Annotated in this window: 157 protein-coding genes and 1 pseudogene (1 of these 158 only partly in view); 67 read left to right on the top strand and 91 right to left on the bottom strand. The window is 71.8% G+C overall.

The features are described 5' to 3' along the window. Positions 1 to 144 precede the first annotated feature (144 nt). Together ACWENQ_RS04715 and ACWENQ_RS04710 are read right to left on the bottom strand one after the other, a co-directional pair. Positions 145 to 4,374: a GH92 family glycosyl hydrolase gene (locus ACWENQ_RS04715; protein WP_452412889.1), complete on the bottom strand. Its 4,230-nt coding sequence runs from the start codon at positions 4,372 to 4,374 to the stop codon at positions 145 to 147. A gap of 278 nt (positions 4,375 to 4,652) precedes the next feature. After that, complete coding sequence (locus tag ACWENQ_RS04710; RefSeq protein WP_449916195.1) at positions 4,653 to 5,120, bottom strand: RDD family protein; 468 nt, start codon at positions 5,118 to 5,120, stop codon at positions 4,653 to 4,655. Between the two features lie 140 nt (positions 5,121 to 5,260). On the opposite strand from ACWENQ_RS04710, the gene ACWENQ_RS04705 reads away from it, so the two are divergent. The 9 genes from ACWENQ_RS04705 to tgmC all read left to right on the top strand — a co-directional run bounded on the left by ACWENQ_RS04705 (position 5,261) and on the right by tgmC (position 11,703). Beyond that, positions 5,261 to 5,548: a hypothetical protein gene (locus tag ACWENQ_RS04705; protein ID WP_452412888.1), complete on the top strand. Its 288-nt coding sequence runs from the start codon at positions 5,261 to 5,263 to the stop codon at positions 5,546 to 5,548. A 126-nt stretch (positions 5,549 to 5,674) separates the two neighbouring features. Beyond that, positions 5,675 to 7,099: a type I glutamate--ammonia ligase gene (gene glnA, locus ACWENQ_RS04700; RefSeq protein ID WP_354912885.1), complete on the top strand. Its 1,425-nt coding sequence runs from the start codon at positions 5,675 to 5,677 to the stop codon at positions 7,097 to 7,099. 314 nt (positions 7,100 to 7,413) lie between these two features. Continuing rightward, positions 7,414 to 7,611, top strand: coding sequence for a hypothetical protein (locus tag ACWENQ_RS04695; protein ID WP_449916200.1), 198 nt, complete (start codon positions 7,414 to 7,416; stop codon positions 7,609 to 7,611). Positions 7,612 to 7,613: 2 nt separating this feature from the next. Next, entirely contained in the window at positions 7,614 to 8,138 is a 525-nt protein-coding gene (locus ACWENQ_RS04690; protein ID WP_449916203.1) for a DUF6879 family protein, read from the top strand. Further along, positions 8,135 to 8,983, top strand: a complete 849-nt coding sequence (locus tag ACWENQ_RS04685; protein WP_452412887.1) for a helix-turn-helix domain-containing protein — start codon at positions 8,135 to 8,137, stop codon at positions 8,981 to 8,983. Before ACWENQ_RS04690 ends, ACWENQ_RS04685 begins: the two co-directional genes overlap by 4 nt. Positions 8,984 to 9,103: 120 nt before the next feature. Further along, complete coding sequence (locus tag ACWENQ_RS04680; RefSeq protein ID WP_449916206.1) at positions 9,104 to 9,268, top strand: hypothetical protein; 165 nt, start codon at positions 9,104 to 9,106, stop codon at positions 9,266 to 9,268. Between the two features lie 88 nt (positions 9,269 to 9,356). After that, positions 9,357 to 9,602, top strand: a complete 246-nt coding sequence (gene tgmA, locus ACWENQ_RS04675) for a putative ATP-grasp-modified RiPP (RefSeq protein ID WP_449916207.1) — start codon at positions 9,357 to 9,359, stop codon at positions 9,600 to 9,602. Positions 9,603 to 9,628: 26 nt separating this feature from the next. Then, entirely contained in the window at positions 9,629 to 10,576 is a 948-nt protein-coding gene (gene tgmB, locus ACWENQ_RS04670; protein WP_452412886.1) for an ATP-grasp ribosomal peptide maturase, read from the top strand. Beyond that, positions 10,573 to 11,703 carry an ATP-grasp peptide maturase system methyltransferase gene (gene tgmC, locus ACWENQ_RS04665; protein ID WP_452412885.1) on the top strand — a complete coding sequence of 377 codons (1,131 nt, stop codon included), beginning with the start codon at positions 10,573 to 10,575 and terminating at the stop codon, positions 11,701 to 11,703. The genes tgmB and tgmC overlap by 4 nt, the downstream gene beginning before the upstream one ends. Before the next feature lie 235 nt (positions 11,704 to 11,938). On the opposite strand, the gene ACWENQ_RS04660 is transcribed toward tgmC, so the two are convergent. From ACWENQ_RS04660 to ACWENQ_RS04650, 3 genes are all read right to left on the bottom strand, one after another. Next, on the bottom strand, positions 11,939 to 12,445 hold the full coding sequence (locus tag ACWENQ_RS04660; protein ID WP_354912889.1) for a PASTA domain-containing protein: 507 nt from the start codon (positions 12,443 to 12,445) through the stop codon (positions 11,939 to 11,941). Positions 12,446 to 12,488: 43 nt separating this feature from the next. After that, positions 12,489 to 13,535 carry a hypothetical protein gene (locus ACWENQ_RS04655; RefSeq protein ID WP_449916213.1) on the bottom strand — a complete coding sequence of 349 codons (1,047 nt, stop codon included), beginning with the start codon at positions 13,533 to 13,535 and terminating at the stop codon, positions 12,489 to 12,491. A gap of 71 nt (positions 13,536 to 13,606) precedes the next feature. Beyond that, positions 13,607 to 16,510, bottom strand: a complete 2,904-nt coding sequence (locus tag ACWENQ_RS04650) for a bifunctional [glutamine synthetase] adenylyltransferase/[glutamine synthetase]-adenylyl-L-tyrosine phosphorylase (protein WP_449916216.1) — start codon at positions 16,508 to 16,510, stop codon at positions 13,607 to 13,609. 77 nt (positions 16,511 to 16,587) lie between these two features. Here ACWENQ_RS04650 and ACWENQ_RS04645 point away from each other — a divergent pair, with 77 nt between their 5' ends. Next, a complete protein-coding gene (locus ACWENQ_RS04645; protein ID WP_452412884.1) occupies positions 16,588 to 17,091 on the top strand; it encodes an HXXEE domain-containing protein in 504 nt (167 codons plus the stop codon). Here ACWENQ_RS04645 and ACWENQ_RS04640 read toward each other — a convergent pair. Beyond that, positions 17,063 to 17,734, bottom strand: coding sequence for a type 1 glutamine amidotransferase (locus ACWENQ_RS04640; RefSeq protein ID WP_449916221.1), 672 nt, complete (start codon positions 17,732 to 17,734; stop codon positions 17,063 to 17,065). The genes ACWENQ_RS04645 and ACWENQ_RS04640 overlap by 29 nt on opposite strands. Positions 17,735 to 18,116: 382 nt before the next feature. Between ACWENQ_RS04640 and ACWENQ_RS04635 the strand changes: the two genes are divergently transcribed. Both ACWENQ_RS04635 and ACWENQ_RS04630 read left to right on the top strand, forming a co-directional pair. Next, on the top strand, positions 18,117 to 21,491 hold the full coding sequence (locus tag ACWENQ_RS04635) for a serine/threonine-protein kinase (protein ID WP_452412883.1): 3,375 nt from the start codon (positions 18,117 to 18,119) through the stop codon (positions 21,489 to 21,491). Between the two features lie 10 nt (positions 21,492 to 21,501). Further along, positions 21,502 to 22,368, top strand: coding sequence for an alpha/beta hydrolase (locus ACWENQ_RS04630; RefSeq protein ID WP_452412882.1), 867 nt, complete (start codon positions 21,502 to 21,504; stop codon positions 22,366 to 22,368). 52 nt (positions 22,369 to 22,420) lie between these two features. Here ACWENQ_RS04630 and ACWENQ_RS04625 read toward each other — a convergent pair whose 3' ends face one another. Beyond that, positions 22,421 to 23,152, bottom strand: coding sequence for a hypothetical protein (locus ACWENQ_RS04625; protein WP_452412881.1), 732 nt, complete (start codon positions 23,150 to 23,152; stop codon positions 22,421 to 22,423). Between the two features lie 215 nt (positions 23,153 to 23,367). Here ACWENQ_RS04625 and ACWENQ_RS04620 point away from each other — a divergent pair, with 215 nt between their 5' ends. Together ACWENQ_RS04620 and ACWENQ_RS04615 are read left to right on the top strand one after the other, a co-directional pair. Then, positions 23,368 to 24,615, top strand: coding sequence for a serine hydrolase domain-containing protein (locus ACWENQ_RS04620; protein ID WP_354912904.1), 1,248 nt, complete (start codon positions 23,368 to 23,370; stop codon positions 24,613 to 24,615). A 95-nt stretch (positions 24,616 to 24,710) separates the two neighbouring features. Continuing rightward, a complete protein-coding gene (locus ACWENQ_RS04615) occupies positions 24,711 to 25,634 on the top strand; it encodes a CPBP family glutamic-type intramembrane protease (protein WP_452412880.1) in 924 nt (307 codons plus the stop codon). An 82-nt stretch (positions 25,635 to 25,716) separates the two neighbouring features. Here the strand turns inward: ACWENQ_RS04615 and ACWENQ_RS04610 are convergent, their stop codons facing one another. Then, positions 25,717 to 26,403 carry a hypothetical protein gene (locus ACWENQ_RS04610; protein ID WP_452412879.1) on the bottom strand — a complete coding sequence of 229 codons (687 nt, stop codon included), beginning with the start codon at positions 26,401 to 26,403 and terminating at the stop codon, positions 25,717 to 25,719. A 211-nt stretch (positions 26,404 to 26,614) separates the two neighbouring features. Beyond that, positions 26,615 to 27,979, bottom strand: a complete 1,365-nt coding sequence (gene glnA / locus ACWENQ_RS04605) for a type I glutamate--ammonia ligase (protein WP_449916231.1) — start codon at positions 27,977 to 27,979, stop codon at positions 26,615 to 26,617. Between the two features lie 173 nt (positions 27,980 to 28,152). Here glnA (ACWENQ_RS04605) and ACWENQ_RS04600 point away from each other — a divergent pair, with 173 nt between their 5' ends. From ACWENQ_RS04600 to ACWENQ_RS04590, 3 genes are all read left to right on the top strand, one after another. After that, a complete protein-coding gene (locus ACWENQ_RS04600; protein ID WP_449916232.1) occupies positions 28,153 to 28,698 on the top strand; it encodes an EF-hand domain-containing protein in 546 nt (181 codons plus the stop codon). Between the two features lie 8 nt (positions 28,699 to 28,706). Further along, positions 28,707 to 29,591: a terpene synthase family protein gene (locus tag ACWENQ_RS04595; RefSeq protein WP_452412878.1), complete on the top strand. Its 885-nt coding sequence runs from the start codon at positions 28,707 to 28,709 to the stop codon at positions 29,589 to 29,591. A gap of 85 nt (positions 29,592 to 29,676) precedes the next feature. Then, a complete protein-coding gene (locus ACWENQ_RS04590; RefSeq protein WP_449916237.1) occupies positions 29,677 to 30,408 on the top strand; it encodes an expansin EXLX1 family cellulose-binding protein in 732 nt (243 codons plus the stop codon). On the opposite strand, the gene ACWENQ_RS04585 is transcribed toward ACWENQ_RS04590, so the two are convergent. Then, on the bottom strand, positions 30,392 to 31,357 hold the full coding sequence (locus ACWENQ_RS04585) for a DUF5937 family protein (RefSeq protein WP_452412877.1): 966 nt from the start codon (positions 31,355 to 31,357) through the stop codon (positions 30,392 to 30,394). The genes ACWENQ_RS04590 and ACWENQ_RS04585 overlap by 17 nt on opposite strands. A 58-nt stretch (positions 31,358 to 31,415) precedes the next feature. Between ACWENQ_RS04585 and ACWENQ_RS04580 the strand changes: the two genes are divergently transcribed. From ACWENQ_RS04580 to ACWENQ_RS04570, 3 genes are all read left to right on the top strand, one after another. Further along, the gene (locus ACWENQ_RS04580) at positions 31,416 to 32,627 is read left to right on the top strand and encodes an MDR family MFS transporter (RefSeq protein WP_452412876.1); all 1,212 of its coding nucleotides are present in this window, start codon (positions 31,416 to 31,418) and stop codon (positions 32,625 to 32,627) included. Between the two features lie 176 nt (positions 32,628 to 32,803). Next, a complete protein-coding gene (locus tag ACWENQ_RS04575) occupies positions 32,804 to 34,447 on the top strand; it encodes a BTAD domain-containing putative transcriptional regulator (protein WP_452412875.1) in 1,644 nt (547 codons plus the stop codon). 55 nt (positions 34,448 to 34,502) lie between these two features. Further along, positions 34,503 to 36,275, top strand: coding sequence for an NAD+ synthase (locus ACWENQ_RS04570; protein WP_452412874.1), 1,773 nt, complete (start codon positions 34,503 to 34,505; stop codon positions 36,273 to 36,275). On the opposite strand, the gene ACWENQ_RS04565 is transcribed toward ACWENQ_RS04570, so the two are convergent. The 7 genes from ACWENQ_RS04565 to ACWENQ_RS04535 form a co-directional block, all read right to left on the bottom strand. Beyond that, entirely contained in the window at positions 36,237 to 36,767 is a 531-nt protein-coding gene (locus ACWENQ_RS04565) for a TetR/AcrR family transcriptional regulator (protein ID WP_354912924.1), read from the bottom strand. The two genes, ACWENQ_RS04570 and ACWENQ_RS04565, sit on opposite strands and share 39 nt — an antisense overlap. Further along, a complete protein-coding gene (locus tag ACWENQ_RS04560; RefSeq protein ID WP_452412873.1) occupies positions 36,764 to 37,984 on the bottom strand; it encodes a hypothetical protein in 1,221 nt (406 codons plus the stop codon). The genes ACWENQ_RS04565 and ACWENQ_RS04560 overlap by 4 nt, the downstream gene beginning before the upstream one ends. Beyond that, positions 37,981 to 38,361 carry a hypothetical protein gene (locus tag ACWENQ_RS04555; RefSeq protein WP_449916252.1) on the bottom strand — a complete coding sequence of 127 codons (381 nt, stop codon included), beginning with the start codon at positions 38,359 to 38,361 and terminating at the stop codon, positions 37,981 to 37,983. Before ACWENQ_RS04555 ends, ACWENQ_RS04560 begins: the two co-directional genes overlap by 4 nt. Continuing rightward, positions 38,358 to 40,340, bottom strand: coding sequence for a right-handed parallel beta-helix repeat-containing protein (locus ACWENQ_RS04550; protein ID WP_452412872.1), 1,983 nt, complete (start codon positions 40,338 to 40,340; stop codon positions 38,358 to 38,360). The genes ACWENQ_RS04555 and ACWENQ_RS04550 overlap by 4 nt, the downstream gene beginning before the upstream one ends. A gap of 164 nt (positions 40,341 to 40,504) precedes the next feature. Then, positions 40,505 to 41,110 (bottom strand): TetR/AcrR family transcriptional regulator, encoded by a 606-nt coding sequence (locus ACWENQ_RS04545; RefSeq protein ID WP_449916254.1) that lies wholly within the window; start codon positions 41,108 to 41,110, stop codon positions 40,505 to 40,507. A 7-nt stretch (positions 41,111 to 41,117) separates the two neighbouring features. Next, positions 41,118 to 42,656: an MFS transporter gene (locus ACWENQ_RS04540; RefSeq protein ID WP_452412871.1), complete on the bottom strand. Its 1,539-nt coding sequence runs from the start codon at positions 42,654 to 42,656 to the stop codon at positions 41,118 to 41,120. Positions 42,657 to 42,757: 101 nt separating this feature from the next. Beyond that, entirely contained in the window at positions 42,758 to 43,972 is a 1,215-nt protein-coding gene (locus tag ACWENQ_RS04535) for an MFS transporter (protein ID WP_449916259.1), read from the bottom strand. A 124-nt stretch (positions 43,973 to 44,096) separates the two neighbouring features. Between ACWENQ_RS04535 and panB the strand changes: the two genes are divergently transcribed. After that, entirely contained in the window at positions 44,097 to 44,921 is an 825-nt protein-coding gene (gene panB, locus ACWENQ_RS04530; RefSeq protein WP_354912940.1) for a 3-methyl-2-oxobutanoate hydroxymethyltransferase, read from the top strand. A 208-nt stretch (positions 44,922 to 45,129) separates the two neighbouring features. On the opposite strand, the gene ACWENQ_RS04525 is transcribed toward panB, so the two are convergent. Both ACWENQ_RS04525 and ACWENQ_RS04520 read right to left on the bottom strand, forming a co-directional pair. Then, on the bottom strand, positions 45,130 to 46,047 hold the full coding sequence (locus ACWENQ_RS04525) for a threonine/serine dehydratase (protein WP_449916262.1): 918 nt from the start codon (positions 46,045 to 46,047) through the stop codon (positions 45,130 to 45,132). Then, positions 46,047 to 46,343: an ArsR/SmtB family transcription factor gene (locus ACWENQ_RS04520; RefSeq protein ID WP_449916265.1), complete on the bottom strand. Its 297-nt coding sequence runs from the start codon at positions 46,341 to 46,343 to the stop codon at positions 46,047 to 46,049. The genes ACWENQ_RS04525 and ACWENQ_RS04520 overlap by 1 nt, the downstream gene beginning before the upstream one ends. 67 nt (positions 46,344 to 46,410) lie before the next feature. On the opposite strand from ACWENQ_RS04520, the gene ACWENQ_RS04515 reads away from it, so the two are divergent. Beyond that, the gene (locus ACWENQ_RS04515) at positions 46,411 to 46,716 is read left to right on the top strand and encodes a hypothetical protein (protein WP_449916267.1); all 306 of its coding nucleotides are present in this window, start codon (positions 46,411 to 46,413) and stop codon (positions 46,714 to 46,716) included. A gap of 333 nt (positions 46,717 to 47,049) precedes the next feature. On the opposite strand, the gene ACWENQ_RS04510 is transcribed toward ACWENQ_RS04515, so the two are convergent. After that, complete coding sequence (locus ACWENQ_RS04510) at positions 47,050 to 48,231, bottom strand: trans-sulfuration enzyme family protein (RefSeq protein WP_452412870.1); 1,182 nt, start codon at positions 48,229 to 48,231, stop codon at positions 47,050 to 47,052. Between the two features lie 60 nt (positions 48,232 to 48,291). Here ACWENQ_RS04510 and ACWENQ_RS04505 point away from each other — a divergent pair, with 60 nt between their 5' ends. From ACWENQ_RS04505 to ACWENQ_RS04480, 6 genes are all read left to right on the top strand, one after another. Next, positions 48,292 to 49,707: an aminotransferase-like domain-containing protein gene (locus ACWENQ_RS04505; RefSeq protein ID WP_452412869.1), complete on the top strand. Its 1,416-nt coding sequence runs from the start codon at positions 48,292 to 48,294 to the stop codon at positions 49,705 to 49,707. Positions 49,708 to 50,216: 509 nt separating this feature from the next. Further along, complete coding sequence (locus ACWENQ_RS04500) at positions 50,217 to 51,095, top strand: ATP-binding cassette domain-containing protein (protein ID WP_452412868.1); 879 nt, start codon at positions 50,217 to 50,219, stop codon at positions 51,093 to 51,095. Then, on the top strand, positions 51,088 to 51,831 hold the full coding sequence (locus ACWENQ_RS04495) for an ABC transporter permease (RefSeq protein ID WP_452412867.1): 744 nt from the start codon (positions 51,088 to 51,090) through the stop codon (positions 51,829 to 51,831). The genes ACWENQ_RS04500 and ACWENQ_RS04495 overlap by 8 nt, the downstream gene beginning before the upstream one ends. Positions 51,832 to 51,842: 11 nt before the next feature. Next, complete coding sequence (locus ACWENQ_RS04490; protein WP_452412866.1) at positions 51,843 to 52,952, top strand: sensor histidine kinase; 1,110 nt, start codon at positions 51,843 to 51,845, stop codon at positions 52,950 to 52,952. Further along, entirely contained in the window at positions 52,949 to 53,554 is a 606-nt protein-coding gene (locus ACWENQ_RS04485; protein WP_354912958.1) for a response regulator transcription factor, read from the top strand. Before ACWENQ_RS04490 ends, ACWENQ_RS04485 begins: the two co-directional genes overlap by 4 nt. A 325-nt stretch (positions 53,555 to 53,879) precedes the next feature. Then, positions 53,880 to 55,103, top strand: coding sequence for an MFS transporter (locus ACWENQ_RS04480; protein WP_452412865.1), 1,224 nt, complete (start codon positions 53,880 to 53,882; stop codon positions 55,101 to 55,103). A gap of 304 nt (positions 55,104 to 55,407) precedes the next feature. Here ACWENQ_RS04480 and npdG read toward each other — a convergent pair whose 3' ends face one another. Next, the gene (gene npdG, locus ACWENQ_RS04475; RefSeq protein ID WP_449916285.1) at positions 55,408 to 56,070 is read right to left on the bottom strand and encodes an NADPH-dependent F420 reductase; all 663 of its coding nucleotides are present in this window, start codon (positions 56,068 to 56,070) and stop codon (positions 55,408 to 55,410) included. Positions 56,071 to 56,167: 97 nt separating this feature from the next. On the opposite strand from npdG, the gene ACWENQ_RS04470 reads away from it, so the two are divergent. Further along, positions 56,168 to 56,746, top strand: coding sequence for a hypothetical protein (locus ACWENQ_RS04470; RefSeq protein ID WP_452412864.1), 579 nt, complete (start codon positions 56,168 to 56,170; stop codon positions 56,744 to 56,746). Here ACWENQ_RS04470 and ACWENQ_RS04465 read toward each other — a convergent pair. Next, positions 56,687 to 57,640 carry a LysR family transcriptional regulator gene (locus ACWENQ_RS04465; protein WP_449916290.1) on the bottom strand — a complete coding sequence of 318 codons (954 nt, stop codon included), beginning with the start codon at positions 57,638 to 57,640 and terminating at the stop codon, positions 56,687 to 56,689. The genes ACWENQ_RS04470 and ACWENQ_RS04465 overlap by 60 nt on opposite strands. Positions 57,641 to 57,723: 83 nt before the next feature. On the opposite strand from ACWENQ_RS04465, the gene ACWENQ_RS04460 reads away from it, so the two are divergent. Further along, the gene (locus ACWENQ_RS04460; RefSeq protein ID WP_449916293.1) at positions 57,724 to 58,371 is read left to right on the top strand and encodes a cyclase family protein; all 648 of its coding nucleotides are present in this window, start codon (positions 57,724 to 57,726) and stop codon (positions 58,369 to 58,371) included. On the opposite strand, the gene ACWENQ_RS04455 is transcribed toward ACWENQ_RS04460, so the two are convergent. Further along, the gene (locus ACWENQ_RS04455; protein ID WP_449916296.1) at positions 58,368 to 58,580 is read right to left on the bottom strand and encodes a hypothetical protein; all 213 of its coding nucleotides are present in this window, start codon (positions 58,578 to 58,580) and stop codon (positions 58,368 to 58,370) included. The genes ACWENQ_RS04460 and ACWENQ_RS04455 overlap by 4 nt on opposite strands. Between ACWENQ_RS04455 and map the strand changes: the two genes are divergently transcribed. Continuing rightward, complete coding sequence (gene map, locus ACWENQ_RS04450) at positions 58,579 to 59,427, top strand: type I methionyl aminopeptidase (protein WP_354912968.1); 849 nt, start codon at positions 58,579 to 58,581, stop codon at positions 59,425 to 59,427. The genes ACWENQ_RS04455 and map overlap by 2 nt on opposite strands. A gap of 137 nt (positions 59,428 to 59,564) precedes the next feature. Here the strand turns inward: map and ACWENQ_RS04445 are convergent, their stop codons facing one another. The 4 genes from ACWENQ_RS04445 to ACWENQ_RS04430 form a co-directional block, all read right to left on the bottom strand. After that, positions 59,565 to 59,954 carry a sensor histidine kinase gene (locus ACWENQ_RS04445; RefSeq protein ID WP_449916299.1) on the bottom strand — a complete coding sequence of 130 codons (390 nt, stop codon included), beginning with the start codon at positions 59,952 to 59,954 and terminating at the stop codon, positions 59,565 to 59,567. A 191-nt stretch (positions 59,955 to 60,145) separates the two neighbouring features. Then, positions 60,146 to 62,137: a cytochrome c oxidase assembly protein gene (locus tag ACWENQ_RS04440; protein WP_449916300.1), complete on the bottom strand. Its 1,992-nt coding sequence runs from the start codon at positions 62,135 to 62,137 to the stop codon at positions 60,146 to 60,148. Continuing rightward, positions 62,134 to 62,760: a copper resistance CopC family protein gene (locus ACWENQ_RS04435; protein WP_452412863.1), complete on the bottom strand. Its 627-nt coding sequence runs from the start codon at positions 62,758 to 62,760 to the stop codon at positions 62,134 to 62,136. The genes ACWENQ_RS04440 and ACWENQ_RS04435 overlap by 4 nt, the downstream gene beginning before the upstream one ends. Before the next feature lie 44 nt (positions 62,761 to 62,804). After that, positions 62,805 to 64,091: a helix-turn-helix domain-containing protein gene (locus tag ACWENQ_RS04430; protein WP_354912976.1), complete on the bottom strand. Its 1,287-nt coding sequence runs from the start codon at positions 64,089 to 64,091 to the stop codon at positions 62,805 to 62,807. A gap of 392 nt (positions 64,092 to 64,483) precedes the next feature. Here ACWENQ_RS04430 and ACWENQ_RS04425 point away from each other — a divergent pair, with 392 nt between their 5' ends. Then, positions 64,484 to 67,297: a BTAD domain-containing putative transcriptional regulator gene (locus ACWENQ_RS04425; protein WP_452412862.1), complete on the top strand. Its 2,814-nt coding sequence runs from the start codon at positions 64,484 to 64,486 to the stop codon at positions 67,295 to 67,297. On the opposite strand, the gene ACWENQ_RS04420 is transcribed toward ACWENQ_RS04425, so the two are convergent. After that, entirely contained in the window at positions 67,298 to 68,815 is a 1,518-nt protein-coding gene (locus tag ACWENQ_RS04420) for a helix-turn-helix domain-containing protein (RefSeq protein WP_452412861.1), read from the bottom strand. 93 nt (positions 68,816 to 68,908) lie between these two features. On the opposite strand from ACWENQ_RS04420, the gene ACWENQ_RS04415 reads away from it, so the two are divergent. The 3 genes from ACWENQ_RS04415 (at position 68,909) to ACWENQ_RS04405 (ending at position 72,797) form a co-directional block, all read left to right on the top strand. Further along, on the top strand, positions 68,909 to 71,071 hold the full coding sequence (locus ACWENQ_RS04415) for a xanthine dehydrogenase family protein molybdopterin-binding subunit (protein WP_354912981.1): 2,163 nt from the start codon (positions 68,909 to 68,911) through the stop codon (positions 71,069 to 71,071). Positions 71,072 to 71,136: 65 nt separating this feature from the next. Next, on the top strand, positions 71,137 to 71,370 hold the full coding sequence (locus ACWENQ_RS04410; protein WP_449916308.1) for an EF-hand domain-containing protein: 234 nt from the start codon (positions 71,137 to 71,139) through the stop codon (positions 71,368 to 71,370). Positions 71,371 to 71,423: 53 nt separating this feature from the next. Continuing rightward, positions 71,424 to 72,797, top strand: a complete 1,374-nt coding sequence (locus ACWENQ_RS04405; RefSeq protein WP_449916310.1) for an NCS2 family permease — start codon at positions 71,424 to 71,426, stop codon at positions 72,795 to 72,797. A 22-nt stretch (positions 72,798 to 72,819) separates the two neighbouring features. Here ACWENQ_RS04405 and ACWENQ_RS04400 read toward each other — a convergent pair whose 3' ends face one another. Beyond that, positions 72,820 to 73,914 (bottom strand): excalibur calcium-binding domain-containing protein, encoded by a 1,095-nt coding sequence (locus ACWENQ_RS04400; protein ID WP_452412860.1) that lies wholly within the window; start codon positions 73,912 to 73,914, stop codon positions 72,820 to 72,822. 137 nt (positions 73,915 to 74,051) lie between these two features. Between ACWENQ_RS04400 and ald the strand changes: the two genes are divergently transcribed. Then, entirely contained in the window at positions 74,052 to 75,167 is a 1,116-nt protein-coding gene (ald, locus tag ACWENQ_RS04395) for an alanine dehydrogenase (RefSeq protein ID WP_354912987.1), read from the top strand. Positions 75,168 to 75,215: 48 nt separating this feature from the next. On the opposite strand, the gene ACWENQ_RS04390 is transcribed toward ald, so the two are convergent. Next, positions 75,216 to 75,935 carry a DUF3105 domain-containing protein gene (locus tag ACWENQ_RS04390; protein ID WP_354912989.1) on the bottom strand — a complete coding sequence of 240 codons (720 nt, stop codon included), beginning with the start codon at positions 75,933 to 75,935 and terminating at the stop codon, positions 75,216 to 75,218. 95 nt (positions 75,936 to 76,030) lie between these two features. Between ACWENQ_RS04390 and ACWENQ_RS04385 the strand changes: the two genes are divergently transcribed. Continuing rightward, positions 76,031 to 76,654: a DUF305 domain-containing protein gene (locus ACWENQ_RS04385; RefSeq protein ID WP_449916315.1), complete on the top strand. Its 624-nt coding sequence runs from the start codon at positions 76,031 to 76,033 to the stop codon at positions 76,652 to 76,654. A gap of 151 nt (positions 76,655 to 76,805) precedes the next feature. Then, on the top strand, positions 76,806 to 77,099 hold the full coding sequence (locus ACWENQ_RS04380; RefSeq protein ID WP_449916318.1) for a DUF3467 domain-containing protein: 294 nt from the start codon (positions 76,806 to 76,808) through the stop codon (positions 77,097 to 77,099). On the opposite strand, the gene ACWENQ_RS04375 is transcribed toward ACWENQ_RS04380, so the two are convergent. The 3 genes from ACWENQ_RS04375 to ACWENQ_RS04365 are packed head-to-tail and all read right to left on the bottom strand — an operon-like array spanning position 77,069 to position 80,801. Then, positions 77,069 to 78,139, bottom strand: coding sequence for a threonine aldolase family protein (locus ACWENQ_RS04375; protein WP_452412859.1), 1,071 nt, complete (start codon positions 78,137 to 78,139; stop codon positions 77,069 to 77,071). The two genes, ACWENQ_RS04380 and ACWENQ_RS04375, sit on opposite strands and share 31 nt — an antisense overlap. Further along, entirely contained in the window at positions 78,136 to 78,765 is a 630-nt protein-coding gene (locus tag ACWENQ_RS04370) for an SDR family NAD(P)-dependent oxidoreductase (protein ID WP_449916324.1), read from the bottom strand. Before ACWENQ_RS04370 ends, ACWENQ_RS04375 begins: the two co-directional genes overlap by 4 nt. After that, the gene (locus tag ACWENQ_RS04365) at positions 78,762 to 80,801 is read right to left on the bottom strand and encodes a DUF6421 family protein (RefSeq protein ID WP_452412858.1); all 2,040 of its coding nucleotides are present in this window, start codon (positions 80,799 to 80,801) and stop codon (positions 78,762 to 78,764) included. Before ACWENQ_RS04365 ends, ACWENQ_RS04370 begins: the two co-directional genes overlap by 4 nt. 176 nt (positions 80,802 to 80,977) lie before the next feature. On the opposite strand from ACWENQ_RS04365, the gene ACWENQ_RS04360 reads away from it, so the two are divergent. Then, on the top strand, positions 80,978 to 81,679 hold the full coding sequence (locus ACWENQ_RS04360) for a hypothetical protein (protein ID WP_452412857.1): 702 nt from the start codon (positions 80,978 to 80,980) through the stop codon (positions 81,677 to 81,679). Here ACWENQ_RS04360 and ACWENQ_RS04355 read toward each other — a convergent pair. From ACWENQ_RS04355 to ACWENQ_RS04345, 3 genes are all read right to left on the bottom strand, one after another. Beyond that, positions 81,619 to 82,281, bottom strand: coding sequence for a response regulator transcription factor (locus ACWENQ_RS04355; protein WP_354913003.1), 663 nt, complete (start codon positions 82,279 to 82,281; stop codon positions 81,619 to 81,621). The genes ACWENQ_RS04360 and ACWENQ_RS04355 overlap by 61 nt on opposite strands. 63 nt (positions 82,282 to 82,344) lie before the next feature. Continuing rightward, positions 82,345 to 83,889 carry a serine/threonine protein kinase gene (locus tag ACWENQ_RS04350; RefSeq protein WP_449917550.1) on the bottom strand — a complete coding sequence of 515 codons (1,545 nt, stop codon included), beginning with the start codon at positions 83,887 to 83,889 and terminating at the stop codon, positions 82,345 to 82,347. Beyond that, a complete protein-coding gene (locus ACWENQ_RS04345) occupies positions 83,889 to 85,373 on the bottom strand; it encodes a hypothetical protein (protein WP_449916333.1) in 1,485 nt (494 codons plus the stop codon). The genes ACWENQ_RS04350 and ACWENQ_RS04345 overlap by 1 nt, the downstream gene beginning before the upstream one ends. A 92-nt stretch (positions 85,374 to 85,465) precedes the next feature. On the opposite strand from ACWENQ_RS04345, the gene ACWENQ_RS04340 reads away from it, so the two are divergent. Both ACWENQ_RS04340 and ACWENQ_RS04335 read left to right on the top strand, forming a co-directional pair. Continuing rightward, positions 85,466 to 87,586 carry a hydantoinase/oxoprolinase family protein gene (locus ACWENQ_RS04340; protein WP_452412856.1) on the top strand — a complete coding sequence of 707 codons (2,121 nt, stop codon included), beginning with the start codon at positions 85,466 to 85,468 and terminating at the stop codon, positions 87,584 to 87,586. Next, entirely contained in the window at positions 87,583 to 89,391 is a 1,809-nt protein-coding gene (locus ACWENQ_RS04335; RefSeq protein WP_452412855.1) for a hydantoinase B/oxoprolinase family protein, read from the top strand. The genes ACWENQ_RS04340 and ACWENQ_RS04335 overlap by 4 nt, the downstream gene beginning before the upstream one ends. 113 nt (positions 89,392 to 89,504) lie before the next feature. Here the strand turns inward: ACWENQ_RS04335 and ACWENQ_RS04330 are convergent, their stop codons facing one another. From ACWENQ_RS04330 to ACWENQ_RS04290, 9 genes and pseudogenes are all read right to left on the bottom strand, one after another. Continuing rightward, on the bottom strand, positions 89,505 to 90,137 hold the full coding sequence (locus ACWENQ_RS04330; protein WP_452412854.1) for an adenosylcobinamide amidohydrolase: 633 nt from the start codon (positions 90,135 to 90,137) through the stop codon (positions 89,505 to 89,507). After that, positions 90,134 to 90,850 (bottom strand): annotated as a pseudogene (locus tag ACWENQ_RS04325) (ABC transporter ATP-binding protein); the annotation flags it as partial. The gene ACWENQ_RS04330 and the pseudogene ACWENQ_RS04325, both read right to left, overlap by 4 nt. A gap of 44 nt (positions 90,851 to 90,894) precedes the next feature. Beyond that, positions 90,895 to 91,854 carry a FecCD family ABC transporter permease gene (locus ACWENQ_RS04320; RefSeq protein ID WP_452412987.1) on the bottom strand — a complete coding sequence of 320 codons (960 nt, stop codon included), beginning with the start codon at positions 91,852 to 91,854 and terminating at the stop codon, positions 90,895 to 90,897. 68 nt (positions 91,855 to 91,922) lie between these two features. Then, a complete protein-coding gene (locus ACWENQ_RS04315; RefSeq protein WP_452412853.1) occupies positions 91,923 to 92,888 on the bottom strand; it encodes an ABC transporter substrate-binding protein in 966 nt (321 codons plus the stop codon). Positions 92,889 to 93,088: 200 nt separating this feature from the next. After that, positions 93,089 to 93,949, bottom strand: a complete 861-nt coding sequence (locus ACWENQ_RS04310) for a Gfo/Idh/MocA family protein (protein WP_452412852.1) — start codon at positions 93,947 to 93,949, stop codon at positions 93,089 to 93,091. 5 nt (positions 93,950 to 93,954) lie between these two features. Continuing rightward, entirely contained in the window at positions 93,955 to 94,755 is an 801-nt protein-coding gene (locus tag ACWENQ_RS04305; RefSeq protein WP_452412851.1) for an SDR family NAD(P)-dependent oxidoreductase, read from the bottom strand. Then, positions 94,752 to 95,939, bottom strand: coding sequence for a cytochrome P450 (locus ACWENQ_RS04300; protein WP_452412850.1), 1,188 nt, complete (start codon positions 95,937 to 95,939; stop codon positions 94,752 to 94,754). The genes ACWENQ_RS04305 and ACWENQ_RS04300 overlap by 4 nt, the downstream gene beginning before the upstream one ends. After that, the gene (locus ACWENQ_RS04295) at positions 95,885 to 96,886 is read right to left on the bottom strand and encodes a phosphotriesterase family protein (protein WP_449916352.1); all 1,002 of its coding nucleotides are present in this window, start codon (positions 96,884 to 96,886) and stop codon (positions 95,885 to 95,887) included. Before ACWENQ_RS04295 ends, ACWENQ_RS04300 begins: the two co-directional genes overlap by 55 nt. Continuing rightward, a complete protein-coding gene (locus tag ACWENQ_RS04290; protein ID WP_449916353.1) occupies positions 96,871 to 97,635 on the bottom strand; it encodes a phytanoyl-CoA dioxygenase family protein in 765 nt (254 codons plus the stop codon). Before ACWENQ_RS04290 ends, ACWENQ_RS04295 begins: the two co-directional genes overlap by 16 nt. 89 nt (positions 97,636 to 97,724) lie before the next feature. Between ACWENQ_RS04290 and ACWENQ_RS04285 the strand changes: the two genes are divergently transcribed. Further along, on the top strand, positions 97,725 to 98,387 hold the full coding sequence (locus ACWENQ_RS04285) for a hypothetical protein (RefSeq protein ID WP_449916355.1): 663 nt from the start codon (positions 97,725 to 97,727) through the stop codon (positions 98,385 to 98,387). 62 nt (positions 98,388 to 98,449) lie between these two features. Continuing rightward, entirely contained in the window at positions 98,450 to 99,361 is a 912-nt protein-coding gene (locus tag ACWENQ_RS04280) for a TIGR03621 family F420-dependent LLM class oxidoreductase (RefSeq protein WP_354913030.1), read from the top strand. A 52-nt stretch (positions 99,362 to 99,413) separates the two neighbouring features. Here ACWENQ_RS04280 and ACWENQ_RS04275 read toward each other — a convergent pair whose 3' ends face one another. After that, complete coding sequence (locus ACWENQ_RS04275) at positions 99,414 to 100,358, bottom strand: zinc-binding dehydrogenase (protein WP_452412849.1); 945 nt, start codon at positions 100,356 to 100,358, stop codon at positions 99,414 to 99,416. A gap of 132 nt (positions 100,359 to 100,490) precedes the next feature. On the opposite strand from ACWENQ_RS04275, the gene ACWENQ_RS04270 reads away from it, so the two are divergent. Then, positions 100,491 to 101,072 (top strand): histidine phosphatase family protein, encoded by a 582-nt coding sequence (locus ACWENQ_RS04270; protein ID WP_354913034.1) that lies wholly within the window; start codon positions 100,491 to 100,493, stop codon positions 101,070 to 101,072. Here the strand turns inward: ACWENQ_RS04270 and ACWENQ_RS04265 are convergent. From ACWENQ_RS04265 to ACWENQ_RS04250, 4 genes are all read right to left on the bottom strand, one after another. Further along, a complete protein-coding gene (locus ACWENQ_RS04265; RefSeq protein ID WP_449916363.1) occupies positions 101,069 to 101,833 on the bottom strand; it encodes a hypothetical protein in 765 nt (254 codons plus the stop codon). The two genes, ACWENQ_RS04270 and ACWENQ_RS04265, sit on opposite strands and share 4 nt — an antisense overlap. A gap of 43 nt (positions 101,834 to 101,876) precedes the next feature. Beyond that, positions 101,877 to 102,134, bottom strand: a complete 258-nt coding sequence (locus ACWENQ_RS04260; protein WP_449916365.1) for a hypothetical protein — start codon at positions 102,132 to 102,134, stop codon at positions 101,877 to 101,879. An 87-nt stretch (positions 102,135 to 102,221) separates the two neighbouring features. Further along, positions 102,222 to 102,458, bottom strand: a complete 237-nt coding sequence (locus ACWENQ_RS04255; protein WP_183658472.1) for a DUF397 domain-containing protein — start codon at positions 102,456 to 102,458, stop codon at positions 102,222 to 102,224. Further along, positions 102,459 to 103,280 carry a helix-turn-helix domain-containing protein gene (locus ACWENQ_RS04250; RefSeq protein WP_354913195.1) on the bottom strand — a complete coding sequence of 274 codons (822 nt, stop codon included), beginning with the start codon at positions 103,278 to 103,280 and terminating at the stop codon, positions 102,459 to 102,461. It abuts the gene before it with no gap. 224 nt (positions 103,281 to 103,504) lie between these two features. On the opposite strand from ACWENQ_RS04250, the gene ACWENQ_RS04245 reads away from it, so the two are divergent. Continuing rightward, positions 103,505 to 104,014 (top strand): ATP-binding protein, encoded by a 510-nt coding sequence (locus ACWENQ_RS04245; RefSeq protein WP_449916370.1) that lies wholly within the window; start codon positions 103,505 to 103,507, stop codon positions 104,012 to 104,014. A 235-nt stretch (positions 104,015 to 104,249) separates the two neighbouring features. Next, positions 104,250 to 106,652 (top strand): helicase-associated domain-containing protein, encoded by a 2,403-nt coding sequence (locus ACWENQ_RS04240; RefSeq protein WP_452412848.1) that lies wholly within the window; start codon positions 104,250 to 104,252, stop codon positions 106,650 to 106,652. Here ACWENQ_RS04240 and ACWENQ_RS04235 read toward each other — a convergent pair. Continuing rightward, a complete protein-coding gene (locus ACWENQ_RS04235; RefSeq protein WP_452412847.1) occupies positions 106,636 to 107,643 on the bottom strand; it encodes an ABC transporter substrate-binding protein in 1,008 nt (335 codons plus the stop codon). The genes ACWENQ_RS04240 and ACWENQ_RS04235 overlap by 17 nt on opposite strands. A gap of 145 nt (positions 107,644 to 107,788) precedes the next feature. On the opposite strand from ACWENQ_RS04235, the gene ACWENQ_RS04230 reads away from it, so the two are divergent. From ACWENQ_RS04230 to ACWENQ_RS04220, 3 genes are read left to right on the top strand one after another with little or no spacing between them, the layout of a single operon-like run. Then, positions 107,789 to 108,844 carry a FecCD family ABC transporter permease gene (locus ACWENQ_RS04230; protein WP_449916374.1) on the top strand — a complete coding sequence of 352 codons (1,056 nt, stop codon included), beginning with the start codon at positions 107,789 to 107,791 and terminating at the stop codon, positions 108,842 to 108,844. Continuing rightward, the gene (locus ACWENQ_RS04225) at positions 108,841 to 109,854 is read left to right on the top strand and encodes a FecCD family ABC transporter permease (protein WP_452412846.1); all 1,014 of its coding nucleotides are present in this window, start codon (positions 108,841 to 108,843) and stop codon (positions 109,852 to 109,854) included. The genes ACWENQ_RS04230 and ACWENQ_RS04225 overlap by 4 nt, the downstream gene beginning before the upstream one ends. Further along, positions 109,854 to 110,654 carry an ABC transporter ATP-binding protein gene (locus ACWENQ_RS04220; RefSeq protein WP_449916378.1) on the top strand — a complete coding sequence of 267 codons (801 nt, stop codon included), beginning with the start codon at positions 109,854 to 109,856 and terminating at the stop codon, positions 110,652 to 110,654. Before ACWENQ_RS04225 ends, ACWENQ_RS04220 begins: the two co-directional genes overlap by 1 nt. A 66-nt stretch (positions 110,655 to 110,720) precedes the next feature. Here ACWENQ_RS04220 and ACWENQ_RS04215 read toward each other — a convergent pair whose 3' ends face one another. Then, positions 110,721 to 111,410: a TetR/AcrR family transcriptional regulator gene (locus ACWENQ_RS04215; protein ID WP_452412845.1), complete on the bottom strand. Its 690-nt coding sequence runs from the start codon at positions 111,408 to 111,410 to the stop codon at positions 110,721 to 110,723. Between the two features lie 36 nt (positions 111,411 to 111,446). Between ACWENQ_RS04215 and ACWENQ_RS04210 the strand changes: the two genes are divergently transcribed. Continuing rightward, positions 111,447 to 111,782, top strand: coding sequence for a rhodanese-like domain-containing protein (locus tag ACWENQ_RS04210; protein WP_354913053.1), 336 nt, complete (start codon positions 111,447 to 111,449; stop codon positions 111,780 to 111,782). Positions 111,783 to 111,858: 76 nt separating this feature from the next. Beyond that, positions 111,859 to 112,788, top strand: a complete 930-nt coding sequence (locus ACWENQ_RS04205) for an endonuclease/exonuclease/phosphatase family protein (RefSeq protein ID WP_452412844.1) — start codon at positions 111,859 to 111,861, stop codon at positions 112,786 to 112,788. Positions 112,789 to 112,836: 48 nt separating this feature from the next. Here the strand turns inward: ACWENQ_RS04205 and ACWENQ_RS04200 are convergent, their stop codons facing one another. Both ACWENQ_RS04200 and ACWENQ_RS04195 read right to left on the bottom strand, forming a co-directional pair. Then, a complete protein-coding gene (locus ACWENQ_RS04200; protein WP_452412843.1) occupies positions 112,837 to 113,409 on the bottom strand; it encodes a DUF1349 domain-containing protein in 573 nt (190 codons plus the stop codon). 10 nt (positions 113,410 to 113,419) lie between these two features. Continuing rightward, positions 113,420 to 114,091: a spherulation-specific family 4 protein gene (locus ACWENQ_RS04195; RefSeq protein ID WP_354913058.1), complete on the bottom strand. Its 672-nt coding sequence runs from the start codon at positions 114,089 to 114,091 to the stop codon at positions 113,420 to 113,422. A gap of 112 nt (positions 114,092 to 114,203) precedes the next feature. On the opposite strand from ACWENQ_RS04195, the gene ACWENQ_RS04190 reads away from it, so the two are divergent. Beyond that, entirely contained in the window at positions 114,204 to 114,524 is a 321-nt protein-coding gene (locus tag ACWENQ_RS04190; RefSeq protein ID WP_354913060.1) for a GroES family chaperonin, read from the top strand. Positions 114,525 to 114,552: 28 nt separating this feature from the next. On the opposite strand, the gene ACWENQ_RS04185 is transcribed toward ACWENQ_RS04190, so the two are convergent. From ACWENQ_RS04185 to ACWENQ_RS04175, 3 genes are all read right to left on the bottom strand, one after another. After that, positions 114,553 to 115,458 (bottom strand): TolB family protein, encoded by a 906-nt coding sequence (locus ACWENQ_RS04185; RefSeq protein ID WP_452412842.1) that lies wholly within the window; start codon positions 115,456 to 115,458, stop codon positions 114,553 to 114,555. Positions 115,459 to 115,471: 13 nt separating this feature from the next. After that, entirely contained in the window at positions 115,472 to 116,338 is an 867-nt protein-coding gene (locus ACWENQ_RS04180; RefSeq protein ID WP_452412841.1) for a TolB family protein, read from the bottom strand. 61 nt (positions 116,339 to 116,399) lie between these two features. Continuing rightward, positions 116,400 to 116,834, bottom strand: a complete 435-nt coding sequence (locus ACWENQ_RS04175; RefSeq protein WP_354913197.1) for a TIGR02611 family protein — start codon at positions 116,832 to 116,834, stop codon at positions 116,400 to 116,402. Positions 116,835 to 116,992: 158 nt separating this feature from the next. On the opposite strand from ACWENQ_RS04175, the gene ACWENQ_RS04170 reads away from it, so the two are divergent. Both ACWENQ_RS04170 and ACWENQ_RS04165 read left to right on the top strand, forming a co-directional pair. Beyond that, positions 116,993 to 117,895: a phosphotriesterase family protein gene (locus tag ACWENQ_RS04170; protein ID WP_452412840.1), complete on the top strand. Its 903-nt coding sequence runs from the start codon at positions 116,993 to 116,995 to the stop codon at positions 117,893 to 117,895. Between the two features lie 265 nt (positions 117,896 to 118,160). Then, a complete protein-coding gene (locus tag ACWENQ_RS04165) occupies positions 118,161 to 119,339 on the top strand; it encodes an ROK family protein (RefSeq protein ID WP_354913067.1) in 1,179 nt (392 codons plus the stop codon). A 12-nt stretch (positions 119,340 to 119,351) separates the two neighbouring features. On the opposite strand, the gene ACWENQ_RS04160 is transcribed toward ACWENQ_RS04165, so the two are convergent. Next, positions 119,352 to 120,341 (bottom strand): helix-turn-helix domain-containing protein, encoded by a 990-nt coding sequence (locus tag ACWENQ_RS04160; RefSeq protein WP_452412839.1) that lies wholly within the window; start codon positions 120,339 to 120,341, stop codon positions 119,352 to 119,354. 59 nt (positions 120,342 to 120,400) lie between these two features. Here ACWENQ_RS04160 and ACWENQ_RS04155 point away from each other — a divergent pair, with 59 nt between their 5' ends. Continuing rightward, positions 120,401 to 121,648, top strand: coding sequence for an MFS transporter (locus tag ACWENQ_RS04155; RefSeq protein WP_449916404.1), 1,248 nt, complete (start codon positions 120,401 to 120,403; stop codon positions 121,646 to 121,648). A 433-nt stretch (positions 121,649 to 122,081) separates the two neighbouring features. On the opposite strand, the gene ACWENQ_RS04150 is transcribed toward ACWENQ_RS04155, so the two are convergent. Then, a complete protein-coding gene (locus tag ACWENQ_RS04150; protein WP_452412838.1) occupies positions 122,082 to 122,711 on the bottom strand; it encodes a winged helix-turn-helix transcriptional regulator in 630 nt (209 codons plus the stop codon). Positions 122,712 to 122,792: 81 nt separating this feature from the next. Between ACWENQ_RS04150 and ACWENQ_RS04145 the strand changes: the two genes are divergently transcribed. From ACWENQ_RS04145 to ACWENQ_RS04135, 3 genes are all read left to right on the top strand, one after another. Then, positions 122,793 to 123,440 carry a DUF899 domain-containing protein gene (locus ACWENQ_RS04145; protein WP_449916407.1) on the top strand — a complete coding sequence of 216 codons (648 nt, stop codon included), beginning with the start codon at positions 122,793 to 122,795 and terminating at the stop codon, positions 123,438 to 123,440. 170 nt (positions 123,441 to 123,610) lie between these two features. After that, entirely contained in the window at positions 123,611 to 125,071 is a 1,461-nt protein-coding gene (locus ACWENQ_RS04140) for a histidine kinase (RefSeq protein WP_452412837.1), read from the top strand. A 325-nt stretch (positions 125,072 to 125,396) separates the two neighbouring features. Then, positions 125,397 to 126,050: a response regulator gene (locus ACWENQ_RS04135; RefSeq protein WP_452412836.1), complete on the top strand. Its 654-nt coding sequence runs from the start codon at positions 125,397 to 125,399 to the stop codon at positions 126,048 to 126,050. 158 nt (positions 126,051 to 126,208) lie between these two features. On the opposite strand, the gene secY is transcribed toward ACWENQ_RS04135, so the two are convergent. Then, positions 126,209 to 127,480, bottom strand: a complete 1,272-nt coding sequence (gene secY / locus ACWENQ_RS04130) for a preprotein translocase subunit SecY (protein WP_452412835.1) — start codon at positions 127,478 to 127,480, stop codon at positions 126,209 to 126,211. Between the two features lie 85 nt (positions 127,481 to 127,565). On the opposite strand from secY, the gene ACWENQ_RS04125 reads away from it, so the two are divergent. Next, positions 127,566 to 128,162, top strand: a complete 597-nt coding sequence (locus ACWENQ_RS04125) for an AAA family ATPase (protein ID WP_452412834.1) — start codon at positions 127,566 to 127,568, stop codon at positions 128,160 to 128,162. Positions 128,163 to 128,347: 185 nt separating this feature from the next. Here the strand turns inward: ACWENQ_RS04125 and ACWENQ_RS04120 are convergent, their stop codons facing one another. The 7 genes from ACWENQ_RS04120 to ACWENQ_RS04090 all read right to left on the bottom strand — a co-directional run bounded on the left by ACWENQ_RS04120 (position 128,348) and on the right by ACWENQ_RS04090 (position 133,262). Beyond that, positions 128,348 to 129,124 (bottom strand): putative hydro-lyase, encoded by a 777-nt coding sequence (locus ACWENQ_RS04120; protein WP_452412833.1) that lies wholly within the window; start codon positions 129,122 to 129,124, stop codon positions 128,348 to 128,350. Positions 129,125 to 129,133: 9 nt separating this feature from the next. Continuing rightward, the gene (locus ACWENQ_RS04115) at positions 129,134 to 130,360 is read right to left on the bottom strand and encodes a sugar ABC transporter permease (protein ID WP_449916419.1); all 1,227 of its coding nucleotides are present in this window, start codon (positions 130,358 to 130,360) and stop codon (positions 129,134 to 129,136) included. Next, positions 130,353 to 131,117, bottom strand: a complete 765-nt coding sequence (locus ACWENQ_RS04110; protein ID WP_354913084.1) for an ATP-binding cassette domain-containing protein — start codon at positions 131,115 to 131,117, stop codon at positions 130,353 to 130,355. Before ACWENQ_RS04110 ends, ACWENQ_RS04115 begins: the two co-directional genes overlap by 8 nt. A gap of 1 nt (position 131,118) precedes the next feature. Beyond that, positions 131,119 to 132,237, bottom strand: coding sequence for a sugar ABC transporter substrate-binding protein (locus ACWENQ_RS04105; protein WP_449916422.1), 1,119 nt, complete (start codon positions 132,235 to 132,237; stop codon positions 131,119 to 131,121). A gap of 110 nt (positions 132,238 to 132,347) precedes the next feature. Next, positions 132,348 to 132,722: a DUF4190 domain-containing protein gene (locus ACWENQ_RS04100; protein ID WP_449916424.1), complete on the bottom strand. Its 375-nt coding sequence runs from the start codon at positions 132,720 to 132,722 to the stop codon at positions 132,348 to 132,350. 91 nt (positions 132,723 to 132,813) lie between these two features. After that, on the bottom strand, positions 132,814 to 133,050 hold the full coding sequence (locus tag ACWENQ_RS04095) for a hypothetical protein (RefSeq protein WP_449916425.1): 237 nt from the start codon (positions 133,048 to 133,050) through the stop codon (positions 132,814 to 132,816). Then, positions 133,047 to 133,262, bottom strand: a complete 216-nt coding sequence (locus ACWENQ_RS04090; protein ID WP_354913091.1) for a DUF6158 family protein — start codon at positions 133,260 to 133,262, stop codon at positions 133,047 to 133,049. Before ACWENQ_RS04090 ends, ACWENQ_RS04095 begins: the two co-directional genes overlap by 4 nt. A gap of 98 nt (positions 133,263 to 133,360) precedes the next feature. Between ACWENQ_RS04090 and ACWENQ_RS04085 the strand changes: the two genes are divergently transcribed. The 3 genes from ACWENQ_RS04085 to ACWENQ_RS04075 all read left to right on the top strand — a co-directional run bounded on the left by ACWENQ_RS04085 (position 133,361) and on the right by ACWENQ_RS04075 (position 137,059). Continuing rightward, positions 133,361 to 134,290, top strand: a complete 930-nt coding sequence (locus ACWENQ_RS04085) for a LysR family transcriptional regulator (RefSeq protein WP_449916427.1) — start codon at positions 133,361 to 133,363, stop codon at positions 134,288 to 134,290. 86 nt (positions 134,291 to 134,376) lie between these two features. After that, complete coding sequence (locus ACWENQ_RS04080; protein WP_449916430.1) at positions 134,377 to 135,828, top strand: alpha-lytic protease prodomain-containing protein; 1,452 nt, start codon at positions 134,377 to 134,379, stop codon at positions 135,826 to 135,828. Between the two features lie 208 nt (positions 135,829 to 136,036). Next, positions 136,037 to 137,059, top strand: coding sequence for an LLM class flavin-dependent oxidoreductase (locus ACWENQ_RS04075; RefSeq protein ID WP_452412832.1), 1,023 nt, complete (start codon positions 136,037 to 136,039; stop codon positions 137,057 to 137,059). A gap of 10 nt (positions 137,060 to 137,069) precedes the next feature. Here the strand turns inward: ACWENQ_RS04075 and ACWENQ_RS04070 are convergent, their stop codons facing one another. From ACWENQ_RS04070 to ACWENQ_RS04045, 6 genes are read right to left on the bottom strand one after another with little or no spacing between them, the layout of a single operon-like run. After that, complete coding sequence (locus tag ACWENQ_RS04070) at positions 137,070 to 137,453, bottom strand: MauE/DoxX family redox-associated membrane protein (RefSeq protein WP_354913098.1); 384 nt, start codon at positions 137,451 to 137,453, stop codon at positions 137,070 to 137,072. Further along, positions 137,450 to 137,992, bottom strand: a complete 543-nt coding sequence (locus tag ACWENQ_RS04065) for a hypothetical protein (protein ID WP_354913100.1) — start codon at positions 137,990 to 137,992, stop codon at positions 137,450 to 137,452. The genes ACWENQ_RS04070 and ACWENQ_RS04065 overlap by 4 nt, the downstream gene beginning before the upstream one ends. Positions 137,993 to 138,010: 18 nt before the next feature. Further along, positions 138,011 to 138,178, bottom strand: a complete 168-nt coding sequence (locus tag ACWENQ_RS04060) for a hypothetical protein (protein ID WP_354913102.1) — start codon at positions 138,176 to 138,178, stop codon at positions 138,011 to 138,013. Between the two features lie 3 nt (positions 138,179 to 138,181). Further along, positions 138,182 to 138,685 (bottom strand): hypothetical protein, encoded by a 504-nt coding sequence (locus ACWENQ_RS04055; RefSeq protein ID WP_449916435.1) that lies wholly within the window; start codon positions 138,683 to 138,685, stop codon positions 138,182 to 138,184. After that, positions 138,682 to 139,185 carry a hypothetical protein gene (locus ACWENQ_RS04050; protein WP_449916438.1) on the bottom strand — a complete coding sequence of 168 codons (504 nt, stop codon included), beginning with the start codon at positions 139,183 to 139,185 and terminating at the stop codon, positions 138,682 to 138,684. The genes ACWENQ_RS04055 and ACWENQ_RS04050 overlap by 4 nt, the downstream gene beginning before the upstream one ends. Positions 139,186 to 139,188: 3 nt before the next feature. Next, positions 139,189 to 139,881: a hypothetical protein gene (locus ACWENQ_RS04045; RefSeq protein ID WP_354913105.1), complete on the bottom strand. Its 693-nt coding sequence runs from the start codon at positions 139,879 to 139,881 to the stop codon at positions 139,189 to 139,191. Positions 139,882 to 140,340: 459 nt separating this feature from the next. On the opposite strand from ACWENQ_RS04045, the gene ACWENQ_RS04040 reads away from it, so the two are divergent. Then, on the top strand, positions 140,341 to 141,594 hold the full coding sequence (locus ACWENQ_RS04040) for an esterase/lipase family protein (RefSeq protein ID WP_452412831.1): 1,254 nt from the start codon (positions 140,341 to 140,343) through the stop codon (positions 141,592 to 141,594). Between the two features lie 9 nt (positions 141,595 to 141,603). Here the strand turns inward: ACWENQ_RS04040 and ACWENQ_RS04035 are convergent, their stop codons facing one another. From ACWENQ_RS04035 to ACWENQ_RS04025, 3 genes are all read right to left on the bottom strand, one after another. Beyond that, the gene (locus ACWENQ_RS04035) at positions 141,604 to 142,068 is read right to left on the bottom strand and encodes a hemerythrin domain-containing protein (protein ID WP_449916445.1); all 465 of its coding nucleotides are present in this window, start codon (positions 142,066 to 142,068) and stop codon (positions 141,604 to 141,606) included. Positions 142,069 to 142,282: 214 nt separating this feature from the next. Then, positions 142,283 to 144,352: an ATP-binding protein gene (locus ACWENQ_RS04030; RefSeq protein ID WP_452412830.1), complete on the bottom strand. Its 2,070-nt coding sequence runs from the start codon at positions 144,350 to 144,352 to the stop codon at positions 142,283 to 142,285. After that, positions 144,349 to 146,694, bottom strand: a complete 2,346-nt coding sequence (locus ACWENQ_RS04025; protein ID WP_452412829.1) for an ATP-binding protein — start codon at positions 146,692 to 146,694, stop codon at positions 144,349 to 144,351. The genes ACWENQ_RS04030 and ACWENQ_RS04025 overlap by 4 nt, the downstream gene beginning before the upstream one ends. 271 nt (positions 146,695 to 146,965) lie before the next feature. Between ACWENQ_RS04025 and ACWENQ_RS04020 the strand changes: the two genes are divergently transcribed. After that, positions 146,966 to 149,269 carry an ATP-binding protein gene (locus ACWENQ_RS04020; protein ID WP_452412828.1) on the top strand — a complete coding sequence of 768 codons (2,304 nt, stop codon included), beginning with the start codon at positions 146,966 to 146,968 and terminating at the stop codon, positions 149,267 to 149,269. A 163-nt stretch (positions 149,270 to 149,432) separates the two neighbouring features. Here ACWENQ_RS04020 and ACWENQ_RS04015 read toward each other — a convergent pair whose 3' ends face one another. The 6 genes from ACWENQ_RS04015 to ACWENQ_RS03990 all read right to left on the bottom strand — a co-directional run bounded on the left by ACWENQ_RS04015 (position 149,433) and on the right by ACWENQ_RS03990 (position 153,347). Next, positions 149,433 to 149,855: a hypothetical protein gene (locus ACWENQ_RS04015; RefSeq protein WP_452412827.1), complete on the bottom strand. Its 423-nt coding sequence runs from the start codon at positions 149,853 to 149,855 to the stop codon at positions 149,433 to 149,435. Then, positions 149,852 to 150,046, bottom strand: a complete 195-nt coding sequence (locus ACWENQ_RS04010) for a DUF5999 family protein (protein ID WP_449916454.1) — start codon at positions 150,044 to 150,046, stop codon at positions 149,852 to 149,854. Before ACWENQ_RS04010 ends, ACWENQ_RS04015 begins: the two co-directional genes overlap by 4 nt. Positions 150,047 to 150,212: 166 nt before the next feature. Beyond that, positions 150,213 to 150,437 carry a hypothetical protein gene (locus tag ACWENQ_RS04005; RefSeq protein ID WP_354913121.1) on the bottom strand — a complete coding sequence of 75 codons (225 nt, stop codon included), beginning with the start codon at positions 150,435 to 150,437 and terminating at the stop codon, positions 150,213 to 150,215. Beyond that, entirely contained in the window at positions 150,424 to 150,672 is a 249-nt protein-coding gene (locus tag ACWENQ_RS04000; RefSeq protein ID WP_449916458.1) for a DUF6400 family protein, read from the bottom strand. The genes ACWENQ_RS04005 and ACWENQ_RS04000 overlap by 14 nt, the downstream gene beginning before the upstream one ends. Positions 150,673 to 150,885: 213 nt before the next feature. Further along, positions 150,886 to 151,341 (bottom strand): ATP-binding protein, encoded by a 456-nt coding sequence (locus tag ACWENQ_RS03995; RefSeq protein ID WP_449916461.1) that lies wholly within the window; start codon positions 151,339 to 151,341, stop codon positions 150,886 to 150,888. 239 nt (positions 151,342 to 151,580) lie between these two features. Continuing rightward, entirely contained in the window at positions 151,581 to 153,347 is a 1,767-nt protein-coding gene (locus ACWENQ_RS03990; RefSeq protein WP_452412826.1) for a thiamine pyrophosphate-binding protein, read from the bottom strand. 396 nt (positions 153,348 to 153,743) lie between these two features. Here ACWENQ_RS03990 and ACWENQ_RS03985 point away from each other — a divergent pair, with 396 nt between their 5' ends. Further along, positions 153,744 to 158,222, top strand: a complete 4,479-nt coding sequence (locus ACWENQ_RS03985; protein ID WP_452412825.1) for an HAD-IC family P-type ATPase — start codon at positions 153,744 to 153,746, stop codon at positions 158,220 to 158,222. 240 nt (positions 158,223 to 158,462) lie between these two features. Here ACWENQ_RS03985 and ACWENQ_RS03980 read toward each other — a convergent pair whose 3' ends face one another. Together ACWENQ_RS03980 and ACWENQ_RS03975 are read right to left on the bottom strand one after the other, a co-directional pair. After that, positions 158,463 to 158,789 (bottom strand): hypothetical protein, encoded by a 327-nt coding sequence (locus ACWENQ_RS03980; RefSeq protein ID WP_452412824.1) that lies wholly within the window; start codon positions 158,787 to 158,789, stop codon positions 158,463 to 158,465. Positions 158,790 to 158,848: 59 nt separating this feature from the next. Then, on the bottom strand, positions 158,849 to 159,706 hold the full coding sequence (locus tag ACWENQ_RS03975) for a TetR/AcrR family transcriptional regulator (protein WP_452412823.1): 858 nt from the start codon (positions 159,704 to 159,706) through the stop codon (positions 158,849 to 158,851). A gap of 385 nt (positions 159,707 to 160,091) precedes the next feature. Here ACWENQ_RS03975 and ACWENQ_RS03970 point away from each other — a divergent pair, with 385 nt between their 5' ends. Beyond that, the gene (locus tag ACWENQ_RS03970; RefSeq protein WP_452412822.1) at positions 160,092 to 160,730 is read left to right on the top strand and encodes a hypothetical protein; all 639 of its coding nucleotides are present in this window, start codon (positions 160,092 to 160,094) and stop codon (positions 160,728 to 160,730) included. 399 nt (positions 160,731 to 161,129) lie between these two features. Here ACWENQ_RS03970 and ACWENQ_RS03965 read toward each other — a convergent pair whose 3' ends face one another. Beyond that, positions 161,130 to 161,426: a hypothetical protein gene (locus ACWENQ_RS03965; RefSeq protein ID WP_452412821.1), complete on the bottom strand. Its 297-nt coding sequence runs from the start codon at positions 161,424 to 161,426 to the stop codon at positions 161,130 to 161,132. Positions 161,427 to 161,694: 268 nt separating this feature from the next. Between ACWENQ_RS03965 and ACWENQ_RS03960 the strand changes: the two genes are divergently transcribed. Then, positions 161,695 to 163,833, top strand: coding sequence for an alpha-L-fucosidase (locus ACWENQ_RS03960; protein ID WP_449916475.1), 2,139 nt, complete (start codon positions 161,695 to 161,697; stop codon positions 163,831 to 163,833). A 64-nt stretch (positions 163,834 to 163,897) separates the two neighbouring features. Here ACWENQ_RS03960 and ACWENQ_RS03955 read toward each other — a convergent pair whose 3' ends face one another. From ACWENQ_RS03955 to ACWENQ_RS03930, 6 genes are all read right to left on the bottom strand, one after another. Then, positions 163,898 to 164,635, bottom strand: coding sequence for a dienelactone hydrolase family protein (locus tag ACWENQ_RS03955; RefSeq protein ID WP_449916477.1), 738 nt, complete (start codon positions 164,633 to 164,635; stop codon positions 163,898 to 163,900). Between the two features lie 219 nt (positions 164,636 to 164,854). Then, entirely contained in the window at positions 164,855 to 165,715 is an 861-nt protein-coding gene (locus ACWENQ_RS03950; RefSeq protein WP_452412820.1) for a DUF899 domain-containing protein, read from the bottom strand. A 225-nt stretch (positions 165,716 to 165,940) separates the two neighbouring features. Further along, positions 165,941 to 166,321, bottom strand: a complete 381-nt coding sequence (locus ACWENQ_RS03945) for an ArsR/SmtB family transcription factor (RefSeq protein ID WP_452412819.1) — start codon at positions 166,319 to 166,321, stop codon at positions 165,941 to 165,943. Further along, a complete protein-coding gene (locus ACWENQ_RS03940; RefSeq protein WP_354913142.1) occupies positions 166,311 to 166,742 on the bottom strand; it encodes an SRPBCC domain-containing protein in 432 nt (143 codons plus the stop codon). The genes ACWENQ_RS03945 and ACWENQ_RS03940 overlap by 11 nt, the downstream gene beginning before the upstream one ends. Positions 166,743 to 166,841: 99 nt before the next feature. After that, complete coding sequence (locus ACWENQ_RS03935; RefSeq protein ID WP_452412818.1) at positions 166,842 to 167,987, bottom strand: epoxide hydrolase family protein; 1,146 nt, start codon at positions 167,985 to 167,987, stop codon at positions 166,842 to 166,844. A gap of 229 nt (positions 167,988 to 168,216) precedes the next feature. Next, a protein-coding gene (locus tag ACWENQ_RS03930; RefSeq protein ID WP_449916487.1) for a YqeB family protein crosses the window boundary here: on the bottom strand, positions 168,217 to 168,459 show its 3' end. It continues 432 nt past the right edge of the window; the window shows 243 of its 675 coding nt (coding positions 433-675); its start codon lies beyond the right edge, outside the window; the stop codon is at positions 168,217 to 168,219.

The raw sequence follows: 168,459 nt of genomic DNA, 5'->3' as shown, positions 1-168,459 counted from the left end.
CCCCTCGGGGCCCGCCACCCCCGGGGCCCGGCGAACTACCCCGGTCGCGCGCCCCCCCCCCGCCGCCCGCGGCGCCGGGGGGGGCGGGCCCCCGCGGCTGTGCTGGTGCCCTCCCGGTGCCCGGCCGGGCCGGGAGCGCGGCGGTCAGCAGGTCACCGGGCCTCGGACCGCGTTCGGCAGCCCGTTGTCGCGCATCGCCGGATCGTTGCCCGCGCAGGTGAGCGGGCCGCCGACGGTGCTGGCGCTGACCAGCGGGGCGGCGTTGCGGGTCAGCGTGACGGGGCCGCGGACCTCGGCCGCCTCCAGGCTCACCTCGCCGCGCACGCCCGAGACGCTCACCGGACCGCCCACCGAGGAAGCGGTGAGGACGAGCGCGGCGGCCTGGTGCGCGGTGACCGGCCCCTCGATCGTGGCGTCCTTCGCCAGCAGGCCGGCGCCCTGCCGTACCGTGACGGGGCCGGTGACGGTGGCGTCCTCGGTCAGGCAGGTGACGCCCTCGGCCACGACCAGCGGGCCCCGGTGGGTGCCGCTGACGGTCCTCGAACAGGCCTGGTCGGGTACGGCCAGCAGTTCCAGCTCGGCGACGGTCCCGGACGTCGTGAAGCGGTAGTGGCCGAACCGGCCCGGGTTTGCGATCTTGAAGGGCCTGGTCTGCTTCTGCCAGGCGAAGCTCTCCTCCTTGCGCTCGTCGATGACGCTCCAGGTGGTGCCGTCGTAGGAGCCCTCCAGCTTCCACGCCCTCGGGGCCGCGGAGGCGCCCGAGGTGAGCGTGTAGAAGGTGACCGGCTGGCGGCCCGCCGCGGTCAGCGTGACGGGGCCGCTGAACACCGCCGCGGTGGCCGAGGTGTCGTCCGAAAGCGCGGCGGGGCCGCCGGTGACCGGGATGTCGCGCATCGGCCGCGGCGATTGCCCCTCAGGGGTGATCGACTGCAGCGGCGTGCCCCACGTGGAGGGCTCGGGCCCCATGGCGAAGTCGAGCACCGCGCCCTCGGCCAGGACGTCGTGCGGCAGCGAGGTGGAGGTCCACGCCTTGCCGTTCACCTTGAGCCCCTGGACGTAGACGTTGCGGGCGCTGTTCTCCGGCGCGTTGACGACCAGCTTCCTGCCGCCGGGCAGGTGCACGGTGGCCTTGGTGAACAGCGGCGAGCCGACCGCGTAGTGCGGGCTGCCCACCTGGAGCGGGTAGAAGCCGAGCGCGCTGAAGAGGTACCAGGCCGACATCTCGCCGTTGTCCTCGTCGCCCGGATAGCCCTGGCCGATCTCGCTGCCGAGGTAGAGCCGCGACAGCGCCTCCCGCGCCTTGGCCTGCGCCTTCCACGGCTGGCCCGCGTAGTCGTACATGTAGATGACGTGGTGGGAGGGCTGGTTGCTGTGGCCGTACTGGCCCATCCTGACGTCCCTGGCCTCGCGCATCTCGTGGATGATGCCGCCGTAGGAGCCGGGGAACGTCGCGGTCTCCTGGCTCGCGAAGAAGTCGTCGAGCTTCTTGGCCAGGCCGGCGCGCCCGCCGTACAGGGCGGCGAGACCGACCCCGTCCTGCGGGGCGTGGAAGGCCATGTTCCAGCCGTTGGTCTCGGTGTAGTCGTGGCCCCACACGCGCGGGTCGTACTGCGAGGGCGTCCAGCGCCACGCGCCGCTGGAGTCGCGACCCTGGAAGAAGCCGACCGCGGGGTCGAACATGGTGACGTAGTTGAGCGCCCTGGACCGGAAGTACTCCGCCTCCTCCGTACGGCCGAGCGCCTGCGCCATGCCGGCGATGCCGAAGTCGTTGATGTAGCCGTCGACGGCCCACGACATGGCCTCGCCCACCTCGTCCCTCGCGGTGTAGCCGCGGAAGACCGAGGTCTGCATGCCCTTGCGGCCGACGGCGGCGTTGGGCGGCACGACGGTGGCGTTCTTCAGCGCCGCCTCGTAGGCGCCCTTGACGTCGAAGCCGCGCACGCCCTTGACGTAGGCGTCGGCGAAGGCCACGTCGGAGCTGGTGCCGACCATCAGGTCGGCGTAGCCGGGCGACGACCACCTGGCGATCCAGCCGCCGTCGCGGTACTGCTGGACGAATCCGTCGATCAGCTCGCCCGCCGTACCGGGGCTGAGCAGGGTGTAGGCGGGCCAGGTGGTCCGGTAGGTGTCCCAGAAGCCGTTGTTGACGTAGATCTTGCCGGCGACCACCTTGGCCCCGGTCTGGGTGGGCGTGTCGGCGCCGGTGCGCGGCGCCACCGGGCTGGCGTGGCGAGGGCCCTCGGGGGTGTTCTCGAAGCCCGAGTTCGGATACAGGAACAGGCGGTAGAGGTTGGAGTAGAGCGTGGTCAGCTGGTCGTCCGTGGCGCCCTCCACCTCGATGACGCCGAGCTTGTCCTCCCACGCCTTCTTCGCCCGCGCCTTGACCTCCTCGAAGCCGCCGGCCTCCAGTTCCAGGTTGCGCTTGGCCTGGGCGACGCTGATGAAGGAGGTGGCGATGCGCATGGTCACCTGCTTGGCGCCGAAGGCCAGGTAGCCGGTGACGTTGTCGCGCCCCGCCCCGGTGAGCTTGCCGCCGCCGGTCGGGGTCTGGTCGAAGACGGCGTAGACGAACATCCTGGTCGCGCCGGCCGACAGCCCGCTGCGGGTGTCGGTGAAACCGGTGACCACTCCCCCGTCGATCGTCAGGCCGCCGTCGTTGTTGTAGTTGTCGAAGATCAGGCTGCCCCGCTCCTCGGGGAAGGTGAAGCGGAAGACCGCCGCGTGGTCGGCGGGGGCGATCTCGGTGCGGATGCCGTTGAGCAGGTCGACCGCGTAGTAGTACGGCCTGGCCGTCTCCCTGTCGTGGGTGAACGGGGTGGCTCGGGCCACCCTGTCAGGGTTGGGGACGGCCAGCAGCGACGGCATGACCTGGAAGGACTGCCGGTCGCCCATCCACGGGCTCGGCTCGTGACTGGCGGCGAACGCCTGGATGGTGGGGATGTTGTCGGGGTTGCCGTTGCGGTGGTACTCGTACAGCCAGGAGTTGGTGCCGGACCCGGTCATCGGGGTCCAGAAGTTGAAACCGTGGGGGACGGCGGTGGCGGGGAAGGTGTTGCCGCGCGAGAAGCCGCCGGTGGAGTGGGTGCCCCTGGTCGTGATCGCGTGGTCGGCGACGCTCGACGGGGCCTGCGCCCTGGTGTCGGCCAGCGTGATGTCGTCGACGAAGCCCTTGAACGGCAGCGGCCCCACCGGGGCGTCGAAGGCGACCAGGATGCGCGTGACGCGCTTGCCCTTGGCGATCTCGCCGAGCCGTACGCGCTTGTTGTTCCACTGGTCGGCGTAGAGCGTCTTCGACTCGCCCTGGGCGCGGGCGACGGCCCTGGTGCCGTGGTGGTCGCGGGCCTGCAGGTCGCTGAGGTAGGTGCCGTCGGAGAAGGCGAGGTCGAGTCCGGCGTAGGTGCTGGGATAGCGCAGGTCGGCGCCGGTGAACTCGGGGAAGATCTTGTAGGACAGCTCGGTGTCGGGGCCGACGGGGACGTCGACCTCGAAGAGTTTGTTGGTGGAGCGGCCGCCCCGCTCGGTCGTGGTGCTGCCGGAGTAGCGCAGCGCCTTCAGGCCCGTGTAGCCGGCGCGCGGCTTGGCGGTGAACCCGCCGCTCGGGCCGCCGCTGACCAGGCTGCGCATGTCGGAGGGCGGCTTGGGCGCGGTGTCGCCGTCCGACAGCTGCAGCTCGGCGAGCTGGACGATGCCGCCCGAGCCGTTGCGCGTGACGTTCAGCCGGTAGTACAGGTAGGCGCCGGGGTTGGCGACCACGAACTCGCGGGTCTTCAGCCTGGCGTCGAACACCTCTCCCGCGCGGGTGTCGACGGCGGTCCACGTCCGGCCGTCGACGGAGCCTTCGAGCGCCCAGTCGCGCGGGTCCCGCTCGGGCGCGTCGTTGGCGGAGGCCAGCGCGTAGCGGGCGACCCTGATGGGCTTGGACAGCTTCGCCGACACCCAGCCGGTGCCGGCGAAGACCAGCCACTTGGTGTTGACGTCGCCGTCGAAGAGGTTCTCCTTCACCTCACCGGCGGCGCTGAACTCGCCGCTGGCGTTCACCTCGACGACCTCGTCGGTGATGTTGCCGGGGATGCCGCCGGTCGTGCCGCCGGTGACGCCTTCGGCGCCCTTGACCTCGTCGACCGTGTTGACCCAGGTCGGCTGCGGCTGGCCGGGTTCGAAGGAGCTGTGGAAGAGCGCGTCGGCGGGGGCGAGGTTCACCTGCGCCCTGCGGGCGGACGGAGGCGGGGTGACCTCGGGCGGGGGTGGGGGCGGGGTGGGGGTGGCGGACGGCGCGTCCGAGGGGAGTGGCGAGGGTGGCGGGTCGGCCAGCGCCACCCCGGGTAACGCCAGGACCAGGGCGCTCGCCAACGCGGCCAGGTGTGCTCTCCGCATGCCGGGACCTCCGAGGAAGCTGACAACGTTGTCACCGAAGATCCTTCGGATAGACAACGTTGTCAACGCCCGCGCAGATCACCTTTTGGTCAACGACCACCGGCTGTCACGTTTATCCAGCCCTCAGACGAAAGGGCACGGCGAAGCCGATGAGGACACAGGGACGGGCCGGGCAGGGCGCGCACATGACGGCGCGACCCAGTGACCGGCGCGGGAGACGGGGTGTCGCGGGGCGACGCGGGCCGACGCGGGCCGACGCGGGCCGACGCGGGCCGACGCTACATGCGGACGACCACGGTGTTGGAGACGCGGTCGTGGACGCCACGCTGGTCGCGGTCGAAGATCACCGCGGGGACGGCCAGGCACAGCAGGATCGTGCGGACCAGCACGGGGAACCACCGCGGCCGCCCGCCGTCCATCGCGGCGACCCTGATGCCCAGCAGGCGGTGGCCGAAGGTCTGCCCCAGGAACCCGACGAGCAGCAGGTACTGCACCGCGAAGATCGCCACCGGCACCCAGGGCGACTCGGCGGGGTTGACCCGCAGCAACGCCTGGGCGATCGCCCAGGTGCAGATGAGCCAGTCGATGACCAGCGCGCCGATCCGGCGGCCGAACCTGGCCACCGAGCCACTGCCCTCCTCGGGCAGCCCGAGACGCTCACCCGGGTAGCCGAGGTCGACGCCGGCGGACCTCACCCCGCCCAGCCAGGTCTGGGTCCACCGGGGCTGCTGCTCCTTGCTGCTCATGCATCAACGGTATCCGGCGGGGTGGCCGGTCACGCCAGCCGTACATCGTGATCTGATCGCGCTTCTGCCCAGGGGGGTCGCACCAGCATCATGGGCCGGTTGGGCGGCGCCGTCCGGCTTCCGCGGAACGGGGGTAAGGGATGACAGGGGACGATCTACACGCCCGCTTCGACGCGGTCGTCGCGCAGATCGGCGAGGACGAGCGGCGCAGGATGCGCGCGGCGGCCACCAAAGGGATGCGCTCGCCCCGGCGGACCCGGCCACGGCGGCGCGTGTGGCTCGCGGTGTGGATCGTCGTCGCCGTCGTCGCGGGCGCGGCGGTGCTCGTGGCGGCCTGGCCCGAACTGCTGACGGACATCGTGCCCGCCGTACGGCAGGAGCCGCCCGCCGTCCTCGTTCCTGGGCCGGGACACGCCGAAGGGTCCTGAAACGGGAGGACCGGACGGCGCGGCGGGCCGGGCCCCCCTTAACACATGCGAAACAATCGGGACACGGGCCGGAAACGGCCGACGCCTAGGGTCTGCCTGATAGCCCATGCCCCGGGAGGTTCGAGAGTGTTTAACTCCGCCGACGACGTCCTGAAGTTCATTGGGGACGAAGGGGTGCAGTTCGTCGATGTCAGGTTCACCGACCTGCCGGGAACGACGCACCACTTCACCTTTCCTGTGGAGAACTTCAGTTCCAACGTTTTCTCCGACGGCCTCATGTTCGACGGCTCGTCGATCCGCGGTTTCCAGGCCATCCACGAGTCGGACATGCTCCTGCTGCCCGACCCCACCAGCGCCGTGCTCGACCCGTTCCGTCAGCACAAGACGCTCAACATCAACTTCTTCGTGCACGACCCGCTGACCGGTGAGGCCTACAGCCGCGACCCGCGCAACGTCGCCCGCAAGGCCGAGGAGTACCTCAGGGGCACGGGCATCGCCGACACCGCCTACTTCGGCCCCGAGGCCGAGTTCTACATCTTCGACGACGTCCGCTTCGAGACGAACCAGCACTCGAGCTACTACTACGTCGACTCCATCGAGGGCGCCTGGAACACCGGCAAGGCGGCCGAGGGCGGCAACCTCGGCTACAAGCCCCGCTACAAGGGCGGCTACTTCCCCGTCCCGCCGATGGACCACTTCACCGACCTGCGCTCCGAGATGGTCCGCAACCTCATCGAGTGCGGCATCGACGTCGAGATGCAGCACCACGAGGTGGGCACCGCCGGCCAGGCCGAGATCGACTTCAAGTTCGGCACGCTGCTGAAGACCGCCGACAACCTGATGCTCTACAAGTACGTCATCAAGAGCACGGCGCTGGAGTACGGCCACACGGTCACCTTCATGCCCAAGCCGATCTTCGGTGACAACGGCTCCGGCATGCACTGCCACCAGTCGCTGTGGAAGGACGGCTCGCCGCTGTTCTACGACGAGGTGGGCTACGCGGGCCTGTCCGACACCGCCCGCTACTACATCGGCGGCCTGCTCAGGCACGCCCCGTCGCTGCTGGCCTTCACCAACCCGACGGTCAACTCCTACCACCGGCTCGTGCCCGGCTACGAGGCGCCCGTCAACCTGGTCTACTCGCAGCGCAACCGCTCGGCCTGCGTGCGCATCCCGATCACCGGGTCCAACCCGAAGGCCAAGCGCATCGAGTTCCGGGTGCCCGACCCGTCGTGCAACCCGTACTTCGCGTTCGCGGCGATGCTCATGGCCGGCATCGACGGCATCCGCAACAAGATCGAGCCGCCGGAGCCGGTCGACAAGGACCTCTACGAGCTTCCGCCCGAGGAGGCCCGCCAGGTGCCGCAGGTGCCCGCCTCGCTGCCCGAGGTGCTCGACGCCCTCGAGGCCGACCACGACTACCTGCTCGAGGGCGGCGTGTTCACGCCCGACCTCATCGAGACGTGGATCGCCTACAAGCGGGAGAACGAGGTCGACCCGATCAGGCTGCGCCCGCACCCGCACGAGTTCGAGATGTACTACGACGTCTGACCGCGCGTTTCCGGCCTGGACGACCTTCTCGAAGATGGGCGCTGAGCTAGGAAACCTTGTCGTTGGTTGTCGTTGTTTGTAGTTGCTGAGCGACGTCAGCCGGAACAGATCCGGACCAGAACGGCCCGGCACCGTCATCGGTGTCGGGCCGTTCGTCGCTGGTGGGGCTGATGGCAGCGCTCCCGCAATCGTGTTCCGCGTAGTGCTCATCCTCCTCCCAGGCGCGTTCGTTCTACGCCCTTGACGCGTCTGGCGTGCCGACAGACGATCGGCACAGGTCGAGAAACTTCGAGCAATTCGATCAAGGAGCAGTCATGCGCCTGCGGTTCCTCGGAAGCAACAGCGAGCAAGGCACCTGTCCCGCCGTCTACGAGACCGACCGCGGCACGATCGCCGTCCAGGGGAAGGTCGTCATCGATCCCGAAGCGCTCGGGGATGCGATCAATCTGGCCTCCGACGAGGTCATCGTCGAGATCCCCAAGGACCTCCTGCCGTACTTCCCCCAGGGGTGATCGTGCTTCTGTCCGAGGCCGAGCTGGGCGACCTGCTCTCCAGCTTCACCGCAAGCGCGTTCCGCTTCGAGCTGCGCGAGCGCTACAACAGCACCGTGGGCGCCGAGCCGTTCCGCAAGTGGCGGGCCGGCGAGCCGGATGACTACGTCTGGCACCGGTCTTGGATGGAGAAGATCAGCCGTGATGTCGCGGCTGGGAAGACCTGGCAGCGGATCCGCATCGTATCCGTGCCGCCATCCGACTACACCCGGTACGGCATCGAGGTAGCCAGGCTCAGCGTGGAGGCCGGCGAGGACATCCGATACCTGCGCCGGGACAAAGCCGAGCAGCTGGGACTACGCCCCTACGACGCGTGGCTGCTCGACGGCTCCCGCTTGGTCTGGCTGCACTTCAACGACGCCGACGACACTTTCACCGGCGCCGAGCTCGTCACCGATCCAGACGTCGTCTCCCGCCATGCCCGATGGCGGGACCTGGGCCTGGAGCACGCTCAACCGCTGGACGAGTTCGCCGCGCATCTGCCGTGAATCAGCCCCTCCTTGGCCAGCAAGCCGTTCAAGCGCTCGGCGTCCGCCTGCGAGACCTACGGCGTGATGCCGGGCTGACCGGCCGCCAGCTCGCCGCCGCCTGCAGGTGGGTGCCGTCCAAGGTCTCCAAGATCGAGCTCGGCAAGCAGGTCCCGACCGAGGACGACATACGCGAGTGGTGCCTGTCCTGCCGCTTTCCAAGCGAGATCGCAGACCTGATTGCCGCCGTCCGGTCGATCGACGCCCAGTACATGGACTGGCGGCGCTCCCTCAAGACCGGCACCCGCCGCCGCCAGCGCGCCAACATCGACGCCTATGAGAAGAGCACACTCATCCGGGCCTGGGAGCCTACAGTCATCCCTGGCCTCCTCCAGACGGCCGCCTACGCACGCGGGATCTTGGCGACTGTCGTCGACTTCCACGGCATCCCAGACGACATTGAGGAGGGCGTACAGGCCCGCATGGAAGCCCAGCGCGCGTTCGATCGCCCGCAACGCCGCTTCCTGTTCCTCCTCGGCGAGGCAGCACTCCATACCTCCGTCGGCGAGCGCGCCACGATGGCCGAACAACTCAACCGCCTCATCGAGGCCTCTCGCGTCCCACGGATCAGCCTGGGAATCGTGCCACTCGCGGCCCCGTACACCGTGCCGCGGAACAACGCGTTCACCATCTACGACAGTCGAATGGTCACGGTAGCCACGTATACCGCCGAACTGACCTTGCAGCAACGCCATGAGGTCTCCATCTACGAGAAGGCGTTCGACCGCCTTCTGGCCCTGGCCGTGCACGGCGAGGCAGCACGCATGCTGATCGAGCGGGCCCTTCCCGATCAACAAGAAATCTGAAGCAACTTCATTGAGCTCGGCGCAACCCGATTCATAGCGTCCTGGCCATGGACAGTCACGGGTCCACGCCCTCCACACCCGCTGACCGACCGTGTTTCCTTCTACACGGCGACCACGACCATGAGCGCAAGTCTCCTGGCGGACCCGTGCCACCACGGCATGGTCGACCAGCCCATCCTCGCCGAACACATCGTCTTCGTCGCCTGGGATGCCGTCCGCTACCACGCGTACGCGCTGGCCCCAGCCCAGGTGGTCGAGCTGCACGGCATGAAGTCCCCCCTGTAGGAGCCCAAGTGCTCTCTTCTGAAGTCCTCCTCAGGCGAGGGCGTCCTGCACCACCACTCAACCGCAGCACAACAGAAGGAAGGACAGCATGATCGCAGCAACAGCAGTCGCCCCATGGGGGCTCAGCCGGATGACCGATCCGGTTCCGGACTCCCCGCGGCTGTATGAGACGGTCCACCTCGACCCGGAGACGCAGATCACGACCTTCCGCGACACGGACGGCGGCATCGTGGACATGGGCAACAAGGTCACCGTCACCACATCGAAGGGCGGCGGCAGCGACGGCTCAGGCGGCAGCCCGAACGTCGCCGACGACTCCACCACCGACTCGTAACCCCCGTGCAGCCCACAACTCAGGCCGTGCTGGTCATCACCGCGGAAGAGGACGTCACCGCCAACTTGGTGATCGAGGCGCTGCGCGAGCGCCAGGTGCAGGTCGTCCGTACCGATCCGGCCGACATCGGCACCGAGCTGACGTTCAGCGCCTTCATCGGCGATGACCGCAAGGAGTGGGCGGGCCGGCTACGTACGGCGAGTCGCGACATCGCACTCGCAGAGGTTGGGGCGGTGTACTACCGCCGCCCCACCCCGTACTCGACCCGATTCGCCCACCTGCCCGCCCAGCAAAGCGCCTTCGCCACCGCTGAAGCACAGCACGGACTCGGTGGCATCCTGCGCACCCTGCACGGCGCGACCTACGTCAACCACCCCGCGGCGATCAACGCCGCCGACTACAAACCGGCCCAACTCCATATGGCCACCCGTCTCGGACTGACCATCCCGCTGACCCTGATCACCAACGACCTCGAACAGGCGCAGAAGTTCGCCACCGAGCACGGCCCGATCATCTACAAGTCATTCCGAGGCGCCCCATCGACCCCAGATGGCCACGTCGCCATATGGACGCAGCGGGTCGCCCCGCAGGACCTGGACGACTCGGTGTCAGTGACCGCCCACCTGTTCCAGCAGGAGGTGCGCAAAGTCGCCGACGCGCGGGTGACGGTGATCGGGCAGCGCGTGTTCGCCAGGAGGATCACCACTCCTGACGGTGCGCTCGACTGGCGCAGCGGCGACTGGGAGCAGCTGGCCCACGACCCCATCGACGTGCCCGAGTCGATCAGGCATGCGCTACACGCCTACCTCGACCACTTCGGGCTGGTGTTCGGGGCGTTCGACTTCGCGCTCGACGCCGACGGGCAATGGACCTTCATCGAGTGCAACCCCAACGGGCAGTGGGCCTGGTTGCCTGACTCCGACGCGATGGCGCACGCCTTCGCTGATGTGATCTTGAAAGGATGGCGGTCGTGAGCGACACAGCCGCAAAGCTTCGCCACGCCCTGGCGGACACGGTGGGATCCAAAGGCTGGCGCGCGGCGCTGGAGGCAGTGCCCCGCGAGCTGTTCGTCGGCGACGCCGTCCTGCTGCGCGACGCGGCCCGCGGCGACCTGTGGACAGCCGCCCGCCGAGCCGAGACGGACGAAATGGACTGGCTGCGCCAGGTCTACACGGACGCGACATGGGTGACCCAGGTCGATGGCGTCCTGGCCGAAGAGTCGACGGGCGCGGTGCCGGGCGCACCCAGTTCATCGTCCACGACCCCGAGTCTGGTCGTGCGGATGCTGGAGGCCGCCCAGATAGCCGAAGGCGACAAGGTGCTGGAGATCGGCACCGGCACCGGCTACTCCACGGCACTGATGTGCCACCGCCTCGGCGAAGGTGCGGTCACCTCGATCGAGTACGACCCGGCCGTGGCCGAGCGCGCAAGGAAGGCGATCATCGGGGCCGGATACACGCCGGCTCTTGTGGTGGGTGACGGCCTTCACGGCTACGCCGACAACGCCGACTACGACCGGCTGATCGGCACCTGCTCGGTACGGACCATCCCCCCAGCGTGGATGGGGCAGGTACGCGCCGGAGGAACCATCACCACCCCCATGTGGGGCTGGATGGGTGGGGTCGCGTTCGCGCACCTCACCCTGACCGACAACGAGGAGGCGAGCGGACGCTTCCTGCCGGACGACCTGTACTTCATGCGCGCCCGAACCCACATGCCGCCGCCCAGGCCGCCGGTCAAGACGGGGATCGGAGACGCCCGCGAATCCAGGATCGACCCTGCAGTCCTGGACGGTGAAGCCGCACTGTTCGTCGCCCAGCTCGCCGCGCCGGCAGCTCAGCGGGCATCGGTCGGCGACACGACGATCCTGTTGGACGTCGGCACCGGCTCGCGGGCCGACGCCAAGCCGGCCCCCGGCGGCGGGTGGATCGTTCATCAGCACGGCCCGCTGCGCTTGTGGGACGCGGTCGAGAACGCCATCCTGCTCTGGCAGGACGCCGGATCACCGCACCAGTCGGCGTTCGGGCTCACGGTCACCCCAGAGCGCCAACACGTCTGGTTGGACGAACCGGGCGGCCCATCCTGGGACCTGCCTGCCTGACAACCGTGCCGTGAACACGAAAAGGCGCCCCGCATCTCCAGCGGCGCACTCGAGGGTCGTACGAGGATCTGGTCGCCGCGGGCATGGCGGACGCGGACCTGCTGGAGGCGCTCGCCGGGGTCCGGGCGCGCTTGACGGAACTCCAGGGCTGACGAGCCCGTGAACGCGCGCCCGGGGTGCCCGCCTCGCCGTACCCGACGGCGGGACGGCGAGGCGGGCCTCCGGCGGCGTGCGGTCAGGGGCAGGACTCGCCGTACTTGACCACGCCGAGCGTGACGGGACCGGTCAGCGGCGCGGCAGGGGCCGGCCGCTGGGTGCACACCTGCCAGGCGGTGTCCCAGAAGACGAGGCGGTTGCGCCCCGTGGCGTCATTGATCCTGATCGTCGTACGGCCGGGCAGCGACCGGCGGGCGACGCGGACGCTCTTGCCCGCGAGGTCGGGCATGAGCCCCGGCGCCACCTGCGGGCTCTCGCGGACGGGACAGGTCTCGTTCGCCTTCACCACAGCCAGCTCCACCCGCTGCCTGTCCGGCGTCTGTCCGGCCGTCGGCCGCTGAGCGCAGACCTTCCAGTCGCGGCGCACGACCACGACCCGCCCGCGGCCGCTGACGTCGACGGTCCTGACGCGCTCGTATCCTGCGTCCCTGAGCTCGCCCAGCGCCTGCACCAGGCCCTGGCCGGCGACGTCGGGCACCGGCGCCGCGACGCTCGACAGGATGACGATCCCGGCGATCAACCACATGTGAGGACTCCTCCCTGAAGACCATGGGGGGAGTGGGCTGATCTTACTTCGGGGAGCGCAGGCCGGTGATGCGGCGGAAGAGATCCCACCAGAAGGGCGCGCCGAACAGCAGCGCCACGTAGGTGAGCAGGAAGCCGGGCCAGTGACTGAGCGTGGTCAGGCGCGACCACCAGACCGGGCCGTTCCACGAGAGGGACGGGTCGCCCTCCTCGGGGATGACGACGCTGACGATGGCGTGGTCGAAGACCTTGACCAGGGCGGGCGAGCTGAGGGTCTCCGTGACGCACAGGTAGGGGTTGCCCGGCGTGTCGCACTCCTGGCGCAGCGGTTCGATCTGCTCGGCGCCGCTTCCCGCGATCGCCGAGACCGCCGAGCGGTAGGCGTTGTCGCGCAGCAGCGTCTTGGCGTACTCCAGGCCGTCCATGCTGAACAGCAGCACGACGACCAGCCCGAGGACGCCGACGACCCACTTGACGTAGCGCTTGTACAGCATGGACAGGCGCTGCATCTCGGCGTCGAACCAGGTCTCGACGCCCTGCCGGAAGCGGTCGAGGTCGCGCTGGGCGCCCTCCCACAGGCCCTGCAGGTGGCCGTGGAGCGGGCTGCCGATGCCCTTGAGCTTGGCCAGCAGCCCTTCGACGCCGTCCTTCTCCGCCGAGGCCATCTCCATCATGGCGACGGCGAACCGTTCAGGGGGGATGTTGGCGATGCTGGTCCTGCCGGTCTTGGGATGGTCGATCTCGCGGACCCGCTGGTAGAACAGCGTGGTCATGGCCTCCTTCGCCGCGCTCTCCTCGGCCGGCACCGGCGCGACCTCGGCCGGCGCGGGCAGCTGGCTGTGCTCGGGCCTGGGGTCGTGGGTGAACGGCAGCTTCGCGAAGACGTCGGCGACCTTGCTGGGCAGCCACGCCCTGCCGGAGGAGTCGGCGCCGTCCATGGTGTCCCTCAGGTAGGCCCACAGGAACTTGCTGCGGATGGACAGCAGCCGGACGAAACCCTCGTTGAGGCCGCTGACCAGGAGCGACAGCAGCAGGAAGCACAGCACGAGACCGAGCGCGAGATCGACGTAAAGAGACAGCAAAGCGATCACCCCACGCCGTGATACACGCCTGGCTCGCCGCACGCAACGCCTTTCACCCACGCAGGCCGGGGAAAGGCGCGTCAGTAGAAGACGCGCTCCACCACCTGGCGGGCGCGGCGGGTCACCCTGCGGTAGTCGTTGACGAAGTCCTCCGAGCCGTCGGGCGGGTAGCCGAGCGTCCTGGCGAGCAGGCGGCGCTCGTGCGCGCCGGACGGCACCATGTCGCCCGCCCTTCCCTTCACGAGCATGATCGCGTCGCGGATGCGGGAGGCGAAGCGCCAGCTGTCGGCCAGCACCTCGGCGTCGGCCGGGTCGAGCAGCCCGCGGGAGGCGGCCGCGCGCAGGGCTTCGAGCGTCCTGGTCGTGCGCAGCGCGGGCTCCGTGGCGGCGTGCCGGAGCTGCAGGAGCTGGGCCACCCACTCCACGTCCGACAGCCCGCCCCTGCCGAGCTTGGTGTGCAGCGTGGGGTCGGCTCCGCGGGGCAGCCGCTCGGCCTCCATGCGCGCCTTCAGCCTGCGGATCTCGCGCACGGACTCCTGGGGCAGGCCGCCGGGCGGGTGGCGCAGGTCGTCGATCATCTCGACGAACGCCGCGCCGAGCTCGGCGTCGCCCGCGCAGAAGCGGGCACGCAGCAGGGCCTGCGACTCCCACGGCGAGGACCAGCGGGCGTAGTAGGCGCGGTAGGAGGCCAGGGTGCGCACCAGCGGGCCCTGCCTGCCCTCGGGCCGCAGGTCGGGGTCGATCGGGAGCGGCGGGTCGGGCGCGGGCAGCGACAGCAGCCGCCGCAGTTCGTTGGCCACGGCGAAGCCCGCCTCCGGGCGTTCGGCGACGAACATGACGTCGGCGTCGCTGGCGTAGGAGCACTCCATGCCGCCCAGCCGGCCCATGGCGATGACGGCGAACGCGCCGAGCGGCTCGCCCCTGCGCTCCGCCCGGACCTTGGCCAGCGCGGCGTCGAGCGCGGCCTGGATCGTCACGTCGTTCAGCTCCGACAGAGCGACGCCGACCGTTTCGATGTCGGTCAGGCCCGACAGGTCGGCGACCGCCGTACGGAACAGCTCCCTGCGGCGCAGCGCCCGCACGGCGGCGACGGTGGCCTCGGCGTCGGTGTGCCGGGAGACGGCCGCCGCCGCCTCGGCGCGCAGCGCCGCGACCGGACGGGGCCGCAGGTCGGCGTCGGAGCCGAGCATGGCGACGCCCTCGGGGGCGCGGGTGAGCAGGTCGGTGGCGTAGCGGCTGGTGCCGAGGACGCGCGCCATGCGGGCGGCCACCGCGGTCTCGTCGCGCAGCAGCCTCAGGTACCACGGTGTGGTGCCGAGCCGGTCGCTGACCTGGCGGAAGCCGAGCAGGCCCGCGTCGGGGTCGGGGGCGTCGGCGAACCAGCCCAGCATGACCGGCAGCAGGGTGCGCTGGATGGCCGCGCGCCTGGAGACGCCGGTGGTGAGCGCGGCGATGTGGCGCAGCGCCCCGGCGGGGTCGTGGTAGCCGAGCGCCTGCAGGCGGGCGGTCGCCGCGGCGGTGGACAGCCGTGCCTCGGTGTCGGGCAGCCTGGCGACGGCCTGCAGGAGCGGCCGGTAGAACAGCTTCTCGTGCAGCCGCCGCGCCTCCATCGCGTGCTTCTTCCACTGCCGGGTGAACGCGGCGGCGGGGTCGGGGCCCAGCTTGAGCGCCCTGCCGAGCCTGCGCAGGTCGTCGCTGCCCGAGGGCACGACATGGGTACGGCGCAGCCGGTGCAGCTGCAGCAGGTGCTCGACCTGGCGCAGGAAGGTGTAGGCCTCGGCCAGGCCCCTGGCGTCGTCCCTGCCGACGTAGCCGCCGCGGGAGAGGGCGGCCAGGGCGGGCAGTGTGGCCCTGCGGCGCAGCAGCGGGTCGAGCCGCCCGTGCACGAGCTGCAGCAGCTGGACGGCGAACTCGATGTCGCGCAGACCGCCGGGGCCGAGCTTGAGCTGCCGGTCGCCCTCCTCGCTGACGTGCGCCTCGACGCGGCGGCGCATCGCCTGGACGTCCTCGACGAAGTTCTCCCTGGCGGCGGCGTTCCAGACCAGCTCGTCGACCGCGGAGACGTAGGCGGCGCCGAGGGCGGTGTCGCCGGCGACGGGCCTGGCCTTGAGCAGCGCCTGGAACTCCCAGGTCTTGGCCCACCGCTGGTAGTAGGCCAGGTGGCTGCCGAGCGTGCGCACCAGGGGGCCCGCGCGGCCCTCGGGGCGCAGGCCCGCGTCGACCTCCCACAGGGCGGAGCAGGCGCGCATCATCGCCTGCGCCAGGCGTGTGGCGGTGCGCAGCGCCTTGGTCTCGTCGGCGCCGTCGGCGGGCTCGGCCACGAAGACGACGTCGACGTCGCTGATGTAGTTGAGCTCGCGGGCGCCGCACTTGCCCATGCCGATGACGGCCAGCCGTACGCCGGTGGAGTCGACCTCGGCCCGCGCCACGGCCAGGCCCGCCTCGAGGGCGGCCCCGGCCAGGTCGGACAGCTCGGCGGTGACCTCGGCGAAGGAGGCGGCGCCGGTGACGTCGCGGGCGGCCAGGAGCAGCAGGCGCTGCCGGTAGGCGGACTGCAGCGCCTGTTTCGCGCCCTGGTGGGAGGCGGTCGGGCCGGGCTCGGGCGCCCCAGGGTCGGCGCCGACGGCGCGCAGCAGCGCGGCGCGCAGCTCCTCCTCTCCCGGCCTGGCCGGCGCCGGCTCCCCCGCCAGCGAACGCCACTGGCCGGGGTGGGTGATCAGGTGCTCGCCCAGCGCCGCGCTGAGCCCGAGCACGCCGAGCAGCCGCGCGCGCAGTCCTTCGTCCGATCGCAGCGCGTCGAGCACGGCGGGGTCGCGCTCGGCGAGCCGGGTCAGCGACAGCAGGGCGAGGTCGGGATCGGCGACGGCGGCGAAGGCGTCGAGCAGCCATGGCCCGTCGATCTCAGCGACCAGGCGTTCGGCGCGGGCCGCGTCGGCGAAGCCGAGCTTGGCCAGGCGGGCGGCGGTGGACTCGATCCTCGGCACCTTCTCATCTTGTCAGCTACGCGTATAGTGAGAACTGCAACGCAACGTTGCGTTGTATTAAGGGGAGAGGAGAGGTCATGCCCGCATGGGGACTGCTCGCCGCCTGGGCGCTGCACGACGCCGAGGAACTGGCCACGATGGCGGGCTGGGCCCGCAGGGCGCGTCCGCGACTCGTGGAACGCTTCCCCTGGGTGCCCGACCGGGTGTGGGAGGCCATGGACGTCGACCAGCGGCACGTCAACGTCGCCATCGGCCTCATGGGCGGGGTCGTGGCCGCCGCCGCGGCCAGCGGGCCTCGCAGCGGCTTCTACAAGGCGGCGCTGGCGGCGTTCGGCGCGCACGGGGTCGTGCACCTGGCCCAGGCGGCGACCGTGCGCGGCTACACGCCCGGCGTGGTCACCGCGCCGCTGGTGGTGATCCCGTACTCGGTGTGGGCATGGCGGCGGCTGGAGGACAAGCGGCTGCCCGCCTCGAGCTGGCTGCTGCTGCCGCTGGCGCTCGGCGGCGTCCACACGGCCGCGCACGTGCTCACCAGGCCGCGCGCCCGGGCGCTCACGCGGTGGCGCGACCGCTGGTTCTGACCACCTCGCCGAACGCCTCGGCCAGCGGCCGCCACGCGGCGACCAGGTCCTCCTCGGCCCGCTTGACCTCGACCACCAGGTCCTCGGGAGAGTTCCAGCCCGCGAAGATCTCGGGCGTGGCCTCGGGGTGGAACTGCACCGCCCACGCCCGCTCGCCGAGGCGGTAGGCCTGGTGGGGGTACTGCTCGCCGGTGGCGAGGAGCACCGCCCCCTCGGGCAGCACGGTCATGACGTCCTGGTGGTACTGCACGGCCACGGCCCTGTCCAGGCCGCCCAGCAGCGCGTCGCCGGCCGCCGCCGGCAGCGCCACCACCTCGCGGGCGCCCACCTCGAGCCCGTCGCCGCCGCGCTCCACCGTGCCGCCGCAGGCGATCGTCATGAGCTGGGCGCCCAGGCAGATGCCCAGCGTGGGCGTGCCGTCGGCCACGCCGGCCCGCAGCAGTTCGCGGGTGGCGGGCAGCCACGGGTAACCCGCGTCGTCCCAGGCGGACGCCTCGCCGCCGAGCACGATCAGTCCGTCCTCGGCGCGCGCCGGCACCTCCTCACCCAGATACGGCCGGACGACCCGCACGTCGACGCCGAGCCATTCCGCTAAGTACCCCAGACCGGCGCCGGCCTCGTGCTCGATGACAGTGATGCGCATACGCGCATTATCCGACCTTTATCCGCACAGGCGGGTCGGGCTCGGCCATGTACTCCGGCATCCCGGGGAGCGTCGGCCTGGGCCGCCTGGGCTCCCTGACGCCACCCTCGCCTCCCGGCGGTTCGCCGGGGGAATCACCGGAATCACCGGAATCACCGGGAAAGTCGTCGGTCCAGTGCGGCTCGCCAGGGCCGAACCCCGGCATCCAGGCGGGCGCGCCGCTGGTCAGCGCGCGACGCCGGCGTGAGCGCTTGCTCATCGCGGGCACCCTTCGTGGGGGAAGACTCCAGTGTCACCCGGCCATCCCGATAACGCCAGATCGAACCTTGTACCCAGGTTTCGCATCAAACGCCACAGAGATCACGATCACGGGGACGGCGGTATGGCGACGGCACTGATCGACGGGGACCCGCAGCGGCTCGGCGGCTACTGGCTGGCCGCCAGGCTCGGCGCGGGCGGCCAGGGCGTGGTGTACGAGGCGTACGCGCAGGACGGCCGGCGGGTCGCGGTCAAGGTGCTGCACGGCGACCAGGCGGCCCAGCTGGGCAGGGAGGCGGAGGCGGCCCAGCGGGTGGCCTCCTTCTGCACGGCCAAGGTGATCGCCGCCGAGCTGGACGGGCCGCGGCCGTACATCGTCAGCGAGTACGTGGAGGGGCCGAGCCTGCGCAGGGCGGTCGCGGACGGCCGCAGGTTCGCGGAGGGCGACCTGGTCAGGCTGGCCACCGCGGTGGCGACCGCGCTGACCGCCATCCACGAGGCGGGCGTCGTGCACCGGGATCTCAAGCCCGACAACGTGCTGCTGGGCCCCGACGGACCTCGCGTCATCGACTTCGGCATCGCCAGGACCGAGGAGATGCCGCTCACCGACACCGGCCTGGTCAAGGGCACGCCCAGCTACATGGCGCCCGAGGTGTTCACCGGACAGCGGGCCGGCGCCCCCGCCGACGTGTTCGCCTGGGGCGCCATCATGCTGTTCGCCGCGACGGGGGCCGACCCGTTCCAGGCCGACAGCCTGGGCGGGGTCATGCACAGGGTGCTGTCGTCCGTTCCCGACCTCGGCGCGCTGCCCGAGCCGCTGCGCCCGCTGGTCGCCGCCGCGCTCGGCAAGGAGCCCGCGCAGCGGCCGGTCGCCCGCCGGCTGTTACTCGCGCTGGTCAGCGGCGAGGCGGGGATCGGCACCGCGCGGCTGCTGGCCAGGGGCGGGAAGCAGGCCGCGCTGGTCAGCGGCACCGCCGACGATCCCGCGCTGGGCACGCTGGCCGAGGAGGCCTACGCGCTGCTCGACCCGGCCGAGCGCGAGCTGGCGCCCGAGGTGTTCCTGCGCCTGGTGACCGTGGACGAGCACGGCGAGCTGTCCGTACGGCACGCCGCGACGGCCGAGCTGGTCGAGGGCAGGCCGCTGCCCGAGGTGGCCGCCATCACCAAGATCCTCAAGGTGTACGGCTACCTCCTCGGCCGGGACGGGGAGGAGATCTGGCTGGCCCGTCCGGCGCTGCCGCACGCCTGGCCGAGGTACCGCCGATGGATCGACACCAACAGGGACGGTCTCGCCGTCCACCGGCAGATCCTGCTGGCGTCGCGCCGGTGGGACCAGGGCGGCCGCAGGGACGGCGACCTGTTCCACGGCTCCAGCCTGGAGAACGCGCTGCAGTGGGCGGCCACGGCGCGCAGGAACATCACCCTCTCCCCCGCCGAGCGCGACTTCCTCGACGCCGCGGCGGGGGTGCGCAGGCGCCGGGCCAGGAGGAGCAGGCTCGCCTCGCTGAGCCTCGCGGGACTGCTGGTGATCTCCCTGGTGGCCGGGGGCCTGGCCGTCCAGCAGAGCATGGTCGCCGACGAGCGGGCCGCGCGGATCGCCAGGCAGCTCGAGCGCTCGGAGGCGACCAGGCTGACCGCGCTGGCCGCCGCGACGCGCGACACCGACCCGAGGCTGGCCATGCGGTTGAGCACCGCGGCGTGGACGCTGGACCACACCCCGCAGACCAGGGCGGGCCTGGTGGCCTCGCTGGCGCAGCGGGAGACGGAGGTGTTCCAGGATCCCGCCGCCGACGGCGGCACGGTCAGGCGGCTGAGCGCCGACGGCAGGACGCTGCTCAGCGTCGGCGAGAACGCGGCGCGGCTGTGGGACCTGCGCACGGGCCGGAGCGCGGGCGGTGTCCCCGCTCTCGGGCTCGGCACCGAGACGGTCGCGGACGCCGCGCTGTCGCCCTCGGGCCGCACCCTGGCGGCCGTCACCGACAAGGGCATGAGGGCATGGGACCTGCGCGGCGGCAGGCTCGTCGGGAGGTGGGACTTCCCGCGCACCCTCGACCTGGTCAACGCCGGAGCCTCCGTCGCCTACGCCGACGAGCGCGGCCCCGTCCTGTCGGTGACCGAGCGGCCCAGCGTGCGGTGGGACCCGCGTACCGGGAGCAGGACCCGCGCCGCCTTCCGGCATCGGCTCGACGCCGGGGGCGAGTGGGACACGGCCGACCATCCGCGCGAGCTGCGCCTGGTCAACCTCCGGACCAGGCGCGAGGTTCGGCTGGGCGTGCGCGACGGCGCGAACGAGCGCGGCGGCTGGAACCAGGGATCGGTGGCGGTCAGCGCGGACGGCCGGTTCGCCGCCTCGGCCTCCCACCGGGTGATCCAGATCTGGCGGATGGCCGATCGGGGACTGCTCGCCACCATGCCGGTGCGGGGCGACTCGGCCGACACCGACCTCCCGCAGGGCGCCTTCGACGGTCGCACCTACCGCTACCTCGTCGACGACCGCGTCTTCTCCATGGACCTGTCCGACCTGGCCTGGCGCGACGGCGAGCACCCGTCCTCGGTGGCGCTCGCCCCCGGCGGCCGTCACCTGCTGAGCGACGGCGAGCTGCGCCAGACCCGCGGGGGAGGCGTCCTCGGCTCGCTGCCGTCCACCGACCAGCCCGTCTTCTCCCCCGACGGCAGGCGGCTGGCCCTCCTGCTGCTCGACAAGATCAGGATCGTGGACGTGCCGTCACGGGCCACGCTCGCCGAGTTCCGGCCGGCCGTCCGCGGCATGGAACCGCTGACGGCCGTCTTCAGCCGGGACGGCGCGCGGCTGGCGGTCGTGCTGCGCACCCCCGACGACGGCACGTCGGTACGCCACCACGCCGCCCAGGTCTGGGACTGGCGGAGCGGGCGGCGGCTGTGGAGCGCGGACCAGGACGAGATCATCGACGTCGCGCTCTCTCCCGACGGCCGCACGCTCGCGCTGACCGGTCCCCGCCAGTCACTCCTCGACGCGGCGACCGGCAGGCGCGTGGGTGCGCCGTTCGGCGGCGAGGGGGTGCGGGTGTTCTTCACCCGGACCGGCGGGCAGCTGGTCGTGCTCGACTCCCGGGGACGGGTGACGCTCTGGGACTCCGCCACCAGGCGCCGGCTGAGCCCCGTCGCGAGAGGCGCCGACGGCATGTCCGCCGCCTACTCCCCCACCGAGGACGTGGTCGCGGTGGGCGGAAAGGCCAGGCTGCTGCTGTTCGACCCAATCAGCGGGGTGAGCCTGGGCGGCTACCCGGACGCCGGCGGGGCCGAGGCCGACGGCGGCGGCTGGATCAGGTCGGTGGTCTTCACCGACGACGGCACGTCGGTCCTCACGGTGGACGAGAAGGGGGTGGTCCGCGAGCAGCCGGTGGCCCCGGCCAAGGTGCTGGCGGCCGTCTGCGCCAGGGCGGGCGGGGCGCTCACCCCGGCCCAGTGGGGGGCGTACGTGCCGGGCCTGCCGTACCGGGAGGTCTGCCCCTCCTCATAAGATCGCCCGCATGAGGGAAGAGGATGTCGAAGGCCTGCGGATCGCCACCTTCGGAACGGGTCCCCGGCTCGTCATCGCGGTCCACGGCATCACCGCGTCGCTGATGGCGTGGGCGGCGGTGGCCCGCCGGCTGCCGCAGGAGTGGTCGCTGGTGGCGATGGACCTGCGCGGCCGCGGTCACAGCCGCGACCTGCCGGGCCCGTACGGCCTGCCCCGGCACGCCGACGACGTGCTGCGGGTGGCCGAGCACGTCGGCGCGGGCCCCGACGCGGTGCTCGCCGGGCATTCCATGGGCGCCTACGTGGCCGTCCTGGCCGGGGCGCGGCGGCCCTTCGGCAAGGTCGTGCTGGTGGACGGCGGGCTGCCGTTCCCGCCGCTGCCGCCGGGCACCGACGTGGACGCCGTCATGGAGGCCACGCTCGGGCCGGCGGTCGCCAGGCTGAGCCAGACCTTCGCCACGGCCGACGACTACGTCGCCTTCTTCAAGGCGCACCCCGCCTTCGCCGGGCAGTGGACGCCGGAGGCGGAGGAGTACGTCAGGTACGACCTGGTGGGGGAACCGGGGGAGCTGCGCTCGCGGGCGGTGGGCGCCGCCGTACGCGAGGACGGCAGGTGGCTGCGGCTCAACGGCGAGGCCATCGGCGCCGCGCTGGCCGCCGTCCAGGCGCCGACGACTCTGCTGCGGGCACCGCGCGGGCTGCTCAACCAGGACGTGGGGATGCTGCCGGACGCGCTGGCCGCCGAGTGGACGGCGCGGGTGCCGGGGCTGCGCGACGAGCTGGTGCCCGACTGCAACCACTACACGATCCTGTTCGACGACCGGTGCGCGTCCCTGGTCGCCGCTCGCCTGACGGAGCGGGCGGATCGGCCCGCCTGACGGAGTGGCCGAGCGCGTGGGTGGCCCGAGCGGGCCACCCACGGGGCGTGTTCTAGCGTGGAGCGATCCAGGTCGCCTTGGCCGCGGCCACCGGCGTGCCGTCCACCTCGTAGATGGCGCTCTCGCCGAAGAGCTTGCGGCCCTCGCGGCCCGTGGCCCTGGCGACGACGGAGTAGGTGCCGCCGGGGTAGACGCGCCGGTTGACCTGCAGGGTCAGGCGGCCGAGCAGGGCCGACTCGCCGGGCTCGAAGTGGGCCCAGCCGGTCACGCAGTCGAGCACGGCGCCCACGACGGACACCGGGACCGCGCCGTCGGCGTCGGTCACCGTGAACGGCACGCGCCACCCGGCCGCGACGAGGCGGCCCTCGCCGGCGTCGGCACCGTCGACCGGGCCGGGGAAGACGCGCAGGCCGTCACCGGGCTCGCGCAGACCGCAGGCGAAGCACTCGGGGAAGGCGTGGCCCTGCCAGCCGGCGAAGCCGGCCTCGGCGCGGGCGGCCTCGTTGAACGGCACGAAACCGGGACCGGTCAGGTGCTCGGCGACCGGGATGGCCTCGACGAGCAGCTTGCCGTCATGGTGAAGGGACGCGGAGTTGGCCACGTGCTCCAGACGGACCTCGGTCTCGAGCGGAGTGGGGGCATGCAGCGTGACCTCCACGGCCGAGGAGAGACCGTTGAGCGCCTCGGCCACGGTGCCGGAGATCCAGCCGCCGTTGGCGATGCCCGTGGGGCCGCGGAAGCGCTCGGGGACGGTCAGCACGGTCTGCAGGGCAGCCGTCGTCATCCACACCCTCCAATATGTCCGGAAATATCATTTAGAACGGACCGATTTTACCCGAGGGTCCACACACCAAGAGAACCAGGGGCTCATGTCAGGGTCGCTAAGCACGTGTAACGCGCCGATGACGGCCTAGCTTCCCATGGAATCGGCAAAAGCACTCACTTGTCCGTAAGATTCTGCTCCTTGACACAGATGTGACATGGGGGTCAGAAGTGACTGTGCTGAGCCGTCGGAACCTCATCAGGGCGGGCGCCGCCGCCACCGTGACGCTGGCGTTGCCCACCAGGGCCGAGGCGGACCTCCTGGTCAGCGGGACCATCCCGGCGCAGCTGGCCGCCTTCGACAAGACCATGCAGAAGTACATGTCCGAGCGGAGCATCGGCTGCGGCCAGCTGGCGGTCGCCAGGAAGGGCAAGCTGCTGGCCGCCCGCGGTTACGGCTTCTACCGCCCCAACACCACCGACTCGGTGGCGCGCATCGCGCGCGTGCAGCCGACCTCGCTGTTCCGTGTCGCGAGTCTGAGCAAGAGCCTCACCGCGGCGGCGATCCTGCGCCTGGCCCAGGACGGCAAGTTCACCCTGACGACCCCGGTGACCACGCTTCTCGGCCTGTCGGCCGCCGCCGACCCGCGCCTTGAGCAGGTCACCCTGTGGCGGCTCATGCAGCACACCGGTGGCTGGGACAGGGCCGTCAGCAAGGACCCGCTGTGGCTCGACGCCACCATCTCCGCCTCCCTCGACGCGCCGCTGCCGATCAGCCACGCCGACATCGTGAAGTACGTCACCGCCAAGCCGCTCGACTTCGACCCCGGCAGCAAGATGTCCTACAGCAACTACGGGTACATGCTGCTGGGCCGGATCATCGAGAAGGTGTCGGGGCAGAGCTACGAGTCGTACGTGCGGTCCAAGCTGCTGGCGCCGCTGGGCATCGACCGGATGACGCTCGGCAGGAGCCTGCGCGCCGAGATGTCGCCCAGCGAGGTGAGCTACAGCTCCAAGTACACCAACAAGAGCGTGGTCGACTCCTCAGGCGCGGTCGTGCCGTACCCCTACGGCGGGTTCAACATGCCCAACCAGGACGCCAACGGCGGCTGGGTGGCCTCGGCCGTCGACATGGTGCGGTGGGCCAGCGCCTTCGACGCCTCCGGCGCCGTCCTGAACGCCACCTCCATCTCCCGCGCCTTCGCCAAGCCCGAGATCGGGGTGAGCGGCGACGGCTGGTGGTACGGCTGCGGCTGGTACGTCAGGACGTGGGGCAACGGCCTCAACACCTGGCACACCGGGTCGATGCCGGGCACGTTCACCCTGCTGGTACGGAACGCGGCGGGCGTGACCTGGTGCGTGCAGTTCAACCGGCGGGAGGAGGAGGGCTCGCCCGACTTCGACGTGATCGACAGGCTGATGTGGCAGGCGCACGACACGGTCACCTCCTGGCCCACCACCGACCTCTACCCGAAGTACCTCTGACACCGGCGGCCGCCGGCGCACCCGCTCGGCGGCCGGGCCGCAGGTCGTGAATTCTTCACTGGCCCGCGCCCCCGGCGCCTTCGACGATCGAGGACATGACGAACCTCGACAGTCAACCGCCCCGCCAGGTCATCCCCGCCCGCCCCGCCGACCTCCTGGTGTTCCTCGCCATCGCGTTCGGCGGCGCGTGGCTGGCCGCGATCCCGCTGTGGACCGCCCCCGCGTCGGGCGCGGGCGGCGCGCTGCAGCTGACGCTGGCGGGCATGCAGCTCTCCCCCACGCTCGGCGTCCTGGCCGTCTGGCTGCTGCGCAGGGACAGGGCGCGAGCCTGGGCCCGCGACACCGGCCTGACCCTCGGCGGCAGGCGGGGGCGCACGCTCGGCGTCACCGCGCTCACCTGGATCGGCACGCCCGTGCTCGTCGCGGCCGTGATCGCGGCCGGCGCGCTGCTGGGCCTGTTCCCCACCGACCTGGCCGGGCTGTCCGGCTACCGCCAGGTCTTCCCCGGGGCCACGCACAGCTTCGCGGTCATCGGGGCGCTCCTCGCGGTGGTGGTCTACCCGCTGCTGTACGCGATCGGCGCGTTCGGCGAGGAGTGGGGCTGGCGCGGCTGGCTGCTGCCCCGGCTCATGCCGCTCGGCCGCGGCAGGGCGCTGCTCGTGTCGGGCGTCATCTGGGGCCTGTGGCACGCGCCGCTGACCGCGGCCGGCCTGCACTACCCCGGCCTCGGCTGGGCGGGAGTGCCGCTCTTCACGGTCAGCTGCGTGGCCCTCGGGTCGTTGCTGGGCCTGCTCCGCCTCCGTACGGCGAGCATCTGGCCCGCCGTGATCGGGCACGCCGCGTTCAACGCCTCCGCGCAGGCGCTGCCGTTCATCGTCTCCGACGCCCGCCACCCGGCCGACGCCGTGCTCGGCGGCGTGTTCGGGCTGACCGGCTGGGTGCTGACCGGCGCCGTCGCCGTCCTGCTGGCCAGGAAGACCCCGGCGCCGCGGCCCGCCCTCGATGTGGCCGGCCGCTAGAGGAAACACCCGGGACGTGAACGAGATGGGTCATCGGCGGCGTTCGTGGAGCTCGGCACGAGTGCGACGACCAGCCGCGCGGTCAAGGCCGGTAGACGTTCGGCAACGGTAGATAGGAGCTGAAGTGGTCGGCCACGATGTCCGCCACGGCCTCCGCATCATCGAGCCCGTCAACCTCGAGGACTCGTATGCCCAGGCGACGAGCGGAACGGGCGGCCTCGTCGGCGACGAGGCGGTCTCGGGCGAGCCGGTTGCGCTGTGCTCGATCAGGGTCGCTGACCGCGCGATGGACGGCGGCGGCGCGGGGCAGCTCGCGGAGCTGACGCTCACGGAATTCCTCGCTCGGCACCATCACGATCATTCGACGGGGTGAGTCGATGATGGGGGCGACCAGTTCGGGACGCAGTCCCCAGCCTTCGGCGACGATGGGTCGCCCCGATACCAGGCCGCGCAGGTCGTCCAAGGCCCACTCGAACCGCGTGGGGAAGCCGGCCAGGGTCTCGTCGGCCATCTCCTGAGGGCTGGTGTTCACCCAGACGCTGTCCGGATCGGGGTCCGCGGTGGGCTCGCCGAGTCGCGCTCGGCGTGCGATCCGACGGTCGTTGTGCGCACGCGCGTCGTGATAGTCGTAGTGGTACGCGGTCAGCCCGTAGCGGGTGGCCAGCAGCCTGGCGACGGTGGATTTGCCGGCCCATTGGCCACCTCCGATCCATAGGGCGCTGCGCAAGGTGCCGAACGGATCCCAGACCTCACCACCTGTGGCGTTCACGGTTACAGCCTGACAGCCGTACAGACCAAAGAAACAGTCTTGTTCCTGCCTGCCTGGCCGGGAGATGATCGAAGAGAAGGGGAAAGTCGATCACCCCCGAGCACGTACGGTGACCGGTCATGCCTCGGCGATCGTCAGGGCCGCGACATGCCCTGCCGCTGAGCGACTCCCGATCACGACGGAGGTCTCAGCAGCAGGGCTGCTTGCCTGTTCAGAGCACGGGCAGGTAGCGGCCCAGCTCGAACTCCGTCACCTGGCGGCGGTAGTCGCGCCACTCGGTGCGCTTGTTGCGCAGGAAGTAGTCGAAGACGTGCTCGCCCAGGGTCTCGGCGACCAGCTCGCTGCGCTCCATCACGGAGATGGCCTCGTCGAGCGACTGCGGCAGCGGCTGGATGCCGAGGGCCCGCCGCTCGGCGCTGGTCAGCGCCCAGACGTTGTCCTCGGCGGGGGCGGGCAGCTCGTAGCCGTCCTCGATGCCCTTCAGCCCGGCCGCCAGCACGAGCGCGAAGGCGAGGTACGGGTTGCAGGCCGAGTCGAGCGAGCGGAACTCGATGCGGGTGGAGCCGCCCTTGTGCGGCTTGTACATCGGCACGCGCACCAGCGCCGAGCGGTTGTTGTGGCCCCAGCAGATGTAGGACGGCGCCTCGCCGCCCTGCCCCGCGATGGCCTCGGCCCCGCCCCACAGGCGCTTGTAGGAGTTGACCCACTGGTTGGTGACCGCGGTGATCTCGGCGGCGTGCTTGAGCAGCCCGGCGATGAACGACCTGCCGATCTTGGACAGCTGGTACTCGGCGCCTGCCTCGTAGAAGGCGTTGCGGTCGCCCTCGAACAGCGACATGTGGGTGTGCATGCCGGAGCCTGGGTGCTCGGTGAACGGCTTGGGCATGAAGGAGGCCCAGATGCCCTGCTCCAGCGCGACCTCCTTCATGACCAGCCGGAAGGTCATGATGTTGTCGGCGGTGGTGAGCGCGTCGGCGTAGCGCAGGTCGATCTCCTGCTGGCCGGGGGCGCCCTCGTGGTGGCTGAACTCCACCGAGATGCCCATCGACTCCAGCATCATGATCGCCTGGCGGCGGAAGTCGTGGCCCGCGCTGTGCGGGGTGTGGTCGAAGTAGCCGCCCGAGTCGATCGGCTCGGGGCGCGGCCCGCCCGTCTCAGGCCGGTTCTTCAGCAGGAAGAACTCGATCTCGGGGTGGGTGTAGAAGGTGAAGCCCATGTCGGCGCACTTGGCGAGGGCGCGCTTGAGCACCCACCGGGGGTCGGCGTGGGACGGCGAGCCGTCCGGCATGAGGATGTCGCAGAAGATGCGCGCCGCGCCCGGCGCCTCGCTGCGCCACGGCAGGATCTGGAACGTGCCGGGATCGGGCTTGGCGAGCATGTCGCTCTCGTAGACGCGCGCGAAACCCTCGATCGCCGAGCCGTCGAACCCGATGCCCTCGGCGAAGGCGCCTTCCAGCTCGGCGGGCGCGATGGCGACGGACTTGAGAAAGCCGAGCACGTCAGTGAACCAGAGCCGGATGAACCGGATGTCGCGCTCCTCGAGTGTGCGGAGAACGAACTCCTGCTGACGGTCCAAGGCGTCCCCTTGACTGAAAAGACATGTCTGGTCCTCTACAGTCTGCCTGTTTCGTGTTTCACGCGCGTTACGAAGGTCGCACGGGGTGTCACGCGGCCAGCGCGTGCCTCGCTGACAAACGGCTCCCGCCCCTCCTAGGGTGATCACGCACTACCGTCTCGGGGGAAACACGGATGAGCACTGAGCTGCGCAAACACAAGCTCGATCGAGCTTTCACGCATATCGACGTCGACGGCAGGGGGCAGATCGAGCGCGACGACCTGCTGGGGCTCGGCGCGCGCCTGCTGGTGGGGTTCGGCGAGTCTCCGACCTCGGTCGTCGGCGACCGTCTCGTGCGGAGCTTCGACGCCATCTGGTCGGCGCTGACGGCCGAGCTCGGCAGGGACAACGACGCGTGGATCTCCAACGCCGAGTTCCACGCCGGGATGACCGGCGCGTTCGTCGAGGGCGACATGTTCGAGCCGGTCTTCAGGCCCGCGGCGACGGCGGTCGCGGAGCTGTGCGACGGCGACCACGACGGCCGGATCGGGGTGGCCGAGTTCCGCGTGCTGCTCAGCGCGTTCGGCACCGCCTACGACGACGTCGACGAGGCCTTCGACCGGCTCGACCGCGACAGGGACGGCGAGCTGGGCGTGGCGGAGCTGGTCGAGGCCGTCAGGCAGTACTACACCGGCGACGACCCCCACGCGGTGGGCAACTGGCTGTTCGGGCCGCTGTAGTGCTGACCATGACGCCCGCGAGCGCGCTCACGCCGCTCACCTCGCGGGTTCCCGCGCTGGCCGCGCCGTGCAGGATGCACCGCTCGGTCCACGCCATCGAGGCGGCCGTCATCGACTGGACCCGGCGGACGGGACTCCAGGTGGACCGCAGGTCGGCGTGTCACCGCCTGGCCGCGCGTGCCTTCGCCGAGTTCGACGCCAGGGCGGCGGCGCTGTTCGCGCAGTGGCTGACATGGCTGTTCCACCTGGACGACCTGGTGGACGAGGAGGGCCAGCCGTACCCGAGGTTGTTCGCGGGGAACGGGGCGCACCCGCTGGAGGCGGCCTTCACGGACCTGTGGCGGGCCACGAGCGCCACCATGAGCGACGACTGGCGGCTGCGCTTCGCGACGAACCTGCAGCGGCAGGCCGACGCGTGCCGGGCCGAGGCGGACAACAGGGCGAGCGGCGCGGTGCCGACCATCGCGGAGTATCCCGCGCTGCGCAGGGGCACGGCGGGCCCCTTCCTGTACGACCTGGTGGAGCCGTGCCTGGGCGTCGAGGTGCCGCCCGAGCTGGCCGCCGCCGAGCAGTGGCAGGCGCTGGTGGACTCCTGCGCCGACGTGGCCGCCTGGTGCAACGACCTGGCCTCGCTGGCCAAGGAGCGGGGCGACGCGCACAACTTCGTGGTCGTGGCCGCGCGGGAGCTGGAGGTGGGCGAGGCCGAAGCCGTCGACTGGGTGCTGGACCGGATCGAGGAGCGGTGCGCCGACATGCGGGCGGCGGCCAAGCGGCTGCCGCTCGGTGAGCTACCCCGCAGGACGGCCAGGGACGTCAGCATGGTGGCCTGCGCCTACCTGACCGCCCCGCGCGCCCACATGGACTGGGCCGCGGAGAGCGAGCGTTACACGTAACGTCATCGCCCGCTTCCCCTATGTATTCATCGTGGGGGGCAGACACGCGAGACGGATGCCGTGGCGGCGGCGAGGAGCGACGAGCGTGACGGCGCTGGCCGCCCTCGCCGTCGCGTTGTGGGCGGTGAACCTGCCGGGCCGCGACGGCTGCGCCGTGGCCGACGTCGAGCCGGTGATGTCCGGCAGGGCGCTGCACTACCAGGGCACGGCGGGCAACTGCGCGATCACCGGCGCCGAGCTGTACGCGTCGGTGTCGGCCGAGGAGTACGCGGGAAGCCGGGCGTGCGGCGGCTATCTCGACGTGAAGGGGCCGCGCGGCACGGTCCGGGTGCAGGTCGTCGACAGCTGCCCGACCTGCCGGCGGGGCGAGCTGGATCTCAGCATGGCGGCCTTCGCCGTGATCGCCGATCCGCGCTCGGGCGTGGCCACGGTGGACTACCACCAGGTCCGCAACCCCGAGCTGGGCCAGGGCCTCGCCGTCAGGGTGCGGAAGGGCTCCACGGCGGGCTGGCTGGCGCTCCAGCTGCTCGATCACGGCAATCCGCTGCGCTCGGTCGAGATCCGCGACCACGGCCGCTGGCGTGCGCTCGAGCGTGGCTCCGACAGCTACTGGGTGGCGGCGGGCGGCGCGGGCGCGGGGCCGTTCAGCCTGCGGGTGACCGACGTGCACGGCCAGCAGGTGACCGTCGAGGGCGTCGACCTCGACCCGGATGAGATCCAGCGCACCACCGCCCGCCTGTACGGCCCCGCACCGGCGGGACGCGCCCCCGCCACCCCCGCCCCGCTGGCCGCGGAGAGCGTCAGGCGGCGCTGCTAGCCAGCGCGTCGCCCGTCGCGGTGCGGCGGTAGACGACCTCCTTGCCCAACCGGGTGCCGACCGCGAGACCGCCCGCCGACAGCACGCCGAGATGCTGGCTGACCGCGCCGGGCGTCAGCGACATCCGCCTGGCCAGCGCCGACGTGGTGGCCGGTTCGGCCAGGGCGGTGAGGATCTGCGCCCTGCTGCGGCCGATGAGGGCGGCCAGCGCGCCGGGCGCGGGCGGCGGCCCCTGCTCCCACAGCGTGCCCACGCCCTGCACCGGGTAGATGAGCATCGACTGGTAGGGGGCGGTCATCACCGCCACGCTCGGCCAGTAGAACGCCGACGGCAGCAGCACGAGCCCGTCGCCGTGCAACCCCCCGCCGGTGCACCACGGCCGGTCGACGAGCAGCTGCTCTCCCGTCCACACGACGGCGGGGTCGAGACCGGCGAACAGCTGGCGCGCCCCGCCGGAGGCCAGCTCGCGGGAGCGGCGCATGACGTCCCGTTCGAGCAGGGCGTACACGCGCGGCCAGTACTCGGCGAAGCAGGTCTCCCAGTAGGCTTCCAGCGCGTCGGCCACGCGGGCGATCCCGGCCGCCGGGTCGGACCTGAACCGCCGGACGACCTCCGGGTCGGAGCCGACGACCATGCCCGCCTCCTCGGCCGCGCGCTCGGGCGGCGTCCGCCGTACCCTCTCCAGCTCGGCGGCGAACTCCGGCAGCGGCGTCTCGGGCGGAGGGGTGATGAAGTCGGCCAGGTAGCCGCTCGGCGGCACCAGCGCGAGCAGCTCGCTCAGGTCGAGCGCGGGCAGGCGGGGCCGCACCGCCTTGATCCACGGCAGGTGGACGGACTGCCGCGCGGGGTCGCGCAGGGTGCGCAGGCTGGCCACGAGCTCCCACAACGGGGAGAAGGCGAACCTGATCCGGGCGACGTCCTCGGGCCTGAGGGTCCAGACGATGGACATGTTTTTAGTCTGCCCTAAATGGTTCGCGAAGAGGACGGATCACCGCCAGCCTTGCGGCGTGACTACCGCAAGCGTGGAAAAGCCGTCGTTCCTGAAGGCGCAGATCGGGGGGCTGCCGAGGCCGTTCTGGGCACTGTGGAGCGGCACCCTCGTCAACCGGCTGGGCACCATGGTGATGCCGTTCACCGGCGTGTACCTGAGCCAGGCGCGCGGCCTGTCGCTGGCCGCCACCGGCATCGTGATGGCGGTGTTCGGCGCGGGCCAGCTCGCCTCGCAGTTGGTCGCGGGCTCGCTGACCGACCGGATCGGGCGCAGGGCGACGCTGTCCGGCGGCATGCTGGCCACGGCGGCGGCGATGCTGGCGCTCGGCTACAGCACGACGCTGCCGGCCATCCTGGCCTCCATGTTCGTGCTCGGCCTGGTGATCGACGCCTACCGGCCCGCCTCCAGCGCCCTGGTGGCCGACCTGATCGCGCCCGCCGAGCGGCCCAGGGCGTACGGCCTGCTGTTCTGGGCGATCAACCTCGGTTACGCGGTCGGCATGACGGCCGGCGGCTGGCTGGCCCAGTCGGGCTTCCTGTGGCTGTTCTGGTTCGACGCCCTCAGCAGCGTCGTCTTCGCGGTGCTGGTGTGGCGGGCGGTCCCTGAGACCAGGCCCGAGCCGGAGGAGGGCGGACCTGGCGGCGGGATGCGGGAGGTGCTGCGCGACCGGCTGATGCTGGCCTTCACCGCTGTCGTGCTGGGCAACGCCCTCGTCTACAGCCAGACCTTCACCACCCTGCCCGTCGCCATGAAGCTGGTCGGGCTGAACACCGGCGAGTTCGGCGCGGCGATGGCGGCCAACGGCGTGCTCATCGTGGTCCTGCAGCCGCTGGTGTCGGGCTGGCTCGGCCGCAGGGACCCCGCCAGGACCTTCGCGCTGGGCGTCGCCGTCATGGGCGCCGGCTTCGCGCTGACCTCCTTCGTCACCTCCACCGCGGGGCTGGTGGCCACCATCGTGGTGTGGACGCTGGGCGAGATCGTCACGGCCGGCATCGCCGGGGCGATCGTGGCCTCGCTCGCCCCGGCCCACCTGCGCGGCAGGTACGCGGGTCTGTTCGGCTTCGCGTGGGCGGCGGCGGGCATGGTCGCGCCGCTGATGACGCCGCTGCTGGAGATCAGCGCGTCCGCGCTGTGGTTCACGGTCGGCGCCATCGGGCTGGTCACCGGTGCGGCCGGGGTCGCGCTCTCCCCCGCCATCCGGCGCAGGGCGGCGTTGAACGAGCGTTGATCGGGCATTGGCAGGAGACCGGTAGCGTCCACACGTGCCCGTCCTGCCGCCCGGCCCCTCGCACGTCTCTCCTCACCCGGGCCCCGCCACGCAGGCCGGGCGACCCGGGTGAACGGAGATTGTTGAACATGTCGTCATTTCGCGCGGTCACCGGTGGCTCTACGCTTACGCCTGCCATGGTGACCTTCAGCGCACTGGGACCGTTCCGGGTCCTCCTCGACGGACTCCCCCTCGACCTCGGCGGCCAGCGGCAGATGGCGGTGCTGGCCAGGCTGCTGGTGGCGAGGGGCAGGGCGGTGCCCGTGACCACGCTCATCGACGAGCTGTGGCCGGGCCGGCCGCCCACGCAGGCCCTGTCCACCGTCCAGGGATACGTCTCCCGCCTGCGCCGCGCCCTGGAGCCGAACCGCGCGCCCCGGTCGGAGGCCGAGGTGCTGGTCACGGCCCCGCCCGGGTACGCGCTGCGCGCCACGGTCGAGCAGGTCGACTGCTGGCACTTCGAACGGCTGGCGCGCGTGGAAGGCCCCGCGCCCGTGGTGTGGACGGCCATGGAGGAGGCGCTGGGACTGTGGCGGGGTCCCGCGCTCGCCGAGTTCGCCGAGCTGGCATGGGCGGCGACCGAGGGCGCGCGGCTGGAGGAACTGCGGCTCGTCGCCCTCGAACGGCGGGCCGACGCGGGACTGCGCCTCGGCCACGCGGCCTCGCTCGTCCCCGACCTGGAGGCGCACGCCGGCGCCTGCCCGCTCAGGGAGGAGGCGTGGCGGCTGCTGGCCACGGCCCTGTACCGCAGCGGGCGGCAGGGTGACGCGCTGGCCACGCTCCGGCGGGCACGGGCGATCTGGCGCGACGAGCTGGGCCTCGACCCGTCGGCCGTGCTGCAGCGGCTGGAGGCCGACATGCTCGCCCAGTCACCGCACCTCGAGGCCGACCTGGCGCCCCCGCCGGCCTCCTTCCCCGCCCTCCACCACGTCCCCGGCCATACCCCCAGCCATGCCCCCGGCCACGTCTCCCCTGCCCCCGGCGTCCCGGGCCCGTCGCCCGCGGTCCCCGGTACCCTCCCTGGCAGCCCCGGCGCCGCCCACGGTGGCGCGGGGCCGGCGCCCGCCGCCGGACACTCCGGCGACCTCGCGGGCCAGGCGCACCTGGACGGCGGGGCGGGCCCGGCGAAGGAGCTGCGCGTCGTCGTCGCCGACGACCAGGCGCTCGTCAGGACGGGGCTGCGCGTCGTGATCGACACCGAGCCCGGCCTGGAACTGGCCGGCGAGGCCGCCGACGGAGAGCAGGCCATCGCCGTCGTCGAGGCGACCCGGCCCGACCTGGTCCTGCTGGACATCCAGATGCCGCGGCTCGACGGGCTGACCGCGGCACGCCGGATCCTGGCCGACCCCAACCCGCCCAAGGTCATCATGATGACCACGTTCGGCACCGACGAGAACCTCTACGCCGCCCTGCGCGCGGGCGTCAGCGGCTTCGTGCTGAAGACCTCGGCCCCCGAGCAACTGGTCGCCGCCATGCGTGCCGCCGCGGCCGGAGACGCGCTGATCGACCCCTCGGTGACCACGAGGATCATCTCCGCCTTCGCCGGCCGGACCGACCCCGACGCGCCCCCCGCGCTGGCAGGGCTGCCGGACACGCAGCTCGACGTGCTGAAGCTGATCGCCCGCGGGCTGACCAACCGGCAGATCGCGCAGACGCTCGCCGTCCCCGACCGCCAGGTGGCCGGCGCGGTCGCGGGCCTGCTCGACCACCTGGGGCTGTTCGACCGGGCCCAGCTCGTGGTCGCCGCGTACGAGTCGGGCCTGGTCACCCCGGGGAGGTGACGACCTCCTTATCGTCGCTTTGACGATAAAAAATCCGGCGTACTAGGCTGGGGCCGTGGCTCACTTGCGCATCGCCCTGGCACAGACGAACCCGGTCGTCGGCGACCTGACCCGCAACGCCGACGCGCTGGTCCGATGGACGCGCGAGGCCGCCGGCCGCGGCGCCCACCTCGTCCTGTTCACCGAGATGTTCCTGACCGGCTACCCGGTCGAGGACCTCGTCCTGCGCACCTCCTTCGTCGAGGCCAGCATCAGGACGCTGGAGGACGTGGCCGCCCGGCTGGCCGGCGAAGGGCTCGGCGACCTGCCCGTCGTGGTCGGCTACGTCGACCGGGCCGGGCTCGCGCCCCGGGTGGGCCAGCCCAAGGGCGCGCCGCTCGACGCCGCCGCGGTGCTGCACCAGGGCAGGGTCGTCACCCGTACGGCCAAGCACCACCTGCCCAACTACGGCGTGTTCGACGAGTACCGCTACTTCGTGCGCGGCGACCGGTTGCCGATCTTCCGCGTGCACGGCGTCGACGTGGCCATCGCGGTGTGCGAGGACCTGTGGCAGGACGGCGGCCCCGTCGCGGTCGTCGGCCAGGCGGGCGCTGGCCTGCTCGTGGTGCCGAACGCCTCGCCGTACGAGCGGGAGAAGGACGACGTCCGCCTGGAGCTGGTCGCGCGCCGGGCCAGGGAGGCCGGGTGCGCGCTGGCCTACGCCAACCAGGTAGGCGGCCAGGACGAGCTGGTCTTCGACGGCGACTCGATCGTCGTCGACAGCACGGGCGAGCTGGTGGCGCGGGCCGGGCAGTTCCGCGAGGAGCTGCTGGTGGTGGACCTCGACCTGCCGGTCTCCGCCGCCGAGCCCGGCGTCTTCCCCATCGACGCGGGCGACGGCACGACGATCACGGTGGAACGCCTGGTGCTGTCGGACGCGCCCGTCGCGCCGTACGCGCCGGTCGAGCCCCGGGTGGCGCCCCGGCTCGACGACACCGGCGAGGTCTACCAGGCGCTGGTCCTCGCGGTGCGCGACTACGTGGCCAAGAACGGCTTCCGCTCGGTGATCCTCGGTCTGTCCGGCGGCATCGACTCGGCGCTGACGGCCACCATCGCCTCCGACGCGATCGGCCCCGATCGCGTGCACGTGGCGCTGATGCCGTCGCGCTACTCCTCCGAGCACTCCGTCGGCGACGCCGAGGAGCTGGTGCGCAGGCAGGGCATCAACGCCCAGGTGGTGCCGATCGCCGACATCGTCACCGCCTTCGAGAAGGAGATCGAGCTGTCGGGGCTGGCCGCGGAGAACCTGCAGGCCAGGGTGCGCGGCATGATCCTCATGGGGCTGTCGAACGAGCACGGCCACCTGGTGCTGACCACCGGCAACAAGAGCGAGCTCGCGACGGGCTACTCCACGCTGTACGGCGACTCGGCGGGCGGCTTCGCGCCGATCAAGGACGTGCCGAAGACGATGGTGTGGGCGCTGTCCAGGTGGCGCAACGAGCACACCGATCCCTCGTTCCTGCTGCGCGCCGAGCGGCCGATCCCGGAGAACTCCATCACCAAGGAGCCCAGCGCCGAGCTGCGGCCCGACCAGCGCGACACCGACTCGCTGCCGCCGTACGAGGTGCTCGACCGGCTGCTCGACGACTACGTCGAGAAGGACATGGGCTCGGCCGAGCTGATCGCGGCCGGCCACGACCCCGAGCTGGTGACCAGGGTCATCAGGCTGGTCGACCTCGCCGAGTACAAGCGCCGGCAGTACCCGCCGGGCCCGAAGATCACGCCGAAGAACTTCGGCAGGGACCGCAGGCTACCGATCACCAACAGGTGGCGGGAGACGACGGCCTAGGTAGGCGCGCAGCAGCTGCTTGGTCTCCTCGATCAGTTCGGGCTCGTCGTGGTGGGCCCGCAGCAGCGTGTCGGCCGCCTCGACCGCCACCAGCATCGGGTTGACCGCGTCGATCCCGAGCAGGTCGGCGAGGGCGTGCGCGACCTCGGAGTTGTCGCCGAAGTCGAGGACGGCGAAGCCGGGGACCGTGGCCTTCATGAGCAGGTACTCGTCGACGACGGCGTCGATGACGGGCTCCCAGCCGCGGGCCCCGGCGAGTTTCGGCTCGATGCGGGCGACGAACTGCTCCAGGTTGCGCCTGGTCAGCGCGGCGGCCAGCGACCGCTTGTCGCTGAAGAAACGGTAGATCGAGCCGATCGGCATCCCCGTGCGGGCGGCCACCGTCCTGGTGCTCAGCGCGTCGTAGCCGCCCTCGTCCAGCAGCGCCGCCGCCGCGTCCAGCATCCGGTCGACCTTCTCGGCGCTGCGCCGCTGAACGGGAATGCGTCTCATGCGGCAAAGAGTAGGGTCAGCCCGCCGATGGTGTAGCAGACCATGAGCACGAACAGCGGGATCTGGCCGGCCACCGCCCTGGCCGGTTCGAGCAGCCGCACCGACCTGTCGTGGGCGGCGACCACGCCGAGCACGTGGCCGATCACGATGGCCAGCACCTGGACGGTCGCGATGGTGCCGGGGCCGACGACGTCGGCGTCGACCTCGCCCGGCAGCCCGAGGGCCAGGATGACCGCGCGCTGCCCCTCGATGACGAACAGCGAGAAGTAGTGCGCGACCAGGTAGCCGATCGCGATCGGCACCAGCGAGTGCGCGAAGCGCGGGGTCAGCCCGCGCGTGCGGCCGATCAGGCCCGCCGCCCACAGGCACGCGGCGTACAGCAGCGCCACTCCCCCGATGGCCACGGCCAGGCCGACCGTGCCGAGGCCGACCCGGCCGAGCGGGCTGGTCTGCAGCGCGGTCACCCAGAACGGCGCGCCCGCGAAGCCGTCGTAGCCGGTGCTGCCGAGCAGGACGCACACGGTCGCGACCAGGCCGGGCGCCGGGACGATCGCGTCGAGGCCGTTGAAGGGGCTGCGCAGCACCAGCGTCCCGTCGGCCCTGCGGCCCAGCGGCGACAGGTGGCCGACGAGCGTGGAGAAGACCTCGAACGGGTCGCCCCTGTCGAGCCACGCGTGGCCGTACACGAGGGTGCCGGCGGCCGTGGCGGTGCCGTACAGGAGGAGGAAGGCCAGCAGTGTCGGCGGCGCGGCCGGCTCGGGCGAGACCAGCTCCATCCAGGTGAAGGCGGTCAGGCCCGCCGCGGCGGGCCAGTAGCCGAGCCGCCGCGGCAGCGGGCGGCGCGGCCGGTCCGGCAGCAGCCGGAACGGGTTGGCCAGCCGCCACACCGGCCCGAACAGCAGCGACGCCGGCACCAGCCCCACCCAGAAGACCACATAGACCAGGTACGGCGCGGCGTTGTCCCTGGCCGGGCCCAGGACCAGCCAGCCCACCGTGTAGAGCGCCACGAGCGCGGCCGCGACGCGCAGCGCCCGGGCGGGAGGGCGCCACGGCAGAACCCTGCCGGCCCTGTCGCCGCGGAAGCGGGAGTCGGCCCAGAGCAGGCCGAGCGCCAGGAACGACACGACCAGCGCCGCGAACGCCCCCGCGTAGGCGTAGAACAGGGGGATCGGCAGGTCGCTGCGGCTGCCGATCCCGTGCGCCAGGATCCCGGTCACGTGACCGCGAGCTGGATGAGCACCAGCTTGCTCTCGTGCGTCTCGACCTCGAACACGCCCGTCATGTCCGCCGTGAAGCTGACGACGGCGGGCTTGCCCGGTTGCAGTTCCTTGCCGATGTCGAAGCCGTGCACGTGCAGCTCGTCGGCGACGTCGCTGGTCACGGTGAGGGTCACGGTCTGGCCGCGCCTGACCTCCAGCCAGCCGGACGGCGGTGTCACCTTGCCCCCGGCGATCGTGATCTCGGCGCGCGGGTCGCCGGGCGCGGGCGCCGCCGTCGCCACCTCGTGCCCGGTGCCCGGCCGGTGATGCGTCTCTGGCAGCGATCCGCACCCCGCCACCAGCGCGAGCACGACCAGCGCCGCTCCCCGCCTCACGCGGTCTCCTCCGCGACCCTGCCGGTACGGCGCGGCGCGACCGCCACCACCGCGCACAGCACCCACACCCCGGTCAGCAGCCCGCGGATCCAGCCCGGCCCGATCGGCAGCACGGGCAGCATCCACACCGCCTTGTCGAAGGCGTCGACCAGGTGCAGCACGCCCAGCACGACGCCGAACCAGCCGAAGGCCCCCCGCATGACCAGCCCCGTTCCGAGCAGCCAGACGCCCGTCAGCGCCAACGCGGCGGCGGGCAGGACCGTGTAGGGCTCCAGCGCCCCGACCACGTCGAGCGCCAGCCCCGCCAGTCCGGCGAGCGTCAGCGGCAGCGCCCACCGCGAGCGCAGGCGGCGCCGCCACAGCAGGACGGCCATCAGCCCGAGCACCAGCGAGCCGCCCAGCGCCAGCTGCACCTCCACCCTGGCCAGGCCGCTGGAGCCGAACCACCAGCACCCGCCGGGCAGGCGGCGGTCGCCGACGCTGTAGTCGTTGCACAGGTACATCTGCACGAGCTTGACCGGCTCGGCCACCACCCTCGACGGCCCGCTCGCGCCGCACGCGGAAAGCGCGCCGGGGCTGGTGACGCGCACCCCCTCCCAGCAGTTGCCGGTGCCCTGGCCGTCCCAGTAGACGTCGGCGCCGTTGGGCCGCTTCTCGCCGGCCGGCGAGACGCCCAGGTGGTTGCCGGCGTAGAGGTTGTGGTGCGAGGTGTCGAACTGCTTGTCCCACGACTCCTCGCCCCTGATGAAGGCGGGCACGGCCAGCAGGTTGAAGGCGGCGTTGTCGTGGCCCCAGATCCAGTTGTTCCTGAAGACGTTCCAGTTGCCGCCGCCGGTGATGATGCCGCTGCCGGGCGGCAGGCCGATCTGGGGGCAGACCACGCCCTTCTCGTAGCCGCGTTCGGCGGGGGGCTTGGCGCAGGTGCCGTCCCTGACGTACTCGTAGTAGGAGGCGTTGTTGTCGTAGATCTTGTTGTTCTCGAACCTGGCGTGGTTCTGCGGCAGGCCCGGATGGCCGGGGAAGGCGCTGTCCATGGTGGCGCCGGCCAGGTTGCCCCAGAACTCGCTGTCGTGGACGTAGACGGAGTCGCCTGCCGTACCGGAGTAGCCGACCATGTTGTGGTGGCTCTTGCAGCGCCTGATCTCGATGGAGTAGCGCGGCACCTCGTGGCCGCGGCCGTCGTTGATGTTGGAGGCGCTGCCCGGGTACAGGCCCGAGTCACCGTTGCCGTAGGACTCGCAGTCGGTGTAGAGGCCGTGGTCGCTGGCGAAGGTCAGGAAGCCGTACTCGTCGTTCCACCTGGTCAGCATCTGGTCGATGACGAAGCCGTCGGTCGCCAGGATGTAGAGGGAGTTGAAGGTGGTGCGCTGGGCGGTGAAGTTCCTGAAGTAGATGCCGTTGGTCATGTCGGCGCGGATGGCGTTGAGCTTGCGGTACTGCGCGTCGACGATCACGTCGAGCGGGCCCGCGCCGGTGCCCTCGATCTGCAGGTCCTTCTTGCCGAGGATGGCGACCAGGTTCTGGTTGTGCGGGCACTGGGCCTGCTGCTCGTAGGAGAGGATCTGGTAGCCCCAGCTCGACCAGCGGGCGTCGAGCTTGGCGCAGGCGCCCCCCGGCTGCGGCAGGCTCGGCTCCTCCAGGTAGCGGCCGGGGAGGATGGCGATGTTCATCCCGGGGCGGTCGACCTTGTCGACGGCCTCCTGGAGATGCCGGACGCCCTCCTTCTGGCAGCGGGCGAACAGGTCGAGGTTGCGCTGCTTGAGCTCGGCAGGGAAACTCGCGATCCGGCGCTCGAAGTCTGATCGATCCGTCTTGCAGACCAGCAGGTCGGGCTCCCTCTGCCGGTAGGTGGGGACGCTCCCCGAGCCGTCCGGCAGCTTCACCTCCCGCTCCTCGTGAGCCAGGGCGGCGCCGGCGGGCAGGAGCAGGGCGAGGACCACGCCTAAGAGCGTCAGCGTCCTTCGGGCGATGAGGGGCATGGCGGCGAGATTAGAACATTGCTCACGTTCTGCCTAGGGCCCCCGGAGCTCGCCCGCCCGGTCAACAGGGCCGGAGGAACGACTCGGTCACCCAAGGTGACCGGATGGCGGCAGGGCTCCGCCCCGAGGGACCGCGGGACGGCATGGCCGCCCCGCGCGGCCTCTCAGGGCGCCAGACCGCGCAGCGCGCTGTCGACGATGCGGGCGGGCAGGTCGTCAGGCAGGTCGCCGTCGTCCTTGGCCCGCTTGATGTGCCACATCATCGTGCCCGACAGCGTGCCCAGCGCCAGCCGCGTGTCGAGATCGGCGCGCAGCTCACCGGTGCGCATGCCGCGCTCGATCACCGCCGTCATGGCCGCCGTGCGCGGCTCGACCGCCTGGCGCATGAACCTGGCGAACAGCTCCGGATAGCGGTCGGACTCGCTCATCGCGATGTTCATGACGCAGCGCGTGCGGGCCTGACCCGCCTCGCGCATCGTGGTGTCGAGCAGGGCGACCAGGTCGTCGCGCACCGAGACGCCCGCGAGCGGCGGCACCGGGGCCTTCAGCGAGGCGAGCGCGTCGGCGACCAGGTCCTCCTTGTTGGACCAGCGCCGGTAGATGGTCGTCTTGCCGACCCCGGCCCGTGACGCGATCGCCTCGATGGACAGCTCGGAGACACCCATCCCCTCGCCCATCAGGTCGAGGGTGGCCTCGATGATCGCCTTCTCGGCCTTCTCGCTGCGCGGACGGCCCGCGGGGCGGGCCGTCCCGGTCTCTGTCGTCGTCATCGCAGCCTCAGACTACCGCTGGTTCCTTCTCTTCCACCTTGGCGACCAGGCGCGCCTTGCCCGGCATCCAGACCGCCACGACCACCACGCCGACCAGGGCGATGGCCGCGGAGACCAGGGCCGTGGTGTGCATGCCGTCGATGAAGGCGTCGAAGGCGGTGTTCAGGACGGCGGGGTTGCCGCCGGCCAGGCCCACCGTGGCCATGATGGACTCGCCGGCCGCGTGCCGTACACCCTCGGGAAGGGCGGTGAGCGCGGGGGCGATCTCGCCGCGGTAGGTCGACGACAGCAGCGAGCCGAGCACGGCCACGCCCAGCGCGCCGGCCACCTGGCGGACGGTGTTGCTCATGGCCGAGCCGACGCCCGCCTTCTCCCTCGGCAGCGACTCCATGATCGCGGTGGTCGCGGGCGGCATGATGTTGGCCATCGCGGCGCCCTGGACGAAGAAGACGACCTCCATCAGCCAGATCGGGGTGGTCCTGTCGAAGAGCGAGTAGCTGACCAGGGCGAGGGTGACCACGATCATGCTGGCCACCGCGGAGGACTTGGCGCCGAAGCGCTCGTTCACCCGCTGGCTCAGCGGCGCGAAGATCAGCTGCGCGGCGGCGAACGGGATCATCAGCGCGCCCGCCTGCATCGGGCTGAACCCCCTGACGATCTGGATGTAGAACGTCAGGAAGAACATCCCGCCCATCATCGCGAAGAAGACGATGCCCATCATGCCGATGGCCGAGCTGAAGCGGACGTTGCCGAAGTTGCGCACGTCGAAGGCGGGGTGGTCGATGCGCCGCTCCCACCAGACGAAGCCGGCCAGGACGAGCACGCCGAAGACGGTCGGGACGAGCACCTCCGCGCTGGCGACCGTGGCGAGCTCGCCCATGCGGATGATGCCGTAGACGACGGCGACCAGGCCGACGATCGACAGGATCACACCGACGGGGTCGAGCTTCGACGGCCTGGGGTCACGCGACTCGGGGACGATGGTGCCGATGAGGATCATGCTGATCAGCACGATGGGGACGTTGATCAGGAACACCGAGCCCCACCAGAAGTGCTGGATGAGGAAGCCACCGGTGATCGGGCCGACCGCGACGGCCAGGCCGACGCCGCCGGCCCAGTAGCCGATGGCCTTGCCGCGCTCGTGCGGCGGGAAGACGTTGGAGATGATGGCCAATGTCGCCGGCATGATCGCCGCGCCGCCGATGCCCATCGCGGCGCGCGCGAGGATCAGCTGCATCGGATCCTGGGAGTACGCGCTGGCCAGCGAGGCCAGGCCGAACAACAACATGCCGATGAACAACATCCGCTTGCGGCCGGTACGGTCACCGATCACGCCGAAGGTGAACAGCAGGCCCGCGAAGACGAGAGTGTAGGAGTTGATCGCCCACTCCAGCTCGGCCTGCGTCGCCCCCAGCCCTTCGACGGGGTCGGCGATGGTCTTCATCGCGACGTTCAGGATGGTGTTGTCCAGCACGACAGCCAGGAGGCTGAAGACGAGGACGCCGAGGATCGCCCACCGGCGGGGGTGGCCGGTCTCTGGTTTCATGGGGACTCCACATTTCGATACGGCTTAGTTTCGCAACGCAACCGTAGCGCAACGAATTCCGATACGCAACGGTTGCGTTTCATAACCAGGCCGAACGGGAGTCACGCGTGCACGCGCTCGGGCTCCGGCTCCCGCTCGGCGGCCGTCTCCGGCTGCGGCGTCCGCTTCCAGAACGGCAGCGCCACCAGCACCATCACCACGGCCACCAGCCCCGCCAGGGCGAACGCCCAGCTGGGTCCGTGGGCGTCGATGACGGCTCCGGCGATCGGCGCCGACGCGGCACCGCCGATCAGCAGGGCGGTGCCGTGCAGGCCCATGGCCTCGCCGCGAGCCGCCGCGGGGGTCCACCTGCTGAGGGTGTCGACCGACGACGACAGGGCGGGCGCGCACAGCACGCCGGCGGGCAGCAGCGCCACCACCAGCCACCGCCAGTCACCGCCGACCAGACCGACGGGGATGGTGAGCGCGCCCATCAGGCCGGTCAGCAGGAGGGTGGGGAAGCCGCGGGGCAGCCCGCCGTACACGAAACCGCCGATGAGCGAGTAGACGCACCAGACGGCCACGGCCAGACCGATCCACCGGGTCTGGCCGGCGTGCTCGATCGTGGCCACCAGCGACAGCTCGGTGGCGGTGAGGACGAACGTGGCCGCGGTGACCGTGCCGAGCAGCGCGACGAGCGAGGGGGTCAGCCACTGGCGACGCGAGACCTTCTCCTGCGCCGCCTCCAGCTCCGCCTCGGACCTGATGGGCGGGTTCAGCACCAGGAGCCCCGTGCCCGCGCACGCCAGCCCGGCGGCGATCAGCGACATCGTCCACGTGCTGCCCAGCGTGGTGATGCCGGCGACGGCGAGCGCGGGACCGGTCATGTACGACAGCTCGACCATGATGGAGTCGAGCGAGAAGCCCATCCTGCGCTGCTCGACGGGAACCATCGCGGCCAGGCACTGCCGGATCACGCTGAAGATCGGCAGGGCCAGCAACCCGGCCACGCCCGCCGCCGGCACCAGCACCGCGAACGGCAGCAGCCACGCCGTCGACCAGAACGCCACCTGGGCGACCGTCGTGACGGCCAGCACCGGACGCAGCCCGTGCCTGTCGACGAACCTTCCCGACAGCGGCGAGCCGACGGCCATGCCCACGGTGCTGGCCATGGCGACCACGCCCGCCTCGGCGAACCCGAATTTCAAGCCGTTCACGACATGCAGCGTCAACGCCATGGCGGTCGCCGTGGCGGGGATCCTGGCCAGCATGCCGACCAGCAACAACGTACGGACACCGGGGATCGCGAGCAGACGCCGGTAAGGTTCGATTGCCATTTTTATTGCTTACCTCCGGCCCCATTCTCTCGTCAGGCACCGACACTTCGGGCCGCATGTCATCATCGGAGAGGTCCGGGTACGCCACTGGGGCGACTCGAGACGGCTCAGGAGGGTTACACCCATGTCCTCTTCCCTGTACGGCGGCGCTCTCGGGCGCAGGGTCACCGTCCGCGACCTCGCGGCGGCCAAGGAGCGCGGCGAGAAGTGGCCGATGCTGACCGCCTACGACGCGATGACGGCCCGCGTGTTCGACGAGGCGGGCATCCCCGTCCTGCTCGTCGGCGACTCGGCGGCGATGGTCGTCTACGGCTACGACTCCACGCTCCCCGTCTCCGTCGACGACCTGCTGCCGCTGACCGCGGCCGTGGTGCGCGGCTCCTCGCGGGCGCTGGTCGTGGCCGACCTGCCGTTCGGCTCCTACCAGTCCTCCCCCGCGCAGGCGCTGGAGTCGGCGGCGCGCTTCATGAAGGAAGCCGGAGCGCACGCCGTCAAGCTGGAGGGCGGACGCAGGGTCCTGCCGCAGGTCGAACACCTGGTCTCGGCGGGCGTGCCGGTCATGGCGCACCTCGGGCTGACACCCCAGTCGGTCAACGCCTTCGGCGGCTACCGGGTGCAGGGCCGCGGCCAGGCGGGCGACGAGCTCATGGCCGACGCCAAGGCCCTGGAGCAGGCGGGGGCCTTCGCGGTGGTGCTGGAGTGCGTGCCGGCCGAACTGGCCGAGCGGGTCACCACGTCGCTGGCCATCCCGACGATCGGCATCGGGGCGGGGGTCGGCACGGACGCGCAGGTGCTGGTCTGGCAGGACCTGATGGGTCTGACGGCGAAGCCGGCCAAGTTCGTCAAGACGTACTCGGATCTGGGCGCGGAGATGGACAGGGCGGTCCGCTCCTTCGCCACCGAGGTGGCCGCGGGAGTGTTCCCTGCGGCCGAACACGCCTACAGCTGACGCGGTGAAGGCGGGCCGGCCCCGAACATGCGACCGGCCCGCCTCCCCGAGGAACAGCCCAGCCCTCCGGCTCCCCTGCCGGCCGCGCTGGCCCACCCGCCTGGGCTGCCGGGCCTACCCGCCGCACAGGACGCACCCCAGCCCGCCAGGCCGCGACCGGCAGCACGAACCCACCCACCGCCGCCGGGTCGGACCGGGGCCCGACAAGCTACCCGAGGGTGGCGGGGTCGGTGTTGGACCCGCACAGCACGACCGCGACCCGCTCACCGGGCGCCCGCTCGTAGGCGCCGGACAGCAACGCCGCGTACGCGGTCGCACCGGCGTGCTCGGCGGCGATCCTGTACTCCGCCCACAACGTACGCCGCGCGGCCTCGATCGCGTCGTCGGACACCAGCAGGCTCCTGACGCCCGCCCGCTCGACGATGCCGTAGGCCACGTCGCCGAGGCGGCTGGCGCCCAGCGCGTCGGCCGCTACCCCGCTCACGGCGACGGGGACGGGCCGTCCCTCCTTCAGCGCCTCGTGAAGCGTGGGGCAGCGCTCGGGCTCGACCGCGACGACCACCGGCGCGCCCTGGGACGCGCCCGAGCCTACGGTGACGCCTGCCACGAAACCGCCGCCGCCGACCGCGATCAGGATCGTGTCCACGCCGCCCGTCTGCTCCATCAGTTCGAGCCCGAGCGTGCCCTGCCCCGCGACCACGTCGGGGTGATCGTAGGCGTGCACCTCGAGCGCCCCGGTCTCGGCCGCCCGTTTGGCCGCCGCCTCCGCGGCCTCGGAGTAGATCGCCCCCGTCTGTGTGACGTCGGCGCCGAGCGCCCGCAGCCCCGCCACCTTCACGGGACTGGAGACCTCGGGTACGAAGATCTCGGCCCGCAGCCCGAGGGCCCTGGCCGCGTAGGCCACCGCGAGCCCGTGGTTGCCGCCGCTGGCGGCGATCACGCCCGCGTCCGGCACGGTGGCCGACAGCATCCTGTTGAACGCCCCCCGCACCTTGAAGGAGCCGGAGTGCTGCAGCGTCTCCAGTTTGAGGAACAGCCCTTCGCCGACCTCGACGACCGGGGTCCGCAGCACGCGACCCCTGATCCTGTCCGCCGCCGCCAGCACGTCGTCATACGAAACCGCCATCACAGCTCCCGCTCGATCGTTCGCTTCAGCTCGGCTATCCGTGCCTCGTCGCGCCGGTAGAAGACCCACTGCTTGATCTTCGTGCCCCGGATCAGCCCTGCCCTTTCCAGGATCTTCAGGTGCGCCGAGGCGCTCGGCTGTGTCATGCCGAGCTTGGTCGCGATGAAGATCGAACAGACGCCGTCCTCCATCAGATCGCCGTCGACCTGCGGCGGGAAATGGGCGACGGGGTCCTTGAGCCAGTCGAGGATCAGCAACCTCGGCTCGCTGGCGAGCGCCCGGAGAGTCGGCAGCACTGAGGAAGTTTCCTCAACGCCTAAGCGTCACGTCAAATCGTCGGCGCCGTCGAGTAGCTTTCCGAACATGGAATCGAACCTGCGCGAACGCTTCGTCGAACTGGTGGAATCCTGTGGTCCCGTGACCTGCGTCAGGTCCGCCACCTCGATGACCTTCCGCGGGCGCCGTGACTTCGCCGGAGCCCGCACCACTGCCCACGGCCTGACCGGCTATCTCGGCCTGCGCCGGATCGTCCACGACCGCCGCTTCGGCGGGGCCACGCGCTACACCGACCGTCTCTACGTGCACCGGTTCCACCTGCGCCACTGCGAGGACCTCGACGAGGAGTTCGCGGCCTGGGTCCGCGAGGCGTACCTGGTGGGCTCCGCCTGAACCAGGGTGCGGAGACCTCGCCTTCGGCCGGGACAGCCCCGCCACCGTGAAACCCGTCGGTCCGCCCGAAGCCGCCCCTCTCCGCGAGTTCACTTCCGCCCGCCCGAAGCCGCCCCTCTCCGCAGGTCCTGCCCGAACACCGGAAGCCACCCCTCAACAGGTCCCATCGATCCGCCCGAAGCCGCCCCTCTCTGCGGGGCCTGTCGGAACGCCGGAAGCCACCCCTCAGCAGGTCCCATCGATCGGCCCGAAGCGCCCCTCCGCGGGTCCCCTCGGAACGCCTGAGGCCGTGCTTCTCCGCGAGTCGCTTCCGATCCGCCCGAAGCCGCCGTCTCAGCGGGCCGCGTCCAGGGCCTGGGCGAAGTCGGCCCAGAGGTCCTCGGCGTGCTCGATCCCGACCGCCACCCGCACCGTGCCCTCGGAGATGCCGTGCCGTCCCAGTTCCTCCGCGCTCAGCGACCTGTGCGAGGTCGTGGCCGGGTGCAACACCAGCGTCTCCACGCCACCGAGCGAGGGCGCGAGCAGCGCCAGCCGCAACGCCGCCATGAACCTCTCGCCGGCCGCCCGACCACCCGCGAGGTCGAACGAGAACACTCCCCCGAACTCGGGCAGCAGCTTGACGGCCACGTCGTGCGACGGGTGCGAGGGCAGGCCGGGCCAGTGCACGGCGCTGACGGCGGGGTGCTCGGCGAGCCTGGTGGCCAGCACGCGGGTGTTGGCGCAGTGGCGCTCCATCCGCAGCGGCAGCGTCTGCATGCCACGCAGGGTCAGCCACGCGGCGAACGGGTCGGGGGTCGAGCCCAGTTCGATCGCGAAGTGCCACACCGTGCGGTGAAGTTCCTCGTCGGCGACGACGGCGATGCCGCCGATCACGTCGGTGTGCCCCGACAGGTACTTCGTGGTCGAGTGGATCACGATGTCCGCGCCGTGCTCGAGGGGACGGCAGAGCACGGGCGAGGCGAAGGTGTTGTCGACGACGGACAGCAGGCCGAGGTCCTTGGCCGCCGCGCACATCGCGGGCAGGTCGGCGACCTGGCAGACCGGGTTGGCGATGGTCTCCAGGTAGACGAGCTTGGTCTCGGGCCGTACGGCCGCACGCAGGGCCGCGGGGTCGTCCTCGGCGACGTAGGTGACGGAGATGCCGAAGCGGGCCACCATGTCGTTGATCATCGCGGCGGTCCCGCCGTACAGCGCCTTCTGGGCGATCAGGTGGTCGCCGGGCTTGAGCAGGCCGAGCAGGACCGAGTTGATCGCGCCCATGCCCGAGGCGGTGGCGACGGCCGCGACGCCACCCTCCAGACCGGCGACGGCCTCCTCCAGCGAGCGCACCGTGGGGTTGGAGAGCCTGCCGTACACGAAGGCTCCGTCGGGCCTGCCCATGCCGTCGGCGAAGACCTCGGGGTCGTCGAACACGAACCCGGACGTCTGGTAGATCGGCACGGTGATCGGCACGCTTCCGCTGATCACGGGCTTGGGCAGGTGGACGGCACGGGTCTCGGGACGCAGTTGGCTCATACCGACAAGGATCGCCGTTCTGACGGCGGGATGTCAGAGCCAATCATCCATAATTGGTCCATGGATGAGGCCAATCTCGCGGATCTCCTCGGCCGGTGGGCGTCCGGACGCGGCCCGCTCTACCTGCTGCTCGCCGCCCGGCTGCGCGATCTCATCGATGACGGGCTGCTGCCGCCCGGGGCTCCGCTACCGCCCGACCGGGTGCTCGCCGGGGGGCTGGCGGTGGCGAGGGGCACCGTGGTCGCCGCCTACGACCTGCTCCAGCAGGAGGGGCGCGTCGTCAGGCGCAGAGGCAGCGGCACCCGTGTGGCCAGCGCCGACCTGCCCGCCACACGCGCCACCAACGAGGTGGGCTCCAACCCGCTGCTGTCGCACATCCTCCACCCGCCGGACGGGGTCACGCTGCTGACCTGCGCCGCGCCCGACGAGCCGCCGCCGTTGCTGGCCGAGGCCTTCGGCGAGGCCGTGTCGATGCTGCCCCGGCGTGACCTCGGCTACCACCCCGCCGGGCATCCCGCCCTCCGCACCGCGGTAGCCGCCTACTACACCGGGCGCGGCCTGCCCACCGACGCCGGCCAGGTCATCGTCACCACCGGCGCGCAGCAGGCGCTGACCCTGCTCACCGGCCTGCTGGTCAACCCCGGTGACACCGTCCAGACCGAGACGCCCACCTATCCGGGCGCGCTGGAGGTGTTCCGGCACGCCGCCGCGGTCGTCCGGGCGGGCGTCGACGCGGGCGGCCGGCCCGCCCTGATCTACGTCACGCCCACGGCCAGCAACCCCACCGGCGCGATCATGGATACGGCGGAGCGCGGAAGGCTGGCCGTCTCGGCCGCGGCGCACGACGTCCCGCTCATCGACGACGAGGTCTGCGCCGAGCTGTGCTTCGCGGGCGACACCCCGCCCCCGCTCGCCGCCTTCACCCCGGGCGAGCAGGTCGTGACCATCGCGTCACTGAGCAAGCTCGTGTGGGGCGGACTGCGCGTCGGCTGGATCCGCGCCGCCGCCCCGCTGGCCGCCCGGCTGGCCAGGCTCCGCGCCATCCACGACCTCGGGGGCGACGTGCTGTCCCAGCTGGCGGCGGTCGCGGTGCTGCGCAGGCTCGACGAGGTACGGCAGGCGCGCGTCGCGGTGCTGCGCGCGCAGCACGACCACCTCCTGGGCGAGCTGCGGGCCAAGCTGCCGTCGTGGGAGTTCGCCCCGGCACTCGGCGGGCAGACGATCTGGGTCCGCCTGCCCCGTGGCGACGCCGACACCTTCGCCCAGGTGGCGCTGCGGCACGGGGTGGCGATCCCGCCCGGCCGGTCGTTCGACCCGGCGGGCGGGCATGCCGACCACATGCGGCTGCACTTCCTGTTCCCGAAGGAGGAGCTGACGGCGGCGGTCGACGCGCTCGTGAAGGCGTGGGACGCCTACGACGGAGCCCGCCACACCGCGTCCCGCCACACCGCGTCCCGCCACACGCTGATCGTCTGACCCTGCCCGCGCGCTCGCGGCCGTGGGCGAGTCCCAGGGACCCGTCGCAGAAAGACCGGTCACTCAAGGCCCGTTTCCAGAAGGTCCGGTCACCGGAGCGCCGGTTACCCGAGAGCCGCCTGCCGGAGAACCGGTCCCAGGGCCGGTCACAGGGGCCGGTTGCAGGATCCGGTTGCCGAAGGACCGTTTTCCGGACGGGTCAGGCGAGTGCCGGTGTGGACGAGCGCCGCTCACACGAAGGCCGGTGTGGACGAGCGCCGCTCACGCGAGGGCCGGTGTGACGCCGAACCCGGTCATCCGAGGACCGGCGTGATCTCAGGCCCTGTCACGAGGGGCGGGCGCACGAGAGGCAGGCGCACGAGAGGCGGGCGACCAGTGGGCGGGGAGGCCGAGGCGGGATGGCCCGTGGTGTGTCTGCGGCTCCTCCGCCGGCGCATCGGCGCCGGAAAGCGTGACAAGAATGAATTCTTCACTGCCCGCCATCGAGCGCGGCCCGAAGAATCAGACCCATGATCCAGGTGAACGGGCTCACCAAGAGCTACGGAGACTTCCAGGCGGTGAAGGGCATCTCCTTCGAGGCCGTCCCGGGCGAGATCTTCGCGCTCCTCGGCAGGAACGGCGCGGGCAAGACGACCACGATCGAGGTTCTGGCGGGCTTCCAGCGCGCCGACGCGGGCGAGGTGCGGGTGCTCGGCCTCGACCCCGGCAAGGACCGGAGAGGGGTGCGCCGCCGCACCGGCATCATGCTGCAGGAGGCGGGGTTCTTCCCTGACCTCACGGTGGCCCAGACCGTCGACTCGTGGCGCGACTTCACCCCCTCGGCCCGGCCGACGCGGGAGGCCCTGGAGCTGGCGGGCCTGCTGGACCGGTCGGCGACGAAGGTGCGGCAGCTGTCGGGCGGCGAGAAGCGCAGGCTCGATCTGGCGCTGGCCCTGCTGGGCCGTCCCGACGTGCTGTTCCTGGACGAGCCGACCACCGGGATGGATCCCGAGGCGCGGCGCAACACCTGGGAGGTCGTCCGCGACCTCGCCGCCTCGGGCACCACCATCCTGCTGACCACCCACTACCTGGACGAGGCGCAGCGCCTGGCGAGCCGTATGGCGATCATGGATCGGGGCGAGATCGTCGCTGCCGGCGGCATGGCGGAGACGCTGGCCGCGCAGGCCGGACGGGTCTCCTTCGAGCTGCCTCCCGGCATCTCGCCGGGCGACCTGCCGCTGCCGGTGACGATGGAGGGCGGCGTGGCGACGTGCAGGGCGGAGGATCCGGATCTGGCCGCGCAGGAGCTGCTGAGCTGGGCGGCGGCCAAGGGCCTGCGGTTGCGCGGCATCGAGGTGCGGACGGCGTCGCTCGAAGACCTGTTTCTCGAAGGGATCGACCATGCGTGAGTTCGTGGCGGTGGCCCGGTTCGGCGGGCGGCTGTACTGGCGGGACAAGGTGGCGCTGTCGACCTCGGTGGCGTTGTCACTGGGGCTCGGCATCGGTCTGCCGTTCATGATGGCGAAGGTGCGGCCGGGCGTGCCGGGCGTCGTGCTGGACACGCATCTCGGCGTGCTGGCCATGGTGCTGACGGTGGCCGCGTTCATGCAGGCGGCGGTCACGCTGACCGCGCGCAGGGACCAGCTGATCCTCAAGCGGATGCGCGCCACGGGCCTGCACGACCGCGAGATCATCGGCGGCGAGCTGGTCAACATCTCCGCGCAGACCGTGCTGCTCGCCTTCGTGGTGTGCGGGGTGCTCTACGCCGTCGCGGGCCTGCCGCTCCCCCGCAACCCGCTGGCGCTGGTGCTGTTCCTGGTGGCGGGCGTTTCGGTGCTGTCACTGCTCGGCGCGGCCTGGACGGCGGTGATCTCCCGGGCGGAAGTGGCGGCGGTCATGTCCATGCCGTGGTTCATGCTGGCGGGCGTGGGCGCGGGCGGTTTCGGGCCGGTCGTCAAGCTGCTGCCCGCGTGGGTGGGCACCGTCCTGGACCTGCTGCCCACCGGCGGCCTCGTGGCGGGCGCGCGGGCCGCCTACACGGGAGAAGGAGGTCTGCTCCTGCCGCTGCTGAACCTGGCGGTGTGGGCGGTCGTCGCGCTGGTCTCGGTCCGCCTGTGGTTCCGATGGGAACCCAGGAAGTCATAATTGGTCGCGCCATGACATCAGAATCCGCCCGCCGCCTCGCGATCATCGTGATCACCACGATCTCCGCCTGCTACACGGTGATGGCCGTCGTGCTCTACCTCTGGTCGGCCTATCTCGTCATCGTCACGGTGCCCATGAGCCTGTGGGCCATGGCGGCGGGCGTGTGCATCGGGGTCACCCACTACCTGCACGTGCGGGCGGGCCTGCGCGGCCAGCGGCCGCCGCTGTTCCCGCTGACCCTCGTCATGCAGACCGCCGCGACCTACCTGACCGACTTCGTCCTCCCGTACGGCTGGTCCGCCGTCGTCTCGCCGCTGCTGGCCGGATCGCTGCTGATCCTGCTGCCGCCGCGCGCCGCCTGGCCGCTGGTGGGGCTGGCCACGGCGTACCAGGGCTGGCAGATCTACGTGGCGACCAGCGGGCACCTGGCGCTGACGTTCTTCTACGCCGTCACCGTCTTCAGCACCGGCGTCATGATCTACGCGCTGGTCCGGAGCGCCCTGATGGCCAAGGAACTGGACCAGGCCAAGGCGGAACTGGCCGAGGCGGCCGTGCTCAAGGAGCGCCTGCGGATCTCCCGCGACCTGCACGACGGTCTCGGCCGCAGCCTCACCGCGATCGCGCTGAAGGGCGATCTGGCCGCCAGGCTCGTCGAGCGCGACCCGCTCGCCGCCAGGACCGAGGTCGGCGAGCTGGTGCAGGTGGCCCGCGAGGCCGTCCAGGACGTACGGCACGTCGCACGCGGCTTCCGGCAGATGTCGCTGTCCGGCGAGGTCGAGCGGGCGACGGCGCTGCTGGCCGCCTCGGGCGTCGACTGCCAGGTCAACCTGGCCGCCGCGGCGCTGCCCCGTCCCTCGGAGGAGGCGCTGGCCTGGGGGGTGCGCGAAGGCGTCACGAACATCCTGCGGCACAGCCGCGCGACCACCTGCTCGATCAGCACCTCCGTCAGGGCGGGCACGGCACGCCTGGAAGTGGTCAACGACGGCGCCCCCGGCTCCCCGATGTCCAGGGGCAACGGGCTGACCGGCCTGAGCGAGCGGGCGAGCCAGGCGGGCGGCACCGTCACCGCCGAGCCGACGGAAGCGAACGGCTTCCGCCTCACCATGGAGGTTCCCGCGTGATCAGGGTGCTGCTCGCCGAGGACATGCACATGATCAGGGCCGCCCTGACCGCGCTCCTCCGCCTCGAACCGGACATCGAGGTCGTCGCCGAGGTGACCAGGGGCGACGAGATCGTGCCGGAGGCGCTGCGGGTCCGGCCCGACGTGGCGATCGTGGACATCGACCTGCCCGTGGTCGACGGCATCACCGCCGCCGCCACCCTGCGCACGCGGCTGCCGTCCTGCCGGATCCTGGTGCTGACGGCGATGGGCCAGCCCGGCCAGGTACGGCGGGCGCTGGAGTCGGGTATCGAGGCGTTCCTGGTGAAGGACGCCCCGGGCGACCGGCTCGCCGAGGCCATCCGCAGGACCGCGGCGGGGCTGCGGGTGCTCGACGCCGACCTGGTGTCCTCGGCCATGGAGTACGGCGAGAGCCCGCTCACCCCGCGGGAGCGCACGGTCCTGGCGGAGGCGGCCCGGGGGGCGACGGCGGAGGAGATCGCCTCGCGGCTGCACCTGTCGGCGGGGACCGTGCGCAACTATCTGACCGGGGCGATCACCAAGACGGGCGCCAGGAACAAGATCGACGCGATCAGGATCGCGGAGGACGCGGGCTGGCTCTGACTGCGCGCCATCGCCAGGTGGTGCGGACCGTGCTGGCCGTGGCGCTGGGGGCGTCCTTGGAGCCGTGGTCGGGCAGCACCGGCGGCCGCCGCCGCGGACCGGCACGCCTGTCCCGCCCGGTCGCGCCCTTGAGCGCCGGCCGGCGTGCCCGTGGCTGGGCCGGCCGGAGCCGGGACCAGCCGACAGGGCAGCCGCTCCGCGGTCGTCCGACCGGGAAGCGGCCCGGAAGCGGCCTGGAAGCGGCCTGGAAAACGGTTGGACGTGGGGCAGGCGGGTGTGGTGACCCTTAGGGCCGAGATCCCGGTCCGAACGAAAGGCTTGCCGCGTGTCGTTGTGGCGCAACAGGAACTTCTCCATCTTTCTGGCGATCCAGGCGCTGTCGGTGGCGGGCGACTCCTTCTCCACGATCGCCATCCCGCTGCTGGTGCTGCGGGAGACCGGTTCAGTTGTCCAGATGGGCATGATGACCGCGTTGTCCGGGGTGGCCTCCCTGGTGGCGGGGGCGTTCGCCGGGCTGGCCGCCGACCGGCTGGACCGGCGACGGCTGTTGATCGGCTGTGACGTCGCGCGGGCCGCGCTCTATGCGCTCATCCCGCTGGTCTGGATCGTCGAGCCGCAGATCTGGCTGCTGTACGTGGTCGTGCCGGCGGGCGCGGCGCTGGGGATGGTCTTCCAGGTCACCTATGTGACGGTGGTGCCGCGCCTGGTCGGCAAGGACCAGCTGATGCGTGCCAACGGCCATCTGTACGCGGTCTACGCCGCGGCCAGCGTCGGCGGTCCCGCGCTGGCCGGTCTCGCCTCCCATCGGTTCGGCCCGACCGTGGCGCTCGGCGTCGACGCGGCGAGCTTCGCCGTCTCGGCGCTCGGCCTGTGCCTGGTACGGCTGCGCCCGGCCGAGGCGCCGACCGCCGCCGAGCGCGGCGGCTTCCTCGAAGGGGCCAGGTTCCTGTGGCGCCAGCCGGTGCTGCGCTGGCTGACGATACTGCTGACGTTCTACATCTTCCTCACGGCGGGGCTCGACGACATCGTCATCTACTACCTGAAGAACGATCTCGGCCAGAATGACGACGCCGTCGGAGTCGTGCTCACCTGCGGCGCCGTCGGCGCGCTGCTGGGGTCGGCGGCGGTGGCAGGGGTGCGGGGACGGCTCGGCTTCGGCCCGACCTGGATCACCGCGATCGCCCTGTCGGGTGTGGCGATCGCCTGCGCCGGGCTGGGCCCTGCCGTACCGGGGGTCGCGGCGGTCATGGCGGGGTTCGTCCTCAGCCAGTCCATCGGCGGCATCTCCTCGCAGTCGCTGCGTCAGGAGATCACACCCGACCATCTGCTCGGCCGGGTCACCTCGGCCTTCTGGACGATCCATTTCGCGCTGGGACCGATCGGCGCCGGTTTGCTCACGCTGGCGGCTTCGCGGCACGGCACTCCGCTGGTCGCGCTGGTGGCGGGGGTCGCCGTCGTCGTGATCGCGCTGGTGGGGGTGCTCACTCCGGTCAGGCACCGGCATCCGGCGCGGGTGGAGGTCGCGGTGCGTGAGGCGGGTCGGGTCTGACGTCGGGCGACGGTTCGCCGGCCGGCATGCGATCATCCGAGGCCCGGACCAGCCGAACCGTCCGAACCAACCGAACCGTCCGGACCAGCGGAACCGCCAGAACGCGGAACCGTCCGAACCAGCCGAACCGCCGGGACCAGCCGAGCCGCCAGGACCAGCGGAACCGTCCGGACCAGCGGAACCGCCGGGACCAGCCGAGCCGCCCGGAACAGCGGGAGCGGACGGCCCGCCGGCGGTCGCGGCCCCTCCCGCGTCGCGCGGTCCGCACGGGAGGGGCCGACGCCGGTCGGGCCGGGGTGCGGGCTCAGACGTCGGTGATGCGGATGCCCGCGTGGGCCTTGTAGCGCCGGTTGATCGAGATCAGGTTGGCCGTCAGCGCCTCGACCTGGTGGGCGTTGCGCAGCCGCCCGCCGTACACGCCGCGGGCTCCGGGGATCTGCGCGGCGAGGGCCTGCACGGTGTCGGTGGCCTCGCGGTCGTCGCCGAGGACCAGCACGTCGAGGTCGATCTTCTCGACGGCCGGGTCGAGCAGCAGCATGGCCGACACGTGGTGGAAGGCGGCGACGACGCGGCTGTCCGGCAGGACGGCGGCGGCCTGCTGGGCGGCCGAGCCCTCCTCGACCGGCAGCGCGTAGGCGCCCTGCTTGTCGAAGCCCAGCGGGTTGACGCAGTCGATCACGATCTTTCCGGACAGGGGGGCGCGGAGGGATTCCAGCGTCGCCTTGTGGCCGTCCCACGGCACGGCGACGATCACGATGTCGGCCTCGGCGGCCACCTCGGCGTTCTCCGCTCCCCTCGCCCCGTTGCCGATGGACTCGGCCGCCTCGTGGGCGCGCCCCGCGCTGCGCGAGCCGATGAGTACGGGGTGCCCGGCGAGGGCGAACCTGCGGGCCAGGCCCTTGCCCTGGTCGCCGGTGCCGCCCAGGATGCCGATCGTCAACCCGCTCACTTCAGGAAGGTCAGTCATATCGCCGATGATGCCAGCAGCGGGGTTCGTGTGTGGAACCCAGGCCTCGGGCGCGGAAACGGGCGCGGGAACGTCACAGGTCAGGCACCATGGACGGATGGACGCAGGCTCGGTGGCTCTTCTCCGCGAGGTTCTGGCCGAGACCGGCTGGCTGGAGCGCACACGAGAGCTGGGCACGGCGCTGAGAGCCACCCGCTCCCCTGGCGGCCTGCTCCTGGTCGGCACGCCCGACGACGAGCCGTGGCACCTCACCGCCCATCTCGGCGACGAGGCGAGGCTGGCCGGGCTGCCGCAGCTGGCGCCGACGCTGGTGCGGTGGCAGCCGCCACAGCAGGCCCCGCCCCACCTGCGGGTCGGTCTCGACCGGATCGAGCGGGCGGGCAGGGGGGAGACGCTGTTCGTGGTGGCCGAACGGCAGGCGCCGGTGCCGCTGCTGGAGCGGGTCGACGACGCCAAGCGCACGGGTGCCACGATCCTCGCTCTGGGGTGCGGCGACTCGGAGCTGGCGGGGCTGGCGCACGACGCGCTGGTGATCCCGTCCGGCGGTCCGGTCAGTTTCGACGGCGCGCAGCATCTCGTCAGCACGGCCGCGGGCGAGCTGCCGCAGCGCCCGCGGCTAAAGGACCGGCTCGCCCGGCTGCTGGAGCGGGTCAGCGGCCCGCAGGTGGCCGACTAGCGCCTCCTCGATCGCCGCGATGACGACGGCCTGCACCGGGTCGGGCGCGCCCGAGCGCGTGCGGCTGAGGCGGGTGACGGCCTCGATCCTGCGCGCGCCCACCTCGGCGATCCGGCTCACCCTGACGAACCCCTCCGGCACGTCGAGCAGCGCGAGCTCGGGCACGATCGCCACCCCGTGGCCGGCCGCCACCAGCGCGAGCGTGGGCGGGAACTCCTCGATGACGTGCGCCCTCCTGGGCGTGAACCCGTGCCGCGCCGCCAGCCGTTCGAGCGCCTGCCCGCACGCCTGGTCGGGCCGTCCGGCCACCCAGGGGGCGGTGGCGAGCTCGGCGACGGTCGCCGGCGTCGACGGCCAGCCGGGCGGCACCACGACGCGGAACTCGTCGATGTGGAGCGTCCGCGCCACCAGCGAGGGCTGGAGCGGGCCGGGCAGGCTCGCGTCGCGCTCGGCGATCACCAGGTCCACCCCGCCGTGCCGCAGTTCCTCCCGTGCGGGCGGCCCGATCAGCTCGCGGATCACGGGCGTGATCCGCGGATGCCGTACGGCCAGCATGCGCAGCGCGGGGACGAGCAGATGCGTGATCACCGTGGGGAACGCGGCGATGGTCACCGGGCCCGCCAGCCGTTCGGTGAAGGTCGTCAGCTCCCGACGAGCCTCGGCGAGCTCGTCCTCGATCCGGTCAGCGTAGCCGGCCAGCACGCGCCCGGCCGGGGTGAGGGACACCCGGCGCTGTGACCGGTCGATCAGCGCGAGCCCGACCTCGCGTTCGAGCTGCGCGAGCTGCTGGGAGACGGCCGAGGCGGTCAGGTGCAGGGCCTCGGCCGCCCGCATGACCCCGCCCCGCCTGGCGACCTCGCGCAGGACGCGCAGCCGCCTCGGATCGATCTCCATTAGCTCAGCTTACGGGTAACTGTAGATTTCGTAATTTGCCCTGTAGGAAAGGTCGTCAGCAGAATGAGCCGCATGGAGCACGAATGATCGTCGAACTGAGCCACCGGATCACCGAGGGCATGGTCACCTATCCCGGCATCCCGGGGCCCGTCCTCGGCTCCCATCTGACCCGGGAGGCATCCCGCGAGGTCTACGCCCCCGGCACGGAATTCCACCTCGGGACCATCACCATGGCGTGCAACACGGGCACGTACCTGGACACGCCGCACCACCGCTACGCCGACGGGACGGACCTGTCACAGGTGCCGGTGGACCGGCTGGCCGACCTGCCCGGCCTGGTGGTACGCGCCGTGGACCGGCCGAGCGTGGGCATGGACCTGCTCGACGGCCTCGACGTGCGCGGCAAGGCGGTCCTCCTGCACACCGGGTGGGACCGGCACTTCGGCACGCAGGCCTACGTGCACGGCCACCCGTACCTGACGACCGAGGCCGCGGCGTGGCTGGCCGAGCAGGGCCCGGCGCTGGTCGGCATCGACTCGCTCAACATCGACGACACCCCGCCCCGGGGGGAGCGCCCGGCGCACACGCTGCTCCTCGCCGCGGGCATCCCGCTGGTCGAGCATCTGACCGGACTGGCCGGGCTGCCCGACAGCGGGTTCCGCTTCCACGCGGCACCGCCGATGATCGCCGGTCTGGGGACCTTCCCCGTCAGGGCGTACGCGGTGGTCTAGTCGTCGTCGTCCGCGTCCTGCTCGTCCCATGCCTTGTTGCGTTCCGCGGCGCGCTGCAGCGCGCCTGCCGCCTCCTGCTCGGAGGCGTAGGGGCCCATGCGGTCCTTGTTCGGGCAGCCCTGGTCGGGCTCGACGCGCATGTGCTTGAGGCAGAACCACCACTGACCTTCGCTCACGGGGTGAATTGTGCCCCGTAAACTCGGTTTCATGACCACACTGCTCCAGCCCGGGCGGATCTCGCCCATGCGCAAGGTTCCCGCCCACATCCAGCGGCCGGAGTACGTCGGCAGGAAGCATCCGAAGACGGGAGAGGCCGACGTCAAGACGCCGGAGATCATCGAGCGGATGCGCGTCGCCGGACGGATCGCCGCGCAGGCCCTCGAGGAGGTCGGCAAGCACGTCGCCCCCGGCGTCACCACCGACGAGCTCGACCGGATCGGCCACGAGTTCCTGCTGGACCACAACGCCTATCCGAGCACGCTCGGCTACCGCGGCTACCCCAAGTCGCTGTGCACGTCGATCAACGAGGTCATCTGCCACGGCATCCCCGACGACACGGTGTTGCGCGACGGCGACATCGTCAACGTCGACATCACCGCCTACATCGGCGGCGTCCACGGCGACACCGACGCCACGTTCCTGGTCGGCGACGTCGACGAGGAGTCGCGCCTGCTGGTCGAGCGCACCCGCGAGGCGACGACGCGCGCGATCAAGGCGGTCGCCCCCGGCCGGCAGCTCAACGTCGTGGGCCGCGTCATCGAGGCCTACGCCAAGCGGTTCGGCTACGGCGTCGTGCGCGACTTCACCGGCCACGGCATCGGCACGACGTTCCACTCCGGGCTGATGGTCCCCCACTATGACGACCCGTCGCTCCAGGTGGAGCTGGTGCCTGGCATGACGTTCACGATCGAGCCGATGCTGACGCTCGGCACGATCGACTACGAGATCTGGCCCGACAAGTGGACCGCCGTCACCAAGGACCGCAAGCGCACGGCGCAGTTCGAGCACACGATCCTGGTCACCGACACCGGCAGCGAGATCCTCACCCTCCCGTGAGCCCGGCGGCCACCGCCGCCCCGCCTGCCCGCCCTCCCGCCTGCGCGCCCTCCCGGCTGCCCGCCTGCTCGGCTGCTCGGCCGCCCGGCCGCCCGGCCGCGGGATCGTCCGGTACGGCTGCCGCGTGCCGTACCGGATCAGCGCCGGCGGGGCACGGAGCCCGTGACGGTCGTGCCCTCGCCCTGCACGCTGTTGACCGACAGGGTGCCGCCGAGCTCGGACATCAGCACGCGCATGCGGCTGATCCCCCTGCGCTCGTCCGGCATGCCGAAGCCGGCGCCGTTGTCGCTCACCGTCAGCCGTAACCCGCTCCGCCCCGTGGTGACGGCCACGGAGACCAGCCCGGCGCGGCTGTGCAGCTCGACGTTGAGCAGCGCCTCCTCGACCACGGCGAGCACGCCTCGGGCGATCGTCGCCGGGACGTCGCCGTGCGGGAGCGCCCACACCTCCACCGCGATGCCGGTGCGCTGCGACCAGTCGGTCAGATACTCCTGAAGAGCCTCGGCCAGGCTCCGCCCCCCGCGCATGCGCGTCTCATCCACCAAGTCCGCACTCGCCTTCCTGAGCACACAGCGGACGCCCCCCGAGCCATGGTCTGGCGCCCCCGCGATGGCCAGGACACACGGCGCACCAAGGTGATGCCCGTCTCCCCCGCCCGCAAGGCTACCGGGCGGTTCGAAGGCGCGTGGAGCGAAGATAGAAGGCCGTAGCCGCAGGGCTACTGGGCCTGGTCGCGGCGGTTCAGCTTGGCCAGGTAGTCGTTGTAGGAGTCGAGCTCGGCGTCGCCGGTGCCGCCGGTGCGGGCGGCCAGCGCGTCGGCTCGCCGGTCGGCCCTGCGCGCCTTCCTCTCGTCGTCGCTGTACCACTGGAAGGCCAGCGCGAGCAGCACGATCAGGGTGGGGATCTCGCCGAAGCCCCAGGCGATCGCGCCGCCGTTCTCCTGGTCCTGCAGCGCCGACAGGCCCCACGTACGGCCGAGCTGCTCGTACCAGTCGGCGGCGACGACGGTGCCCATCATCATCAGCGCGATGCCGAAGAAGGCGTGGAAGGGCATGGTGACGAACAGTGTCAGCAGGCGGCCGACGTGCGGCAGCTTGTGCGGCGCCGGGTCGACGCCGATGATCACCCAGAAGAACAGCGACCCGCTCAGCAGGAAGTGGAGCGTCATCGTGATGTGCCCGAGGTGCTCCTCCATCGCCGCCGCGAACAGCGGGGTGAAGTAGAGCGCGTAGGTCGAGGCGATGAAGATGGAGGTGGCGACCACCGGGTGGGACACGACGCGGACGAACCTGCTGTGCAGGATCACGGTCAGCCACTCGCGCGGACCCCTGTCGCCGCGGCGGGCGGCGGGCTTGAGCGCGCGCAGCGCCAGCGTGACGGGCGCGCCGAGCACCAGGAAGATCGGCACGAGCATCGCGAGCGTCATGTGCTCGATCATGTGGACGCTGAACAGCACCTTGGCGTAGCGGGCCAGGCCGCTCTGCGTGGCGAGGACGAGGATCGCCACGCCGACGAACCAGGCGGCGGTACGGCCCGCCGACCACGCGTCGCCGCGGCGGCGCAGCCGTACGACGCCGGCGGCGTACAGGCCGCCGAGGGCGGCGGCGAGCAGGGCGAAGAACAGGTCGAGCCACCACAGCGAGGCCAGGGTGGCGAGCGTGATCTCCGGCGGCATCGGGAAGCCGAGCAGTTCGAAGGCGCGGTCGGCCGGCAGCGCGACGTCGGGCGGCGTGGTGCGGGCCAGCGCGACGGCCAGGCCGATGGTGGCGAACATGAGCACCAGCTCGCCGGCGGCCAGCCGGGTGAACGCCCCTGGCCTGCCCTTGCCGAGCTGGGCCATCGTGCGCTGGCGGTGCCACCAGCCGATGTAGCCGAGCACGACGAACGCGGCGGTCTTGGCCACGAGCAGCACGCCGTAGGCCGAGGTCCACAGGTCGCTGATCGCGGTCAGCCGGGCCAGGACGCTGAAGAGGCCGGACAGCCCGACGCCGATGTAGCACCACAGCGCCATCCGGGAGAAGCGGTTGGCGGCGACCTCGAGCTGCGGCTGCCTGCGCAGCCCGTGGGCGAGCAGGACGGTGAGCCCGCCCACCCACAGGGCCAGCGACACCAGGTGGGCGGCGACGCCGGTGGTGGCGAGCCCGTGGTTGGGCGAGGAGGAGGCGTGGGTGGTCAGCGCGGGCGGCAGCAGCGTCACCACCGCGAGCGCCAGCAGGCCCGCCGACGCTCCCGCGGTGATGGCCCCGCGGGAGAACATCGCGATGGCCACGCCGAACAGCACCACGAGGGTGAGCGCGATGCCCTGGCCGACCTGGCTGGCGAAGCTGGTCAGCTCGTTGCCGGAGAGCACGTCGGCGACGGGCAGGCCGAGCTGCTCCGACAGCGTGAACACCATGGTGACGACGCCCGCGCCGGCCCAGACCAGCGCCGTCCACGACGCCGCCTGGACGTAGCTCAGCGCGGTCTTGCCGAGCATGCCCTTGTCGCTGGGCAGGAAGAAGGTGGCGGCCAGCAGCAGGCCGACGGTCAGGACGCCCGCGACGTCCATCACCAGCTTGGCGATGGGCAGGCCCCACCGGGTCAGCGTGCCCTCGTCCGGCAGGCCGGGGATGATGCGCGGGAACGCCGCTCCTCCCGCGACCATGGCGATGACCAGGGCGAGGAGCGCGGCCCCTGCCAGCGCGAGCGCGAGCCGCGCGGTCCTGGTCACGGCTTCTTCTTCCGGGCGCTCAGCAGGAAGCCGATGCCGATGCCGACCAGCCCGCCGATGACGATGACGAGCCAGACGGGGAAGCCGGTCGCGGCCTGCGACGTCTGTCCGGCGACGGGCTGCGGCGCGGCGGACTGCGCGGCCGGCGTGGCCGCGGGGGCGCTCTGCGCGGCGGTCGCGGTCGCGGGGGCGCTCTGGCCGGGTGACGCGCTCTGCGGTGCGGCGGAGGCCGGCTGCCCGGTCGGTTCGGGCCGCGGCGCGCCCTTCACCGCGAACGGGATCTCGCCCTCGATGGGGTGACCGTCGGAGGAGACCACCCTGAAGGCGATCGTGTAGCCGCCGTCGGGCAGTACGCCCTTGAGCCGCTGCCGCACCACCTTGCCGTCGATCTCCGGCTTGCCCGCCTGCATCTCGGCGCCGCCGTCGGCGCGCACGATGACGAACGGGAGCTTCGGGGTACTGGTGAACTCCAGCTCGACCTGTTCGAGGGTCGCGACGGTGGCGTTCTTCTTCGGCGTGCTGCTCTTCAGCGCGTCGTGGGCCAGCGCGGGGGGCGCCGTCAGGACGGCGCCGACCAGGACGGCGAGCAGGGCGGTGAGGGCCGGCAGCGGGGATCTCTTCATGGCATCCCCAAGGCTACCCACCACCCTGCCCGGTGGTGACGTCGCTACAACCCCACGCAGGCCAGCGCCCGGTGGTAGGCCTCGACGGTGCCCTCGTCGTCACCGAGCGCCTCCAGGGTCTCCGCTGCCGCGTACCACTTGGTGGCCGCCTGGCGCGAGGTGGAGGCCCGGTCCATGAACCGCACCGCCTCGCGCGCGCTGGCCAGCGCCGCCTCCCTGTCGCCCATGGCGCCCTGGGCCCTGGCGAGGACCATCCGCATGTGCGCGTCCATCTCGGGCGTCTGGTCGGCCAGCAGCTCCTCGGCCGCCCTGGCGTGCTCGGCCGCGCGCTCGGGGTTGCCGGCGGTCAGCTCCACCGTGGCGAGCTGGAGCTCGGCGATGGCCTGGTCGGTCACGCCCGCCGAGGTCTCGGCGATCTCCTTGGCGGTCTGGCTGAACAGCTCCCTGAGCTTGTCGGTGTCGTGGGGCTGCAGCCTGGCGCGGTGGCCCGCCACGGCGCCGCGGAGCCTGGCCAGGTTGCGCGGGGCCGTGGCGGTCTCCGACTGGATGGCGTAGGCGCGCTCGATCAGGCTCAGAGCCTCCTCCGCCCGGCCGATGGACTCGGCGACCCTGGCGGCGTTCCAGCTGGCCGCGACGGCCGCGCGCGGGGTGCCGAGAAGCTCGGCGGCGGCCAGCAGCTCGGCGGAGAACTGGCGGGCGCGCAGCAGGTCGCCGCGGACCCAGTAGACCGACAGCAGCGTCGCGCCCAGCTCGACCAGGCCGTCGGTCCAGGTGGGCCGCACCGCGCCGGCGAGGACGCGCTCGCCGACCGCCACGGCGGCGACCAGCTCGCCCTTGTCGCGGTAGCACCGGCACAGTGCCAGCGCGATCTCCACGTGGCGCTCGGCGCTGAGCTCCTCGCCGTCGAGCCGCTTGAGGATCCTGATGGCCTCGGCGATGTCGCCGGTCGCCTCGGTCGCGAGCGCCAGGCCGTACTCCGCCTCTTGACGAAGGGCGGTCAGACCCGTCAGGTTGTTGTCCGCAACGAGCTCGGCGAACCTGGTCCGGGCCTCGTGAACCTCGCCGTTCTCCAGTGCGAGCCGCGCGTAACCCAGGCCGAGTTCGAGATCGTTCAGCTGCTCGGCGGTCACGCCGTTGACGAGGTAGCTGAGCGAACAGTCGAGCTTCTGGGCCAGGAGCTCAAGTACCGCGGGGGTTGGCGTGCGCTTTCCACTCTCGATCAGAGAGACGTAGCTGTCCGACAGTTCAGGGTGGGCGAGCTGGGCCTGTGACAGGCCACGCTGGCGGCGGACCGTCTTGATGCGGAGTCCGACCAGATCAGATGTGGTCACGGCAACGTCTCCCTGGGATGATGTACTTCAAGCACCACCTGAGCGAGGGAGAACCCCCCATGCGCAAGCGACTTGTCATGTCCGCACTCACTGTCCTCGTCGCGGCAATTGCCACGGTTGGAGGACATGGTACGACCGCAGGTGCCGAGGTGTCGCCTAAGGGACCGAGCTACGACTACCTCTGCTGCTAGTGCCCTTCAGTCCTTGCTGGAAAGTGCCGCGGTCAAGCCCTCGAATCGCCACAATTCGGGGGCTTCGGCATTCCCATGGGGGATTAACAGCGTAACCAACCCGTCTACATTTCAACTACAGGCCATATCGATCTTCGATCGTCTGCGTTCCTGAATGTGGTTGCCGTTTCACCATCCCCCGCGGCGAATCCGGAGGCTCGTGTGTTCATCGCTCTCCTGGGCCCGATGCTCGGACGGCTTCATGGACGCGAGGTCTCGCTGGGCGCGCCGCGTCAGCAGGCGATCGCGGCCATCCTCGCCTGCTCTGCCGGCGAGGTGGTGCTGAAGGAGCACCTCATCGACGGGCTCTGGGGCGAGGACCCGCCGAAGAGCGCCGAGCAGAGCGTCTACACCTACGTCGCCGGGCTGCGCAGCGTGCTCGAACCCGGTCGCGGCTCCCGTGAGGAGCCGAGGATACTCGTCGGCGTCCCCGGCGGCTATTCCTTACGCGTCGACCCTCTCCACGTCGACTGCGTGGCCTTCGCCGGCCATCTCGACGGGGCGGCGCGCCGGCGCGCGGAAGGCGACCTGCGCGGCTGCCTGCGCAGCCTGGACCTGGCGCTGGAGTTGTGGCGCGGGCCCGCGCTGCCCGGCGTGCCTGGGCCGTTCGCCGAGGGGCGCCGGCAGCACCTCGACGAGCTGCGCGTCACCGCCATGGAACGCAGGGCCGAGGTCATGGTCGAGCTCGGCAGGCACCAGGAGATCCTGCCCGCGCTGATGGCGCTGGTGGCCGAGCATCCGCTGCGTGAGGGGCCGCGCGAGTCGCTGATGCGGGCGCTGCACCTGGGCGGGCGCCAGGCCGAGGCGCTGGAGGTCTTCAGGGAGGGCGAGCGCGTGCTGGCCGAGGAGCTGGGCGTCGATCCCGGCGAGCGGCTGCGCGCCTATCGCGACGTGATCCTGCGCGGGCAGACCGCGCCACCCGCCCAGGCCGCCGTCGCGGTCCCGCGCCAGCTCCCCCGCGACCTGCTCGGCTTCGTCGGCCGCACCACCGAGCAGCTCAGGATCCGCTCGCACCTCGCGCCCTGGGACGAGGCGCCGCCCGCGCCGGTCGTGGCGATCTCGGGGCCGCCAGGCGCCGGCAAGTCGGCGCTGGCCGTCCGGGTGGCGCACGCCGTCGGTCACCGCTTCCCCGACGGCCACCTCTACGTCAACCTGCGCGGAGGCACTCCGGGCGTCAAACGGCTGACCCCCTCCCAGGCGCTGGGCCGGCTGCTGAGAGCGCTCGGCACCGCGCCCGAACGGGTGCCGGTGGACCTCGACGAGGCCGCGGCGCTGTGGCGCGGCCTCCTCAGCGACCGGCGGATCCTGGTGCTGCTCGACGACGCGGCCAACCTCGCCCAGGTACGGCCGCTGCTGTCGGTTCCCGCCGGCTGCTCGGTGCTGGTGACCAGCAGGGAGACGCTGGCGCCCGCCGACGACTGCGTCCAGGTACGCCTGGGAACCCTCCAGGATGCCGAGGCCGTCACCATGCTGGCCAGGCTGACCGAGGCCGGCCGTACCTCCGCCGACCCCGCGGCGACCACCCGGCTGGTGCGGCTGTGCGACGGGCTCCCGCTGGCGCTGCGCATCGCCGGCGCCCGGTTGGCCAGCCGTCCCGACTGGACGGTCGGCATGCTGGTCGACCGCCTGGCCGACGAGCAGCGCAGGCTCCACGAGCTGGAGGCCGGTGACCTGGCCGTCCGGTCGGGGCTGACGGCCAGCTGGCAGGCCCTGCACGACAGCGACCATCCCACCGACCGGACGGCCGCCAGGCTGCTCGTGCTGCTGGCCCTCATCCGGGTGCCCGACGTGAGCACCCGGGTCGCCGCCGCGCTCCTCGACGCGGCGCCCGCCGACGCCGAGCGCGCCCTCGACCGGCTGGTCGACGCCAACCTGCTCGAGCGGGGCCGCGCGTGGCACTACCAGATGCACGACCTGGTCAGGCTGTTCGCCGGCGAGCACGCCGTCACCGACCGCGCGGCGTGCCTCGAGCGGGTGCTGGGCTACTACCTCGTCACCGTCGAGCACGCCACCCGCCTGCTGGACCCGCACCGGGTGCAGGCCGACATCCCGGCCGTCGACATGCGCCCGCACCCGCTGGCCGACCGCGACGAGGCCCACGACTGGCTCAACACCGAGGAGCCCAACCTGGTGGCCGCGGCCGCGCAGGCCATGGACGATCCGCACGAGCGGATCGCCCGCCTGGGGGCGGCGCTCAGCATCGCGCTGCGGTGGTTCCAGCGGCACTCCTACCGGCTGGCGGACATGATCTCGCTGTGCCAGCGGGCCCTCGCGGTCGCCAGGCGGCTGAGCGACGAGGCGATGGCGCTGGAGGCCCACGGCGGGATCGCCAGCGGCTTCGGCCACCAGGGCCAGGTCGACGCGGCGGTCCGCCACCTGAACGAGGAGCTCAGGCTGGCCAGGCGGCTCGGCGACCGGTTCGCCGAGCAGCGCGCGCTCGGCAACCTGGCCAACTCCTACGTGGACGTGGGCCGCCACGACCTGACGCTGCGGCACGCCATGGCGCAGCTGGAGATCGCCACGGAGATCGGCTCGCAGGTCGGCCAGCGCTACGCCCTGCTCATGGCGGGCCAGGCCAACGGCCGCCTGCGCAGGTTCGCCGCGGCGGAGGAGTGCCTGACCAGCGCGCTGGCGATGGCGCGCCGGGTCGGCGATCTCGGCCACGAGGGCGCCATCCTCGGCGTGCTGGGCCTGGTCAAGGTGGACAAGGGTGATCTCGAAGCGGGTGTCGAGGCGCTGTCGGCAGGGCTGAGGGCCGCCCGAACCGTGCGGTTGCTGAGCACCGAGATGGACTGCCTGATCGCGCTGGCCAGGGCGTACCGGCTGCTCGGCGACCAGCGCAGGGCGCGCGCCTACCTGAGCGAGGCCGCCGTGCTCTCCCAGAGCATGCAGACGGACGAGGTCCGCCGCCAGGTGGCCGAGGAGCGGGAGGCCCAGGGAGCGGGTGCCGCGCTCCCGCAGGCCGGCCTGGTCTGATCAGCGGGCCCGCAGGGCGAGGAAGAAGTCCACCCGGTCGGCCATGGTCGACAGGTCCCTGCCGGTCAGCTCCTCGACGCGCCTGATCCGGTAGCGGACCGTGTTGACGTGCACGTGCATCCGCTCGGCGCAGGCGTTCCACGAGCCCGCCGTGTCGAGGAAGGCGCCGAGGGTGCGCACCAGCTCCGACTGGTGCTTGGCGTCGTAGTCGACGAGCGGGTCGAGCAGCCGCTGCGTGAACGAGCGCCGGACGTCGCCAGGCACGGTGGCCAGCAGCAGGTCGTGGGTGTAGATCTCGTCGCTGGTGACGACCCCGCCGGAGCGTGCGGCGGCCATGCGCAGGGCGTGGCCCGCCTCCTCGATCCCGCCCCTGATCGAGGCGGCGCCGGTGAGGGCGCCGCTCACCCCGATCGACATCCGGGTGTCGCGCAGCGCCGACAGCACACCGAGCCCCGCCCGCAGCCGGTCGGCGAGCGCGGAGACCGAGACCGGGACCGGGACCGGGACCGGGACCGGGACCGGGACCGGCAGCGGGACGAGGGCGACGGCGCTGTCGGTGCCCGCCGCGGCCACCACGTCCCGGCCGAGCAGCTCCTCCAGCACCTGCCCGCCCAGCGTGGCCGGGTCAGGGCCGCGGGTGGCGCCGGGGCGCGGGGCGGTCGCCGTCACCACCGCGTACGGCTGGCCGGGCCCCAGCCCGCACGTGCGCAGCCGGGCGTTGAGCTCGGCGGCATCGGCCTCGGCGGACAAGGCGGCGCCGACGAGCTGTTCGACGAGGCGGCGCTCGACCCGCCTGCCCTCCTCCATCCTGGTGCGTTCGAGCGCGACGCAGGCGGCCAGCTCGAAGCCGAGGTCGGCGCGGCCGAGCAGGTCTCCCTCGCAGGCCAGCACCCAGCCGGCGGCGCGATGCCCCCGGCCGACGCCGAAGAGCGTGTGGCCGTGCGCCGCGCACGGCAGCCGGGACGCCGACAGGTAGGCGCGGGCCAGCCGGACCGGGTCGGGGCACGAGCCGACGACGATCTCGCCGGTGGAGGACAGCACCGCGCCGGTGACGCCCAGCTCGGCGGCGGTGAGCGCGAACAGCTCGCCCAGGCCGGCGCCTTCGGCGACGGCGTCGACGATCCTGCGCTGGCGGCCGAGCGCCGCCCTGACCTCGCCCGACAGCCGGGGCGCCGCCGCCTCTTCGACGGCGCGGAAGGCCACGGCGGTCGGGATCTCCAGCAGCGGCATGCCCGCCTGCGCGCAGGCGGCCACGAGGTCGTCGGGCACGTGGCCGAGCCACGCCTGGCCCGCGCCGAGGGCGGCGACCCCCGCGGCGCGCAGGGCCGCGACGAAGCGGGCGGAGTCGGCCGGCTCGTGCCGCCACATCAGGCCGGTGAGCACCAGCTCGCCGCCGCTCAGATAGCGGCCGGGCTCGGGCAGGTCGGTGACGTGCACGGCGGTGAACTCGGTGTCCTCGTCCCCCGCCAGCAGGACGAGGCCGAGTTCCGAGGCGGCGAGCAGGTCCCTGATGCGCACTTGGAGGAATATACAAGTCGGCCCAAGGACGGCTTACCGCGATTTCACATCGCACACATAGGCCCTCCCTCCGCCGGGTGCTGTACTCGGAAGATGACGGAGACGGCCAGCACGACGCGGCAGGGCGTGGGCGAGAGCGTCCGGCGCCCCGACGCCGTCCTCAAGGTGACGGGCGAGTTCGCCTACTCCTCCGACCTGTGGCTCGACGACATGGTGTGGGGCGTGACGCTGCGCAGCCCGCACCCGTCGGCCTGGATCAGGTCGATCGACATCGGCCCCGCGCTGGCCATGCCGGGGGTGCTGGCGGTGCTCACGCACGAGGACGTGCCGGGCGAGAAGTTCTACGGCCTGGAGCACAAGGACCAGCCGGTCCTGGCCATCGACCAGGTCCGCTACCAGGGCGAGCCGGTGGCGCTCGTGGCGGCCGATCACCCGGAGACCGCGCGCAGGGCCGCCGCCGCCGTCGTCGTCGACTACGAGGTGCGGGAGGCGGTCACCGACCCCCGGCTGGCCACCGAGTTCGTCCGCAGGCAGCCGGTCAAGGTGGGCGACACCTTCACGGCCGAGGTCGTCGTCACCGGCGAGTACGAGGTGGGTATGCAGGACCAGGCCTTCCTCGGACCCGAGTCGGGGCTGGCCGTACCGGCGGAGGACGGCGGGGTCGATCTCTACATCGCCACCCAGTGGCTGCACGTCGACCGCGACCAGCTGGCGCCCTGCCTCGGCCTGCCGCCGGAGAAGGTACGGCTGACGCTGGCGGGCGTCGGCGGCGCGTTCGGCGCCCGCGAGGACCTGTCGATGCAGGTGCACGCCTGCATGCTCGCGCTCCGCCTGAACCGGCCCGTCAAGATCGTCTATGGGCGTGAAGAGTCGTTCTTCGGCCACGTGCACCGCCATCCCGCCTGGCTGCGTTACGAGCACGGCGCCACCCGCGACGGCAGGCTGGTCTACGTCAAGGCCGAGATCCTCCTGGACGGCGGCGCCTACTGCTCCTCCTCGCCCGCCGTCGTCGGCAACGCGGCCTCCCTCGGCGTCGGCCCCTACGAGGCGCCCAACGTCGACATCCTGGCCACCGGCGTCTACACCAACAACCCGCCCTGCGGCGCGATGCGCGGCTTCGGCGCGGTGCAGGCCTGCTTCGCCTACGAGTCGCAGATGGACAAGCTCGCCGCCGCCTGCGGCCTCGACCCGGTCGAGATACGCGTCCGCAACGCCGTCTCCCAGGGGTCCGCCCTGGCCACGGGCCAGATCATCGACTCGCCCGCGCCGCTGGCCGAGATGCTGCGCGAGCTGGCCGCCATGCCCCTGCCAGGCCCGGCCACGGACGACCTGCGCGACCTGCCGGGCGGCGTCTCCCAGACCACCCACGGCGAGGGGGTACGGCGGGGCGTCGGCTACGGCGTCGGCATCAAGAACATCTGCTTCTCGGAGGGCTTCGACGACTACTCCACCGCCAGGGTGCGCGTCGAGCTGATCGGCGGCGAGCCCCACGTGACCGTGCACACCGCGGCCGCCGAGGTGGGACAGGGCCTGGTGACGATCCAGGCCCAGATCGCCCGCACCGAGCTCGGCGTCGACAGGGTGACGGTGGCCACGGCCGACACGCGGGTCGGCTCGGCCGGATCGTCGTCGGCCTCGCGCCAGTCCTACGTCACGGGCGGCGCGGTCAAGGCGGCCTGCGAGGCCGTACGGGCGCGGTTCGAGGGGCTGCCCGTCGTCGAGGCGCTGGAGAAGTACGGGCCGATCGAGGAGACCAGGGAGTACCGGCACCGGCCCACCTATCCCATGGACCCGGTCACCGGACAGGCCGACTCCCACACCCAGCTCGCGCTGTGCGTGCACCGCGCGGTCGTCGACGTGGACGTCGAGCTCGGCCTGGTCAAGGTCGTGGAGCTGGCGGCCGTGCAGGACGTCGGCAGGATCCTCAACCCGGTCGCGCTGGAGGGCCAGATCCACGGCGGCTCGGCGCAGGGGCTGGGGCTGGCGCTCATGGAGGAGATCCAGGTGCGCGACGGGCAGGTGCTGAACCCGTCCTTCACCGACTACCTCATCCCGACCGTGCTCGACATGCCGCCCATGCAGACGTCGATCAAGGAGAACCCCGACCCCGCCGCGCCGTACGGGCTGCGGGGCGCGGGCGAGCCGCCGACGCTCTCCTCCACGCCCGCCATCGTGGCCGCCGTCCGTGACGCCACGGGCGTCGCGCTGACCAGGGTTCCGGTACGGCCGGAGCACATCGTCGGGGTCCCTGCCTGACAAGGGCGCGGCCACGCTAGGTTGGATGCTCGACAGCACGACTGAACACGGAGGAATAGGCCCACATGTCCGAAGCGCGCGAGGCGGCCAAGGCCGAGTTCGAGAAGTTCGACACCGACCACGACGGCGTGCTCACGGCGGGCGAGATCCGGCAGGTGAACCAGGCGCTGGGCGGCCACGGGGTCACCGACGAGGAGATCGAGGCGTTCGTCGCGTCGGCCGACCAGGACGGCGACGGCAACATCACGCTGGACGAGTTCGTCGCCCTGGTCGGCGGCGGCAAGCACGAGCAGCGATAGCCGCAGGGGAAACGGGGTAGAGAAACGATCATCCCCCTGCGTGCGTAAGGGGGATGATCGTGCTCGACCGGCTGTTCGAACTGTCCGCCCGCGAGGCGACGGTCGGACGCGAGATCCGCGGCGGGATCACGACCTTCATGGCGATGGCCTACATCGTCCTGCTCAACCCGATCATCCTGGCCGGCGCCAGGGACGTCACGGGCGCGCGGCTCGACATCGGCCAGCTGACCACCGCGACCGCGCTGGCGGCGGCGGTCAGCACGCTGCTGATGGCCTTCGTCGGCAACGCGCCCTTCGGTGTGGCGGCCGGCCTCGGGCTGAACGCGGTGGTGGCCTACCAGGCGGCGCCGCACATGACGTGGGCGCAGGCGATGGGCCTGGTCGTGCTCGAAGGTCTGGTGATCATCCTGCTGGCGGTCTCGGGCATCCGCCGGCTCATCATGGACTCGATCCCGCTGGCGCTGAAACACGCCATCAGCGTGGGCATCGGGATGTTCATCACGCTGATCGGCCTGGTGGACGCCGGATTCGTCTCCGGTACCGGCGCCACTCCCCTTCAGCTCGGCGCCACCGGGCGGCTGACGGGCTGGCCGGTGGCCGTCTTCTCCTTCGGGCTGCTGCTGATGATCATCCTGTTCGTCCGCAAGACGCCCGGCGCGATCCTGCTCTCGATCGTGATCACCACGCTGGTCGCGATCGTCGTCAACGCCGTGGCCACCATCGACCCGAAGCAGTGGGGCATCGTGGTGCCCCACGTGCCCGAGGCCGTCATCTCGCCGCCCGACTTCGGGCTGATCGGCAACGTCGACCTGTTCGGCGGGTTCGTCACCGCGGGCGCGGTCACCGCCTCCATCGTGCTGTTCACGCTGGTGCTGTCCGGATTCTTCGACGCGATGGGCACCATCATCGGGGTCGCCGACGAGGCGTCACTCGTCGACACCCAGGGCCGGGTGCCGCGGCTGGGCGCGATCCTGACCGTGGACGGCATGGCGGGCGTGATCGGCGGCCTGTGCAGCGCCTCCTCCAACACGGTGTTCGTGGAGTCGGCGGCCGGTGTGGGCGAGGGCGCCCGCACCGGCCTGGCCAGCGTCGCGACGGGCGCGCTGCTGGGCTTGACCATGCTGTTCACGCCGCTGGCCGAGGTGGTGCCCGCCGCTGCCGCCGCGCCGGCGCTCGTGCTGGTTGGCGCGCTGATGATGACGCAGAGTCGTAACGTGCCGTGGGAGGATCTGGAGCTGGCGATCCCGGCGTTCCTGACGATCGTGCTGATGCCGTTCACCTACAGCATCACCAACGGAGTGGGCGCGGGGGTGATCGCCTACACCGTCATCAAGGCGGCGCGCGGGAAGTACGCCGAGATCCCGGGGCTGCTGTGGGTGGTCTCGCTGATCTTCGTCGCCTACTTCGCGCTGAGCGGCCTGTTCTGACGGCCCGGCACCGGCGCGACGTCTAGCCGTCCTGCGGGTCGCAGGCGAAGCCGTCGCCGTCCTTGTCGGTGTACCAGGAGTACTGCGGGTGCCTGCCCTTCTGGTACGGCCCGCCGTACCCGGCCGCCCGTGCCTCCTTGCAGGTGGAGTAGCGCTTCTCGGTGCCGGCGTCGAGCGAGGAACGCGCGCTCCGGGAGGCGTCGGCGGACGTGCCGAGACCCGAGGGCGACACCGTGGCGGTCATGCGGACCCCGGGCTGGCCGGTGCCGGGCTGGGTGGTCCCCGGCTGGGCTTTGGGCGGGGTCGCCCCGGTCCCGGTGGTGCCGGGCTGCGTACCGGGCGGCGTGGCGCCCGGTTGCGTACCCGGCGAAGTGGCGCCCGGTTGCGTACCCGGCGAAGTGGCGCCGGGTTGCGTACCGGGCGGGGTGATGCCGGGCTGGGGCGTGGTGCCGGGTGTGGTGCCGGGCTGGGGCGTGGTGCTCGTGCCGGGGACGCCCGGCTGGGGCGGGGCGGGGGTGACGGCGGCGCCCAGCATCGCCTTGACCAGCGCGTCGGCCTTGTCCTTGGTGAAGCCCGCGATGCTGACGCTGTCACCGCTCATCTGCTGGGCGACCGTGGGCGCGGCCAGCACGGTGGCGGTCTCGTTCTGGCCGACCAGGATGGCGATCTGCTGGTCGACGCGCTCCTTGATCAGCGCGGCCAGCGCGTCGCGGAAGGCCGGGGCGACCGCGATCCTGACGCCGTAGCTGTCCTTCTCCTTCACCGTCTCGATCGCCTGCACCGCCGAGACGGGCACCGCCTCGGACAGGAAGTAACAGATCTTCCCGTCCTGGGAGAGCGCCACCTTCTGGCCCGGGCACGGCGAGGCCTTCTGGTCCTCGACGGGGGCGAAGTAGATCGGCTCGCCCAGCCTGATCGGCGGTTTGCCGCCGAACAGCGGCGAGTCGGGGTTCCTCGTCATGAGCACCGCGACGGTGCCGAGCACGCCCGCGGTCAGCACGACCAGGACGAGGGAGACGATCAGCACGATGGTGGTGAGCCTGCTCGCCCTCGGCCCCTCGGGGACCGCTGCGGGCTGCGCCCCGGGCGGACGCCCCGGCGGCGGCGGTTTCTCCATCCGTGAACCCCATCCTGACTGGTGCTTCCGCAGAGCCTAGCGAGGACGGCAGGAACCGGGAAATCATCGACAGTCTGCCAAGAACCTTGGCACGGTCCATACAGAGTGTCGCCCCCGGCCTGGGGGACATTGGACATATGAAGGTCGGAGTTCCTCGCGAGGTCAAGAACCACGAGTATCGCGTGGCCCTCACACCCGCGGGCGCGCACGAACTGATCAGGCATGGACATCAGGTCTTCGTCGAACGGGACGCGGGAAGGGGATCGTCCATTCCCGACGAGGACTTCGTCGCCGTCGGCGCGGTGGTGCTCGACGGGCCCGACGAGGTGTGGGGCATGGGCGACCTCGTCCTGAAGGTCAAGGAGCCCATCGCCGAGGAGTACCACCGGATGCGCAAGGGCCAGGTGCTGTTCACCTACCTGCATCTGGCGGCCTCCGAGGCGTGCACGAGGGCGATGCTCGACGCGGGCGTGACCGGCATCGCCTACGAGACCGTGCAGGCGGACAACGGCGCCCTGCCGCTGCTCGCCCCGATGTCGGAGGTGGCCGGACGGCTAGCCCCGCAGGTGGGCGCCTACCACCTGATGCGCCCCGAGGGCGGCCGCGGCGTGCTGATGGGCGGCGTCTCCGGCGTGCGGGCGGCGAACGTCGTCGTGATCGGCGCGGGCGTGTCGGGGATGAACGCCGCGGCGATCGCCCTCGGCATGCAGGCCGAGGTGCTGCTTCTCGACCGCAACATCGACAAGCTGCGCCAGGCCGACATGATCTACCAGGGCTACTGCCAGACGATCGCCTCGAACACGCTGGAGATCGAGAAGGCCGTGCTGGAGGCCGACCTGGTGATCGGCGCGGTGCTGGTGCCGGGTGCGAAGGCGCCGACGCTGGTCACCAACGAGCTGGTCAGCAGGATGAAGCCGGGCTCGGTGCTGGTCGACATCTCCATCGACCAGGGCGGCTGCTTCGAGGACTCCCGGCCCACCACGCACGCCGAGCCGACCTACCCGGTGCACGACTCGCTGTTCTACTGCGTGGCGAACATGCCGGGGGCGGTACCGCACACCTCCACGTTCGCGCTGACGAACGTCACGCTGCCCTACGCGCTGGCCATCGCCGACAACGGCTGGCTGGCGGCGCTGCGCAGCGACCGCGTGCTGGCCCGGGGGCTGAGCACGCATGAGGGGCGGCTGCTCAGCGAGCCCGTGGCCGAGGCGCACGGGCTCGTGGCGACGCCGATCGCCGAGGTGCTCGGCTAGCGGGAGCCGTCGCGCCGGTCACCCGCGATCGGCGAGACGGCTCCTGGCTCAGGACTTGGCGGGCGACGGCGTGGCCGAGGGCGCGAGCGACTCGTGCGGCAGCGGCGTCGTCGTGTTCTTGGGCTCCGGCGGCAGCGGCTGCTGGTCGGCGGTCGAGGTGATCGCGTACTCGCCGCCGCAGGTGGCGCCGAGCTCAGGGGTGTCGGGCCCGTTCTGGTACTTGGTGATGAACTTGGGCAGCTTGGCGTCGCCGGCGTCCTGGAAGGTCAGCTGGTGTCCCCAGGTGCTGGCCACGATGGGGGCCGGCAGGCCGGGGTACGGGCTGACCAGCATGTACTTGGAGTCGCCTGTCGACTCGGCGATCGTCTTCAGCTTCTCGAGCTGGGCCTTGGGCAGGTCGGGGCGGTAGGTGATCCAGACGGCGCCGTGCTCGAGCGAGTGAACCCCGTGCTCGTTGTGGATGGGCTTGTCGTAGATCGCGCACTGCTGCCAGTAGTTGTTGTGCTTGCCGCCGACAGGCGGGCTCTCCTTGTACTTGACCGAGCTCCAGACGTGCTCGCCGCCCGCGTAGGAGACGTTGGTCACCGCGTCGAGCGAGGTCGCCTGCCGGTCCTTCACGATGTAGAAGCCGACGCCGCCGACCAGAAGGAGGATGACGAGACCGCCCACGCCCCACATCAGCATGGCGGACCGGCGCTCCTTGGCCTTCTGCTCCGCCCGCATCTTCGCCAGATGCTCGCGTCGCGCCTGCGCCTTCTCCTTCGTCATCAGTTCCTCCATGGGGTCACCAACTGCGGGTCACCCTATGCCCTCGGGGCGTATGTGGCGAATAAGGAAGGACCGGTGAGTAGTCTGGGAAAACGATGACGAAAAAGCCTCTTCTGATCGCGGGATTCGCCGCGCTCGCGGTCGCCGCAGTGTTGTTCTTCGTGATGGGCAGGACCGGCACCCCCACCGACTCGTCCGCCGAGGCCGGATTCGCCCGCGACATGGGCAAACACCACGCGCAGGCGACCGAGATGGCCTTCGCCGCGCGCGACAGGTCGGCCTCCCCCGACATCAGGAACCTGAGCGAGGACATCATCGTCACCCAGACCGCGCAGCGCGGGATGTTCATCGGGTGGCTGCAGCAGTGGGGGCTCGACCAGGCGAGCGCCCGTCCCGAGATGGCGTGGATGGTCGGCCACGCGGGCCACGGCGGCACCCAGGACAAGCCCGAGCCGATGCCGGGTGTGGCCACCCCGGAGGAGATGGCCAGGCTCAGGAGCCTGCAGGGCAAGGAGGCCGAGATCTTCTTCCTGCAGTTGATGATCCGCCATCACGAGGGCGGTGTGGAGATGTCCAAGGGACTGCTGGAGCTGTCGGACCGGGCCGAGGTGAAGGGGCTGGCCCAGCAGATCGTCAACAGCCAGACCAGCGAGATCAAGCTGATGACGGACCTGCTGAAGCAGCGCGGCGCGGCACCCCTGCCGTCGATCCTCCGGTAGCGGCGCGCGGCCCAGCCGCGGGTCCTGCGGTAGCGGCGCGCGGCCCAGCCGTGCGGGTTCTGCGGTAGCGGCGCGCGGCCCAGCCGTGCGGGTTCTGCGGTAGCGGCGCGTGACCATGCCGTGGATCCGGAAAATGGGGCACGATGGCGACATGGGAGAGCCCGAAAGCCGCCTGGAGGTCAGCATCTCGCCGGAGGTGGAGGCGGGGCAGTACGCCAACTTCGCCTCCGTCTGGCACACCCGCGACGGGTTCGTGCTCGACTTCGCGGTGATCACCAGGCCGCCGCAGCTGTCGGAGGAGCCCGAGTCGGGACAGCCCGTGGTGAGCGTCCCGACTCGGATCGTCAGCCGTATCAGAATTCCGCCGAGCCAGGTCTTCGAGCTGATGAAGGCCCTGGAGCAGCAGCTGACCGCCTACGAGAAGGAGATCGGCGGCTCGCCCTGAAGCTCCTCGGCCACGGCGGCGGCGAAGGCGTCGACGTCGGCCTCGGTGGTGTCGAAGGAGCACATCCAGCGCACCTCGCCGGTGGCCGCGTTCCAGGTGTAGAAGCGGAACCGCTTCTGCAGCCGCTCGGTGACGTCCTGGGGCAGGCGCACGAAGACCGCGTTGGCCTGCGCCTCCCTCGACAGTTCCACGCCGGGGATGTCGCGGACGGCCGCGGCCAGCCGCGCCCCCATGGCGTTGGCCTGCCGGGCGTTGCGCAGCCACAGGTCGCCCGACAGCAGGGCCTCGAACTGCGCGGAGACGAAGCGCATCTTCGAGGCCAGCTGCATGAACGTCTTGCGCAGATAGTCGACGCCGGTGGCCGCCTCGGGGTTGAGCACGACGACGGCCTCGCCGTACAGCAGGCCGATCTTGGTGCCGCCGAACGAGAGGACGTCCACGCCCGCGTCGGTGGTCAGCGCGCGCAGCGGCACGTCCAGCGCGGCGGCGGCGTTGGTGAGCCTGGAGCCGTCGAGGTGGACGGTCATCCCCAGCCCGTGGGCGTGCTCGCAGATGGCCGCGATCTCGTCCGGGGTGTAGAGGGTGCCGAGCTCGGTGGTGTTGGAGATCGAGACGACCTTGGGCTGGGCCCGGTGGACGTCGCCGAAACCCCACGCCTGGGTGTCGATGAGGGCGGGCGTGAGCTTGCCGTCGGGCGTGGGCACGGTGAACAGCTTGATGCCGCCCACGACCTCGGGCGCGCCGCCCTCGTCGGTGTGGATGTGCGCGGTGTCGGCGCAGACCACGGCCTCCCACTGCCGGGTCATGGCGCGCAGCGAGACGACGTTGGCCGCGGTGCCGTTGAAGACCGGGTAGGTCTGGGCTCCGGCGCCGAAGTGGCTCCTGAAGATCGCCTGCAACGCCTCGGTGTAGACGTCCTCTCCGTAGGAGATCTGGTGGCCCTCGTTGGCCGTGACGATGGCCTGGAGGATCTCCGGGTGCACGCCTGCGTAGTTGTCGCTGGCGAACGCCTTGAGAGCGGGGTCGTGGCGGGGAATCACTGGGTGAGGTCCAATCGGATGCCGTTGATCTCGTCGGCGGGCCGCTCGTACAGCTGCGCGACCGCCTCGGCGAGGGTATCGACGTGGGTGAACCCGGCGAACTTCGCCTCCGGCTTGGCGGCCTTCATGGCGTCGTTCAGCAGCGCCTTGACCACGAGGACGGTGGCCGCCGAACCGGTGTCCTTCAACGCGTCGGCCAGCGAGAACGTCCACGCCTCGGCGGCGGCCTTGGCCGCCGCGTAGCAGGCTCCGCCCGCGGTGGGCTTCTCGGCCGCCTTGGCCGACACGATGACGAACCGGCCGTTGTCGGACTTCCTGAGCAGCGGCTCGAAGGCCAGCGTCACGTGCTGGAGGGTGCGGACCAGCAGGTCGTGCAGGACGGCCCAGTCCTCCAGGTCGGTGTCGGCGAACGTCTTGCCGCCACGCCACCCGCCGACCAGGTGGACGACGCCGTCGACCTGGCCGTGCTCGGCCTCGATGCGCTCGGCCAGTGCCTGGACGGCGCCGCGGTCGAGCAGGTCGACGTCGTCCTTGTCCACACCGATGACCGTGTGACCGTTCTCGGTGAAGTGCTTGGCGACGGCCTGCCCGGTCGGCCCGGCCGCACCTGTGATCAGAAGGATCATGCTCGGATCCCCTTCGTGGACTCGACGACGTCACCGAGCTTACGGCGGAGGGCCTCGTAGAACATGCTCAGGGGGAACTCGTCGGGCAGCACGGCGTCGACCATGGCCTTCTGTTCCTCGGGAAGCCGGCCGGTCTTCCACACCGAACGGGGGTGCGGCTCGACGTAGGCGGTGACCAGCTCGTAGGCGGCGATCCAGTGCGCCATCTTGGCGCGGTCGATGCTGTCGCGGTAGAGCTTCTCCACCTCGCCGCGCAGGTCGGCCACGCCGTCGGCGACGCGGTTCCAGTCGATCGACAGCCGGTTGTCGGTCCACCTGATGATGTCGTTGCGGTGCAGGTAGGCGAACAGCAGCTGGCCGCCGAGCCCGTCGTAGTTGCGCACCCGCTCACCGGTGATGGGGAAGCGGAAGAGCCGGTCGAACAGGATCGCCAGCTGCACGTAGCGCGCGTGCGGCACGCCCGCCGCCTCCAGCTTGACCGCCTCGCCGAACGCGGTGAGGTCGCAGCGCAGCTCCTCCAGCGAGTACAGCCAGTACGGCATGCGCTGCTTGATCATGAAGGGGTCGAACGGCAGGTCGCCGTGGCTGTGGGTGCGGTCGTGGATGAGGTCCCACATGACGAAGGTGTCCTGGGCCAGTTCCTGCGACTCCAGCAGCCTGGCCGCGTCCGGCGGCAGGTCCAGCTTGAGCGTCCGGGCGGCGGCGCTGCTGACCGAGCGGAAGCGCGCGGCCTCCCGGTCGGCGAAGATGCCGCCCCAGGTGAAGCGCTCGGGCGCCTGCCGTACCGCGACGGTCTCGGGGAACAGCACCGCTGAGAAGGTGTCGTAGCCGGCGGTGAAGTCCTCGAAGGCGATCGGCACGAACAGCGGGTTGTCGTAGCCGTTGGACTCGAGCTCGGCCAGCCAGTCGGGCCAGATCGTGCGGATCCAGACCGCTTCGAGGTTGCGGTTGGGGTTGCCGTTCTGGGTGTACATGGGGAACACCACGAGGTGCTCCAGGCCGTCGACGCGCTGGGTGTCGGGGTGGAAGAGGTTGAGCGAGTCGAGGAAGTCGGGCACGCCGAGGCCCTGCTCCAGCCACTTGGCCAGGTCGGCCTGGACGGCCTGCAGGTAGGCGGCGTCGTGCGGGAAGTAGCCGGACAAGCGGCCCACGAGGTCGGAGACGTAGCCGACGAGGGCGGCGGCGGCCTGCTTGTCGTCGGGGACCGAGCCGTCCTTGGCCTGGAGCGGGCGCAGCTCCTCGACGACGGCCTTGAGCTGGGCGAACAGCTCGGACTTGGCCTCGTCCTGGGCGCCGGCCGGACGGGTGGCGGACGGCACCCGGGCCGCCCACGTCACGACGTTGCCCCACAGGGCGCGGTGGTCGTAGTCGTCGATGGAGTCGTCGCCGAACAGGTCGGAGTCGGCGAAGGCCACGACCTTGCCCTTGCCGTACTCGACGGAGACGGCCAGGGGCGCGCCCGCGGGGTCGGCGGTGGCGGAGGTGGTGAACAGCACGGTGGCGTCGTCGCGGGCGGTGAGCACGCCGGAGCGGTAGAAGCAGGCGCTGCCGACGCCGGCGAGCACGCCGCCGGTGGAGGGGGTGCCGAGCACCCAGGTGGCGACGCCGCGGTGGGCGTTGCCGGGGTCGCGGACGGTGGTGTGGGTGATGCCGATGCCGAAGCGGGCGAGCAGCTCGGCCAGGTTGTTGCCGTACTTGTCCTGCTCCTCCTCGGCCAGGACGATGAGCCCGCCGCCGTCGGCGACGAAGGACTCGATGGCGTTGAGCTCGTCGGCGGTGAAGACGGGGCTGCCCTGGCCGGTGGTCCGCTCCCAGCGCTGCTGCGACGGATGGGCGACCACCAGGACGTCGTGGTCGGCGAGCTGCTCCAGGCTGCCGGAGGTGACCCGGTGCCCCAGGCGGCGCAGCAGGTCGGCGGCGCGCGCGTAGCTGTTGTCGTCGGGGTGGGCGGGATTGATGGCCTCGGCGACCTCACGCCTGATCGTCCACGACTCGCTGTGCGCCTCGTCGAACAGCACCCTGGGGAACGCTCGCATGAAAATCTCCTGTTTCGGACGCTCTCTTACGGAAAATATACACATAGAACGGGCAAGGACCGCCATACCCTCCCGAATCGCGAGACCGGGGTGGCGTCCCGCTCCCCCGGCCGGGTGACGGCGGATCGGTCAGCAGGCGGACGACCGGCGGCCCGGCGCGACCTAGCGTGCCTGGCATGCTCAACAACCAGGTCGCCTTCCGCAGGATCGCGGCGGGCACGCTCCTCATCACCGCACCGCTGCTGCAGGCGGTCGCCGTCGTCGTCGATCCGGGCACGTGGGGCGACGACCGCGAGGCGGTCAGCTTCGGGGTCAACCCCACCCTCGCCCAGCTGCAGTCCGCGCTCTACCACTGGAGCTGGCTGCTGATGGCCGTGGCCGCGCTCGGCCTGGCCCACCTCACCCGGCGCCGCAACACCAGGCTCGGCCACGTGACCGCCGCCATGTCGGTGATCGGCTACAGCTCGCTGTCCGGCATGCTGATCATCGACCCGGTCGAGTGGTGGCTGGGCCGGCACTACCCGCCGGAGCGGGCACAGCAGATCATGGACGAGATGCTCGGCCTGCCGATCACCGTGGGCGCCTTCCAGCCGTGGATGTTCCTCGGCCTGATCGGCCTGCCGCTGCTGACCGTGGCGGTGTGGCGGTCCGGCTTCGTCGGCTGGTGGGTGCCGCTCGTCGTCACCCTAGGCTACCTGGGCTCCTTCGCTGTGCCGTACGGCCCGCTGACCGTGCCCTTCTGGTGCGCGCCCGTACTCGCCCTGGGCTGGACGGGCCTCAAGGTGCTGCGCATGGGCGACGCGGCCTGGGCCGCGTACTACCCGATGGCCGCGCCCGGCCGGACCACGCCCGACTCGTACGCGAACACGACGGCCTGAGCCCGGTCGCGCAGGTGCAGCTTCATCAGCACGCGGGCCACGTGCGTCTTGACCGTGGCCTCCCCGACGAACAGCTCGCGGGCGATCTCGGCGTTGGTCAGCCCGCGCGCCAGCAGGCGCAGCACCTCGAGCTCGCGCGGAGTCAGGTCGGCCAGCTGCGGCGGCGGGGTGGGGTCGTGCCGCCCGGCGAAGGAGGCGATGACCCGGCTGGTCACCGCGGGGTCGAGCAGGGCGTCACCGGCGTGCACGACCCTGATCGCCTCCACGAGCTGCTCGGGCGGCGACACCTTGAGCAGGAAGCCGCTGGTGCCGGCGCGCAGGGCGGCGTAGAGGTTCTCGTCGGTGTCGAACGTCGTCAGCATGACGACCTTCGGCGGCGCGGGCTCCTCGAAGATCTTCCTGGCCGCGGCGAGGCCGTCCATGCGGGGCATGGAGATGTCCATCAGCACGATGTCCGGACGCGTCCGCCTGACCACGGCCAGCGCCTCATGACCGTCGGCGGCCTCGCCGACGACCTCCATGCCCTCTTCGCTGTCGACGACCATGCGCAGGCCCACTCGGACCATGGCCTGGTCGTCCGCGATGACGATGCGAATACCCACACGCGGAGAGTAGACGTTGGGGACGCTCTTGCCCATAGGGGTACAGCGGGCTCCAAGTCAGGCTCAAGTGAGCGCCACGCTCGTCTTGATCTTCGCCAGCGTCTCGGGGTCGCATGCTTCCGGCGCGCAGAAGTAGAGGATGAGCGCCGGCTTGGAGGGCGTCTCGACGAGATAGCCCGTCACGTTCAGCTCGCTGGAGTGGTCGGGGCTCTGCATGAAGCCCGTGAACTCGGTGGCGGGCCGGCCGGCGACCAGCGCCTTGCTGGGTTCGCTGTTGAAGGTCACCTTGCCCGGCAGCATCGTGTTGAGCGTCTCCTGCATGGTCTGCAGGTCGGCCTTCGGATCGAAGGTGTCGGCCAGCTGGACGAACACGCCTTGGGTGTCGGCCGGATCCAGGGCGTGGACCTCCTTCCAGTCGGCGTCAGGGCCCGCGACGAACAGCGACTCGAACTGCGGGGCGCTCGGCGAGGCCAGCGCGAAGAGGTCCAGGTGCGTCTCGGCCGTCCAGCTCTCGGGGTAGTCGAAGCTCATCGGCACCGCGGCGGACGGCTTGTAGACCCGCATCTCCTCGCTTCTGTTGGTCAGGAAGAGCACGGCGGCGACGGCGATCGCGGCGAGGACGGCGACCGCCCCGGTCAGGAAGAGCACCAGCTTCTTCCGCCTGCGCGGCGGGGCGCCGGCGGCGCGCTTGGCCGTCCTGGGCTTGGCCGCACGGGTCTTGGCCTCCGGCGGGATGCCGGTCTGCTGCTGCGGGCGCGTGGGCGCGTACTCGCCGCTGATGGCGTCGCGCAGCGCGCCGACGAACGCCGTGCAGGTGGGATAGCGCTGTTCGGGCGACTTCGCCAGCGCCTTCATCATCACCCCGTCGACCTCGAGCGGTAGTTCCTGGCGCAGGTGCGACAGCGGTGTCGGCGCCTCGGCCAGGTGCGCCCACAGCAGGGCGACGTCGTTGTCGCGTTCGAACGGCATCCGCCCCGCCAGGGCCTCGTAGACGACGCAGGCCAGCGCGTACTGGTCGGCGCGGCCGTCGATGTGCTCCTTGTTGATCTGCTCAGGCGACATGTAGCGCGGTGTGCCGATGAACTGGTCGGTCTGCGTGAGCCCGGTGATCGAGGTGCGGTGCTTGGTGATGCCGAAGTCGGTCAGGTAGACGTGGTCGCCCGCCAGCAGGATGTTGGCCGGCTTCACGTCGCGGTGGATCAGGTCGTGCGCGTGGGCGGCGTCCAGTGCCGCGGCCACCTGCGCGGCGATGGAGTTGACCTGACCGACCGGCATCGGTCCCCGGTCGTAGATGAATCTGCGCAGGTCGAGGCCGTCCACATAGCGCATCGAGATGTAGAGCACGCCCTTCTCGTCGGAGTTGGCCTCGTAGATCGGGATGATGTTGGGGTGCTCGATGCTGGCGACGGTCCTCGACTCCAGGATGAAGCGCTGACGGAAGCGGTCGTCCACGCTGAGGAGCGGATTGAGGATCTTCAGGGCCACGCGGCGGCTCAGGCGGGGGTCCAGCGCAAGGTAGACCACCGCCATGCCGCCTTTGCCGATGACGTCCTCGATGTAGTATCCCGCGACCTCCTGGCCGATCAGGGATCTCTCGTTCAAGTGCATCACGTTTCGATCGGGTGGCCGCAGTAGCCACAGAACCGGTGCGCGGGGCCCAGTTTCATACCGCAGGACGTGCAGAACTTCACCTGTTGCTGTGCGGTCAGCACAGGCTGCGACTGCGGTTGTTGCGGTGGGACCGCAGGGAAGTTCTGCGATCGTCTGACCATCACGGTCGGATTGGCGCCGTCATCAGGCGGCGGTGCGCCGACGTGAACCTCCTGCGGCTGCATCTCCTCCAGTTCTTCTCCTTCGGGTCCGGCCCTGCGGCGGCGCCGCCACAGCAGCACCGCGATCCCCGCGGCCAGCGCCAGCAGGACCGCCGCCCCGACGACGAACGGCCACAGCGGGATGCTGGTGGGCGGAGGCGCGGTGGCCTTGCGGGCGCCGATGTCCTGGGCCGTGCCCTTCTTGGCCAGTGAGTCCTTCAGGTGCGCCTGGGCCACCGGCTGACCCGGGTAGTAGTCGAGCACGCGTTTGAAGGCCGGCGCGGCGTCGGTGTAGTTGTGGGTGTGGTACCGGGTCAGCGCCGCCTCGAAGGCGGCGTCGAGCGGACCCCTGCGCGCGGGCGTCTTGGCGGCGGCCAGCGCGGAGGTGATCTCCCTGACGCCGATCATCCGTGCCACCGTGCCACCACCGACCAGCAGGCCGATGACGTGGCCGTCCTTGTCACCGATGACGGGCGCGCCGAGCATGCCCTGGTCGATCAGCTTGCCGAGCTTGACGGGCTCGTCGACCTTCTTCTGCGGGTCGGCGAAGATCCGCCCGCCCTCACCCGCTCCGCCGGGACCGAGGTGCGCGATCTCGACCTTGAGGGGCTGCGTGGCGGCCGGCCTGCCGAGGAATCCCGCGACCGCGGTCGGCGCGCCGACCTTGTCGGGCACCTTGTCGGCCAGCGGCGCCGTGGGCATCCCGATGCCGCCCTCGGACGTCGAGGTCGGCCGCAGGACGGCCGGCGACAGCGGGTCGTCGCCGAGCTTCACGACCTCGGCCTTGAACCCCCGGCCGGCGGGCGTGATGTTCGGGAACACCGTGATGTCCTGCTTGATGTCGACGATGCAGGTCGACATCTTGCTCTTGAGGTCGTAGCAGAGCTGGAGATGGTGGTTGAGCTGATCGTCCGACACCGTGTGCCGGTCGAAGTCGGCGGGGATGTTCACCTTGTGGTAGTCGCCGAACACCTTGTTCGCGGCGTAGACCGCCAGGTCGTTGTCGGTGTGGACGACCTGGGTGAGCGTGACGAGCGTGCCGTCGGGATTGACCACGGTGCCGGTGCCCGTCCCGATGGGCACGTCGTAGGTGCGCTCGATGTGCAGCAGCTCGCCGACGTGGTCGAGCAGGGTGATGTCGATGATCGCCTTGGCCTCGACCCGCGCCACCGCGGGCGTGACCAGGTCGGTGATGCCGCTGGGGTGGTTATGCGCTAATGCCGGGGGCACGCTCAACATCGCGAGGGCGACCGCCACTCCGGGCACTGCGAGACGCCTCATAACGAGCTCCCTACCGACGACAGAACCAGACTCCCAACCGCCCACCGAAAGTCAATCGTGACAAGCGCTTGCTTGAGTCCTACCGTATCGACGTGGAATACCAGATCGGGGTTGACGTCGGCGGCACATTCACGGACACCGTGCTGCACGGCCCGTACGGCGAGGTGTCCGTCGCGAAGTGTCTGACCACCCCTGACGACCCACTCACTGGCATCATGTCCAGTATCTCCCAAGTGCTGTTTTATGCCACCCCCTCGAAGGTCAAGAGGGTCGTCCACGCCACCACCCTGGCCACGAACGCCGTGCTCGAACGCACCGGCGCCCGCGTCGCCTTCGTGACCACGCGGGGCTTCCGCTCGCTGCTCCCGCTCGGCCGCTACGCGCGCGTCGAGGAGGACCGCTACGACCTCCGCTTCACCCCGCCGCCGCCACCCGTGGCCGCCGAGGACTGCTTCGAGGTGGACGAGCGCGTGGCCGCCGACGGCTCGGTGCTCGTGCCGCTCTCCCAGGAGTCCGTACGGCGGGCCGGTCGCGAGATCGCCGCCCGCGGCATCACCTCGGCCGCGGTGTGCCTGGTGCACTCCTACGCCGACCCCACCCACGAGCGGCAGGTGGCCGCCGTGCTGAAGGAGTACGTGCCCGAGGTGGTGATCTCGTCGGAGGTGTGGCCGGAGCTCAGGGAGTACGAACGCGCCACGACGACCGTCATGTCGGCCTACGTGGGGCCGCTCATGTCGTCCTACCTCACCAGGCTCCGCGAAGGGCTCGCCGCGCTGGGCATCACCGCCCCCGTGCACGTCATGGAGTCCGGGGGCGGCGTCATGTCCGCCGCCCAGGCCGCGCGCAGGGCGGTGGCGACGATCGAGTCCGGCCCCGCGGCCGGCGTGCTGGCCGCCGCGCGCACCGGGCACCCCCGGGTGATCTCCTTCGACATGGGCGGCACCACGGCCAAGACCTGCGTCATCCGGAACGGCAGACCCGAGATCACCCACGAGTTCCACGTCGGCGGCAAGGGCAGCTTCGGCGGTCGCCGGGCGGGCACCGGCGTGCCGGTGAAGACCCCGGCCATCGACCTGGCCGAGGTGGGCGCGGGCGGCGGCAGCGTCGCGTGGGTGGACCAGGCCGGCGCGTTACGTGTGGGGCCGCGCTCGGCGGGCTCCTCCCCCGGCCCGGCCTGCTACGGGCTGGGTGGCTCCGCCCCCACGGTCACCGACGCGAACCTGGTCCTCGGCTACCTCTCCCCCGCCTCCTTCTCGGCCTTCCTGCTCTCCGCCGACCTCGCGGAGAAGGCGCTGGACAGGGTGGCGGGGCCGCTCGGGGTGTCGCGCGCGGCGGCGGCGCACGCCGTCCACGAGATCGTCGCGGCGGCGATGGGATCGGCGGTGCACGTGGTGACCGTGCAGCGAGGGATCGACCCGCGCGGGTTCGTCATGGTGGCCTTCGGCGGCGCGGGCCCGATGCACGCGGCCAGGGTCGCCGAGCGCTTCGGCATCGGCACGGTCGTGGTGCCGGCCCTGTGCGGCGTCGCCTCGGCCGCCGGGCTGCTGGCCGGCGAGCTGACGGCCGAGCGCGTGCGGTCCGCGCCGTCGGCCGCCGATCCCGAGGCCGTCTTCGCCGCCCTGGAGGCCGCGGCCCGCGACGACCTCGCGGTCGCCGCCGGCGCTCCCGGCGTGCGGGCCGAGCGCGCGGTGGACGTCCGCTTCCGCGGCCAGGCGCACGAGCTCACCGTCCCGTGGGGGCCGTCGGTGGCCGGCGCCTTCCACGAGAAGTACCGGCAGGTGTACGGCATCGCGCAGGAGGGCGAGATCGAGCTGGTCAGTTTCCGCCTCCGGCTGAGCGTCCCCGCCACGAACGCTGCTGCCGGGACCCGAGCCACCGGCGAGCTCCCCGGAGCCGGAGCCGGGGTCACAGGAGCCGGTGTCACAGGGGGCGGGGTGACAGGAGCCGAGGCGACAGGGGCCGGGGTCGGGGTCACAGGAGCCGGGGGCACACGAGCGGGGGGCACTGGCCGCAGAGTCGCCTACTTCGCCGAGTGCGGCGGCTACGCCGAGGTGCCCGTGCTGACCCGCGCCGCGCTCACCCGGCTGGCGGGCCCCGCCATCGTCGAGGACCCCGAGTCGACCATCGTCGTCCCGCCCGGCTGGAGCGCCGCCCTCACGTCCGACGGGGCCGTGGTCCTCACCAGGACGACCGGGCAGGAGGACCGGGCATGACCCTGACCGCGGAGGTCCTGCGCAACGCCCTGGTCGTCGCGGCCGAGGAGGCGAGCATCGTCGTCGTCCGCTCGGCCTACTCCACGTTCATCGTCGAGGGCTCCGACGCCTCCGCCGCCCTCCTGGACGCCAGGGGACGGCTGATCGCCCAGTCGACGGCCACCACGCTGATGAACAGCATGGCGCTCAAGGTCGCCCTGCCGTACCTGCTGGCCGACCATCCCGCCGGCACCATGCGGGAGGGCGACGTCTACGTGCTGAACGACGCCTACCGCGGCGGCGTCCACACCAACGACCTGCTCGTCTACCGGCCCGTCTTCGTCTCGGGCGGGCCGGCATACTTCACCGCCACCATGATCCACGTCTCGGACCTGGGCGGCCTGTCGGCGGGCGGCATGGCGCCGCTGGCGACCGACATCTTCCTCGAGGGCCTCCAGCTCCCTCCCGTACGGCTGGCCACCGCGGCGGGGCTGGATCCCGCCGTCGAGGCCATCCTGCGCGCCAACTCGCGCACGCCCGACAAGGTGATGGGCGACGTGCGCGCGCTCGTGGCGGGCACCGCCGTCGCCGCCGCCCGGATGTCGTCGCTCGTCGCCGAGCACGGAGCCGAAGGCCTGGCGCGCGGCATCGACGCCTACCTGGACTACACCGAGGCGCGCACCAGGGCCGCACTGGCCGACCTGCCGCGTGGCCGCTTCACCGGGTCGTACCCGATCGACGACGACGGCGTCCACCCGGACCGGACGCACACGGTCAGGGTCGCGGTCACGACGGGCCCGCCGTCCACGGACCCCTCGCCATCGGGCGGCTCACCATCGGGCCCCTCGCCATCGGGCGGCTCACCATCGGGCCCCTCGTCACCGAGCGCCTCGCCATCGGGCGGCTCATCACCGGGCCACTCGTCACCAGGTCCCCCGCCGTCGGGAGCCGCCGCGCACGTGGTGGTGGACTTCGAGGGGACCGACCCGCAGGTACCCGCCGCGATCAACGCCTCCGCGTCGCAGTCGCTGGCCGCCGCCGTCTTCGCCGTGCGCTGCTTCCTCGACCCCACGATCCCCATGAACGACGGCTGCCTGCGCGCGATCAGCGTCCTGCTGCCGGAGGGGTCGCTGCTGAACGCCCTGCCCCCGCACCCGTGCGGCGGCAGGTTCGTGCCGATCTACGCGGCGATGGAGGCCATCTTCCAGGCGCTGTCCGACGCGATGCCGGAGCGGGCCATCGCCGCCAGCGGCATCCTCCAGCCGTTCTCGATCGCCGCCGTCGGCGCGCCGTACTGGATCCACCTGTCCTACGACTTCGGCGGCGTGGGCGCGCGGCGCGGGCTGGACGGGCCCGACGCGACGGGCGTGCACTTCGGCATCGGCCGCAACTCCGTGCCGCAGGCCGAGCCGGTGGAGACGCGCTGCCCGCTGGTCGTCGAGTCGATCGAGACCATCACCGACTCGGGCGGTCCCGGCGCGTACCGGGGCGGGCTCGGCTCGCGCACGGTCCTGCGCTTCCTCGCGCCGTGCCATGTCACGACGCGCGGCGACCGGCTGCGCCACGCCCCTCCCGGCCGGGACGGCGGGCTGCCCGGCAGGCTGGGCGGCTTCTTCCGGCGGCGGGCGGACGGCTCGCTCGAGCGGCTGCCGGCCAAGGCGAACAACGTGCTGTTCCAGGCGGGAGAGGCGTTCGTGGTCGAGACGACCGGCGGTGGCGGGCTGGGCTCGCCGCTGCTCAGGGACCGGGCCCTGGTGGCGGCCGACGTCCGGGCGGGCCGGGTCAGCGCGCGGGCGGCCAGGGAGGACTACGGCCTGCGCGGGTGACCAGCCGCGCGCGGGGACACCACGGACGACGCGAGCGGAACCCGTGGATGATCAGCCGCGCGTGCGGGGACGCCGCCGAGGTGAGCGACCGGGCGAAGCGCGGCGTCAGGTGATCAGCCGCGGGGACGCCACTCGGCGGCGCCCTGCCGTACGGCGGTGTGGACGGCACGGGCGAGCCTGGAGCCGTAGTCGGAGCGCGGGCCGCCGAACAGTTCCGCCGGGCCCGCCGCGGGAACGGCGACGCAGACGGCGTCGGAGGCGGTGCCCGTGCACGGGAAGCCGGCCTCGACGAGCGCCTGCGTCTTGGCCTCGGTCGCGGTCATGACCGCGTTGACCAGGGCCGCGTCGGTCATGGCCACCGGGACGGTGATCATGAGGTTGATCGTGCCGACCCGCAGGGGCGCCAGCTCGGGATCGACGTGGTCGGGAGCGGCGGCGGCCCAGGTGGGGACGCGCAGGCCGACGGTCGCGACCGCCTCGACCCCGCCGTCCGAGCCGGTCGTGTAGCGGTCGACGGAGGCCGCGGTCATCATCCCGACGCCCTCCCCGTCCGGGCCGAGGGAGACCAGGTGGTCGACCGGGTCCATGCGCGAGTATCCGGCGACGACCTGGGCGTTCAGCACCCACGAACGCGGGCCGATGCCGCCGCCGAGCATCGCGGAGGAGATCATCCGCCAGCCGGGCCCGAACTCCCACAGCAGCGAGCCGAGCCTGGCCCCTTCCTCGGTCCGGTAGGACAGCTTCAACGGCCCCTCACCAGGTGGACGACGGGCCGCCCGTCGGGGCCCGGCTCGATCTTGACATGCGCGTCGAAGTGCCTGCCCACCAGCTCCTCGGTGAGCACCTGGACCGGCGCGCCCGAGGCCATCGCGCGCCCTTCGGCGAGTAGGAGCAACCGGTCGGCGTACTGTCCGGCGAGGCTCAGGTCGTGCAGAGTGGTGACGACGGTCAGCCCGTCGGCCAGCCTGAGCTGGTCGACCAGTTCGAGGACCTGCTGCTGGTGACCGAGGTCGAGGGCGGTGGTGGGCTCGTCGAGCAGCAGCACCGGCGCCTCCTGGGCCAGCGCCCTGGCCAGCACGACCCGCTGCCGCTCGCCGCCCGACAGGTTCTCCACCCGCCGCCCGGCCAGCCCCGCGAGGTCGAGCCGGTCGAGCACGGCGGCGGTCACGTCCCTGTCGCGCCTGCTCTCCCGCCCGAGATAGGGGATGTACGGCGTGCGGCCCAGCAGCGCGTAGTCGAAGACGGTCATGTCGGCGGGAAGCGCGGGCGTCTGGGGGGCGAAGGCGACCGTCCTGGCCCGCTCGCGCGGCCGGCCGGGCGGCGCCCCGTCGAACAGCACCGATCCGTCGAACGGCACCAGCCCCATGATCGCGCGCAGCAGCGTGGACTTGCCCGCGCCGTTGGGCCCGATCACGGCCAGCCACTCGCCCCGCCGTACGGTCATGGAGACCTCGGCCAGCACCTGCCGCTCCCCCAGCACGACCGACAGCTCACGGGTCTCGATCACATCCCCGCCCTCCTGGTCATCCGCAGCACGCCGACGAAGAACGGCGCGCCGACGAAGGCGGTGACCACGCCGATGGGCAGCTCGGCGGGGGCGATGACGGTGCGGGCGATGAGGTCGGCCAGGACCAGGAAGGCGCCGCCCCCGATCAGCGACAGCGGCAGCACGATCCGGTAGGAGCCGCCGGCCATGCGGCGCACCACGTGCGGGACGACGATGCCCACGAAGGCGATGAGCCCGCTGACCGCGACGGCGGCGGCGGTGGCCAGGGACGCGCCGAAGAGCACGGCCAGCCGTACCCTGGCCGCCCTGACGCCGAGGGTGGTCGCCTCGTCGTCGCCGACGGACAGCACGTCCAGCATCCGGCCGTGCAGCAGGAGCAGGGCGCTGGAGCCGACCGCGTACGGCGCGACGAGCGCGAGCTTGTCCCACCCGCCCTGCAGATCGCCGAGGATCCAGGCGTAGACGCGTTCGAGCTCCTCGACCTTGAGCTGCTGGACGAAGGTCTGGATGGCGGTGAGGAAGGAGGTGACGGCCACGCCCGCCAGCACCAGCGTGGCGGTGCCGCCGGAGCGCCCGGCGGTGTTGCCGAGGGCGTAGGCGAGGAAGACGCCGCCGACCGCGCCGGCGAAGGCGGCCAGGGGGACGCTCGCGACGCTGCCGGGCAGGAACACGATCACCATCGTGACCGTCAGGCCCGCGCCCGAGGCCGCGCCCAGCAGGTAGGGGTCGGCCAGCGGGTTGCGGAAGACGCCCTGGTAGCCGCCGCCCGCGACGGCCAGCAGGCCGCCCACGGTGGCGGCCACCAGCACGCGCGGCAGTCTCAGCTGCCACAGCAGGCCCTGCTCGACGGGGGCGAGCCCGGAGTCGACGTGGATCCACGGCAGCCAGTCGGCGGCCTGGAGCACGACCTGCCAGGGCGAGATGTCGGCAGCGCCGCCCAGCAGTCCCGCGATCATCGAGAGAGCGAGGACCGCGAGAGCGGCCGCGACCCACAGCGGCCTGGCCCTGGCGGGCACGTGCGGCTTCACTGGCTCGTGTCGGCCTTCCGCACGGCGTCACCGATCGTGGTGGCCAGGTCCACGATGCGCGGACCCCACCGGGAGGCGATGTCGTCGTCGAGCTGGGTGACGCGGTCGTTCTTGACGGCCTTCAGGTCCTGCCACCCGGGCCGCTTGGCCAGCGTCTCCTTGCTCTGCTGGCAGCACTTCACGTCGGCCAGGAAAATCAGGTCGGGGTCGGCCTGCGCGACGAACTCCGCCGACAGCTTGGGGTAGCCGCCCGCCGCGTCGGGCGCCTTGTCGGCGACGTTGACCAGGCCGAACATGCCGTAGATCTGGCCGATGAAGGTCGTGGACGTGGCGGCGTAGGGGGTGGTGTCGAGCTCGTGGTAGTAGGTGAGCTTCGAGGCCTTCGGCGCCTCGGCGGCCAGCCGGTCGAACGTGGCCTTCATCCCGGAGACGACCTCGTCGGCCTTGGCCTTGTTGCCGGTCGCCACGCCGAGATCGACGATCTCGTCGTAGGCCTCGTCGATCTTGGTGGCGGCGGGCTCCACGAGGACGGGCACGTTCACCTTGGCGAGCTGGGCGGCCACCTTGTCGTCGGAGGCGACGACGAGGTCGGGCTTGTGCGCGATGATCGCCTCGACGTTGGGCTTGAAGCCCGACAGGTCGGTCCTGGGCGCCTCGGCGGGGTAGGTGGACATGTCGTCGACGGCGACGACCTGCGGTCCGGCGCCGATCGCGAAGAGGGTCTCGGTGGCGGTCGGCGAGATGGAGACGATGCGCTCGGGCTTCTTGGCGATGGTGACCGCGCCGTTGCCCGCCTGCACGGTGGCGGGGAAGGCGGCCTCCTGCGCGGCGGGGGCGGTGGTCTGGGCGGCCGAGGGGGCGGTGGCCGAGGGGGCGGAGGAGGGAGCGGGAGTCTGGCCGCAGCCGGCCAGGACGACCGTTCCCAGCAGCGCGCCCGCGAAGGCCGTGCGTACGGGCCTCACGAGTAGTCCTTTCACACTGTCGGAACCGAGAGACCCGCGAAGATGCGACGGATCACCCTTTTCCACGAGGGTTGATGACGTCGGCGCGGCGGCAGGCGACCTGGCTATGACAGTTGCGGGACAGCGCCGGACTCGCACCGGACTTCGCTGCAACGCTGCGCGTCGGACAAACGCTATCAATTCTCCCGATGGGCCCGAAGTCAAGGGGTGGCGAGCTGGGCCTCCGCGGCGGCGATGATCTCCTGTAGGTGCAGGCCGCGCGCGGCGTCGAGCGGGTGGCCGCCGCCCCGCCGTACGGTGGTGGCGAACTCCTCGGCCACGCGCGCGAACTCGTCGTCGTCGGAGGCGGGCAGCCGGACGCTGCCCTGCGTGCCGTACACCTCGACCCGCAGCGGCGGCAGGTCGCCCACCGCGGCCATGGTCAGCGACACCTCGCTGACGGCGCCGCCCTCGTGCTCCAGCAGCAGGCCCACCCAGCGGAGCGGGTCGCCGTGGGCGCGGACGCCGACCACCCTGCCCAGGGCGGCGTCGAGCAGGTCGATGACGTGCGGCCCGACGTCGAGGAGCGCGCCGCGCTCCAGCCGCCACGGCGTGGCGAAGTCGCCGCCGCCGCTCAGCACACCGGAGATGGCGGCGGCCTGGCCGCCGAACGCCCCGATCCGGGCGCACCCGGCCAGGAAGTCACGCGTGCCCGGGGAGTAGCGCAGCGTGAGCAGCATCTGGGACGCGACGCCCGCCTCCCCGATCGCGTCGGCCAGCCGGCGCGCGCCGTCGAGGTCGGCCGCCAGCGGCTTCTCCAGCAGCAGCGCCTTGCCCGCCTTGGCGGCCAGCACGCCGAGCTCGGCCTGGACGGCGGGCGGCACGCAGAAGGCCACCGCCTCGACGGCGTCGAACAGGTCCTCGATCCGCTCGTGGACGGGAGCACCCAGCCGGGCCGCCGCCTCGGGACGGCGCGCCCACACGCCCGCGAGCCGCGTGTGCGGCCCCTTCGCCAGCATGGGCGCGTGCGCCATCTCCGCCCACGGGCCCGCGCCCACCAGTCCCACCGCCACAGGTTCCACGGCCGTCACTCTAGGCCCTGCCGCGCGTGGATCGCGTGCTCGGGCCGGTGCGCGGAGGTGCCCGAGTCGATGACCAGCGTCTGGCCGGTGACGCAGCGCGCCTCGTCGGAGGCGAGGAAGGCGACCAGCGCGGCCACGTCGTCCACCTCGCACGGCCAGGGCAGCAGCCGCTCTGCCGCCTTGTCGGCCAGCCGGTCGGGACCGAGCGCGAGCCTGGCGGCCTCGGTCATGACCAGCGCGGGGGCCACGGCGTTGCAGCGGACGCCACGCGCGCCGTACATGGTGGCGACGTAACGGACGAACCCGCCGATGGCCGCCTTGGAGGTGCCGTAGGCGGCGTGGTCGACGTCGCCGAGGAGTCCGGACAGGGAGGAGGTGATGACGATCGACCCGCCGCCGCCCATCGCCGGGACGGCGTGCTTGACCATCAGCATGGCGCCGCGCAGGTTGACCGCCATCGTCCGGTCCCACACGGCCACGTCGAGGTCGGCCAGGTCGCCGTCGCGGCCGTAGACGTCGCGGTCGAGGCAGGCGGCGTTGGAGTGGAGCACGTCGAGGCGGCCGAAGCAGCTCACCAGGTCCACCACGGCCGCGGCGACCTGCGCCTCGTCGGAGACGTCACAGGTGATGGACATGGCCGAGCCGCCCCGCGCCCTGATCGCGGCCGCCGTGCGCCTGGCGGCCGCCGCGCGCAGGTCGGCGACGCCGACGCTGGCGCCCTCGGCCGCCAGCCGCGCCGCGCAGGCCGCGCCGATGCCCGAGCCCGCGCCGGTGACCAGCGCCACCCTGCCGGCGAAGCGGGTCACCACTCGACCGGCAGCGACGGCAGGCCGCGGCCGACGATCGACCGGCGGTAGGCGACGGGCGCGCCCTCGGCCAGGCGCAGCCCCGGCAGCCGGCGGCCGAGCACGTCGAGCGCGGTGCGCAGCTGCAGGCGGCCGAGGGCGGCGCCGACGCAGAAGTGGATGCCGTAGCCGAAGACCATGTGCGCGTCGGCGTTCGGCCGGTCGATCACGAACCTCTCCGGGTCGGGGAAGACGGTCTCGTCGTGGGCCGCGGAGTCGGTCGACAGCAGCACCAGCGCCCCGGCGGGGATCGTCACGCCGTGCAGGTCGATGTCCGTGGCGGCGAACCTGAACGAGCCGAGGGAGGCGCCGTCGATGCGCATGCACTCCTCGGCCGCGCCGGCCACCAGCTCGGGCGGCACCGGCCAGCGGCCCTCCCTGAGCAGCCGCAGGACGCTGTTGCCGAGCTGGTTGGGCACCGTGTCGTTGCCGCCGAGCAGGATCGTGGAGATCAGCTCGACCACCTCGCGGTGCGACAGCTCCTTGCCGATCAGCGCGGTCATGAGCGAGGTGAAGTCGTCCTGCGGGTCCTTGGCCCTCGCCGCGACCAGCCGGTCCACGTAGTCGAGATAGGTCAGGAAGCCGTCGGCGAGCTCGAGCTGCCGCTCCGGCGGCTGCGGCGACAGGAAGAGCTGGAACCACTCCTTCACCCGCCGCTGGACGAACTCCTCGTCGGCCGCGGGCACGCCGATGAAGGCGGCGGTGAGCTTGACCGAGGGCTCGTGCGCGATCTCCTGGACGAAGTCGGCCGCGCGGCGGCCCGCCATGCGGTCGAGCAGGCTCTCGTTGAGCTCGCGGAAGCGCCGCTCCAGCGCCGCGACCGCGCGGGGGGTGAAGGCGCGCGAGACCGAGCGGCGCAGGCGGGTGTGGTCGGGCGGGTCCACGTTGGCCACGAAGCTCGACAGGAACGAGCCGTGCTCGCCCAGCTTCCGCCTGGTCTCCTCGGTGAGGCTGCGCGAGATCGTCAGCGAGCCCCGCGAGGAGAACGCGCGGTGGTCGCCGTAGGCGGCGCGCACGTCGGCGTACCTGGTCAGGACGTAGGCGCCGAGGTGCTCGCTGCGGAAGACCGGCTGCTCGTGGCGCAGCCGTCTCAGGAAGTCGTACGGCGCGGCGACGTGCCAGTCCTGGGTGACGTCGAAGTCCATCCGAAGATCCTCCGCGGGTTGTCGACCAGCATCTGATGGATCTGCTCCTCGGTGACACCTCGTCCGCGCAGCGCCGGCAGGACGTCGGTGGTGATGTGGAGCAGGTGGTAGTTGGGGTGGCGGCGCCGTACGACGTCATGGTCGAACCGGTCGTTGAAGCAGTAGGAGTCGTGGGACAGGACGAGCCGGCCCGCGTGGCCGCGCTCGCACAGCCTGGCGACCACGCTCACCCTGTCGTCGAAGGAGCTGATCGTCTCGATCCCGAAGCGGTCCATCCCCAGGTAGGAGCCGTTGGCGATGAGCTCCTCCAGGTAGGCGAGGTCGGTGGAGTCGCCCGCGTGGCCGATCACCACCCTGCTCAGGTCGACGCCCGCCTCGGCCAGGACCCGCTGCTGTTCCAGGCCGCCCGGCTGGGCGCTGTGGGTGGTGATGGGCGTGCCCGTGGCCACGTGGGCCTCGGCGACCGCCCTGAACACCCGCTCGCAGTTCGGCGTCATGCCGGCGTGGTCGGTGGCGCACTTGAGCATCGCCGCCTTCACGCCCGTCCTGCCGATGCCCTCGGTGATGTCCCTGACGAAGAACTCCGCCAGCCGGTCGGGACCGCCGAACAGGCTGCCGGGACCGCGGTTGGCGAAGTAGGGCGGCAGCGCGTCGTAGGTGTAGAGCCCGGTGGCGGCGACGATCGTCAGCTCGGTCAGCTCGGCCACCCGCTGGACGGCGGGCACGTAGCGGCCGAGGCCGACCACGGTGAGGTCGACGATCGTGTCGATGCCGGCCGCCTTGAGCGCGTCGAGCTTGGCCGCCGCCTGCCGGGCCCTCGTCTCCAGGTCCCAGCCTTCGGGGATGTCGGGCCAGTTCCACAGGATCTCGGGGCTCAGCCCGAAGACGTGCTCGTGCATGAGCGTGGCGCCGAGGTCGGCCCGGAAGCCGCTCACCGTCCAAGGCACGGGAACCTCGGGTGGTCGAAGGGCTTGTTGACGGCCAGGCCGAGGCCGTCGGTCTGGCCGTACGGCATGCCGGTGTAGAGCGTGTCGGCGTCGAAGTAGGTCACGGTGAACGACAGCCGGGGCGAGCGGTGCCGGTTGGCGGGCGCGCCGTGCACGGTCAGCGCGTGGTGGACGGTCGCGTCGCCGGCCGCGAGGTCCAGCGGCGGTGACAGCTCCAGCTCCTTCAGCCACGGGTGCTGGGTGAGCTGGTCGTCGCCGGTGGTGGTGAAGCTCCTGCCGAGCAGGCCGTGGCGGTGGGAGCCGCTGTAGAAGCGCAGCGCGCCCATGTCGGCGGGCACGTCGGCCAGCGCCAGCCAGACCGTCAGCATGGCCGAGCGGTCCATCGGCATCCACGGGAAGTCCTGGTGGAACGGCGTGGCGCCGTGCCCGTCCGCGCCGCCGCCGTCCTTCACCAGCAGGTTGGTCACCTGCATCCGGACCGCGCTCACGCCGGACAGCAGCCGCACCGCGTTCGGCGCCAGGCGCCTGGTCAGCTCGGCGAACCTCTTGTCCTCCTGCGCGATGTCGCGTGACTGGCCGAAGGCCCGGTCGACGAGGGTGGCGCGGGACCTGGGGCGCTCGCCCAGCCGGGCGAGGGCGCGGTCGCGCAGGTCGGTCACGGTGTCCTGGTCGACCAGGCGGGCCAGCCGTACCCACCCGTTGGCGTGGAAGAAGGCGGTCTCGCCGGCGGTCGTCGCGCGCACGTCCATGAGCCCAGTGTCTGAGCAAGCGCTTGGTAAAACAAGATGAGTAGGGACCTACTCATGCGCGGCGCCCGCGCCGGGCGCACGCTCGGGCCATGACCAGTCTCGACACGACTCCCCGGTCGGGAGCCGACACCTTCACCCGCTACGCCATGATCGCCGCCGCCGTGATCTCGCCGCTGGCCATCGCCGCGTCCATCCTCCTCGCGCCGGGCAACGTCACCGCCGAGGGCGAGGCGTACGTGCGCCAGTTCGTCGCCGCCGCCGGCTCCTACCCGCTGCTCGCCTGGCTGTCGGCGATCAGCTCCCTGACGATCGTCCCGGCCGCGTTCGGCGTGGCCAGGGTCGCCCGCGCCGGCCGGCCGGTGCTCGGCCTGGTCGCCATGATCCTGGCGTTCGTCCTGATCGTCCCGATCGGCGGCAACTCCGACGACGTCCTGTACGCCGGCATCGTGGCGGGCCTGGACCAGGCCACGCTCACCAAGCTCTACGCCGCCTACAACGAGGGGCTGCCCACCTCGATCCTGGGCATGTCGTTCCTGTTCGGCCTGCTGGGCTTCCTGCTGCTGGGCGTCGCCGCGCTCCTCGGCAGGACCGCGCCGGTGTGGGCGGCCATCGCGCTGGTCGTAGCTCCCGTGGCGATCCCGATCTCGTGGTTCGCCGGGCTGGGCAACGTGGCGGCGGGCGTCGCGTGGCTGCTCATGACGGCGGGGATGGGCGGGGTGGCGCTCGGCCTGCTGAACCAGCGCGGAGCCTGACTTCTGGCCGAAAGATCCTTCCCGGTCTAAGGTGTGAACCAAACGCTTGGCCGGGAGGCGTCATGCGGCGGTTCAGGTTCGCGGCGGTCGTCCGTCACGCCGAGTCGGGCAAGGCATGGGCGGAGAAGGCGCGGCGGCTGGAGGCCACGGGGTTCGACGCGCTGCTGGTGCCCGACCACCTGGTCGGTCCCCGCCTGGCCCCCTTCGCGGCGATGACGGCGGCCGCCTGCGCCACCACGCGGCTCAGGGTGGGCACGCTCGTGGCCGCCAACGACTTCCGGCACCCTGCGGTGCTCGCCAAGGAGTCGGCCACCCTCGACCTGCTCTCCGACGGGCGCCTGGAGCTGGGGGTCGGCACCGGCTGGATGGCGGCCGACTACGTCGCCGCCGGGATGGAGCTCGACCCTCCCGGTGTGCGGGTCTCCCGGCTGGCCGAGGCGGTGACCGTCCTCAAGGGGCTCTGGGGTGAGGCGCCGTTCTCCTTCACCGGCAGGCACTACCGCATCGACTCCCTGGACCAGCAGCCCAAGCCGGTCCAGCGGCCGCACCCGCGGCTGCTGCTGGGCGGCGGCGGGCCGCGCATGCTCCGCCTGGCCGCCCGCGAGGCGGACGTGATCAACCTCGGCATGCGCGTCCGCGCCGACGGGACGGGGCCCGACGACGCCGACGGCGGGCCGTCCGCGTTCCTCGCGAAGATCGACGTGGTCCGGGCGGCCGCCGAGGGCCGGTACGACCAGGTGGAGCTCGGCACGAGCGTCCAGCAGGTCGGCGCCAGGCGGTCGAGGGAGTCGTGGAGCGCGGCCGACTCCGCCCCGCAGGCCGACACGCCGCAGGTGCTCCCCGGGACCAGGCAGGACGTCGTCGACAAGCTGCGCCGCTGGCGGGACGATCACGACGTCTCCTACTACGTCCTCCACCACGAGCGCGACCTCGACGCCTTCACCCCGGTGGTGGAGGAGCTGGCGGGCACCTGACCCACGTCGCCCGGCCGGCCAGGACCGGAAGCCGGCACACTCCCCCTGCCGGTCAGGGGATCAGGACCACCTTTCCCGACGTCGCCCTGCTCTCCAGCGCCGCGTGCGCGGCGGCCGCCTCGGCCAGCGGGAACGCCTGCACCTCCGGCACCAGGCGACCCGAAGCCGCCTCCGCCAGGGCCCGCTCCTCCAGCTCGCGCAGCCCGCCGGGCCGGCTGAGGATCCGCTCGATCGCGTAGATCGACGTGATGTCCTTCGCCTTGATCTCCTCGGGCGTCGGCGCGCCCGCCTCCTCGCGCGAGGCGTTGCCGTACACGATGTGCCGCCCGCCCGCGCCCAGCAGGGAGAACGCCTCCCTGCCCCGGCTGCCGCCGACGCCGTCGAAGACCAGCGTCACCTCGCCGACCCGCGCGCTCCAGCCGGGCACGTCGTAGTCGACGGCGCGCCCCGGAACCGTCGCCACCTTCGCCGGCCCGCCCGCCGCTCCGACGACCTCGGCGCCGATGTGGCGGGCGTGCTGCACGAGCAGACGGCCGATGCCGCCGGCCGCCGAGTTGACCAGGATCACGTCGGCCGCGGTGGGGGCGCCCAGCTCGATCAGGGCCATCGTGGTGGTGCCCGTCACGATCATGGCCACCGCCTCCTCGAACCCGAGGCCGTCGGGTACGGCGTGCAGCGCGCCCACCTCGGCGACGCTGAGCTCGGCGTAGCCGCCTGGCCTGCTGGCGCCGGTCACCACCCGGCGGCCGATCCACGACTCGTCGACACCCGGGCCGACGGCGTCCACCACGCCCGCGACCTCGCCGCCGAAGACGGTCGGCAGGTCGGGGACCGGCGGCCCGATGGTGACGCCGGTGCGCAGCAGGGTCTCGATGAGGTGCACGCCCGCGGCCTTCACCACGACGCGCACCTCGCCCGCGCCGGGGACGGGGTCGTCGACCGTCTCGTAGGTCAGGTTCTCCGCGGGCCCGAAGGCGTGCAGGACGACGGCGTGCATGAGGCTCTCCATCCGGTGGGTGGTCGTTCCACCGCCACGATGCAACCTCAAGCGGGGTTGAGGTCAACGTGGCGGCCCGTGGGACGCCCCCCGGCGGGCCGGACGCGGGCGGTCGGCGATGATGGTCCTGCTATGGATGACATGATGCTCTTGAGACACGGCGAGACCGAATGGAGCAGGACGGGCCGCCACACCGGCCGTACCGACCTGCCCCTGACCCCCCACGGCGAGGAACAGGCCAGGGCGCTGACGCCGCTGGTGAAGGCGCGCGCCTTCGACCTGGTGCTGGTGAGCCCCGCCGGCAGGGCACGCCGTACGGCGGAGCTGGCCGGGCTGACCGACTACGAGGTGGACCCCGACCTGTGGGAGTGGGACTACGGCGGCTACGAGGGCATCACCACGCCGACCATCCGCGAGACCCGTGCGGGCTGGTACCTGTGGCGTGACGGCGTGATCCCCGGCGACGCCGAGCATCCCGGCGAGAGCGTGGAGCAGGTCGGCGCGAGGGCCGACAGGGTGATCGAGCGGGCCAGGGCCGCGAAGGGCTCGGTGGCGCTGGTCGCGCACGGGCACTTCCTGCGCGTGCTGACCGCCAGGTGGCTGGGCCTGCCGCCGCGTGACGGCAGGTTCTTCCGGCTGGACACGGGGACCTACTCGCGGCTCGGGTTCGAGCACGCCGAGCCGGTCGTCCTCAACTGGAACGCCCCGGTCTAGGCGCGGGCGGCAGCCGGCTCGGGCGCCAGCCGGCTGCCGGGGAAGGGCACCAGCATGGTCTCGCGCCAGGGGCCCGACAGGTAGGCGCGGGCCCGCTTCCCCCAGGTGAGCAGCCGCTCGTCGGGCACGACCTCGTCGTCGAGCCCGAGGGCCGCGTCCCTGGCCCGCTGCACGGCCAGGTGCGCGTCGAGGGTGGTGCCCCACACGGTGACGACCTCGGTGTCGCACATCAGCACCTCGTACAGCCCGACGAGCGTGTGCCCGTGGTCGCGCAGGATGGGCAGGCGTTCGGCGCGGACGGCTTCGAGGTAGTCGAGGGCGGCGCCGGGCCGTACCGTGGCGCTCTCGAACAGGAACAGCGGCGCGGGCGCGGCCGAGGCGAGCGGGGGGCTGCCGTGGACCGCGCCGAGCGGCCGGGAGAAGGCCGAGAAGCGCAGGTCGTCGATGTCCGACAGGAACAGGCGCGCGTCGACGCCCGAGTAGATCTCCATCATCTGGCGCCAGCCGCCCTCCCACCCGCCGTGGCAGTCCCACAGCGTGACGGCCTTGAACTGGTGGTGGCCGGTGATCCCGACGGCGTAGAAGGCGCCGACGAGATCGATCTCCCGCGACCGGATGGACATGCCCTCGGTCAGCTCGGGCGCCTGGCGGCCGGCGTCCTCCTGCTTGTAGCGGGTCAGCCAGGTCAGGTACTCCAGCGGCCGGCGGGAGTTCATCGGCCGGAAGTCGACTTCCTCGAGCAGGTGGATGCCTCGCCGCACGGCGGCCTCCCGAGATCGAACCAAGCGATTGCTCGGGATGATATCAGGCGATGGCCGGAACCGGCTGGGGCCCGCGCCCCGTCAGCCACTCCAGCACGCGCCGGTGCCCCGAGGTGGCGTCCTCGAAGTGACCCCAGTGCCAGTAGCGGGGCTGGTCGCGCACGCCGGTCACCCAGGTGCGGTAGGAGACCACCCCGTCGGGCACGGCGGAGCCCACGCCGTAGGTGCGGATCACGACCCTGCCGCCCGGTGCGATCAGCACGTCGTCGGCGATGGGATAGAGCGTCATCTGATCGAGCATGAAGAGATCCTGCTTGAGGGACGAAACCGGGGGATTTCCCGTCCGGCGCACCCGGGTTACGCGGGTGCGCCGGAGGTGAACACCGTGTTAAACCAGCAGACCGTCGAACTCCCCGTCCTTCACCCCGAGCACCAGCGCCCGGATCTCGTCACGGGTGTAGATCAACGCGGGGCCCTCGGGGAAGCGGGAGTTGCGGACCGCGATCCCGCCGTCGGGGAGCTCCGCGAGCTCCACGCAGTTGCCCTGCGAGTTGCTGTAGCGGCTCTTCCGCCAGGCGACCTCGGTGAGGTCGGTGGCGGGCATGCCGTTGTAGGTGTGCTCCATCTACATCTTTCTGAGAAGACCGTCGATGAGCTCCACGGTGCCGCCCGGCGTGGTGCTCTCCACGCACAGCTGCTCCATGGCGGTGAGGTACGGGTCGATGTCCTCACGCTTGTCCAGGTACAGGGCACCCCAGAGCTGTTCGACGTAGACGACGTCCGACAGGTCGGACTCGGGAAACCGCATGATGCTGAACGCGCCCCCTTCGGCGGCGTGCATGCCGTACCGGAAGGGCATCACCTGGATGGTGATGTTGGGGAAGGTCGCCACGTGCAGCAGATGCTGAAGCTGTTCGGACATGACCTCTCGGCCGCCGATGGTCCGCCTCAGGGTCGCCTCGTCGATGACGGCCCACAGCCGGGGGCCGTCTTTCCGGGTGAAGCGCTCCTGCCGCTGCATGCGCAGATGCACGCGCTGGTCGATGTCCTGAGGAGAGGCGTCGGGGTTGCCGAGCTGGTAGACCGCCCTGGCGTAGTTCGCCGTCTGCAGCAGGCCGGGCACGAACTGCACCTCATAGGTGCGGATCAGGCTGGCGGCCTCCTCCAGTCCCACATAGGTGGTGAACCACTGGGGCAGGACGGCTGAGTACTTGTGCCACCACCCGGGGGTGTTGGCCTCGCGGACCATCTCCAGCAGGGCACGCCGCTCGGCGTCGTCGACGACGCCGTACAGCGTGAGCAGGTCTTCCACATCACGTGTCTTGAAGCCGACGCGGCCGAGCTCCATGCGGCTGATCTTGGACTCGGAGGCCCTGATGTGGAATCCGGCCACATCACGGGTGAGTCCGCGCTGCTCGCGCAGGCGACGCAGGCTGGCGCCGAGCATGATGCGCCGAACGGTTGAGCCAGAACCCGGCGGATCCATGGACACGTGCTGCTCCTTGGTCGTTTCCGTACCACACAGTCTGTCACTTCGCGCCCCAAAGATCATGGGTCGCGGCAAGATCCCCCTTTGCCACCTGATTCACCGATACAGGGCAAACGGTAGCGGTTGCCCATCCCTTCTGCACGTGCATTCGCTCTTGCACCTGCACGAGACTCTGCCTCAGAATGATCACCGTGCAGTCCACCAAACCCCTCGGCCTGTGGACCACGCTCGACTGGTGGCCCCCGGTCGGCTGGTGGCCTGAGGCGGCGCGCGACCTCGTCGTCCCTGGCACGGCGGTCGGCGCCAGCGCGACCTTCGTCCTCCCCCCGGCGGCCTCCTCCGTCCACTCCGCCCGCAGCTTCACCGCCGGCACGCTCGCCGGCTGGAAGCTGGAGGAGATGGTCGACAGCATGGAGCTGGTGGTCTCCGAGCTCGCCACCAACGCGCTGCGCCACGGCCTGACGCTCGACGAGCCGCGCCGGCACGAACCCGTGCGCATGTCGCTGGTGCGCAGGGGCGCGCTGGTCACCTGCGCCTTCACCGACCCGGCCGCGGCCGTGCCCGTGCTGCGCTACCCCGGGCCGCTCGACGTGGGCGGGCTCGGCCTGCACATCGTGGAGTCGCTGAGCATGCGCTGGGGCTGGTCGGCGCTCGCGCCGTACGGGAAGATCGTCTGGGCGGTGCTCTCCTGAGGTCGGCGCGGCCCTCCCCGCGCTCCCGGTGACCTCTCCGCGCTCCTCCCTGTGCTCTCCCTGTGCTCTCCATGCGCTCTCCCCACGCCTTCTCCACGCTCTGTCGCATGCACGCGAAGGCCCGGACACCCCGGCATGGAGCGCGTATGCTGAGGTCTGCCTCGTAGTGAGGCCCACGTGGATGATCAAGGCTCACGGCGAGTCCCCGCGCGCGACCCACTGAGAGTGCTGACAGATGGATGATCACCTGCTCGGCTGGCTGCGAACACTGGACGAAGCGAGGCTCGCCCGCGTCCTGTCCAACCGACCGGATGCCATAGCGGCCCCCTGGCCGCGCCGGCTCGACACGCTGGCCCAGCGGCTGGGCAACGGTTTCGCCGTCATGGAGGCGATGCGGGCGTTGCCGCTGCCCTGCCTGGAGATCGCGCAGGCGTGCCTGGTGCTCGGCGACGGCGTGCCGCCCGACCGGCTGGCGCGCTTCCTGGACGCCCCGGTCGAGCAGGTCGTCCCCTGGCTCGACGTCAGCTACGACCACGCGCTGGCCTGGCCCGACGCCGACGGCGGCATCCACCTGGCCGCGGCGGTCGCGCGCTGGTGGGCGGCGCCGCTCGGCCTCGGCGAGCCGCTCGACCACTACCTCAACTCCTGGACCATCAACAACGACACGCTGCGCGCCCTGGCCCGCAACCTCGGCCTGCCCGCGCACGGCAGCAAGCGCCGCACGATCGTCAGGGCGACGGAGGTGCTGTCCGACGGCGAGCGGCTCACCGCCCTGCTGCGCAACGCGCCCGAGGGCACCGAGCGCCTGCTGGCCGACTTCGCGTGGGACGGCCCGGTCCGCGACGTCGACGGCGGCGCGTTCGTGACGCTCGGCACCCCGGAGAAGTGGGCGGCCGACCACGGCCTGCTCTACCGCCCCCGCTGGGAGGTGGCGGAGATGCCGCGCGAGGTGGCGCTGTCGATCCGCGGCCCCGGCTACCACCCTCCCTTCACCCCCGAGCCGCCCGAGGTGCCGACGATCCCGGTCGACCCCGAGGAGGTCGACCACCTGATGACGCTGGCCGCCCCGCACATGGTCGAGCGCTGCGCCACCCTGCTCGACAACACCGCCAAGACGCCGCTGCCGCTGCTGAAGACCGGCGGGGTGGGCGTGCGCGAGGTGCGTAGGGTCGCCAGGGAGACCGGCTGCGACGAGGACGAGACCCGGCTGCTGCTGGAGATCTGCGCGGTCGCCAGGCTGCTGGCGTGGGACGAGAAGTCGGGCGGCATGGTGCCCACCGACCGGTACGACAGGTGGCGGCTCGACGAGGGCTCGGCCAGGCTGCGGCTGCTGCTGTCGGCCTGGTGGCGGATGGAGCGTTCGTCGCTGCGCAAGGTCGAGGGCAAGTACCCCACGGTGCTCGGCGACGAGCGGAGCGGCGCGGCGATCGCCCGCGTGCGCAGGGCGCTGCTGGGCGTGCTGTCCCACCTGCCGGCGGGTACGGCCTTCGCCGACAGGGGCAGCCTCGTGCGCAGCGCCCACTGGCACGCTCCCCTGCTCGACCAGGCCCTGCTGGCCGACTGCGCCGCCGCCGTGCTGGAGGAGGCCACGCTGCTCGGCCTGCTGGCCAACGACGCCCTCACCGACCTCGGCCGGGCGCTGGCCGGGCTGAGCGCCCACGCGGGCGAGGAGAACGACGACGCGGTGCCGCTGGTCGAGCACGATCCCGTCCTGGTCGAGGTCTCGACGCGGGCGTTGGCCAGCGTGCGCAGGAGCGCGCTGTTCGGCGCCGACCTGACCGCCGTGGTCACCGGGCCGCCCTCCACCGAGCTGGCCGAGCTGCTCGACAGGGTGGCCGAGCGGGAGTCGCGCGGCGCCGCCTCGGTGTGGCGCTTCACCGCCGAGAGCGTGCGCGGCGCGCTCGACCGGGGCTATGACGCCGACGAACTGCTGGCCGAGCTGGGCGAGGTCGGCACGATCCCGCAGCCGCTCGACTATCTCGTCCGCGACATGGCGCGCCGGCACGGCGAGGTGACGGTGACGACGGTCGCCTGCATCGTGCAGGCCTCCGATCCCGCCCTGCTGGCCGAGATCGCCCACAACCGCGGCCTGTCCCGGCTGGGCCTGCGGCTGCTGGCCCCGACCGTGCTGGTCAGCTCCACGCCGGCCGAGCCCACGCTGGCCGCGCTGCGGGAGAACGGCTACGCGCCCGTGCCGATCGCCGACACCGGCGAGATCGCGGTCAGGCGCACCAGGGTCGCCGGTTCCGAGGATCCGCAGAACGGCAAGCTCATCCTGCTGCCCGGCGGGCAGGTCGCCGAGGTCGACACCCCCGCGCACATCCTCGCCGAGCCCGCGCCCGACCCTCACGAGCACGCCCGCCGCCTGCTCGGCGCCCACGACAGCGCGGAACAGAGCGGGCGCACCTGGGCGGTCATCGGCAGGAACGCCACCAGGTTGCCGACCGCCCAGCAGTCGCTGCTGGGCCTCGTGGTCGACCGCGGGGTACGGGCCGGCATCACGCTGACCGACGGGCTGACCGCGACGATCAGCCACGGCGAGCTGCGCGGCGGCACACTCGACGCCTGGTGCGAGGAGGCGGGCGACTACCTGGAGTTCCCGCTGACGGAGATCGTCGAGGTCAGGGGAGCTTACTAGCCTTCCCCAGGTCGGCCACCAGGCCCTCGAGCAGGTCGGCCCACTTCTGGTAGCTGTAGGGGGTCTCGACCCACATCGGGTAGATCTGGCCCTTGGCCACGGCGGGCAGCTTGGCGAAGGTGGGCTTCTTCTTCATCTCCTCCAGGCCGAGGGCCTGGGTCCTGCTGTCGAACAGGATGACGTCCGCCTTGTACTTGTCGGCGTTCTCCCAGCTCAGCGACTCGAAGTAGCCCTGGGCGTCGACCTTCGGCTTCACGATGTCGAGCCCGGCGTCGCTCAGCAGCTTGAAGTCCGGCACCATCTCGGGGGTCGAGACGTACATCGCGTCGGGGCTGCCGGAGACCAGCTCGATCGTCAGGCCCTTGGCCGCGAGCTTCCTCAGCGCCTCCAGCGCCGCCTCGTAGCGGGCCCTGGCCTGGGTGATCTCGGGGGCGGCGAGGTCGGCGCCGAGCTTGGCCGCCAGGTCACCGTACTTGGCGATCACCTCGGTGGCGTTCCTGCCGGTGAGCATGACGCCCGCCGTCGGGGCGACCTTCTCGATCGTGTCCTTGGACTTCTCCGGCACGTACCACAGCGTGTCCTTCAGGTACATGCTGCTGACCAGCAGCTCGGGCCGCAGGCCGATGTACTGCTCGACGTTGAACTCGTCCCAGACGTTGCCGAGGCCCGTCACCTTGGTGATGTCGACATTGCCCACCTGGGGGTCGCGCTCGCCGTTCGACAGCTTGTGCGGGCCGAAGACGGCGATCGGCTTGACGCCGAAGTCCCACAGCGCGGCGGCCGAGCCGACCTGGGCCACGATCCTCGCCGGGGTCTTCGGCAGGTCGATCTTCCTGCCGCGGTCGTCGGTGTAGGTGAAGGAGGCGGCCGCGGCGCCGGCCTGCGCGGGGGAGGCGGGGGCGGACGCCGACTCCCCGCCGCACGCGGCGAGGGCCAGAGCGGCGCCCAGGCCGGCGGCCGCCGCGAGCAGTCCTCTACGGGATACCGACATCTTCCTACTCCTTAGGCGAGGCTTACCTAAAACAGACGGCGGTTAGCATAGCCTTACCTTCCCTTTTCCCGGGACCCGCCCTCCTGCAATGCCGTGGCGCCGAGTTAGATTAGCCTTGCCTAAGGATCTATCACGAGAGGACACCGTGACCGCGCCTCCGCTGACCGGCTCCGCCACGAAGGAGCCAGCCGCCCCCGCGCGGGGGCGCTCCGCCGTCCTGGCGGCGGGGCTGCTGGCCGCGCTCGGGCTGCTGGCGCTGGTCGCCCTGCTGAGCGTCGCGCTCGGCGCGCGCTCGGTGCCGCTGTCGACGGTCATCAGCGCCTTCACCGCCCCCGACGGCTCCAGCGACCACACCGTCGTCCGCGAGCTCAGGGTGCCGCGCACGGTCCTCGGCCTCGGTGTCGGAGCGGCGCTCGGGCTCGCGGGAGCGCTCATGCAGAGCCTGACCCGCAACCCGCTGGCCGATCCGGGACTGCTCGGGATCAACCAGGGGGCCGCGCTCGGCGCGACCGTCGCGATCGGCGTGCTCGGCCTCACCGACCCCGCCGCCTACGTCTGGTTCGCCTTCGGCGGCGCCGCGCTGGCCTCGGCGGTCGTCTACGCGCTCGGCTCGGCGGCCCGCTCCGGCGCCTCCCCCGTACGGCTGGCGCTGGCCGGCGTGGCGCTCGGCATGGTCTTCACCGCCGTCTGCCAGGCGATCCTGCGCCTGGACTCCCAGACCTTCGACCGCATGCGGTTCTGGCTCACCGGGTCGCTGGCCGCCCAGACGGCCGACGTGATCTGGCGGCTGGTGCCGTTCATGGGCGTGGGGATCGTGCTCGGGCTGCTGCTGGCCAGGCCGCTCAACGCGCTGGCGATCGGCGAGGAGGCCGGCAGGGCGCTCGGCGTGGCCGTCGGCCGCACCAGAACGCTGACCGCGCTCGCCGTCACGCTGCTGTGCGGGGCGGCCACGGCGGGGGCGGGACCGCTGTGGTTCGTCGGCCTCGCGGTGCCGCATGCCGTCCGGGCGGTGGTGGGGCCGGACCAGCGGTGGCTGCTGCCGTACGCGGCGGTGCTCTCGCCCGCCCTCGTGCTCGTCGCCGACATCGTGGGGCGCGTGATAGCGCCGCCGGGCGAGGTGCAGGTCGGCATCATGTGCGCGGTGGTCGGCGCCCCCGTCTTCATCCTGCTGGCCCGGCGCAGGAGGCTGGCCGCGCTATGACCTCCCCCGTTCGGCTCGGCCCCTACTCGGTGCGGCCGGCCCCCCGCGCCGTCCTGGTGAGCATCGCGCTGCTGGTGGCCGCGGTCGCGATCGCGCTGGTCGCGGTCTCGACCGGCGAGTTCACCGTGCCCGTCGGCGACATCCTGGCCGCCCTGTTCGGCGACGGCTCGCCGGTGGCGGAACTGATCGTGAGCGAGTTGCGGGCGCCCCGCGTGGTCACCGGACTGGCCGTCGGCGCCGCCTTCGGCCTGAGCGGCGCGATCTTCCAGTCGCTCACCCGCAACCCGCTGGGCAGCCCCGACTTCATCGGCTTCACCGCCGGCGCGTCGACCGGCGGCGTGCTGACCGTCGTCCTGGGCGGTACGGCGACGCAGATCGCCGCGGGCTCGATGCTCGGCTGCGTGATCTCGGCGGCGCTGGTCTACGCGCTCGCCTTCCGCAGGGGCGTGCAGGGCTACCGGCTGGTCCTGGTGGGCATCGGCGTCAACGCCCTGCTGCTGTCGGTCGACTCCTACCTGCTGACCAAGGCGAACATCAACGACGCGGCCACCGCGGGCGCCTGGCTGACCGGCAGCCTCGGCGGGCGCGGCTGGGACCACGCGATCCCCGTCGCGGTCGCGCTCGCCCTGATCGTCCCCGTCTGCTGCGCCGTCTCCAGGCCGCTGCGGATGATGGAGATGGGCGACGACGCGGCCAGGGCCGTCGGCATCAGGGTCGAGCCCGTCCGGGCGGCGGCGATCGTCGCGGGCGTGCTGCTGTGCGGGGTCGCCACCGCGGCCGCGGGCCCGGTGATCTTCGTGGCGATGGCGGCGCCGCAGCTGGCCCGCAGGTTGACCCGCTCCCCCGGCGTCACGCTGCTCGCCTCCGCGCTGACCGGCGCGGTGCTCCTGACCGCGGCCGACCTGGCCGCCCAGCGCCTGTTCGCGCCCACCCAGCTGCCCGTCGGCGTGCTGACCGCCGCCATCGGCGGCACCTACCTGGCCCTGTTGCTGCGAAAGGAACGCCGCTGATGGCTCGGCTGACCGGTTCCGGCCTCACCCTCGCCTACGAGCAGCGGGTGGTGGCGACCTCGCTCGACGTGGAGATCCCCGACGGCTCGTTCACCGTGATCATCGGCCCGAACGCGTGCGGCAAGTCGACGTTGCTGCGCGCGCTGGCCAGGATGCTGAAACCGCGGGCGGGCGCCGTGCACCTCGACGGCAGCGCGATCACCTCGCTGCCGTCGAAGGAGGTGGCGCGGCGGCTCGGGCTGCTGCCGCAGACCTCGATCGTGCCCGACGGGATCACGGTGGCGGACCTGGTCGCCAGGGGGCGCTACCCGCACCAGCGGCTGATGCGGCAGTGGTCGAAGGCGGACGAGCTGGCCGTGGCCGCGGCCATGGCGGCCACGAACGTCGCCTCGCTGGCCGAGCGGATCGTGGACGAGCTGTCCGGCGGCCAGCGGCAGCGCGTGTGGCTGGCGATGGCGCTGGCCCAGGAGACGCCGATCCTGCTGCTCGACGAGCCGACCACCTACCTCGACATCGCCCACCAGGTCGAGGTGCTCGACCTCTGCGCCGACCTGCACGAGGCGGGACGGACCATGGTGGCCGTGCTCCACGACCTCAACCAGGCCTGCCGTTACGCCACCCACCTCGTCGTCATGCGCGACGGAGTGATCGTGGCCGAGGGCGACCCGGCGGCGGTGATGACGGCCGCGCTGGTCGAGCAGGTCTTCGACCTGCGGTGCGAGATCATCACCGACCCGCAGACCGGGACTCCGCTGATCGTCCCCGAGGCGCGCAGGGCGCGCAACCCGGTCGCCCTGTAGGTCATCGGGATCGGCCGGCGGTCACCCGGGGTCGTGCGCGGCCCGTGGTCCCGGGCTCGCCGGCGGTCACCCGGGGTCGTGCGCGGCCCCGTCGCTTCGGGACTCGCCGGTGCCGCAGACCGCCAGTGCCGCCTGGGTGAGCGCGGCGCGGGCACGCGGCTCGCCGTACCTGTCCTTGAGCATGGTGGCGGGCTCGCCCCCGAGCCCCGCGAGGACGGCGTGCGCCAGCGCGTCGGCGTCCGCGCCCGGCAGCGCCTGGCCGAGCAGGATCGCCACGTGCCGGTGCCAGAAGACGTAGGCGCCGATCCGGTAGCGCGCCCCCGGGCTGGCCGTCTCCGACATCCGCACCAGGTCGAGGTGGGCGAACAGGTAGTCGAGGTAGGCGGCGACGAAGGCGGCGAGCCGTTCGGCCGGTGCGACGTCGCGGCCGGCGCCCCCCGGGCCCAGCGGGGGCGGCCCGGACAGGACGCGTTCCTGCAGGTCGCGTTCGCGGGCGTCGAGCAGGGCGACCGCCAGCCCCGACTTGTCGCCGAACCGGCGGAACAGCGTGCCCTTCCCCACTCCCGCCTCGGCGGCGATCGCGTCCATGGAGACCGCCTCCACGCCCTTGTCGGCGAACAGCCTGGCCGCCGCGGCCAGCACCTTCTCGCGGTTGCGGGCAGCGTCGGCCCGCTCCTGGGGCGGGCGGTTGCGCAGGATCTCCAGAACCTCGCTTGACGAACCGGACTGCGGTCCGGTAATTTCCGTGCCATCCACAAACCGGACTGTAGTCCATTTTTTCAGGAGGTCGCAATGACCCAGCTCATCTCCCGCGACGAGCTCAAGGCCGCGATCGACGCCGGCACCGTCACCGTGGTGGACGCGCTCGGCGGCGACTACTACGCGCAGCAGCACCTGCCGGGTGCCGTCGCCCTGGTCGAGAGCGAGGTCGAGGAGCGGGCCGCCGCCCTGCTGCCCGACAAGGACGCGGCGATCGTCACCTACTGCTCCAACCCCGCCTGCCCCAACAGCCAGGCCGTGGCCAACCGGCTGACCGCTCTCGGGTACACCGACGTGCGCAAGTACCGCGAGGGCATCCAGGACTGGGTCGAGGCGGGGCTGCCGGTGGAGTCCTCGGTCACCGTCTGAGGCTCCTATCCGGCTGCACCGAGGATCGCGGGCGGTCTTCACGGTTTCTGCACACCGGCCAGGTAGGTTCCCTCCCATGATCCGTACCGTGCTGGCCTGGGTGCTCGTGCTGCCGTTCGCCGTCTGGGCGCTGCTCAGGGTGACCGGGGCGGACGTGGGTGACCGGTGGATCCAGCTCGTCGCGTTCACCCCGTACGTCGCCGCCGCCTCGGCGGTTCCGGTGCTGGCGGCCGGCCTGCTGAGGCGGTGGGTCCCGCTGGCGGTGGCCGCGGTGACGGCGGGGGCGCTGGCCCTGGCCGTCCTGCCGCGGTCCTTCGCCGACGCCGGCCCCTCCGGCGGCACCGCCTTCAAGGTGCTGGCCGCCAACCTCGCCGTCGGCGCGGGAGACGGCGCGGAGCTGATGCGGCTGGTCGAGCGGTTGCGGCCCGACGTGCTCGCCATCCAGGAGCTGACGCCCGCGGCCCGGGACCGGCTCGACGAGCTGGGGCTGCGTGAGCGCATGCCGTACGTCGTCGACAGGTCCCACACCGGCGTCTGGGGGTCGGGGATCTACTCCACGCACCCGCTGACCGAGCAGCCGATGATCGCGCTCGGCGGCTTCCGGCAGGCCCGCGCCGTGGTCGGCGTCAAGGGCGGGCCGGAGATCGAGGTGGTCTCCGTGCATCCGTGCGCGCCCAGCCACGCCGCGAAGATGGCCTGCTGGCGGTCGGGGCTGGCGGCGCTGCCCAGGGCGGGACAGCGGCTGACGGTGCTGGCGGGCGACTTCAACGCCACGCTGGACCACTGGCCGGTCGGGGAACTGCTCGCCTCCGGCTACCGCGACGCGGCCGACGCGGCGGGACTGGGGTTCACCGCGACCTGGCCGCAGCAGGGGTGGCGGCCCGTGCCCGGGGTGACGATCGACCACGTGCTGGCCGACCAGCAGATGGGGGTGCGGTCCTTCAGCGTCCATCAGCTGGCGGGTACGGACCACCGGCCCGTGTTCGCCGAGCTGACCCTGCCGTGACCGGGGGCGGACCGGGCGCCGTGACCGGCCGACCGCTGTCGTGACCGGTCAGGCGGGGGTGACGCTCAGGGAGTCGAAGCGGACGGGGAAGCCCTTACCCACCGGAGCCGCGGCCATCGCCCCCGCCAGCGCGGGCGCGCCCGGCGGGAAGTAGGCCAGCCGCAGCGTCGACGCGGGGGCCGCGCCGTCCATGCCGTAGCCGACGGTCACCGCGTCCCCCCTGCGCTCCATCGTGAACGTGACGCTCTCCGCGGCGGCGGGCAGCGGCAGCGCCGACCAGTCCGACACCTGGCGGGTGACGACGGTGCTGAGGTGGAAGGCGCCGTCGACGTACTCGACGCCCGCCTTGATCCAGTTCTCCTCGTCGATCCGCAGGACGGCGCCCGCCTGGTCGTACTGCTCGGCGTAGCCCCCCGAGAACGTCACCGTCAGCAGGAAGTCGCCCGAGACGATCCGGCCGAACAGGTGGGCGGTGTCGTAGGTGTAGCCGTAGCGGGTCCGCCGCCACAGATCCGTGCCGGCGTCGCAGACCAGGCTGAGGCCGTCGTCGGCGGTCCACTCGCGGGGCGGGTTGATCCACTGCCAGTCCGCGGACCCGAACGCCATGATCATGGCGGTCATCCTGCCATGCTCACCCGAAATATGTGGGTAGATCCCGCCAGGGGGCCGCCCCCGTCCTGTCCGTCACGTGGACGGTGCCCGCATGCCGTGCGGCCTTGCGCAGGGTCGGCGCCACCTGCTCGTACGGCACGCCGTGCACCAGATGGCAGAACCGCTCCCTGGCCAGGCGCCGCGCCCAGGCCGGCACGCGCATCGCGCGGTAGGCCGGCAGCGGGCCCTCGAAGGTGACGAGGATGTCGGCGAGCGAGACGTAGGCGGGGTCGGGGTAGACGCCCGGGTTGAGCACGACCGGCCCCCGCACCTCCGCCACCAGCTCCGCGTAGTGCGCCAGGCGCTCGGCCGAGGCGGCCACCTGGTCGAGGAAGGCGCCGCGGATGCCGTACCAGACCAGGTAGCGGCGCAGGTCGGCGCGGACCTGCGCGGCCGGGCGCAGGCCGAAGTCGGTGTCGGCGTAGCCGAGGACCTGGGTGCCGGCGGCCACCAGGGCGGCCACGGCGGCCGCGCACCCCGGATCTCTCGCCTGGCCTGGCCCGTGGTCGACGGAGACCACCGCCATGCGCGGCGGATCGACCAGCAGGCGCCGCCACGCCTCGCCCGCGGTGCGGGGATGGAAGTAGGCGGGCACCAGCGAGACCGGACCGATCTCGGCGCCCGGCGACCCCCCGCCGCACAACCGGGTCACAGCGCGCCGCCCCCCGCAAACCCTCGCCCGCCCCCTGGCTCTCGGCACGTTATCGCCCGCTGACCCGGCTGTCAGGGGAATCGGCCCTACGGGCCCGCGTAGACTGACATTCGTGGCAGACCCCAAGTTCGAGATCCAGATGCTTCACGACCGGGTGATGATCCGGCTGGAGAAGGACGGCGAGGAACGGCGCAGCGGCGCCGGCATCGTGATCCCCGCGACGGTCAAGATGGCCAACAGGCTGGCCTGGGGCGAGGTCTGCGGCGTGGGAGCCAACGTCCGCTCGGTGAAGGTGGGCGACAAGGTGCTGCTCAACCCCGAGGACCAGTACGAAGTCGAGCTGCACACCAAGGTCTACCTCGTCATGCGCGAGCGTGACCTGCATGCCGTGGCCACGCACGAGACCGACCACGGCACCGGCCTCTACCTCTGACGTCCGCCCGCCGGCCGCCGGCGGGTCCTCAGCCGCGCGTGTAGCTCAGGTAGACGTCCTGGTCGCGCCACGCGGAGCGGCCGATCTCGGCCAGCGGGCGCACGACCTTTCCCTTCAGGTCGACCACCACGCCCAGGTAGCCGCGGCCCTGCCTGCCGACCGCGATCAGGTGCTCGCGGTCCCACCAGCCGTAGGAGGCGACGGCGCGGACCTTCACCTTCTTGTCGATCTTGCCGTTGTAGGGGTTCCAGGTGCACAGGACGGCCTTGTACCGCTTGGGGCACCAGGTGGCCATCCGCCTGCCGTCCGGGGAGAAGGCGCTCTCGCCGCCGACCAGCCCGCCCGTCCGCCACAGGGTCCAGGCCACCCTGCCGTCGGTCAGGTAGAAGCGGACGCCGTCCCAGTAGTCGGAGACCACGCGCCGGCCGTCGGGTGACCACTGGAACAGCGCGTCGTGGTAGGTGTCACGCACCTTGACGACCCGGGCGCGCCTGGCGGCCACGTCGACCACGACGAATCCGACGCTGCGCCAGCCGCCGCCCGTGTCGTCGCCCTTCGAGACGGTCAGCACGACCTTGCGCCCGTCGGGCGACCAGTACGGCGAGCCCGCCACCATGGGCGCCTTGACCGTGCGGATCTTCGTCGTCCTGCCGGTGGCCCGGTTGACGATGGCGATCCGGTCGTAGCCCTTGGCGAACTTCCTGGGGACGGCGGCGACGAACCCGCCCCCGGGGGAGACCGAGAGATCGTTGTAGGAGCGCTGCCACGCGAACGAGCCGCCGGTCCGCAGGTAGGCCGAGCCGGCGGTGGTGAAGGCGGTGACCCGCTTCGGGTCGCCCGGCTGCTCGCGCAGGGTCACGTCGGCCCCTGGCAGTTTGACGTCCGCCCCGGTGAGGGCGAGCGTGGCCGCGAGAAGGAGGGTGCTTAAGCTCACGGGAGGCACCTTCTCACTTGCGGGTGAAGCTCAGCCAGAGTTCGGCCTGCCAGGTGCCGGACGGAATCACCGCGAGCACCCGCCTGACCCGGCCGGCGGTGTCGGCCACGACGAGGCGATAGCCCTTCTGATGTGGCACGACGGCGATCAGCCTGCTCTCGTTCCACCAGCCGACCACCGTCTCGGGCTTCAGCCGCGACCGCGTCACGATCCTCCCGGTCGCCGGGTCGGCCAGGCACACGTGCTCGGCGTACCGGGCGGGACACCAGGTGACCATCCGCCTGCCCGAGGGTGAGAAGAGGTCGGGCCCCGCGGGGGTGCCGACACCGGGCAGGAGCCGGGGCCGTCGCCCCGCCCGGAGGACGATCGCACCGCCACCCTGCTGGGCGATCACCCCGCCGTCCGGGGTCCACCAGTAGGTGGCGGCCGGGTCGGCGTCCGCGACCACGGTCGTGCGCGCGGTGCCCGCGGCCACGTCGACCGTGACGTAGCCGCCGGTGCGCCACTTGCCCGCGGTCTTCCGCTCCAGCGTGAGCAGCACCTTCGTGCCGTCGCGCGACCAGGAGGCGTAGGAGGCCATCAGCGGCCTGGCGACCGTGGGGATGCGCTTCACCCTGCCGGTCGTGCGGTCGGTGACGACGAGGGCGTCGCGCCCGCCCGTGTAGGCGGCCGGTACGGCGGCGGCGAACCGGCCGTCGGGCGAGACGACGACCTCGGCGGCGCCGCGCTGCCGGGCGAAGGCGGTGGCGCCGCGGAGGTAGGCCTGCCGGGTGCCGAGGCCGTACGCGGTCAGCCGTACGGGGTCGCCGGGCTTCTCCTGGAGCACCACGGATGTCCCGGGAAGGGGGATGAGGGCGAGGGCCACGAGGACGGAGAGCACGGCGGCAGCCTAGGCAGCGATCACCTCTTCGTCCCGCCGGCAGAACGAATGGGCATGAATGTCAGATACCGAGGATCTTGCGGCCTTCGACCACCAGGTCGATGCCGAGGCTCAGCTTCATCGCGGCCCAGATGATCACACCCATCGTGGCCAGTGTGACGAGCAGGACGAGGATCCGCACCGTCCAGCCCTGCTGCTTATACCAGACGGTCCAGGCGCCGAGGACGCGCTTGCCGAACACCAGGAGGTTGTGCGCCCAGTGGAACTCGGTGGCCAGCACCGCCAGGCCCGCGAAGACGACCAGCCACCCGGGGCCGGGGAACGGCACCATGATGAGGCCGCCCACGACCATCACCGCGCCGATCACACCGATGACGATCTTGAGCGTGAGGGCGCCGGTCCTGGTCGACCTGATGCCGTCGAGCCAGCCGTGTATGCCGGAGCGACGCGCCGCCTCGTCTTTCAGCTGGTCGGCGTCACCGGTTTCGGAGTCCATTGCCACCCATCCAGCCTAATGGGGGAAAAGCCGCGCCACGGCAGACATCGCGCCGGAGTGGCGGGGCTTGTCACCGCAGGTCAGCGGTGAAACCTCCGCCGGGTAAAACTTTCTGCCCACATTAGGCGTCTACCGGCAAACGTCGGTTAATGTCGTGCATGCCCGAGGTTCTGATACGCACCGTCACCGGTCCGATCCGCGCCGACGCGATCACCGGTGCCGTCCTCCCCCACGAGCACCTGCGCTGCGACCTGCGCTGGGCGGTCGGCATCGACTCCGACCCCCACCGCTGGCTCGACGAGGAGCGCACCGTCACCGAAGAGCTCCGCGAGCTGCGCCAGTCGGACGACCTCGGGCTCACCGTCGAGCTGTCCTGCATCGGCATGGGCAGGGACGCCGCCTCCCTCGCCCGCGTCGCCGCGGGCAGCAGGGTGCCGGTCATCGCCTCGACCGGCCTGTTCGCCGAACCGTTCACGCAGGTGCGCAAGGACGACGTCGACACCCTCACCGCGCGGCTCATGGACGAGATCACCTCGGGCCTCGACGGCACCGGCATCCTGCCCGGAGTCATCGGCGAGGTCGGTGCCTGGGGCGCCGAGCCCACGCCCACCGAGGAGCGCTGCCTGGTGGCCGCCGCCAGGGCCTCGCTCTCCACCCGCCTGCCCGTCGCCACCCACGGCCAGAACGGCCTCGCGCTGCTGGAGATCCTGCTCGGCCAAGGGCTGCCGGCGTCGCGGGTGAGCGTCGCCTGCACCGCCCCCGACCCCGCCGTCGCGCGCAAGGTCGCCGAGGCCGGCGCCTACGTCGGCCTGTCGTCGGTGACGCTCGGCGCCACCCAGGCGGCCGCGATCGCGCGGGAGCTCATCTCCGAGGGGCACGCCGACCGGCTGCTGCTCGGCAGCGGCGTCTCCCGCGTAGCCCAGCTCCAGCGGTACGGCGGGGCCGGGTACTCCCACGCCTTCCGCACGCTCCTTCCGCGCCTGCGGGAGACGGGGGTGGACGAGGAGACGATCCGGTCCATCACCCACGGCAACCCGCTGCGCTGGCTGACCAACGGCTGAGCCGTCCGGGATTCGCGCGGCGCGTCCCCGGCATGTCCCCGCATGCCCGGCGCCGCGCGAGTCGTCGCGCCACCGGAACCTCGCGCCGCGCATGCCGTGCGCGCGAGCGAGGGTCCCGGTGTCCGACGAGCCATGGGCGCGCCAACACCGGCCCGCCATCGTGCGCGGAGATGACATGATTCTTCCGCCGATGGTCATGCACAAGTGTGATTCAATTCGACATATTGCATCGGGGTGGCGGGAGGAGCGGGGGTTGTCGTCGGACATGCTGAACGAACCAGGCGGCGCGGTCGCCGGAGCAGGCGCACTGCTGGCGATCCTCAGGGACGGCCAGGCCCGCACCAGAGCCGAGCTCGTCCAGCTCACCGGCCTGGCCAGGTCCACGGTCTCGCAGCGGCTCGACGCGCTGCTGAACCACCAGTGGATCGTGCCCACCGAAGAGGCCATCTCCTCGGGCGGCAGGCCCGCCGTGGCGTTCGCGTTCAACAGCGCGGCCCGCGTCGTGCTGTCGGCCGACCTCGGCGCCACCCACGCCAGGGTCGCGGTGACCGACCTGGCCACCACCGTGCTCGCCGAGCGCACCGCCGACCTGCCGATCGACCGCGGCCCCGAGCCGACACTCCAATGGCTCGTCGACACCTTCCTCGACCTGCTCGCCGAGACCGGCCACACCGTCGAGCAGATCTGCGGCGTCGGCGTCGGCCTGCCCGGGCCCGTCGAACACGCCTCGGGCCGCCCGATCAGCCCGCCCATCATGCCCGGCTGGGACGGCTTCCCCGTCCCCGAGTGGCTCGGCGAACGGCTCGGCGCCGCCGTCCTCGTCGACAACGACGTGAACATCATGGCGCTCGGCGAGCACTGGGCGGCCAGACCGGAGGCCGACCAACTGGTGTTCGTCAAGATCGGCACCGGCATAGGGTGCGGCATCATCTCCGACCGCCGCCTGCACAGGGGCGCCCAGGGCGCCGCGGGCGACATCGGCCACGTGCGCGTCTCCTCCGCGGCCGACGTGATCTGCCGGTGCGGCAACACCGGCTGCCTCGAGGCGGTCGCGGGCGGCGCCGCCGTGGCGGCCAAGCTGGCCGCCGCCGGCGTGCCCGCGGCCAACAGCCGCGACGTCGTCACCCTGGTACGCCAGGGCAACACCCAGGCCGTCCAGCTGATCAGGCAGGCCGGCAGGGAGGTCGGCGACGTACTGGCCTCCATCGTGAACTTCTTCAACCCCGCGGTGATCGTGATCGGCGGGGACATCGCGGAGGCGGGCGAGCACGTCCTGGCGGGGGTGCGGGAGGTCATCTACAGCAGGTCGCTCCCGCTGGCGACCCAGCACCTGAGCATCCGCACCAGCGAGCTCGGCGACCGGGCGGGAGTCGTCGGCGCGGCGGTCATGGTGATCGAGCACGTCCTGGACCCCGGCACGGTGGACCGCTCCGTCCTGCGCTGACCCCGGGCGGACTCACTCCCCGACGCCCACTCGGCCGGCGAGCAGGTGACCGGTCTCGGTGCGCCGGTAGACCACGCGCCGACCGACCCGCGTGCCGACGACGAGGTCCGCATCGCGCAGGATGGTCAGGTGGCCGCCAACGGTGCCGAGCGACAGACCGAAATGTGCGGCGAGTTCGCTGCTGGTCGCGGGGGGTTCGAGTTCGCGCAGGATGGCCGCGCGGCCGGTACCTATGAGCCGCTCCAGCGACCGGGCGGGCCGAGTTCGCGCCGCGCCGTCGGCCGATCCGCGGGCCGGGTAGACCAGTGCGTACGACGTCGGCGGTGCCTCGCACAGCCACGTGCCGCTGCTTATCACGCCGACCGGGACGAACAGCATGCCCTCATCGCCGACGACGCGGTCCGGGGAGTCCTGGTCGCTGAAGCGGATGGCGTCGTCGCCGACCCAGGCGCTGCGGCGGCTCATGCGCTGCAGAGCACGCGGCCAGCCGTAGGCGGCCAGCAGCCCCGCCCTGTAGGTGACGTCGCGTTCCAGTAGTGCTCGTCGGCGCGGCCAGTCGGGGGCCACATGGGCCTCCCACGTGTACTTGAGCAGGTCGGCGGTGCGGGCCGCCCAGGCTCGTCCGGTCAGCCAGTCCAGATCGTGCTGCTTCCAGCTGTGCGCCACCGACTTCTCCAACTCGGCGCGCACCTCCTCGTCGGGCGCCTGGGTGACCTGCGCGAGCTCGTCCTGCAGGGTGGTGTGCATGCCGCCCGCCGGCGGGATCACGACGTGACTCGGCAGCCACTTGGTCGAACCCAGCAGCCTGACCAGGCCCTCGGCGAAGGGGTCCGCCTCGAGAGCGGCGCGAAACGCGCCGTGGTGGCGGGCATGCCAGGAGGCCAGCCACGGATCGGTGCAGGGCTTGCCAAGCACCATCATCGACCCCAGCGTCTCGGCGAGCGGGGACAGTGCGAACCTGGACCGCGACAGGGCCAGGGTGCTCAGCCGCAACAGCATCATCTTTCGCCTCCTGCCGAAACGATAGTGTCCGCTTCGGTGCTCCTGCAGACTCCCGGCCCATGCGCTCGACCCTCATGCGACTGACCGACTTCCGCTGGTTCCTCTCCGCACACGTGGTGTCCCTGCTGGGCAGTTCCATGGCGCCGGTCGCGCTGGCGTTCGGGGTCCTGGATGCATCGGGCAGCACCAGCGACCTCGGTGTCGTCCTGGCCGCCCACATGGTGCCGCTGCTGGCCTTCCTCCTGATAGGCGGGGCCGTCGCTGACCGCATCCCGCGCCGAACGGTCCTGGTGGCCGCCCACCTGGGCTCGGCCCTCACCCAGGGCGGCGTCGCCGCCCTCCTGCTCACCGACAGGTACGCGCTGCCGCCGGTGGCCGCCCTGGGGTTCCTCAGCGGCGTCCTCGCTGCGTTCACCACGCCGGCGCTGCGCGGCATCGTGCCCCAGCTTGTCCCCGTAGATCGGATACGGCAGGCGAACGCCCTGCTGGCATCCGCGAGGAACACCACGAAGATCCTCGGACCGAGCTTGTCCGGGATCGCGGTCGCGGCTGCCGGTGGGGGTCCCGCCATCGCCTTCGACGCGCTGACGTACCTCCTCGCGGCGGGCTTCCTCGCCCGATTGTCCCTCGCCGCAGCTCCGACCTCGCCGCGGCCCTCCTCCAGGATGCTGGCCGACATCCGCGACGGCTGGACCGAGTTTCGGCGCGTTCGCTGGGTGTGGACGGTGTCCCTGTGCTGCTGCGTGATCAACCTGGTGCAGGTTGGCACCTGGCAGATCCTGGGACCCGTACTGACCAAGCAGCTCAGCGGCGAGGAGACCTGGGGGGTCGTGCTCAGCGCCCGCGGTGTCGGCATGCTGGTGGTGAGCGCGCTGATGTACCGGCTGGTGGTCAGGCACCTGCTGCGGCTGGGCCAGTTGATGAGCGCGCTCGGCGCGCTCCCCCTCCTCGCACTCGGTGCGCACCTGCACGCCTCCTGGCTGATCGCCGCCGCCTTCGTCGCCGGACTGGGATCCGCAGTCGCCGCCGTCGGCTGGGAAACCTCGCTGCAGGAGCACGTCCCCGCGCAGGTGCTCTCGCGCGTCTCGTCCTACGACGACCTGCTGTCCTACATCGCGATCCCTGTCGGTCAGTTGGGCGTAGGACTGCTCGCCGACAGGTTCGGCGGCTTCCAGGTGGCTGCGGCCGCCGGCATCGTCTACGCCGTCGCGGCCGTCCTCCCGCTGGCCTCCGCCGCCGTGCGCCGACTACCACACGCCCAAGACGACCATGCCCGCACCGATGGCTACAGCCCCAGTCGCCGATGAGGCCCCTGCCCGAGCATCTCGCCCAGAGCCCGGCACGACCGCGATCCCGAGACCCCCAGCAACCACAACGCCCGAACCAGGAGTAAATCGGGAGAAATCCCTGGAGGGCCAGGCCTCGGCACGCCAGCATGGTCGCTTCGGCGGCCGCCCGAGGGTTTTCGACGACGACATGATCACCTACGCCTGCGGCCTGCGCGCCCGCGGCGGGCTGGTGCTCCACCCCCGCAGCCACGCACGAACACGAAACCGGCACCTCGGCCGCGCTCTGCGGAGCCGCGGCTCAGCCGGATAGGACGCGCAGGCGCCGGCGCTGCTCAGGCGGAGACAGCGCCCCGCCGGAGACAGCGCACAGGTGGAGACAGCGTCCCGCCGGAGACGGTGCACAGGCGGAGACAGCGTCCCGCCGGAGACGGTGCGTAGGCGGAGGCGCTGCTCAGGCGGAGACGGCGAGGTGGGCGATCAGGCGGGTCACGGCCGCCTCCTCGCCCTCGATCTCCAGCACCCCCGTGGCGACCGCCTCCCCGAGGTCCCCGCGCTGGAGGAGCACCGAGGCCAGCGCCCCCGCCTCCCCCTTCAGCACCGCGTCAGGACGGACTGCCGCGCCACCCCGCCCGACCGAGATAGCGGAGGGCGACGCCTGCACATGGAAGGTCTCCTCCCCTGTCCGCAGCTCGATGACCGCCTCGGTGCCGGGCAGGTACATCGTCTTCAACGCCATCAGCAGGGACGTGACCCCGAGCTGGTTGGTGGTCGTGATGGGCGCCTGGCTGCCCCAGCGCCCCAGGTGCAGCAGGACCGGTTCGAGCCCGAGCCCCCACTCGGTCAGCTCGTACACCCAGACGGCCGCGGGCAGCGGCAGCTTGCGCCGCCGTACGACTCCGGCCGTCTCCAGCTCCCGCAGCCGCTGGGACAGCACGTTCTGGCTGCTGCCCGGCAGGTCGCGGTGGAGGTCGGTGAAGCGCTTGGGGCCGAGCATGAGCTCGCGGATCACCAGGAGCGCCCATCGCTCGCCGACGAGATCGAGCGCGCGGGCCACCCCGCACGGGTCCTGATAGCTACGCACGTGATCAGCATACCGCTTCCTCTTGTTTAATCTAAGTGTCTACTCCTAAATTAGGAGTAGGACGAAACGAGGGGAACCACCATGAACCTTCCGAAGATCGTCTCCGCCGAGGAGTGGCAGGCGGCTCGCGACGCGTTGCTCGTCGAGGAGAAGGCGGCCACCCGGCTGCTCGACGCGCTGGCCGCCAAGCGCCGTCGCCTGCCGATGGTGGAGTTCGGCACCGACTACGTCTTCGAAGGCCCCGAGGGGAAGGTCGGCCTGCTCGACCTGTTCGAGGGCCGCCGCCAGCTCGTGGTCTACCACTTCATGCCGCTGCACAAGGACGGCCTGCCCTGCCGGGGATGCGCGTCCTTCACCGACAACATCCCCAACCTGGCGCACCTGCGAGCCAGGGACACCGCCATGGCGGTCGTTTCACGCTCGCCGTACGCGGACCTGGAGAAGGTACGGCAGCGCCTCGACTGGCGACAGCCGCTGTACTCCGGCCCGCAGTTCAACCTCGACTGCGGCACGGGTGACGGCTTCGGCATCAGCGTGTTCCTGCGCGACGGCGAGCGCGTCTTCCGCACCTACTTCACCACCTCGCGTGGCGCCGACCGGCTGCGGATGGACTTCAACCTGCTCGACCTGACCCCGTACGGCAGGCAGGAGAGCTGGGAGGACTCCCCCGAGGGCTGGCCGCAGACCGCGCCCTACGAGTGGTGGCGGCTCAACGACGAATACGCCTGATCGCCCGTCGCGGGCGGGACCACGCCGCGCCGCCGGGCTCAGGGCGCGGGAGGGTCGATCGCGGGGACACCGAAACTGGTTAGGATCTGGGCGGAATGGTGACACGGGACCGACGCCCTGTCCGCCGCCTGTGGGAGTCCATGTCCGCGGCGGCCTCCCGTGCTGCCCGCATGGGCGACATGCCCGCCGTCGTCATGCTGGTGTGGGCGGGGTGGCTGGCGGTGCCGCTCTCGCTGAGCGGTCTGGCCCAGGCCCGCGCGGCGGTGGCCGCCGCCTACGACCACGACAGCCCGCCGCCGGCGCCTTCGACCGACCACCCCGGCACGCCAGGCGTCCCCACCGCTCGCGTCGCTGCGCCACGTCACAGCACCTCCCATGTGCCCCAGACACACGACGGGGCGGCGCGTCACGGCACCTCGCCTGTGCCCCAGACACACGACGGGGCCGCACGCCACGGCGCCTCGCCTGCGCCCCACACACACGACCTGACGTCGAGCCACGGCACCTCGGATGTTCCCCGCACTCACGACGGGGCGGCACGTCACGGCGCCTCCCACCTGCTCCCCGGTCACGACGCGGCGGCTTATCAGGCCCGCCACCACACCGCCGGTGCGCCCGGCATCGCGTCGCACGCCGCGTGCTACGGCGACGGGTCCCAGGCGGCTGCGGGTCTCGACCTCTCGGCGCGCCCCGCCTGCTACGGCGACCTGTCCGACGGGGCCGCCGGCCTCGACGGCTCCGCGCGCCCCGCCGGGCTGCACGCCTGGTCGGCACTGGGCACGAGCGGATCGCCCGCCGCCGCCCTGTGGCAGTCCTCGCTCCCGGCCCCGGCCCCGGCCGCACCCGCCGACACGCGGCCCGCCTTGAGCCCCCTGTCCGCCGATTCGACCCGCACCCCCGCCAGCGCCCTGGCGACGGGGACGGCCGGCACCCAGGCAGCCGCGAACTCCCTTCCCACGGACACGACCGACGGCCGGACCGCCACGAGCGCCCCGGCCACGAAGACGACCGACGGCCGGACCGCCGCGAGCGCCCTGGCGGCGGAGATGGTGGCGCGGGAGCGGGCCAGGATCGCCGGTGAGGTGCACGACGCGGCAGGCCACGGCTTCTCGACCATCGCGATGCAGGCCGGGCTCGCGCTGCTGGTCCTGGAGGAGAATCCCGAGCAGGCCAGGGAGTCGCTGCGGGCGATCCGCGAGACGAGCCTGGCGGCGCTGGCAGGCCTGCGTGGCGCGCTCGACCTGATCGATGCGCGGGAGGGCGACGACCAGCTGACGGGCCTGGTCGCCGGGGTCCGGGCCGCGGGCCTGCCCGTCGATCTCGAGCCTGCCGAGCCCGACGTGCCCTCTCACCTGCGCGGCACCGTCTACCGCGTGGCCCGCGAGTCCCTGACGAACGTGATCAGGCACGCGGGGCCGACCAGCGCGCTGGTGAAGGCGGTCGACGACGGGCGCGGCGGGTTCGTGCTCGAGGTGGCCGACCGGGGGCGCGGGGCCTCCATGTCGAGCGAGGGCAGGGGGCTGACCGGCATGCGGGAGCGGGTGCTGGCCGCGGGAGGCGAGTTCAGCGCGGGCCCCAGGGACGGCGGCGGCTTCAGCGTGGTCGCCCGCTTCCCGCGAGGCGTCGCGTGATCCGGGCCGAAGGTGCTCCTGGCGCGACGCTGGACCCAGTGACCCCTGGCAGCGGCGTTCCCGACAGGCATGCCGTGGCCCCGGGCGAAGGTGGCCCCAGAGAGACGCGGCATGCCGTACTCACGGCCGAACGCGAACCCGGCAAGACGCGGCATGCCGTACTCACGGCCGAACGCGAACCCGGCAAGACGCGGCATGCCGTACTCACGGCCGAACGCGAACCCGGCAAGACGCGGCATGCCGTACTCACGGCCGAACGCGAGCCCGGCGAGAGGCGGGATGCCGCTATCCCGGTCGAGGGTGGTTTCGGCGGGGGCGGGACGCGATGATCAGGGTGGGGATCGCCGACGATCAGGCGGTCGTGCGGATGGGGCTCAGGGCGCTCATCGCCAGGGAGTCCGACCTGGAGCTGGTCGGTGAGGCGGCCGACGGCGGGCAGGCGCTGGCGCTGGTCAGGGAGAAGCGTCCTGACGTGCTGCTGCTCGACATCAGGATGCCCGGCATGGACGGCGTGCAGGTGCTGCGGGCCGTCGCCGCCGAGCCGGACGTGCGGGACACCAGGATCGTGGTGGTGACGACGTTCGCGGTCGACGAGTACGTCTTCGCCGCGCTGCAGGCGGGCGCGAGCGGGTTCCTGCTCAAGGACAGCGCTCCCGACGAGCTGGTCAGCGCGATCCGGGTGGTGGCGGCGGGCGAGGCGCTGCTGTCACCCGCCATCACCCGCAAGGTCATCGGCCTGTTCGGCAGGACGGGCGGGGCCGAGCCCGTCGCCGGACTCGACACGTTGACGCCTCGGGAGCGGGAGATGGCCGCGTGGGTGGCCACCGGCAGGTCGAACGACGAGATCGCCAGGGAGCTGGTGATCAGCCCTGACACCGTGCGGACTCACGTGAGCAGGGCCATGGTGAAGCTGGGTGCGCGCGACCGGGCCCAGCTCGTGGTGTTCGCCATGCGGGCGGGCCTGAGCCTCCCCGCCTGACCGCCCCAAGCAAGCCCGATCCTCCCCGCCAGAGCGACGCAAGCGCGCTCAGCTGTGAGCCGCACGAGCGGGGCTCCTCCGGGTGAGTCTCGCCGGCGTCGGCGGCCTGGTTCTCCCGGGGCGTAAGGGGCACGCCGCCCCGGCCGCAGGACCGGCGGTCACCTGAGGAGGCCCTCGTAGTTGCGTTGCTGGAGCTGGGCCTCGATCTGCTTCACGGTGTCGAGCCCGACGCCCACCATGATGAGCACGCTCGTCCCGCCGAACGGATAGTTCTGCTGCGTCGAGGGGTCGCGCAGGATCGCGAAGGCCACCAGGGGCAGCAGCGCGAGCACGCCCAGGTAGACGGCGCCGGGCGCGGTCAGTCGCGACAGCACGTGGTCCAGGTACTCGGCGGTGGGCCGGCCGGGCCTGATCCCGGGCACGAAGCCGCCGTAGCGCTTCATGTTGTCGGCCACCTCGGCCGGGTTGAAGGTGATGGAGACGTAGAAGTAGGAGAAGCCCACGATCAGCAGGAAGTAGACCAGCATGTAGAGCGGGTGGTCGCCGGCCGTGTACTGGCTGATCCACGGCACCGAGCCGCCGACCAGGGTGGGGATGTACAGGAGGGACGAGGCGAAGATCACCGGGGCGATGCCCGCCTGGTTGACCTTGAGCGGGATGTAGGTGTTGCTTCCGCCGTACATCCGTCGCCCGACCATGCGCTTGGCGTACTGGACGGGCACGCGCCGCTGCGCCTGCTCCATGAAGACGACCGCCGCGACGAGGAACAGGCCCGAGACGAGGATCACCACCGCGGTGAAGGGGCTCAGCACGAACATCGTCGACATGTAGGCCGGGAAGACGGCGACGACCTGGGTGAACATCAGGATGGACATGCCGCTGCCGATCCCCTTGTCGGTGATCCGCTCGCCGAGCCACATCACCACGCAGGTGCCCGCGACGAGCACGGCCACCAGTACGGCGAGCGCGAGCGGGCCGGTCTCGCGCAGCACGGGGCGGGTGCAGCCGGGCAGCAGCATTCCAGAGCGGGCCAGCGCGACGACGGTCGTGGCGTTGAGGACGGCCAGCGCCACCGTGAGGTACCTGGTGTACTGCGTGATCTTCACCTGTCCGTTCTGCCCCTCCTTGCGGAGCTGGTCCAGGCGTGGGATGAGCACCGCCATCAGCTGCATGATGATGCTGGCCGTGATGTACGGCATGACGCCGAGGGCGAAGACCGACAGCTTCAGCATCGCGCCGCCGCTGAACAGCTGCACCAGGTCGACGAATCCACCGCGCGCGCCGCTCAGGCACTGCTGCACCGCCACCATGTCGACGCCGGGCGCGGGCAGCACCTGCCCCAGCCTGAACAGCACGATGACGCCCAGCGTGAACAGCAGCTTCTTGCGCAGGTCGGGGATCGAGAAGGCGCGCAGGACGATGGTGAGCATGCGCCGAGTCTGTCCATGATCGCGCGGGAGGTCGTCCGCAGGCGGGCGGCATCGGCGTACGCAGATCCGCGTACGCTCTGACCTTGTGGTTCCTGTCTGGGTGATCAGCGGCCCGCCCGGCGCGGGCAAGTCGACCGTCGCCGCCGCCCTGCTGGCGCGGCTCGACCCGGTCCCCGCGCTGCTGGACAAGGACGCCGTCTACGGCGACTTCGTCGCCGAACTGCTGTCGGTGCACGGCAGGCCGCGGGGTGAGCGTGAGGGTCCGTGGTACGACGAGCACGTCAAGCGGCACGAGTACGCGGGCCTGACGCGGCTGGCCCGGCAGATCCGCGCGCACGGCTGCCCCGTGCTGCTCGACGGCCCGTTCACCTCGCAGGTGCACTCGGCGGCGCTGTGGGCCGACTGGGTCGAGCGGCTCGGCGGGCCCCCGGTCAGGCTGGTGTGGGTCCGCTCGGACGGGGCCACCCTGCGCGAGCGGCTCGTCGCCAGGGGGTTGGCCAGGGACGAGGGCAAGCTGGCGGCGTTCGACGCCTACCTGAAGGCGATCATGGTGGACGAGCCGCCGGCCGTACCGCATCTGGAGATCGACAACCGGCGGGGCGCGCCGAGCGTGGGCGCGCAGCTCAGCGCGGCGGGTGTGCCGCCGCGAACACCGCCGGCAACAGGCGGACCAACAAGGTGAAGGCCGCCGACAACAGGCGGACCGACCGGGTGAAGGCCGCCGCGAACACCGCCGGCAACAGGCGGACCAACACGGCGAAGGCGGCCTCCTCCGGCCGGCGTCGGCACCGCTGACGCTCCCGCTCGACCGGCTGGTCGACGGCGGCGAGCCGGTCCGCGCCTCCACCCGCCCGGCCACGTAGCCGGCTAGGTCTCCCGAAGGTCGGTGATCGCCATGTGGCCGGGCAGGTGGCCGATGGCGTAGTCGACGCCGCTGGCCATGACGGCCTCCTGCGGGGTGACGCCGCAGGCCCAGAAGAGCGGCACCTCGCCGGGCCGTACGGGGACGGGGTCGCCGTGGTCGGGCCGGGACAGGTCGGCGATGCCGAGCTCCGCGGGGTCGCCGGCGTGCACCGGAGCGCCGTGGACCCGCGGGTAGCGCCCGCTGACCTCGACCGCGGTCGCCACCAGGTGTTCGGGGACGGGACGCATGGAGACCACGAGCGGCCCGCGCAGCGCGCCCGCCGGTCGGCAGAGCACCGCCGTGCGGTACATCGGGACGTTGACGCCCAGCTCGACATGCCGCACGGGCACGCCCGCCCGCATGAGGGCCGCTTCGAAGGTGAAGCTGCAGCCGATGAGGAAGGCGACGAGGTCGGGGCGCCAGTGCTCGACGGCGTCGTCGACGTCGGCGACCGGCCTGCCGTCGCGGTAGATCCGGTAGCCGGGCAGATCGGTGCGCAGGTCGCCGGGGAAGATCCGGGTGCTGGTCGCGCCGGGCTCGCCGACGTCGAGCACGGGGCAGGCCTGCGGGTTGCGCTCGGCGAACAGGCGCAGGTCGCCGGCGAGGGTGTCGGGGACGGCGATGAGGTTGGCCTGTGTCCAGCCTTCGCACCAGCCGGCCGTGGGCGTGCGCTCCCCCGCCCGGAACCGGGCCCGTGCCTCGCCGGCGGTCAAGCGCTGTAAGGGAAGGGCGGCTTTCATGACCCCACGTTACGCTCGCCCTGCCGCCTTCTGGCTCCGGCGGGAGACCGAGTCGATGACCACGGCGGCCAGCAGTACCGCTCCGGTGACCATGAACTGGATGGCGTTGCTGACACCCTGCAGCGCCATTCCCGAGGCGATCGACTGGATGACCAGCATGCCCAGCAGCGCCGAATAGGTGGTGCCCCGGCCGCCGAACAGCGAGGTGCCGCCGATGACCGCCGCGGCGATCGCCATCAGCAGCACGTTGCTCTGCCCTGTCGCCTGGCTGGCGCTCGAGATGCGGGAGGCGGCGAAGATGCCGCCGAGGGCCGCGAACGAGCCCGAGATGACGAAGACCGAGATCCGGATGAGCGCCACGCTGATGCCCGCCCGCCTGGCCGCCTCGATGTTGCCGCCGACCGCGAAGATCATGCGTCCGTACCTCGTACGGCGCAGCACGAAGTCCGTGCCGACGACCACCAGCAGGAAGATCAGCAGTGCGAGCGGGAGCCCCTTGTACAGGTTGAGGATGTAGGCCGCGCCGAAGGCCACCACCGCGAGCACGACCGTGCGGAAGACGATGTCGCCCGTCGTCCTGGACGGGACCCCGGCCGCGCGGCGCCTGTTGTTGCCGACCAGCGAGACGACCAGGAAGCCGGCCACGGCCACCGCGGCCAGGCCGTACGCGGCGACCACGTAGGCGAAGTAGGTGCTGGTCAGCCCGGCGATGAAGCCGTCGTTCGGCAGGTTGATGGTGCCGTTGGGCCCGAGCACCCACAGCTGGAAACCGGTCCAGGCCAGGAAGCCCGCCAGCGTGACCACGAAGGAGGGCACCCCGATCTTGGCGAAGAAGAAGCCGTGGATCAGGCCGAGCACGGCGCCGACGACGACGGCGCACACCATGGCCAGCACCGGGTTCATGCCGAGGTTGACGTTGAGCACCGCCAGGACGGCCGCGCAGGCGCCGCTGACCGCGCCCGCCGACAGGTCGATCTCGCCGAGCAGCAGCACGAACACGATGCCCACCGAGATCAGGCCGGTCGGGACGATGTCGACGCTGAGGTTGGACAGGTTCTGGGAGGACAGGAACTGGCTGTTCAGGCTCTGGAACACGGCCCAGATGACGATCAGGCCGATGATGACGGGCAGCGCGCCGAGCTCGCCGCCCTTCACCCGCCGCTGGAACTCGCCCAGATAGCCGGTGAGGCCCTGCTCGCGGACCACCAGCCGCGGGTCTATCGAGGATTCACTCACCGAGCCTCCTCTGCCGGCGGGTCACGGCGTTGTCGGTGGCCCCGGTGATCGCCGAGATGATCTCTTCCCGGGAGGTGGCCTTGGCGTCGAAGACCCCGTTGTTGCGGCCGAGCCTGAGTACGGCGACGCGGTCGGCCACGGCCATGACGTCGACCATGTTGTGGCTGATGAAGATGACGCCGTGGTCCTGGGCGCGCAGCCGTTCGACCAGGTCGAGGACCTGGGCGGTCTGCTCGACGCCGAGGGCGGCGGTCGGCTCGTCCAGCAGCACGATCTTGGGTTCGCCCAGCAGGGAGCGGGAGATGGCCACCGTCTGCCGCTGTCCGCCGGACAGCGAGGCCACGGGGATCCGCACGCTCGGGATCTTGATCGACAGCGTGTGGAGCAGGTTGCGGGAGCGCTTCTCCATCGCGACCTCGTCGAGGACGCCGCCCGTCGTCAGCTCGTTGCCGAGGAACAGGTTGCCGACCACGTCGAGGTTGTCGCACAGCGCCAGGTCCTGGTAGACGGTGGCGATGCCGAGCCCCTGCGCGTCGGAGGGGCTGTGGATGGTGACCTGCCGTCCCTCCCACGTGATCCGTCCGGCGTCGGGCGGGCCCACCCCCGCGATCACCTTGATCATGGTGGACTTGCCGGCGCCGTTGTCGCCGACCAGCGCGACGACCTCGCCGGCGTTGACTTCGAGATCGACGTCCGTCAGCGCCTGGACCGCGCCGAACCGCTTGGAGATGCCCTCGAGGGCGAGGACGGGGGCCATCTCAGGTGACTCCTGCCGTTTCGCAGGCCACCTTCACGGCACTGGTGCAGACCTCGGCGACCGTCCAGAAGCCGTCCTTGATCACGGTGTCCTTGATGTTGCTCTTGATGACGACCACGGGCGCGATGATCTGCGCGGGAATCGAGTTGTTCGCCCCGTTGTCCACCTTGGCAGTGCTCTGCACGGGCTTGCCGGTTCCGACGTCGATCGCCATCTGGGCGGCGTTCTTCGCCTCCGGCCTGATCGGCTTGTAGATCGTCATCGTCTGGGTGCCGAGCAGGATCCGCTGGATGGCCGCCAGCTCGGCGTCCTGGCCGGTCAGCGGGGTGCCCTGCTTGACGCCCGCGTTCTGCATGGCCCTCGCGATGCCGCCCGCCATGCCGTCGTTGGCCGCGTAGACGCCGATCACGTTGCTCGGGCCGAGCGCGGTGAACGCGCCCGCCGCCTCGGTGTTGGCCTGGTCGGGGCTCCAGTCGGGCGTGTCGTACTCCTTGCCGATGGTGACCTGGCCGTCGAGCACCGAGTGGGCGCCCTTCTTGAAGTCGCCCGCGTTCGGATCGGTGGGCGAGCCGTTGACCATGACGATCGGCCCGCGCTTGGGGTCGCCGCCCGCCTTGATCGCATCCAGCAGGGCCTGCCCCTGCGCCTTGCCGACCTGCAGGTTGTCGAAGGAGGTGTAGGCGTCGATGGGGCCGCCGGCCAGCCGGTCGTAGGCGACCACCATGGCGCCCTGGCTCTTGGCCTTGGAGACGGAGGAGGCGATGGCCTTGGCGTCCACCGCGTCCAGGATCAGCACCTTCACCCCGTTGGTCAGCATGGAGTCGACCTGTTGCTGCTGCAGGTTGGGGTCCTGGTTGGCGTTGTTGTAGACGACCTCGCACTTGGGGCACAAGGCCTTGATGTCGTTGGTGATGTACGGCCGGTCGAACTTCTCGTACCTGGCCGTCTTGGACTCCGGCAGCAGCAGGCCGATCTTGAAGCCCTGCTCGACGGTGCCGATGGCGCTCGCGCTGGCGGTGCCGCCTCTGGCGCCCCCCGTCTCCCCGGACTGCCCCGCCGTCCCGCATGCGACGGCAAGTCCGGCAACGGCCAGAAGCCCGCCGATGACCTGTGCTCTCACCGCGTCCCCCGATCGGTTCCCTCGGGAGGGGCCCTACCCTCACGGGGCGGTCATGGCCACGGTCTTGTCACAGCTTTGCCAGCCGATGTTCTGATTTTTCGGGACGTGGGCTAATTCAGCATGGAATCCAGCCAGGAGAGGACGGCGTTGACCCAGCCGGCGAGCGAGGAGGCGTCGGAGCTCGCGATGATGATCAGCGTGACGATCAGCGCGGGCACGACGACGATGTAGCCCAGGATGAGGCCCGCGACGGCCAGGCCGTGCCCCGGGCGCAGGCCGCGCTTGGTCTTCGAGGTGGCCACGTGGCCCAGGACGATGGCGATGATCGACGGGACGCCGAACAGGCACCAGCTGCCGACCAGCCCGAGAACGCCGAAGACGAGACTGGCGACGGCCGTGCCCGATGTGGGGGCCGGGCGGTGCGGGAGTGGCGGGGGAACGTGGTGCCACTCGCCTTCACCGTAGCCCGCTGGGGGAGGATGCATGTCGTCTCCATGGCCGGAGCGATGTCTCCCGCCACGATCCCGCACATCCCACAGGCGATCAAGACCCGCGGGAAGCCCCGCGGGTGATCGTTCAGTATTCGAGGCCGAAGTCGTGGCGACCCAGGCCGAAGCCCTCGCCCCTGGGCACCACCTGCCCCATCGCGACGAGCCTGGCCATGCTGCGCCGCGTCTCGTCCTCGCTCAGTCCGGCCATCCTCGACACCTCGGCCACCCGAGCCTCGTCGCCACCGACCGCGATGGCGGCGACGGCCTCGTAGACGGCCAGGTCGGTGTCGGACAGCGCCTGCACGTCGTGTGGTTCCGTCATCGCTGCCGTGCTCCCTCCCGCAACCGGCCCGGATCGATGTCCCGCACGGGATGGCGGCGCAGGTACTCGCTCTCCAGCTCGTTGGTCCGCGAGGTGTGGCGGGCGAGCGCGTCGTCCGGCCCGTGCAACAGCGTCTGCATCCGTGTCTGGTAGAGCTGCCGCAGCTCGCGGAGCAGGTCCTCTTCCGACAGGTCCCTTGGATCGATTCCCATGGACAGTGAGCTACCCGGCGACGCGCTACCACAACATACGTCAAATTTCCTGACAACCGGGGATTGCGAGGAGGTGATGGTGGTTTTACTTTCCCGGTATGGACCTCGAGCTCCGGCACCTCAAGATCGTTCGAGCGGTCGCGGAGTCGGGCAGCGTCAGCAAGGCAGCGACCCGGCTCGGGGTGGCCCAGCCGGCGCTGACCGCCCAGCTCAAGCGCATCGAACGCGCGTTAGGCGGCGCGCTCTTCCAGCGCGACCGCTACGGCGCCAGGCCCACCCCCCTCGGGGAACTGGTGCTCTCCCGAGCCCGCGTGCTGCTGCCCGCGGCGCAGGAACTGCAGGACGAAGCCGTGCGCTTCGCCAACGCCACCGCGGTCGGCTACCGCATCGGAGCGACCAACGGGCCCGTGCTGGGCGGGCTGGTCGACCGGCTGGCCGCCGCGGGGCCCGTCTCCACCTACACCTCCTGGTCGTCGCGCGAGCTCGCCGCCATGGTGGCCCAGGGCAGGCTCGACTACGTGCTGGCCGGATCGTGCGGCGACGGGGTGCCCGACGGCGACATCGCCTGGCAGACCATCGGCGTCGATCCCGTCTTCGTCATGGTCGCCCAGGATCACCGGCTGGCCGGCGAGAAGGAGCTGACCCTGTCCGACCTGTCCGGCGAGCAGTGGGCGGTCACCCCGGGCGACGGCTGCTTCGGCGACTGCTTCGCCGCCGCGTGCACGCGCGCCGGCTTCACGCCCAGCACGATGTACGAGACCGACGTGGCCACCTGCGTCCATCTCGCCCAGGTCGGCCGGGCGGTGGTCCTGTGCCAGGCCACCCATCCCTTCGCCTCCGGCCTCGTCATGGTGCCCATCGCCGGCGCGCCCCTGCGCTGGCGCCAGATGCTCGGCCACCACCCGGGCGCGCCCGGCGCGTCATGGATGGCCGCGCACGCCAAGGCCGCCCACGCCGACGCCGTACGGCGCAGCCCCGTCTACCACGAATGGGTCCTCCGCAACCCCGGCTTCGGCACCTCCCCATAACACCGCGATAGGGGGCAACTGATATCTCCTCGCGCTGGTCGCACGCCGTTACGGTGACGGCACCCCCAGCAAGCGAAGGAGACCGCATGCTTCGCCGCACCCGTGCGCTGGTCGCCATCGCGATCGGCGCTTTAGCGCTGACCACGACCCCGGCCATCGCCTCCGTCCCCGCCGAAGTCAACCCGCCCAAGGGCATGGTCGAGGCCATGCAGCGCGACCTGAACCTCACCAGGGAGCAGGCGCTCACGCGCCTGGCCAACGAGCAACGGGCCGCGCAGACCGCCGCGGGGCTCGCCAAGCGCCTCGGCGGCCAGTTCGCCGGCGCCTGGGTCGAGGGCCCCGAGAGCGCGCTGGTCGTGGCCACCACCGACGCCGCCCAGCGCCGCCTGTCCGGCGCGCGGCTCAAGGTCGTCACCCACTCGCTCGCCCAGCTCGACGCGGCCAAGGAAGCCCTCGACAAGGCCGCGGCCGGCGCTCCCAAGACCGCTCCCGTCTGGTACGTCGACGTGCGGTCCAACAGCGTCGTGATCCTGTCCTCCGCGCCCGCCGAGGCCGAGGCCTTCATCGCGGCCAGCGGCGCCGACAAGGCGCTCGTCCGGGTCGAGCAGTCCGGCGAGCAGCCCGTGCCGTACGCCGACATCCGCGGCGGCGACGCCTACTACATCGGCAGCGGCTCCCGCTGCTCGGTCGGCTTCTCCGTCACCAAGGCCGGCACCAACGGCGGTTTCGTGACCGCGGGCCACTGCGGGACCGTCGGCGCCACCACCCGTGGCGCCAACCAGCAGGCCCAGGGCACCTTCCGCGGCTCCTCCTTCCCCGGCAACGACTACGCGTGGGTCGAGGTCAACACCGGCTGGACCCCCGTCGGCGTCGTGAACGGCTACAGCGCCGGCATCATCCCGGTCAACGGCTCGACCGTGGCCCCCGTCGGCTCCTCCGTCTGCCGCGCCGGCTCCACCACCGGCTGGCACTGCGGCACCGTCCAGCAGCTCAACACCAGCGTCACCTACTCGCAGGGCACCGTGCGCGAGGTCACCAGGACCAGCGTCTGCGCCGAGCCAGGCGACTCCGGCGGCTCGTACATCTCCGGCAACCAGGCACAGGGCGTGACCTCCGGCGGGTCGGGCAACTGCTCCTCCGGCGGCACCACCTACTTCCAGCCGGTCAACGAGATCCTCTCGGCCTACGGGCTCACCCTCGTCACCGGCGGCGGCAACCCGCCCACCGGCTGCCAGAACTACCGCGAGGTCTTCAACGGCTCGCTGACCAGCGGCCAGAACCAGTACCAGCCGAACAACTCCTCCTACCAGTCGACCGTGTCCGGCACGCACGCCGGCTGCCTCGACGGTCCGAGCGGCGTCGACTTCGACCTCTATCTGGAGAAGTGGAACGGCTCCTCGTGGGCGCAGGTGGCCAAGAGCGACAGCGCCAACCCCGACGAGTCGATCAGCTACAACGGCACCGCCGGCTACTACAGGTACCGGGTCCACGCCTACTCCGGCTCCGGCTCCTACACCCTCGGGCTGAACAGGCCGTAGCCGCCCCCTCCGTGCGGCGGCCACCGGCCCCCGGGTGGCCGCCGCCGCTCCGCTTCCCTGGACAGAGCCCGCCCCAGCGCAGGGGGCGGGCTCGGCCGTTCCCTGCGCTGGGGCGAGCTCGGCCGTTCCCTGCGCTGAGGGCGGGCTCGGCCGTTCCCGCGGCAGGGGCGGTGGAATAGACGCACGGGGCCCGCGGGTTGCCCGGAAGATGACCGATCAGATCAGGGGCCCCGCCCGCGGCCGGGCCGACGTGCCGCTGTCCATCCTCGACCTGGCGACCGTGAGCGCGGGCGGCACCGCCGCCGACGCCCTCCGGACCAGCACCGAGCTCGTACGGCGGGCCGAGCGCTGGGGCTACCACCGCTACTGGGTGGCCGAGCACCACGGCATGCCGAGCGTCGCCAGCTCCGCCCCCGCGGTCCTGATCGCCCACCTGGCCGCCCACAGCGAGACCATCAGGCTCGGCTCGGGCGGCGTCATGCTGCCCAACCATCCGCCGCTGATCGTCGCCGAGCAGTTCGCTACCCTGCACGCGCTCCATCCCGGCCGGATCGACCTCGGCCTGGGCCGGGCGCCCGGCACCGATCCCGCCACGGCCGCAGCGATGCGCAGGGGCGACGCCGACGCCTTCCCCGAGGAGGTCGCCACGCTGACCGCCTTCCTGGACGGCGACGCGCCCGCCGGCCTGCAGTCCTACCCGCTCAACGCCGACCGGCCGCCCATCTGGCTCCTCGGCTCCAGCGGCTTCAGCGCCCAGCTCGCCGGGATGCTCGGCCTGCCCTTCGCCTTCGCCCACCACTTCAGCGCCGAGAACACCGAGCCCGCGCTCGAGCTGTACCGCACGAGGTTCCAGCCGTCGCAGTGGCTCGACAAGCCGTACGCCATGATCGGGGTCAGCGCCGTCGCCGCCGACACCTCCGAGCAGGCTCTGCGCCTGGCGGGTACGATCGCGCTGGCCATGCTGCGGCTGCGCCGCGGCCGGCCGAGCCCCGTCCCCTCCCCCGAGGAGGCCGCGGCCCACCCCTACACCGACGTCGAGCGGAGCTTCGTCGACGGCTATCTCCGCAACGTCGTCATGGGGACCGGCGACGAGGTCCGCGCCGGCCTGACCGCGCTGCGCGACCGCACCGAGGCGGACGAGCTGATGATCACCACCGGCGTGTACGGCGGCGCCAACCGCCTGCGCTCCTACGAGCTCGTCGCCCGTGCCTTCGAGCTCGACCAGGGCTAGCCGCGGCGGCTCACCCCGCCAGCAGCAGCACCAGCCCGGCCAGCAGCACGACGGCCGCGTGCGCCAGGGAGGTGGCCGACACCGGGGCCGCGGTGCCGAAGCACAGGCACGGCGCCCGGTTGCCGGTGGCCAGCAGGTGGACCTGCAGGCCGGTGAAGATCGTGCCGAGCACGGTGCCCACGACGCCGACGAGCGCGGCGTCCACCGTGGACACGGCGAGGGCCGCGGCGAGCGCCTCCACGGCGAGGACCGTGAAGGCGCCCGCCCAGGCGAGCGGGCCGTACAGCCCGTACCCGCCCAGGCTGCCGCGGAAGGCGGCGAAGTGTCGCGCCTTGCCCAGCACGGCCACGGCCAGGATCGCGGCCAGGCCGTACCGGAGGACAAGGAGCGTCATGCCGCCACCAGGATCGCGACCAGGGGAACGAACATCAGGGCGAACAGCCACGTCATCTTCGGCAGCGCGAAGTCGAACGCGGTGTCGGCGCGCATCTTGTCCCGTGCCAGCAGGAACGTGAGCAGCATGAGCGCCCTGCCCAGGGCGAACCCCGCCCCCGCCATGAGCGCGTCGGACCACGAGCCCAGCAGGAAGAGGGAGATCGCCATGATGTGCGGCAACCCGGTCGGCGAGTAGGTGCGCATTCCCGTGCCCATCTCCGCGCCGAACTGCACCGCGCCCCAGACCGGGGTGTGGGCGACGAACTGCGGGACCAGCCGGGCGTTCTGCAGCAGCGGGAAGCTGAAGACGTGGAACTCCCGCAACAGGAACACCACCGCCGCCAGGCCGGCGAGAACCTGGCACGCGATCACGGGCAGCGGCGAGCGCACCACCGAGCCGATGACCATGAAGGCGAACGCGGTGGGGAACGCACCGAGGAACAGGCCGGCGATGAAGCCGGCGGCATCAGAACCCCGTCGGACCGACGAGGACAGCACCCAGGCGCTGTTGAGGCTTCAAACCGAGCCCGACAGGGAGAAGCCCGCCACCAGGGCCGCCACGAGCCAGGTGAAGCCCCGCACGTCGAAGCCGGAGGCGAACGCGCTCAGCGTCGCCGCCTCCGCCGCGACGACCAGGCCCATGGCGGGCACCAGCAGGCGGGTGGCGGGATTCAGGGTCCGCATGCGTCAGATCGCGGTCCGGCAGATGGAGAAGCGGGAGATGTTGCCGCCACCGCAGTCGTGGTACTCGTACCAGCCGTCGGAGCACTTGCGGCGGGCGACGCTGCCGGTCCATCGCCAGGCGTTCCGGCCGCCGCAGGAGGTCTCGTTGGGCGTGTAGCGGTAGTTGTAGCAGGTGCCCGAGCCGCCCTGGTTCTTGTGCCAGCTGCCCGAGCAGTTGTCGCTGCCGTAGTACGCGGTGGAGGGCGTGCACACGGTGGAGGAGTTGAAGTAGCCGTGGCAGCCGTCGGTCCACTCGGTCAGCGCCATCGCCGCCCTCGGCCTGGACCAGGGAAGCAGGTCGAGCGCGCCGAGCCCGGCGGCGACCGTGACGCCCGCGACCGTGCCGAAGAGCCGGCGGCGGCTCCAGCGCTGCTCGGTGACGGCGTACCTGGACGGTTCCGGCGACTCCGGCTCGTCCGCGACGCTCGGGATCTGGTCGAGGATGGAGGGACGGGAGAGGTTCTTCACAGCTTCGCTTCCTTTCGCCGGGCGATCACCCGTTCGACTGTCTCCGGCACGATCTCCCCTGAGCCCGCGGGCGTCGTGTGCACCACGAACCCCTGCTCGTCCACGACGAGCACGGCGGGCACGTAGGGCACCGTGATCGAGCGCCAGACCTGCGGATCCCTGATGACCTGCACGGACTCGGGGAGTTCCTTGTCGAAGCCCGGGTCGTCGGACACCACGGTGAAGCCGACGCCTTCGGGCAGGTCGGCCGCCAGCTTCCCGACGGCGAGCAGCACGTCCTCGCAGATCGGGCACCGGCGGTTGACCTTGACGGCGATGGTGGTCTGGCCGGGACGGCCGATCCCCGTGCGCTCCTCGCCGCCCGCGGCGACGCGGATCCCCACGCCCTTGTACGTGGCCAGCTCCAGCTCGCGCACCCGCCGGTAGAGACCGGCCCCGGCCGCGAACGTGAGCGCCACGAGGACGAAGAGGATCACCACCGCCGCAGTGATCGGGTCCACTCCTCACGCTCCCCAGGTGACGCGCTTGACCTTGGTGAGGAACTCCGCGGCCGCCTCCGGCGTGCCGCCGCCGGACTTGGCCACCCCGTTGGCGGCCGGCAGACCCTTGCGTGGGGCGTCCCACGGGCTCACCCTGATCACCGCGGTGTCGGTGACCATCAGCAGGGTCTCGCGGTCCTGCCCGTCGGAGCTGGGCACCCGCCACACCTCGCCGGCGGGGGCCGAGAAGCCGCGGAAGCGGGGGACCTGGCCGGCGGCCAGCCGCTTCGGCTCCACCTGCATGGTTCCCACCCCGGCCACGGTCTGCAGGTAGACCGCCTGCTGGAGGTCGAAACGCCGGTTCGGCGTGGCGACCAGGCCCTCGGGCGTGTCGGTCCACTGCAGCCTGGAGAAGACCGCCACCACGTCGGCCGACTCCCACTCCGGCGCGTAGAACAGGCCGTGCGCCATGTTCCACGGGCCCAGCCAGGTCGCCCAGCGCGCGTCCGAGGGGTCCTCGCAGTCGTAGATCACGACCTCGCCGCCGGCCAGGGAGAAACGCTCGCGCTCCCGGCCGCGCACGGAGGAGACGCCCACGCCCAGCGACGACTTCGGGGCCAGTTCCAGCGCCCACACGTCGGCGGTCGTCTCGCGCACGCCGTACCGGGGGGTGTAACGGATGTGGCCCGTCCAGGCGTGGAGATCGTCCTGCTCCACACCGTCGATGTCAAGCGTTAAAAGCTGGTTGTCAATGGTTCGGACGGTTGAATTCTGGCCCATTCCGCCTTCCTTTCCCTGAGTCTCGATGAAGGCATGGCAACCAGCGAGAACGCCGGGTGGCGGGCTCGCTGGAGTATTGCTACGAGGGCAGAACAAAGTGGAGGACAGCGGTCGGAGGAAGTGAAGTCATCGCCTCGTCATCGGTCCGCGATCGCCTCCCGCTGACGGGCCAATAATTGATCAGTGGTGAACTGTCTGACAAGAGCGACGATTGGGAAATTTGTGGTTCCCGATGGTCGCGCGCGCGTGAACTCCCGTTACGTCTGAGCGTGATCGGCATGTCGCGCACCCACGGCCACGGACGCGGACATGGCGCCGGCCCACATTGACCCGGCCGCCTCGATCCGGCGAGATGAGCTCACCTGTCCCTGCACGATCGGTTCTGGGAGATGTGAGATGATGCGACGTCCTTGGGGACGAACCGCCACCGCTTTAGCGCTGGTGGCGACAGCGGTGTTCACGGCGCCGGCCGCGCCCGCGGCGGCCGTGGCCGGACCGGTCACGCTGGAGGCCACCTACACGACCGGGTTGGAGAACGGCTGGGCGCAGGTCGAGCGTTACCGGGACGCCTCCAGCGGGTTCCAGGCCGAGACCTATCCCCCTGACGGCCGCGGCGACCACACGGGCCAGACCAGGCGGCTGTTCGGCGACGTCGCCCGCCCGCACGCGTCGCGGTTCCTGCTGTACCACGCGCCGGGCTGGCAGACCGGCGCCAAGGCCACCCCCGTGCTGCTGGTCCACGGCGCCAACCAGACCGCCGACCTGGCCTGGGCCAACCCCAACGCCCGCGGCTCGTACGGCTGCGGCCAGGCGAGCTGTCCCACCACCGGACTCATGCAGCACCTCAGCGGCCAGGGCTACAAGGTGTTCGCGATCGGCTTCCCGCACGTCACGGGCGACGGCTACTACTGGGCGGAGCAGATCCACGACGCCATCGCGCGGATCAAGGCCAAGACGGGCGCGGCCCAGGTCGATGTGATCGGCTGGTCCAAGGGGGCGTTCAACGCGCGCATGTACGTCTCGTCGCTGCGCCGCTCGTGGGGCACGGCCTACGCGGGGGACGTGCGCAAGCTCGTTCTCGTGGGCGGTCCGAACAAGGGCTTCGACTGGGGCTACCGGCACGGCTGGACCCACGATTTCGCGATATTTCCGGAATGCGGAGGGTCGCTGAACGCGCCCGCCCCGCACACCCAGATGGTCTGCTACGGCCTCTGGCGCAACCACCCCGAACTGAGCTACGAGGGCGACGCCTACCCGGGCTCGGACGACATGCTCTACCGCTGGGACGACGTCTACCCGCTGCCCGCCGCCGAGCAGGACTGGTACACCACCTACTACGGCGGCACCGGCTTCTACACCGCAGGCCGCGGCATCCAGTACGCCATCGACAGGGGCTCGCTGGTCAGGCCGCTGATCGACGCCGGCACCCCGGCGGGTGTGCCGGTCTACCAGCTCTGCGGCAACTCTCCCGACATGGCGCTGCTGCACAACGAGCACACCGGCCCGTCGGACGGCGCGGTGTTCGTCGCCAGCTGCGCCGCCCCCGACGGCGTGGCCAACCGGGCCGCCGCCGTGACCCTGCCCCTCAACCACCTCAAGCTCGGCTGGGCCACCAACGCCATGGGCCAGATCACCACCTGGCTCGGCTGAGACGGCACGTCACTCGCCGCCGATGTCGATCTCGTAGGCCTGGTAGAGCAGGTCCGCCCCCCGCCGCCGGTGGCGGCCCAGCGCCGTCACCACCGCGGTCAGCCGCTGCCTCAGCCGCTCCACGGCCGGCTCGTCGCCGGGCGCCGCCAGCTCGTCCTCCGCGGCGGCGAGCTGCGCGGCGATCTCGAGATGCTCCCGGTGCAGCCGGCGCAGCATGCCGTCCAGCCGCGGCGCCGCCGTACGGACCTCGTCGAAGAGCCCGTCGGGCCCCTCCACGATCGAGATGTGCGCGTCGAACGCCTCCCGCATCCTGGCCAGGACCGGTGTCAGCTCATGCGCCCACTCGGCGGCCCGGCCGGCCGGCGGGGCGGCCAGGGCGCGGTCGAGTTCCTCGGCGGCGCGGCGCAGATGGGCGCGACGTTTGCGGAGCGTCGCGAGCTCCTCCTCTGGAGGAGTGACGGGATTCTCGGACATGGTCTCTACTCGATCGCGCATTGCCACGGCCCGAGCCGTATGCGGATGTCTTCCACCGTACGACCGCGACCCACCGGCTGACCATGCCCTTCGCGCCGGGGCCCGCGCGGCGGCCGGTCCGCGGGGCCGCACGGGCGCCGTCAGATGCGGCCGGTCAGCCGGACCGCGCGGGCACCCTCAGGAGCGGCCGGTCAGCCGAGCCGCGCGGGCGCCGTCAAGAGCGGCACGATGTCAGGGCTTGCCTGGCCCCGTCGCGGAAGGCCGCGGCGAACTCCCGCTCCCCCAGCTCCTGGCGGGTTCGCTCGACGCAGCGCTCGTGCCATGTCGCCTGGTACCAGAGCCGGGTCGGCGAGGAGTCCACCGCCTGCCACAACGTGTGCGCCGCCCCCAGCATCCGGGCCGCCCGCCGGTGGTCGCCCCTGGCGCAGGCCGTCCATGCCAGCAGTTCCAGGCACTGGGTCAGGCCCCAGCGGTCGTTGACCTCCCTGGTGAACTCGGCGGCCTCGCTCGCCAGCGCTTCGGCGCGGTGCCAGTCGTCCAGGTTCCACGCGGCGATGGCGAGCGACAGCTGGGCATAGGCGCGCCACAGGATCGCGCCATGGGCCTCGCACAGCGCCAGCACCTCCTCGCCGATCACCGCCGCTCGCGCCGGGTCCTCCATCGAGCCGTAGGCGGCCGTGTAGTAGAGGTCGACGGTCACGCCGGCGAGGTCCCCGGCGGCGCGGTGGATGGCCAGGGCCTGCTCCATGAGCGCCTGGCCGCGTCGCGCGTCGCCGGTGGAGAAGGCGGCCAGGCCGGAGGCCCGCAGGACGAGCGGCAGGACGCTCTCGTTGCCCGCCAGCTGTGCCATGGCTCGGCATTCCTCGAGTCTCGGCGTCGCCGCGTCCAGGTCGCCCTGCCGCAGGGCCAGCATGCTGTCCGTGCACAGCGCGATCGCTCGGGTGCGGCCCTCGCCGGGCACCTGGTCAAGGCCGCGCCGCAGCCAGTACCGTCCCTCGGTGGGGGAGCCGGCGAGCATCCAGTAGCTCCACATCGACGAGGCGATGTCGAGGGCCGTCGCCGCCGTGCCCGGCGCGCTCAGGCACAGTTCGAGCGCGACGCGCACATTGGGCAACTCGCGGCCCAGGAAGCGGTAACGGTCGAGCTGGTCGGGAACGAGCCGGTCGATCCGCCGTCCTTCCGTCACGTCACGGTAGTGGTCGATGTACCGGCCGCGCAGCGCCGTCGCCTCCCCGGGCTCCAGCCGCTCCGCGCCGTAGGCGCGGATGCTCTCCAGCATGCGGTACCTGACCCCGGCCTCCCCGTGCTCGGTCACCAGGACGGACTTGTCCACCAGCCCGGCCACCAGATCGATGACCTCGACGGGGTCGATCCCGTCGCCCGCGCAGACCGCCTCGGCCGTGTCGAGGTCGGCCCCGCCGGCGAACATCGACATCCGCGCCCACAGCCGCTGCTCGGCCGGTGAGCACAGCTCGAAGCTCCAGTCCATGGTCGCGCGGAGCGTCCGATGGCGTGGCAGCGCGCTCGGGCTGCCCTCCGCCGGCACGTCGAAGCGCTCCTCCAGCTCACGGGTGAGCTGCTCCAGGGGCACCGTGCGCAGCCGCATCGCGGCCAGCTCGATCGCCAGCGGGATGCCCTCCAGGCGCCGGGCCAGCCGCGCCACGGCGGCCGCGTTGCCCGTGTCCAGGGAGAAGCCAGGCCACACGCTCGCCGCGCGGTCCATGAACAGCCGTACGGCATCGTGCCTGGCGATGTCGCGTGGCGGCAGGGCGCCGTCGTCCGGCACGGACAGGGAGGGCACCACCATGACCTGCTCGCCGCCGACCGCCATGGCCTGGCGGCTGGTCGCCAGGACGCGCAACCGGGGCGCGCCGCGCAACAGCAGGTCCACCAGGCGGGCGCAGTCCTCGAGCAGGTGCTCGCAGTTGTCCAGCACGAGCAGTATCCGCTTGTCCGCGAGGTAGTCCACCAGCATGGTCGCCGGATCGGGCCCGACGTCCCGAAGCCCCAGCGCCGCGGCCACGGTCGCCGCCAGCAGGTCACCGGCCTCCAGGGTGGCCAGCTCGACCACCTCCACGCCGTCCTTGTAGGCGCGCTCCAGCGACTCGGCGACCCTGAAGGCCAGCCGGGTCTTGCCGACGCCGCCCGTTCCGGTCAAGGTCAGCAGCCGGGTGCGGGACAGCATCCGCCGGGCCTCGGCCACCTCGTGCCGCCGCCCGACGAACCTGGAGGCCTCCGCCGGCGGGTCGGTCGTGGCCGCGCGTGCGCGCTCGGCCGGGCTCACGGCGAGCCTCCGGCCGGGCCCCGCTCGTCGCCTTCCTGCTCCTGCCGGCTGACCCAGGCGGCGATCTGGACGCGCGAGGTGAAGCCGAGCTTGCCGAGGATGTGTTCCACGTGCCCCTCCGCGGTACGCTGCGCGATCATCAGCGCCGCCGCGATCGCCTTGTTGCTCATGCCCTGCGCGACCAGCCGGGCGATCTCCATCTCCCTGCGGGTCAGCGGTGAGGACTTCGGCCGGGCCCCGCCCGCCGGCCGGTCCTCCCGCATCGCGTACTCCAGCGCGTCGGCCAGGGTGAGCCCCATGCCCCTGCGCAGGGCGGTCTCAAACGCCCTGGTGCCGAGTGTCCTCCTGGTCGCCAGCTCGCAGGCGTCATGGTGGTCGGCCAGGTAGCCGAACAGCGGCCCGCCGAACGAGCGCCAGATCTCCCGCAGCGCGCCGAGCAGCAGGGCCGCGCGCTCGGCTTCGCCGTCGCCGCAGCTCGTCCAGGCCAGGACCTCGATGCACAGCGCGATGCCCAGACGGTCGTCGAAGGGCTCCTTGAGCCGTACGGCCTCGCGTTCCATCGCGACCGCCCGCCGCGTGTCACCCTGCTTCCACACCTCGATCCCGTACGTCCACAGCGCGTACGACCGGAACCAGTTCTCGCGGCGCGGCTCGCAGATCGCCAGGCACTCCTCGAACCTGTCGACCGCCTTGCGGGACTGGCCGAGCAGCGAGTGCACGGTGGCCAGATAGATCAACGAGTTGACGACGCCGATCGCGTCGCCCGTCCTGCGGCTGTGGTCCAGCGCCCCTCCGAGGAGGGTCAGCGCGCTGGGCAGATCCCGCTGGAGCAGGGCTGCGAGGCCGGCGACGTACATGGCGGCGCCCATGGTCGCCGGGTCGTCGAACCGGCGGGCCAGGTGCCGGCCCTCCCCCAGCAGGGTCGCGGCCGTCGCGAAGTCGCTCTGCAGGACGGCCAGCCGCGCCTCGACGCAGAGGGCACGGGCCCGGACCGGGGTCGGCCGCCGGTCGGCGGCGAGCAGGCGTTTGAACCAGCTCCGGCCCTCCTGCGGGAAGTCGGAGGCGATCCAGTAGAACCGCAGCGCCGCGGCGATGACCAGGCCGGAGGCCGCCTGTCCCGGAACCGTCAGGCAGTAGTCGAGGGCGGTTCGCAGATTGTCGTGCTCGGTGCGCAGGCGCGCGTACCAGCTCACCTGGTCAGGGCCGAACCAGGCGTGGTGCGCCCGGACCGCCAGGTCCTGGTACCAGTCGCGGTGCCGGCGTCTGAGTGTGTCCTCCTGGCCGGCCTCGCGCAGCCGGTCCCTGCCGTACTGGCGGATGGTCTCCAGCAGCCGGTAGCGCGCGTGGGCGCCGTCCTCCTCCCTGATCAGGATGGACTTGTCCACCAGGCCGCACACCAGGTCGACGATCTCCTCCGCGGCGACGCCGTCACCGGCGCACACGCGCTCGGCCGCCTCGAGGTCGAGGCTGCCGGAGAAGACCGACAGCCGCGCCCAGAGCCGCTGCTCCTGCTCGGTGCACAGGGTGTGGCTCCAGTCGATCAGGGCGCGCAGCGTGCGCTGGCGGGGCAGCAGCACCCGCGATCCCGTGGTGAGCAGCTGGAAGCGGTCCTCCAGCCGGGCCAGCAGCTGGTGCACGGAGACCACCCGCAGCCGGACGGCCGCCAGCTCGATGGCCAGCGGGATGCCGTCCAGGCTCCGGCAGATCCGGAGCACGGCCTCCCAGTTGTCGTCGGTGATCCCGAAGCCGGGCGCGACCGCCCCGGCCCGCTCGACGAACAGCCGCACCGCGTCGGACTGCTCCAGCGACTCCCTCGACAGGCGCTCGATGTCGCCGTCGGGCACCGGCAGCGACGGCACGACCATCGTCTGCTCCCCCGCGACGCCGAGCACCTGCCGGCTGGTGGCGAGGATCCGCAGGCCGGGCGCGGCGCGCGCCAGCGTCTCGGCCGCGACGGCGCACTCGTGCAGCAGGTGCTCGCAGTTGTCGAGGACCATCAGCATCTGCTTGTCGCGCAGGTGGCCGGTCAGCACCTCGATCGGCGGTCTGGTGGACAGGTCCGCGATCCCGAAGGACTCGATGAGGGTCTGGACGAGCAGGTCGGGCGACTCCAGCGCGGCCAGCTCGATCACGCACACGCCGTCGCGGAACGCGCGCCGTACGTCGGCGGCGACCCGCCGGGCCAGCCTGGTCTTGCCGACGCCGCCCACGCCGACGAGGGTCACCAGCCTGGAGCCTGCCAGCAGCCGTTTGACCTCGGCTATCTCGCGCCGACGGCCCACGAAGCTGGTCAGCTCGGCCGGCAACCCGCGCGTTTGCGAACCCTTGGACGCCACCCCCATGCGTGCTCACCCGCTCGGATCCGTCGAGGCACCCGTGCCGTCGGGACGGGAGCCGACGAAACCCAGATTACGCCTGGGCCATTTTCGGCATGCTTTTACCGTTCTGTAATGAATGGCCACAAGGATCCTGAGGGTGCGGACCGCTGAGGCCCTGCGCACGACCCTGAACGATGACGGCTACAGCCGCGCTCCAGCGGCGACGCAGCCGGCGAGGAAACCCATGACGACGAGCGCCTCCAGACGGCAGCAGACGGCGAGGTTGCCGGCAGAGGTGACCAGCTTCGTAGGCCGTCGGCACGAAGTGGCCGAGGTCAAACGGCGCCTGCCGCTGTCCCGCGGGGTGACCCTGACCGGTGCCGGCGGGGTCGGCAAGACCCGGCTGGCCCTCCGGGTGGCGCTCGACGTGGCCCGCGACTTCCGCGGCGGGGTGTGGTTCGTCGAGCTGGCCACGGTGGAGAGCCCGGACATGCTCGCGCAGAGCGTGGTCGAGGCGCTGGAGATCCGCGACCTCAGCCTCAGCTCGCCCATGGAGGTGCTCGTCGACCACCTCAGGGACAAGCAGGCCCTGGTGATCCTCGACAACTGCGAGCACCTGGTGCACGAGTGCGCGGTTCTCGCCGAGACGCTGCTGCGCGCCGCGCCCGAGCTGAGCATCCTGGCCACCAGCCGGGAGGCCCTCGGTTTCGCCGGCGAGCAGACGCTGCCGGTGCCCACGCTCCCGCTGCCCGACAACGACGGCGCGGGGATGCCCATCGAGTCGCTGGCCAGGTGCGACGCCGTGTGCCTGTTCGCCGAGCGGGCCAGAGCCGTCCTGCCGTCCTTCGCCATCACCGAGGAGAACAGAGAGGTCGTCGCCCGGATCTGCCGGCGGCTGGACGGCCTGCCGCTCGGGATCGAGCTGGCCGCCGTCAGGCTGCGCGCCCTGTCCGTCAAGCAGCTGGACGAGCGCCTCCACGACCGCTTCCGGCTGCTGACCGGGGGCTCTCGGGCCGTGCTGCCGCGGCACCAGACGCTGCGCGCCCTGATCGACTGGAGCCACGCCCTGTGCTCGGAGAAGGAGCGGCTGCTCTGGGCCCGCGTGTCGGTCTTCGCCGGCGACCTGGACCTGGAGGCGGCCGAGGCGGTCTGCTCCGGCGACGGCATCGACCGCGACGAGGTGCTCGACCTGGTGTGCGGTCTGGTGGACAAGTCGATCCTGATCAGGGAGGAGCACGGGTCGCGGGCGCGCTACCGGCTGCTGGAGATCATCCGCCAGTACGGCATGGAGAAGCTCGCCGACACGGGCCGGCAGGCGACGCTGCAACGGCGGCACCGCGACCACTACCGCACGCTGGCGGCGCAGTCGCGAGCCCAGCTGTTCGGCCCGTCGCAGGTGGCGTGGTTCGACCGGCTGCGGCTGGAGCACGCCAACCTGCACACCGCGCTGGAGAACTGCTTCGGCGATCCCGAGGAGGTCTCCACCGGTCTCGACTTGGCCGCCGACCTGCTCTACCACTGGATCAGCGGTTACTGGCTGGGAGAGGGAAGGCGCTGGCTGGACCGGGCGCTGGCCGCCGCGCCCGAACCGAGCCAGGCGCGGGCACGGGCGCTGTGGACCGCCGGCTGGCTGGCGATCATCCAGGCCGACATCCCCGCGGCCAAGGCGATGCTCGAGGAGAGCCGGACGATCGCCGAGCGGCTGGGGCTGGACGCGACCCTGGCCTACGTCGAGCTCTACTGCGGGATGATCGCCATGTACGAGGGCGACGCCGAGTCCGCCATCACGCGCTACGAGGACGCGCTGGCCGGGCACCGCGCCGCCGGCGACCCCGTGGGCACGGCGCTGGCCCTCATCCGGCTGTCCCTGGCGTACTCCTTCCGCGGCGACTCCCCGCGGGCCATCGAGCTGGGCGACCAGTGCCTGGCCCTCTGCGACGCCCACAGCGAGGGCTGGCACCGGGCGTACATGATGATGGCGCTCGGCGTGGAGGTCTGGCGGCAGGGCGACCTCGCGCGGGCGACCGAGCTGGAGGCGACGAGCCTGGTCTTCAACCGCGCGCTCGACGACCCGCTGGGAGTGGGAATCAACCTGGAGGTGCTGGCGTGGATCGCCACCGCCGAGAAGCAGTACCGGCGAGCGGCCCAGCTGCTCGGCATCCTCGAGACCGTCTGGCAGGCGATCGGCGCACCACTGTCGGGGTTCGGGCACCTGTCCCACTATCACGACGAATGCGTGGAGAGCGTGCGCCAGGCCCTCGGCGACGCGGCCTTCGAGACCGCCGTCAAGCGCGGTGCCCGGCTCTCCTACGACGAGGCGCTCGCCTACGCCCTCCGCCAGGACCGGCCGCAGCAGGGCGACGAGCAGCCGGCCGCGGCCAAGTCGGCGCCGCTGACGCCGCGGGAGACGGAGATCGCCCACCTCGTGGCGCAGGGACTGACCAACAAGGAGATCGCCGCCGCCCTGGTGATCTCCCAGCGGACGGCGGAGGGGCACATCGAACGCATCCTGAGCAAGCTCGGCTACCACTCACGCGCCCAGGTCGCGGTCTGGGTGGCCGAGCAGGGTCACGTGGCCGGCGACGAGCCGTCCGGCTGACACCCTGCCACGCGGGCGGCGCGGTCGCCCAGCAGTGCGGTCACCCAGCCGGTCGCTCAGTAGGGCATCGGCCGTCCCGACGGTGTCCGCAGGTCCGGGGCGTGGGGGTCGGCCGACCTCCTCGTCTTGCGGATCCGGGTCTTGCGCACGGTCACGGTTCCCTTCAGATGAGTCCCGGTGCGGGAAGCTCGAACCAGACGACCTTCCCCTCGTCGGTCTGGGCGGTGCCCCAGCAGCAGGCCAGGTGGGCCAGCAGGAGGTGTTCGCGTTCGGCGCGCCGTCCCGAGGGCTCGGCGTGCACGATCTCGCAGCGCAGGAGCCCGTCCTCGGCGGTGAGCGTGACCCTGACGGTGTCGGCGCTGTCCTGCAGCGCGCTGGTCACCAGCTCGCCCACCAGCACGTCCGCCACCGCCGCCTCGTTCTGCAGCCCCCACTGCACCAGCCGGGCGCGCGTCATGCGGCGGGCGCTGGGCACGGCTGACGACGTGGCCGTCAGCACCCAGGAGGCCCTCCGCTCGCCCGGCACGGCGCGGGTGAACAGGCCGTCGGCGAAGGCGAGGAAGCGGTTGGGGGTCATGAGCCTCATGCCGCGTGTCCGGAGTGCACAGGTCCGATGGCGATGCTCCGGCCGTCCGGCAGCAGCTCGCCGCAGTCGTCGAAGATGACGACCCCGTTGCACAGCAGCCCCCAGCCCTGTTCCGGGTGGAAGGCGACCAGGCGGGCCGCGTCGTGGTGCGGAGCGTCCGCCGATGGACACGGCGGTTGATGCTGGCACATGGCTCGTTACCCCTCTCATGGCATTCGGGTTCGGCTGAGCTCATGTCTGGAACCAGCCTGCACCGCACGGCGCCACGAGCGAGACGGGATAAACCCCCGTATGGGTACCCGTAAGGCATGGGTAGGTACCTACGTAGCGGGTGGGGGTAGTGCCGGGGGCGGCCCGTCAGGAGGTGCCGCTCGCCCCGAAGTGGGTCTCGTGATCCCACACGTGGGTGCAGCCGGGGCACTGGAGGTGCAGCCGGCTGCCGGTGTTGCCGAGCAGGTAGCGCCAGTGCACCCCGCAGGTGCGTCCGCCGCGGCAGTCCCCGCAGTCGGTGCCGTCGAAGCACCGGGGGCAGGAGACCCATGCCCGGCGGCCCCGATCGGCCTGGGGGTCAATCGGCAACACGGCCCGGCGCCTTCCGCGGGAGGACCTCGGCGGCCACGAGCATGTCGTAGGTCTCCTGCTGCTGCCGGTCGAGGCCCGAGTAGAGGAGCGCGTACGCCTCCTCCTCCCCGCGCATCACCGCCAGGGGGTCCCAGTTCGCTCCCAGCGCCGCCATGACCGCGGCCCGTCGGCGGGTCTCGTCCGCGGTGAGGTCGAACTGGAAGACGGCGTGTGCGCTGCTGCTGTCGTGGCTCATGGCGCGACTTTCCGGTGGGATGGCGGAGGCGGGCGGAATCGGGGAGGTTCCTCCTGGAGGGCCGGAACGAAGGCTCAGCGCGCGGATCGGGAGGGGGCCGGCGACCACTCGGAGGCACGCTGAGACAGGAGGCCCTCCCCGCGGAGGGGTATTGCCATTTGTATACCTTATGTCCGGATTTATGGTCAATTCATGACGTTGTCCGCGCCACGGTCATCCCCGGACCGGTTCCGTCCGGGTCCGGTCCGCGGTGGGGATCTCGAACCAGACGACCTCCCCCGAGTCCGTACGGCCGGTCCCCCAGCAGCAGGCCAGCGCATCGAGGAGGGCGCGCCCGTACCAGCCCTCCGCGGGAAGGAGAAGCGGCCCGCCGTCCTCGACCTCGCATCGCATGAGGCCGTCGTCGACCGTCAGGGTGAGCCGGACATGGCCGCCGGCGTGCCGTACGGCGTTGGTCACGAGCTCGCTGACCAGGAGCTCGGCGGCCTCCACCAGCTCCGGGAGCCGCCACAGGTGCAGCCGGACGCGGGTGAGATGCCGGGCGATCGGCACCGCGGTGGGCCTGGACGACAGGATCCAGAAGGCGGCAGGCGCGTCGTCGGCCGGCCCGGCGCGCAGGGTCAGCGCGTCGGCGAGGGCCTGGACCTCGGTGTGGGACGTCGGTTTCACGCGGCGCCGTCCCGCGTGCGCGCTGGTGGCCGTTTCCGCTGACGGTACGACATGGTTCGCCCCCGGTTCTCCGCTGGATGCGCGTACGGCATGCCTGGCACGACATGTCCACGGGCGAGCATGCGACGCGGGCGGCACGACCGGCGAGGGGAGAAACCCGTATCCCGGTACCCGAATCGGGCAGCCGGCCCTCCCCTTCGCGTGCGGTAGCCGCCCAGCGGCCAGGGCGGCGAGCGGGCTCAGTCGCCCAGCTTCTGGATGCGGTCCTTGAACAGCGTGGTGGCGATGGCCGCACGATGCGGCTGGCCCTTGACGAACGCCTGGGCGAACTTCACGGCCTGCTGGTAGCTCACCTTGCCCGGCATGGGCGGCTCGTTCGGATCGACGTCGACGTCGACCAGCGCGGGACCGTCATGGGCGAGGGCCCGCTCGACGGCGCCGCGCAGGTCGCCCGGCCTGGTGACCTTGGCGCCGAACCCGTGGCAGGCCGTCGCCCAGGAGGAGTAGTCGGCCCAGGGCTCGGCGTAGCGCACGCCGTGCTCGGGATAGCCGAGCACCATCTGCTCCCACAGGATCTGGCCCAGCGCGTTGTTGTTGTTGATCATCACCTTGACCGGCAGCCCGTGCTGGGCGGCGGTGAGGAACTCGGCCATGAGCATGGCGAAGCCGCCGTCCCCCACGTACGCGATCACCTGGCGGCCGGGGAAGGCGTGCTGCATGGCGAGGGCGTACGGCAGGCCGGGCGCCATCGTGGCGAGGTTGCCGGACAGGTAGAACCGCCGGTCGCCGCGGATCGTCCAGTGCCGGGCGGCCCACGTGGCGACGGTGCCGCTGTCGCAGGCGAGGATCGCGTCGTCGGCGGCCAGCTCGTCGAGGACGGACACCAGGTACTGCGGCGCGATCGGGTCGCGCTCCGGGTTCTCCAGCGCGCGCAGTTCGCGGCGCCACTTGTCCATCTTCTCCTGGTACTTCACCAGGTGACGGAGGTCGGTGCGCCGCTCCAGGAGCGGCAGCAGCGCGCTGAGGCCTTCCTTGGCGTCGCCGACCATGGGCACGTCCGTGGGCACCCTGGTGCCCGCGCGGGCCGGATCGACCTCCAGTTGCACGAACCTGGCCGTGCCGGGCTCGGGGAGGTGCTTGGTGTACGGGAAGTTCGTGCCGATCATGAACAGCACGTCCACGTCCTCCACCAGTTCCTCGCTCGGCCGGGTGCCCAGCAGGCCGAGCCCGCCGGTGGTGTACGGGGAGTCGTCCGGGACGACCGCCTTGCCGACGAGCGTCTTGATCACCGGCGCCGCCAGCGTCTCGGCGACGGCCAGCACCTCCTGCCTGGCGTGCAGCGCGCCGGCTCCCACCAGCAGGGCAGGGCGCTCGGCCGCGTTGAGCACCTGCGCGGCCCGCTCCAGGTCCTCCCGCCTCGGGACGCCGGGGGCGGGCAGGTAACACGGCGCGGTCCTGGGTGGGCGTACGGGGCCGACGTGCTTCCACGGATCGGCGGCGGCGTCGGCGACCTGGATGTCGTTGGGAACCGACAGGTGGGCCACCCCCCGCCTGGCGTAGGCGGTCCTGACGGCGATGTCCACCAGGGCCGGCAGCTGCGCCGGGTGGTAGATGACCATGTTGTACTCGGCGACGTCGCCGAACGCCTTGTCGAGGTGGACCTCCTGCTGGTAGCCGGTGCCCAGCACGGTCGTCTCCTGCATGCCGGTGATGGCCAGCACGGGCGCGTGGTCGAGCTTGGCGTCGTAGAGGCCGTTGAGCAGGTGCAGCCCGCCGGGGCCCGAGGTGGCCAGGCACACGCCGATCCTGCCGGTGGCCTTGGCGTACCCGGCGGCCATGAACGCGGCGGCCTCCTCATGGTGGACGAGGACGAAGCGCACCTTGTCCTGGTGCCGCCGCAGCCCCTCCATCAGCCCGTTGATGCCGTCGCCCGGCAGGCCGAAGACGGTGTCGACGCCCCACTCGGCCAGCCTCTCGATCAGTGTTTCCGAAGCGATTCGAGCCATGCGACGGCGCCTACCCGTCACCCGCTCGCCCATACGGCGCGCGGCGCGCCACGGTTGGCCACCCGCTCACCGGCAGGTCGACACAAGGACCACGGGCTGGGCCTGCGCAGGCCGCCCAGGGGGCGAGGCAGAAGGAGCTCCTGGAGCCGGCTTGAAGCAACCAAACGTGCTGTACGTCACCTATGACTGGAATGGGTAGGTATGTAAGCGAAAGGGAGATGTGGAGCATCACGGCGTGTGCTCGCCCCCGGCCCCGCGCCGGGGAGGGGGAGGAGGAACCGATGGCCGTCATCCCGGCACTCCCCGCTCGCGCACATCCGGGGTGAGCTCCGTTGCCCCGTGATCCCAGCGAGCCGCGCGCTCTCGCGGCTCGACGAACCGTTGCCGGGAGGGTGTATGGCATGGCTCGGCCTGCCCTCGGTTGACACGCTGCTCGACCTGGTCCCCGAACCGGTGCGCGGCTTCATTCCACGACCTCGCCGGGTACAGCCGTGCGCGGGCGGGGTCCGCATCGAGTTGCGGCGCGTCGGCGGGCCGGGAAGCGAGCGGTTCGCGCGCGCCCTCGAGGAGCGGCTGCGCGCGGTGGGCGCCGGGCGCGCCGAGGTGAACGGGGCGCTCGGCTGCGTGTTCGTCGGGTGCGACATCACCACGGTCGACATGGACAAGCTCCTGGCGCTGGTGGAAGAGCTCGACACGGACGGGCGGACCCCTGGCACGACCGCGGACAAGACGGCGGACGGCAGTGCGGACGGCAGCGTGGACGGCAGCGTGGACGGCAGTGCGGACGGCAGCGTGGATGAGAGCGCTGACGACAGCGCGGAGGAGGGGCCGGCGGCCACCCGCGTGCTCGACGGCGTCGAACAGCAGGCCCGCGCCGCGGTCAGCCTCGGCCTGCACCTCGTCGGAGCCGGAGTGGCGCTGGCCGGCCAGGCCGCGCGCCTGCCGAGGCTGCACGCGGCGGTGCCGCCCTTCCTGGCGCTGGCCGAGGACACCCCGCGGATCCGCCACGAGCTGGAGCAGCGCCTCGGCAAGCACGCCGTGGACACGGTGCTGACCGCGACCAGGGTCGTCTCCCAGACGCTGGCCGGGCGGCCCCTGTCGCTGCTGGTCGACGCCGTCGCCGCGGCGGGCCGCTACGTCGACGCGCGGGCCGGGCTTCGGGCCTGGGCGCTGCGCGAGGAGGGGTTCGCCGCCGAGCAGGGCGCCTACCGCCATCTCAGGACAGCGGCGACCGCCCGCCCGGTTCCGCTCCCCCACGGGCCCGTCGAGCGCTACGCCGACGCGGCCAGCGCGGCCTCGGTGGTGGCGCACAGCGTGACCACGGCCATCAGCCAGGACCACCAGCGGGGACTGTCCGTGCTCATCACCGGGGCGCCCAAGGCCGCGCGCCTCGGCAGGGACGCCTTCACCAGCGCCGCCCTGCGTGCCCTGGCGGGACGCGACACGATCGTGCTGGATCGCCACGCGCTGCACCGCATGGATCGCATCGACACGGTCGTCCTGGACGCCGACGTGCTCGCCTCCGGCGCCTGGACGGTCGACAGCGTCGTCCCGCTCGCCCAGGACGTGGACACGGACGACCTGCACGCCAGGCTCTACACCCTGCTCGACCTGACCGATCCCGCGGCCAGGTGCGAGCACGACGGGTGGACCGCCGTGCCGTACGAGGAGGCGGAGGGGCCGGTCGCGGCGGCCGTCGGGCCCGCCCGCCTGGCTGAGTGGCGCGAGCAGGGGATCCGGGCCGTCGTGGTGGCCGAGCGTGAGGTCCCGCGGGCCCTGGTCGGCCTGGCCAGGGAGTTGCACCCGCTGGCCGAAGCCGTGGTCGCGGCGCCGGACGGCGTCTGCGAGGTGGTCCTGGCGGGCGGGGACACGGGCTTCGCCCGCCGGCTCGGTGTGGAGCGGACCGTCGCCGGCGGGTCCCGGCTGGCCGCCTCGGTCCGCGCGCTCCAGCTCGAGGGGCACGCCGTGGCCGTGGTGTCCCAGCGCGCGCGCCGCGGCCTGAGCCAGGCCGACCTGGGCATCGGGGTGCTCGGACGGCCGCGGCGGGTCCCCTGGGACGCGGACGTGATCGGCGAGCTCGACGGGGTGCACCTGCTGCTCCAGTGCCTGCCGTACGCCAGGAAGGCGAGCACGCGAAGCGTGCGGGTGGCCGCCGCGGGAGCCGTCGCGGGGGCGGGACTGGCGTTCCTGGTGCCGCAGCCGGTCGCCGTCCGGCAGGCCCACCTGGTGCGCGACTGTACCTCCCTGGCCGCGCTGGTCGTCGGGGAGTGGGCGGGACGTCACATGGAGCGCCGGCTGCCGCCGATCCAGGCCGACCACACGCCCTGGCACGCCATGGCGGTGCGCGACGTGCTGGCCCGGCTGCGCACCTCGCCCGGCGGCCTGACCGAGGCGGAGGCGGCCCGGCGCCGCCGGAAGGCGCCGCGACGGCAGGCGGCCGGCCCGACGTCCCTGGTGGGCGCGTCGCTGCACGAGCTGGCCAACCCGCTGACTCCGGTCCTGGCCGCGGGCGCCGGCCTGTCGGCCGTCGTCGGCTCGGCGCTGGACAGCGTGCTCATCGGCGGCGTGATGGTCGTCGACGCGCTCATCGGCGGCGCCCAGCGGCAGGGCGCCGACCGGGCGCTGCGCCGCCTCACCGAGGCCACCGCCGTGCGGGTACGGCTGCGCCGGCCCGGCGGCGGCATGACGGGCGTCGCCGACGACCTGGTGCCGGGGGACGTGATCGAGCTGCGGGCCGGCGACGCCGTACCCGCCGACTGCAGGCTCATCCAGGAGACCGGCCTCGAGCTGGACGAGTCGGTCCTCACCGGCGAATCGCAGCTCGTCGCCAAGACGGCGGCGCCGACCGCGGCGCGCGCCGTCGCGGACCGTGCCTCGATGGTGTACCAGGGGACGACCGTCGCGGCCGGCCATGGCCTCGCCGTGGTCGTGGCCACCGGCGAGGCGACCGAGGCGGGCAGGACCGCCAGACTGGCCCGCGAGCGGCCGCCGGACAGCGGGGTGGAGCTGCGGCTTCGCGAGCTGAGCAGCAGGATCCTGCCCGCCGCGGTCGGCTCCGGGGTGGTCCTGATGGTCGTCGAGATGGTCCGCGGCTCGCGGCTGGCGCAGGCGGTGGCGCCCGCGGTGAGCATGATGGTGGCCGCGGTCCCCGAGGGGCTGCCGTTCGTCGCCACCGTGGCCGAGCTGGCCTCGGCCAAGCGGCTGTCGGCGCGCAACACGCTCGTCCGCAACCCGTCGACGATCGAGGCGCTGGGCCGGGTCGACGTGCTCTGCTTCGACAAGACGGGAACCCTGACCGAGGGGCACATCAGCCTGCGCAGGGTGTCGAACGGGTGGTCCGAGGAGGCACTGGAGGCGGCGACGCCGGCGCTGAGGGAGATCGTCGCCGCGGCGCTGCGCGCGGGACCGCGGTTCGGCGGCGGGCGGGCCATTCCCCATCCCACGGACCGGGCCGTGGTCGAGGGGGCCGCCCGGCTGGGGGTCACCGCGCGGAACGGGCTGGCGCGCTGGGAGCGGGTCGACGAACTGCCCTTCGAACCGGGGCGCGGCTACCACGCGGTCCTCGGCCTGTCGGAGTCCGGTCATCTGCTGAGCGTCAAAGGCGCTCCCGAGGTCGTGCTCACCCGCTGTGCCGACCTCGTCCGCGGGGGCCGGCGGGTCCCGTTGGACCCGGCGGCCAGGCGGGCGCTGGAGAAGGAGGTGGACCGGCTCGCGCTGCAGGGCTACCGCGTGCTCGCGGTCGCCGAACGGCCGGCCTCCAGCCGCGCCGACCTCGACGAGTCCCGCATCGAACGCCTTTCCTTCCTGGGTTTCCTCGGTCTGGCCGACCCCGTGCGGCCGACGGCCAAGCGCAGCGTGGAAGGACTGATGCGGGCGGGCGTCCGCGTGGTCATGATCACCGGTGACCATCCCAGCACGGCCGAGGCGATCGCCGCCGAGATCAACGCCCTGAACGGCGGGCGCGTCCTGACCGGCCCCGAGCTCGACGGCCTGGACGACGCGGCCCTGGGCGCGGCGCTGCCGGACGTGGCGGTCTTCGCCCGGGTCACCCCCGAGCACAAGGCGCGGATCGTGACCAGCCTGCGCCGGGCGGGAAGGGTGGTGGCCGTCACCGGCGACGGCGCCAACGACGTGCCGGCCATCCGGCTCGCCGACGTCGGTGTCGCCCTCGGACCCCGTGCGACTCCCGCCGCCAGGGCCGCCGCCGACATCGTCGTGATCGACGACCGGATCGAGACGATCATCGACGCGATCGTCGAGGGCAGGGCCATGTGGGGCTCCGTCCGCGACGCGCTGGGCATCCTGCTCGGCGGCAACATCGGAGAGATCGCTTTCACCCTCGGCTCGAGCCTGCTCACCAGGCGCAGCGCGCTGAACGCCCGCCAGTTGCTGCTGGTCAACCTGCTCACCGACATGCTGCCGGCGATGGCGGTGGCCGTCCGGCCGCCCGGCGCCGCCAGTCCGGAGGCGCTGCTGGCGGAGGGGCCCGAGGCGTCGCTCGGCGCCGCGCTGACGCGGGACATCTACCTGCGCGCGGCCACCACGGCCGCGGCGGCGACCGCGGCCTGGATCCTCGCCCGCATGACCGGCACCCGTGGCCGCGCGGACACGGTCGGGCTGGTGGCCCTGGTCGGCGCCCAGTTGCTGCAGACGCTGGCGCTGGGCAGCAGAGACCGGGTGGTGGTGCTGGCCTCGGTGTCGTCGCTGGCGGCGCTGGGTGTGATCGTCTCAGTCCCCGGCCTCAGCCAGTTCTTCGGGAACCGGCCGGTCGGGCCGCTCGGCTGGGGCATCGGGCTCGGGTGCGCGGCGCTCGCGGTGCTGCTGGCCACGGTGATCGAAAGCCTGGGGCGGAAACGTTCTGGACAGTTCACCTGACCGTCATCCGAACGACACCCGAACACGGAAATTTATAGCGAAATATGCCTATAACAGTGTCTTTCTCCATGTGAGGTAGCAAGTGTCTGATTTCTTGGCTTCCCTGCTTGCCAAGGCCGCCTTCATGCTCCTGGAGGCGCTGATCATGCGCCTCGTCCAGGCCCTGATCGCGTCGATGACCCGACCGGCCGGCCTCCGGCTCGCCTGACACGCCGGTCCGGCCAGAAAGCACCAAGCGGTTCACGGACTGCGATGACGCCCCACGATGACGTTCACCTTCGCCGCGAACCCGCCGATCCCGGAGCCGTACGTGCGGGCCAGCGCGTGGTCGGCATCCGCGCTGGAGGCGAGCAGCATCGCGTACGGCAGGTCCTCGACTGTGGAGCGGTCTCCCGAGCGCAGGTTCGCGATCGAGGCTCGGCCCTGCGCCGCGTACCGGACGTCCTCGCGGGGTGACCTCGACCATGTCGGCTGGCATACCTGCTTGAGCACGATGTACGCCGTCATCGTCTTGGAGAGGCTCGCCGCACGCGCCGATCGGCTTGCTTGCTGAACCGGACGTCGCATCGACTCATCATGCCCCGCAGTGGACCGCGTCCTTGAATGGTCTCCAGCTTCGGCCTGCGTCAGGGGGTCTTCTGCGGCGGGATGAGCAGACGGTCGAGCAGGAGGTGGAGGTACCTGCGGAAGTCGATGGAGGCTTTCCGATCATCGGGGCCGAGGCGGTTGCCCTCGTCGTCGAGTACGTCGCCGCAGCAGAAGCCTTCGACGCACCAGACCATCGTCCAGAGGACGTATCTGAAGTCGGGAGCGTCGTCGATGTGTCCTGCCTCGAGGGCGGGCTGGATGCTCTTGTGGATCTGGGCGTGCAGCGGCCAGACGTAGCGACGCTCGAGGTCGGTGACGTCCTGGGCGTCGAAGAGGCTGCGGTGCGCCCAGAGTGCGGGGATCTGCGGGTTGGCTTGGCAGAAGTCCAGATAGCTGTCGGCCAGCGCATGGATCATCTTGGGGGCGTCGGCGGGGGACAGCGGAGTGAATCGGGCCATGACCGCCTCGATCGCAGCGCGATCAGCCTCGTGGGCACGTTCCATGATGGTCAGGTAGAGGTCCCGCTTGCTCCCCAACAGGGAGGTCACCTTGGCGACGTCGAATCCGGCGGCCTCCGCTATCTGCTGAAGGGAAGTCCCGTCATATCCGAGAGCCGCGAACATGCGGGTCGCAATCTGCAGGATCGCCTCGCGCTGGCCATCGGCAGCAGAGGTCATGAATCGGACGGTATGAATGGAATCCGGCATGGTCAACCATTTGACAGGCAAGGGCAGGCCATCTGCCGGCCAGTTCGTGGAGAATCGGCAACAGCCCAGCGAAGCGAGCGCGTTCGTGACGGCACCGCGGTCGTTGTAGTCGCCGATGTTGGTTCGACGGCCTCTCCGGTCGTAGCCGTGCATCGGCGCATCGACGGTGGCATACCAGGCGTTGACCATCCCGGTGAGGGTCCCTGACACGCTTGCCCGGCGGCGGCTGTTTCGCCGCCGCGGTGGAAGCGGACGCTCGGCTACCGGGCAGGTTGACCTGCTGCCCGCCGGGACGCACCTCGCCCTGCGGCTCCGCGGTGAACAGCCCGGCGATGCCGTTACTCACCCAAGAGGCAACCTGGGATATGAATCCTGCCTCGTGGGGGTGACAGGTACCACTGGAAGAGGCGGCGAGCGGCGGTCGGAGCCAACACTCGCGCCAGGAGGGCCAGGGCGGCGGCATCCGTTCCCTCATGCTTGGGCATGATGTTATGCGCCCAATGACGGTAGGTTTATGGCCTTGTCGAACCGTTGTCCAAGACAGGCGTGGCCTCACAGCGGGCATGGAGATGGAATGCATGAATTCATGAGAGGCATGGCCCCCTTGAGCGTTGCCGCGGTAATCGCTGTCGCGGCGGGCTGCGGACAGCGGGACCTCGTCGTCGCAAGCGGCTCCCCTACGTCCCCGGGCGCCAGGACTGGAGGCATGTCTCCTCAGCCCACGATCACCGCGCCTCGTGCGAAGCGCTCGGCCTACTCCTTCGAATTGCAGAAGAGCGACTGGAGCGACACAGATGCCAGCTCTTATAACGCACAGACAGAGCTCGCCGACGGTCGGCGGGTGGCGATGTTTTATGCCGCCGACAAGGGTCTCATGGAGCAACACTTCGATCCAACAGATGGCGGATGGACCAGGCCCGTCTTGCTTTATCGAACGAAGGAACACCCGTGTCAGGGCATCGAATTGGAGGCCAAGGCGGGAACGGTTGCGGCTGTTGCCAACTGGGGAACCTATTGTTTTGACGGCGAACCCCCGCAGGAGTCCGTTGCCATAGTCGGCGCGAGCACACTCGAAAAGTGGGATACGCACCTTACCGAAGGCTTCGACGGCTGGGAGAAGTGCTCCATATCGAGTGACGGTGACGTTGTCATGTTTGTCAACGAAGCCTGGAAAAAAAGCCTTAGGTGGAGTCGATCCAAAGGTTTTTCGTGAGCAAACCCTTTTCATCCTTGTCGAAGGCGGGTGCGTGTCCCCGCTGGTGGTCATGAACTGGCCGCCGGCGGGGGACTGGTCGCCGTCGGGCAAAGATCGCGGACGGCCGGATACAGGCAGGCCTCTTGGGGTCCCGGTAGCAATGAAGCCTCTGACCTGCGGCGATCCCGGACCCTATGGCTAGAGAGCGTTGAAGGCGGGGGTCTGGCGGATGTCAGCACGATCTTGGGCCTGTGCACGCAGGGCGTCTACCACGGTCCTGCGACGGCTGCTCAGCACCAGGGAGCCCCCTGGAAAGCTCACCTGGCGCGTGAGACCTCCATGCCCTCATCGCCTGGGCCGCAGATCAACCGATCGGATACGCCCTGGCGATCATCGTCAAGCGACCCGGCGATGCACTCATGCAACCGCGAAATGACGTCCCGCCGCGGTGGGCGACACCCTCCGCAGACCGCCCGAACTCATCACCTCCGGCAGGACCATCAGCCCGACCGCATTCACCACCAGGGCGGTAACCGGCTCCGGCGCCCAAGCGACCGCACCGCGACTTTGGGCGTTCGGTAACCAAGCCGGCGCCGGCCGCTTGACGTCCAGGAAGAGTTCGTCGAGGGCGAGGCCCTTGCCGATGTCGGCGACCAGGGTGGCGCCCTGACGGCTGATCCGTCCCGGGGCGAGCCTGCGCCCGCCGCTGAGCACGACCCGCTCGCCTGCAAGGCGCGAGGTCCTGGAACGCAGGGAGCAGACGGCCCGCTCGCGGCGCCAGCGGCGCGAGCAACGACCGCCAGGGCTCGCCGTCATGCACCGGGGCCTCCCGTCGTGGGACGACTCTCGTTTTGACCTGACCCCCTTGTGAAGGCGATAACACGGAGGTTACTTTTCATCCGATCAATCAACGTCTGGAGCCCCCCACATGAGGCGAAAACTCCGCTTAGCTCCTGCCATCAGCCTCCTTCTCATCGGACCTATGTGCGTCACGCAGCCGGTCGCCGCTGACACGCCGCCCGCGTACGAGCCCACGGTGGAGTCACTGAACAGCCACCCGGTGCCCCGATGGTTCAATGACGACAAGTTCGGCATCTTCATCCACTGGGGCGCCTACTCGGTGCCCGCGTGGGGACCGCGCGGCAGCTACGCCGAGTGGTACTGGAACTACATGAACGCGCGCGGGAGCGCGACGAACGCCCACCACAAGGCCACCTACGGCCAGGACTTCGACTACGACACCTTCCTGCGGCAGTGGAAGGCGGAGAAGTTCGACGCGGCCGACTGGATCAAGCTGTTCAAGGACGCCGGCGCCAAGTACTTCGTCCTCACCTCCAAGCACCACGAGGGCATGGCCCTGTGGGACAGCAAGGTCAGCGGGCGTGACAGCGTCGACCTCGGGCCGGGCCGCGATCTGGCCAAGGAGCTGTTCGACGCGGCGCGCAAGGACGAGGCCAAGCTGAAGGCCGGCTTCTACTACTCGCTCTACGAGTGGTACAACCCCGCCTACACCGGACGGCCGGCGACCAACCCCTACACGGGCGCGGCGATTCCCTACACCGGAGCGCCGAGCGGGGTCGACTACGTCAAGGACTACATGCTCCCGCAGATGCGCGAGCTCATCGACGGCTACGACCCCGACATCATCTGGTGCGACGGCCAGTGGGAGAAGCCGGCCTCCTACTGGAACACCGCGGGGGTGCTGGCCGACTACTACAACAAGGCGGTCAAGAGCGGCAAGGAAGTCGCGGTCGCCAACCGGTGCAAGATTCAGAGCGGCAACCTCGACAGCCCCGAGCTGGACTTCCAGACCCCTGAGTACACCGTCAAACCGGACATCGACCCGGTCAAGTGGGAGTCCAGCCGCGGCATCGCGCACTCCTACGGCTACAACCAGAACGAGCCGGAGGAGGACCACCTGACCTCCGACCAGCTCGTGGACTCGCTCGTGGACATCGTCAGCAAGAACGGCAACCTGCTGCTCGACATCGGCCCGAAGGCCGACGGCACGATCCCCGAGATCCAGCGGCAGCGGCTGCTGGACATCGGGGCCTGGCTCAAGGCCAACGGCGAGGCGATCTACGGCACCACGTACTGGAACCGGGCCGAGGAGAAGGGCGGCCCCGACGACGTCCGCTACACGGTGAAGGACGGCACCCTGTACGCCACGGCGCTGACCTGGCCGGGCGAGCAGCTCACACTGGGCGCCGACCTGCCGGTGAACCACAGCACCCGCATCACCATGCTCGGCTCCGGCGCGCCCCTGTCGTGGAGCCGCGACGAGCGGGGCCGCGTCGTGGTGGACACGCCGGAGCAGACCGGGAAGCACGCCTACGTCTTCAAGATCGAGACGCCGGGCGTGCGCAGCCTGCTGCGCACTTCCTCCAGCCTGGCCAAGGAGATCGCCGCCGATCAGACGATCACCGGTGAGCTCACGGTCACCAACCCCGGCAAGCGGCACGCCCCTGCCACCGCGCTCTCCCTCACCGCGCCGCGGGGCTGGACGGCCACGCTCGGGGCGACCGGCGTGCGCCCGCTCGGCCCCGGCGAAAGCGTGACCGTGCCGATCAGCGTGAGTGCCCCGGCGGGAACCCCTCCCGGGGAGTACCCGCTTGAGCTGCGCCAGCGCACCGGACGCTTGGAGACCACCACCACCCTGCCCCTGACGGTCAACCGGCCCAACCTCTCGCTCGGCAAACCGGCCACGCAGAAGAGCACCGGCTACGACGCCCCGGCCTCCCGGGCCGTCGACGGCGACACCGACGGCAACTGGGGCGCCGGAACGACGACGCACACCGCCGAGCCGGAGAAGCAGGCCTGGTGGCAGGTCGATCTCGGCGCCTCGGCCGCGCTCGACAGCGTGGACATCTGGAACCGGCTCGACTGCTGCGCCGACCGGCTGAAGGACTTCTGGGTGATGGCCTCCGACCAGCCGTTCACCACCGACGACCTGGACCAGGCCCGCACCGCGCCCGGCGTGACCGCCGTGCACGTCAGCGCCCAGGCCGGGTCGCCGAGCAAGATCAAGCTGCCCGAGGGCACCAGAGGCAGGTACGTCAGGATCCAGCTCGCCTCGCCGTCCAACCCGCTGTCCCTGGCCGAGGTCCAGGTCAGAGGCTAGGACCCGGCTTCGTCAGGACCGAGCGGGCGGGACCGGCCTGTCCGCTCGGTACGGCCGGCTGGTCCTACCGGTGGTCGGCGACGTAGGTGTCGAAGAAGGCGAAGGTGCGCTGCCACGCGTCGTCGGCCGCCGGGCGGACGAGGCCGTGACGCAGCGGGAAGGCCGCCAGTTTCGCCACCGGGTGATGGCCGTCGGTCATGAACGAGTGACCGGCGCTCGGGTAGATCTCGACGTCGTGCTCGATGCCGAGCGCCCGCATGTGCTCCTGCAGCCGCGCGCCCTGCGACCGGAAGCCCAGGTCACGGCCACCGTAGGAGCCCACGACCGGACACACCGACCGCAGCTGTTCCTGGTCGCGGGGAACCACGCCGTAGTTCACCGACACGGCACGCACACCGGGCGGCGCGCTCGCCGCGTACGCGAGGGCGAACCCGCCGCCCATGCAGAACCCGATCACACCGAGCCGGTCGCCGTCGACGCCGTCGTGGCCGGCCAGCCATTGCCGGGTCGCGTCGATGTCGGCGGCCGGACGGCCCGGCCTGCCGGTCGCGAGCTGGTGCATGGCCCGGGTCAGGCACCCGATCCTGCTCCCGTGGCTGTACAGATCCGGCAGGACGGCCGCGTACCCATGGGCGGCGAACAGGTCCACGACATCCAGCATGTCCGGTTCGACGCCGTAGGCCTCGTGCACGACCACCGCCCCCGGCCATCCGGCCGCCGGTGCCGGCCCCTCCGGCAGTGCCACCGTCGCGGCCAGCGAGCTGCCGTCCGGTAACGGGATGCGCGCGTGTTGTCTCCTCATGGGCAGCCCTCCGCCGACCCGGTCACAGGAGACGTAACGTAACAGGTCGTCTCGGGTGCCGCGGAAGGCGGGCTTCGGCGGCCGCACCGTCATGTCGCTTCACACCGGCGGTCGACGCGCGGCCGGGCGTAGCCCCTGCGCCGACACGGTCTCTTCGGCGTCGGCCACGGCGCCGGAGCGGTCGACGACAGCGGGACATCGCCGCCCGGCCCTGGCCGCTCATTCCGGACAGCAGCACCCCGCCGACCCGCTGGATCCCGTCGTGCCCTCGCCCTTCGCGACGCTGGGCCGCGGCCGGGAGCCGGTGGAACCGGGGTCGGTGGAGCCAGGGCCGGTGGAACCGGGGTTGTCCTTGCCGTCGTCGCCGGTGCCGGTGGCCGCGGCGATCTTGTCCAGCCATCCCTGCGCCGGCCCTGCGTCGTCGTACTCGTCGTGCCAGTTCCACCACTCGTACGGCCGGCTCTGCGGGTAGCCCTCGGGTGAGTCCTCCCACTCCTCCTGCCGCCCGAGCGCGGTCATGTCGAGGTAGCTCCAGGTGCTGCCCAGCGCCTCGTCCCCGCGGTTGTTGATGAAGTAGGTACGGAACACGCCGTCGCCGTCGCGGATGAACGCGTTCGTGCCATGCCATTCGTCCACGCCGAAGTCGGCGTCGAACGCGTCGGTCATGGTGTACCAGGGCATCGTCCAGCCCATCCGCGCCTTCACCCGTTCGATGTCCTGCTGCGGCGCGCGCGAGGCGAAGACGAGCGTGGTGTCGCGGGCGTTCAGATGCGCGAGGTGGGCGACCTGGTCGGCCACCAGGGAGCAGCCGCGGCAGGCGTGGTCGGGCCAGCCGAACACGCCGGGCTCGAAGAAGGCGCGGTAGACGATCAGCTGGCGACGGCCCTCGAACAGGTCGAGCAGGCTCGCCCTGCCCCCGGGCCCTTCGAAGGTGTACTCCTTCTCCACCGCCAGCCACGGCATCCGCCGCCGCTCCGCGGCCAGCGCGTCCCGGGCGCGGGTCATCTCCTTCTCCTTCACGAGCAGCTGCTGTCGCGCTGCCTCCCACTCCTGCGGCGTGACGATCGGTGGGGTCTTCATCGTGCTCTCCTCCTTCTGGTTCGGGCCCACTCTCACGGGCCGAGCACGCGAGCCGCTTTCACCGCCCCTGACGGGCCGCCGCCTCTTCGGCGGGCAGGCGCGGGCGGTCGCGGCTCTCGGGCCGCCCGCGCCGGTGGTGATCAAGCCCTGCGGGCTGCTGTCGATGGAGAAGCCGAGCCAGGGAAACCTTCCCAGGGAACGGCCTCCGTCACCCGGAGCCCGTGATCAGGCCTGCTGTCCCCTTTCGCGGGATGGGGCTGTGGCGGGCCCGCCGGCGTCCCGGTCGAGGTGGTCCTTCAACGCCTCCAGCGGGCTGTCCCAGTCGCGCGCCAGCGCGGCCAGGAACTGCTGGGCCACCTGCATCGGCGCGGAGCGAAGCCGGTAGCGCACCCGGCGCCGCTCCCCTGGCTCGGCCGTGACCAGACCCACCTCGGCCAGCAGGGCCAGGTGCTTGGCGATCGCCTGCCGCGTGATCGGCAGCCGATCGGCCAGGTCGGTGGCCGTGGCCGGCCCTCCTGAGGCCAGCGCGGCCAGGATGGCGCGCCGGCTCGGGTCGGCCAGGGCGATGAAGACCTGTTCGGCGACCGCCTCGACGTCAGGCGGCATCGAGGTATTCGACAAGCTCACCCAGCTCGCTCGCCCACCCGTGGGTGTTGGAGTCGTACGCCTTGCGGTAGGCGTCCTCGGGCAGCTGGGCGAAACCGGTCTCGACCACCGTCAGCCGCGTGCCCGCGCCGACCGGTTCGAGCGTGAACTCGACATAGGTACGGCGCGGATCGTCCTCGGGCAGCCCGTGGATGTGCCAGGTGAAGCCGAAGACCGTCGGCTCCTCCACCCGTTCCACGCGCAGGTCGACCGTGGCTCCGCCGGCCCACCTCAGCTGGGCCGGCCCGCCCGGACTCAGGTCGATCGTCGCCTCGTCGCCGAACCAGGAGCCGAGACCCTCGGCCGTGGTGAGCGCCGCCCAGACCTTGCTCGGCGGGTGAGCGACCTCCAGGGTCCGCTCGATGCGATCAGGAAAACCCATGAGACCCTCCCACAAGTAGCAACCGAACAGTTGCGACACTATAGCAATCGACTGGTTGCGTCAATGGGCGCCCCGAGGGCGGCCGACCGTACGGCCGGGCTAGGCCACGTGCCCGTCGAGGCCCGCGAAGAACGTCCGGATGTCGGCCGCCAGCGGATCGGGGGCCGCCATCGCCAGCATGTGACTGGGGTGCTCGTGGTCCTCCCAGTGCACGATGTCGTTCCCGCGCTCGGCGATCCGGCGGAAGGCCGACGGGCCGCCGTGGGAGACGCCCGTCGGCACCACGTTCTGGTCGATCGGCATGCCCGCCGCGCCCTCGTAGTAGGTCCACGACGACGACCCGCCGGTGCCCGTCAGCCAGTACAGGCTCGCGTTGGTGAGCACCAGGTCGCGGTCGATGGGCTCCCGGGGCGCCGCCCCGTCGGGCCAGCCGTCGAACTCCTTGAACCTCTCCACCAGGTAGGCCAGCTGGGCGACCGGCGAGTCCGCCCAGCCGAAGCTGAGCGTCTGCGGCCGCGCGGCCAGGTAAGGCGCGTAGCCGCTGCCTCCCGCGCCGCTCAGCATGCCGGCCAGCCATTCCACGCTGGCCCGCTCCTCCTCCGACAGCCCCTCGAGTTCGGCCGGGTCGCCGGTCGGCATGCCGACGCCGCCGGTGATGTGCACCCCGACCACCCGCTCCGGGGCCAGCGCGCCGAGCTGCGGCGAGACCAGCGCGCCCGCGTCGTTGCCGTGGACGCCGTAGCGCTCGTAGCCCAGCCTGCTCATCAGCTCCGCCCACGTGCGGGCGACCCGCTCGATGCTCCAGGGCCGCTCGTCCGCGGGCTCGGGGAACGGGGAGAACCCGAACCCGGGCAGCGAGGGGGCCACCACGTGGAAGGTCTCCGACAGTGGGCCGAGGAGGTTCGTGAACTCGGCGATCGAGTTCGGCCAGCTGTGCGTGATGAGCAGCGGGAGCGCGTCAGGGTCGGCGGACCGGACGTGGAAGAAGTGAACGGTCTGCCCGTCGATCTCGGTGGTGAACTGCGGGAACCGGTTCAGCTTCGCTTCCTGGGCGCGCCAGTCGTATTCCCCCGCCCAGCACTCCACCAGGTCCTTGAGGTACGGCACGGGCACCCCGCGGCTCCACTCGGCGCCCGGCAGGCGGCTGGGCCAGCGGGTGCGGGCCAGCCGGTCGCGCAGGTCGTCCAGGTCGCCCTGCGGGATCTCGATGCGGAAGGGCCGGATGCCGGTCACGTCGTGCGTCATGAAGCCCAAGCTAGACGGCACTGCGGAAAGGTTCTTTCCGCAATCGACCGCTGAATCCGGCGCCTGCCCACGACACCCCCGGCACCCTCACACCCGGCATCCCGCACCCCCGGCACCTCCGGCACCTCCGGCACCTCCGCCCCCGGCACCGCTGGCACCCCCGGCACCCGCACGACCGCGCCGGCGCCCTAGGAGTTCCGCGGCCCAGGTGCCGCCCATCGGTCGGAGATCACATGCGCCAATACTGTCGTTTGTCCCTGTCTCTCACGACGACGCCGAATCTGGCCAGTTCCTTGCGCAGCTCCCGGGCGTCGCCGCCCTTGTCCGCCTTCAGCGCCTTGGCCCGGGCGGCGAGGACGGCGTTCGCCCCGTCGGGGAGGCCAGAGGCGCCGGGCACCCAGAGCCGGTAGGCGTCGTCGTGCGGGTCCGCGTCCGCCCAGCCGTACCCGTGCTTGGTGAAGGCCCTGGACAG

The sequence above is a fragment of the Nonomuraea sp. NPDC004354 genome (assembly GCF_053602555.1).
Note: the sequence above shows the minus strand (reverse complement) of the source record. Positions and strands in the feature narration are given on the sequence as shown.

What these genes read in the sequence shown, in the direction of transcription:
- ACWENQ_RS04715 (WP_452412889.1), bottom strand. Translation starts at nt 4,374, where the DNA reads ATGCGGAGAGCACACCTGGCCGCGTTGGCGAGCGCCCTGGTCCTGGCG.
- ACWENQ_RS04710 (WP_449916195.1), bottom strand. Translation starts at nt 5,120, where the DNA reads ATGAGCAGCAAGGAGCAGCAGCCCCGGTGGACCCAGACCTGGCTGGGC.
- ACWENQ_RS04705 (WP_452412888.1), top strand. Translation starts at nt 5,261, where the DNA reads ATGACAGGGGACGATCTACACGCCCGCTTCGACGCGGTCGTCGCGCAG.
- ACWENQ_RS04695 (WP_449916200.1), top strand. Translation starts at nt 7,414, where the DNA reads ATGCGCCTGCGGTTCCTCGGAAGCAACAGCGAGCAAGGCACCTGTCCC.
- ACWENQ_RS04680 (WP_449916206.1), top strand. Translation starts at nt 9,104, where the DNA reads ATGAGCGCAAGTCTCCTGGCGGACCCGTGCCACCACGGCATGGTCGAC.
- tgmA (WP_449916207.1), top strand. Translation starts at nt 9,357, where the DNA reads ATGATCGCAGCAACAGCAGTCGCCCCATGGGGGCTCAGCCGGATGACC.
- ACWENQ_RS04660 (WP_354912889.1), bottom strand. Translation starts at nt 12,445, where the DNA reads ATGTGGTTGATCGCCGGGATCGTCATCCTGTCGAGCGTCGCGGCGCCG.
- ACWENQ_RS04645 (WP_452412884.1), top strand. Translation starts at nt 16,588, where the DNA reads ATGCCCGCATGGGGACTGCTCGCCGCCTGGGCGCTGCACGACGCCGAG.
- ACWENQ_RS04640 (WP_449916221.1), bottom strand. Translation starts at nt 17,734, where the DNA reads ATGCGCATCACTGTCATCGAGCACGAGGCCGGCGCCGGTCTGGGGTAC.
- ACWENQ_RS04635 (WP_452412883.1), top strand. Translation starts at nt 18,117, where the DNA reads ATGGCGACGGCACTGATCGACGGGGACCCGCAGCGGCTCGGCGGCTAC.
- ACWENQ_RS04630 (WP_452412882.1), top strand. Translation starts at nt 21,502, where the DNA reads ATGAGGGAAGAGGATGTCGAAGGCCTGCGGATCGCCACCTTCGGAACG.
- ACWENQ_RS04625 (WP_452412881.1), bottom strand. Translation starts at nt 23,152, where the DNA reads ATGACGACGGCTGCCCTGCAGACCGTGCTGACCGTCCCCGAGCGCTTC.
- ACWENQ_RS04615 (WP_452412880.1), top strand. Translation starts at nt 24,711, where the DNA reads ATGACGAACCTCGACAGTCAACCGCCCCGCCAGGTCATCCCCGCCCGC.
- ACWENQ_RS04600 (WP_449916232.1), top strand. Translation starts at nt 28,153, where the DNA reads ATGAGCACTGAGCTGCGCAAACACAAGCTCGATCGAGCTTTCACGCAT.
- ACWENQ_RS04595 (WP_452412878.1), top strand. Translation starts at nt 28,707, where the DNA reads ATGACGCCCGCGAGCGCGCTCACGCCGCTCACCTCGCGGGTTCCCGCG.
- ACWENQ_RS04585 (WP_452412877.1), bottom strand. Translation starts at nt 31,357, where the DNA reads ATGTCCATCGTCTGGACCCTCAGGCCCGAGGACGTCGCCCGGATCAGG.
- ACWENQ_RS04575 (WP_452412875.1), top strand. Translation starts at nt 32,804, where the DNA reads ATGGTGACCTTCAGCGCACTGGGACCGTTCCGGGTCCTCCTCGACGGA.
- ACWENQ_RS04565 (WP_354912924.1), bottom strand. Translation starts at nt 36,767, where the DNA reads ATGAGACGCATTCCCGTTCAGCGGCGCAGCGCCGAGAAGGTCGACCGG.
- ACWENQ_RS04550 (WP_452412872.1), bottom strand. Translation starts at nt 40,340, where the DNA reads ATGCCCCTCATCGCCCGAAGGACGCTGACGCTCTTAGGCGTGGTCCTC.
- ACWENQ_RS04545 (WP_449916254.1), bottom strand. Translation starts at nt 41,110, where the DNA reads ATGACGACGACAGAGACCGGGACGGCCCGCCCCGCGGGCCGTCCGCGC.
- ACWENQ_RS04540 (WP_452412871.1), bottom strand. Translation starts at nt 42,656, where the DNA reads ATGAAACCAGAGACCGGCCACCCCCGCCGGTGGGCGATCCTCGGCGTC.
- ACWENQ_RS04535 (WP_449916259.1), bottom strand. Translation starts at nt 43,972, where the DNA reads ATGGCAATCGAACCTTACCGGCGTCTGCTCGCGATCCCCGGTGTCCGT.
- panB (WP_354912940.1), top strand. Translation starts at nt 44,097, where the DNA reads ATGTCCTCTTCCCTGTACGGCGGCGCTCTCGGGCGCAGGGTCACCGTC.
- ACWENQ_RS04525 (WP_449916262.1), bottom strand. Translation starts at nt 46,047, where the DNA reads ATGGCGGTTTCGTATGACGACGTGCTGGCGGCGGCGGACAGGATCAGG.
- ACWENQ_RS04515 (WP_449916267.1), top strand. Translation starts at nt 46,411, where the DNA reads ATGGAATCGAACCTGCGCGAACGCTTCGTCGAACTGGTGGAATCCTGT.
- ACWENQ_RS04510 (WP_452412870.1), bottom strand. Translation starts at nt 48,231, where the DNA reads ATGAGCCAACTGCGTCCCGAGACCCGTGCCGTCCACCTGCCCAAGCCC.
- ACWENQ_RS04505 (WP_452412869.1), top strand. Translation starts at nt 48,292, where the DNA reads ATGGATGAGGCCAATCTCGCGGATCTCCTCGGCCGGTGGGCGTCCGGA.
- ACWENQ_RS04500 (WP_452412868.1), top strand. Translation starts at nt 50,217, where the DNA reads ATGATCCAGGTGAACGGGCTCACCAAGAGCTACGGAGACTTCCAGGCG.
- ACWENQ_RS04495 (WP_452412867.1), top strand. Translation starts at nt 51,088, where the DNA reads ATGCGTGAGTTCGTGGCGGTGGCCCGGTTCGGCGGGCGGCTGTACTGG.
- ACWENQ_RS04490 (WP_452412866.1), top strand. Translation starts at nt 51,843, where the DNA reads ATGACATCAGAATCCGCCCGCCGCCTCGCGATCATCGTGATCACCACG.
- npdG (WP_449916285.1), bottom strand. Translation starts at nt 56,070, where the DNA reads ATGACTGACCTTCCTGAAGTGAGCGGGTTGACGATCGGCATCCTGGGC.
- ACWENQ_RS04470 (WP_452412864.1), top strand. Translation starts at nt 56,168, where the DNA reads ATGGACGCAGGCTCGGTGGCTCTTCTCCGCGAGGTTCTGGCCGAGACC.
- ACWENQ_RS04465 (WP_449916290.1), bottom strand. Translation starts at nt 57,640, where the DNA reads ATGGAGATCGATCCGAGGCGGCTGCGCGTCCTGCGCGAGGTCGCCAGG.
- ACWENQ_RS04460 (WP_449916293.1), top strand. Translation starts at nt 57,724, where the DNA reads ATGATCGTCGAACTGAGCCACCGGATCACCGAGGGCATGGTCACCTAT.
- map (WP_354912968.1), top strand. Translation starts at nt 58,579, where the DNA reads ATGACCACACTGCTCCAGCCCGGGCGGATCTCGCCCATGCGCAAGGTT.
- ACWENQ_RS04455 (WP_449916296.1), bottom strand. Translation starts at nt 58,580, where the DNA reads ATGAAACCGAGTTTACGGGGCACAATTCACCCCGTGAGCGAAGGTCAG.
- ACWENQ_RS04445 (WP_449916299.1), bottom strand. Translation starts at nt 59,954, where the DNA reads ATGCGCGGGGGGCGGAGCCTGGCCGAGGCTCTTCAGGAGTATCTGACC.
- ACWENQ_RS04435 (WP_452412863.1), bottom strand. Translation starts at nt 62,760, where the DNA reads ATGAAGAGATCCCCGCTGCCGGCCCTCACCGCCCTGCTCGCCGTCCTG.
- ACWENQ_RS04415 (WP_354912981.1), top strand. Translation starts at nt 68,909, where the DNA reads ATGACGGAGACGGCCAGCACGACGCGGCAGGGCGTGGGCGAGAGCGTC.
- ACWENQ_RS04410 (WP_449916308.1), top strand. Translation starts at nt 71,137, where the DNA reads ATGTCCGAAGCGCGCGAGGCGGCCAAGGCCGAGTTCGAGAAGTTCGAC.
- ACWENQ_RS04405 (WP_449916310.1), top strand. Translation starts at nt 71,424, where the DNA reads ATGATCGTGCTCGACCGGCTGTTCGAACTGTCCGCCCGCGAGGCGACG.
- ACWENQ_RS04400 (WP_452412860.1), bottom strand. Translation starts at nt 73,914, where the DNA reads ATGGAGAAACCGCCGCCGCCGGGGCGTCCGCCCGGGGCGCAGCCCGCA.
- ald (WP_354912987.1), top strand. Translation starts at nt 74,052, where the DNA reads ATGAAGGTCGGAGTTCCTCGCGAGGTCAAGAACCACGAGTATCGCGTG.
- ACWENQ_RS04390 (WP_354912989.1), bottom strand. Translation starts at nt 75,935, where the DNA reads ATGACGAAGGAGAAGGCGCAGGCGCGACGCGAGCATCTGGCGAAGATG.
- ACWENQ_RS04385 (WP_449916315.1), top strand. Translation starts at nt 76,031, where the DNA reads ATGACGAAAAAGCCTCTTCTGATCGCGGGATTCGCCGCGCTCGCGGTC.
- ACWENQ_RS04380 (WP_449916318.1), top strand. Translation starts at nt 76,806, where the DNA reads ATGGGAGAGCCCGAAAGCCGCCTGGAGGTCAGCATCTCGCCGGAGGTG.
- ACWENQ_RS04370 (WP_449916324.1), bottom strand. Translation starts at nt 78,765, where the DNA reads ATGATCCTTCTGATCACAGGTGCGGCCGGGCCGACCGGGCAGGCCGTC.
- ACWENQ_RS04365 (WP_452412858.1), bottom strand. Translation starts at nt 80,801, where the DNA reads ATGCGAGCGTTCCCCAGGGTGCTGTTCGACGAGGCGCACAGCGAGTCG.
- ACWENQ_RS04360 (WP_452412857.1), top strand. Translation starts at nt 80,978, where the DNA reads ATGCTCAACAACCAGGTCGCCTTCCGCAGGATCGCGGCGGGCACGCTC.
- ACWENQ_RS04350 (WP_449917550.1), bottom strand. Translation starts at nt 83,889, where the DNA reads ATGCACTTGAACGAGAGATCCCTGATCGGCCAGGAGGTCGCGGGATAC.
- ACWENQ_RS04345 (WP_449916333.1), bottom strand. Translation starts at nt 85,373, where the DNA reads ATGAGGCGTCTCGCAGTGCCCGGAGTGGCGGTCGCCCTCGCGATGTTG.
- ACWENQ_RS04335 (WP_452412855.1), top strand. Translation starts at nt 87,583, where the DNA reads ATGACCCTGACCGCGGAGGTCCTGCGCAACGCCCTGGTCGTCGCGGCC.
- ACWENQ_RS04320 (WP_452412987.1), bottom strand. Translation starts at nt 91,854, where the DNA reads ATGATCGCGGGACTGCTGGGCGGCGCTGCCGACATCTCGCCCTGGCAG.
- ACWENQ_RS04300 (WP_452412850.1), bottom strand. Translation starts at nt 95,939, where the DNA reads ATGGACTTCGACGTCACCCAGGACTGGCACGTCGCCGCGCCGTACGAC.
- ACWENQ_RS04290 (WP_449916353.1), bottom strand. Translation starts at nt 97,635, where the DNA reads ATGGACGTGCGCGCGACGACCGCCGGCGAGACCGCCTTCTTCCACGCC.
- ACWENQ_RS04285 (WP_449916355.1), top strand. Translation starts at nt 97,725, where the DNA reads ATGACCAGTCTCGACACGACTCCCCGGTCGGGAGCCGACACCTTCACC.
- ACWENQ_RS04280 (WP_354913030.1), top strand. Translation starts at nt 98,450, where the DNA reads ATGCGGCGGTTCAGGTTCGCGGCGGTCGTCCGTCACGCCGAGTCGGGC.
- ACWENQ_RS04275 (WP_452412849.1), bottom strand. Translation starts at nt 100,358, where the DNA reads ATGCACGCCGTCGTCCTGCACGCCTTCGGGCCCGCGGAGAACCTGACC.
- ACWENQ_RS04270 (WP_354913034.1), top strand. Translation starts at nt 100,491, where the DNA reads ATGGATGACATGATGCTCTTGAGACACGGCGAGACCGAATGGAGCAGG.
- ACWENQ_RS04260 (WP_449916365.1), bottom strand. Translation starts at nt 102,134, where the DNA reads ATGCTCGATCAGATGACGCTCTATCCCATCGCCGACGACGTGCTGATC.
- ACWENQ_RS04255 (WP_183658472.1), bottom strand. Translation starts at nt 102,458, where the DNA reads ATGGAGCACACCTACAACGGCATGCCCGCCACCGACCTCACCGAGGTC.
- ACWENQ_RS04250 (WP_354913195.1), bottom strand. Translation starts at nt 103,280, where the DNA reads ATGCTCGGCGCCAGCCTGCGTCGCCTGCGCGAGCAGCGCGGACTCACC.
- ACWENQ_RS04245 (WP_449916370.1), top strand. Translation starts at nt 103,505, where the DNA reads ATGATCACCGTGCAGTCCACCAAACCCCTCGGCCTGTGGACCACGCTC.
- ACWENQ_RS04240 (WP_452412848.1), top strand. Translation starts at nt 104,250, where the DNA reads ATGGATGATCACCTGCTCGGCTGGCTGCGAACACTGGACGAAGCGAGG.
- ACWENQ_RS04235 (WP_452412847.1), bottom strand. Translation starts at nt 107,643, where the DNA reads ATGTCGGTATCCCGTAGAGGACTGCTCGCGGCGGCCGCCGGCCTGGGC.
- ACWENQ_RS04225 (WP_452412846.1), top strand. Translation starts at nt 108,841, where the DNA reads ATGACCTCCCCCGTTCGGCTCGGCCCCTACTCGGTGCGGCCGGCCCCC.
- ACWENQ_RS04220 (WP_449916378.1), top strand. Translation starts at nt 109,854, where the DNA reads ATGGCTCGGCTGACCGGTTCCGGCCTCACCCTCGCCTACGAGCAGCGG.
- ACWENQ_RS04210 (WP_354913053.1), top strand. Translation starts at nt 111,447, where the DNA reads ATGACCCAGCTCATCTCCCGCGACGAGCTCAAGGCCGCGATCGACGCC.
- ACWENQ_RS04205 (WP_452412844.1), top strand. Translation starts at nt 111,859, where the DNA reads ATGATCCGTACCGTGCTGGCCTGGGTGCTCGTGCTGCCGTTCGCCGTC.
- ACWENQ_RS04200 (WP_452412843.1), bottom strand. Translation starts at nt 113,409, where the DNA reads ATGACCGCCATGATCATGGCGTTCGGGTCCGCGGACTGGCAGTGGATC.
- ACWENQ_RS04175 (WP_354913197.1), bottom strand. Translation starts at nt 116,834, where the DNA reads ATGGACTCCGAAACCGGTGACGCCGACCAGCTGAAAGACGAGGCGGCG.
- ACWENQ_RS04170 (WP_452412840.1), top strand. Translation starts at nt 116,993, where the DNA reads ATGCCCGAGGTTCTGATACGCACCGTCACCGGTCCGATCCGCGCCGAC.
- ACWENQ_RS04165 (WP_354913067.1), top strand. Translation starts at nt 118,161, where the DNA reads ATGCTGAACGAACCAGGCGGCGCGGTCGCCGGAGCAGGCGCACTGCTG.
- ACWENQ_RS04160 (WP_452412839.1), bottom strand. Translation starts at nt 120,341, where the DNA reads ATGATGCTGTTGCGGCTGAGCACCCTGGCCCTGTCGCGGTCCAGGTTC.
- ACWENQ_RS04155 (WP_449916404.1), top strand. Translation starts at nt 120,401, where the DNA reads ATGCGCTCGACCCTCATGCGACTGACCGACTTCCGCTGGTTCCTCTCC.
- ACWENQ_RS04145 (WP_449916407.1), top strand. Translation starts at nt 122,793, where the DNA reads ATGAACCTTCCGAAGATCGTCTCCGCCGAGGAGTGGCAGGCGGCTCGC.
- ACWENQ_RS04140 (WP_452412837.1), top strand. Translation starts at nt 123,611, where the DNA reads ATGGGCGACATGCCCGCCGTCGTCATGCTGGTGTGGGCGGGGTGGCTG.
- ACWENQ_RS04135 (WP_452412836.1), top strand. Translation starts at nt 125,397, where the DNA reads ATGATCAGGGTGGGGATCGCCGACGATCAGGCGGTCGTGCGGATGGGG.
- secY (WP_452412835.1), bottom strand. Translation starts at nt 127,480, where the DNA reads ATGCTCACCATCGTCCTGCGCGCCTTCTCGATCCCCGACCTGCGCAAG.
- ACWENQ_RS04120 (WP_452412833.1), bottom strand. Translation starts at nt 129,124, where the DNA reads ATGAAAGCCGCCCTTCCCTTACAGCGCTTGACCGCCGGCGAGGCACGG.
- ACWENQ_RS04110 (WP_354913084.1), bottom strand. Translation starts at nt 131,117, where the DNA reads ATGGCCCCCGTCCTCGCCCTCGAGGGCATCTCCAAGCGGTTCGGCGCG.
- ACWENQ_RS04100 (WP_449916424.1), bottom strand. Translation starts at nt 132,722, where the DNA reads ATGCATCCTCCCCCAGCGGGCTACGGTGAAGGCGAGTGGCACCACGTT.
- ACWENQ_RS04095 (WP_449916425.1), bottom strand. Translation starts at nt 133,050, where the DNA reads ATGACGGAACCACACGACGTGCAGGCGCTGTCCGACACCGACCTGGCC.
- ACWENQ_RS04090 (WP_354913091.1), bottom strand. Translation starts at nt 133,262, where the DNA reads ATGGGAATCGATCCAAGGGACCTGTCGGAAGAGGACCTGCTCCGCGAG.
- ACWENQ_RS04085 (WP_449916427.1), top strand. Translation starts at nt 133,361, where the DNA reads ATGGACCTCGAGCTCCGGCACCTCAAGATCGTTCGAGCGGTCGCGGAG.
- ACWENQ_RS04080 (WP_449916430.1), top strand. Translation starts at nt 134,377, where the DNA reads ATGCTTCGCCGCACCCGTGCGCTGGTCGCCATCGCGATCGGCGCTTTA.
- ACWENQ_RS04075 (WP_452412832.1), top strand. Translation starts at nt 136,037, where the DNA reads ATGACCGATCAGATCAGGGGCCCCGCCCGCGGCCGGGCCGACGTGCCG.
- ACWENQ_RS04070 (WP_354913098.1), bottom strand. Translation starts at nt 137,453, where the DNA reads ATGACGCTCCTTGTCCTCCGGTACGGCCTGGCCGCGATCCTGGCCGTG.
- ACWENQ_RS04060 (WP_354913102.1), bottom strand. Translation starts at nt 138,178, where the DNA reads ATGCGGACCCTGAATCCCGCCACCCGCCTGCTGGTGCCCGCCATGGGC.
- ACWENQ_RS04040 (WP_452412831.1), top strand. Translation starts at nt 140,341, where the DNA reads ATGATGCGACGTCCTTGGGGACGAACCGCCACCGCTTTAGCGCTGGTG.
- ACWENQ_RS04035 (WP_449916445.1), bottom strand. Translation starts at nt 142,068, where the DNA reads ATGTCCGAGAATCCCGTCACTCCTCCAGAGGAGGAGCTCGCGACGCTC.
- ACWENQ_RS04025 (WP_452412829.1), bottom strand. Translation starts at nt 146,694, where the DNA reads ATGGGGGTGGCGTCCAAGGGTTCGCAAACGCGCGGGTTGCCGGCCGAG.
- ACWENQ_RS04015 (WP_452412827.1), bottom strand. Translation starts at nt 149,855, where the DNA reads ATGAGGCTCATGACCCCCAACCGCTTCCTCGCCTTCGCCGACGGCCTG.
- ACWENQ_RS04010 (WP_449916454.1), bottom strand. Translation starts at nt 150,046, where the DNA reads ATGTGCCAGCATCAACCGCCGTGTCCATCGGCGGACGCTCCGCACCAC.
- ACWENQ_RS04000 (WP_449916458.1), bottom strand. Translation starts at nt 150,672, where the DNA reads ATGAGCCACGACAGCAGCAGCGCACACGCCGTCTTCCAGTTCGACCTC.
- ACWENQ_RS03990 (WP_452412826.1), bottom strand. Translation starts at nt 153,347, where the DNA reads ATGGCTCGAATCGCTTCGGAAACACTGATCGAGAGGCTGGCCGAGTGG.
- ACWENQ_RS03985 (WP_452412825.1), top strand. Translation starts at nt 153,744, where the DNA reads ATGGCATGGCTCGGCCTGCCCTCGGTTGACACGCTGCTCGACCTGGTC.
- ACWENQ_RS03980 (WP_452412824.1), bottom strand. Translation starts at nt 158,789, where the DNA reads ATGCGACGTCCGGTTCAGCAAGCAAGCCGATCGGCGCGTGCGGCGAGC.
- ACWENQ_RS03975 (WP_452412823.1), bottom strand. Translation starts at nt 159,706, where the DNA reads ATGGTCAACGCCTGGTATGCCACCGTCGATGCGCCGATGCACGGCTAC.
- ACWENQ_RS03970 (WP_452412822.1), top strand. Translation starts at nt 160,092, where the DNA reads ATGCATGAATTCATGAGAGGCATGGCCCCCTTGAGCGTTGCCGCGGTA.
- ACWENQ_RS03960 (WP_449916475.1), top strand. Translation starts at nt 161,695, where the DNA reads ATGTGCGTCACGCAGCCGGTCGCCGCTGACACGCCGCCCGCGTACGAG.
- ACWENQ_RS03955 (WP_449916477.1), bottom strand. Translation starts at nt 164,635, where the DNA reads ATGAGGAGACAACACGCGCGCATCCCGTTACCGGACGGCAGCTCGCTG.
- ACWENQ_RS03950 (WP_452412820.1), bottom strand. Translation starts at nt 165,715, where the DNA reads ATGAAGACCCCACCGATCGTCACGCCGCAGGAGTGGGAGGCAGCGCGA.
- ACWENQ_RS03945 (WP_452412819.1), bottom strand. Translation starts at nt 166,321, where the DNA reads ATGCCGCCTGACGTCGAGGCGGTCGCCGAACAGGTCTTCATCGCCCTG.
- ACWENQ_RS03940 (WP_354913142.1), bottom strand. Translation starts at nt 166,742, where the DNA reads ATGGGTTTTCCTGATCGCATCGAGCGGACCCTGGAGGTCGCTCACCCG.
- ACWENQ_RS03935 (WP_452412818.1), bottom strand. Translation starts at nt 167,987, where the DNA reads ATGACGCACGACGTGACCGGCATCCGGCCCTTCCGCATCGAGATCCCG.